This is a genomic window from Klebsiella sp. Shm-1 (assembly GCF_040804525.1).
Taxonomy (GTDB): domain Bacteria; phylum Pseudomonadota; class Gammaproteobacteria; order Enterobacterales; family Enterobacteriaceae; genus Klebsiella; species Klebsiella pneumoniae.
In genome coordinates this window covers 1710597-1940696 of record NZ_CP161823.1, presented here as the reverse complement: position 1 = coordinate 1940696, position 230100 = coordinate 1710597, and the positions used below count along the sequence as shown (strand labels likewise).

The 230100-nt window shown below is 57.2% G+C and carries 218 protein-coding genes, 8 tRNA genes, 13 pseudogenes and 1 other annotated feature (2 of these 240 running past the window's edge); of the genes and pseudogenes, 100 read left to right on the top strand and 139 right to left on the bottom strand.

All coding sequences use genetic code 11. From position 1 onward, the window contains the following. Positions 1-287, top strand: partial view of a LysR family transcriptional regulator gene (locus AB1E37_RS09410; protein WP_004152315.1) — the 3' end only. The gene continues 613 nt to the left of window position 1, outside the view; 287 of the gene's 900 nt are visible here — the last part of the coding sequence; its start codon lies off the left edge, out of view; it ends in the stop codon at positions 285-287. Here AB1E37_RS09410 and AB1E37_RS09405 read toward each other — a convergent pair. From AB1E37_RS09405 to AB1E37_RS09395, 3 genes are all read right to left on the bottom strand, one after another. Further along, entirely contained in the window at positions 262-1071 is an 810-nt protein-coding gene (locus AB1E37_RS09405) for a substrate-binding domain-containing protein (RefSeq protein WP_004899032.1), read from the bottom strand. The genes AB1E37_RS09410 and AB1E37_RS09405 overlap by 26 nt on opposite strands. Positions 1072-1082: 11 nt before the next feature. Next, on the bottom strand, positions 1083-2378 hold the full coding sequence (locus tag AB1E37_RS09400; RefSeq protein ID WP_004152313.1) for an MFS transporter: 1296 nt from the start codon (positions 2376-2378) through the stop codon (positions 1083-1085). 303 nt (positions 2379-2681) lie between these two features. Continuing rightward, on the bottom strand, positions 2682-3608 hold the full coding sequence (locus AB1E37_RS09395) for a LysR family transcriptional regulator (protein ID WP_032447675.1): 927 nt from the start codon (positions 3606-3608) through the stop codon (positions 2682-2684). Between the two features lie 98 nt (positions 3609-3706). On the opposite strand from AB1E37_RS09395, the gene AB1E37_RS09390 reads away from it, so the two are divergent. After that, positions 3707-4183, top strand: coding sequence for a GNAT family N-acetyltransferase (locus AB1E37_RS09390; protein ID WP_002910717.1), 477 nt, complete (start codon positions 3707-3709; stop codon positions 4181-4183). 49 nt (positions 4184-4232) lie between these two features. Here AB1E37_RS09390 and pckA read toward each other — a convergent pair whose 3' ends face one another. Then, positions 4233-5876, bottom strand: a complete 1644-nt coding sequence (gene pckA, locus AB1E37_RS09385) for a phosphoenolpyruvate carboxykinase (ATP) (protein WP_004148802.1) — start codon at positions 5874-5876, stop codon at positions 4233-4235. Between the two features lie 283 nt (positions 5877-6159). On the opposite strand from pckA, the pseudogene AB1E37_RS09380 reads away from it, so the two are divergent. Further along, positions 6160-6576: pseudogene (locus AB1E37_RS09380) on the top strand (LysR family transcriptional regulator); the annotation flags it as partial. On the opposite strand, the gene AB1E37_RS09375 reads toward AB1E37_RS09380, so the two are convergent. From AB1E37_RS09375 to AB1E37_RS09355, 5 genes and pseudogenes are all read right to left on the bottom strand, one after another. Then, positions 6481-7257, bottom strand: a complete 777-nt coding sequence (locus AB1E37_RS09375; protein WP_367777079.1) for an ABC transporter ATP-binding protein — start codon at positions 7255-7257, stop codon at positions 6481-6483. The pseudogene AB1E37_RS09380 and the gene AB1E37_RS09375 overlap by 96 nt on opposite strands. Beyond that, positions 7254-7502: pseudogene (locus tag AB1E37_RS09370) on the bottom strand (ABC transporter ATP-binding protein); the annotation flags it as partial. The gene AB1E37_RS09375 and the pseudogene AB1E37_RS09370, both read right to left, overlap by 4 nt. 1 nt (position 7503) lies before the next feature. Beyond that, a pseudogene (livM, locus tag AB1E37_RS09365) lies at positions 7504-8751 on the bottom strand (high-affinity branched-chain amino acid ABC transporter permease LivM); the annotation flags it as partial. Positions 8752-8760: 9 nt separating this feature from the next. Further along, entirely contained in the window at positions 8761-9675 is a 915-nt protein-coding gene (locus tag AB1E37_RS09360) for a branched-chain amino acid ABC transporter permease (protein ID WP_004175489.1), read from the bottom strand. Between the two features lie 109 nt (positions 9676-9784). Further along, positions 9785-10843, bottom strand: a complete 1059-nt coding sequence (locus tag AB1E37_RS09355; RefSeq protein WP_004189329.1) for a branched-chain amino acid ABC transporter substrate-binding protein — start codon at positions 10841-10843, stop codon at positions 9785-9787. A gap of 289 nt (positions 10844-11132) precedes the next feature. Here AB1E37_RS09355 and AB1E37_RS09350 point away from each other — a divergent pair, with 289 nt between their 5' ends. After that, positions 11133-11279, top strand: coding sequence for a hypothetical protein (locus AB1E37_RS09350; protein ID WP_004225356.1), 147 nt, complete (start codon positions 11133-11135; stop codon positions 11277-11279). A 51-nt stretch (positions 11280-11330) separates the two neighbouring features. On the opposite strand, the gene pflB is transcribed toward AB1E37_RS09350, so the two are convergent. The 5 genes from pflB to tdcA form a co-directional block, all read right to left on the bottom strand. Continuing rightward, positions 11331-13625 carry a formate C-acetyltransferase gene (gene pflB, locus AB1E37_RS09345; RefSeq protein WP_023287774.1) on the bottom strand — a complete coding sequence of 765 codons (2295 nt, stop codon included), beginning with the start codon at positions 13623-13625 and terminating at the stop codon, positions 11331-11333. A 28-nt stretch (positions 13626-13653) separates the two neighbouring features. Then, positions 13654-14862, bottom strand: coding sequence for a propionate kinase (gene tdcD / locus AB1E37_RS09340; RefSeq protein WP_004200321.1), 1209 nt, complete (start codon positions 14860-14862; stop codon positions 13654-13656). Between the two features lie 27 nt (positions 14863-14889). Next, positions 14890-16221, bottom strand: a complete 1332-nt coding sequence (gene tdcC / locus AB1E37_RS09335; RefSeq protein ID WP_004145486.1) for a threonine/serine transporter TdcC — start codon at positions 16219-16221, stop codon at positions 14890-14892. A 25-nt stretch (positions 16222-16246) separates the two neighbouring features. After that, complete coding sequence (gene tdcB, locus AB1E37_RS09330; protein ID WP_002910762.1) at positions 16247-17236, bottom strand: bifunctional threonine ammonia-lyase/L-serine ammonia-lyase TdcB; 990 nt, start codon at positions 17234-17236, stop codon at positions 16247-16249. Between the two features lie 93 nt (positions 17237-17329). Next, a complete protein-coding gene (tdcA, locus tag AB1E37_RS09325; RefSeq protein WP_002910764.1) occupies positions 17330-18271 on the bottom strand; it encodes a transcriptional regulator TdcA in 942 nt (313 codons plus the stop codon). Between the two features lie 176 nt (positions 18272-18447). Between tdcA and AB1E37_RS09320 the strand changes: the two genes are divergently transcribed. Both AB1E37_RS09320 and AB1E37_RS09315 read left to right on the top strand, forming a co-directional pair. After that, positions 18448-18591 carry a hypothetical protein gene (locus AB1E37_RS09320; protein ID WP_004219597.1) on the top strand — a complete coding sequence of 48 codons (144 nt, stop codon included), beginning with the start codon at positions 18448-18450 and terminating at the stop codon, positions 18589-18591. A gap of 297 nt (positions 18592-18888) precedes the next feature. Next, positions 18889-19011, top strand: a complete 123-nt coding sequence (locus tag AB1E37_RS09315) for a nitrilotriacetate monooxygenase (RefSeq protein WP_004145488.1) — start codon at positions 18889-18891, stop codon at positions 19009-19011. Between the two features lie 37 nt (positions 19012-19048). Here AB1E37_RS09315 and AB1E37_RS09310 read toward each other — a convergent pair whose 3' ends face one another. The 8 genes from AB1E37_RS09310 to AB1E37_RS09275 all read right to left on the bottom strand — a co-directional run bounded on the left by AB1E37_RS09310 (position 19049) and on the right by AB1E37_RS09275 (position 28341). After that, complete coding sequence (locus AB1E37_RS09310) at positions 19049-19849, bottom strand: phosphate/phosphite/phosphonate ABC transporter substrate-binding protein (RefSeq protein WP_032447677.1); 801 nt, start codon at positions 19847-19849, stop codon at positions 19049-19051. Beyond that, positions 19842-20828 carry a fatty acid desaturase gene (locus AB1E37_RS09305; RefSeq protein ID WP_014343225.1) on the bottom strand — a complete coding sequence of 329 codons (987 nt, stop codon included), beginning with the start codon at positions 20826-20828 and terminating at the stop codon, positions 19842-19844. The genes AB1E37_RS09310 and AB1E37_RS09305 overlap by 8 nt, the downstream gene beginning before the upstream one ends. Before the next feature lie 438 nt (positions 20829-21266). Further along, on the bottom strand, positions 21267-22013 hold the full coding sequence (locus AB1E37_RS09300) for a proteasome-type protease (RefSeq protein ID WP_002910830.1): 747 nt from the start codon (positions 22011-22013) through the stop codon (positions 21267-21269). A 16-nt stretch (positions 22014-22029) separates the two neighbouring features. Continuing rightward, on the bottom strand, positions 22030-22845 hold the full coding sequence (locus AB1E37_RS09295; protein WP_004145495.1) for a transglutaminase family protein: 816 nt from the start codon (positions 22843-22845) through the stop codon (positions 22030-22032). Continuing rightward, positions 22842-23771 (bottom strand): alpha-E domain-containing protein, encoded by a 930-nt coding sequence (locus AB1E37_RS09290; RefSeq protein WP_004184646.1) that lies wholly within the window; start codon positions 23769-23771, stop codon positions 22842-22844. Before AB1E37_RS09290 ends, AB1E37_RS09295 begins: the two co-directional genes overlap by 4 nt. After that, a complete protein-coding gene (locus AB1E37_RS09285; protein WP_004211064.1) occupies positions 23765-25204 on the bottom strand; it encodes a circularly permuted type 2 ATP-grasp protein in 1440 nt (479 codons plus the stop codon). Before AB1E37_RS09285 ends, AB1E37_RS09290 begins: the two co-directional genes overlap by 7 nt. A 286-nt stretch (positions 25205-25490) precedes the next feature. Beyond that, positions 25491-26882, bottom strand: a complete 1392-nt coding sequence (locus AB1E37_RS09280) for a carbohydrate porin (protein WP_032411414.1) — start codon at positions 26880-26882, stop codon at positions 25491-25493. A gap of 100 nt (positions 26883-26982) precedes the next feature. Then, positions 26983-28341, bottom strand: a complete 1359-nt coding sequence (locus tag AB1E37_RS09275) for a glycoside-pentoside-hexuronide (GPH):cation symporter (protein WP_016532291.1) — start codon at positions 28339-28341, stop codon at positions 26983-26985. A 512-nt stretch (positions 28342-28853) separates the two neighbouring features. On the opposite strand from AB1E37_RS09275, the gene AB1E37_RS09270 reads away from it, so the two are divergent. Both AB1E37_RS09270 and AB1E37_RS09265 read left to right on the top strand, forming a co-directional pair. Further along, positions 28854-30596 carry an alpha,alpha-trehalase gene (locus AB1E37_RS09270; protein WP_032447678.1) on the top strand — a complete coding sequence of 581 codons (1743 nt, stop codon included), beginning with the start codon at positions 28854-28856 and terminating at the stop codon, positions 30594-30596. Positions 30597-30848: 252 nt separating this feature from the next. Next, positions 30849-32969: a TonB-dependent siderophore receptor gene (locus AB1E37_RS09265; protein WP_032447679.1), complete on the top strand. Its 2121-nt coding sequence runs from the start codon at positions 30849-30851 to the stop codon at positions 32967-32969. Between the two features lie 41 nt (positions 32970-33010). Here the strand turns inward: AB1E37_RS09265 and emtA are convergent, their stop codons facing one another. Beyond that, entirely contained in the window at positions 33011-33622 is a 612-nt protein-coding gene (emtA, locus tag AB1E37_RS09260) for a membrane-bound lytic murein transglycosylase EmtA (RefSeq protein ID WP_002910846.1), read from the bottom strand. 175 nt (positions 33623-33797) lie between these two features. Between emtA and ldcA the strand changes: the two genes are divergently transcribed. Further along, complete coding sequence (ldcA, locus tag AB1E37_RS09255; protein ID WP_002910883.1) at positions 33798-34712, top strand: muramoyltetrapeptide carboxypeptidase; 915 nt, start codon at positions 33798-33800, stop codon at positions 34710-34712. Positions 34713-34804: 92 nt separating this feature from the next. Continuing rightward, on the top strand, positions 34805-36538 hold the full coding sequence (locus AB1E37_RS09250) for a potassium/proton antiporter (RefSeq protein WP_002910885.1): 1734 nt from the start codon (positions 34805-34807) through the stop codon (positions 36536-36538). Positions 36539-36554: 16 nt separating this feature from the next. Here AB1E37_RS09250 and dadX read toward each other — a convergent pair whose 3' ends face one another. The 3 genes from dadX to AB1E37_RS09235 all read right to left on the bottom strand — a co-directional run bounded on the left by dadX (position 36555) and on the right by AB1E37_RS09235 (position 39178). Beyond that, positions 36555-37625: a catabolic alanine racemase DadX gene (gene dadX, locus AB1E37_RS09245; protein ID WP_002910887.1), complete on the bottom strand. Its 1071-nt coding sequence runs from the start codon at positions 37623-37625 to the stop codon at positions 36555-36557. 9 nt (positions 37626-37634) lie between these two features. Next, a complete protein-coding gene (locus tag AB1E37_RS09240) occupies positions 37635-38933 on the bottom strand; it encodes a D-amino acid dehydrogenase (RefSeq protein ID WP_004175465.1) in 1299 nt (432 codons plus the stop codon). A 119-nt stretch (positions 38934-39052) separates the two neighbouring features. After that, positions 39053-39178, bottom strand: coding sequence for a hypothetical protein (locus AB1E37_RS09235; protein WP_032447980.1), 126 nt, complete (start codon positions 39176-39178; stop codon positions 39053-39055). 76 nt (positions 39179-39254) lie between these two features. Between AB1E37_RS09235 and AB1E37_RS09230 the strand changes: the two genes are divergently transcribed. After that, positions 39255-40787: a SpoVR family protein gene (locus AB1E37_RS09230; protein WP_002910889.1), complete on the top strand. Its 1533-nt coding sequence runs from the start codon at positions 39255-39257 to the stop codon at positions 40785-40787. A gap of 74 nt (positions 40788-40861) precedes the next feature. Here AB1E37_RS09230 and fadR read toward each other — a convergent pair whose 3' ends face one another. After that, positions 40862-41581 (bottom strand): fatty acid metabolism transcriptional regulator FadR, encoded by a 720-nt coding sequence (gene fadR, locus AB1E37_RS09225; protein ID WP_002910890.1) that lies wholly within the window; start codon positions 41579-41581, stop codon positions 40862-40864. Positions 41582-41661: 80 nt separating this feature from the next. Continuing rightward, positions 41662-41793: a hypothetical protein gene (locus AB1E37_RS09220; RefSeq protein ID WP_020480987.1), complete on the bottom strand. Its 132-nt coding sequence runs from the start codon at positions 41791-41793 to the stop codon at positions 41662-41664. Positions 41794-41829: 36 nt separating this feature from the next. Between AB1E37_RS09220 and nhaB the strand changes: the two genes are divergently transcribed. The 3 genes from nhaB to AB1E37_RS09205 all read left to right on the top strand — a co-directional run bounded on the left by nhaB (position 41830) and on the right by AB1E37_RS09205 (position 44535). Continuing rightward, positions 41830-43380: a sodium/proton antiporter NhaB gene (nhaB, locus tag AB1E37_RS09215; RefSeq protein WP_004184648.1), complete on the top strand. Its 1551-nt coding sequence runs from the start codon at positions 41830-41832 to the stop codon at positions 43378-43380. 128 nt (positions 43381-43508) lie between these two features. Then, positions 43509-44039 (top strand): disulfide bond formation protein DsbB, encoded by a 531-nt coding sequence (gene dsbB, locus AB1E37_RS09210; RefSeq protein ID WP_002910894.1) that lies wholly within the window; start codon positions 43509-43511, stop codon positions 44037-44039. Between the two features lie 151 nt (positions 44040-44190). Next, the gene (locus tag AB1E37_RS09205; protein ID WP_002910895.1) at positions 44191-44535 is read left to right on the top strand and encodes a DUF1971 domain-containing protein; all 345 of its coding nucleotides are present in this window, start codon (positions 44191-44193) and stop codon (positions 44533-44535) included. Between the two features lie 6 nt (positions 44536-44541). Here AB1E37_RS09205 and AB1E37_RS09200 read toward each other — a convergent pair whose 3' ends face one another. The 3 genes from AB1E37_RS09200 to AB1E37_RS09190 form a co-directional block, all read right to left on the bottom strand. Further along, the gene (locus tag AB1E37_RS09200; RefSeq protein ID WP_002910896.1) at positions 44542-44988 is read right to left on the bottom strand and encodes a YcgN family cysteine cluster protein; all 447 of its coding nucleotides are present in this window, start codon (positions 44986-44988) and stop codon (positions 44542-44544) included. A 94-nt stretch (positions 44989-45082) separates the two neighbouring features. Continuing rightward, positions 45083-45742 carry a fumarylacetoacetate hydrolase family protein gene (locus AB1E37_RS09195; protein ID WP_002910897.1) on the bottom strand — a complete coding sequence of 220 codons (660 nt, stop codon included), beginning with the start codon at positions 45740-45742 and terminating at the stop codon, positions 45083-45085. Positions 45743-45758: 16 nt separating this feature from the next. After that, entirely contained in the window at positions 45759-46040 is a 282-nt protein-coding gene (locus AB1E37_RS09190; RefSeq protein ID WP_002910898.1) for a YcgL domain-containing protein, read from the bottom strand. 126 nt (positions 46041-46166) lie between these two features. Here AB1E37_RS09190 and minC point away from each other — a divergent pair, with 126 nt between their 5' ends. The 3 genes from minC to minE are packed head-to-tail and all read left to right on the top strand — an operon-like array spanning position 46167 to position 47974. Then, positions 46167-46865 carry a septum site-determining protein MinC gene (gene minC, locus AB1E37_RS09185; protein WP_004180423.1) on the top strand — a complete coding sequence of 233 codons (699 nt, stop codon included), beginning with the start codon at positions 46167-46169 and terminating at the stop codon, positions 46863-46865. A 23-nt stretch (positions 46866-46888) separates the two neighbouring features. Beyond that, positions 46889-47701: a septum site-determining protein MinD gene (gene minD, locus AB1E37_RS09180; protein ID WP_002910900.1), complete on the top strand. Its 813-nt coding sequence runs from the start codon at positions 46889-46891 to the stop codon at positions 47699-47701. A 3-nt stretch (positions 47702-47704) separates the two neighbouring features. Continuing rightward, positions 47705-47974, top strand: a complete 270-nt coding sequence (gene minE, locus AB1E37_RS09175; RefSeq protein ID WP_002910902.1) for a cell division topological specificity factor MinE — start codon at positions 47705-47707, stop codon at positions 47972-47974. A gap of 77 nt (positions 47975-48051) precedes the next feature. Here minE and rnd read toward each other — a convergent pair whose 3' ends face one another. From rnd to AB1E37_RS09150, 5 genes are all read right to left on the bottom strand, one after another. Further along, on the bottom strand, positions 48052-49167 hold the full coding sequence (rnd, locus tag AB1E37_RS09170; protein ID WP_074192322.1) for a ribonuclease D: 1116 nt from the start codon (positions 49165-49167) through the stop codon (positions 48052-48054). Positions 49168-49248: 81 nt separating this feature from the next. Continuing rightward, positions 49249-50934 (bottom strand): long-chain-fatty-acid--CoA ligase FadD, encoded by a 1686-nt coding sequence (gene fadD, locus AB1E37_RS09165; protein WP_002910904.1) that lies wholly within the window; start codon positions 50932-50934, stop codon positions 49249-49251. A gap of 205 nt (positions 50935-51139) precedes the next feature. Then, entirely contained in the window at positions 51140-51721 is a 582-nt protein-coding gene (locus AB1E37_RS09160; protein WP_002910905.1) for a Slp family lipoprotein, read from the bottom strand. 38 nt (positions 51722-51759) lie between these two features. After that, positions 51760-52455 (bottom strand): tRNA (adenosine(37)-N6)-threonylcarbamoyltransferase complex dimerization subunit type 1 TsaB, encoded by a 696-nt coding sequence (tsaB, locus tag AB1E37_RS09155; RefSeq protein ID WP_004151443.1) that lies wholly within the window; start codon positions 52453-52455, stop codon positions 51760-51762. A gap of 145 nt (positions 52456-52600) precedes the next feature. Further along, positions 52601-54511: an ATP-dependent DNA helicase gene (locus tag AB1E37_RS09150; RefSeq protein WP_004175456.1), complete on the bottom strand. Its 1911-nt coding sequence runs from the start codon at positions 54509-54511 to the stop codon at positions 52601-52603. A gap of 131 nt (positions 54512-54642) precedes the next feature. Between AB1E37_RS09150 and AB1E37_RS09145 the strand changes: the two genes are divergently transcribed. Continuing rightward, the gene (locus AB1E37_RS09145) at positions 54643-54987 is read left to right on the top strand and encodes a RidA family protein (protein ID WP_002910910.1); all 345 of its coding nucleotides are present in this window, start codon (positions 54643-54645) and stop codon (positions 54985-54987) included. Here AB1E37_RS09145 and AB1E37_RS09140 read toward each other — a convergent pair whose 3' ends face one another. Further along, positions 54988-55173, bottom strand: a complete 186-nt coding sequence (locus AB1E37_RS09140) for a YoaH family protein (protein WP_004145519.1) — start codon at positions 55171-55173, stop codon at positions 54988-54990. It abuts the gene before it with no gap. Between the two features lie 88 nt (positions 55174-55261). On the opposite strand from AB1E37_RS09140, the gene pabB reads away from it, so the two are divergent. The 4 genes from pabB to AB1E37_RS09120 all read left to right on the top strand — a co-directional run bounded on the left by pabB (position 55262) and on the right by AB1E37_RS09120 (position 60486). Beyond that, positions 55262-56617: an aminodeoxychorismate synthase component 1 gene (pabB, locus tag AB1E37_RS09135; protein ID WP_004189289.1), complete on the top strand. Its 1356-nt coding sequence runs from the start codon at positions 55262-55264 to the stop codon at positions 56615-56617. A 3-nt stretch (positions 56618-56620) separates the two neighbouring features. Continuing rightward, positions 56621-57199, top strand: a complete 579-nt coding sequence (locus AB1E37_RS09130; RefSeq protein ID WP_004180429.1) for a CoA pyrophosphatase — start codon at positions 56621-56623, stop codon at positions 57197-57199. 162 nt (positions 57200-57361) lie between these two features. Next, positions 57362-58726: an L-serine ammonia-lyase gene (sdaA, locus tag AB1E37_RS09125; protein WP_004151445.1), complete on the top strand. Its 1365-nt coding sequence runs from the start codon at positions 57362-57364 to the stop codon at positions 58724-58726. A gap of 182 nt (positions 58727-58908) precedes the next feature. After that, positions 58909-60486 (top strand): EAL domain-containing protein, encoded by a 1578-nt coding sequence (locus tag AB1E37_RS09120; protein ID WP_032447681.1) that lies wholly within the window; start codon positions 58909-58911, stop codon positions 60484-60486. Between the two features lie 33 nt (positions 60487-60519). Here AB1E37_RS09120 and yoaE read toward each other — a convergent pair whose 3' ends face one another. Further along, entirely contained in the window at positions 60520-62079 is a 1560-nt protein-coding gene (gene yoaE / locus AB1E37_RS09115) for a CNNM family cation transport protein YoaE (RefSeq protein ID WP_004145524.1), read from the bottom strand. Positions 62080-62525: 446 nt separating this feature from the next. On the opposite strand from yoaE, the gene manX reads away from it, so the two are divergent. From manX to mntP, 5 genes are all read left to right on the top strand, one after another. Then, positions 62526-63497 carry a PTS mannose transporter subunit IIAB gene (gene manX, locus AB1E37_RS09110; protein WP_032447683.1) on the top strand — a complete coding sequence of 324 codons (972 nt, stop codon included), beginning with the start codon at positions 62526-62528 and terminating at the stop codon, positions 63495-63497. 56 nt (positions 63498-63553) lie between these two features. Then, on the top strand, positions 63554-64354 hold the full coding sequence (locus AB1E37_RS09105; RefSeq protein ID WP_002910918.1) for a PTS mannose/fructose/sorbose transporter subunit IIC: 801 nt from the start codon (positions 63554-63556) through the stop codon (positions 64352-64354). A gap of 12 nt (positions 64355-64366) precedes the next feature. Then, positions 64367-65218, top strand: coding sequence for a PTS mannose transporter subunit IID (locus AB1E37_RS09100; RefSeq protein WP_004145526.1), 852 nt, complete (start codon positions 64367-64369; stop codon positions 65216-65218). Positions 65219-65280: 62 nt separating this feature from the next. Next, entirely contained in the window at positions 65281-65739 is a 459-nt protein-coding gene (locus AB1E37_RS09095) for a DUF986 family protein (protein WP_004215046.1), read from the top strand. A 418-nt stretch (positions 65740-66157) separates the two neighbouring features. Beyond that, positions 66158-66724, top strand: coding sequence for a manganese efflux pump MntP (mntP, locus tag AB1E37_RS09090; RefSeq protein ID WP_002910921.1), 567 nt, complete (start codon positions 66158-66160; stop codon positions 66722-66724). Positions 66725-66727: 3 nt separating this feature from the next. Here mntP and rlmA read toward each other — a convergent pair whose 3' ends face one another. The 6 genes and pseudogenes from rlmA to mgrB form a co-directional block, all read right to left on the bottom strand. Continuing rightward, the gene (rlmA, locus tag AB1E37_RS09085) at positions 66728-67522 is read right to left on the bottom strand and encodes a 23S rRNA (guanine(745)-N(1))-methyltransferase (protein WP_004899116.1); all 795 of its coding nucleotides are present in this window, start codon (positions 67520-67522) and stop codon (positions 66728-66730) included. A gap of 61 nt (positions 67523-67583) precedes the next feature. Further along, entirely contained in the window at positions 67584-69332 is a 1749-nt protein-coding gene (ftsI, locus tag AB1E37_RS09080; protein WP_002910924.1) for a peptidoglycan glycosyltransferase FtsI, read from the bottom strand. Between the two features lie 187 nt (positions 69333-69519). Next, on the bottom strand, positions 69520-69729 hold the full coding sequence (gene cspE, locus AB1E37_RS09075; RefSeq protein ID WP_001062678.1) for a transcription antiterminator/RNA stability regulator CspE: 210 nt from the start codon (positions 69727-69729) through the stop codon (positions 69520-69522). A gap of 85 nt (positions 69730-69814) precedes the next feature. After that, positions 69815-69886 (bottom strand): annotated as a pseudogene (locus AB1E37_RS09070) (DUF2627 domain-containing protein); the annotation flags it as partial. 590 nt (positions 69887-70476) lie between these two features. Further along, the gene (locus AB1E37_RS09065; protein WP_002911374.1) at positions 70477-70767 is read right to left on the bottom strand and encodes a YebO family protein; all 291 of its coding nucleotides are present in this window, start codon (positions 70765-70767) and stop codon (positions 70477-70479) included. Between the two features lie 74 nt (positions 70768-70841). Next, positions 70842-70985 (bottom strand): PhoP/PhoQ regulator MgrB, encoded by a 144-nt coding sequence (gene mgrB / locus AB1E37_RS09060; RefSeq protein WP_002911375.1) that lies wholly within the window; start codon positions 70983-70985, stop codon positions 70842-70844. 159 nt (positions 70986-71144) lie between these two features. Here mgrB and AB1E37_RS09055 point away from each other — a divergent pair, with 159 nt between their 5' ends. Continuing rightward, on the top strand, positions 71145-71384 hold the full coding sequence (locus tag AB1E37_RS09055) for a YobH family protein (RefSeq protein WP_004145533.1): 240 nt from the start codon (positions 71145-71147) through the stop codon (positions 71382-71384). A 56-nt stretch (positions 71385-71440) separates the two neighbouring features. Here the strand turns inward: AB1E37_RS09055 and kdgR are convergent, their stop codons facing one another. Further along, complete coding sequence (gene kdgR / locus AB1E37_RS09050; protein ID WP_002911378.1) at positions 71441-72232, bottom strand: DNA-binding transcriptional regulator KdgR; 792 nt, start codon at positions 72230-72232, stop codon at positions 71441-71443. A gap of 177 nt (positions 72233-72409) precedes the next feature. On the opposite strand from kdgR, the gene AB1E37_RS09045 reads away from it, so the two are divergent. Continuing rightward, complete coding sequence (locus AB1E37_RS09045) at positions 72410-73780, top strand: MFS transporter (RefSeq protein WP_004184658.1); 1371 nt, start codon at positions 72410-72412, stop codon at positions 73778-73780. Positions 73781-73845: 65 nt separating this feature from the next. On the opposite strand, the gene htpX is transcribed toward AB1E37_RS09045, so the two are convergent. The 4 genes and pseudogenes from htpX to AB1E37_RS09025 form a co-directional block, all read right to left on the bottom strand. Further along, positions 73846-74730: a protease HtpX gene (gene htpX, locus AB1E37_RS09040; protein WP_002911381.1), complete on the bottom strand. Its 885-nt coding sequence runs from the start codon at positions 74728-74730 to the stop codon at positions 73846-73848. A 235-nt stretch (positions 74731-74965) separates the two neighbouring features. Continuing rightward, a complete protein-coding gene (gene prc, locus AB1E37_RS09035) occupies positions 74966-77014 on the bottom strand; it encodes a carboxy terminal-processing peptidase (protein ID WP_004145536.1) in 2049 nt (682 codons plus the stop codon). A 19-nt stretch (positions 77015-77033) separates the two neighbouring features. Further along, positions 77034-77711, bottom strand: coding sequence for an RNA chaperone ProQ (gene proQ, locus AB1E37_RS09030; RefSeq protein ID WP_002911385.1), 678 nt, complete (start codon positions 77709-77711; stop codon positions 77034-77036). 81 nt (positions 77712-77792) lie between these two features. Beyond that, positions 77793-78306 (bottom strand): annotated as a pseudogene (locus AB1E37_RS09025) (GAF domain-containing protein). 132 nt (positions 78307-78438) lie between these two features. On the opposite strand from AB1E37_RS09025, the gene yebS reads away from it, so the two are divergent. The 5 genes from yebS (at position 78439) to AB1E37_RS09000 (ending at position 84525) form a co-directional block, all read left to right on the top strand. After that, a complete protein-coding gene (gene yebS, locus AB1E37_RS09020) occupies positions 78439-79722 on the top strand; it encodes a membrane integrity lipid transport subunit YebS (protein ID WP_004215051.1) in 1284 nt (427 codons plus the stop codon). Then, positions 79691-82324 (top strand): PqiB family protein, encoded by a 2634-nt coding sequence (locus tag AB1E37_RS09015; protein WP_002911388.1) that lies wholly within the window; start codon positions 79691-79693, stop codon positions 82322-82324. The genes yebS and AB1E37_RS09015 overlap by 32 nt, the downstream gene beginning before the upstream one ends. 123 nt (positions 82325-82447) lie before the next feature. Beyond that, positions 82448-83881, top strand: a complete 1434-nt coding sequence (gene rsmF, locus AB1E37_RS09010) for a 16S rRNA (cytosine(1407)-C(5))-methyltransferase RsmF (RefSeq protein ID WP_032447684.1) — start codon at positions 82448-82450, stop codon at positions 83879-83881. A gap of 115 nt (positions 83882-83996) precedes the next feature. Beyond that, the gene (locus tag AB1E37_RS09005; RefSeq protein ID WP_002911393.1) at positions 83997-84236 is read left to right on the top strand and encodes a YebV family protein; all 240 of its coding nucleotides are present in this window, start codon (positions 83997-83999) and stop codon (positions 84234-84236) included. Between the two features lie 97 nt (positions 84237-84333). Beyond that, a complete protein-coding gene (locus AB1E37_RS09000; RefSeq protein WP_002911395.1) occupies positions 84334-84525 on the top strand; it encodes a YebW family protein in 192 nt (63 codons plus the stop codon). Here AB1E37_RS09000 and pphA read toward each other — a convergent pair. Continuing rightward, a complete protein-coding gene (pphA, locus tag AB1E37_RS08995; protein ID WP_032447686.1) occupies positions 84522-85175 on the bottom strand; it encodes a protein-serine/threonine phosphatase in 654 nt (217 codons plus the stop codon). The genes AB1E37_RS09000 and pphA overlap by 4 nt on opposite strands. 156 nt (positions 85176-85331) lie before the next feature. Between pphA and AB1E37_RS08990 the strand changes: the two genes are divergently transcribed. Together AB1E37_RS08990 and AB1E37_RS08985 are read left to right on the top strand one after the other, a co-directional pair. Further along, the gene (locus AB1E37_RS08990) at positions 85332-86300 is read left to right on the top strand and encodes a VirK/YbjX family protein (protein ID WP_367777076.1); all 969 of its coding nucleotides are present in this window, start codon (positions 85332-85334) and stop codon (positions 86298-86300) included. Positions 86301-86404: 104 nt separating this feature from the next. Continuing rightward, complete coding sequence (locus AB1E37_RS08985; protein WP_002911398.1) at positions 86405-86548, top strand: Ecr family regulatory small membrane protein; 144 nt, start codon at positions 86405-86407, stop codon at positions 86546-86548. Between the two features lie 636 nt (positions 86549-87184). Here the strand turns inward: AB1E37_RS08985 and AB1E37_RS08980 are convergent. The 3 genes from AB1E37_RS08980 to yobA are packed head-to-tail and all read right to left on the bottom strand — an operon-like array spanning position 87185 to position 88787. Continuing rightward, on the bottom strand, positions 87185-87523 hold the full coding sequence (locus tag AB1E37_RS08980; protein WP_016529031.1) for a YebY family protein: 339 nt from the start codon (positions 87521-87523) through the stop codon (positions 87185-87187). A 16-nt stretch (positions 87524-87539) separates the two neighbouring features. Then, positions 87540-88409, bottom strand: a complete 870-nt coding sequence (copD, locus tag AB1E37_RS08975) for a copper homeostasis membrane protein CopD (RefSeq protein WP_004189267.1) — start codon at positions 88407-88409, stop codon at positions 87540-87542. Positions 88410-88412: 3 nt separating this feature from the next. Then, on the bottom strand, positions 88413-88787 hold the full coding sequence (gene yobA, locus AB1E37_RS08970; protein WP_004151448.1) for a CopC domain-containing protein YobA: 375 nt from the start codon (positions 88785-88787) through the stop codon (positions 88413-88415). A gap of 112 nt (positions 88788-88899) precedes the next feature. Here yobA and AB1E37_RS08965 point away from each other — a divergent pair, with 112 nt between their 5' ends. Beyond that, complete coding sequence (locus tag AB1E37_RS08965; RefSeq protein WP_002911406.1) at positions 88900-89130, top strand: DNA polymerase III subunit theta; 231 nt, start codon at positions 88900-88902, stop codon at positions 89128-89130. Positions 89131-89208: 78 nt separating this feature from the next. Next, a complete protein-coding gene (gene exoX, locus AB1E37_RS08960) occupies positions 89209-89868 on the top strand; it encodes an exodeoxyribonuclease X (protein ID WP_002911407.1) in 660 nt (219 codons plus the stop codon). A gap of 3 nt (positions 89869-89871) precedes the next feature. On the opposite strand, the gene ptrB is transcribed toward exoX, so the two are convergent. From ptrB to AB1E37_RS08945, 3 genes are all read right to left on the bottom strand, one after another. Further along, a complete protein-coding gene (gene ptrB / locus AB1E37_RS08955) occupies positions 89872-91932 on the bottom strand; it encodes an oligopeptidase B (RefSeq protein WP_004151449.1) in 2061 nt (686 codons plus the stop codon). Positions 91933-92052: 120 nt separating this feature from the next. Beyond that, the gene (locus AB1E37_RS08950) at positions 92053-92712 is read right to left on the bottom strand and encodes a tellurite resistance TerB family protein (RefSeq protein ID WP_004145550.1); all 660 of its coding nucleotides are present in this window, start codon (positions 92710-92712) and stop codon (positions 92053-92055) included. 139 nt (positions 92713-92851) lie between these two features. Beyond that, on the bottom strand, positions 92852-93199 hold the full coding sequence (locus tag AB1E37_RS08945) for a YebG family protein (RefSeq protein ID WP_004184662.1): 348 nt from the start codon (positions 93197-93199) through the stop codon (positions 92852-92854). A 144-nt stretch (positions 93200-93343) separates the two neighbouring features. Here AB1E37_RS08945 and purT point away from each other — a divergent pair, with 144 nt between their 5' ends. After that, the gene (gene purT / locus AB1E37_RS08940; RefSeq protein ID WP_004151450.1) at positions 93344-94522 is read left to right on the top strand and encodes a formate-dependent phosphoribosylglycinamide formyltransferase; all 1179 of its coding nucleotides are present in this window, start codon (positions 93344-93346) and stop codon (positions 94520-94522) included. A gap of 56 nt (positions 94523-94578) precedes the next feature. On the opposite strand, the gene AB1E37_RS08935 is transcribed toward purT, so the two are convergent. From AB1E37_RS08935 to AB1E37_RS08920, 4 genes are all read right to left on the bottom strand, one after another. Next, positions 94579-95220: a bifunctional 4-hydroxy-2-oxoglutarate aldolase/2-dehydro-3-deoxy-phosphogluconate aldolase gene (locus tag AB1E37_RS08935; protein WP_002911423.1), complete on the bottom strand. Its 642-nt coding sequence runs from the start codon at positions 95218-95220 to the stop codon at positions 94579-94581. A gap of 38 nt (positions 95221-95258) precedes the next feature. Continuing rightward, positions 95259-97070: a phosphogluconate dehydratase gene (gene edd / locus AB1E37_RS08930; RefSeq protein ID WP_002911425.1), complete on the bottom strand. Its 1812-nt coding sequence runs from the start codon at positions 97068-97070 to the stop codon at positions 95259-95261. Between the two features lie 222 nt (positions 97071-97292). Next, positions 97293-98768: a glucose-6-phosphate dehydrogenase gene (zwf, locus tag AB1E37_RS08925; protein ID WP_004899141.1), complete on the bottom strand. Its 1476-nt coding sequence runs from the start codon at positions 98766-98768 to the stop codon at positions 97293-97295. Positions 98769-98778: 10 nt separating this feature from the next. Further along, complete coding sequence (locus AB1E37_RS08920; protein ID WP_004145554.1) at positions 98779-98928, bottom strand: hypothetical protein; 150 nt, start codon at positions 98926-98928, stop codon at positions 98779-98781. Between the two features lie 159 nt (positions 98929-99087). On the opposite strand from AB1E37_RS08920, the gene AB1E37_RS08915 reads away from it, so the two are divergent. Together AB1E37_RS08915 and pyk are read left to right on the top strand one after the other, a co-directional pair. Continuing rightward, positions 99088-99993, top strand: coding sequence for a MurR/RpiR family transcriptional regulator (locus tag AB1E37_RS08915; RefSeq protein ID WP_004145555.1), 906 nt, complete (start codon positions 99088-99090; stop codon positions 99991-99993). A gap of 125 nt (positions 99994-100118) precedes the next feature. Beyond that, complete coding sequence (gene pyk, locus AB1E37_RS08910; RefSeq protein ID WP_002911440.1) at positions 100119-101561, top strand: pyruvate kinase; 1443 nt, start codon at positions 100119-100121, stop codon at positions 101559-101561. Positions 101562-101601: 40 nt separating this feature from the next. On the opposite strand, the gene lpxM is transcribed toward pyk, so the two are convergent. The 3 genes from lpxM to znuA form a co-directional block, all read right to left on the bottom strand. After that, positions 101602-102576 carry a lauroyl-Kdo(2)-lipid IV(A) myristoyltransferase gene (lpxM, locus tag AB1E37_RS08905; protein ID WP_004899153.1) on the bottom strand — a complete coding sequence of 325 codons (975 nt, stop codon included), beginning with the start codon at positions 102574-102576 and terminating at the stop codon, positions 101602-101604. Positions 102577-102693: 117 nt separating this feature from the next. Beyond that, a complete protein-coding gene (gene mepM, locus AB1E37_RS08900) occupies positions 102694-104013 on the bottom strand; it encodes a murein DD-endopeptidase MepM (RefSeq protein WP_004899155.1) in 1320 nt (439 codons plus the stop codon). Positions 104014-104028: 15 nt separating this feature from the next. Continuing rightward, a complete protein-coding gene (znuA, locus tag AB1E37_RS08895) occupies positions 104029-104973 on the bottom strand; it encodes a zinc ABC transporter substrate-binding protein ZnuA (protein WP_004180437.1) in 945 nt (314 codons plus the stop codon). A 111-nt stretch (positions 104974-105084) separates the two neighbouring features. Here znuA and znuC point away from each other — a divergent pair, with 111 nt between their 5' ends. Both znuC and znuB read left to right on the top strand, forming a co-directional pair. Next, complete coding sequence (znuC, locus tag AB1E37_RS08890) at positions 105085-105804, top strand: zinc ABC transporter ATP-binding protein ZnuC (protein WP_004197828.1); 720 nt, start codon at positions 105085-105087, stop codon at positions 105802-105804. Next, a complete protein-coding gene (gene znuB / locus AB1E37_RS08885; protein WP_004899157.1) occupies positions 105804-106589 on the top strand; it encodes a zinc ABC transporter permease subunit ZnuB in 786 nt (261 codons plus the stop codon). The genes znuC and znuB overlap by 1 nt, the downstream gene beginning before the upstream one ends. A 63-nt stretch (positions 106590-106652) precedes the next feature. On the opposite strand, the gene ruvB is transcribed toward znuB, so the two are convergent. From ruvB to aspS, 6 genes are all read right to left on the bottom strand, one after another. Beyond that, positions 106653-107663 (bottom strand): Holliday junction branch migration DNA helicase RuvB, encoded by a 1011-nt coding sequence (gene ruvB, locus AB1E37_RS08880; RefSeq protein WP_004148860.1) that lies wholly within the window; start codon positions 107661-107663, stop codon positions 106653-106655. An 8-nt stretch (positions 107664-107671) separates the two neighbouring features. After that, complete coding sequence (gene ruvA / locus AB1E37_RS08875) at positions 107672-108283, bottom strand: Holliday junction branch migration protein RuvA (protein WP_002911454.1); 612 nt, start codon at positions 108281-108283, stop codon at positions 107672-107674. Positions 108284-108362: 79 nt separating this feature from the next. After that, positions 108363-108884, bottom strand: coding sequence for a crossover junction endodeoxyribonuclease RuvC (gene ruvC, locus AB1E37_RS08870; protein WP_002911456.1), 522 nt, complete (start codon positions 108882-108884; stop codon positions 108363-108365). Between the two features lie 34 nt (positions 108885-108918). Beyond that, on the bottom strand, positions 108919-109659 hold the full coding sequence (locus AB1E37_RS08865) for a YebC/PmpR family DNA-binding transcriptional regulator (RefSeq protein ID WP_002911459.1): 741 nt from the start codon (positions 109657-109659) through the stop codon (positions 108919-108921). Positions 109660-109686: 27 nt separating this feature from the next. After that, positions 109687-110130: a dihydroneopterin triphosphate diphosphatase gene (nudB, locus tag AB1E37_RS08860; RefSeq protein ID WP_002911477.1), complete on the bottom strand. Its 444-nt coding sequence runs from the start codon at positions 110128-110130 to the stop codon at positions 109687-109689. Position 110131: 1 nt separating this feature from the next. After that, entirely contained in the window at positions 110132-111919 is a 1788-nt protein-coding gene (gene aspS, locus AB1E37_RS08855) for an aspartate--tRNA ligase (protein WP_002911479.1), read from the bottom strand. A 267-nt stretch (positions 111920-112186) separates the two neighbouring features. On the opposite strand from aspS, the gene AB1E37_RS08850 reads away from it, so the two are divergent. Genes AB1E37_RS08850 through cmoB form a run of 5 tightly spaced genes read left to right on the top strand, consistent with a single transcriptional unit; the run spans position 112187 to position 115800 of the window. Beyond that, positions 112187-112753 (top strand): hydrolase, encoded by a 567-nt coding sequence (locus tag AB1E37_RS08850; protein ID WP_004145564.1) that lies wholly within the window; start codon positions 112187-112189, stop codon positions 112751-112753. After that, a complete protein-coding gene (locus AB1E37_RS08845) occupies positions 112750-113568 on the top strand; it encodes a DUF72 domain-containing protein (protein WP_004899166.1) in 819 nt (272 codons plus the stop codon). The genes AB1E37_RS08850 and AB1E37_RS08845 overlap by 4 nt, the downstream gene beginning before the upstream one ends. Before the next feature lie 52 nt (positions 113569-113620). After that, positions 113621-114016, top strand: a complete 396-nt coding sequence (locus AB1E37_RS08840; RefSeq protein WP_002911484.1) for an MAPEG family protein — start codon at positions 113621-113623, stop codon at positions 114014-114016. 39 nt (positions 114017-114055) lie between these two features. Continuing rightward, a complete protein-coding gene (gene cmoA, locus AB1E37_RS08835) occupies positions 114056-114799 on the top strand; it encodes a carboxy-S-adenosyl-L-methionine synthase CmoA (protein ID WP_004175417.1) in 744 nt (247 codons plus the stop codon). Further along, complete coding sequence (gene cmoB, locus AB1E37_RS08830) at positions 114796-115800, top strand: tRNA 5-methoxyuridine(34)/uridine 5-oxyacetic acid(34) synthase CmoB (protein ID WP_004899169.1); 1005 nt, start codon at positions 114796-114798, stop codon at positions 115798-115800. The genes cmoA and cmoB overlap by 4 nt, the downstream gene beginning before the upstream one ends. Positions 115801-115881: 81 nt before the next feature. On the opposite strand, the gene cutC is transcribed toward cmoB, so the two are convergent. Together cutC and AB1E37_RS08820 are read right to left on the bottom strand one after the other, a co-directional pair. Next, positions 115882-116625, bottom strand: coding sequence for a copper homeostasis protein CutC (cutC, locus tag AB1E37_RS08825; RefSeq protein ID WP_004145568.1), 744 nt, complete (start codon positions 116623-116625; stop codon positions 115882-115884). Positions 116626-116701: 76 nt separating this feature from the next. Beyond that, complete coding sequence (locus tag AB1E37_RS08820) at positions 116702-117271, bottom strand: VOC family protein (protein WP_002911491.1); 570 nt, start codon at positions 117269-117271, stop codon at positions 116702-116704. Between the two features lie 235 nt (positions 117272-117506). Between AB1E37_RS08820 and argS the strand changes: the two genes are divergently transcribed. Continuing rightward, on the top strand, positions 117507-119240 hold the full coding sequence (argS, locus tag AB1E37_RS08815; protein WP_004899171.1) for an arginine--tRNA ligase: 1734 nt from the start codon (positions 117507-117509) through the stop codon (positions 119238-119240). A 61-nt stretch (positions 119241-119301) separates the two neighbouring features. On the opposite strand, the gene AB1E37_RS08810 is transcribed toward argS, so the two are convergent. Beyond that, positions 119302-120441: a glycoside hydrolase family 105 protein gene (locus tag AB1E37_RS08810; RefSeq protein WP_004184668.1), complete on the bottom strand. Its 1140-nt coding sequence runs from the start codon at positions 120439-120441 to the stop codon at positions 119302-119304. A 4-nt stretch (positions 120442-120445) separates the two neighbouring features. After that, on the bottom strand, positions 120446-122029 hold the full coding sequence (locus AB1E37_RS08805; protein WP_002911499.1) for an MFS transporter: 1584 nt from the start codon (positions 122027-122029) through the stop codon (positions 120446-120448). A gap of 352 nt (positions 122030-122381) precedes the next feature. Here AB1E37_RS08805 and uspC point away from each other — a divergent pair, with 352 nt between their 5' ends. After that, a complete protein-coding gene (gene uspC, locus AB1E37_RS08800) occupies positions 122382-122810 on the top strand; it encodes a universal stress protein UspC (RefSeq protein ID WP_002911500.1) in 429 nt (142 codons plus the stop codon). A gap of 23 nt (positions 122811-122833) precedes the next feature. Here uspC and otsA read toward each other — a convergent pair whose 3' ends face one another. The 5 genes from otsA to AB1E37_RS08775 all read right to left on the bottom strand — a co-directional run bounded on the left by otsA (position 122834) and on the right by AB1E37_RS08775 (position 128735). Beyond that, on the bottom strand, positions 122834-124258 hold the full coding sequence (otsA, locus tag AB1E37_RS08795; RefSeq protein ID WP_004175414.1) for an alpha,alpha-trehalose-phosphate synthase: 1425 nt from the start codon (positions 124256-124258) through the stop codon (positions 122834-122836). Beyond that, a complete protein-coding gene (gene otsB, locus AB1E37_RS08790) occupies positions 124233-125021 on the bottom strand; it encodes a trehalose-phosphatase (RefSeq protein WP_002911505.1) in 789 nt (262 codons plus the stop codon). The genes otsA and otsB overlap by 26 nt, the downstream gene beginning before the upstream one ends. A 161-nt stretch (positions 125022-125182) precedes the next feature. Further along, positions 125183-126163, bottom strand: coding sequence for an L-arabinose ABC transporter permease AraH (gene araH / locus AB1E37_RS08785; RefSeq protein ID WP_002911507.1), 981 nt, complete (start codon positions 126161-126163; stop codon positions 125183-125185). Between the two features lie 14 nt (positions 126164-126177). After that, positions 126178-127692: an L-arabinose ABC transporter ATP-binding protein AraG gene (araG, locus tag AB1E37_RS08780; protein ID WP_002911516.1), complete on the bottom strand. Its 1515-nt coding sequence runs from the start codon at positions 127690-127692 to the stop codon at positions 126178-126180. A 62-nt stretch (positions 127693-127754) separates the two neighbouring features. After that, the gene (locus tag AB1E37_RS08775; RefSeq protein WP_002911518.1) at positions 127755-128735 is read right to left on the bottom strand and encodes an arabinose ABC transporter substrate-binding protein; all 981 of its coding nucleotides are present in this window, start codon (positions 128733-128735) and stop codon (positions 127755-127757) included. 361 nt (positions 128736-129096) lie between these two features. Here AB1E37_RS08775 and AB1E37_RS08770 point away from each other — a divergent pair. Then, a pseudogene (locus AB1E37_RS08770) lies at positions 129097-129192 on the top strand (hypothetical protein); the annotation flags it as partial. A 434-nt stretch (positions 129193-129626) separates the two neighbouring features. Then, the gene (locus tag AB1E37_RS08765) at positions 129627-130136 is read left to right on the top strand and encodes a non-heme ferritin-like protein (protein ID WP_004175413.1); all 510 of its coding nucleotides are present in this window, start codon (positions 129627-129629) and stop codon (positions 130134-130136) included. A 70-nt stretch (positions 130137-130206) separates the two neighbouring features. On the opposite strand, the gene AB1E37_RS08760 is transcribed toward AB1E37_RS08765, so the two are convergent. After that, the gene (locus AB1E37_RS08760; protein ID WP_004148869.1) at positions 130207-130365 is read right to left on the bottom strand and encodes a succinate dehydrogenase; all 159 of its coding nucleotides are present in this window, start codon (positions 130363-130365) and stop codon (positions 130207-130209) included. Positions 130366-130430: 65 nt separating this feature from the next. Here AB1E37_RS08760 and AB1E37_RS08755 point away from each other — a divergent pair, with 65 nt between their 5' ends. After that, positions 130431-131942, top strand: coding sequence for an MFS transporter (locus tag AB1E37_RS08755; RefSeq protein ID WP_004899177.1), 1512 nt, complete (start codon positions 130431-130433; stop codon positions 131940-131942). 37 nt (positions 131943-131979) lie between these two features. Here the strand turns inward: AB1E37_RS08755 and AB1E37_RS08750 are convergent, their stop codons facing one another. Continuing rightward, positions 131980-132231, bottom strand: coding sequence for a DUF2766 family protein (locus tag AB1E37_RS08750; RefSeq protein ID WP_002911524.1), 252 nt, complete (start codon positions 132229-132231; stop codon positions 131980-131982). Between the two features lie 150 nt (positions 132232-132381). Here AB1E37_RS08750 and AB1E37_RS08745 point away from each other — a divergent pair, with 150 nt between their 5' ends. Then, a complete protein-coding gene (locus AB1E37_RS08745; RefSeq protein ID WP_004899180.1) occupies positions 132382-133806 on the top strand; it encodes an MFS transporter in 1425 nt (474 codons plus the stop codon). A 34-nt stretch (positions 133807-133840) separates the two neighbouring features. Here AB1E37_RS08745 and AB1E37_RS08740 read toward each other — a convergent pair whose 3' ends face one another. After that, a complete protein-coding gene (locus AB1E37_RS08740) occupies positions 133841-134479 on the bottom strand; it encodes an RpiB/LacA/LacB family sugar-phosphate isomerase (RefSeq protein ID WP_004899182.1) in 639 nt (212 codons plus the stop codon). Between the two features lie 171 nt (positions 134480-134650). On the opposite strand from AB1E37_RS08740, the gene AB1E37_RS08735 reads away from it, so the two are divergent. Together AB1E37_RS08735 and ftnA are read left to right on the top strand one after the other, a co-directional pair. Further along, the gene (locus AB1E37_RS08735; RefSeq protein ID WP_020324969.1) at positions 134651-134830 is read left to right on the top strand and encodes a hypothetical protein; all 180 of its coding nucleotides are present in this window, start codon (positions 134651-134653) and stop codon (positions 134828-134830) included. A gap of 57 nt (positions 134831-134887) precedes the next feature. Next, a complete protein-coding gene (gene ftnA / locus AB1E37_RS08730) occupies positions 134888-135385 on the top strand; it encodes a non-heme ferritin (RefSeq protein ID WP_004141101.1) in 498 nt (165 codons plus the stop codon). A 35-nt stretch (positions 135386-135420) separates the two neighbouring features. On the opposite strand, the gene AB1E37_RS08725 is transcribed toward ftnA, so the two are convergent. Then, positions 135421-135660: a YecH family metal-binding protein gene (locus AB1E37_RS08725; protein ID WP_004175410.1), complete on the bottom strand. Its 240-nt coding sequence runs from the start codon at positions 135658-135660 to the stop codon at positions 135421-135423. Between the two features lie 191 nt (positions 135661-135851). Between AB1E37_RS08725 and tyrP the strand changes: the two genes are divergently transcribed. Next, positions 135852-137063, top strand: a complete 1212-nt coding sequence (gene tyrP / locus AB1E37_RS08720) for a tyrosine transporter TyrP (protein ID WP_004891013.1) — start codon at positions 135852-135854, stop codon at positions 137061-137063. A gap of 24 nt (positions 137064-137087) precedes the next feature. Here the strand turns inward: tyrP and AB1E37_RS08715 are convergent, their stop codons facing one another. From AB1E37_RS08715 to uvrY, 8 genes are all read right to left on the bottom strand, one after another. Then, a complete protein-coding gene (locus AB1E37_RS08715; RefSeq protein WP_004141106.1) occupies positions 137088-137756 on the bottom strand; it encodes a YecA family protein in 669 nt (222 codons plus the stop codon). A 98-nt stretch (positions 137757-137854) separates the two neighbouring features. Continuing rightward, positions 137855-138736 (bottom strand): dihydrodipicolinate synthase family protein, encoded by an 882-nt coding sequence (locus AB1E37_RS08710; RefSeq protein ID WP_023301076.1) that lies wholly within the window; start codon positions 138734-138736, stop codon positions 137855-137857. A 227-nt stretch (positions 138737-138963) separates the two neighbouring features. Then, a tRNA-Leu gene (locus AB1E37_RS08705) sits at positions 138964-139050 on the bottom strand. A gap of 13 nt (positions 139051-139063) precedes the next feature. Continuing rightward, positions 139064-139137, bottom strand: a tRNA-Cys gene (locus tag AB1E37_RS08700). A 40-nt stretch (positions 139138-139177) separates the two neighbouring features. After that, positions 139178-139253, bottom strand: a tRNA-Gly gene (locus tag AB1E37_RS08695). A gap of 150 nt (positions 139254-139403) precedes the next feature. Then, complete coding sequence (gene pgsA, locus AB1E37_RS08690; protein ID WP_004141115.1) at positions 139404-139952, bottom strand: CDP-diacylglycerol--glycerol-3-phosphate 3-phosphatidyltransferase; 549 nt, start codon at positions 139950-139952, stop codon at positions 139404-139406. Positions 139953-140009: 57 nt separating this feature from the next. Next, a complete protein-coding gene (gene uvrC / locus AB1E37_RS08685; protein WP_004214380.1) occupies positions 140010-141842 on the bottom strand; it encodes an excinuclease ABC subunit UvrC in 1833 nt (610 codons plus the stop codon). Then, the gene (gene uvrY / locus AB1E37_RS08680) at positions 141839-142495 is read right to left on the bottom strand and encodes a UvrY/SirA/GacA family response regulator transcription factor (RefSeq protein WP_002911539.1); all 657 of its coding nucleotides are present in this window, start codon (positions 142493-142495) and stop codon (positions 141839-141841) included. Before uvrY ends, uvrC begins: the two co-directional genes overlap by 4 nt. A gap of 461 nt (positions 142496-142956) precedes the next feature. Between uvrY and AB1E37_RS08675 the strand changes: the two genes are divergently transcribed. Next, positions 142957-143181 carry a DUF2594 family protein gene (locus AB1E37_RS08675; protein WP_002911541.1) on the top strand — a complete coding sequence of 75 codons (225 nt, stop codon included), beginning with the start codon at positions 142957-142959 and terminating at the stop codon, positions 143179-143181. Positions 143182-143248: 67 nt separating this feature from the next. Here the strand turns inward: AB1E37_RS08675 and sdiA are convergent, their stop codons facing one another. The 5 genes from sdiA to tcyJ all read right to left on the bottom strand — a co-directional run bounded on the left by sdiA (position 143249) and on the right by tcyJ (position 147604). Beyond that, the gene (sdiA, locus tag AB1E37_RS08670; protein WP_002911542.1) at positions 143249-143971 is read right to left on the bottom strand and encodes a transcriptional regulator SdiA; all 723 of its coding nucleotides are present in this window, start codon (positions 143969-143971) and stop codon (positions 143249-143251) included. Positions 143972-144288: 317 nt separating this feature from the next. Next, positions 144289-145041 carry an L-cystine ABC transporter ATP-binding protein TcyN gene (gene tcyN / locus AB1E37_RS08665; RefSeq protein WP_004151455.1) on the bottom strand — a complete coding sequence of 251 codons (753 nt, stop codon included), beginning with the start codon at positions 145039-145041 and terminating at the stop codon, positions 144289-144291. Then, positions 145038-145706, bottom strand: a complete 669-nt coding sequence (tcyL, locus tag AB1E37_RS08660) for a cystine ABC transporter permease (RefSeq protein WP_002911547.1) — start codon at positions 145704-145706, stop codon at positions 145038-145040. The genes tcyN and tcyL overlap by 4 nt, the downstream gene beginning before the upstream one ends. A gap of 15 nt (positions 145707-145721) precedes the next feature. Beyond that, entirely contained in the window at positions 145722-146708 is a 987-nt protein-coding gene (gene dcyD / locus AB1E37_RS08655; RefSeq protein ID WP_004141132.1) for a D-cysteine desulfhydrase, read from the bottom strand. A 95-nt stretch (positions 146709-146803) separates the two neighbouring features. Further along, the gene (gene tcyJ, locus AB1E37_RS08650; protein ID WP_032447690.1) at positions 146804-147604 is read right to left on the bottom strand and encodes a cystine ABC transporter substrate-binding protein; all 801 of its coding nucleotides are present in this window, start codon (positions 147602-147604) and stop codon (positions 146804-146806) included. 200 nt (positions 147605-147804) lie between these two features. On the opposite strand from tcyJ, the gene amyA reads away from it, so the two are divergent. After that, positions 147805-149295, top strand: a complete 1491-nt coding sequence (gene amyA / locus AB1E37_RS08645; protein WP_367777068.1) for an alpha-amylase — start codon at positions 147805-147807, stop codon at positions 149293-149295. 41 nt (positions 149296-149336) lie between these two features. Here the strand turns inward: amyA and yedD are convergent. After that, positions 149337-149773 (bottom strand): annotated as a pseudogene (gene yedD / locus AB1E37_RS08640) (lipoprotein YedD). Between the two features lie 372 nt (positions 149774-150145). Here yedD and rcsA point away from each other — a divergent pair. Further along, positions 150146-150769, top strand: a complete 624-nt coding sequence (rcsA, locus tag AB1E37_RS08635; protein WP_004180447.1) for a transcriptional regulator RcsA — start codon at positions 150146-150148, stop codon at positions 150767-150769. A 32-nt stretch (positions 150770-150801) separates the two neighbouring features. Here rcsA and dsrB read toward each other — a convergent pair whose 3' ends face one another. Beyond that, positions 150802-150993: a protein DsrB gene (gene dsrB, locus AB1E37_RS08630; protein WP_002911586.1), complete on the bottom strand. Its 192-nt coding sequence runs from the start codon at positions 150991-150993 to the stop codon at positions 150802-150804. Positions 150994-151126: 133 nt separating this feature from the next. Between dsrB and AB1E37_RS08625 the strand changes: the two genes are divergently transcribed. After that, entirely contained in the window at positions 151127-151348 is a 222-nt protein-coding gene (locus tag AB1E37_RS08625; RefSeq protein ID WP_004899210.1) for a YodD family protein, read from the top strand. Positions 151349-151647: 299 nt separating this feature from the next. Here the strand turns inward: AB1E37_RS08625 and dgcQ are convergent. Continuing rightward, positions 151648-153327, bottom strand: a pseudogene (dgcQ, locus tag AB1E37_RS08620) (cellulose biosynthesis regulator diguanylate cyclase DgcQ). A 115-nt stretch (positions 153328-153442) separates the two neighbouring features. Next, the gene (locus AB1E37_RS08615) at positions 153443-154360 is read right to left on the bottom strand and encodes a DUF808 domain-containing protein (protein WP_367777067.1); all 918 of its coding nucleotides are present in this window, start codon (positions 154358-154360) and stop codon (positions 153443-153445) included. 183 nt (positions 154361-154543) lie between these two features. On the opposite strand from AB1E37_RS08615, the gene yedA reads away from it, so the two are divergent. Then, positions 154544-155455, top strand: coding sequence for a drug/metabolite exporter YedA (gene yedA / locus AB1E37_RS08610; protein ID WP_004899215.1), 912 nt, complete (start codon positions 154544-154546; stop codon positions 155453-155455). On the opposite strand, the gene AB1E37_RS08605 is transcribed toward yedA, so the two are convergent. The 4 genes and pseudogenes from AB1E37_RS08605 to drpB form a co-directional block, all read right to left on the bottom strand. Then, complete coding sequence (locus AB1E37_RS08605; protein ID WP_004200342.1) at positions 155430-155924, bottom strand: very short patch repair endonuclease; 495 nt, start codon at positions 155922-155924, stop codon at positions 155430-155432. The genes yedA and AB1E37_RS08605 overlap by 26 nt on opposite strands. After that, entirely contained in the window at positions 155905-157308 is a 1404-nt protein-coding gene (locus AB1E37_RS08600; RefSeq protein ID WP_367777066.1) for a DNA cytosine methyltransferase, read from the bottom strand. The genes AB1E37_RS08605 and AB1E37_RS08600 overlap by 20 nt, the downstream gene beginning before the upstream one ends. A 76-nt stretch (positions 157309-157384) precedes the next feature. Then, positions 157385-158093: pseudogene (locus tag AB1E37_RS08595) on the bottom strand (phosphohydrolase). A 42-nt stretch (positions 158094-158135) separates the two neighbouring features. Continuing rightward, positions 158136-158417 (bottom strand): cell division protein DrpB, encoded by a 282-nt coding sequence (gene drpB / locus AB1E37_RS08590; RefSeq protein WP_004151461.1) that lies wholly within the window; start codon positions 158415-158417, stop codon positions 158136-158138. Positions 158418-158981: 564 nt separating this feature from the next. Here drpB and ompC point away from each other — a divergent pair. Then, on the top strand, positions 158982-160103 hold the full coding sequence (ompC, locus tag AB1E37_RS08585) for a porin OmpC (RefSeq protein ID WP_022537179.1): 1122 nt from the start codon (positions 158982-158984) through the stop codon (positions 160101-160103). Between the two features lie 272 nt (positions 160104-160375). Here the strand turns inward: ompC and AB1E37_RS08580 are convergent. Beyond that, positions 160376-160465: transfer RNA gene (locus AB1E37_RS08580), tRNA-Ser, on the bottom strand. A 93-nt stretch (positions 160466-160558) separates the two neighbouring features. On the opposite strand from AB1E37_RS08580, the gene mtfA reads away from it, so the two are divergent. The 4 genes and pseudogenes from mtfA to AB1E37_RS08560 all read left to right on the top strand — a co-directional run. Next, positions 160559-161359, top strand: a complete 801-nt coding sequence (mtfA, locus tag AB1E37_RS08575; protein WP_004227143.1) for a DgsA anti-repressor MtfA — start codon at positions 160559-160561, stop codon at positions 161357-161359. 100 nt (positions 161360-161459) lie between these two features. Next, positions 161460-161535, top strand: a tRNA-Asn gene (locus tag AB1E37_RS08570). A gap of 352 nt (positions 161536-161887) precedes the next feature. Further along, on the top strand, positions 161888-162640 hold the full coding sequence (locus tag AB1E37_RS08565) for a LysR substrate-binding domain-containing protein (RefSeq protein ID WP_014599202.1): 753 nt from the start codon (positions 161888-161890) through the stop codon (positions 162638-162640). Between the two features lie 30 nt (positions 162641-162670). Then, a pseudogene (locus AB1E37_RS08560) lies at positions 162671-162868 on the top strand (hypothetical protein); the annotation flags it as partial. A 149-nt stretch (positions 162869-163017) separates the two neighbouring features. On the opposite strand, the gene ldtA reads toward AB1E37_RS08560, so the two are convergent. From ldtA to nac, 3 genes are all read right to left on the bottom strand, one after another. After that, positions 163018-163959: a L,D-transpeptidase gene (gene ldtA, locus AB1E37_RS08555; protein WP_023287796.1), complete on the bottom strand. Its 942-nt coding sequence runs from the start codon at positions 163957-163959 to the stop codon at positions 163018-163020. 78 nt (positions 163960-164037) lie between these two features. After that, entirely contained in the window at positions 164038-164988 is a 951-nt protein-coding gene (gene cbl / locus AB1E37_RS08550) for an HTH-type transcriptional regulator Cbl (protein ID WP_004175385.1), read from the bottom strand. 106 nt (positions 164989-165094) lie between these two features. Then, positions 165095-166012 carry a nitrogen assimilation transcriptional regulator NAC gene (gene nac, locus AB1E37_RS08545; protein WP_002911729.1) on the bottom strand — a complete coding sequence of 306 codons (918 nt, stop codon included), beginning with the start codon at positions 166010-166012 and terminating at the stop codon, positions 165095-165097. A 330-nt stretch (positions 166013-166342) separates the two neighbouring features. On the opposite strand from nac, the gene AB1E37_RS08540 reads away from it, so the two are divergent. Beyond that, positions 166343-166418, top strand: a tRNA-Asn gene (locus AB1E37_RS08540). 93 nt (positions 166419-166511) lie between these two features. On the opposite strand, the gene AB1E37_RS08535 is transcribed toward AB1E37_RS08540, so the two are convergent. Continuing rightward, positions 166512-168146, bottom strand: coding sequence for a Na+/H+ antiporter (locus tag AB1E37_RS08535; RefSeq protein ID WP_004148971.1), 1635 nt, complete (start codon positions 168144-168146; stop codon positions 166512-166514). A gap of 590 nt (positions 168147-168736) precedes the next feature. Here AB1E37_RS08535 and AB1E37_RS08530 point away from each other — a divergent pair. The 3 genes and pseudogenes from AB1E37_RS08530 to AB1E37_RS08520 all read left to right on the top strand — a co-directional run bounded on the left by AB1E37_RS08530 (position 168737) and on the right by AB1E37_RS08520 (position 171467). Then, a pseudogene (locus tag AB1E37_RS08530) lies at positions 168737-169562 on the top strand (TetR/AcrR family transcriptional regulator). After that, the gene (locus tag AB1E37_RS08525) at positions 169453-170415 is read left to right on the top strand and encodes an MDR family oxidoreductase (RefSeq protein ID WP_223175337.1); all 963 of its coding nucleotides are present in this window, start codon (positions 169453-169455) and stop codon (positions 170413-170415) included. The pseudogene AB1E37_RS08530 and the gene AB1E37_RS08525 overlap by 110 nt, the downstream one beginning before the upstream one ends. Positions 170416-170534: 119 nt before the next feature. Continuing rightward, positions 170535-171467 carry a nucleoside recognition domain-containing protein gene (locus AB1E37_RS08520; RefSeq protein ID WP_002911739.1) on the top strand — a complete coding sequence of 311 codons (933 nt, stop codon included), beginning with the start codon at positions 170535-170537 and terminating at the stop codon, positions 171465-171467. On the opposite strand, the gene AB1E37_RS08515 is transcribed toward AB1E37_RS08520, so the two are convergent. Continuing rightward, a complete protein-coding gene (locus AB1E37_RS08515) occupies positions 171378-173000 on the bottom strand; it encodes a carboxylesterase (RefSeq protein ID WP_004899238.1) in 1623 nt (540 codons plus the stop codon). The genes AB1E37_RS08520 and AB1E37_RS08515 overlap by 90 nt on opposite strands. 272 nt (positions 173001-173272) lie before the next feature. Here AB1E37_RS08515 and pmrD point away from each other — a divergent pair, with 272 nt between their 5' ends. Both pmrD and AB1E37_RS08505 read left to right on the top strand, forming a co-directional pair. Next, positions 173273-173518, top strand: a complete 246-nt coding sequence (gene pmrD / locus AB1E37_RS08510; protein ID WP_004141189.1) for a signal transduction protein PmrD — start codon at positions 173273-173275, stop codon at positions 173516-173518. Between the two features lie 129 nt (positions 173519-173647). Next, positions 173648-175102: an AMP nucleosidase gene (locus AB1E37_RS08505; protein ID WP_004899241.1), complete on the top strand. Its 1455-nt coding sequence runs from the start codon at positions 173648-173650 to the stop codon at positions 175100-175102. 161 nt (positions 175103-175263) lie between these two features. Here the strand turns inward: AB1E37_RS08505 and AB1E37_RS08500 are convergent. From AB1E37_RS08500 to AB1E37_RS08490, 3 genes are all read right to left on the bottom strand, one after another. Beyond that, positions 175264-175339 (bottom strand) — tRNA-Asn (locus tag AB1E37_RS08500). Positions 175340-175467: 128 nt separating this feature from the next. Continuing rightward, a complete protein-coding gene (locus AB1E37_RS08495; protein WP_004151469.1) occupies positions 175468-176904 on the bottom strand; it encodes an EmmdR/YeeO family multidrug/toxin efflux MATE transporter in 1437 nt (478 codons plus the stop codon). A gap of 34 nt (positions 176905-176938) precedes the next feature. Next, positions 176939-177091, bottom strand: a complete 153-nt coding sequence (locus AB1E37_RS08490) for a DUF5951 family protein (protein WP_004225945.1) — start codon at positions 177089-177091, stop codon at positions 176939-176941. A gap of 5 nt (positions 177092-177096) precedes the next feature. Between AB1E37_RS08490 and AB1E37_RS08485 the strand changes: the two genes are divergently transcribed. Together AB1E37_RS08485 and AB1E37_RS08480 are read left to right on the top strand one after the other, a co-directional pair. After that, a tRNA-Asn gene (locus AB1E37_RS08485) sits at positions 177097-177172 on the top strand. Between the two features lie 161 nt (positions 177173-177333). Next, on the top strand, positions 177334-178602 hold the full coding sequence (locus tag AB1E37_RS08480) for an integrase arm-type DNA-binding domain-containing protein (protein WP_004899245.1): 1269 nt from the start codon (positions 177334-177336) through the stop codon (positions 178600-178602). Positions 178603-178751: 149 nt separating this feature from the next. Here AB1E37_RS08480 and AB1E37_RS08475 read toward each other — a convergent pair whose 3' ends face one another. Further along, positions 178752-179474, bottom strand: coding sequence for a sulfite exporter TauE/SafE family protein (locus AB1E37_RS08475; RefSeq protein WP_032105408.1), 723 nt, complete (start codon positions 179472-179474; stop codon positions 178752-178754). Positions 179475-179485: 11 nt separating this feature from the next. Further along, positions 179486-180382 carry an oxidoreductase gene (locus AB1E37_RS08470; protein ID WP_032447707.1) on the bottom strand — a complete coding sequence of 299 codons (897 nt, stop codon included), beginning with the start codon at positions 180380-180382 and terminating at the stop codon, positions 179486-179488. 76 nt (positions 180383-180458) lie between these two features. On the opposite strand from AB1E37_RS08470, the gene AB1E37_RS08465 reads away from it, so the two are divergent. From AB1E37_RS08465 to AB1E37_RS08455, 3 genes are all read left to right on the top strand, one after another. Further along, positions 180459-181343, top strand: a complete 885-nt coding sequence (locus tag AB1E37_RS08465) for a MurR/RpiR family transcriptional regulator (RefSeq protein ID WP_004899254.1) — start codon at positions 180459-180461, stop codon at positions 181341-181343. Next, on the top strand, positions 181343-182200 hold the full coding sequence (locus tag AB1E37_RS08460; protein WP_004899257.1) for a DMT family transporter: 858 nt from the start codon (positions 181343-181345) through the stop codon (positions 182198-182200). Before AB1E37_RS08465 ends, AB1E37_RS08460 begins: the two co-directional genes overlap by 1 nt. Before the next feature lie 235 nt (positions 182201-182435). Then, entirely contained in the window at positions 182436-185210 is a 2775-nt protein-coding gene (locus tag AB1E37_RS08455; RefSeq protein WP_004899261.1) for a winged helix-turn-helix domain-containing protein, read from the top strand. Here AB1E37_RS08455 and AB1E37_RS08450 read toward each other — a convergent pair. Continuing rightward, positions 185187-186374, bottom strand: coding sequence for an MFS transporter (locus AB1E37_RS08450; RefSeq protein WP_016530711.1), 1188 nt, complete (start codon positions 186372-186374; stop codon positions 185187-185189). The genes AB1E37_RS08455 and AB1E37_RS08450 overlap by 24 nt on opposite strands. Positions 186375-186546: 172 nt before the next feature. On the opposite strand from AB1E37_RS08450, the gene AB1E37_RS08445 reads away from it, so the two are divergent. The 3 genes and pseudogenes from AB1E37_RS08445 (at position 186547) to AB1E37_RS08435 (ending at position 190154) form a co-directional block, all read left to right on the top strand. After that, complete coding sequence (locus tag AB1E37_RS08445; protein ID WP_016530710.1) at positions 186547-187353, top strand: SDR family NAD(P)-dependent oxidoreductase; 807 nt, start codon at positions 186547-186549, stop codon at positions 187351-187353. Between the two features lie 463 nt (positions 187354-187816). Continuing rightward, positions 187817-188506, top strand: a complete 690-nt coding sequence (locus AB1E37_RS08440; RefSeq protein ID WP_285286909.1) for a hypothetical protein — start codon at positions 187817-187819, stop codon at positions 188504-188506. A gap of 419 nt (positions 188507-188925) precedes the next feature. Continuing rightward, positions 188926-190154, top strand: a pseudogene (locus tag AB1E37_RS08435) (IS3 family transposase). A gap of 217 nt (positions 190155-190371) precedes the next feature. Here the strand turns inward: AB1E37_RS08435 and AB1E37_RS08430 are convergent. The 4 genes from AB1E37_RS08430 to AB1E37_RS08415 all read right to left on the bottom strand — a co-directional run bounded on the left by AB1E37_RS08430 (position 190372) and on the right by AB1E37_RS08415 (position 193987). Further along, positions 190372-190770 carry a helix-turn-helix domain-containing protein gene (locus AB1E37_RS08430; protein ID WP_004899290.1) on the bottom strand — a complete coding sequence of 133 codons (399 nt, stop codon included), beginning with the start codon at positions 190768-190770 and terminating at the stop codon, positions 190372-190374. Positions 190771-190882: 112 nt separating this feature from the next. Further along, positions 190883-191746, bottom strand: coding sequence for an HlyD family secretion protein (locus AB1E37_RS08425; RefSeq protein ID WP_004899294.1), 864 nt, complete (start codon positions 191744-191746; stop codon positions 190883-190885). Beyond that, positions 191743-191958 (bottom strand): DUF1656 domain-containing protein, encoded by a 216-nt coding sequence (locus AB1E37_RS08420; RefSeq protein ID WP_004899298.1) that lies wholly within the window; start codon positions 191956-191958, stop codon positions 191743-191745. The genes AB1E37_RS08425 and AB1E37_RS08420 overlap by 4 nt, the downstream gene beginning before the upstream one ends. After that, a complete protein-coding gene (locus AB1E37_RS08415) occupies positions 191948-193987 on the bottom strand; it encodes an FUSC family protein (protein ID WP_004899304.1) in 2040 nt (679 codons plus the stop codon). Before AB1E37_RS08415 ends, AB1E37_RS08420 begins: the two co-directional genes overlap by 11 nt. Before the next feature lie 76 nt (positions 193988-194063). Here AB1E37_RS08415 and AB1E37_RS08410 point away from each other — a divergent pair, with 76 nt between their 5' ends. The 4 genes and pseudogenes from AB1E37_RS08410 (at position 194064) to AB1E37_RS08395 (ending at position 197885) form a co-directional block, all read left to right on the top strand. Next, positions 194064-194870, top strand: a complete 807-nt coding sequence (locus AB1E37_RS08410) for a helix-turn-helix domain-containing protein (RefSeq protein WP_004899307.1) — start codon at positions 194064-194066, stop codon at positions 194868-194870. Between the two features lie 339 nt (positions 194871-195209). After that, positions 195210-196316: pseudogene (locus AB1E37_RS08405) on the top strand (IS3 family transposase). A gap of 72 nt (positions 196317-196388) precedes the next feature. After that, on the top strand, positions 196389-196712 hold the full coding sequence (locus AB1E37_RS08400) for a hypothetical protein (RefSeq protein WP_169550263.1): 324 nt from the start codon (positions 196389-196391) through the stop codon (positions 196710-196712). Between the two features lie 69 nt (positions 196713-196781). Beyond that, entirely contained in the window at positions 196782-197885 is a 1104-nt protein-coding gene (locus AB1E37_RS08395; protein WP_029497607.1) for an AarF/UbiB family protein, read from the top strand. On the opposite strand, the gene AB1E37_RS08390 is transcribed toward AB1E37_RS08395, so the two are convergent. The 3 genes from AB1E37_RS08390 to AB1E37_RS08380 all read right to left on the bottom strand — a co-directional run bounded on the left by AB1E37_RS08390 (position 197882) and on the right by AB1E37_RS08380 (position 200664). Next, the gene (locus AB1E37_RS08390) at positions 197882-198853 is read right to left on the bottom strand and encodes a sensor domain-containing diguanylate cyclase (RefSeq protein WP_032447709.1); all 972 of its coding nucleotides are present in this window, start codon (positions 198851-198853) and stop codon (positions 197882-197884) included. The genes AB1E37_RS08395 and AB1E37_RS08390 overlap by 4 nt on opposite strands. A 206-nt stretch (positions 198854-199059) precedes the next feature. Further along, positions 199060-199896: an alpha/beta fold hydrolase gene (locus AB1E37_RS08385; protein ID WP_004180471.1), complete on the bottom strand. Its 837-nt coding sequence runs from the start codon at positions 199894-199896 to the stop codon at positions 199060-199062. A gap of 192 nt (positions 199897-200088) precedes the next feature. Continuing rightward, positions 200089-200664, bottom strand: coding sequence for a hypothetical protein (locus tag AB1E37_RS08380; protein ID WP_032447711.1), 576 nt, complete (start codon positions 200662-200664; stop codon positions 200089-200091). Between the two features lie 131 nt (positions 200665-200795). Between AB1E37_RS08380 and AB1E37_RS08375 the strand changes: the two genes are divergently transcribed. After that, entirely contained in the window at positions 200796-201710 is a 915-nt protein-coding gene (locus AB1E37_RS08375; RefSeq protein WP_032447713.1) for a LysR substrate-binding domain-containing protein, read from the top strand. 5 nt (positions 201711-201715) lie between these two features. Here AB1E37_RS08375 and AB1E37_RS08370 read toward each other — a convergent pair whose 3' ends face one another. Both AB1E37_RS08370 and AB1E37_RS08365 read right to left on the bottom strand, forming a co-directional pair. Continuing rightward, the gene (locus tag AB1E37_RS08370; RefSeq protein WP_002911862.1) at positions 201716-202051 is read right to left on the bottom strand and encodes a DUF1869 domain-containing protein; all 336 of its coding nucleotides are present in this window, start codon (positions 202049-202051) and stop codon (positions 201716-201718) included. Between the two features lie 6 nt (positions 202052-202057). Beyond that, positions 202058-202390: a DUF1971 domain-containing protein gene (locus tag AB1E37_RS08365; RefSeq protein ID WP_002911866.1), complete on the bottom strand. Its 333-nt coding sequence runs from the start codon at positions 202388-202390 to the stop codon at positions 202058-202060. A gap of 97 nt (positions 202391-202487) precedes the next feature. Here AB1E37_RS08365 and AB1E37_RS08360 point away from each other — a divergent pair, with 97 nt between their 5' ends. Next, positions 202488-202616, top strand: coding sequence for a hypothetical protein (locus AB1E37_RS08360; RefSeq protein WP_014343288.1), 129 nt, complete (start codon positions 202488-202490; stop codon positions 202614-202616). On the opposite strand, the gene AB1E37_RS08355 is transcribed toward AB1E37_RS08360, so the two are convergent. Together AB1E37_RS08355 and AB1E37_RS08350 are read right to left on the bottom strand one after the other, a co-directional pair. Continuing rightward, positions 202613-204523 carry a bifunctional diguanylate cyclase/phosphodiesterase gene (locus AB1E37_RS08355; protein WP_032447715.1) on the bottom strand — a complete coding sequence of 637 codons (1911 nt, stop codon included), beginning with the start codon at positions 204521-204523 and terminating at the stop codon, positions 202613-202615. The genes AB1E37_RS08360 and AB1E37_RS08355 overlap by 4 nt on opposite strands. 10 nt (positions 204524-204533) lie before the next feature. Continuing rightward, positions 204534-205031 (bottom strand): molybdopterin-dependent oxidoreductase, encoded by a 498-nt coding sequence (locus tag AB1E37_RS08350; protein WP_016831857.1) that lies wholly within the window; start codon positions 205029-205031, stop codon positions 204534-204536. A 307-nt stretch (positions 205032-205338) separates the two neighbouring features. Between AB1E37_RS08350 and shiA the strand changes: the two genes are divergently transcribed. Next, entirely contained in the window at positions 205339-206658 is a 1320-nt protein-coding gene (gene shiA / locus AB1E37_RS08345; RefSeq protein ID WP_004899343.1) for a shikimate transporter, read from the top strand. A gap of 46 nt (positions 206659-206704) precedes the next feature. Next, positions 206705-207445: a lipoate--protein ligase family protein gene (locus tag AB1E37_RS08340; protein ID WP_032447716.1), complete on the top strand. Its 741-nt coding sequence runs from the start codon at positions 206705-206707 to the stop codon at positions 207443-207445. Here AB1E37_RS08340 and AB1E37_RS08335 read toward each other — a convergent pair. Further along, positions 207405-208361: a LysR family transcriptional regulator gene (locus tag AB1E37_RS08335; RefSeq protein ID WP_032447717.1), complete on the bottom strand. Its 957-nt coding sequence runs from the start codon at positions 208359-208361 to the stop codon at positions 207405-207407. The two genes, AB1E37_RS08340 and AB1E37_RS08335, sit on opposite strands and share 41 nt — an antisense overlap. Positions 208362-208476: 115 nt before the next feature. On the opposite strand from AB1E37_RS08335, the gene AB1E37_RS08330 reads away from it, so the two are divergent. Beyond that, positions 208477-208866 carry a tautomerase family protein gene (locus AB1E37_RS08330; protein ID WP_004175282.1) on the top strand — a complete coding sequence of 130 codons (390 nt, stop codon included), beginning with the start codon at positions 208477-208479 and terminating at the stop codon, positions 208864-208866. A 21-nt stretch (positions 208867-208887) separates the two neighbouring features. On the opposite strand, the gene AB1E37_RS08325 is transcribed toward AB1E37_RS08330, so the two are convergent. Further along, positions 208888-209619 carry an HPP family protein gene (locus AB1E37_RS08325; RefSeq protein ID WP_002911879.1) on the bottom strand — a complete coding sequence of 244 codons (732 nt, stop codon included), beginning with the start codon at positions 209617-209619 and terminating at the stop codon, positions 208888-208890. Positions 209620-209817: 198 nt separating this feature from the next. On the opposite strand from AB1E37_RS08325, the gene AB1E37_RS08320 reads away from it, so the two are divergent. Beyond that, positions 209818-210927: an adenosylhomocysteinase gene (locus AB1E37_RS08320; protein WP_004200363.1), complete on the top strand. Its 1110-nt coding sequence runs from the start codon at positions 209818-209820 to the stop codon at positions 210925-210927. Positions 210928-210969: 42 nt separating this feature from the next. Here the strand turns inward: AB1E37_RS08320 and cobT are convergent, their stop codons facing one another. From cobT to dacD, 6 genes are all read right to left on the bottom strand, one after another. After that, positions 210970-212037, bottom strand: a complete 1068-nt coding sequence (cobT, locus tag AB1E37_RS08315; RefSeq protein ID WP_032447718.1) for a nicotinate-nucleotide--dimethylbenzimidazole phosphoribosyltransferase — start codon at positions 212035-212037, stop codon at positions 210970-210972. A 27-nt stretch (positions 212038-212064) separates the two neighbouring features. Next, the gene (gene cobS / locus AB1E37_RS08310; protein WP_032415205.1) at positions 212065-212805 is read right to left on the bottom strand and encodes an adenosylcobinamide-GDP ribazoletransferase; all 741 of its coding nucleotides are present in this window, start codon (positions 212803-212805) and stop codon (positions 212065-212067) included. A 314-nt stretch (positions 212806-213119) separates the two neighbouring features. After that, positions 213120-213443, bottom strand: coding sequence for a DUF496 family protein (locus AB1E37_RS08305; protein WP_002911883.1), 324 nt, complete (start codon positions 213441-213443; stop codon positions 213120-213122). Positions 213444-213610: 167 nt separating this feature from the next. After that, complete coding sequence (locus AB1E37_RS08300) at positions 213611-214669, bottom strand: FUSC family protein (RefSeq protein ID WP_002911885.1); 1059 nt, start codon at positions 214667-214669, stop codon at positions 213611-213613. Positions 214670-214767: 98 nt separating this feature from the next. Beyond that, a complete protein-coding gene (gene sbmC, locus AB1E37_RS08295; protein ID WP_002911889.1) occupies positions 214768-215241 on the bottom strand; it encodes a DNA gyrase inhibitor SbmC in 474 nt (157 codons plus the stop codon). Positions 215242-215417: 176 nt separating this feature from the next. Beyond that, positions 215418-216581, bottom strand: coding sequence for a serine-type D-Ala-D-Ala carboxypeptidase DacD (gene dacD / locus AB1E37_RS08290; protein WP_032447987.1), 1164 nt, complete (start codon positions 216579-216581; stop codon positions 215418-215420). Positions 216582-216761: 180 nt separating this feature from the next. Between dacD and sbcB the strand changes: the two genes are divergently transcribed. Next, a complete protein-coding gene (gene sbcB, locus AB1E37_RS08285; RefSeq protein ID WP_004189175.1) occupies positions 216762-218186 on the top strand; it encodes an exodeoxyribonuclease I in 1425 nt (474 codons plus the stop codon). Positions 218187-218409: 223 nt separating this feature from the next. On the opposite strand, the gene fusA is transcribed toward sbcB, so the two are convergent. After that, complete coding sequence (gene fusA, locus AB1E37_RS08280; RefSeq protein ID WP_004189173.1) at positions 218410-220512, bottom strand: elongation factor G; 2103 nt, start codon at positions 220510-220512, stop codon at positions 218410-218412. Between the two features lie 239 nt (positions 220513-220751). Between fusA and AB1E37_RS08275 the strand changes: the two genes are divergently transcribed. After that, the gene (locus AB1E37_RS08275) at positions 220752-221063 is read left to right on the top strand and encodes a helix-turn-helix transcriptional regulator (protein ID WP_002912109.1); all 312 of its coding nucleotides are present in this window, start codon (positions 220752-220754) and stop codon (positions 221061-221063) included. A gap of 182 nt (positions 221064-221245) precedes the next feature. Here AB1E37_RS08275 and plaP read toward each other — a convergent pair whose 3' ends face one another. From plaP to AB1E37_RS08255, 4 genes are all read right to left on the bottom strand, one after another. Next, positions 221246-222604, bottom strand: coding sequence for a putrescine/proton symporter PlaP (gene plaP, locus AB1E37_RS08270; RefSeq protein WP_004148994.1), 1359 nt, complete (start codon positions 222602-222604; stop codon positions 221246-221248). Beyond that, positions 222594-222656, bottom strand: coding sequence for a membrane protein YoeI (gene yoeI, locus AB1E37_RS08265; protein WP_096335043.1), 63 nt, complete (start codon positions 222654-222656; stop codon positions 222594-222596). Before yoeI ends, plaP begins: the two co-directional genes overlap by 11 nt. 237 nt (positions 222657-222893) lie before the next feature. Further along, entirely contained in the window at positions 222894-223784 is an 891-nt protein-coding gene (locus AB1E37_RS08260; RefSeq protein WP_032447719.1) for a LysR family transcriptional regulator, read from the bottom strand. Between the two features lie 38 nt (positions 223785-223822). Further along, entirely contained in the window at positions 223823-224647 is an 825-nt protein-coding gene (locus tag AB1E37_RS08255) for an SDR family oxidoreductase (RefSeq protein WP_004152513.1), read from the bottom strand. Positions 224648-224823: 176 nt separating this feature from the next. On the opposite strand from AB1E37_RS08255, the gene hisL reads away from it, so the two are divergent. The 7 genes from hisL to hisA all read left to right on the top strand — a co-directional run. Then, positions 224824-224874, top strand: a complete 51-nt coding sequence (hisL, locus tag AB1E37_RS08250; RefSeq protein WP_004899375.1) for a his operon leader peptide — start codon at positions 224824-224826, stop codon at positions 224872-224874. Next, positions 224850-224972 (top strand) — a sequence feature (His leader region). It overlaps the preceding gene by 25 nt. A gap of 47 nt (positions 224973-225019) precedes the next feature. Then, positions 225020-225919 (top strand): ATP phosphoribosyltransferase, encoded by a 900-nt coding sequence (hisG, locus tag AB1E37_RS08245; protein ID WP_002912152.1) that lies wholly within the window; start codon positions 225020-225022, stop codon positions 225917-225919. 39 nt (positions 225920-225958) lie between these two features. Further along, a complete protein-coding gene (gene hisD, locus AB1E37_RS08240; RefSeq protein WP_032447720.1) occupies positions 225959-227263 on the top strand; it encodes a histidinol dehydrogenase in 1305 nt (434 codons plus the stop codon). Continuing rightward, positions 227260-228321 (top strand): histidinol-phosphate transaminase, encoded by a 1062-nt coding sequence (hisC, locus tag AB1E37_RS08235; protein WP_048332723.1) that lies wholly within the window; start codon positions 227260-227262, stop codon positions 228319-228321. The genes hisD and hisC overlap by 4 nt, the downstream gene beginning before the upstream one ends. Beyond that, positions 228318-229385 carry a bifunctional histidinol-phosphatase/imidazoleglycerol-phosphate dehydratase HisB gene (gene hisB, locus AB1E37_RS08230; RefSeq protein ID WP_004184786.1) on the top strand — a complete coding sequence of 356 codons (1068 nt, stop codon included), beginning with the start codon at positions 228318-228320 and terminating at the stop codon, positions 229383-229385. The genes hisC and hisB overlap by 4 nt, the downstream gene beginning before the upstream one ends. Beyond that, a complete protein-coding gene (gene hisH, locus AB1E37_RS08225) occupies positions 229385-229975 on the top strand; it encodes an imidazole glycerol phosphate synthase subunit HisH (protein WP_002912227.1) in 591 nt (196 codons plus the stop codon). The genes hisB and hisH overlap by 1 nt, the downstream gene beginning before the upstream one ends. Next, on the top strand, positions 229975-230100 hold the 5' portion of the coding sequence (gene hisA, locus AB1E37_RS08220; protein WP_032425099.1) for a 1-(5-phosphoribosyl)-5-[(5-phosphoribosylamino)methylideneamino]imidazole-4-carboxamide isomerase. Its footprint extends 612 nt past the window's final position; 126 of the gene's 738 nt are visible here — the first part of the coding sequence; the start codon lies at positions 229975-229977; the stop codon falls past the right edge of the window. Before hisH ends, hisA begins: the two co-directional genes overlap by 1 nt.

Sequence of the window (230100 nt, the reverse complement as noted above, 5' to 3'; positions counted from 1 at the left end):
GGACGCTGCTTGACCGGGAGCTGGCGCATCTGACGCCGGCGCGGCCAAGTATCTGCGAAACCCGCCACGTCACCACGATGCTGGGGATGGTGGAAGCGGGCATCGGCATTGCCGCCGTGCCCGCGATGTCGATGCCCGCCGGGGAGCATTCCGTTCTCCGCGCTGTGCCGCTCACCGACCCGGTGGTCACGCGTACGGTAGGCCTGATCCGCCTCAGCGGCCGTATTCAGTCCTACGTGGCGGCAGAGCTGGAGAAGCTGATTATTGAACAGTATCCTTCTGGCTGACCGGCGCGGCGGCGGCTACGCTTCGCATACCGGTGGCGTGGATGGTCTCCTGCGCCGCCGGTGACGCCAGATACGTCAGCAGCGCCTTGCCTTCCTGCGGGTGGTCGGCGCTGATGGTCACCGCCCCGGCAAAGCGGGTGATGTACTGCAGGTTATCCGGCAGTTCGCCGACGAAGGTTACGCCGGGCACCGGCAGCAGTTCGCTCACCTGCTGAAAACCGATCGCATACCGTCCCTTGGCCACTTCCGAGGCCACCGGAATGCGCTCCACCATCTGCGCTTTACTCTGCATCGCGTCATCAATGCCTAGGGTGTGGAACAGCGTCGAGCTGACATAGCGTCCGCTGGCGCTGTCGGAGTACGCGACCGATGGCGCCGCCAGCAGCGTCGCACGCAGCTGGTCTGCGCTGTGGATAGCCGGCAGCGGCGCCCCCGCCTTCACCACCACGCCGATCGGCGAGTCGGCCAGCTCCCGGCGCGAATCCGGTTGCGTACGGCCCGCTTTCTCGAGGCTGGTCAGCGCGTCCCCGACCATGATCACCACGTCCGCGTGTTCGCCGCGCGCCAGACGGTTAGGGATCGCCTGCGGCGTTTTTCCCATCGACGGGCCAGGGATCACCACGAGGTGGTTGCCGGTTTGTTTTTCCCACGCCGGGGCCAGCTTTTCCAGCGCCGCTTTGAAGCCGCCGGAGATCATCACGGTGACCTCAGCGGACAACGCGCTGCCGCCGGTGGCGGCCAGCAGCAGCGTGGCTAGCAGGGTTCCTGTCGTTTTACGCATCATCTTCTCCCTGATTAACGTGCCGTCTGCAGCGCAACGGCGCTACGGCGATAGAGGTAGCAAGTGGCCAGCAGACCGCAGATGGCGGCAAAGCTCATCCAGTAGCCGGGAGACGCTTTATCACCGGTATACTCAATCAGCGCCGTGGAAATCACCGGCGTGAAGCCGCCAAACACCGCGGTCGCCAGGCTGTAGGCCAGCGAGAAACCTGCCACGCGCACTTCGGCGGGCATAATTTCGGTCAGCGCCGGGATCATCGCCCCGTTGTACATGCCGTAGATAAACGACAGCCACAGCAGCACGCTCAGCATCATCAAAAAGCTCGGGGCGTTCGCCAGCATGGTCAGCGCAGGCCAGGCGGTAGCCAGCGCCAGCAGGGTCATGGCGATCAGCACCGATCGGCGGCCAAAGCGGTCGGACAGCGCCCCGCCCACCGGCAGCCAGAAGAAGTTGGAAATCGCCACCAGCAGCGTGACCAGCAGGCTGTCAGAGGCGCTGAGCATCAGCACCTTTTTACCAAAGGTCGGGGCATAGACGGTGATCAGGTAGAACGCGGTGGTGGTCATCGCCACCATCATCATCCCGGCGATAACCACCTGCCAGTTCGCCAGCAGGGTGGCGAATACCTGGCGCATCGCCAGATGATGGCGGCGGGCAGTAAACTCCTGGGTCTCCTCCAGCTTACGGCGCAGGATAAAAATGAACGGAACAATCAGGCAGCCGAAAAGGAACGGAATACGCCAGCCCCAGTCGCTGATAGCGCTCGGCTCCAGTACCGCGTTGAGGGCAAAGCCCATCGCGGCTGCCACCATGATGGCAACCTGCTGACTGCCCGACTGCCAGCTGGTGTAAAAGCCTTTGCGGCCCGAGGTGGCGATCTCGGCCAGATAGACCGACACCCCGCCCAGCTCGGCGCCTGCGGAAAAGCCCTGCAGCAGACGGCCGATCAGCACCAGCAGCGGCGCCCACAGGCCAATGGTCTGATAAGAGGGGATCAGCACGATCAGGAAGGTGCCGGTGGCCATGATCGACAGGGTGACGATCAGCCCCTTGCGCCGCCCCACCTTGTCGATATAGGCGCCAAGTACGATAGCGCCGATGGGGCGCATCAAAAAGCCGGCGCCAAAGACTGCGAAGGTCATCATCAGCGAGGCGAATTCACTGCTCGCCGGAAAAAAGGTATGGGCGATGTAGGTGGCATAAAACCCGAACAGAAAAAAGTCGAACTGTTCGAGAAAGTTACCGGACGTGACGCGCAGAATGGCGCCGATCCGGTCACGGGTACTCATCTGTGAGGTTGTTGAATGCATGCAGGTCTCCAGTTTGTTATCCACGCGTTGTCGCGCGCCTGTCGCTGAAGACTGAAACAGAACCGGGAACGAAATAAGCGTAATAAACGCATCCACTAATGCATTTTACGCATGAATAACATTTAACTAATTAACATTACTTTTACATACAATCATTTAACACACACCATCCTAACCACGCCGCGGGTGACGGCGAAAAAGTCAGTTTTCCGTTTTGTGACCGGGGCCAGGATATGTCGCCGTGGGTTGAAGGCATAAAACCTGGCCTGGGGTAACGAAATACCCTGCCGGCTGGAAAGCGCGTCAGGAAGCGGTGGACTCCCCCACCAGCGTCTGCAACAGGGAGATAAGCCAGCGGGTAGCCTCGCGTTTCCCGCTGCGTTGGTGGGCGTAAATCTTGACGTCAAACGGCGGAACCGGAAACGGCAGCGGGAAAATGGTCAGCCGGGCGGCGCGGGCCATCGTCTCCGCCGCCCGCCGGGGCAGCGCCATCAACAGGTCGCTCTGCTCAATAATAAAGGGCGCGCTCAGCATCGAGGGGGTTTTCATCGCCACCTGCCGCGAATAGCCCTGTCGCTCCAGCTCACAGTCCAGCACCCCCTGCCGCTCATTCCACGGGGTCACCACCAGATGACGGGCCGCAAGGTAGGCGTCCAGGGTCAGCGCCGTCCGGTTGGCCTGGCTGATGACCACATATTCGTCCCGCAGCCAGTTAATCTCCTCAAGATCGGGATGGGCTGGCTCGTCAGGGGTATTGAACCCGAGGGCCAGGTCGACCTCGCCCGCCAGCAGCTCGGTCAGCGCCGGGCTGTGGGGCAGATAACGGAGCTCAAACCGCAGCCCGGGCGCCTCACGCTGCAGGTGATGCATCAGCCTCGGAAAGACGCAGAACGCGGTGAAATCGGTGATCGCAATCTGCATGCAGTCGGTGCTGGCGGCCGGCACAAACGCCGCCGGCGGCGTCAGCTCCTGGTTGAGAAACTTCAGCGCCGAAGCGATAGAGGGCGCAAGCTGGCTGGCATAGACGCTGGGGCACATCCGGTGGCCTTCGCGGTAGAACAGCGGATCGTTGAGGGCGCTGCGCAGCCGGGAAAGCGCATGGCTCAGCGCCGAGGTGCTCATCGCCAGCTCTTCCGCCGCCAGGCGTACCGAGCGGGAGCGATAGACCGCGTCAAAGACCGGCAACAGGTTGAGGTCAATCCGGCGCAGGACAGGATGCATAATATTCATCGTTTGCTGATTTCATTGCACTTAATTCTTTTCACAATACCGCTTATCCTCAGGGTCAGCAATTTTGCTCTCTTTTGACTATGGATACAGGACACCCCATGAGCATCACAATCCGCCAGGCCACCCCGGACGACGCCACCGCTATCTACGACATGATTTATGAACTCGCGGTCTACGAGAAAGCCCCCGAAGAGGTAGTGACGACGCCAGAGGAGATCAGAGAGACGCTGTTTGCCAGCGGCAGCAAAACCGAAGCGCTGATCTGCGAGGTGGCGGGCAAAGCGGTGGGCTACGCGGTGTTCTTCACCAGCTACTCCACCTGGCTTGGACGCAATGGTATCTATATGGAGGATCTGTACGTCACCCCCGACTATCGCGGGATCGGCGCCGGAAAAGCGCTGCTGAAAACCATCGCGCAATATGCTGTACAACGTCAGTGCGGGCGTCTGGAGTGGAGCGTGCTCGACTGGAACCAGCCGGCGATTGATTTCTATCTGAGCATTGGCGCGCAGCCGCAGGATGAGTGGGTGCGTTATCGCCTCACTGGCGATGCGCTGCGGGCCTTTGCGGAGTAAAGCGGCTCGCCAGCAGGTCGGCGCCAGGCGTCGACCTGCTGGCCGCGGATCAGGCTTCGACCGCGCTCTTCTGCAGCTGCGGACCGGCCAGCGCCAGACGCGCGCCCGCTTCGGTATCGCTGTACTGCTTGAAGTTATCCATAAACAGCTGAGCCAGGCTCTCGGCCTTCTCCTGCCATTTATCCGCTGAACTCCAGCCATTACGCGGATCCAGCACCGCGCTGTCTACCCCTGGAATGCTCTGCGGGATCGCAAGACCGAACACCGGGATGGTCTCCTCGCGCAGCGGGCCGGTAGTGCCGTTGAGGATCGCGCTAATGATGCTGCGGGTATCGCGCAGCGACAGGCGTTTGCCCTCGCCGTTCCAGCCGGTGTTGACCAGCCAGGCTTCGGCACCGGATTCCGCCATCTTCGCCGCCAGGACGCTGGCGTACTGGGTCGGGTGAAGCAGCAGGAACGCCGCGCCATAGCAGGCGGAGAAGGTCGGCGTCGGCTGGGTAATGCCGCGCTCGGTACCCGCCAGCTTCGAGGTGAAACCCGACAGGAAATGGTACTGCATCTGCTCGGTGGTCAGACGGGAGACCGGCGGCAGGACGCCAAACGCATCGGCGGCAAGGAAAATCACCTTCGACGGATGGCCCGCGCGGGACACCGGCTTGACGATATTGTCGATATGCGACAGCGGATAGGAGACGCGGGTGTTTTCGGTTTTGCTGCCGTCGGCATAATCCACGCTGCCGTCAGCGCGCACTACCACGTTTTCCAGCAGCGCATTGCGGCGGATGGCGCCATAAATCTCCGGCTCCGCCTGCGGATCGAGATTGATGGTCTTAGCGTAGCAGCCGCCTTCGAAGTTAAACACGCCGTCATCGTCCCAACCGTGCTCATCATCGCCAATCAGCTGACGATGCGGATCGGTCGACAGGGTGGTTTTCCCGGTCCCGGAGAGGCCGAAGAACAGCGCCACGTCCCCTGCTTCGCCACGGTTGGCCGAGCAGTGCATCGACGCGATGCCTTTCTGCGGCAGCAGGTAGTTCATGACCGAGAACAGCCCTTTCTTCATTTCGCCGCCGTACCAGGTACCGCCGATGAGCTGAATACGCTCGCTCAGATTAAAGGCGACAAAGTTCTCGGAGTTCATCCCCTGCGCCTGCCAGTTGGCATTGGTGCAGCCCGCGCCGTTGAGCACCACGAAGTCTGGCGTAAAGCTGGCCAGCTCGTCGGCGCTTGGCACGATGAACATGTTTTTGACAAAGTGGGCCTGCCACGCCACCTCGGTGACGAAGCGTACGCCAAGACGGGTGTCCGGGCTGGCGCCGCACCAGGCGTCGATGACGTACAGTTTTTTGCCGCTCAGCTGGCCCGCGACCAGGCTTTTCAGGCTACGCCACACGTCTGGCGATAACGGCTTATTGTCATTACGGCCGAGGCCGGAGTCTGCCCACCAGACGGTGTCGCGAGTCTGTTCGTCGCGGACGATGTATTTATCGCGCGGCGAACGGCCGGTGAAGATCCCGGTATCAACAGCCACAGCGCCAGAGTCGGTCATCACGCCGCGGGCCGCGCCGGTCAGCTCAGGAGAGGTTTCATGTGCAATAAGCAAATCGTAATCAGGGTTGTAAAAGAATTCGCCGCTTGCATTAATCCCCAGCTCCTGCAGAGCCATTTTTACTGATTCAATTTGTTGTGACATGGAACTCCTGACAAACTATTTAAGGTAAGAGGCCTGGGTTATTCATTGCTTTCGTCATCGTCGCCGGCTATTTAATAAGATAAGTCCTGGACAATGAAATAAAGCAATAAATAACCGTGAGTCGCGATTTCATATCGTGCTCATGTAGGGTCGCCGATATGCATTCATAAATCTCAACTTTCCAAAAAATGTTAACACCTGTCGATAATTATGTTAATTGCATAGTTTCTATGCGCTATGCTAAAATTGCATAGCCTTTATTGCGTTTTTGAGGACTGGATCGGTGTTGGCAAATCTGGAAGTAAAATGGCTGTATGATGTGATTGCCCTTGAGGAGTCGCGCAGCTTTACCCTGGCGGCCAAAGCCCGCAACATCTCTCAGTCCTCGTTCAGCCGACGCATCCAGTCGCTGGAGGCCTCCCTCGGATTCAGCATCTTCGATCGTAGCGCCAACCCCCTGCAGCTGACCAACCGCGGGAAAATTTTTGTCGGCTATGCGCGAAATATGCTCGATGACATGGATTTTCAGATCAGCCGTATTAAAGGCTTAAATAACACTACCCAGAAAATAAGAATCGACGCCGCCCCTTCGCTGTCGGTGTTATTACTGCCGGAGATCATCGCCGGTTACACCGACCGTAAAAATAAGACTTTTCATGTTGAATCGATTAACGTCAACGACGCCGTATTTCACCTCCGGGTCGTTGAGCAGCGTCTGGCCGCTACCACTCAGGCGGATCTGGCCGTTCACCATCACGTAGGCGCGGTCCGACAGGTTGAGGGCATGGCGGGCATTCTGCTCCACCAGAAACAGCGTCATCCCCTGGGCCGTCAGCTCGCGCAGGATCTGAAAAATCTGCTTCACCACCAGCGGCGCCAGCCCCAGGCTCGGCTCATCCAGCAGCAGCAGGCGCGGTCGGCTCATCAGCGCCCGGGCGATGGCCAGCATCTGCTGCTCGCCGCCGGAGAGGGTCATCGCCCGCTGTCCCCGCCGCTCTTCCAGCCGGGGGAACAGCTGGTACATTCGCGCCTTGTCCTCGGCCTGATAGCGGTTGCCAATGGCAATGGTCCCCATTAGCAGATTCTCCTCGACGGTCATATCGGGAAAGATGCGCCGCCCTTCCGGGGCCTGGGCGATGCCGTTGCTGGCGATAAAGTGGGTCGATTTCCGGCTGATCGCCTCCCCGCGATAGAAAATCTCCCCGCCGGCAATGCGCGGCTGGCCGAAGACCGACATCAGCAGCGTTGATTTACCGGCGCCGTTGGCGCCGATCAGCGCCACCGTCTCCCCCTCGTTGACGGTGAGGGAGACCTGCTTCAGGGCCTGGATCGGCCCGTAGAAGACATCCACCTCATTAAAGGCAAGCAAAGGCTGGCTCATCGGCGCGTCTCCTCTTCCTCAGCGCCTAGATAGGCGGCAATCACGCTGGCGTTGGCCTGGATCGCCTGCGGCGCGCCGCGGGCGATGACGTCCCCGTGATCGAGGACGATGATATGATCCGAAATCTCCATCACCATCCCCATATCATGCTCGATCAGTAGCACCGTGATGCCGTGCTGCTGGCGCAGAAAGCGAATAATCCGGCTCAGCGCCTGGGTTTCCACCGGGTTGAGGCCGGCGGCCGGGGCTGGTGCGCACCAGGCCGCGCGGCCGCCAGATCATCATCATCACCATCAGCACGCCGAACAGCAGCACCCGATATTCGTCAAAACCGCGCAGCAGTTCCGGGGTGACCGTCAGAACAAACGCCGCCAGTACCACTCCCAGGGTGGAGCCCATTCCCCCGAGCACCACAATCGCCAGGATCAGCGCCGACTCAAAAAAGGTGAACGACGTCGGGTTAACAAACCCCTGATAGCTGGCGAAGAACACCCCGGCGATCCCGGCCGTCGACGCGCCGAGCATAAACGCCGAGAGCTTCACCAGCACGTGATTGAGCCCCATCGCCCGACAGGCGATCTCATCCTCTCGCAGCGCCTCCCAGGCGCGGCCGATGGGCATCCGCGTCAGGCGATGCTTCACCAGCAGCACCAGCATCACCACCAGGCACAGCACGGCGTAGAGAAAGATGAATTTCAGGTTGGGGTTGTAGCTGACGTGGAAAAACTCATGGATGGGGATGCCGCCATCCTTGGCCCGGCGGGTAAACTCGAGGCCAAACAGCGTGGGGGATGGCACCGGTACGCCGTTAGGGCCGCCGGTGAAGCTCACCCAGTTGTTAAGCACCAGGCGGATAATTTCGCCAAAGCCGAGGGTGACGATGGCCAGATAGTCGCCATGCATACGCAGCACCGGAAAACCCAGCAACGCCCCGGCGAGGGCCGCCATCACCGCCCCCAGCGGCAGCATCGCCCAGAAGCCGAGGCCCAGGTACTGGTAGCCCAGCGCCAGGCCGTAGGCGCCGATGGCGTAAAACGCCACATAGCCCAGATCGAGCAGGCCCGCGAGGCCCACCACAATATTCAACCCCAGGCCAAGCAGAACGTAGATCAGCCCAAGAATGGCCACGGTCAGCAGATATTTTGTGGCGAGAAACGGAAAGACAATGGCCAGCCCCACCAGCAGCGGTATTATCCAGCGCAGCCGCGAACGGTAGCCCGGCGGCCGGACGTACACCCCGTCATCCGCCCCCTCAAAGCGGGCAATAAAGGCTTTTCCCCTGTGGCTCTGCAGCAGCAGACTGAGCGCCAGCCTGCCGGCCATCACCACCGCCACCAGAATCGCCACCCGCGCAGGCGCGAGGGTAAAACCATACCCTTTGAGCACCACGCCGACGATCGGGCCAAAGACAATTAACGCGCAAAGGCCGGCCAGTACGCTGTCGATCAGCGCGTTTTGGATAGCCCGCGCAGGCTGGCGCGTAATTTCACCCATAAAGCCTCCTTAGACCTTGGCCACCAGCGGACGTCCCAGCAGCCCCTGCGGGCGAAAAATCAGGATCGCCACCAGCAGCGCAAAGGAAAAGACATCTTTGTAATCCGAATTCACCAGCCCGGCGAACTGGGCTTCGGCCACCCCAAGCAGCAGACCACCCAGCATCGCGCCAGGCAGCGAGCCGATCCCGCCCAGCACCGCGGCGGTGAAGGCTTTGATGCCGATAATAAATCCGATATAGAAGTCGAAGGTGCCGTAGTTCATGGTCACCAGCACGCCGGCCAGACCGGCCATCGCCGCGCCGATGACAAACACCAGGGAGATCACCCGGTCGGTATTGATGCCAAGGATCGCCGCCATGCGCCGGTCCTGCTGGGTGGCGCGGCAGATGCGCCCCAGCCGGGTATACTGAATAATCCAGGTCAGGATAAGCATCCCCACCAGCGCCGCGACGAGAATAAACACCTTGGTCCAGGTGATCTGCACCACCCCATCGCCCACCGTCATGCGCAACGCGCCGCTAAGCAGCGTCGGGATCCCCTGCTGGTTCGGCCCCTGGCTCAGCTGGACATAGTTCTGCAGGATCAGCGACATCCCGATAGCCGAGATCAGCGGCGCCAGCCGCGTCGAGTTGCGCAGCGGCCGGTAGGCGATGCGCTCGATCGCCCAGCCGTATACGCCGGTGACCACGATGGTGAACACCAGAGTGGCGAAAATCAGCAGCGGAAAGGAGTGGATCCCGAAGAAAGAGAGCAGCGCCAGGCCGATGGCGCACAGGTAGGCGGAGACCATATACACCTCGCCGTGGGCGAAGTTGATCATGCCGATGATCCCATACACCATGGTGTAGCCGATGGCGATTAAGCCGTACACCGCGCCCAGCGTCAGCCCATTGATCAGTTGTTGCAGAAAAAACGCCGTCATAGCCCCTCCAGCCGCCAGGCAGACGGCCGCCGGGTTCCGTTCCCGGTCAACCGCCGTCATGTGACAATTCGCAAGTCAAAAGGACAGAGCGTCCTCAGGTCGTGGCCGATCAGAGCTGGTGATATTTGCCCTTGTCGTCCCACTGATAGACCACGTAGTCGGACACCTTGAGGTCGCCTTTGCCATCCCAGGCTTTCTTGCCCATCACCGTCTCGACGTCGTGGCTCTTCAGCCAGTCGCTGGCTTTGGCGTTATCGGTACCGACGGCGTTCCAGGCCGCGGCGATAGCCTGAATGGAGGCGTAGGCGTAGAGGGTATAACCTTCCGGCTCAAAGCCGCTGGCGCGGAACTTCTCGATCACCGCTTTGCCGTCGGGGAGGGTGCGCGGATCCTGACCAAAGGTCATCAGCACGCCGTTGGTGAACTGCGGCCCTCCGGCGGCCGTGACCAGCTCCTCGGTGACGATACAGTCGCCGGAGAAGAATTTGGCCTGCACCCCCTGCTCGCGCATCTGGCGCACCAGCGGGCCCGCTTCCGGATGGCAGCCGCCAAAGTAGACCACGTCCGGCTTGAGGGCGCCGATCTTGGTCACCAGGGCGTTAAAGTCTTTTTCACCGCGGGAAAGGCCTTCGTACAACACTTCTTTGGTACCCCGCTTCGCCAGCGCCGCGCGGGTGGCATCGGCCAGCCCCTGACCATAGGTGTCTTTATCGTGGATGACGGCGATTTTCTTCGCCTTCAGCACGTCCAGCATATAGTTGGCGGCGATCGCCCCCTGCTGATCGTCACGACCACACATGCGAAAGAGATCTTTCATGCCGCGCTCGGTGATCTGCGGGTTGGTCGAGCCGGGGGTAATGGTCAGGATCCCGGCTTCGTCATATACCTCGGAGGCCGGCATCGTTGAGGAAGAGCAAAAGTGCCCCACCACGGCGGAGACTTTCGCTTCATCCACCAGCCGGTTGGCCACCGCCACCGCCTGCTTCGGTTCGCACGCGTCATCCCCCTGCACCAGCACAATCTTTTCGCCTTTGATGCCGCCGGCGGCATTGATATCGGCCACCGCCTGCGAGGCCCCCTTCCAGTACTGGGCGCCGTAGGTGGCGTTGGGGCCGGTAAAGGGCCCGGCGACGCCGATCTTCACGTCTGCCTGGGCGTAAAAGGCCATGCTCATACAACCTGCTATCACAACATGAAGCGTCATTGTTTTCAGTTTCAAAGACATTCGGATATTCCTCAGCGATGTAAAGCCTGGCGTCATGGAATGACGCAGAAAATATCACTTACCGTGTGGTGCCGACGCTGGCGCAGCGCCAGGACGGCCAGGGTGGAAGAAGCAAAAATCCCGCCAGGAAGGAGTGGAACACCGGAGAACAGTCGCCCCGGTCGGTACGCACGCGACGGCAACCCGTGCCGCATCCGGCAAGGGCGCATTCCCTTTCAGGTCAGGAGATCGGTTGCCATCACGTGGCGAGCCGGACAACGCGGTATCCGTACCGGCCCGTGAGCTAAACATAGATGCAGTTAGCGGTCGCTGCGCGCCAGCGTGGTGCAAAAATGCGAATATGATCAACAGTGGTGATTATTTTGTTGCGGTAATGTGAAGATGATAACAGGAGAGCCCGTTAAAGGCTCTCCTGTGACCCGGTGGCCGCTCAGAGTTGACTGGTGAACGTTCGGGAGATCACATCCTGCTGCTGTTCGCGGGTCAGCGCGTTAAAGCGGACCGCATAGCCGGAGACGCGGATCGTCAGATTCGGATACTGCTCCGGGTGTTCTATCGCATCGAGCAGCTTTTCCCGGTTCAGCACATTGACGTTGAGATGCTGTCCCCCCTCCACCGTCTCCTCGTGGTGGAAGTAGCCGTCCAGCAGGCCCACCAGGTTGTTTTCCTGCGCTGACGGGGCTTTGCCGAGCGCCGCCGGCACGATGGAGAAGGTATACGAGATGCCATCTTTGGCGTAGGTAAACGGCAGTTTCGCCACCGAGGTCAGCGACGCCACCGCCCCTTTCCGGTCGCGGCCATGCATCGGATTGGCCCCCGGAGCGAACGGCGTCCCCGCCCGACGTCCGTCCGGGGTGTTGCCGGTTTTCTGGCCGTATACCACGTTGGAGGTGATGGTCAGGATCGACTGGGTCGGCACCGCCTGACGCCAGGTGGGGAGCGCCTGAATTTTGCGCATAAAGCGCTCCACCAGGTCGCAGGCGATGGCATCGACCCGATCGTCGTTGTTGCCGTACTGCGGATAGTCGCCTTCAATGACAAAGTCCACCGCCAGCCCGTGGTGATCGCGCACCGGCTTCACCCGGGCGTACTTTATCGCCGACAGCGAATCCGCCGCCACCGACAGGCCGGCGATGCCGCAGGCCATCGTGCGGTAGACGTCGCGGTCGTGCAGGGCCATCAGCGCCGCCTCGTAGCTGTACTTATCATGCATGCAATGGATGATGTTCAGCGCGCTGATGTACTGCACCGCCAGCCAGTCCATAAAGTGGTCGAGGCTGGCCATCACGGTGCCGTAGTCCAGCACCTCATCGCGCAACGGTGCGGTTTTCGGCCCCACCTGAATCTTCAGTTTCTCATCCACCCCGCCGTTAATCGCGTAGAGCAGCGTTTTGGCGAGATTGGCGCGGGCGCCGAAGAACTGCATCTGCTTGCCGATCACCATCGGGCTGACGCAGCAGGCGATGGCGTAGTCGTCGCTGTGAAAATCGCTGCGCATCAGATCGTCGTTCTCATACTGCAGCGACGAGGTGGCGATAGAGACCCGGGCGGCATATTTTTTAAACGCCGCCGGCAGCGCTTGCGACCAGAGCACGGTCAGGTTCGGCTCCGGCGCCGGGCCCATGGTGTGCAGAGTATGCAGATAGCGGAAGGTGGTTTTGCTGACCAGGGTGCGACCATCCAGCCCCATGCCGCCCAGCACCTCCGTCGCCCAGATGGGATCCCCGGAGAACAGCGAATCAAATTCCGGGGTGCGCAGGAAACGCACCATGCGGATCTTCATGATGAAGTGATCAATGAGCTCCTGGGCCTGCTCCTCATTCAATAAACCGGCGCGCAGATCGCGTTCGATATAGATGTCGAGGAAGGTAGCCGTGCGCCCCAGCGACATGGCGCCGCCGTTCTGCGACTTCACCGCCGCCAGGTAGGCGAAGTAGAGCCACTGCACGGCCTCCCGGGCAGTGCGCGCCGGGTGAGAGATATCGCAGCCGTAGCGGGCCGCCATCTCCTGCATCTGCAGCAGCGCGCGCCGCTGTTCGGCCAGCTCTTCGCGCAGGCGCAGGGTGGCCTCCAGCGCCTCGCCGCGCTCAAGGGCCGGCTGCAGGTCGGCAAACTGCAGCTCACGTTCGCGGACCAGGTAGCGAATGCCGTACAGCGCCACGCGGCGGTAATCGCCGATGATCCGTCCGCGGCCATAGCCGTCCGGTAGCCCGGTCAGCACCCCGGATTTGCGGCAGCGCAGCATATCCGGGGAATAGACGTCAAAAACGCCCTGATTGTGGGTCTTACGCAGCGCCGTAAACTGATACTCAAAGTCAGGATCCATTTCGCGACCATAGGCCTCGAAGGCGCTTTTGATCATCTTGATGCCGCCAAAAGGATGCAGGGCGCGCTTCAGCGGCTGGTCCGTTTGCAGGCCGACGATCTTTTCCAGCGGCTGGTTGATATAGCCCGCCGCGTGGGCGGTGATGGAGGTGGCGACATTGGTGTCGAAATCCACCGGCGCATGGGTGGCGTTCTCGACGCGGATCCCGGCCATCACCTGCTCCCAGAGGGCGGTGGTCGCTGGCGTCGCGTTAGCGAGGAAAGACTCATCGCCCTCGTAAGGGGTGTAGTTATGCTGAATAAAGTCGCGAACGTCGATCTGCGTTTGCCACGCCGTACCGCGAAAGCCCTGCCAGGCGTCGGCGTATCGTACATCCTGGGTATCGATATCTACTTTCATGAACATCGTCTCTCTACAGAATAAAAAGTCAGGCCAGCGCCGCCGCGGTGTGGATCCGGCCTAAGCGGATCGCATCGAGGGCAATCATGCGCTCTTCATTGGTAGGAATAACCGCGCAGCGCACCCGGCTGCCGTCGGCGGAGATCAGGCGCTCGCCGGCCGAATTGGGCTGCTGATTGCGGGCGGCGTCCATCGCAAGGCCAAAGACCGTCAGCCGTTCGCTCACCAGCCGACGGATCAGCACCGAGTTCTCGCCAATCCCGCCGGTGAAAATAATGCCGTCGAGACGCTGCAGCGCCGCGGCGTGGCCGGCAATATGGCGGGCGATACGATGGACAAAGGTTTTAATCGCCAGGCGGGCGCGGGCATGGCCCTCATGCCACGCCTGCTCCAGCACCCGCAGGTCGGAGGAAAGACCGGAGATCCCCAGCAGGCCGGAGGCGGTGTTGGCTACCCGCTCCAGGTCGCTGAGGGTCTGCCGGGTTTCCCCGGCAATCCACGCCATGGCGCCGAAGTCGACATCGCCGCTGCGGGTGCCCATCATCAGCCCCTCCAGCGGCGTCATCCCCATCGAGGTGTCCACGCTGCGGCCGTTACGCACCGCGCAGATCGAGGCGCCATTGCCCAGGTGGGCGATCACCAGGCCGCTCTCCTGCTCCGGCAACCCGAGCAGCGCCAGGGCGCGCTGGGACACATAGCGGTGCGAGGTGCCGTGGAAACCGTAGCGGCGTACCCCGAGATTCTGGTAATACTCCCACGGCAGACCATAGAGAAAAGCTTCCGGGGCCAGGGTCTGGTGAAAGCTGGTATCAAAGACCGCCACCTGCATCACCTCCGGGAACAGCCGCTGCGCCGAAGCAATGCCGCTGAGACTGGCGTAGTTATGCAGCGGGGCCAGGGACGATACCTGGCGAATGTTATTGATAACCTCCTCGCTAATAATGACCGACTCGGTGAACAGGTCGCCGCCGTGGGCGACGCGGTGGCCAATCAGGGCCACGCTGTCGATGAGGTCGCGTTGGGCTAATGCCCCGGCAATCGCCTGCAGGGCGCCTTCGTAGCCGCGCTGCGCCAGCGCCACCGGCTCGCCGCCGTTGAGCGAGAGAAACGCCCGTTCCGCGTTGATGCCCTCGGCCACGCCGTTGAGCAGGCAGTCGCAGCTGGCGGCGTCCAGGACGGAAAATTTGATTGACGACGAGCCGCAGTTAATCACCAGTACTACCGGAAATTCAGTCATGTTGTACTCCGCGTGGCCTGAGCCGGATTAGAACAGTTTGTAAGCAATGTTGAGGATGGTCAGCAGACCGATAGCGGTCACAAAGAGGTTGTCGAGACGGCCACGGTATTTGGCCAGCGAAGGCGCTTTACGAATGGCGTACATCGGCAGCAGGCACAGCAGCGAGGCGATAATCGGCGCGCCCATCGCCTCAATCAGGTCGAGGATATTGGGGTTGGCATACGCCACCACCCAGGTCGAGCCCATGATGAACACCATGCTCAGGGTATTGAGCTTGCCGCTGGAGACCCGGGTTTTATCCCCTTTATAGCCAAAGCGCAGGATCAGACCGTTCAGCCCTTCGAGCGTGCCGAGATAGTGGCCGAAAAACGATTTGAAGATGGCCACCAGGGCGATGATCGACGCGCCATACTCCAGCAGGGTGGCAAAGGTGGATTTGGTGCCCGACATCGAGGCAAAGTGGTTCGCCAGATAGGAGAGCACCGGGATATTCTGCGCCTTGGCGTCCGCCATGTTCTGCGGTGAGAGGGTAAACAGGCAGCTGAAGGCGAAGAACATCACCACCGCCACCATCAGCATGCTGGCCCGGGAGATGATCTGTGAGCATTTGCGTTCGGTATACTCGCGGCCAAACTGCGCTTCATACTCTTCGCGTTTGGAGACCACAAACGAGGAGACGATCGGCGAGAAGTTGAAGGAGAACACCATGATGGAGATGCCCAGCCATACCGTCACCAGAATGCCGTCGTGACCGGTTAAGGCGATATCGCTGAGGTTGACCTGGTCAATCACCGCGCTATTCCAGTAGGGGATCAGGGACAGGGAGATCACCACCAGGCTGGCGATAAACGGCCACACCAGATAGCTCATCACCTTGACCATCAGGTCTTTACCAAACCAGATGACAAACGCCATCAGCAGCAGCAGGAGCAGCGCCACCACCCCGCGGTTGAGAGCCGGCATCTGCAGCTGGTTCTCCCAGAAAGTCATAAAGGTATTGGTGATCGTGACGCCATAAATCCACAGCAGTGGGCAGATGGCGAAGAAGTACAGAAAGGTGATCACCACCCCGCCGGTTTTGCCAAAATGCTCTTCCACCGTTTCGGTGATATTGCCGGAGGGGTTAGCCCCCGACAGGCATAGCCGGGCCAGCGCCCGATGGCAATAAAAGGCGATGGGATAGGCCAGCACCAGCATCACCAGGATCGGGATCAGCCCGCCGAAGCCTGCGCGGATCGGGAAAAACAGCACCCCGGCGCCGATAGCGGTGCCAAACAGGCCCAGGGTCCAGGTGGTGTCAGATTTACGCCAGGACGAAAGGCTTGTCTGGCTGGATGCAATGCTCTCAGTCGTACTCATATCCTGTCCTCACTTATGTATTGAATTAAGCGTCAACAAAACCGGTAATTTGCGATACCCGGGAGAGATCGATATTGCCCCCGGAAATCAGGCTGACCGTTTTGCGGTTCTGGATATAGCTGTCGAGTTTGCCGCTTAATAACGCGGCGCAGGCTAACGCCCCGGCCCCTTCGGTGATCACTTTATTGCGCTGAATTAAGGCGACCATGCTCTGGCGAATGTCATCCTCACTCACCAGGACGATGTCATCCACCAGCTGGCGGGCGATTTCATAGGTCAGTTTCCCCGGGCGGGCGACGTCGCAACCATCGGCTAAGGTGCCGGCGTGGCGATGGCTGGTGATTTCCCCGGCATACCAGGAGGCGGCCATGCCGTGAACATTCTCCGACTGCACGCCGATAATGCGGATTGTCGGGTTAATGGATTTAATCGCAATCGCGATACCGGCAATTAAGCCGCCGCCGCCAATGGGCACGATGACATTATCCACGTCATACAGATCTTCTAATATTTCGAGTCCAATCGTCCCCTGCCCGGCGATAACCTGCGGGTCGTCATAGGGGGGAATAAAAATGCGGCCCTCAAGTTCAACAATATCGCTGGCTTTGGCGAGGGTATCGTTAAAATTATCGCCATGTAGCACCACTTCCGCCGAATAATCACAGGTGGCGGCAACTTTCGATTTCGGCGCCCCTTTCGGCATCACCACTTTCCCGTCAATGCCGAGCATGGCGCAGGAGAGCGAGACGCCCTGGGCGTGGTTGCCCGCTGAGCAGGCCACCACCCCTTTGCGTTTTTCCGCCGCGGTTAAACCGCACAGTTTATTAAAGGCGCCGCGAATTTTAAATGAACCCGTGCGCTGCATATTTTCGAATTTAAGAAATATTTCGCCCTGGCAGCGCTCGCTAAAATAATTCGAACGGGGCATACCTGTTTTATATATTTTTCCCGCGAGGCGTTGTTTCGCTTCGAGAATATCGTCAATAGATACCGGAAGATCGTAGGTAATATGCATTATGGCCTCTGTATCTTAATATAAAGTCAATGACCGGGCGTCATCCTGCTGATAACAGCGAGGACGTGTGTTGGATTATTTAACGACTTTCAGTTACGCAATAATTTGTAATGGCTGCCAGTGGCGGTTGCCCTGCCCCGAGGAATAGTGTTTCGCCATCTCCACCAGCGACGCCGCGGCGGTTTTTAACCGGTAATTTTTCGACCATACCGCCGCATAGCGCGCCACCGGCAAGGCCTCTTTAATGGGGATGGTGACAAACTGGCTCGAGCCAAACGGCGTGGTCATGTCGCAGGGGATCACCGTCAGAAAATCGGCATTGAGCACCAGGTTATAGATCGTCACCACCGAATCGGTATTAACGATATTTTCACGGCGGATACCGCTGCGCTGCAGGGTGGTCAGCAGTTCGCTGTAGTAGCCCATATTGGTCTCCGGCAGCACCCACTGCTCGTGCTGGAGCGAGGCCAGGCGGACGGTGCCGTTGCCGATCCGCGCCCGGTTCGCCACCAGCACAAACTCAGACTCAAACAGCGGCTCGACGTGCAGGTCCTGCAGTTTCATCTCATCGCTCAGCGTCCCGATGGCGAAGTCGAGGCGCCCGTCGCGGATTGCCGGCAAAAAGGCGGAGAGCTGCGCCTCATACATCGAGACCCGCGCCTTGGGGAAAGTCATTTTAAACTGATGCACCATCTCCGACATAAAGGTAAACCCGACCAGCGAAGGGAAACCAAAGGAGACATCCACCACCGCGCTGTTGGTCAGAGCATTCATTTCATTGACCATATTTTTCATTTCACGGGTGATCGCTTCTGACCAGTTGAGAAATACCTGCCCGGCCTCGGTGAGCGAGACGCCGGTATTTCGCCGGACGATTAATTCGCTGCCAAAATAACTCTCCATGTCGCCAATAATTTTACTGACCGCCGGCTGAGTGAGTCCTAACGCTTTTGCTCCGGCCCCGATTGACCCGCTGCGGATCACTTCCTGGAAAACTACCAGATGCTGTGTTTTAGGCAGAGAAAAAGTATTCATCACGTCTCACTTTCATTCCTTTGTTGACGGCGGAAAGTGTAACAAATCGCAATTGCCGGGTTATGTGAGAGCTCTCACAAAGGCTCCGCCGCGGCGGATAAGCAGGATCCACGAGCCAGAATAAGTAAAGTAAAATCAATATATTAAAAGCATCATGAACGCTATTTGCGCGCCTTTTGCCGTGGCCGAATGCGGGGATAAAAATAATTGATGGCGATAACATCGACGGCGAAATGGCGATAAAAAATACGCCTTTTGTACGTTATTCGACCCGCGCTATCAGGGTGAGAAGAAAGCCGAAAATTAAATTAATGCTGTAAAGAATAAAAAGCAGACGTAATAAACGCCATTATTTAATGACAAGCCGGTCGGGCATCACATTTTATCCCCGGCGGTTGGGGAAAATGCACGGTCATTATTTACACCAAAGAAACATTAAATTCACAATTTTTCTTTTGGGTCGCGATAGGCAGCGATCTTTTTTCCGCCATAGCGCAGTTGGTCATACTTTGATTAAAATCAACCCTGGTAATTTATCTTTTACGACGGCCATTGGAGAGTCATTTGTGTTGCCGATCACAAATCCATAAAACAACGACCCGGCCTATCGTGAAGAGATGATCCCGCGGCTGCGCCAGCAGCTTAACGAGCAGCTGATGAGCGACCAGCTGGCTGTCGACCTGCTCTCTTCCTATCTGCGAATGGATCTCAGCGCCCAGCCGTGGGACCAGCCGCTATAGCCCGCCCCGGCGCAGATCGCTGGCCCGGGCATTTCGCCTATAGCTGGCTGACCCCCAGCGCCGCGGCCTCATCCCGCCACGCCAGCAGCGGCGCATAGGCCTCCCGCGACATATCGCTATAGCCGCAGATCAGCAAGGCGTCGCACAGGGAACGATAGCGATCATCGCTTACCAGCTGCTGGAGCGCCTCGCGCAGGCTATTCAGCGTTGCCGCCGGGGTGGCGCCGGCGGTGATCAGCGGCAGCCCTGGCGCGGCCGGGCTCCAGCCGATCGCCACCAGGCCAGCCAGAGCCTGCGGCTGATGGCGCTGCAGCAGAGCGTAGGTCACGCAGTCGATGGCGGCGATATCGGCGTTTTCCTGCTGCAGTTCGCGCAGCGATTGCCGATGGCTGCCGCTGAACATCACCGCTGAAAAAAAACGCCCCTCCCGGGAGAGCGGCGCGACCATTTTACGCAGTACGTTGTAGCCGGACTGCGAGTGCTCGGCATTGCACACCGCCCGACGGCCAAAAAAGTCCCCCAGCATCCGGTGACTATCCGCTTCGCGGACCACCAGCAGGCTGCGATAGCGGCGCCCTTCGCAACCCGGCGCAGCGTAGTGGAAGCAGCCCAGCGTCTGCACCTCCGGCAATTGGGTCACCAGCGGGTAGCCACAGGTCTGGCTCAGCAACAGCGTCGGCTGGCGCCAGTGAGCCAGCAGATCCCCGGGGTCAGCCGCCGGAGGGTCCCCCGCCACCATCACGCCGCGTTCGTCCAGCAGCGACTGCACCGCCTGCCACAGGGCCTGGGTCTGTTGACGGTGGATGGCATACATCGGAAAAGTCATGCGTTCAGCCATATTCTCCTCCCGCCTGCGCCTGCTCGCCAAAGCCCGGATGGGCGTTCACCGCCACCGCCCGGCGGCTAAAATGGCGTCGCCACTCGCCGTACCCGCGCACCAGGAACCCCTGATTACGCTGCAGATACGCCGCCTGGCGATGCAGATACAGTTGACGTAAAGCGTACCAGGGGACCCCTGGCAGATCATGATGCACCGCATGGTAGTTGAGATTGAGGAACAGCGCCCGCCAGGGGAGCCCGGCCTCGTTGATCACCGAGCGGGCCAGCGGGTCATCCGCGGCGCGGTGTTCGAGAAAAGAGCGTACTTTGGTCAGGGCCAGCGCCGGGTAGCTCACCGCCAGCACAAACCACAGCGGAGAAAAACCCTGCGCCGCCATCCAGGTCAGCAGGCCCGTCAGCAGCAACAGATGCAGACTCCACATGGCGATAGCGCGGCGGTCGCCCTCGCGGAAAGCCCGCAGCGCGCTGTTCAGGGTGTGAATAATATCCATCATCGGCGCCAGCAGCAGACGCCCCCAGAAGGTGTTGCGCAGGTGGATAAGGCGGCGCTGCCAGGCTGAGAAGCGCTGCCAGCTTTCCGCCGTTACGTAGTACGATTCGGGGTCATCCTCAGGGTGCGTCAGCAGATGGTTGCGATGGTGCGCCAGGTGGCTGTCGCGGTAGACGCCATAGGGATACCAGACCGCCAGCGGCAGCGTCCCCAACAGCTGGTTAAACCATGCCAGCCGGGTGGGATGCCCATGGATCAGCTCATGCTGTAAGGACATATACCAGGCGGTAAACCAGATCAACAGCAGCGTGGCCGGAAACAGTCCCAGCGTCCGCCAGCCCGCCACGCAGGCAAACCAGCCGCCGTAAACCGTCACAATCAGCAGCCAGGTCGGCAGCTCGCTGCGCCACAGCCAGCTGCGCGCCAGCTGGCGGATCAGGATGCGCTGTTGGTCATCCACATAGACAGCCGTCTTCTTTTCCGTCACTTCCGATACCTTGCCGTGTTGCCTCATTCCCACCGAAGATGTGAGATAACACGTTAAATAACAAAGTATTTAATTGACTTAGCTTTGCCAAAAAGCGCGTTTGTGTTCAGCAGGACAAAGAGAATACCGTCCATGGCGCAACAGGTTGGCGGTGTTTAAACCGGTCCATCATCCGGCGGCGCTGCGCTTGCCGGGCCTATGGGATAACCCCTCCCCGGGCCATCCAGGCCGGTGCAGGCGCAGCGCCGCCGGACAAGGACAGCGGCGTCGCTTTTGTGCCGGGCGGCGGCTGCGCCTTGCCCGGCCTACAATCCGTGCGGCCTGTCGTTAATTTATTTACCGCTGTTGCTGAAATTTTACCGCCAGGTCGAGGATACTTAAGGACTCCAGCGCCTTACCCGCCTTCGCGCCGACGATACCGGCGGAGCGTCACAGCGACTACTCCTCTTCCCGCTCCGCTGGCGTCCAGGTCGGCAGAGTCTGGAAGGTGTGCAACAGCCCTTCGGACCACGCCTTGCGAATGCGGTTGAAGTAGGGATCGCTGTCGGTGATGCGATGCTGCCCGGCACTGCTGAAGCTGCCGCTGCGGTAGAGCAGCGTATCCAGCGGCAGGCCGACGGACAGATTACTGCGCAGCGTCGAGTCAATGGAGATCAACGCGCAGCACATCGCCTGCTCCAGCGGCGTGTCGATGGTCAGCACCCGATCGATGATCGGTTTGCCGTATTTGCTTTCGCCAATCTGGAAATAAGGCGTGTCGCGGGTGGCTTCAATAAAGTTGCCCTCCGGATAAATATGGAACAGACGATGGGTTTCGCCGGCGATCTGGCCGCCAAGCAGCAGGTTGCAGTTGAAGTTGGTGTTACTGCAGGTCTGCTGGTTGCTGCTGTCGCGCTGGATCACCTCCAGCAGCGTTTTACCGATCAGCATCGCGGCGTCGTAGAGGGAAGTGACCTGCATCAGATTCGGCTCCTGCTGGGTACGGATGCGCGCGCTGAGCAGGCTTATCACGCTCTGGGTGGTGGCCAGATTGCCGGCGGATTGCAGCACCAGCACCCGTTCCCCCTCCTGATGGAAAACGTGCAGCTTTTTAAAAGTGGCAATATGGTCGACGCCCGCATTGGTGCGGGAGTCGGAAGCAAACACCAGTCCATCCGCCAGGCACATGGCCACACAGTAGGTCATTGCGGTTATTCCCGTATTATTGCTGCTGCGCCTGCTGGCTGTGTTCGCGCACTTCAGCGTTAGTTAACATAATCTCCCCGCCGCCGCCCAGCCGGGTGCCCCGTACCGGGCAGGCGTCGAGATAATCCAGCCCGGTCGCCAGCCGTAAATGCTGATTCAGGCGACGGGTATTATTGGTGATATCAAACGACAGCCAGCGGCCGTCGAGCCAGACTTCCGCCCAGGCGTGCATCGCCACATGCTGGGCGTTATTGCTGTAGACATAGCCGCTGACGTAGCGCGCCGGGATCTCCAGCGCGCGGCAGCAGGCGAGAAAAACATGGGTATGATCCTGGCACACCCCCTTCGCGCGGGCGAAGGCGTCGGCGGCGGAGTCCTGCACCTGGGTCGCGCCGGGGGAGTATGGCATTCTTAACAGCAGATCCGCCATCAGTTGATTCAGACTCTCTTCCGCCGCATCGGGACGATAGAGGCGCTGGGCAAACTCACGGATCGCCGTATCGGCGCGGGTTAGCGGCGTACAGCGCAGAAAAACCAGCGGCGACAGCAGCTCGGCCTCTTCATCACGCGTCTCCTCCCCTTCGTCGGCGATATCGACAATCCCGCTGGCGCGGATGGTGATCTCCTTGTGCGGGTTATCCAGCGTCAGCACATGCAGCACATTGCCCCAGCCGTCGGTAGTGGTCACCGCCGCGCCGTCCGGCAGGGTCAGCGTCCAGGCGGTGATCGTCTGCCGGGCGGTACTGCGTGGCGTCAGGCGCAGATACTGGGTGGAAAACTTCACTTCTTCATCGTAGCCATAGCGGGTGAGATGATCGATGACCAGTTTCATAAGGCCTCCAGGTAGGTTTGTCTGATGCTGTCGGACAGCGCGTTAATTCTCGCCAGCAGCCCGTTAAGGGTGGTCTGCAGGTCCGCCTGCGCCAGGTCGTCACGGGTGCTGAAGCGCAGGTCAACGTTGAGCTGATGGGCGAGGCGCAGCGGTTGATAGGAGCGGTCGTTGGCGATCTTCTCCAGCTCGCCCACCAGGTCGGCAATGCTGGCGCGCAGCGAACGCGGAATATCGTTGCGCAGGATCAGCAGCTCCATCACCGTTTCGCGACTGACCGGCTGGCGGTAGAGGCTGTTGTAGGCTTCGCGGGCGCTGACCGCATTGAGCAGGGTATCCAGCCGGTAGTATTCCCGCACCGGATCCGGGTCGTTGGTCAGCTGTTGATCCTTAATCAGCAGCAGCTGGGTGGTGGCGAAGGCGCGCTCAATCAGGGTGCCGATACCGATAAAACTCAGGGCGTCGTTACGCAGCAGCGTGCCGATCACTGCCCCGCGAAACAGATGCACCCGCTCTTTCACCCACTCAAAAAAGCCGTCGCTCCCCAGCTCGCCCAGCCCCTGCTGGCGCAGGCTTCGCAGCTCAATGCGGGTGGCATTGATGCTCTCCCACACTTCGGCCGACAGACTGCCGCGCACGGCGTGCGCATTGTTCCACGCCATCTCCACGCAGCTGTAAATACTGCAGGGGTTGTTGCCATCAAGGGCAAAAAAGTTGAGCAGATTGCTCATGGTAAAGCGGGCATGGCGCGCCTGAAACAACTCGTGGGTCATCGACAAATTCAGCGGCAGCGCCAGATCCCGCGACTGCTGGCTGTGACGGGGGATCATCGATAATTTCCAGGTCACGTCCAGCACCCGGGCGTAGCTCTCCGCCCGCTCGAGATAGCGGGCCATCCAGAACAGTTCACTCGCCGTACGACTTAGCATGATGCGTCATCCTCCATCACCCAGGTATCCTTGGTTCCGCCGCCCTGCGACGAGTTGACCACCAGCGACCCTTCGGTGAGGGCCACGCGGGTCAGGCCGCCGGGCACCAGCCGCATCTCCTGCCCGGACAGCACGTAGGGCCGTAAATCGATATGTCGCGGCGACAGACCTTCCTCAACGAAGGTGGGGCAGGTCGACAGCGCAAGGGTGTCCTGGGCGATATAGTTGGCCGGATTGGCCAGCAGGCGCTGGCGGAAGGCCTCTCGCTCCTCTTTAGTCGAACGCGGGCCGACCAGCATGCCGTAGCCCCCGGCGCCATGGACCTCCTTGACCACCATCAGCTCGAGATTGCTCAGCACGTAGCGCAGGTCCTCCGCTTTCCGGCACTGCCAGGTGGGGATATTGCTGAGGATCGGCTGTTCGCCGAGGTAAAAGCGGATCATCTCCGGGACGTACGGATAGATCGATTTGTCGTCAGCCACTCCGGTGCCGATGGCGTTGGCCAGCACTACGCCGCCGGCGCGATAGACGGACAGCAGCCCCGGGACGCCGAGCATCGAATCGGCGCGGAAGGCCAGCGGGTCGAGCCAGGCGTCGTCGATGCGGCGATAAATCACATCCACCCGCCGCGGCCCCTCGGTGGTGCGCATATACACCGCGCCGTTTTTAATAAACAGATCGGCGCTCTCCACCAGCTCGACCCCCATCTGCTGCGCCAGGAAGCTGTGCTCGAAGTAGGCGCTGTTGAAGCGACCCGGGGTCATCACCACGACGCAGGGATCATCCACCAGCGAGCTTTCGCGCAGGGTCTGCAGGAGGTAGCTCGGGTAGCGCTCCACCGGCGCAATGTGATGCTGCTCGAACATCTCCGGATAGAGGCGCATCATCATCTTACGGTTTTCGAGCATGTAGGAGACGCCGGACGGCGTGCGCAGATTATCCTCCAGCACGTAGTACTGACCGTCGTTATTGCGCACCATATCGACGCCGGTGATATGGGCATAGGTGTTGTTTGGCAGGTTGATGCCCTGCATGCACGGCTGATACTGCTCGTTGGCCAGCACCTGCTCGGCCGGGATCAGCCCCGCGCGCAGGATATTCTGCTCATGATAGATGTCATAGAGGAAGGCGTTCAGCGCTTTCACCCGCTGGCGTATGCCGCGGTCAATGCGCTGCCACTCCCCGGCGGGTATGATCCGCGGCACGCTGTCAAACGGGATCAGCCGCTCGGTCCCCTCATCCTCGCCGTACACGTTAAAGGTGATGCCGATACGGTGAAAAAGCAGTTCCGCTTGCGCTTTTTTCTGCCGGATAGAGAATTGATCGGTGTTGCGAAACCATTGCCACCAGGCATTATAGTGCGGCCGCTGTTCACCCTGCGCGGTCAGCATCTCGTCATAATAATGCCCGTCAGGTAGCGTAATTTTAATCATGGCTATCCCCTCCGGTTGTACTCACTTTGTGGTAATCCCGCTAAGAGATAAGCATTAATTATGCCAGGTCACACAGCGCGTCGGCGCAGCGTTACGCTGTGAGGCCATGGCCCTGAACTGATTAAAAAACAACCAGACACTTTGCTTATTTGTGGGCGGTTTTTAGCGTTAAACGCACCAGTTTGGGGCAAGTGGATTCACGGGACGCTGAGGCTTCGCGAGCCACGCCGCGTAGCGACAGGCGGCTGAATAGCACAGAGCCTGCGCTGTGCAGGCTCTGTGTTGCTCAGAAGAAATACTTGAAGCGCAGCCGGCCGCCATAGCGGGAGTCTTCCTGGCCGTCGCCGTTGTTTGGGTTGGATTCAATCCATGATGCGTAGGCCCCAAGATAGATGTTGAAGTTCTTCATATTCATTACGTTCGGAAACAGGTACGACGCATGGATTGTGTGGATATCATAGTTGCCCGGATCGGCGATCCAGCAATTATCGTCGCAGTTAGCGATAAAATCAGCGGTGTTAAAGCTGTCGATTTTGTTATGCGCGTAAATGTAGCCCAGCTCAAAACCGTGCCACAGGGAGTTAACGCCCGCGGTAAAGTCAGTCTCATCTTCGGCATCCATATAAGCGACGTTAAGGTTGGTCACCACGCCGTCCTGCGGATCGGTTTTTTGCCCATTCCACGTCATCGTATAGCCATAGCCGGTACGGCTGGACTGGTCGACCCAGCGTCCTTTCGCATCGTGATAGCCATAGGCGTTATTTACCACGTTGCTCTCCATGGCGATGGCGGTGGAGAAGCGCCCGCTGTTCCACGCGATAACCGGGCGCAAATAGGCCACATTTTTCTCATTTTCCAGTGCGGTGCCATGATACTGCTGGTCCTGGAATAGCGTGCTGCCGTTCTCCAGCAGGGTATTCAGTTCGAAATACCAGTTATCAAGGGTTTTGCTCATCAGGAAGTTGCCGCCGCTGTTGCTCCGACCGCGCCCTTCCTTCATCATGTAAATATAGCCGTAGCCGTCGCTGTACAGATCGTTGGCGGTGTTCCCGGAGTATTCCACGAACGTATCCTGATTCAACGGGAACATATCGTAGGCTTCGAAACGACCAACCTTCACCTTCCAGTCGTTCTCCTGGCCAAAAAAGAATACCGCATCATCAAGATTCATTTTGCCGTTCAGGTCGGCCAGCGGCTGGACGGAAAAACCGGCAAAACGGCCATTATCCATTTTGCGCATGCCGTCAAAACCTAACAGCAGGCGGCCATTAATATCCCAGCGTTCATTATTGCCCGGCGCCCAGTCTTTATTTGCCGTGGTTTTTACCGAAGTCAGGCTCCCGCTGCTGCTGGCGCCATCCATGTTAAATTCGACATCACCATAAAATTTGATATCCCCATAGCCGGACAGCGTTAGTGTTGTCGGCTCCGCGCCCGGTGCGACGGGCTCGGCGGACTCCACTTTGACAGTTGGCGTGCTTTTCGCCACCACGTTCTGCTGTCGGGTTAAGGTCTGGATTTTCGCTTCCGCATCGGCCGCTCGTTGCTCAGCATTTATTACGCGCTGTTCCAGCTGCGCTAAACGTTTTTCAATATCCGTCGGGTGATTATTCGCCGCGGCCCAAAGGCCAGAGGAGAACAGACCACTCATAATCAGAGCCATATAGTTTACTTTCATTATTAACATCCCTAATTACATTGTTATATGTTTCATCCAGGGTATAGCCGGGCTATCCAGAGAATTACCTGCATAGCCCTCTTAATACAGCGTGGAATAATCAGGATTCGGCGAAAGTGCCGTGTTTTAAATCATCAACGATGCCGTTCATTCTGTTTTCCGTTAAGCTGTAGAATTTAATCGAGACGGCGGTAAGCACATAAAACACGGAAGGGACCAGAGTAAACAACAGCACCACGCCCTGCACCGCTGAAGCCGACTGCACCGTGGTGTTAGCGGCGTAATGGAAATAGGCCAATATCCAGCCGAGGATGGCCCCGCCGACGGCGACACCCAGCTTGATGACAAAGATATTTGCTGCGACATTCATACCGGTAATACGCCGCTGGGTTTTCCATTCGCCATAGTTATTCACGTCGGTAATCATCGACCACTGCAACGCGCCGTTGCCGCCCTGAATGATAGAAATCAGAATATGCACGCCGAGCACCGCAATCCAATATTGTACCGGGACGATAAAGCAGACCACGCCCAGCGCGGCGGTGAGAAGATTAATCCAGAAAGAGAATCGGACCTTACAAAAGCGCGTCCCGAAGGGCTTGGCCAGCACCGAACCCAGCATGGAGGCAAACATACCGCCGAGCATGAATATGGTAATCACGTCGGCGCCTTTATGCAGGACGCTGTTAACATAATAGACGACGGCGCCACCGCGAATTACCACGGCGACCAGCATCATAAAATTGTAAACGGAAAGAATACGCCACTGATCGTTACGAAATAGTATTTTCACGTCCCGCGCGATGTTCAGGTTCTGTTCTTTAATCGGCTGCACGCGTTCTTTAGTCGTGGCGAAACAGGTGATAAACATCAGGCAGCCGATAACGCCAAACAGGGCCATCGAGACCTGAATACCGGTCGCGCGATCGCCGGGATAGAGAAAATCAGCCAGCGGTAAAATAAACGCAGTACCGAGCGCGCCGCCGATTGGGGTGATAGCGAAACGCCAGGACTGCAGCGAGAGGCTTTCGCGCGGATCGGAGGTCAGCGCCGCGCCCAGCGAGCAGTACGGAATATTAATCGCCGTATACATCAGTGTCATAAATATATAAGCCGCCACGGCGTAGGCAATTTTTCCGGAGTCGGAAAAGGAGGGAATGGAATACACCAGCACGCAGCTCACCGCAAAGGGCACGCAGATCGCCAACAGCCAGGGGCGAAAGCGGCCCCAGCGGGTTGAGGTGGCGTCAGCAATCGCGCCCATAATCGGATCGGTAATCGCATCCAGCAGACGCACCAGCAAAAACATCGTCCCCATTACGGCGGGCGGCAGGCCATAAATATCGGTATAAAAATAAGCCAGAATAGCCACAGACGAGTCAAATACGATGTGACTGGCTGCGTCCCCCAGGCTATAACCTATTTTCTCTCTGACAGAAATTTTTTCGCCAGCAGACATACACCACTCCTTTATGCAAAATGAAACCGGTTTCTGTAGTGTCTGCATTTTTTACTTATCCGCTATGCGCGGCGCCATTATGTTTTTTTATTAATTATTTATGTTTTTTAATTTATGTGATCCTGCCAGCCTTCAGTCATATTAATCCCGGTATTTTTGCCTGACAGATCACAGCCTTCATCCGTTGCGCAATTTTTAAAATGCGATAAATACGAACCTTATTGTTACAGATAAACATCCGTTCTTTTTTCGGATGCCGCTATCGAATAGCGCTTATTATTTACCCAGAAACATTCACAACAAAAATAACACCAGCCAGCATTTATATAATTAAGATTATAATATTCGGCTGAGCAGAATTGTGCCGCCTGGATAGCGACCGGTGAGCGGTAAATTCTCTGTTTTAGCGCAAAATGTTAGCTTCGACACGCGCAGCGGCGGATATTCGTCTATGGTTTTCTGATGGCCAAATGCAGTGGCACATGAGTCTGCAATGATAAGGAGAACAATCCATGACGAGTCCCTTTTCCCGTCGCCCCGCTACCCTGCCTTATGCTCTTCGTCTGGCGCTAGGGGGTGCGTTTATCGCCCTGGCGACGCTGACCGCTGAGGCTGAAGAAACCCGTCCAATCCCGCAATCACCCGATATCCTGCTCGGTCCGCTGTTTAATGATGTGCAAAGCGCGAAACTGTTTTCTGATCAGAAAACGTTCGCTGACGCCATTCCGAACAGCGATCCGCTGATGATCCTTGCCGATTACCGGATGCAAAAAAACCAGGCCAGCTTCGACCTGCGCCACTTCGTCGAACTGAACTTCACGCTGCCGAAAGAGAACGACACCTATGTGCCGCCCAAAGGGCAAACTCTGCGTCAACATATCGATGGCCTGTGGCCGGTCCTGACCCGCAGCACCGTCGAGGTGGAAAAATGGGACTCGCTGCTGCCGCTGCCTAAGCCCTACGTGGTGCCCGGAGGACGTTTCCGCGAAGTCTATTACTGGGACAGCTATTTCACCATGCTGGGTCTTGCCGAAAGCGGTCACTGGGATAAAGTCGAGGATATGGTCGCCAACTTCGCCGCAGAAATTGACGCCTGGGGCCATATCCCCAACGGCAACCGCACCTATTATCTCAGCCGTTCGCAGCCCCCCTTCTTCTCCTTTATGGTGAGCCTGCTGGCGACGCACGATGGCGACCAGGTGCTGAAAACCTACCAGCCGCAGCTGGAGAAAGAGTATCGCTACTGGATGGCCGGAGCGGACGCGCTGGCTCCCGGCAGCGCCGACAAACGGGCGGTGCGGATGGCGGACGGCGCGCTGCTCAACCGCTACTGGGACGATAACGACACCCCGCGTCCCGAGTCCTGGCTTGACGACGTCAAAACCGCCAAAAGCAACCCGAATCGTCCGGCAACCGAGATCTATCGCGACCTGCGCTCCGCCGCCGCCTCCGGCTGGGATTTCAGCTCCCGCTGGATGGACAATCCGCAGCAGCTCGCCACCATTCGCACCACCTCGATTGTCCCGGTCGATCTCAATGCCCTGATGTTCCATCTGGAGAAAACCCTCGCCCGCGCCAGCAAGGCATCCGGGGACAGCGCTGGCGCTACGCAGTACGATGCGCTGGCTAACGCCCGCCAGCAGGCCATCGAGAAATACCTGTGGAATGATAAAGAGGGATGGTACGCCGACTACGATCTGAAAAGCCACAAGGTGCGCAATCAGTTGACCGCGGCGGCGCTGTTCCCGCTGTACGTCAATGCCGCGTCACGCGAGCGGGCGACGAAAGTGGCCGCCGCCGCCGAGTCGCGCCTGCTTAAACCCGGCGGGCTGACCACCACCACCGTCAACAGCGGCCAGCAGTGGGACGCTCCCAACGGCTGGGCGCCGCTGCAGTGGGTGGCGGTCGAGGGGCTGCAAAACTATGGTCAGCAGAAGATCGCCATGGAGGTCACCTGGCGCTTCCTGACCAACGTGCAGCATACCTATGACAGTAAGCAAAAGCTGGTGGAGAAGTATGACGTGAGCTCGACCGGCACCGGCGGCGGCGGCGGGGAATATCCGCTGCAGGACGGCTTTGGCTGGACCAACGGCGTCACCCTGAAGATGTTGGATCTGATCTGCCCGCAGGAGAAACCCTGCGATGCGCTGCCCGCTACCCGTCCGGCGACAACCCCTTCACCGCAGGACAAACCTGTTGCGGCGCCCGCGGCTAACGACCCCGCCCCTGCGGAACCGCAAAAGACCGGCTCCTGACGCTTCGCCGCCCCCTACCAAAATCGGTAGGGGGGAAGCGGTCTCCCTGGTCACTACCGTCCCGCGCAGACCCATTCTGCGGCTCGCGGGAAACACTTCCCCACCCCCTCGCGTTGAACAGGTCACCTTTTCGCTTGATCGCACAAATACAAACAATAATAATTCGCATTACTTTTTAACGAATAATGACAGATTCGTTTTTCACGCGGCGGCGTACAGGAGTACCAGACCGCGTTGGTTCAGGATGATCTTATGAACGTGGCTATTTCTCGAAAACGCCCGGGGCTGCTGTATGCCCTTGCGGTCACACTCCCCTTCACCGCGCAAGCCGAAGAGACGGTGGTGGTCACTGCCACCCCGCCGGCGTCCGCCAGCGCGCCGACGGAGGGCTACAGCGCCAGCACCTCGCTCGGGGCGACGAAAACCGACCAGCCGTTAATCACTACCGCCCAGTCGGTGTCGGTGGTCACCCGCCAGCAGATGGCGGATCAGGGGGCGAATACCATCAGCCAGGCGCTGGAATATACCCCGGGGGTCTACTCCAGCTTCGGCGGCGGCGCCACCCGGTTCGACGCCATCTCCCTGCGCGGCTACCACGGCGGCGACGTCGATAACCTGTTCCTCGACGGCATGCGCCTGATGAGCGACGGCGGCAGCCATAACGTACTGCAAATCGACCCGTGGTTTATCGAACGCGTGGATGTGATCCGCGGCCCCTCCTCTGCGCTCTACGGGCAGAGCGTGCCGGGCGGCGTGGTCAACCTGACTTCCAAACGTCCGCAGTTCAGCCAGCAGGGCCACTTCCGCCTGACCGGCGGCACGCAAAATACCAAAGGCGCGGCCTTCGATTACACCGACGCCATCAATGACCAGTGGGCATGGCGGCTGATCGGGATGACCCGCAGCAGCGATACGCAGTATGACCATACCCGCGAAGAGCGCTACGCGATTTCGCCTTCCCTGCTGTGGCAGCCGGACAGCGACACCTCGCTGCTGCTGCGCGCCTATCTGCAAAAAGATCCTTCCGGGGGCTACCACGGCTCTTTGCCGCTGGACGGCACCCGCTACGCGCACAATGGCCGTAAGCTCTCCCCCAGCACCAACGAAGGCGATCCGGGAGATGGCTATCAGCGCCGCCAGCAGATCTACAGCTATGAGTTTGACCACCAGTTCACCGACGTCTGGTCGGTCTATTCCGCCGGGAGCTACACCCATACCAACGTCTCCCTCGATCAGGTCTACCAGGTTGGCTGGATAGATGACAGCGACATGCTGGCCCGCGGCTACAGCGGTTCGCGCGGTTCGCTGGACGGCTGGTCAACCGATAACCGCCTGCGCGCCGATTTCAATACAGGCGACCTGGCGCACACCCTGATCCTCGGCGCCGAATATCATCGCTTCCGTAACGACCTGTGGACCGGCGCCGGCGGCGCGGCGCCCCTTAACCCGTTTAGCGGCTATACCGCGCAGACCGGACATACCGTTACCTACAGCGACGACAATAATCGCCGCTATTACCAGACCGGGCTGTATCTGCAGGATGAGATGGTCTGGAACCGCTGGCATGTGGATGTTTCCGCCCGCTACGACCGCATCGTTTCCCAGCAGGTCAGCGATACCCAGGGGACCTCAAACCGCCGTTCAGACGACCATATCAGCGGCCGCGCCTCGCTGTTGTACGCCCTGGACAACGGTCTGTCGCCCTACCTGAGCTACAGCCAGGCGATCACCCCGGCGATGCTGCCGGGCGCGGACGGCAAACCGTTGAAACCGACCACCGCCGAACAGGTTGAAGCCGGCCTGAAGTTCCAGCCGCCGGGCAGCAGCGATCTCTATAGCATCGCGGTTTACGACCTGACGCAAAAGGATGTCGCCACTCGCGACCCGAACATCGCCACCGCCACCTATATTCCGGCGGGTAAGGTCCATTCCCAGGGCGTTGAGCTGGAAGCGCACCACCAGATCACCCCGCAGCTGAGTACTATCGCCTCGTATACCTGGAATCGTCTGCGTTTCCAGGACACCAAAGACGGGACCGACAATAACACGCCGCAGCTGACCCCGGATCAGATGGCCTCCTTCTGGGCGCGCTATCAGTTCCCGGCGGGGATCTCCGTTGGCGCCGGCGTCCGCTACATCGGTAAACAGTGGGCGGATGATGCCAACACCGCGCGGCTGCCGTCGGTCACGCTGATGGACGCCATGATGCGGGCCGACCTCGGCGTCTGGTCGCCAACGCTGAAAGGCGCTTATGTGCAGGTTAACGCCAACAATATCGGCGACCGCGAGTATATTTCCGGCTGCTATGGCACCGGCAACTGTTACTGGGGAGCAGAGCGCAGCGTTATAGCCACCGTGGGCTACGATTTCTGAGGACGTGGCCTCCGGGAGACTACCGGAGGCCAAACGAGGGATTACATGGCGTCCAGCGCTTTCTGTAGTTTCCAGATATAGCGCGGCGCCTGCGGTGCCGGGTGTTTTTTCACCACATGTTCGAAGAACTCATCGGCGTCGAGATCGTTAATCTCCTCGATGGCGTCCTGGCGGTTCGAGGAGAAGGTACGCAGCAGCGCGCCAGCGCCGTTGGCATAGGAGACCACCACCGCATAGCGCATCACCTGCGGGTCTTTGATCCCCGCCAGCGGACCGTTCTCCAGAATGCTCAGATAGGCGGCCCCCATCGAGATATTACGTTCCGGGTTTTTCAGCTCACTGACCGACGGCTCGCCGCGCCACCCCATCCGCCGATAGACATCGCGTCCGGAGGTCGAGGGCTTGAGCTGCATCAGCCCGACGGCGCCGGATTTACTCACCACCGCAGGATTACCACCCGACTCGATGGCGATGATCGCCGTGATCAGCTGCGGATCCACGCCCCAGGCGGCGCCGGCTTTTTCACTGATCGGCATCCACTGCATCGCCCGCTTCACCGGGACCTCGGGGTTCCACGGCGGGTTAGTGTAATCATGTTTCGAACTACAACCGGCCAGAAAAACGACTAAAATAAGCAACCATCTCAATTTCACACATCTATCCTTATCTACCCAAACGCCATCATGCTACAGAACGACGGCCGCGGTACGTCTCCCGCCTGCCGACAACCTGAAGGATGACGGGTGCGGACTGAAGTTAGCCACCTGGAGATGACAATCGCCATTCCAGGCGGCATCATAACCCTTTCATTCATAGCAAGGAATTATCATGTCTCAGTTTTATCTGGTCGCGCCATCCGGGTATTGCATCAACCAGCAGGCGGCAGCCCGCGGCGTCGAGCGTCTGCAGCAGGCCGGACACGAGGTGGCCCACCAGCAGGTCATTCCCCGCCGGCAGCAGCGTTTCGCCGGGACTGAACATGAACGGCTGGCCGATATTAACCAGCTGGCCCAGTTGCCCGGCCGCAACCGGATCGTCCTCGCCGTGCGCGGCGGCTACGGCGCCAGTCGCCTGCTGCCGCATATCGACTGGCAGGGACTGGTTGCCCGCCAGCAGCGCGACCCGCTGCTGATTTGCGGCCACAGCGATTTCACCGCTATCCAGTCGGGCCTGCTGGCCATGGGCAACGTCATCACCTTCAGCGGGCCAATGCTCGCCGGCAACTTCGGCGCGGAGACACTCGACCCGTTTACCGAGCACCATTTCTGGCAGGCGCTACGCCAGCCGGAATTCACCCTCGAATGGCCGGGCGAAGGGCCGAACTGCCGGGTGGAAGGCACCCTGTGGGGGGGAAATCTGGCGATGCTGACCTCGCTTATCGGCACGCCGTGGCTGCCGGCGATCCGCGACGGCATCCTGGTGGTGGAGGATATCAATGAGCACCCGTTCCGCGTCGAGCGCATGCTGCTTCAGCTGTTGCACAGCGGCGTGCTGGCGGCGCAGAAAGCGGTGATCTTCGGCAGCTTCACCGGCAGCGCGCCGAACGACTATGACGCGGGATACGATTTGCCGCAGGTCTTTGATTATCTGCGCCAGCAGCTATCCCTGCCGCTGATTAGCGGACTGGAGTTTGGCCACGAGCAGCGCACGGTGACCCTGCCGCTGGGCGCCCGCGCGCGCCTGGTGAATCAGGCGGCGGCCACCACCCTGACGATCGGCGGCCATCCGGTGCTGACAGAATAAATTTCCCGAACGCATAGGCGGATCCCCTGCGAATTGTTAAAATAGTGTCACTTTTAGCCATTTTTTCACGCCAGTCAGGGAGTACGTGAACATTGGACGCCGCTGCGGTCATTAGTCTGTTTATTCTGGGTTCTGTTTTAGTAACCTGCAGTATCTTATTGAGCTCCTTTTCTTCGCGCCTTGGCATCCCGATTCTGGTCATCTTTCTGGCCATCGGGATGCTGGCAGGCATTGACGGCATCGGCGGCATCCCCTTCGACAATTACCCCTTCGCCTATATGGTGAGTAACCTGGCGCTGGCGGTGATCCTACTGGACGGCGGGATGCGCACCCAGGCCAGCTCCTTTCGCGTCGCGCTGTGGCCCGCGCTGTCGCTGGCGACGGTTGGGGTGCTGATCACCTCGGCGCTGACCGGGATGATGGCGGCCTGGTTGTTCAAGCTGGATCTGATCGAAGGCCTGCTGATCGGCGCCATTGTCGGCTCCACCGACGCCGCGGCGGTCTTCTCGCTGCTCGGCGGCAAGGGGCTCAACGAGCGCGTCGGCTCGACGCTGGAGATAGAGTCAGGCAGTAACGACCCGATGGCGGTCTTCCTGACCATCACCCTGATCGAAATGATCCAGCAGCACCAAACCGGCCTCAGCTGGATGTTCGCCGTGCATATCATTCAGCAGTTCGGCCTCGGGATCGCCATCGGCCTCGGCGGCGGCTACCTGCTGCTGCAGATGATTAACCGCATCGTGCTGCCTGCCGGCCTCTATCCGCTGCTGGCGCTGAGCGGCGGGATCATGATTTTTGCCGTCACCACCTCCCTCGACGGTAGCGGTATCCTCGCCGTCTATCTCTGCGGCTTTCTGCTGGGCAACCGGCCGATCCGCAACCGGCACGGCATCCTGCAGAACTTCGACGGCCTGGCGTGGCTGGCGCAGATCGCCATGTTCCTGGTGCTGGGCCTGCTGGTGACGCCCTCCGACCTGCTGCCGATCGCTATCCCGGCGCTGCTGCTGTCGATGTGGATGATATTCATTGCCCGGCCCCTGTCGGTGTTTGCCGGCCTGCTGCCGTTTCGCGGCTTTAACCTGCGCGAACGGGTGTTTATCAGCTGGGTTGGCCTGCGCGGCGCGGTGCCCATTATTCTCGCGGTGTTCCCGATGATGGCCGGCCTGGACAACGCCCGCCTGTTCTTCAATGTCGCCTTCTTTGTGGTGCTGGTATCGCTGCTGCTGCAGGGCACTTCGCTGTCGTGGGCGGCGAAAAAAGCCAAAGTGGTGGTGCCGCCCATCAGCTGGCCCATCTCCCGCGTCGGGCTGGATATTCACCCGGAAAACCCGTGGGAGCAGTTTGTCTACCAGCTGGGGGCCGATAAGTGGTGCATCGGCGCGGCGCTGCGCGACTTGCACATGCCACCGGAGACGCGGATTGCCGCGCTGTTTCGCAACAATGTCCTGCTGCACCCCACCGGCAGCACCCGCCTGCGGGAAGGCGATATCCTGTGCGTTATTGGTCGGGAGCACGACCTGCCGGCGCTCGGCAAAATGTTCAGCCAGTCGCCGCCGGTGGCGCTCGATCAGCGCTTTTTCGGCGACTTCATTCTTGATGCTGAGGCCCGCTTCGCCGATGTGGCGCAAATCTACGGTCTCGACGGCGGTGAGGAGTTCCGCGAGCATCAGCAGTCGCTCGGGGAAGTGGTGCAGCAGCTGCTGGGCGCCGCGCCGGTGGTGGGCGACCAGGTGGAGTTCGCCGGGATGGTGTGGACGGTAGCTGAAAAAGAGAACGATCACGTGCTGAAGGTTGGGGTGCGGGTCGCGGAAGACGAGGCGGAGTGATCCGCCCCGGAATAGGTTACAGGGTCACAACTGGCACCCGCGGCGCCAGGGCGCACATCAGCTCATAGCCGACGGTGCCGCTGCTGGCCGCCACGTCGTCGATTTTAATCTCTTTGCCCCACAGCTCGACCGGCGCGCCGATCCCGGCCTGCGGACAAGGCGTTAAATCGACCGCCAGCATATCCATCGATACGCGTCCCACGGTAGTGGTACGTACGCCATCCACCAGCACCGGCGTGCCGCTCGGCGCCACCCGCGGGTAGCCGTCGGCATAGCCGCAGGCGACGATGCCGATCCGCTGCTCCTGGGTGGTGCGGTACAGGCCGCCATAGCCAATCGCCTCGCCGGGACGCAGGTTCTGCACGCCGATGATCTCGCTGCGCAGCGTCATCACCGGCTTCAGCCCGGTGTTGGCGATGTCCTGCCACTGCCCGGAAGGCGACGCGCCATACAGCACGATGCCTGGACGAACCCAGTCAAAATGCGCTTCCGGATGCCAGAGGGTCGCCGCCGAGTTGGCCAGCGAGCGCGGGCAATCCAGCCCCTCCGCCGCCTGTTCGATACGGCGCATCGGCTCGACAATTCCCTGCGGGTTCTCCGCCTCCGCGAAGTGCGACATCAGCGTCATCTCGCCGACGTTGCTTATCGCCCGCAGCTGCTGCCAGACGGTGTGGACCCGCTCAGGCATAAAGCCCAGCCGGTTCATGCCGCTGTTCACCTTGAGATAGATATCCAGCGGCGCGCGCAGCTTCGCCTGTTGCAGGGCCTTAATCTGCCAGTTGCTGTGGACGCTGGTGGTTAAACGATATTGATCCAGCACCGCCAGCTCATCGGCATGGAAGAAGCCCTCCAGCAGCAGGATCGGGCCTTTCCAGCCCTGCTCCCGCAGCAGGATCGCCTCTTCCAGGTTGAGCAAGGCGAAACCATCCGCCGCGCTTAACGCACTCCATACGCGCGCCACGCCGTGGCCGTAGGCGTTGGCCTTGACCACCGCCCACAGGCGCGACCCGGGGGCCGCGCGACGCACTATCTGTAAATTCTGCCGCAAGGCCAGCAGGTCGATGCTGGCCACTACCGGACGGGTCATGCAAGCTCCTTAGTTGTGTGCGCCGTGCAGGTGCTGCGGGCGCGCCGGGGTAAAACCGGGGCTGTAGCGGGCAACCGCCAGATCGTCGTAAGGGATCGCCGGCGTGCGGCCGGAGATCAGATCGCTGATAAGCTGCCCGGAGCCGCAGGCCATGGTCCAGCCAAGCGTGCCGTGGCCGGTGTTGAGCCACAGATTTTTATACGCTGTGCGGCCGACCACCGGCGTGCCGTCCGGCGTCATCGGCCGCAGGCCCGTCCAGAACGTCGCCTGCTCCACGTGGCCGCCGCGCGGGAACAGATCGCGCACCACCATCTCCAGGGTTTCGCGACGCGGCTGCAGCAGCGCTTTGTTAAAACCGACGATCTCCGCCATGCCGCCGACCCGAATGCGCTGATCGAAGCGGGTGATGGCGATTTTGTAAGTCTCATCAAGGATAGTTGAAACCGGCGCGCCGTCCTCCTGAGCGATCGGAATAGTCAATGAGTAGCCTTTCAGCGGGTAGACCGGTATATCCACCAGCCCTTTAAGCATCGCCGTCGAGTAGGAGCCGAAGGCCATCACATAGGCGTCGCCCTTGATAATCTCATCGCCGCATTTCACCCCGGCAATGCGATCGCCCTCGTGCAGCAGCGCATCCACTGCGGTGTTGAAGCGGAAGGTCACGCCGGCCTGTTCCGCCATCGCCGCCAAACGGGTGGTAAACAGCTGGCAGTCGCCGGTTTCATCATTTGGCAGACGCAGGCCGCCGGTCAGTTTGTGGCTGACCTCCGCCAGCGCCGGCTCCACCTCCGCCAACCGCTTCGCTTCCAGCAGCTGATACGGCACGCCGGCGTCCTCCAGCACCGCGATGTCGCGGGTGGCATTTTCATACTGTTTGGCGGTACGGAACAGCTGCAGCGTCCCGCCCTGGCGCCCTTCATACTGAATGCCGGTGGTGTCGCGCAGCGCCTTCAGGCAGTCGCGGCTGTACTCCGCCAGGCGCACCATACGGCCTTTGTTCTCCATATAGTGGCGGGTGTCGCAGTTGCGCAGCATCTGCCACATCCACTTCAACTGGAACGAGGTGCCGTCAAGACCGATCGCCAGCGGCGCATGGCGCTGAAACATCCATTTGATCGCCTTCAGCGGCACCCCCGGCGCCGCCCAGGGCGCCGCATAGCCGGGAGAAATCTGCCCGGCGTTGGCCGCGCTGGTCTCCTCTGCCGGACCGGGCTGACGGTCGATGACCGTCACGTCATGACCCGCCTGACTCAAATACCACGCGCTGGCTACCCCAACCACCCCACTTCCCAGTATGACGACACGCATAGCGACTCCGTAACAGTTAAAGAACAATCATCTAATTACAAATTGATAACTCAGTTGAAAATATTATTCAACATACGCTTTATTTATGGTGACTTAACTCACAGCAAACCGCACCAGCCCTACGCTGTGAGATTTACGATCTCATGCTGCGCTTTATTTTTACCCAGCATTAAATTCTGCAAACAAGGCAAAAAAACGGCTTTGAGATGGGGAAATCGCGAAGAAAAGCGATTGGCGTACAGCACAGTTTGCTGCACCGTGTTCTATGCTTGTTTAGAGGTTTTCCGTTCAGAGAAAACCAACAACAACGAGGGCGCGCTAATGGCTACGATTGACTCCATGAACAGGGACACCACCCGTTTAAGCGATGGACCCGACTGGACGTTCGAGTTACTGGAAACCTACCTGGCCGAAGTGGACCGGGTCGCCAAGCTCTATCGTCTTGACACCTACCCGCACCAGATCGAAGTCATTACTTCCGAGCAGATGATGGACGCCTACTCCAGCGTCGGCATGCCCATCAACTATCCGCACTGGTCGTTTGGCAAAAAATTTATTGAGACCGAGCAGGCCTATAAGCACGGTCAGCAGGGTCTGGCGTATGAGATAGTCATCAACTCCAACCCCTGTATCGCCTACCTGATGGAGGAAAACACCATCACCATGCAGGCGCTGGTGATGGCCCATGCCTGCTACGGGCATAACTCGTTTTTTAAAAATAACTATCTGTTTCGCAGCTGGACCGACGCCAGCTCGATCATCGACTATCTGATCTTTGCCCGTAAGTACATCACCGAGTGCGAAGAGCGCTATGGCGTCGACGAAGTAGAGAAACTGCTCGACTCCTGCCACGCGCTGATGAACTACGGCGTCGACCGCTATAAACGTCCGCAAAAAATCTCTCTGCAGGAGGAGAAAGCGCGGCAGAAAAGCCGGGAAGAGTATCTGCAAAGCCAGGTGAATATGCTGTGGCGCACCCTGCCGAAGCGCGAAGAGGAAAAAGCGATTGAATCCGCTCGTCGCTACCCTTCCGAACCGCAGGAGAACCTGCTGTACTTTATGGAGAAGAACGCCCCGCTGCTCGAACCGTGGCAGCGCGAGATCCTGCGCATCGTGCGTAAAGTCAGCCAGTATTTCTACCCGCAGAAACAGACCCAGGTGATGAACGAGGGGTGGGCCACCTTCTGGCACTACACCATCCTCAACCATCTCTACGATGAAGGGAAAGTGACTGAGCGCTTTATGCTGGAGTTTCTCCACAGCCATACCAACGTGGTGTTCCAGCCGCCGTACAACAGTCCGTGGTACAGCGGGATTAACCCCTACGCGCTGGGCTTCGCCATGTTCCAGGACATCAAGCGCATCTGTCAGTCGCCCACGGAAGAGGATAAGTACTGGTTCCCCGATATCGCCGGTTCTGACTGGCTGGAAACGCTGCATTTCGCCATGCGCGACTTTAAGGATGAAAGCTTTATCAGTCAGTTCCTGTCGCCGAAGATCATGCGCGATTTCCGCTTCTTTACCGTGCTCGACGACGATCACAACAATTATCTGGAGATCTCGGCGATTCACAACGAAGAGGGTTATCGCGAGATCCGCAATAAGCTCTCCGCGCAGTATAACCTCAGCAATCTTGAGCCGAACATCCAGGTGTGGAACGTTGACCTGCGCGGCGACCGATCGCTGACCTTGCGCTATGTGCCGCACAACCGCGTCCCGCTGGACAAAGGCCGGCGCGAAGTGCTGAAGCATGTGCATCGTCTGTGGGGGTTCGATGTGCTGCTGGAGCAGCAGAACGCCGACGGCAGCATTGAGCTGTTGGACCGCTGCCCGGCGCGGCCGAACGCGCTATAGCATTGCGGGGCGAGTAAAATAACAAAGGGGGCCATTGGCCCCCTTGTTCTGTATATCGATCGCGAAAAGCCCGCTTAACGCATATTCATGGCTAAATCACCGGGCAGCGATTTCTGCATCCGGTGCCAGATCTCGCCGCTGTCATGGCCGTAGCGACGAACCAGCTCGTAAACCTGGTCATGCAGGCCAGCCTCACACACTTTCGCCAGCTGATGATAGAAACCGAGCGCCAGGCTGCGCGCTTCCGGGCTGGAGAAATAGTGGCGGCCGATGCGGGTATACAACCCCTTCATGCCGTTGAGGATCAGACCGTAGATCGGGTTGCCGGAGGCAAACGCCAGACCACGGAAAATATTATAATCAAGCTCGGCGAAGGCGTCGGCGTGATCCTCCACCTCCCGGGCGCTGTCCAGGACCGCCAGCGCTTTATCCGGATGCTGGCGAAACGCGGTGCGGATAAAAATCGTGGAAATGTTGGTGCGCACGGAGAGCAGATTATCAATCAACTGCGGTACGCTGTCGTGATCGAGGCGCGCCAGCGTTTCGAGGATATTCAGGCCTGAGGTTTCCCAAAAGTTATTCACTTTAGTGGGCTTACCATGCTGAATGGTCAGCCAGCCGTCACGGGCCAGACGCTGCAATACTTCGCGCAGGGTTGTGCGGGTGACACCGATCAGCTCAGAAAGCTCGCGTTCAGCGGGGAGAATCGATCCGGGAGGGAAGCGGTTATTCCAGATACTCTCAATGATGTACTCTTCCGCGAAACCCGCAGGGCTCTGCGCCTTAATGACCATAGTAAGATTTCCATTACACAGCGTTACAATTGCACTCATCATACCAGAGCCGCTATAGCGCAGATAGCATGGCAAGTGAATTAAAAAGGGATCGCCGTTTCATTTTCCGCTTTTACTTTGCGCTTTTCCTTATCTTCACAAACCGCCAGCACGGCGCGAAGAAAGTTGCTTCTCATTTTGCTCAACTGGTACTCTTGCCAATCGTTATGCACAAAACCATGCACTCATTGACGGGGAAGGATTCTGTCGTGGAAATTTCTTATGGCCGCGCGCTGTGGCGCAATTTTCTTGGCCAGTCGCCGGACTGGTACAAGCTGGCATTAATCATTTTCTTAATCGTAAATCCGCTGGTGTTCGCCGTGGCGCCGTTTGTCGCCGGCTGGCTGCTGGTGGTCGAGTTTATCTTTACCCTCGCCATGGCGCTGAAGTGCTATCCGCTGCTGCCGGGTGGTCTGCTGGCTATCGAGGCGCTGCTGATCGGCATGACCAGCCCGGCGCACGTCCGGGACGAGATCGCCGGCAATCTGGAGGTGCTGCTCCTGCTGATGTTCATGGTGGCGGGTATCTACTTTATGAAACAGCTTTTGCTGTTCGTGTTTACGCGCCTGCTGCTGGGGATCCGCAGCAAAATGCTGCTATCGCTGGCGTTCTGCCTGGCGGCCGCGTTCCTCTCGGCCTTTCTCGATGCGCTGACGGTGGTGGCGGTAGTGATCAGCGTCGCCGTCGGGTTCTACGGCATCTATCACCGCGTCGCCTCGGCGCGCCCGGACGATAGCGACCTGCTCGATGACAGCCATATCGAGCAGCACTACCGTGAGGTGCTGGAGCAGTTCCGCGGCTTTCTGCGCAGCCTGATGATGCACGCCGGCGTCGGGACCGCGCTCGGCGGCGTCATGACCATGGTCGGCGAGCCGCAAAACTTGATTATCGCCAAAGCCGCGGGCTGGCATTTTGGCGAGTTCTTTCTTCGCATGGCGCCCGTGACCCTGCCGGTGATGGTCTGCGGTCTGTTAACCTGTCTGCTGGTCGAAAAGTATCGCCTGTTTGGCTACGGCGAACCGCTACCGCCGACGGTGCGCAAGGTGCTGCAGGAGTTTGACGATCGCAGCCGCGCCCAGCGCAGCCGTCAGGAGCGACTGCGGCTGATTGCCCAGGCGCTCATTGGCGTTTGGCTGATCGTGGCCCTGGCTTTTCACCTGGCTGAGGTCGGCCTGATTGGCCTGTCGGTGATCATCCTCGCCACCACCTTTACCGGCGTTACCGATGAGCACGCCATTGGCAAGGCGTTCACCGAGGCGCTGCCCTTTACCGCGCTGCTGACGGTCTTCTTCTCCATCGTCGCGGTTATCATCGATCAGCAGCTGTTCACGCCGGTGATCGAGTTTGTCCTGCAGGCCTCGCCGCACGCGCAGCTGTCGCTGTTTTATCTGTTCAACGGCCTGCTGTCGTCCATTTCGGATAACGTGTTTGTCGGCACGGTCTACATCAACGAAGCGAAAGCGGCGCTCGAACATGGCGCCATCAGCCTGCCCCAGTTTGAGATGCTGGCGGTAGCGATCAACACCGGCACCAACCTGCCCTCGGTGGCCACCCCGAACGGCCAGGCGGCGTTTCTCTTCCTGCTGACTTCCGCCCTGGCGCCGCTTATTAGGCTCTCCTATGGCCGTATGGTGTGGATGGCGCTGCCCTACACCATCGTACTGACGCTGGTCGGCCTGTTATGCGTCGAGTTCACCCTGATGCCAGTCACCGACTGGCTGCTGGCGCACGGCTGGCTGGTGACGCCCAGCCTGCCCTGAGTCAGTTTTTGCCCGGGTTCGCCCGGGCGCATCAATAACCCGTTACGGAATATTTTCCGCCGCGCCTCTGGCGTCGGTTCGGTTTTCGTTTACACTGCCATGATTTAGCATCTTCCAGGGAAATGATTATGTTGCAATATTTAAACCAGTGCTCAAGAGGACGCGGTGCCTGGCTCCTGATGGCGTTGACCGCTTTTATTCTCGAACTTGTCGCGCTGTGGTTCCAGCACGTGATGCTGCTGCAGCCGTGTGTCATGTGTATTTACGAACGCTGCGCGCTGTTCGGCATCATGGGCGCGGGACTGGTGGGCGCTATCGCCCCCAAAACGCCGCTGCGCTATGTCGCCATGGCAATCTGGTTGTACAGCGCGATACGCGGACTACAGCTGGCGTGGGAGCATACGATGATCCAGCTGCACCCTTCACCGTTCCAGACCTGCGATTTCGCCGCCCGCTTCCCAACCTGGCTGCCGCTGGATAAATGGCTGCCGCAGGTTTTCGTTGCGTCCGGAGACTGTTCAGTACGTCAGTGGCAGTTCCTGTCGCTGGAGATGCCGCAATGGCTGGTGGGGATTTTCGCCGCCTATCTGCTGGTCGCTATTCTGGTGATCGTTGCTCAGCCTTTCAAAGCGAAAAAACGCGATCTGTTTGGTCGTTAAGCCGCGGCAAGTCCAGCCCACAATGAAACGCCCTGCGGGGCGTTTTTTTTATGCCTCCTGCGCATAGCTGAATCGTTTCATGTCTATGGTTGACCACAGCCACCAAAAGGCGCATATTAAATACATCTTTTAAAACCCCACAGGAGCTCACATGTCATCTTTACTGATCCCCGCAGACTGGAAAGTTAAACGCTCCACCCCATTCTTTACCAAAGAGAATGTCCCTGCCGCCCTGCTGAGCCACCACAACACCGCGGCTGGCGTCTTCGGTCAGCTGTGCGTCATGGAGGGCACGGTCACCTATTACGGTTTTGCCAATGAACAAGCGACGGAGCCGGAGAAAAAAGTCGTGATTCATGCCGGGCAGTTTGCTACCAGTCCGCCGCAGTACTGGCACCGCGTCGAACTCAGTGACGACGCCCGCTTCAATATTCACTTCTGGGTGGCGGAAGAAACCGACGGTGAAAACGGGCTGTTCCACGCGAAGAAAGCGTGACGGCGCTTAGCGCGCCCTGTCAGGCAGATTAAGGATATGGTCCTGCCAGTCGACCACCGTGGACTCAGGCACCGCAATATGGCGAACGGAGATGCGTTCGCCGTGCATCGCCGCTTTTGAGCCAGTCAGCAGCGGGTGCCAGGCCGGCAGAGGCTTGCCTTCCGCCAGCAGGCGATAGGCACAGGTCGGCGGCAGCCATTCGAAGGTCGGCAGATTTTCGCGGGTAAGCTTGATGCAGTCCGGCTCATACTCAAAGCGACGCGCGTAGTTACGACACTGGCAGGTTTTGATATTGAGCTGACGACAGGCGACGTTGGTGAAGTAGATCTCGTCAGTGTCTTCATCCATCAGCTTGTGCAGGCAGCACTGGCCGCAGCCGTCACACAGCGATTCCCACTCCGCGTCGCTCATGTCATCCAGTGTTTTTTGTTGCCAGAAAGGTTGTTCGCTCATCGGAGTGTCCGTCGTTGCCAGTTAAGGGTGCACCTTATAACCAGTCTGGCACGCCGATGCAAGTTTTGCCGCCCCAAAAGGCGGCAAATAGCGCTTACAGCACGCGGGTAGTGAGCGCCAGGCCGTTGAAGCCGACCTCCAGCTCGTCACCGCTGTGCAGCGGCCCCACGCCTTCCGGGGTGCCGGTGAGGATCACATCCCCGGCTTTGAGGGTAAAGAAGCGCGACATATAGGCGATCAGCGGCACAATCCTATGGATCATGTCGGCAGTGGTGCCCTGCTGGCGCACTTCGCCATTAATCTTCAGACTTAACGACGTATTCTGCGGGTCGCCGTGGAACTCAGCGGCCGGGATAAAGCCGGAGATCGGACAGGCGTTATCGAAGCCTTTGGCCTTCTCCCAGGGTTGTCCCGCTTTTTTCATTTTCGCCTGCAGGTCGCGCAGCGTGAGATCCAGCGCGACGCCATAGCCGGCAATCCCTTTCAGCACATGCTCTTCCGTCGCCTGACGCAGCGTGCTGCCGATAAGCACCGCCAGCTCGACTTCGTGATGCACCGAGCCCAGCCCCTCAGGAAGCACCAACGGCTGACGAAGATCGCACAGCGCAGTCTCAGGTTTAATAAACAGCACCGGCTCTTCCGGCGTCACACTGCCCATTTCCTTGATGTGTTTCGCATAATTACTGCCGACGCACACTACTTTGCTTACTGGATAATCCAGAAGCGCACCCTGCCAGTTATGATGTTGGTACATTATTTTCCCTCGTGGGTTAATCGGATTGTTTCCCCTGTTCCGCCAGGTGTTTCTTTAGTAGATTTTCAGACGGCGGAGGCAGTTGCAGGTAATAGCCCTGTTCGCTTAACGCCTGTTTCACTTTTTCCAGATCGGCGTTAACCAGTTTTTTGCGCCCATCCAGCGGCAGCAGCATCGCCATTTGCGGCGTGCCAAAGCTGCGCATTAGCTCGTCAGGAACGCGCGAGAAATCGTCCTTTTTTTCGACGTATAAATAGGTTTGTTCACGTTTAGTACTTCGATAGATCACACAAAACATAGTTTTACTCGGAATTAGACCCGTGGTCACTTGCCTCAATATATGAGTGACTATAACATGCCTTTTAGTCTTCGGAATATCACCGCACTTCGGCGGTTGATAAACAGCAAATTGAGTAAGGCCAGGATGTCAAATACGCCAATCGAACTTAAAGGCAGTAGCTTCACGTTATCTGTCGTTCATTTGCACGATGCAAATCCCGAGGTTATTCGTCAGGCGTTAGAAGACAAAATCGCCCAGGCTCCCGCTTTTTTACGTCATGCTCCGGTGGTGGTGAATATCGCCAGCATCGAGGAGGAGGTGGAATGGCGCGCCATCAACGAGGCTATCGCCGCGACCGGTTTACGTATTATGGGCGTTAGCGGATGCAAAATTCCGCGCCTGAAAACCGAAATCGACCGCGCCGGCATCCCGTTATTAACCGAAGGGAAAGAAAAAGCCTCTCGTCCGGCACCGTCCGACCCCACCCCGCCGCCGCCAGTTGCTAGTCAGATCACAAAAACGCGTTTGATTGATCAGCCGGTACGTTCCGGTCAGCGCATTTATGCGCCACACTGTGATCTTATTGTTACAAATCATGTGAGTGCCGGTGCGGAACTTATCGCTGACGGAAATATCCATGTATATGGCATGATGCGAGGACGCGCGCTGGCAGGCGCCGGTGGCGACAGAGACGCCCAGATATTTTGTACCCACCTTGCGGCGGAGCTGGTCTCCATCGCCGGGGAATATTGGCTGAGCGATAACATCCCGGCCGAATTTTATGGCAAAGCGGCGCGCCTGCGTTTAGGTGAAAGCGCTTTGGCAATTCAACCGTTAAATTAATCCCTTTTTAACAAGGAATTTCTATGGCACGCATTATTGTTGTGACTTCGGGTAAAGGGGGCGTTGGCAAGACCACCTCCAGCGCGGCCATCGCTACAGGTTTGGCCCAGAAGGGAAAGAAAACCGTCGTTATCGACTTCGACATCGGCCTGCGTAACCTCGACCTGATTATGGGCTGCGAACGTCGCGTCGTTTATGATTTCGTCAACGTCATTCAGGGCGATGCCACACTGAACCAGGCGCTGATTAAAGATAAGCGCACGGAAAATCTCTACATTCTCCCGGCTTCCCAGACCCGGGATAAAGACGCTCTGACTCGCGAAGGCGTCGACAAGGTTCTCGAAGAACTGAAGAAAATGGAATTCGATTTCATCGTCTGTGATTCCCCGGCAGGCATTGAAACCGGTGCGCTGATGGCGCTTTACTTTGCTGATGAAGCCATCATCACCACTAACCCGGAAGTCTCCTCCGTTCGCGACTCCGACCGTATCCTTGGCATTCTCGCCTCTAAATCCCGCCGCGCGGAAAATGGCGAAGAGCCAATCAAAGAGCATCTGCTGCTGACCCGCTACAATCCAGGCCGCGTTAATAAAGGCGATATGCTGAGCATGGAAGACGTGCTGGAAATTCTGCGCATCAACCTGGTAGGCGTGATCCCGGAAGACCAGTCAGTCCTGCGCGCATCCAACCAGGGTGAGCCGGTGATCCTCGATGCCGCCTCGGACGCAGGCAAAGCCTATGCCGATACCGTTGAACGTCTGCTCGGAGAAGAACGCCCTTTCCGCTTCATTGAAGAAGAGAAGAAAGGATTCCTCAAACGCCTGTTCGGAGGATAAATTATGGCTTTACTCGACTTTTTTCTCTCGCGAAAAAAGAACACGGCTAATATTGCGAAAGAACGCCTGCAAATCATCGTCGCCGAGCGCCGCCGCGGAGACGCGGAGCCGCATTACCTGCCGCAGTTACGCAAAGATATCCTGGAAGTGATCTGTAAATACGTACAGATCGACCCGGAGATGGTCAGCGTGCAGCTGGAGCAGCGGGACGGGGATATATCCATTCTTGAGCTGAACGTGACCCTACCCGAAACGGAAGAGTCGAAATCCTGACCTGTCGCGCTATCGCGAAAAAAAACCGGCTACGCCACGCGCCGCCGGTTTTTTAATGGTCTGAACCTGGCCGCGAACTAGCGCGGATAGTCGTTTAACAGCCTCTTCAGCCGCTCGGCCATCAGCTCCCCGCGCCAACCGGAAATCAGCTCAGGTTCACCGGCTTGCGTTTTCAGCTGCCAGTGCCAGTTCAGCAGCTGGTTGATCTGCCGACGCGACGCCAGCAGCTCCGCGCTTACGCCCATCTCCGTGCTCACTTCCTGCACCAGCGCTTTAATATCTTTAAAGACTTTGCGGTAGCCCGGCATGTCGATCAGGTTCTGCAGCGGCGCTGGCAGGGCCGACTCCGGCAGCGCCTGCGCTTTTTCGACCAGGCTAATCAGCGTTTTGCCGTGGAAGCGAATTTCGCTACCGGACAACCCGAGGCTGTCGAGCTCGCCCAGGCTGGTGGGCATATAGCGCGCCACGCTCCACAGATGCTCTTCCCGCACCACAAAGTTTACCGCCAGGTCGCGCTCGCGCGCTTTGCGCAGGCGCCACTCCGCCAACAGCTGCAGACAACCCAGCTGGCGGGTACGCAGCTGCCAGGCGTTGCCGATATCGCGCCAGGCCTCGGCCGGGTCGACCACCTCCTGACGACGCTGCTGCATCACGCGGCACTCGTCGAGCGCCGCCGGCAGCCAGCCAGCGCGATCGGTCTCCGCCATTAACTGGCTGGCGATCGGCAGCAGATACCAGACGTCGGCCGCGGCATATTCACACTGACGCTCAGTCAGCGGGCGCGCCAGCCAGTCGGTGCGGGATTCGCTTTTATCCAGCGCTACCCCGGAATACTCTTCCACCATCGAGGCGAAGCCCCAGGACATTGGGCGGCCGCAGAAGGCCGCCAGGATCTGGGTGTCAATCAGCGGCTGCGGCATCAGGTTAAATGCATTAAGGAAGACTTCTAAATCTTCGCTGCCGGCATGCAGGTATTTAGTCACATCCTGGTTGAGCAGCAGGTCGCGCATCGGCGCCCAGTCGTTAATCGTCAAGGGATCGATCAGAGAGACCTGCTGGCCGTCGAACAGCTGCAGCAGGCCCAGCTGCGGGTAATAGGTGCGGGTGCGGACAAATTCCGTATCCAGAGCGACGGCGGAGGCCGCGCTTGCCGCTTCGCAGACAGCGCGCAGGCCATCGTCGGTGGTGATCATCTGATAGTTCAAAGCATACTCTCTTAACTTGCGCCCATAAAAAACGCCGGCGTAGCCGGCGTCAGGCGACTCATTCGTTACTTAGCCTTTATTGTCCACTTTAGCGCGCGCTTCGTCACGCAGTTCTCGCCGCAAAATTTTCCCGACGTTGGATTTCGGCAGTTCGTCACGGAATTCCACCAGCTTCGGCACCTTGTATCCGGTCAAATGGCGACGGCAGAACGTAATCAGCGCCTCTTCGGTTAACGCAGCATCTTTCTTGACTACGAAAATCTTCACCGCTTCGCCGCTGCTGCCGGACGGCACGCCGATGGCCGCCACTTCCAGCACCCCGCTATGCTGCATGACCACATCTTCGATTTCGTTCGGATAGACGTTAAAACCCGACACCAGGATCATATCTTTTTTGCGATCGACGATGCGCAGGAACCCCTCTTCATCCATCACCGCGATATCCCCGGTGTGCAGCCAGCCGTCTTTGATAATCTCATCCGTCGCGTCAGGGCGCTGCCAGTAGCCCAGCATCACCTGCGGCCCTTTAATACAGAGCTCGCCCGGCTGACCCGGTGCCACTTCGTTATCATCATCATCCACCAGTTTGGCTTCGGTGGAGGGCACCGGCAGGCCAATGCTGCCGCTGTGGTAGTCAATATCGTGCGGGTTAACGCTGACCAGCGGGGAACACTCTGTCAGGCCGTAGCCCTCCAGCAGATATTGCCCGGTCAGTTTTACCCAGCGCTCGGCCACCGCCTGCTGCACCGGCATCCCACCGCCGGCGGACAAATGCAGCGAGGAGAAATCAAGCTGCTGGAACTCTTTGTTGTTCAGCAAGGCGTTGAACAGGGTATTGACCCCGGTCATGGCGGTAAAAGGATACTTCGCCAGCTCCTTCACCAGCCCGGGGATATCGCGTGGGTTGGTGATCAGCAAATTTTGCCCGCCCAGTTCGATAAACAGCAGGCAGTTCATGGTCAGGGCGAAAATGTGATACAGCGGCAGCGCGGTCACCACGAACTCTTTGCCGCGATGCAGCAGCGGGCCGTAGGTGGCATTGACCTGCTCGAGGTTAGCCAGCATATTGCGGTGGGTTAGCATCGCACCTTTGGCCACGCCGGTGGTGCCCCCGGTGTACTGCAGAAACGCCAGATCTTCCGCAACGATCTCCGGCTTGACGTACTGCATGCGATAGCCGTGCTGCAACGCGCTGCGAAACGAGATGGCGTCCGGCAGATGGTACTTCGGCACCAGGCGCTTAATGTACTTGACCACAAAGTTCACCAGCGTACCTTTGGCGGTGGAAAGCTGGTCGCCCATGCGCGTCAGGATCACATGCTGGACCTGAGTTTTCGCCACCACTTTTTCCAGGGTATGGGCAAAGTTGGAGACTATGACGATCGCCGCCGCGCCGCTGTCGTTGAGCTGATGCTCCAGTTCGCGCGGGGTATATAAGGGGTTGACGTTAACCACGATCATCCCGGCGCGCAGGATGCCAAACAGAGCCACCGGATACTGCAGCAGGTTAGGCATCATCAGGGCCACGCGATCGCCCTTCTGTAACCCCAACCCCTCCTGAAGATAAGCGGCGAAGGCGCGACTACGCTCCTCCAGCTTACGGTAGGTCATCACTTCACCCATATTGATAAACGCCGGTTGGTCGGCGTAACGGGTGGTGGCATGTTCAAACAGTTCAACCAGGGATTGATAGCGGTCAGGATTTATCTCCGCCGGAACATCTGCGGGATAACGGTTTAGCCAAACCTTTTTCACTGCATCACCTCTGAAATAGTTATTCGTCGTCATCACAGCCCCTGGATAATACATTTTGTTAACATTATATTAACTCAGCGTACCAGTTTATTAATTAGGCAATGAGCAGGTTGCGAAGCGCGTCACTATTTTTTTTCTTATTCGACTGAAAACAAAGAAACAGCGGACCGGCCGCTGTTTCTTTGAACTAACATAAACAACAAAATCATTCGGTTACAACGTTTCTCACCTCAGCAGGGCCGGGATTGTACCAGCCCCAGCCGCCATAGCCGTAGCCCCAGGGGCGCGGACCCAGCATCCACGGGTCGATAGGTTGCGGAGGCATCACCACCTGCTGCACTACGTTCCAGCGCTTGTAGCCGGTGGCGTTCATCAGCATAAATTTATACGGCGTGCTGCCCACCTTGCCGTCAACCACCCCGGCGATCGGTCCGACCACGGTCACTAGTTGACCGCGGAAATCCACCGGATCGAGGAAGCCATTGACGTCAGCAAAAATCCTTCCGCGGGACGGCTCGCCCAGCACTGGCCGCGCGCCGCTGTCCAGCGGTACGGTGGCGATTTCTAAGCGGGTTTTCCCCTGCTGGTTTTGCACATTGACCACCTTACCGCCAAAGCGCGCTTCCTGGCCAACGTACAGCTGCGGGGCGTTCATCACCCGCACCAAATCCTGCTGCGGCGTCGGGCTGGTGCCTTTGATGGCATCCGGCACCGATACGCAGCCGCTTAGCGCAACGGCAACCGCTGCGGCCAGCAGCCAGCGAACGCCCTGTTTTTGACCCGCCATGATGCGACTCCTTTTCTCAGTCTTCTTGTTACTGAGATTCACTCGCGGCCTGGAAGTTTCTTCCACGCCACCTCGTTTCGCAAATAAACCGGCTCCGCTTTCTCCACGGCCACGGTTTTCCCCGCCGCTAGCAGGTAACAGGCTAACGGCAGCATATCCTCCGCCGCCGGCAATTCAATTTCGCCGCTGCTTAAGGTCAGTCCGCTCGCTTTCGCCAGATCCGGCCACGCCTGCCATCCGGTGCCGACAGTGGCCCATTCGCCGGAAAGCTGTGCCAGTCGTTCGGCTACCGCGTCCGGTTTGAGCACCGCTTCCGTCTCTTCGCCATGCCAGACGCCCTGCTCGTCGCGCTGGTACTCGGCCCAGTAGACTTCGCCCATACGCGCATCAATGGCCGCCAGCACACGGGTGGCGCCGGTTTTGCGCCAGGCGCCCTGCGCCATGGTGGCCAGCGTGGAAACGCCAATCATTGGCAGTTCGGCGCCCAGCGCCAGCCCCTGGGCGATACCGATGCCGATGCGCACGCCGGTAAAGCTGCCCGGACCGCGACCAAAGGCCAGCGCGTCCAGCTCGCTCAGCGTGGTGCCGCTCTCGGTGAGGACCTCCTGCACCAGCGGCAGGATACGTTGGGTATGTTCGCGGGGACAAATTTCGAAATGAGCACTAAGGGTGCCATCATTCCACAGCGCTGCGGAGCAGGCCTCTGTGGCGGTATCGATAGCCAAAATTCGCATGGGTGGTCACGCTCTCGTTACATAGTTCAGGCCTTCAGGCAGCCTGATTTCCGGCAAACGGCCAACCCGCCGCCATGCCGCCCGAAGTCTATTGGGAACCGCTAATTAACAAAATGGCGCGCAGCTTAACACATTTTAGTGCGGATTACCTTGCCGGCGGTACGGCGAGAAAGCGCACCGCCCGACGGATATCGCGGGTTCGCGGCGCCGGCGGCAGACTGGCCAGGAACACCGCGCCGTAGGGGCGCATCACCAGCCGGTTGTCGCAGATCACCAGCACCCCGCGATCGTCGATATCGCGGATCAGGCGACCCACCCCCTGCTTGAGGGTGATCACCGCATCCGGGAGCTGCACTTCATCGAAGGGATCGCCGCCGCGCAGCCGGCAATCTTCCATCCGCGCTTTTAGCAGCGGATCGTCCGGCGAGGTGAACGGTAGCTTATCGATAATCACCAGCGACAGCGCGTCGCCGCGCACATCGACTCCCTCCCAGAAGCTGCTGGTAGCCACCAGCAGCGCGTTGCCGGCGCTGACGAACTGCTGCAGCAGTTGGCCTTTGCTGGTCTCGCCCTGCAGCAGCACCGGTAGCGTCATGGTGGCGCGGAACTGCTCCGCCAGATCGCGCATCATGGCGTGCGAGGTGCACAACATAAAGCAGCGACCATCGTTGGCCTCGATCAGCGGCTTGAGCATCGCCGCCAGGTGTCGCGCCGCGCCGGGCTGGTTCGGCAGGGGTAGGTTGCGCGGCACGCAGAGCAGCGCCTGGTGCTGATAGTCAAAGGGACTCGGCAGCAGCAGAGTCTGCGCCTCGTCGATCCCCAGCCGGGCGGTAAAGTGATGCAGATCGTCGTTCACCGACAGCGTCGCCGAGGTAAAGATCCAACTCCCCGACTTCTGCGCCATCACCTCTTTAAACTTCTCGGCCACGGTCAGCGGCGTCAGCGCGAGAGTAAAGTGGCGCGAGGTACACTCATACCAGTAGCTGTAGCCCGGCTGGTTGATCTCTTTCAACCGCTTCAGGCGCCCGCGATAGAGGGTGGCGCGCTCAAAAGCGGCGTCGAGCAGCGCCGAGCGACCCAGCGAAAGTTTGGCGACGTCATAGCATAGCTCGAGCGCGTCATCGAGCAGCAGCAGCGCTCGCTGAATGTGGCTGTCCGCCAGCAGCTCGCGCAGATTGCCGCGGTAGCCCGGGTCTCCCAGCTGCAGGCGGAAATCCTGCGCGCTTTGCGCCAGGCGGTCGGCGCATTTTTGCAGCTGCTGAGTGTCTTTCAGTTCGGTGCGGTAGGCAATGGTGATGTCTTTCGCCAGGTCCAGCAGCTGGCGGCTGGAGAGCGACTGGCCAAAGTACTGACTGGCGATATCCGGCAGCTGATGGGCTTCATCGAAGATCATCACTTCCGCCTCGGGGATCAGCTCGGCAAAGCCGCTCTCTTTGACCACCATATCGGCCAGAAACAGGTGATGGTTGACCACCACCACGTCGGCGTCCATCGCTTTTTTACGCGCCTTCACCACGAAGCAATCTTTATACAGTGGGCAGTCGCTACCGAGACAGTTATCGTTGGTGCTGGTGACCAGCGGCCAGGCCTGAGAGTCTTCCGCGACGCTGGCGCAGGTGCTGATATCGCCATCCTGGGTTTGATTCGACCAGGAGCGCAGGAGGATCACATCGCTGAGGGTTTGCACCGGCAGATCGCCGCCCGCCAGCGCCTGCTGCTCAAGACGTTCGAGACACAGGTAGTTGGAGCGCCCTTTGAGCAGCGCCAGTTTCCCGGTGAATTTGAGCGCTTTGGCGACGGTGGGCAGATCGCGGCTGTAAAGCTGATCCTGCAGCGCTTTCGAGCCGGTGGAGATAATCACCTTTTTTTTCGCCCGCAGCGCAGGCGCCAGGTAAGCGTAGGTTTTACCGGTTCCGGTCCCCGCTTCCACCACCAGCGGCCGGGAGGCCTCAATCGCTTCGCTGACCGCCACCGCCATCTGGCGCTGCGGCTCGCGCGGTTTAAATCCCGGTATGGCTTTGGCTAGCTGGCCGTCTGCTGCAAAATCGTCGATCACATTGCCCCCTGGTTATTTGGACAGTGATTATGTCAGGGAGGACGGCGTTTCGCCAGTCCGGGTAGTGACGCGAGCGGCACATTATGGCAGTCTTGCCGCAGCCGAATGGAATGCTTAAAGAGGAAAAAGCAATGACAATTACGCGTATTGATGCCGAAGCCCGTTGGTCAGACGTGGTGATCCACAACCAGACCCTGTACTACACCGGCGTGCCGGCAAATCTCGATGCCGACGCTTTCGAGCAGACCGCCAATACCCTGGCGCAGATTGACGCGGTGCTGGAAAAACAGGGCAGCGACAAGTCGCGTATTCTTGACGCCACCATCTTCCTCGCCGATAAAAGCGACTTTGCGGCGATGAATAAAGCCTGGGACGCGTGGGTGGTGGCTGGTCACGCCCCGGTGCGCTGCACGGTGGAGGCGACGCTGATGAACCCGCAGTATAAAGTTGAGATCAAAATTATCGCCGCGGTGTAATTACTCGTCCTCATCCTCATCTTCAAAGCGCGCGACGATCTGCTCGCCGGTATGCGTTGCGCGCAGCTCTTCCGCCACCAGGGCAATCGCCTGGCCGCTGCTTATCCCCTGAGCCATTAGCTCATGGATACGTTCGACCGCTTTTTGCTGTTGCTCGTGGCTCAGCGAAGGTAAACCTGCAAACATCTTTTACTCCTGCTACATTGTGGGGCGTAATTATTTCACGCCGTCCCCGACTACGCCAGAGGGGCGGCAACGTTCAGGATCGAGAAAGATGTTGTCCCCCGCGATTATTACCCTGCCCTGGCGCCCGGATGCGGCCGAACACTATTTTGCGCCGTTAAGCGCCCTGCCCTGGGCGATGCTGCTGCATTCCGGCTTTGCCGACCATCCGCATAACCGCTTTGATATTCTGGTGGCTGCCCCGCGCGCCACGCTACTGACGCGCGATGAACAGACGTGGGTCGACGACGGCGAAACCGTTGTTGTCTCAGCGGAAGATCCGCTGCAGCTCCTGCAGCAGCAGTTGGATCGTCAGCCGTTCACGCCGCAACCCCATGACGATCTGCCGTTTCTCGGCGGCGCGCTGGGATTATTCGGTTACGACCTGGGCCGTCGCTTTGAGCGTCTCCCTTCGCACGCGCAGGCCGATATCGCGCTGGCGGATATGGCGGTGGGGATCTATGACTGGGCGCTTATCGTCGACCACCAGCGCCAACAGATATCGCTGCTCAGCTATGACGACCCGCAGCAGCGTCTACAGTGGCTGGAGGCGCAAACGCCGACGCCGGGTGAAACCTTCGCCCTGACCTCTGCCTGGCAGTCAAATATGAGCCGCCAGCAGTACGGCGAAAAATTTCGCCAGGTACAGGCCTATCTGCACAGCGGCGACTGCTATCAGGTCAACCTCGCCCAGCGTTTTCAGGCCAGCTACGTCGGTGATGAATGGCAGGCCTTCCGCCAGCTGAACGCCGTCAACCGCGCCCCCTTTAGCGCCTTTATTCGCCTCGATGAAGGGGCGATTTTAAGCCTGTCGCCGGAGCGCTTTATCCAGCTGCGCCAGGGGGAGATCCAGACGCGGCCGATAAAAGGCACCCTGCCGCGGCTCGATTCGCCGCTGGCAGATGCGCAGCAGGCTGAGAAGCTGGCGAATTCGCCGAAAGATCGCGCCGAGAATTTAATGATTGTCGACCTGATGCGCAACGACATCGGCCGCGTCGCCGTCCCGGGCAGCGTGCGGGTCCCCGAGCTGTTCGTGGTGGAGCCGTTCCCGGCGGTCCATCATCTGGTCAGCACCATCACCGCCCGCCTGCCAATGACGCTGCACGCCAGCGACCTGCTGCGCGCCGCCTTTCCCGGCGGCTCGATCACCGGCGCGCCGAAAGTGCGGGCGATGGAGATTATCGATGAACTGGAGCCCCAGCGACGCAATGCCTGGTGTGGGAGCATTGGCTACCTGAGCTATTGCGGCAATATGGATACCAGCATCACCATTCGCACCCTGACGGCATGGCAGGGACAGCTGTACTGCTCCGCCGGCGGCGGAATTGTGGCGGATAGCGAGGAAGCGGCGGAATATCAGGAAACTTTTGATAAAGTTAATCGTATCCTGCAGCAACTGGAGAACTAGACCATGGCGGATCGCGCCCTTAATCTGGATGATTTTCTGTCCCGCTTTCAGCTTCTGCGCCCGCAGCCTTCGCGCCATGCGCTCAATCAGCGGCAGGCGGCGGTACTGGTGCCGATCGTGCGCCGGCCGCAGCCCGGCCTGCTGCTGACCCAGCGTTCGCCGCTGCTGCGCAAGCACGCCGGCCAGGTCGCCTTTCCCGGCGGCGCAGTAGATAATACCGACGCGACGCTTATCGCCGCCGCCCTGCGCGAAGCTCAGGAAGAGGTGGCGATCCCGCCGGAGGCGGTCGAGGTGATCGGCGTCCTGCCGCCGGTGGACAGCGTCACCGGCTTTCAGGTGACGCCGGTGGTGGGCATTATTCCCCCGGATCTGCACTACCACGCCAGCCAGGACGAAGTCTCCGCGGTATTTGAAATGCCGCTCGCCGAAGCCCTGCGCCTTGGGCGCTACCATCCACTCGATATCCACCGCCGGGGCAACGACCACCGCGTCTGGCTCTCCTGGTACCAGCATTATTTTGTCTGGGGAATGACCGCCGGGATCATTCGCGAGCTGGCGCTGCAAATTGGCGCACGTCCTTAGCTATACTGATAATGAGAGGGCGCTCTCATTATTAGTAAAATCGCGGTTAGCCATTAGTTTAATTCATGTGAATAGTTGAACTGACAGGGCGCTTCCCTCTTACACTATGCGCAGTTATTACATCGTTACCGCACCCGCGGTAACCCTGTCAGGAGTATTATCGTGATTAGTCTATTCGACATGTTCAAGGTGGGGATTGGTCCCTCATCTTCCCACACTGTTGGCCCGATGAAGGCCGGAAAACAGTTCGTCGATGACCTGGTCGAAAAAGGATTGCTTAATGCAGTGACTCGTGTGGCGGTTGACGTCTACGGTTCACTGTCATTAACCGGCAAAGGCCACCATACAGACATCGCCATTATCATGGGACTGGCGGGCAATCAGCCCGATACGGTCGATATTGACGCGATCCCGGCTTTTATCCGTGACGTCGAAGCGCGCGGTCGTCTGCTGCTGGCCAACGGCCAGCATGAGGTCGACTTCCCGGCGGATGACGGCATGCGTTTTCGCAGCGACAACCTGCCGCTGCACGAAAACGGCATGACCATTCACGCCTGGGCCGGCGAGAAAGAGATCTACTGCAAGACCTACTACTCGATCGGCGGCGGCTTTATTGTCGACGAAGAGCACTTCGGCAAGGAAAACGCCAACGAACTGCAGGTGCCCTACCCATTTAAATCGGCGCAGGAAATGCTGGCCTACTGCAAAGAGACTGGCCTGTCGCTCTCCGGGATGGTGATGCAGAACGAGTTGGCTCTGCACAGCAAAAAAGAGATCGAGGATTATTTCGCCAACGTCTGGCAGACCATGCGCGCCTGTATCGACCGCGGGATGAACACCGAGGGCGTGCTGCCTGGCCCGCTGCGCGTACCGCGTCGCGCCTCGGCGCTGCGTCGTCTGCTGGTGGCCAGCGATAAGCTCTCCAGCGATCCAATGAACGTTGTTGACTGGGTCAATATGTTCGCGCTGGCGGTCAATGAAGAGAACGCCGCCGGCGGTCGCGTGGTAACCGCGCCGACCAACGGCGCCTGCGGCATCGTTCCGGCGGTACTCGCCTATTACGATCACTTTATCGAGTCCGTCAGCCCGGAGATCTATATTCGCTACTTTATGGCCTGCGGGGCGATCGGCGCGCTGTATAAGATGAATGCGTCCATTTCCGGCGCGGAAGTCGGCTGTCAGGGCGAGGTGGGCGTCGCCTGCTCGATGGCGGCGGCGGGCCTGGCTGAACTGCTCGGCGCCAGCCCGGAACAGGTTTGCGTGGCAGCGGAGATCGGCATGGAACACAACCTCGGCCTGACCTGTGATCCGGTCGCCGGTCAGGTGCAGGTGCCATGCATTGAACGTAACGCCATCGCCTCCGTCAAGGCGATCAACGCCGCGCGAATGGCGATGCGCCGCACCAGCGAACCGCGCGTCTCGCTCGATAAGGTGATCGAGACCATGTATGAAACCGGTAAAGACATGAACGCCAAGTACCGCGAAACCTCGCGCGGCGGCCTGGCGATTAAAGTTCAGTGTGACTAAACTTTTCGTGCCCCTCTGCGCCTGCAAAGCGCGCAGGGGGTTAACCCTGGTGACTGAAATCTCCCTGATGCGCCTTCAACGGCGCATTTTCTTTTTTCTATACCTGGCGATATTCTGCCACTACACTTGCTCTATAAAATAAGCCACGCTTAACCACTCGTCCTGTCGACAGGGTGTCGCACATGCAGACTGCACAAAAAGTCATTACGGCCTATCGTCACAAACGCATTATTGTCTGCCTGCTGGTAGCCCTGGCGACCCTGGGCGCCACATTAGCCATCCGATTTATTTCGCAGCGCAGCGTAAATGAAGATTATATTCGCACGGCCGCCAGCCAACGGGTGGCGGCGCTCAATGACATCTTGCGCCCGCTAAGCGCGCAGCGAGCCACCCTGCTCCCTCTGGTGGGCAAACCCTGCCCTGATATCCATCTGACGCTGCGCAAAATGGCGGCCTCGTTGCAAACCATTCGTTCCGTCGCCCTCGTCACGTCAGGTATCGTTTACTGTTCCAGTATTTTTGGCCCGCGACAGGCAGACTTACATCGCCTGCAGCCCGCGCTTCCTGCGCCCCGCCCTCTGCTGCTCTTCTCGAACGACAGCTCCTTGCTCAAAGGCTCGCCGGTACTGATCCAATGGTATCCAGCCGCGGAGAGCGGCCTGGACGGCGTGATGCTGGTGGTGAATATTGAGCTGCTGGGAACCTTAATTCTTAATGAAAAATCGGCCCTGATCAGCGACGTCAGCCTGCAGGTTGGCGATCGTTATTTTAGCAGCCGCCATGGGCTTCTCGAAAAAGCGCATGTCCCGCAGGGCACGGTGATTTATCGCCAGCGCTCTACGGAGTTTCCGTTTACTGTCAATATTAACGGCCCTGGCGCCTCGGCGATTGCGCTTGAGGAGCTGCCCGGCGAGCTGCCGCTGGCGCTGATTTTTAGCCTGCTAATGACCGGCATCGCCTGGCTGGCCACCGCCGGCAGAATGAGTTTCTCGCGGGAAATAAGCCTTGGCATTTCGGCCCGGGAGTTTGCCCTCTGGTGCCAGCCGCTGCAGGATGCGCGCAGCGGCCGCTGCTGCGGGGTGGAGATCCTGCTGCGCTGGAATAATCCCCGCCGTGGGACGATTTCGCCGGAGGTATTTATCCCCATCGCCGAAGGCAATAATCTGATCATCCCTCTCACCCGCTATGTGATTGCCGAAACCGCTCGCCGCCTGGACGCTTTTCCTCGCGACCGCCATTTTCACATCGCGATCAATGTCGCCGCGCGCCATTTCGCTAACGGACTCCTGCTGCGCGACCTGCACAATTACTGGTTCAGCGTGGATCCGGTGCAGCAGCTGGTGGTCGAGCTAACCGAACGCGATGTCCTGCAGGATGGCGACCAGCATATGGCCGAACATCTGCACTTTAAGGGCGTACAGCTGGCGATCGATGATTTTGGTACCGGCAATACTTCGCTCTCATGGCTGGAAAAGCTGCGCCCGGATGTTTTGAAGATCGACCGCTCGTTCACCAGCTCGGTCGGCATAGATAGCGTGAACGCGACGGTGACAGATATTATTATCGCCCTCGCCAACCGCCTGCATATTGTTACCGTTGCCGAAGGGGTGGAGACGCTGGAGCAGGAAAGCTACCTGCGTAGCCACGGCGTCGATGTGCTGCAGGGGTTTTATTATGCGCGGCCGATGCCGGTGGAGGCGTTCCCGGCGTGGCTGGCCAGCAGGGAGGAGAGTGAAAATGAGAGCGAGACGACAGAATAACTCGCCGGCCGCAGCGGCCGGCGAGCCTGGCGATTACTCTTCTTCGTCGCTCGGCGGACGAGTGACCACCGCGCGCACCAGATCGACCCGGTAATCATTCGCTTCCACTACGGTAAAATGCAGCGGCGGAAGAGACACGACGTCGCCAATGCGCGGGATATGACCATTGGCGGAGATCACCAGCCCGGCAACGGTGGCAATATCCTCATCGTCATTGATCAGTGGATCCAGCCCCAGCGCCTGCTGCAGCGCATGCAGGTCGGTCGACCCCTTAATAAGCCAGCCATCGCCATCAATGACAATCTCTGGTGTCTCATCAGCGTCCGGGAATTCACCGGCGATGGCTTCAAGGACGTCCAGCGGCGTGACCAGCCCCTGCACCACGCCAAATTCATTAGTTACGATGACGAAGCTGCCGCGCGCCCGACGCAGGACCCCGAGCAGATTTATCGGGTCCAGCGTTTCCGGAACGACAATTGCCGGGGAGGCAGAAGCCAGCGCCGCGACGTTTTCCCCCGACTCCAGGGCCACCAGCATCTCTTTCGCCCGCACGATACCAATGATTTCATCCAGTTCTCCGCGGCAGACCGGGAAGAGGCTGTGCGGCGACGACAGCAGCTGACGACGAATTTCATCTTCACTCTGCTCAGCGTCGACCCAGCTGATTTCTCCGCGCGGGGTCATGATGCTGCGCAGGGAGCGCTGGGCCAGGGTCAGCACGCCGTTAATCATGTAGCGCTCTTCTTCCGCAAAGGCGCCCTCAGGAACGGGCACCGCGGCTGGACTGTCTGCGTCATGGCTGACGGAGGCCTGTTTGCGGCCGCCCATCAGGCGCAGGATGGCATCCGCGGTCCGAGCGCGCAGCGGCAGCGTCGACTGGTGGCGAACAAAGTTACGGCGCGCCACCTGGTTAAAGAACTCGATAATGATCGAGAAACCGATCGCCGCGTACAGATACCCTTTTGGAATATGGAAGCCAAACCCTTCCGCCACCAGGCTAAGGCCAATCATCAACAGGAAGCTCAGACAGAGCACGACCACCGTCGGGTGCTGGTTGACAAAGCGCGTCAACGGCTTGGAGGCCAGCAGCATCAAGATCATCGCGATCACCACCGCCGCCATCATCACCGGCAGATGGTTAACCATCCCGACCGCCGTGATCACGGCGTCCAGGGAGAAGACGGCATCCAGCACCACTATCTGCAATACTACTACCCAGAAACTGGCATAGCCTTTACCGTGACCGGCATCGTGCTGGCGGTTTTCCAGCCGTTCATGCAGCTCGGTTGTCGCCTTAAACAACAAGAAGATCCCGCCGAGCAGCATGATGAGATCGCGCCCGGAAAAGGAGAAATCGGCGATGGTAATCAGTGGTTTCGTCAGCGTCACCATCCAGGAGATGACCGACAGCAGCCCCAGGCGCATCACCAGCGCCAGTGACAGGCCGATCAGACGCGCTTTATCGCGCTGCTTCGGCGGCAGTTTGTCCGCCAGGATGGCAATAAACACCAGGTTGTCGATACCGAGCACAATTTCCAGAACGATAAGCGTCAACAGGCCGGCCCAGATTGAGGGATCCATTAACAATTCCATGTACGACTCCGGTTTGCGGCAAGGTCAGTCATCGCCATGCCATGCAGGGGCGCGACACCAGGTGCTGAAAGAAATGCGGGATACGTAGAGGTGGCAATCAGATGCCAGAAAGTGAAAAGACGTCGATGACGGTCCATACTGCGGGCTATGCCCTATACTCCTGAGTAATTAAACGGAAGTTAAACATAGCAAAATATAGATCGAAATTGGAAATAATTTACCTGAATTTGCAATAACTAAGGCTATTTTTTGCGCTGCAAAATTATTCGCAGACGATACGTGATTAACGGATCTTCATCACATTAATTATTTTTTCACTGTCTAAAATAATTCGCGGTAGTAACTATTCTCTATCTTACACCCTAACTGAATCGATTTTGTCCTCAAGAGTGATTCAGGATGTATCAAAGCAGATGATGCATTCACGATAATAAAGGAGGTAGCAAGTGACGATTGCTATTGTAATAGGCACACATGGTTGGGCTGCAGAACAGCTGCTGAAAACAGCAGAAATGCTGTTGGGCGAGCAGGAAAACGTTGGCTGGATCGATTTCGTTCCGGGTGAAAATGCCGAAACGTTGATCGAGAAATACAACGCCCAGTTGGCAAAACTGGATACCAGTAAAGGCGTGCTGTTTCTCGTCGATACATGGGGAGGCAGCCCTTTCAACGCTGCTAGCCGCATTGTCGTCGATAAAGAGCATTACGAAGTTATCGCCGGCGTCAATATCCCGATGCTGGTAGAAACCTTCATGGCCCGCGACGACGATCCTTCCTTTGATGAACTGGTCGCCTTAGCGGTTGAAACCGGCAGCGAAGGCGTGAAAGCGCTTAAAGCCAAACCGGTGGAAAAAGCGGCCCCTGCGCCCGCGCCTGCCGCAGCGCCAAAAGCCGCCGCACCGGCCAAACCCATGGGCCTGAACGACTACATGGTAATTGGCCTTGCGCGTATAGACGACCGTCTGATCCATGGTCAGGTCGCCACCCGCTGGACCAAAGAGACCAACGTTACCCGCATCATCGTTGTCAGTGATGAAGTGGCCGCGGATACCGTGCGTAAAACTCTGCTGACCCAGGTTGCGCCGCCGGGCGTCACCGCTCACGTGGTGGATGTGGCCAAAATGATCCGCGTCTACAACAACCCCAAGTATGCCGGACAGCGCGTTATGCTGCTGTTTACTAACCCGACCGACGTTGAACGTATCGTCGAGGGCGGCGTGAAAATCACCAGCGTCAACATCGGCGGTATGGCGTTCCGCCAGGGTAAAACCCAGGTTAACAACGCGATTTCAGTCGATGCCAAAGATATTGAGGCGTTTAAAAAGCTGAACGCCCGCGGTATCGAGCTGGAGGCACGTAAAGTGTCCACCGACCCGAAACTGAAAATGATGGATCTGATCGCTAAGGTTGATAAATAACCCGGCGGATCGCGCCCCAGTTTTCACTTTAAGACTTAATCAACAGGAGAAGTACAATGGAGATTACCCTTCTTCAGATTGTGCTGGTGTTCATCGTCGCGTGTATTGCGGGTATGGAGTCGGTACTTGATGAATTTCAGTTCCACCGTCCCCTGATCGCCTGTACGCTGATCGGCGCCGTTCTCGGCGATATGAAAACCGGTATTATCATCGGCGGTACGCTGGAGATGATAGCCCTGGGCTGGATGAACATCGGTGCGGCGGTAGCCCCTGATGCCGCGCTGGCGTCCATTATTTCCACCGTCCTGGTTATTGCCGGCCATCAGAGCATCGGCGCCGGTATCGCGCTGGCTATCCCGCTGGCGGCGGCAGGCCAGGTGCTGACCATCATCGTGCGCACCATCACCGTGGCCTTCCAGCACGCGGCGGATAAAGCGGCGGAGAATGGTAACCTGACCGCCCTGTCGTGGCTGCACGTCTCGTCCCTGTTCCTGCAGGCGATGCGTATCGCTATCCCGGCCGTTATCGTGGCGATTTCCGTCGGCACCAGCGAAGTTCAGGGCCTGCTGAATGCTATCCCGGAAGTGGTCACCAGCGGTCTGAACATCGCCGGCGGTATGATCGTGGTTGTCGGTTATGCAATGGTCATCAACATGATGCGCGCAGGCTATCTGATGCCGTTCTTCTACCTCGGCTTCGTCACCGCCGCCTTCACCAACTTCAACCTGGTGGCCCTGGGTGTGATTGGTGCGGTCATGGCAATCCTCTACATTCAGCTGAGCCCGAAATATAACCGCGTCGCCGGTGCGCCGGCTCAGGCGGCTGGTAACAACGATCTCGATAACGAACTGGACTAACAGGTGAGCGAAATGGTTGATATGACTAAAAATACCACCGAGAAAAAACTCACACAGAGTGATATTCGTGGCGTGTTCATTCGTTCTAACCTGTTCCAGGGTTCATGGAACTTCGAACGTATGCAGGCGCTGGGGTTCTGCTTCTCTATGGTTCCGGCGATTCGTCGTCTGTACCCGGAGAACAACGATGCGCGTAAGCAGGCGATTAAGCGTCACCTTGAGTTTTTCAACACCCACCCTTACGTTGCCGCTCCGGTACTGGGCGTAACGCTGGCGATGGAAGAGCAGCGCGCCAATGGCGCAGAGATTGACGATGGCGCTATCAACGGCATCAAAGTCGGTCTGATGGGACCGCTGGCCGGCGTTGGCGACCCGATCTTCTGGGGTACCGTGCGTCCGGTGTTTGCAGCCTTAGGCGCCGGGATCGCGATGAGCGGTAGCCTGCTCGGTCCTCTGCTGTTCTTTATCCTGTTCAACGCGGTGCGTCTGCTGACCCGTTACTACGGTGTCGCCTATGGTTATCGCAAAGGCGTGGATATCGTTAAAGATATGGGCGGCGGCTTCCTGCAGAAACTGACTGAGGGGGCGTCAATCCTCGGCCTGTTTGTCATGGGGGCGCTGGTTAACAAGTGGACGCATGTGAACATTCCGATGGTGGTGTCAAAAATCACCGGCTCTGACGGACAGGTTCACGTCACCACGGTGCAGACTATCCTTGATCAGCTGATGCCTGGTCTGGTGCCGCTGCTGTTGACCTTCGCCTGTATGTGGCTGCTGCGTAAGAAAGTTAACCCGCTGTGGATCATCGTTGGCTTCTTCGTCATCGGTATCGCCGGCTACGCGGTCGGCCTGCTGGGTCTGTAACTTCCAGGCTGTACGCCGGGGGCTTGCCCCCGGCTTTTTTTTATCAGGAGAAACGCAAAGCAATGACCTTCACGGACCTGGTGATCATCCTGTTTATCCTTGCGCTACTGGCCTACGCGATATATGACCAGTTTATTATGCCGAGGCGAAACGGCCCGGTACTGCTGGCCATCCCCCTGCTTCGCCGCAGTCGCGTTGACGGCATGATCTTTGTCGGCCTCACCGCCATTCTGATCTATAACAACATCACCCAGCACGGCACGGCGATCACCACCTGGCTATTATCTGTGCTGGCGCTGATGGGGCTCTATTTATTCTGGATCCGTACGCCGAAAATCATTTTTAAACCGCGCGGCTTTTTCTTCGCCAACGTGTGGATAGAATATCAGCGGATTAAAGAGATGAATTTATCCGAGGACGGTGTGCTGGTGATGCAATTAGAGCAACGGCGGCTGCTGATACGCGTACGAAATATCGACGATCTGGAGAAGATATACAAACTTCTCATTACAACTCAATGACTTAAAAATATAGCCAGCGCTATATTATTCCCGTTAGCAGCGGAGAAATATTATAGCCACGGCTATATTTCCCGCCTAACCTTATCTTTTTTATTAACTATTTTTTCACTTATAAATTTTAATGAAAATCGTTATCATTTGGTTATTAAAATAGCCCTCTTCTGTTATTGTTTTATATTCTAAAAATATGTTAAGGTTGCGCCCGTCGTTGGGGAGTAGCCGATTTCCTGCCCGCCAGGAAATGTACGTGTCAACATACTCGTTGCAAAACGTGGCACGTACGGGTTGAAGAGATTCAATCAGGCGAGACCATAGATACATCACTGCTGTACGTATTGCTCAGCCATTGAGCGGCTCCGCGTATGTTTACTGGGGGCAGCGATGTGTCATATGGATTATCCCCGGTCAGGACACGCACATGAATTTATCCGCTACCATTCTTCTCGCTTTCGGCATGTCCATGGACGCCTTCGCAGCCTCCATCGGCAAAGGCGCCACCCTGCATAAACCCAAATTTTCAGAGGCAGTACGCACCGGGCTGATTTTTGGCGCCATTGAAACCCTGACACCGCTGGTCGGCTGGGGGCTTGGCATGCTGGCCAGCCAGTTTATCCTCGAGTGGAATCACTGGATTGCCTTTATTTTACTGGTGTTTCTCGGCGGGCGAATGATCGTCGAAGGTTTTCGCGGCGACAGCGACGAGGCGTGCGAGGCGCCTCACCGACATGGTTTCTGGCTTCTGGTCACCACCGCCTTCGCCACCAGCCTTGACGCGATGGCCGTCGGCGTCGGTCTGGCCTTCCTGCAGGTCAGCATTGTGACCACCGCGCTGGCGATCGGCTGCGCCACCTTTATCATGTCGACGCTGGGGATGATGGTCGGTCGCTTTATCGGCCCGCTGCTTGGCAAACGAGCCGAAATTCTCGGCGGTATCGTGCTGATTGGCATCGGCAGCGAAATCCTCTGGAGCCATTTCGCCGGTTAAGCTTTACGCTTCGCGCTGCCAGCAGTGGATCATAAAATCGGTCTGGCAACCAAAGGTCGGCTGCTGACGCAGCGCGGCGTGCACTTCGGCTTTAGCCCGCCATGCGAACGGCGTCATCTGCAGCAGGGCCTGCGCTTCACTTCCCGTCAGGATCATCGGATAAGCCAGCTGCTGCTGAGCCTCCAGGCGGAACCCCGGCATCGCTTCCGTCTTCAGCTCATGCAGGCGAACTTCATCGTAAATCAGCCCTTTCAGCTCCAGTAGGTGACGGGGACCCGGCGTGGCGGTGATCACCCAACCACCGGGACGCACCACCCGCGCCAGCTCTTCGGCGTTGCAGGGCGCGTAAATGCGCACTACCGCGTCGAAGCTAGCGTCGGAAAATGGCAGGCGCTGGCTGGAGGCCACGCAAAAATTCACCTGCGGGTAGCGTTTTGCCGCCGCGCGGATCGCCGGCTTCGACACGTCCAGCCCCCAGCTGCGGCTGGCGATGACGGCAAACGCGTGGGTGTAATACCCCTCGCCACAGCCGATATCCAGTAAATCCGTAGGGGCGTAATGTCGCAGCCGCTCAGCGATAGCATCCCGTAGCGGCTGATAATGTCCGGCGTCGAGGAACGCCCGCCGGGCCTGCATCATTTCGGCGCTATCGCCGGGATCGCGCGACCGCTTGAACTGCACCGGTAGCAGATTGACGTACCCCTCTTTCGCCAGATCGAACTGGTGCCGCTGCGGGCAGGAATAGTGGTTGTCGCTACGGCTGAGCGGCGCGTGACAAAGGGGGCAACTGTATGACATGACGGCTCCGGTGTTGCTGAAAGGGCGAAAGTGTAGCGCTATTCGCCCCTGCAGACCACTGTTACAGCGCCGGCCCCTGTGGGTGGCTATCGTGCATTACGATCAGATTCTCCGCCCCTTGCGGCATGCCGTCCGGCATGACGTTCTCCAGCCGCAGGACATCGCCCATGATCTGGCTGAAGACCGGCGCGGACACAGCGCCGCCGTAATAGGAACCATTGCTCGGATCGTTCATCACCACCACCAGCGCGAACTGTGGTCGACTGGCGGGCGCCACGCCGGCGGTATAGGCCACATACTTATCGATATATTTGCCGTCCGGGCCGATTTTCTTCGCCGTGCCGGTTTTTACCGCCACCCGGTAGTCGCGTACCGCCGCTTTGGTACCGCCCCCGCCCGGGAGCGCCACGCTCTCCATCATATGTTCCACGCTATGCACAATACTCTCCGGCATCACCCGCGTGCCCATCACCGGCGGATCGATGCGGGTAATCGACAGTGGTCGCGCAATGCCGAAGCCGCCGATGGTGGCGTAGACGTGGGCGAGCTGGAGCGGGGTGACCATCAAACCATAGCCGAAGGCGAAGGTGGCGCGATCCAGTTGCCCCCAGTAGCGGCGATGCGGCATCAGCCCGGCGCTTTCGCCGGTCAACCCCAGCCCCGTCGGTTCGCCGAAGCCGAAAGCTTTATAGGTATCGATCAGATGCTGCACCGGCATGGCGAGCGAGAGGTGGGACACGCCGGTATCGCTGGATTTCTGCAGGATCCCGGTCAGGCTCAGCTCCGGATAATAGCCCACATCGCGAATACGATGGCCATCGAGGACGAACGGATGGGTATCCACCACGCTGTCTGGCTGGACAATCCCCTGCTGCAGCGCAGTCATGATCACCAGCGGTTTGACCGTCGACCCGGGCTCGAAGGTGTCGCTGATGGCCCGGTTGCGAAAATCATCCAGCGTCGCGCTATCGCGATTGTTCGGATTGAAGTCCGGATAGCTGGCCATCGCCAGGATCTCGCCGGTATCAATTTTGATCAATACCGCCGCCCCGGACTCTGCTTTGTTCCAGCGGACGGCGTTGTCGAGGGCGTCTTCCGTCACCGTCTGCAGGCGTTCATCAATACTCAGCTGCAGATTATGCGCCGGTACCGGCGGCACTTCGGTAATGTTCTCAATGACATTACCATGTTTATCTTTACGCACCAGACGTCGCCCGGGTTTACCGGTCAACTGGGCGTTAAAGCTTTTCTCCACCCCTTCGATGCCCTGATTATCAACATTGGTAAAGCCCAGCAGATTGGCAGCCACGTGGCCCGCCGGGTAGAACCGTCGCGATTCATCGCGCAGGTAGACGCCCGGCAGATGCAGTTTATCAATCCACTCTGCCTGCTCGGGATTGATCTGACGCGCCAGATAGAGAAAGCGAGCGTGGGGATGACTCTGTACCCGCTGGGCCAGCTCTCCGAGGTTGAGGTGCAGCGCTTCGGCCATCGCCTGCCAGCGGGGTCCATAGCCCACACCGCCCTTCTCCATAGTGGTCTGCGGGTCGATCCAGATAGCACTGACCGGAACGCTCACCGCCAGCGGCCGTCCTTCCCGGTCGCTGATCATCCCCCGCTCAACCGCTACGGGTTCTTCGCGCAGGGAGCGCATATCTTCTTGTTTTACCAGGTTATCGGGGGAGATAATTTGTAGCCAGCCCACGCGGACCAGCAGCAGCCCCAGACAACCGAGAATGGCCACACACAGTAACCCGAAGCGAATCGGGGTGAAACTGGCGGCGGACTTCGTTTTTTTCTTTAGCACCATAGCTCCGGCATTGTTTTGCAACCAACTGATTTAACAGAAAATTAGCAAAACAGACTGCTACACAATGCTAATAAAGATGAGTATTTGCAACAAGACGCGACGGGAGGGGGAAAAATGACATGCTTTGCAATAAAAATGCAAAAGCCCCGCGCAGGCGAGGCTTTTATACAAGAAGAGTGGTCTTGTATCAGATAGCAGTTACGTTAACTGCAGCCGGACCTTTCTGGCCGTCCTGAATTTCGAACTCAACGTTCTGGCCTTCAGCCAGAGTTTTGAAGCCGTTACCCTGGATAGCGGAGAAGTGTACGAACACGTCTTTGCTGCCATCAGCCGGAGTAATGAAACCAAAACCTTTAGACTCGTTGAACCACTTAACTTGACCTTTAATCTTTGCCATTTGCAAAATTCCTTAGACTGTTTTCTTCGCCTGCTGGCGTTTACCTAGATAAAACTGACACATAACTGCATGAGGCACTAATTTAAGGTTCGGCAGAGAAGCGGTATTCAACGACAACGTGTTTACTCAGGACTTCTTTACTGAAAATGCCACACATAAACAGAACTGTACCTCGTTTAACCCGAAACGTGTTATCACACACTACGTAAATAATGGCAAGCCATTTTTAAACGTGCCTCGATCGTTCGCACAAATTATAAGGTAATCATTTGATCGCCTGCACATTTATGCGTCTTTGCCGCCCCTGGCAAGGCGCTACAGCATCAGCCAATATCGCCCATTCGTTGCCTCATTACTGCAACTTTTTTACCATAGCTCAACAACTTCGCTTCGTCCAGGTATGTCCGTACACGAACTGCTGTAATGTAAGCGTCTGGTGGGCAACGGTGAATATTGATGCGCATAATTCGTTATAACTCCAGGCTAAAAATCGCTAAGCCGTGCCAGTGTAGTGATAATAAAACCTGTTAGTCGTCACGCTAAAAATAGTGCTAATTCTGCACCTTAATAATGAAAAAAAGATGACAGTGTCACGTTACCCAACAATAAACGCGGCGAGAATGACTTTATTTACAGCGTGTAATAAAGAGGATATTGCACTAAGAAAGGAATAATGGAATAAGAATAAGATATTACCGCCCGCTATCATGCAGGTGCGCATCTTATGATGCACACCTGTCGGGCGCCTTAACGTTCAGCTACCAGGCGGATAAACTCATCCTCCCCTTTCGCCTTGCCGGCGACGGTCGGCTCAGCCACATCCTCTTTCTCTGGCGCATTAGCTTCGCACAGGCGACGTAACAGCGCATTCTGCCGCTTTTGCTGATCCAGCAGCGCTTGCAGCAGCTCTATCTGCTCATTCGCCCGCGAACTGGCGCGGTTGACGAAGAACCATAACAACAGACCGACAAGCAGCAGCGCCACGGACACAGCCAGCGATGCCAGATTTAAAATCCCAGGATTTAGTAACTCACTCATTTCACCACCTCAAAGAGAAGGCGTTCATTCTACCACCCGCGGCGCAGAAGGAAATCAGTCGGCAGAAAAATGTCTTACCACGGAATAAATTTATTAATAGTGCAAATGCCGCTGAAAAACTGAACATCCTGGTCGCACATTACGTTAAGCATCTGAGTCCACAGCAACAGGCAGCCTGCTATGATGACTATCAGTAAAACCCACCGTAATTTTTTCACTCCACTCTCCGCATCAGTACGCAATGTCGCCAGGATAGCACGGCCTTCTTAAACCGCGGCTAACTGTATTACGAAAGGTAAGTTTAGGAATCATCGACTTGTTTCAAAACGTGTTCGTGTCAAAATCACGCCAGGGATCATACAAATAATGAGGCATCAATGCGATTAATCATTCGTACTATTATCTTGGTGGCTATCTTATGGATTGGCGTATTATTGAGCGGTTATGGGGTGTTATTCCACAGTGAGGAAAACGTCGGCGGTCTGGGTCTTAAGTGCCAATACCTCACCGCCCGCGGAGTCAGCACCGCACTTTATGTTCATTCCGACAGCGGAGTGATCGGCGTCAGCAGTTGCCCTCTGCTGCGTAAAAGCACAACCGTGGTTGATAACGGCTAACATCGAACCGGCGATCGCGACGTAGCGCCGCGGTCGCCAACCCGGTATCCGCCGCCTCAGAACGGATAGTCGTTGTATCCCATTTGTTCAGAAATCTTACGCGCCGCCTGGTGGAGCATCGCCACGTATTCATGCAAGCGTTCTTCAGAGAAACGTAGCGTTGGGAAAGAGATGCTCAGCCCGGCGATGACCACGCCGAAACGGTCAAACACCGGCACGCCAATGCAGCGCAGCCCCTCTTCCTGTTCCTCATTATCCTCGCCATAGCCCTGCTCGCGAACGCCATCCAGCACTTTTAGCAACTCCTCAGTGCTGGTAATGGTCCGCTCGGTGCTGCGCTTATACTCCACGCCGTCGAGGATCTGCTCCACTTCGCTGCGATCGCGCCATGCCAGCAGCACCTTGCCAATCGCGGTACTGTACAGCGGGTTGCGGCGGCCAATACGCGAGTACATCCGCAGGTTATACATCGAGTCAATTTTATGGATGTAGACGATACTGTCTTCATCCAGCGCCCCAAGATGGATGGTCTCTTTCGTCAGTCGCGAAAGTTCGCGCATCTGAATATCGGCGCTGCGCACCAGGTCGACGTTCTGCAGCGCGCGCGCGCCCAGTTCGAACAGCTTGAGGGTGAGAGAGTATTTCTCAGACTCTCCTTCCTGTGCCACATAGCCCAGTGATTTCATGGTCTGTAAAAAGCGATAAACGGTGCTTTTCGACATCATGACGCGCTGGGACAGTTCGGTAATGCCAATTTCACGCTCTTCACCCAGCGCCTGTAGGATGCCGAAAACCTTCAATACCGAAGAGACAGAATCTGGCTGTTTATCCAAATCTGCACCTGCCATTTATCACCTCGTCGTAACTGTTTTATAAAAATTAGAACCGGTTTTTATTATAAATTCGCCGCCTCTGAGCCGCAATCATTCTTCTGCCACTTCGTTACAAATCTGCGACATACTGCGAATTAATCAATGCTAAACTCATCATTCAAAAAACCGTTTCATTTAAGACTCATATTCACCATGGATAAAAATTCTTCTGATGGCGTGCCGTTGCCGCAACGCTATGGCGCCATTCTGACCATCGTGCTTGGGCTGACCATGGCCGTGCTCGACGGGGCTATCGCCAACGTCGCGCTGCCGACTATCGCCAGCGATCTCAACGCCTCACCGGCGGCTTCAATCTGGATCGTTAACGCCTACCAAATCGCCATTGTCATCGCCCTGCTGCCGCTCTCCTTCCTCGGCGACATGGTCGGCTATCGGCGTATCTATAAGATAGGCCTGGTGGTGTTTATCTTTACCTCGCTGGCCTGCGCGCTGTCGCGTAGCCTCGAAATGCTAACCTTCGCCCGCGTCGCGCAGGGATTGGGCGGCGCCGCGCTGATGAGCGTCAACACCGCGCTGATCCGTCTGATTTATCCGCAGCGCTTTCTTGGTCGCGGCATGGGCATTAACTCCTTTGTCGTTGCCGTCTCTTCGGCGGCAGGCCCGACTATCGCCGCAGCGATCCTCTCCCTCGCCTCATGGCAATGGCTGTTTTTAATTAACGTGCCTCTCGGCATCGTCGCCTTTGTTCTGGCCATGCGCTTTCTGCCGCCCAACAGCGCGCGCAGCAAAATCATCCGCTTCGATCTGCCGAGCGCCATTATGAACGCCCTTACCTTCGGGCTGCTAATCACCGCCCTGAGCGGTTTCGCCCAGGGGCAGTCCACTCAGCTGGTGCTGGCGGAGGTCGCCGCTATGCTGGTGGTGGGGTTCTTCTTCGTTCGCCGCCAGCTCACGATGCCCGTCCCCCTGCTGCCGGTCGACCTGCTGCGTATCCCACTCTTCTCTCTCTCTATCTGCACTTCCATCTGCTCCTTCTGCGCGCAGATGCTGGCGATGGTCTCCCTGCCCTTTTTTCTGCAGTCGATGATGGGGCGCAGCGAAGTGGAGACTGGTCTGCTGCTAACGCCGTGGCCGTTAGCGACCATGGTGATGGCGCCGCTGGCCGGCTATTTGATCGAGAAATGTCATGCCGGGCTGCTGGGGGCTGTCGGCCTGCTGATTATGGCCTGCGGCCTGTTCGGCCTGGCGCTGCTGCCCTCGTCGCCCTCCGATCTGGATATCATCTGGCGCATGGCGCTGTGCGGCGCCGGCTTCGGGCTGTTTCAGTCGCCGAACAACCATACCATCGTCGCCTCGGCTCCGAGCCATCGTAGCGGCGGCGCCAGCGGCATGCTGGGCACCGCTCGCCTGCTCGGACAGAGCACCGGCGCGGCGCTGGTGGCGCTGCTATTCAATTTGCTCGGTAACAATGGCACCCACACCGCCCTGCTGCTGGCCGGCACCCTGGCTATCGTCGCCGCGCTAATTAGCGGTCTGCGGGTCACTCAGCCGCGCGCAGCCTGACGGACGGTAAAAAAAATCCGCAGCTTGCGGGCTGCGGATTGTCGTTTTCAGCGTCAGAAGATGGATTATTTCAGATATTCACCGCTACGCAGGGCTTCAATACGCTTATCCAGCGGCGGGTGAGTCATAAACAGTTCGCTCATGGATTTCGCTTTACCGTTAATGCAGAACGCCATCATGCTGCTGGCTTCCTGCGGCTCATAGCTGGTTTTCAGACGCTGCAGGGCTGCAATCATCTTCTCGCGGCCTACCAGACGCGCCGAGCCGGCGTCAGCATGGAACTCACGGTAACGCGAGAACCACATGGTGATTATGCTGGCCAGAATACCGAACACCAGCTCAAGCACCGTAGCGACCGCGAAGTAGATCAGCGGGTTGCCATTGCTGCTCTCCCCTTCATCTTCCCGGTTGCCGCCGAGGAAACCGGCCGCAATCTGCGCGATAACGCGGGAGATAAAGATAACGAAGGTGTTCACCACCCCCTGGATCAGGGTCATGGTAACCATATCGCCATTGGCGATGTGGCTGATTTCATGGGCAATGACCGCTTCCGCTTCATCACGGCTCATGTTTTGCAACAGCCCGGTGCTGACGGCGACCAGCGAGGCGTCACGACGCGCGCCGGTGGCGAAGGCGTTAATGTCAGGCGCGTGATAGATAGCTACCTGCGGCATGGCAATACCTACCTGCTGCGCCTGCTGCGCAACGGTATTCATCAGCCAGCGTTCCGTTTCGTTGCGCGGCTGCTCGATCACTTCCCCACCCACTGACTTCAGCGCCATCCACTTCGACATCATCAGCGAAACGATAGAACCACCGAAGCCGAACAGCAGGGCCATAATCAGAAGACCGGTCATGCTGCTGGATTGGATCCCCGTGAGGCTTAACACCAGCCCGAACACGACCATCACTGCCAGGTTCGTCAGCAGGAAAAGCGCGATTCGCATCATAATTTTCTTTTTACCTCAATTTAACAAAACGCACTATGCGATTACCCACATCGTATGGGTCAGGCTGCAATTTTCAACCATCAGCCCCCGCTAAGTCACGATAAAAACACAACTTTACATTTTGTAGCATCTTGCTGACAGCGGCAGCGCAGGTTGACATTTTGTTAGATGAGCTGAATGGCGATGACAACGCGCACAAAAAAAACGGGCACCTCTCAGGGTGCCCGTTAGCAACTTATTTGCTGGCCGGCGGTTCCACCGCCGGGCGCGCTTTTTCCAGATGCGCCAGGTCTACCGCGATATGGACCGTTTCATCAAGATATGGATCCGGCTCCTGGTAATCCTTCGGCAGATCGTCCAGTTTTTTCAACGGCGGCTTGCCTTCGCGTTTCAGGCGATCGTTAATCCGCGCCAGACGAATCGCATCATCTTCTTCGTTCTCTTTCTCACGCTGGGCGTAGTTCAGAGAGACGATGTTACGTTTGTCCTTCATCGCGTTATAACGGGCAATATCCTTCATGATGTACTGGAATTCAGGATCCTGCGCAATACGCTCGTCGTGGCGCTTGAGCAGCTCCGGTCCAAACGGGGTCAGATCCCCGGACTTCACATAGGTGGCCGCGTTGATGCTATCCCACGGCAGCGCGTTGTCTTCATACTGCTCGCCGGTTTCGCGATCTTCATTGCCGGTTGGCATCATGATATCCGGCGTCACGCCTTTGCGCTGCGTACTGCCGCCGTTAATACGATAGAACTTCTGGATGGTGTACTGGACGGAACCCAACGCCGGCCACTCCGGACGCAGCATTTGATCGTAAATACGATTCAACGAGCGATACTGCTGTACCGTCCCTTTACCGAAGGTCGGTTCGCCAACGATCAGCGCGCGGCCATAGTCCTGCATCGCTGCGGCGAAGATCTCAGACGCCGAGGCGCTAAAGCGGTCAACCAGCACCACCAGCGGCCCTTTGTAGTAAACCACGCCATCGTTGTCGCTGTCTTCGCGCACTTTGCCATTATTATCCCGCACCTGCACCACCGGACCGGACGGAATAAACAGACCCGAGAGCGATACCGCCTCTGTCAGCGCTCCGCCGCCGTTGCTGCGCAGGTCAATGATGATGCTGCTGACGTTCTGTTTTTCCAGCTTCTGCAGCTGCACTTTCACGTCATCGGTCAGGCCAACGTAAAAGCCTGGGATATCCAGCACGCCGACTTTTTCTTTCCCGACGGTTTTCACCGACATCTTCACCGCACGGTCTTCCAGACGAATGCGCTCGCGGGTCAGCGTTACAATACGCGTCTTGGCTCCTTTACCGGCCGGCAGGATTTCAAGACGAACCTTGCTGCCCTTCGGCCCTTTAATCAGCGCCACGACGTCATCCAGACGCCAGCCGATGACATCAACCATCGACTTCCCGGTCTGGCCAACGCCAACGATGCGATCGCCGACGCTGATCGCTTTGCTTTTCGCGGCTGGACCGCCCGCCACCAGCGAATTAATGACGGTATAGTCATCATCCATCTGCAGCACGGCGCCGATCCCCTCGAGTGAGAGGCTCATTTCGGTGTTGAACTGCTCGGTATTACGCGGCGACAGATAATTTGTGTGCGGATCGATTTCGCGAGCGAAGGCGGTCATCGCCAGCGAGAAGACATCTTCGCTGTTGGTTTGCGCCAGGCGACGGATAGCAAACTTATAGCGACGGGTTAAGGTGTCGCGGATCTCTTTATCGTCTTTACCCGCCAGCTTCAGGCTTAACTGGTCAAACTTAACCTTAGCGTCCCACAGCTTGTTCAGCTCGGCCTCGTCTTTTGGCCACGGCGCTTTGGAGCGGTCAAGGTTGAAATTATCATTGCCGGTAAAGTCCATCGGACGTTCAAGCACCTTCAGCGCATACTGATAGCGCTCGAAGCGGCGCTGCTGCCCCAGGTTGTAGAGGTCGTAAAAGACGTCCAGTTTCCCGCTGCGCAGCTCATCGCCAATTTGGTCTTTTTTAGCCGCAAACTTCGCCACATCGCTGGCCAGCAGCACATTGTGGCTGTAGTCCAGCAGGTTCAGGTAACGGTCAAAAATCTTTGCCGAGAAGGCGTTGTCGAGATCAAACTGACGGTAATGAGAGCGGGTAAAGCGCGACGTCACGCGCTCGCTTACCGTCGCGTGCTGCGGCTCTTCTTTCAGCACGGGGATTTGATCTGCGCGGGTTATGTCATCAACAGCGAATGCATGGCCTGCTATTGCCAGCAGGCCCGCAAGCGCGGTGATTTTAAAAAATGTGTTCATGCCTGGCCCGGCCTCCGTTTCAGAACACCAGGTGTTCTGCGCGTACAATCATTGACATACCAGAAGTCAGCTGTACACGAACGCCATCTTTGGTGATTTCCAGAACGGTGGCGTCCATGGCGTTATTGCCTGCTTTTACCTTCAGCGCCTGGCCGACGGTCAGAACGGAAACATCCGATACCGGAGTAAGACGCTCTTCACGCGGGGCTTTGGCCGCAACAGGACGCGGTTTACGCTGTTCAGCGCCTTCTTTACGACGCGGCTGCTGAGGACGCGGTTTACGCTCGCGGCGAACGCCTTCATCCTGCTGGCCTGCGGCCGCAGCGGCTTCGCGTTTTTTCGCCTGCTGGGCTGCGCGCTGCGCCTGAACGCGAGCTTTCGCTTCTTCCAGCTGCTGACGCGCATGGGCAATGTGCTGCTCTTCCAGTTCGCCGCACGGATTGCCATCCAGGTCAACGCGAATAGCGCCGGCTTTTACGCCGTACAGATAACGCCAGCTGGACGTGTAGAGACGTAATGCAGCGCGAAGCTGGGTCTTGCTGAGATTCATCTCACCACCCACTCGCTCAACGAGATCCTGAAAAATTCCGATTTTCAGGGGGCGCGCTTCACCTTCAGCGCTAAAGCACTGCGGGAAACGTTCGGCCAGAAAGGCGATAACTTCTTTACTGCTATTCAACTTAGGTTGATTTTCCATGAAATTTCCTGATTACAACGGACGTAGCCAACAAGCCGCAGGCATGAACAGGCGACATTATAATGACGTCCTCGCTAAATGCTACGTTATCCGTTGATTATCCCACGACACGGGTAAAGATTTTTTGATAATCCGTGGCCGCAATGAGTTTTTCCAGATGCTCGACCAGCGTGCGCAACCCCTGCTCATCTTCAGCGGTGAAGCGCCCGTAAGCCGGACTATCGATATCCAGCACGCCGATAATCTGGCCATTCACGCGCAGAGGGAAGACAATTTCCGAATTACTGGCGGCATCGCAGGCAATGTGGCCGTCAAAGGCGTGGACGTCCTCGACGCGCTGGACCTGAGCCTGCGCCACCGCCGCGCCGCATACGCCTCGCCCGACCGGGATCCGCACGCAGGCCAGTTTGCCCTGGAACGGTCCCAACACCAGGGTATCGCCTTCCAGAAGGTAGAAACCGGCCCAGTTGACCTCGCTCAGCCGCTCGAACAGCAGCGCGCTGGTATTGGCGATCATCGCCAGAAAACTGGTTTCACCTGCCATTAATGCCTGGAAATCGCGGTTCAGATCCGCGTAAAATTCTGTTTTGCTCATTATATCTTCACTTTGTTGTCTTACTGCCTGATACGTACAGCCTACTAAAATAAGCATTAAATGCGCTTGGGCTCAAGATGAATTCATTCATAGGTTAAGATAGTGAGATACATTCATTCCTGTACGTAATAAATGCCGATAAAAACACCCACCTTCAAACCTGCGAAAAAGATGGTCGTGCATACCGTCAGCACGCCGCTTCCCTATGCGCATTATCAGCGCTGTACGCAGTGTGACATGCTCTTCCGCTTACCGGTGCTCAAACGCAACCAAAGCGCCTGGTGTCCGCGCTGTAACGCGAAGGTGCGCGATGGCCGCGACTGGTCGCTGACCCGCCTGGGCAGCATGGCCCTCGCGATGCTATTGCTCATGCCTTTCGCCTGGTCTGAGCCTTTGCTGCGCCTGCATCTGTTGGGCGTACGCATCGACGCCAACGTCCTGCAGGGGATCTGGCAGATGACCGCGCAGGGCGATCCGATTACCGCCGCCATGGTACTGTTTTGCGCGGTGGTCGCCCCGGTGCTGCTGGTGGTCTCCATCAGCTATCTCTGGCTGGGCAATGTGCTGGGGATGAACCTGCGGCCGGTACTGCTGATGCTCGGCAAGCTTAAAGAGTGGGTGATGCTGGATATCTATCTGGTGGGCATCGGCGTCGCCTCCATCAAGGTGCAGGATTACGCCTTCCTGCAGCCGGGCATCGGTCTGGTGGCGTTTATCTCCCTGACGTTGTTGAGCATCCTGACGCTTATTCATATGAACGTCGAAGAGCTATGGGAGCGTTTCTATCCCGAGCGTCCGGCGACCCGCGCCGATAATAATCTGCAGGTGTGCACCGGCTGCCATTACACCGGCTATCGCGACGCGCGCGGCCGCTGCCGACGCTGCCACACGCCGCTGCATCATCGCCGACCGCAGAGCCTGCAGCGCAGCTGGGCGGCGCTGATTGCCTCGCTGGTTTTCCTCTTTCCGGCCAACCTGTTGCCAATCTCCATCATCTACGTCAACGGCGCGCGCCAGGACGACACTATCCTCTCGGGGATCATCTCCCTGGCCAGCAGCAATATCGCCATTGCCGGGGTCGTGTTTATCGCCAGTATTTTGGTGCCATTCACCAAAGTTATAGTGTTATTTACCCTGCTGCTCAGCATACAATTCAAGTGCGAGCAGGGATTGCGCACCCGCATCCTGCTGCTGCGGCTAATCACCTGGATTGGCCGTTGGTCGATGCTGGATCTGTTTGTTATCTCACTCACCATGTCGCTAATAAATCGCGATCAGCTCCTCGCCTTCACCATGGGGCCGGCTGCGGTTTACTTTGGCGGCGCGGTAATTTTAACTATTCTTGCAGTTGAATGGCTGGACAGCCGCTTACTTTGGGACGCACATGAGTCAGGAAACGCCCGCTTCGCAGACTGAAGCCAGAATAAAAACCAAACGCCGTATTTCGCCATTCTGGCTGCTGCCGGTCATCGCGTTGCTGATTGCCGCCTGGCTAATCTGGACCAGCTTTGACGATCGCGGATCGACGATTACGATTGATTTCCAGTCCGCGAACGGCATCGTGCCGGGACGGACGCCGATCCGCTATCAGGGGGTTGAAGTCGGCACCGTCCAGGATATTAGCCTCAGTAAAGATCTGAGTAAGATTGAGGTTTCGGCCAGCATCAAACGCGATATGAAAGATGCGCTGCGCAAAGAGACCCAGTTCTGGCTGGTCACGCCGAAAGCCTCTCTGGCCGGCGTATCGGGCCTCGATGCGCTGGTGGGCGGGAACTACATCGGCATGATGCCGGGCAAGGGTGAACCCGAAGATCACTTTGTCGCCCTCGACACCCAACCTAAATACCGCATCAACAACGGCGAGCTAATGATCCACCTGCAGGCGCCGGATCTTGGCTCTCTGAACAGCGGCTCGCTGGTCTACTTCCGAAAAATCCCGGTCGGGCGGGTGTATGACTATTCCCTGAATGCCAATAATCAGGGGGTGACCATCGATGTGCTAATTGAGCGCCGGTTTACCAATCTGGTGAAAAAAGGCAGCCGCTTCTGGAACGTCTCAGGCGTCAAGGCCGACGTCGGCCTGAGCGGGGCCAAAGTGCAACTGGAGAACCTGTCCGCGCTGGTGAACGGCGCCATCGCCTTTGACTCCCCCGCCGATTCGCATGTCGCCTCGCAAAACGATGAATATCACCTGTATGAAGATCTGGCGCATAGCCAGCGCGGCGTGGTAGTGACCCTCGATCTGCCTGATGGCGATGGACTGAAAGCGGGCTCGACGCCGCTCATGTATCAGGGGCTGGAGGTGGGCCAGTTAAGCAAACTGAATCTAAACCCCGGCGGCAAAGTTACTGGCGAGATGACCGTCGACCCGAGCGTGGTGACGCTGCTGCGGGAGAAAACGCTGATTCAGATGAAGAAGCCGAAGCTCTCCCTCGATAACCCCAGCATTAGCACCCTGCTCACCGGCAATACCTTTGAGCTGGTGCCCGGCGAAGGCGAGCCACGCAATCACTTCTCGGTAATGCCGGCGGATAAAGCGCTGCTGGATGAGCCCAACGTCGCCACCGTTACTCTCTCGGCGCCGGAGAGCTACGGCATCGACGGCGGTCAGCCGCTGGTGCTGCACGGAGTAAAAGTCGGCCAGGTGCTGGAGCGTAAACTGACGGCCAAAGGGGTAACCTTTCAGGTTGCCATTGACCCTGAATACCGCGATCTAATTCACGGCGACAGCAAATTTGTGGTTAACAGTCGTCTGGACGTCAAAGTGGGGCTCGACGGCGTGCAGGTGCTGGGCGCCAGCGCCAGCGAATGGGTGAACGGCGGGATCAGGGTGATCCCCGGCGAAAAAGGCAAAATGCAAAGCAGCTATCCGCTGTACGCTAACCTTGAAAAGGCGCAGGAAAATAGCCTGAGCGAAGTGCCGACCACTACCCTGAGCCTGTCTGCTGAGACGCTGCCTGACGTTCAGGCCGGCTCGGTGGTGCTGTATCGTAAATTCGCCGTCGGCGAGATCATCGCCGTCAAACCGCGCAAGGATGCATTCGATATCGATCTGCATATCAAGCCGGAGTACCGCTACCTGCTGACCAACAACAGCGTCTTCTGGGCGGAAGGCGGTGCGAAGGTCAAGCTTGACGGTAACGGACTCACCGTGCAGGCCTCGCCGCTGGCGCGCGCGATCAAAGGGGCGATCAGTTTCGATAACCTCAATGGCAGCAGCGCCGGAGCACGGCTGAATAACAAACGTATCCTTTATGCATCTGAAACGGCGGCGCGCGCCGTGGGCGGCCAAATCACCCTGCACGCGTACGACGCCGGGAAGATGGCGGCCGGAATGCCGATTCGTTATCTCGGCATCGACATCGGTCAAATCCAGTCGCTGGAGCTAATCACCGCCAAAAACGAAGTGCAGGCGAAAGCGGTGCTCTATCCGGAATACGTCGGCACCTTCGCCCGCGCCGGGACCCGCTTCTCGGTGATCACTCCGCAAATCTCCGCCGCGGGCGTGGAACATCTCGACACCCTGTTCCAGGCCTACATCAACGTTGAGCCCGGCCGCGGCCCGGCACGACGCGATTTTGAGATCCAGGATACGACGATCAGCGATTCGCGTTATATCGACGGCCTTAACATCGTGGTGGAAGCGCCGGAGGCGGGGTCGCTTGGCATCGGTACGCCGGTCCTGTTCCGCGGACTGGAAGTCGGGACGGTTACCGGACTGTCGCTGGGGTCGATGTCTGACCGGGTGATGGTTAAGCTGCGCATCAGTAAGCGCTACCAGTACCTGGTACGTAATAACTCGGTGTTCTGGCTGGCCTCGGGTTACAGCCTCGACTTCGGCCTGATTGGCGGGGTGGTGAAAACCGGTACCTTCAATCAGTTTATCCGCGGCGGGATCGCCTTTGCCACGCCGCCGGGCACGCCGCTGGCGCCGAAGGCCCAGGATGGCAAGCACTTCCTGCTGCAGGAGAGCGAGCCGAAAGAGTGGCGGGAGTGGGGCACCGCTCTGCCGCAGTAATGCCCCCTTCTCCCGCCCCGGGCAACGCCGGGCGCGGGGAGAGGGTAAACCGCACGCCCCGGTGTCACGCGCCGGGGCGTTTGTGCTAAACTGCGCACCCTTTTTTTCTGTGGTGCGCTGCCCGTGGCTGAAAATACTGTCTATTTCCCTGAAGCGTTTCTCGCTCAAATGCGCGCGGCGATGCCAGCGCATCTCTCTTTCGACGACTTTATCGCCGCCTGTCAGCGCCCGCTACGCCGCAGTATTCGCGTCAATACGCTGAAGATTAGCGTCGATGATTTCCTCTCTCAGGTTGCCCCCTACGGCTGGCAGCTCGCGCCGGTGCCCTGGTGCGCAGAGGGATTCTGGATCGAGCGAGAGGATGACGACGCGCTGCCGCTGGGCAGTACCGCCGAACATCTCAGCGGGCTGTTCTATATTCAGGAAGCCAGTTCGATGCTGCCGGTCGCCGCCCTGTTCGCCGATAACCGGCAGCCCGAACGGGTGATGGACGTTGCCGCCGCCCCGGGATCGAAAACCACCCAAATTGCAGCCCGAATGGGCAACGCGGGCGGCATTCTCGCCAATGAATTCTCCGCCAGCCGGGTGAAGGTGCTGCATGCCAACATCAGCCGCTGCGGCATCAGCAACGTCGCTCTGACCCACTTCGACGGCCGGGTTTTTGGCGCGGCCTTGCCCGAAACCTTCGATGCCATCCTGCTTGACGCCCCCTGCTCCGGCGAAGGGGTTGTACGTAAAGACGCCGACGCGCTGAAAAACTGGTCGCCGGAGAGCAACCTCGACATCGCCGCCACTCAGCGCGAGCTTATCGACAGCGCCTTCCATGCTCTGCGCCCTGGCGGGACGCTGGTGTATTCCACCTGCACCCTGAATCGTGAAGAAAATCAATCGGTCATTGAGTGGCTGCTGTCCCGCTATCCGCAGGCGGTGGAGATCCTGCCGCTGGGAGAGTTGTTTCCCGGCGCAGCCGACGCCTTAACCGCGGAAGGTTTTCTGCACGTTTTTCCGCAAATTTACGATTGCGAAGGCTTCTTTGTCGCGAGGTTGCGCAAAACTGCGGCGATCGATCCGCTCCCGGCGCCAGGCTATAAGGTCGGTAAATTCCCGTTTACGCCGCTGAAGGACCGGGAGGCCGCCGCGGTAACTGCCGCCGCCAGGGCTGTTGGCCTGGAGTGGGACGCAGGCCATACGCTGTGGCAGCGGGATAAAGAGCTGTGGCTGTTTCCGCTGGCTTTGGAGCCCCTGTTCGGCAAGGTGCGCTTTTCTCGCATCGGCGTGCGCCTGGCGGAGCTGCACAATAAGGGGTACCGCTGGCAGCATGAGGCGGTTATCGCCTTTGCCGCGCCGCAGCGCGCCTTCGAGCTGTCGCAGGAGGAAGCGGAAGAATGGTATCGCGGGCGCGACGTCTATCCGCAAACCGCGCCTGGGCAGGATGAAACCATTGTGACCTTCCAGGGCGTCCCGCTGGGCCTGGCGAAGCGCGTCGGCTCCCGACTGAAGAACAGCTATCCGCGCGAACTGGTGCGCGATGGAAAACTTTTTGCCGGCAAGGTGTGAGGCCGCGCAAAAAATGCGCACTTTTTGACTGGCGCTTTTCGCCCCATTGACTACGCTGAAAAATAACGGCCATAACTGGTCGTACCACAACTCAGCTGAAAAATGGGGTGAAGCGATGAGTAAAACCAATGTCCGCATCGGCGCGTTCGAAATAGACGATGCCGAACTGCACGGTGAGCATCAGGGTGAGCGAACGTTAAGCATACCCTGCAAATCCGATCCAGACTTATGTATGCAGCTTGACGCCTGGGATGCCGACACCAGCGTGCCCGCGATTCTCAATGGCGAACATTCTGTTCTCTACCGTAAACATTACGACCGCCAGTCCGATGCCTGGGTCATGCGCCTTGCCTGACACCAATGAACCCGTCGCCTGAGACGGGTTATTTATTTCCCCGTCCCGCCGTCATCCCCTACACTAAATAGTATGTGAACCCGAGCATGAGGCCAGGATGTTTGCCTTAGTGTTGTTTATTTGCTATCTGGATGGCGGCTGCGAGGACATTGTGGTTGACGTCTACCGCGAGGAAACGCAGTGCTTAGTGGCGATGGAGGATCAGCGGATCCGCCACGGTGGCTGCTACCCGATAGAAGATTTTATTGATGGCTTCTGGCAACCCGCCAGCGAATACAGCGACTTTTAGCCTGCCGACTGCAGCGCCACCAGCGTCAGCGTCCCACCAAACACAGCGCCCGTATCAATATAGTGTTGATTATCGTGGTCATAACGCGCCTGAAGCGGCGTATGGCCAAACCAGAAATGGTCTGCGCCGGCAATAGCGCCATGGCGCCCCGCCAGGTGTTCACTCAGACGATGGCGGCTCCATAGTACCCGTTGGGGATCCACCGGCTGCTGCCAGCGATAGACCGGCGCCGGGTAATCGGCGTGGGCGATCACATGCCGCGCTTTCCCGCATTCCACTTCAATAATCAACGGTAGCCGCCGACAGTTCGCCAGCAGCCGATCGACGTCGGCCCGCTGCCGCGCATCGCCCTTGACGTACCAGTCGCCACCGTTCATCTGCCAGAGCCGCATATCTCCGCTCTCCAGCGCCTCCAGCGCCATCTGCTCATGATTCCCCCGAACGGTCCTGAACCAGCGACAGCGCAACAGGCCAAGACAATCGGCGCTCTGCGGCCCGCGATCGATCAGATCGCCCACCGAGATCAGCAGATCGGCCCAGGGATCAAAACGCAGCTGACGCAGGCGATTCATCAGCAGCGCAAAGCAGCCATGCAGATCGCCCATCAGCCAGATATTACGCCAGTCGCTGCCGTTAATACGTTGATACATATAATTACCTCTCAGCGGTAATTATAGGTAATTCCAGCAAAGGTCCACGGAATTTAATTTACACCTCAATCAATTTTAAACAGACGGCAAATATAGTCCGCCAGAGGATTAAGCTTGTCAGTGGCTCGCTTTAAAATAGGGGGAAATCACAACGAGGTGTTTATCGTGACAGACAATAGCCTGCATTCATCCGGCGTGCTAGCGCCGCGCTCGCATCTTATTGCCGATCTGGTGATGGGCAGATTGACACCTGCCCCCATCTGGCGGCAAAAAAATTACCGCTTTAAGTTTTTGCTGCGCACGGCCCTATTTTATAACGCCACCAGAGCGATGCTGGAAGCGCTCTGCGCTCGGGATGATTTTAATCAGCTGCTGGCCGCGCAGGCTACGCTGCCGGGCAAAGTACACCGTCAATATCTGACCCGCGATCTCAACGCCTGGCAGCGGGCGGTGGCGGTAATCAACCATTATCGCTATATCGACACCCTACGCGGATCGCGGCTGGCGCACGCTATGACCGCGCTGTCTGAGGTCCCGCTGCTGACGTTAAACGGAAAAGAGGACCGCCGGTTTACTCTTTATGCCTCCTCGGCAGGCAAAGCCGAACGTGAGGGTGAAACCACTCTGTGGCTGCGCGACAGCGACCACACCCTGCTGGCCAGCGCCACCTTCAGCGTAACCCGTGATCACGATGCCTGGCAGCTGGTTATCGGCGGTCTGCAGGGGCCGCGACGTCACGTTTCTCATGAGGTGATTAAGCAGGCGACTCGCGCCTGCTACGGCCTGTTTCCGAAGCGCCTGCTGCTGGAGTTTATCTGGCAGCTGGCCGCGCGCAGCCAAATCGCGGCTATTTACGGCGTCAGCGATAATGGTCACGTGTTCCGCGCCCTGCGCTATCGCCTGAGCAAAGGCCGCCATTTCCACGCCAGCTACGACGAGTTCTGGCAGTCTATCGACGGCCAGCCGGAAAGCCCCTGGCGCTGGCGGCTACCGCTATGTCTGGAAAGAAAATCGCTGGAGAGTATCGCCAGTAAAAAACGGGCTGAATATCGGCGGCGATTCCAGCTGCTGGATCAGCTGACGGAGCAGGTGGCAATATTGACGCAGCGGCATGCCGGTGACTAAATTGCGCTGTCGGTGAAGCCGAATTACAACATGGCGTTTGCTTATTATGTCAATATTTCGCTACTATCAGGGTCCCCGAAGGCCACCGGATAGTCGCTTGCATAATGAGTAAAACCGAAATTTTTCTGCTGATTATTCTGGCGGTCATTCTGCTCGGGAGCATATGGTTTATTTTTAGCGATGAAATTTGGCTATTGCTCTGCTATCTGGAAAGTCAGATATACCCTACATTCAGCGTTCCGCAATAATATTTTCCGCCCGCAAAAGTGCTCGTTCTTATTATTTATGCCACCTCGTCAGCCGGCGAGGTGTAATCGCATGAATTGCCAAATCGTTTAGATTTTGCTTATTTTATTTATCATACAAATATGTATACTAGCAGGCTTCCGATGTTGGCCCGCCAGTTAACCTGCACGCCGGGCCTGTTTAGGTGCAGGTTTTTTCTTTTCTCCGCCCTCGTTTACGGTTCCACCTTTGCCACCTCCCCCTTCCACAGGATGCGATTTATGTGTAAATGAATTGTGTATGCTAAAAACGGTGTGCTATAACGGGACATCCAGAGGCCAGCGGGTGTTTGACTGACAGGATGTCGCTGGCTATTGAGAAAGAAGACAGATAAAGATAAAAAGAGACCGAATACGATTCCTGTATTCGGTCCAGGGAAATGGCTCTTGGGAGAGAGCCGTGCGCTAAAAGTTGGCATTAATGCAGGCTAAGTCGCCTTGCACTATAAGAATAGTTTAACGCGTCAGCTTTTCCAGTCCGCGGCCAAAGTGGCTGCATAATTCCTGGAAAGGGGGCCTCTGCCAGCGAAAAAACCGCCACTGCCGTTGTCCGGCAAGGGCGGTTTTTTTAATGTTATTACAGCAGGATAGCGAGAAAGTTTAGCAGAGCTTCTTCGCTCGCTCGATAAAGGGCGCGAGGCTCATTTTTTGTCCCGGATGCTGCGGATCGTCGATCTGGATCACTGAGATCGGCTGCGCGGTGGTTTTGCCGGCTTTGACCTGCTGCTCAGCCACCTCATTGAGCGGATACTGAACCAGCGTGCTCGGGTTGATGGCGTAAAGCGCGTTACCCGGTCGACAGGTCAACATAACCTCTTCCCGGTTGAACGCCCAGCTCTCCTTCCCCACCTCAAAACGGCTCACGGTGATAATTTGTGGCGCTGCCAGAGCAGCCCCGGAGCTTGCCAGTAACAACATGGTCAGAACAATTTTTTTCATGATTTTGCCAGTTAATTCAATAAGGTTCCCAGGTGGCAAACAGACTGACGGCCAGCAGCGCCAGCGCGCCCAGCCCTATTTCAGCCTGCGTGGTTCGCAGGATCAGGCTTTCCGCCTGCGAACCGCTTGCCGACATGCGCGGTACCAGAACATACCTGTTCACTAACGCAATTACCACCATCCCGGCGACCAGCGCACATTTGATCAACAACATGCGTCCCCACGGCGATGCGCCAATCAATCCTCCCTGGATCAACAGCGCATTGAGCGCTCCGCTGGCAATCGTGCCGGCGACGGCCAGATGCCCGTAACGTGAAAAGCGCGCCATGGTATAGACCGCGGCCGGCCGCCAGCGCCCCTGCGCCAGGCGCAGGCAATAGATAAAGGGCAACAGACCGCCGAACCAGCTGGCGACGCAGAAGAGATGCACAGCGTGGTTTGTCCGCTGCAGCACGCCGGTGAGACCATCGTGCATAGCGGCGTGCCCTACCCCGGCGGAAAGCAGCAGCTGTGCCGCCAGCAGGGCCACCAGCTGGCGGGCGCCGTGACGGGGACGGATCCACACTACCGCGAGTGCGATCCACGCCAGTAGGATCTGCCAGATCCACACTCCACCAAAGCGGGTCCCGGCCACCGCCTGCCACACGGCGGGTCGCCAGACATCCGTCCAGCCCTCGCCCATCATTCCTCCCTGCAGGAGATACAGCGCCAGCGTAGAGATCGCGCCGATCAGCAGCAGCGGGCGCAGTAGTGGATAAAAGCGCAGCATCAGCACGCGTCTCAGCGGTACCGGCGCCCACCAGGCGCCATACAGCACGCAGCCAAAAGCCAGCATCAGGGAGATAAAGTGCCCAAAGCGCAGGGTAATATAGAGCCCGGTCAGCATCGCTTACTTCACGCTAAAGGTATATTGTCCTTTGGTTTTATGACCATCCACCGAGACCACATGCCATGCCACGGTGTACTCTCCCGGCGGCAAGGCTTCCGCCAAAGGTAACGTGACCTCGGCCGGATTATCGGCGCTGCGGGTCAGTTTTCCGGTAGCCACCGCATGCTGCTGCGGACCGGTGACGGTCACGCCGCTGAATGCGGGTTCAATACCTTCGGAAAAACTGAGCGTCAACGTCTGTGGGGAAGCTGAAAGCTGCGCCCCGGCGGTCGGGATCTGCTGCTGCAGGTGAGCGTGGGCGAAGGCGCCCGCCGCGGTTAACATCCCGGCAAGCGCAACGGAGAGGCGCAACGCGCGTCCAGCAAGAAGTCGCATATTCGTCATTCCCTTTTGTTATGTCTGTAGCACAGAGAATAACCCTGTATAATGCCAGAGTCGAGCCAGGCATCTGGCCCTGACCGGATTTATAAGCAGAGTGGAGTGGATGATGGAAAGAAATCTGGCCAAAATTTCGCAAGATGAGATGGATAAAGTCAATGTCGATCTCGCCGCCGCCGGCGTTGCTTTTAAGGAGCGGTACAATATGCCGGTGGTCGCTGATTTAGTCGAGCGTGAACAGCCTGCACATCTGCGCGACTGGTTCCGTGAACGACTGATCGCCCATCGGCTGGCCTCCGTCTCCCTTTCGCGACTACCGTGGGAGCCGAAACAGAAATAATGCGCGCTCGCCTCCTCCCCGTCGGTTGGCAAGCCCGGCCAATTCCATTACGCTTATTGTTTTGCTCTGGAGCGAGCCATGCTGCGCGTCATTGATACCGAAACCTGCGGCCTGCAGGGGGGCATCGTTGAAATCGCCTCGGTCGATATAGTCGACGGGCAAATTACCAATCCCATGAGCCATCTGGTGCGTCCCGATCGGCCCATCAGCCCGCAGGCAATGGCTATCCACCGGATCACGGAAGAGATGGTCGCCGATAAGCCGTGGATTGAGGAGATTATTCCGCACTATCATGGCAGCCCGTGGTACGTCGCGCATAACGCCAGCTTCGATCGCCGGGTGTTGCCGGAGATGCACGGCGAGTGGATCTGTACGATGAAGCTGGCCCGACGCCTGTGGCCGGGAATCAAATACAGCAATATGGGGTTATATAAGTCACGTAAGCTGAACGTGACTACGCCGCCGGGACTGCATCACCACCGGGCGCTGTATGACTGCTATATCACCGCCGCGCTGCTGCTGGATATCATCAATGTTTCCGGCTGGACCCCTGACGAAATGGCCGATATCACCGGTCGGCCGGCGCTGCTGACTACTTTTACCTTCGGCAAATACCGGGGTAAGGCCGTCGCCGAGATTGCTGAAAACGATCCAGGCTATCTGCGCTGGTTATTCAACAATCTCGACCGCATGAGCCCCGAACTGCGCCTGACGCTCAGGCATTACCTCGGGGAATAGCGCCTACACTGCCGCTTTTCCCGGCAGTGTCCCCTGCGCCAGGGCGATGAAAAAGGCGTACTCCAGCGCCACCCCTTCATAGCTTTTAAAGCGCCCGGATTTTCCGCCGTGTCCGGAATCCATATCGGTGCAGAGCAGCAGCAGGTTATCGTCGGTTTTCAGTTCCCGCAGTTTCGCCACCCATTTAGCCGGCTCCCAGTATTGCACCTGGGAATCATGCAGACCGGTAGTCACCAGCATGTGGGGATACGCCTGCGCCCTCACGCCGTCATAGGGACTGTAGCTTTTCATATAATGATAATAGGTTTCATCCTGCGGATTTCCCCACTCTTCAAATTCACCGGTGGTCAGCGGAATAGTTTCATCCAGCATGGTGGTCACCACATCGACGAACGGCACCTGGGCTATCACGCCATGGAACAGCTCTGGCCGTTCATTCACGGCCACGCCCATCAGCATTCCGCCGGCGCTGCCCCCCATGCCGTAGCAGAGCCGCGGATCGCCGTACCCCTGGGCAAGCAGCGCGTCACAGACGTCCAGATAGTCGTTGAAGGTATTTTTCTTACACAGGAATTTACCGTCTTCATACCATTGCTGACCCAGCTCGCCGCCGCCGCGGACGTGGGCGATGGCGTAGACAAAGCCGCGGTTGAGCAGGCTCAGCCGGCTGGCGCTGAAATCGGCATCGATACTCTCGCCATATGAGCCATAGCCATAGACCAGCAGCGGGTTGCTCCCTTTGCGAAAATGTTCGCGATGGTAGACCAGAGAGACCGGGACTTCGACGCCATCGCGGGCGGTCACCCACAGGTGTTCGCTCTGGTAGCAGCTCGTATCCAGCCCCTTTACCTCCTGCTGTTTGATCACTCTTCGTTCGCCGGTATCCATATCCAGTTCAAACAGCGTATCCGGCGTAGTCATGGAGGAATAGCCGTAGCGCAGTCGCGACGTTTCGGGCTCCGGATTATAGGCAAGCCAGGTGACATAGGCCGGATCGTCAAAAGCGATCCCCACCACCTCCCGGGTCTTGCGGTTAATTTGCCGCAGACTGGTCAGGCCACGCTGACGCTCTTCCACAACCAGCCAGTCGGTAAACAGGGTAAATCCTTCGAGCATCACGTCGTGACGCGGGGGGATCAGCGTGGTCCACTGTTCTTCATCACGCAGCACGGTACGGTAGAGGCCGAAATTCTTCCCCTCCCGGTTGGAACGAAGATAGAAAGCGTGCTGATAGTGATCAAGACTGTATTCATGATCTTTACGCCGTGGCAGAAAGCAGACCGGCTCGGCGTCTGGCAGTTCGGCGTTGAGCAGCAGCACTTCGCTGGTGGTGGCGCTGGAGAGATAAATTACCACGAACTGCTGGGAGGTGGTTTTATGCACGCTGACGTAGAAGGTCTCATCTTTTTCCTCGTAGACCAGCGCGTCGCTCTGCGCCGGTGTCCCGACGGTGTGGCGCCAGACCTGATAAGGGAGCAGCGTGGTGGGATGTTTACGCACATACCAAACAAAGCGTGAATCGTTGCTCCAGGCAAAGCCGGAGGTGACATTTTCGAGGATTTCCGGGTACCACTCGCCGTTGCTGAGGTCGCAAAAGCGCAGGCCGTACTGGCGGCGGGAAAGGTAATCTTCCGCCACCGCCATTAGCTGGTTGTTGGGCGCAATGCCCAGTCCGCCCAGGGTGTAGAACTCGCTCTTCGCCGCACGCTGGTTGGCATCGAGCAGGATCTCCCACTCATCCCACTCTTCTTTCAGCACCGACTGCCGCTGGTAGATAGCGTATTCGCAGCCCGGCTCATACACCTGACGGTAGCGAAAGCCGTTTTTACTGTAGGGGGCAGAGACTTCCCGCTGCGGAATGCGGTCGATAATCTCCTTCAGCAGACGCTCCTGCAGGCTGAGCTGCGAATCCATCACTTGCTTGCCGTAAGCGTTCTCCGCGTGCAGATACTCCAGCACGTCAGGTCGCGCGCGCTCATCGTCGCGCAGCCAGTAATAATTATCGATGCGTGTATCGCCATGCAAGGTCATGGCGTGAGGGATCCGTTTAGCTTTAGGTGGCATGTTATTCTTCTGCTGCTTTATCGTGACACAAGAGCATTCAGGCCGCAGGGTGGCGCCTGAATGATGACGTGTCTATAAGGGTGGCAAAAGACGCGAGCGATGCAAGCGAAACGTGATGATTTAGACGCTTAGCGCTTGTTTTTGTGACTGGATATCCTGTTCTATATCGGCCCGGACATCTTTCGGCAGCGCCAGGGCGTCTCCCAGCGCATTAAGGTAGCTACGCTCCATAAAATGGTCTATATCAATCACCGCGCAGCTGACGTAGTAGATCTCCAGCGCCTCCTGCGGGTCGATGATGCCCTCGGCGAGACGCTGCGGATCCAGCGGCTGGGCTAGCGCCTGGTCAATTAGCACCCGGGCCTGAACGTCAATATTGGCCGCCCGCAGCTGAGTTTCAATATTCGCCCGCTCGTGGTCATCAATATGACCGTCGCTTTTCGCGGCAAATACCAGGGCCGTGATCAGCCGCACGCTACGCGGATCGACATCCGTCGGCGCCGCTGCCGTCTCAGGCGCCTGGGCGGACGTATTCTGCGCGCGCATTTTCTGCTGATACTTGTTCCATAACACCGTGCCCGCCACCGCCCCGCCGCCTGCCAGCAGCGCGCTAGTGCCATATTTCGCCAATAATTTGCGTGACGATTTGCTGGCCACCAGCAATCCGGCCAGCCCACCGATGGCGCCGGGCAGCAGGCCGCTCCCTTTTGACGACTCGCCGGACGGTGACGCACCCTGCTGCCCGAGCAGCGACTGCAGTTGATGTAGCCAGTTAGCCATGGTTTTCCTCTCAGGTGACAAACACTGTTATCAGCCTAAACGACGCGATGTCAGGAAATGTTAGATATGGCTAAAGATGCGCAAAGGTACGTGCGACGGCAGCATCGGGGCCGACCGACCAGTGACTGACCGCCAGCGTTCAGGCTGCCTTGGCTTTGCGCGCTTTGGCCGCCGGCACGGCGTCATCACCCGCCGGAGAAGTCTCGGCGGTAGCCGACGGCGCGGAGGCGTCCTGTGCGGGCGTCTCTTGCTCTGGCAGTCGGCCAACTCGCAGGATATGCTGCAGCGCTTCTTTACGCTCAGCCAGCCACATCGCCATGGTATCGCGCTGGACGTCATCCATCTCCAGCGGCGATGTCACCAGCCAGTCATTCAGCACCTCTGCCAGATCGAGCATTTTGTCGTAAGCGTCGGCCTCTTTTTTGCTGGCAAAAGACATTTTTTCCTCACCTTCGCGGATCACCACATATTTAATTTCAACCGCCATACTGCAGCCTCTCTATACTGTATTTTTATACAGTATAGCAAATTTCCCTCCCGGACTCAACTCACGCGCGTTACGCGCGTAAAGACATACGCAAACGTTTTCGTTTATAATCGCTGCCATCTTTTTTTACTGCGGATGAGAGTTATGACTGTATTAGGCACCGCGCTGCGCCCGGCAGCCACCAAAGTTATGCTGTTAGGTTCCGGCGAGTTGGGTAAAGAAGTCGCTATTGAATGTCAGCGTCTGGGCATTGAAACCATCGCCGTAGACCGCTACCCCGATGCCCCGGCGATGCAGGTCGCCCACCGCGCCCATGTCATCAATATGCTGCACGGCGAGAGCCTGCGCGCCCTGATTGAACAGGAAAAACCTGATTATATCGTGCCGGAGATCGAAGCTATCGCTACCGACACCCTGGTCGAACTGGAACAGGCCGGGCAGAAAGTGGTCCCCACGGCGCGGGCGGCAAAGCTCACCATGAACCGCGAAGGCATTCGCCGCCTGGCGGCGGAAGAGCTGCAGCTTCCCACCTCCCGCTATCGTTTTGCCGACAGCGAAGAAGGCTTCCGCGCGGCGGTTACCGAGATCGGTTTGCCATGCATCGTTAAACCGGTGATGAGCTCCTCCGGCAAAGGCCAGAGCTTTATCCGCTCGGCTGACCAGCTCAGCGAAGCCTGGCGCTATGCGCAGCAGGGCGGCCGCGCTGGCGCCGGACGGGTGATCGTCGAGGGGGTGGTGAACTTCGATTTCGAAATCACCCTGCTCACCGTCAGCGCTGTCGATGGCGTGCATTTCTGCGCTCCGGTTGGTCATCGTCAGGAAGACGGCGATTACCGTGAGTCCTGGCAGCCGCAGCAGATGAGCGACCTGGCCCTCGAGCGTGCCCAGACCATCGCCCGCAAGGTGGTGCTGGCGCTGGGAGGTTATGGTCTGTTTGGCGTGGAGCTGTTCGTATGCGGCGACGAGGTGATCTTCAGCGAAGTCTCCCCGCGACCACACGACACCGGGATGGTGACGCTTATCTCCCAGGATCTCTCGGAATTCGCCCTGCACGTTCGCGCCTTCCTCGGGCTACCCGTCGGCGCTATCCGCCAGTATGGTCCGGCCGCCTCCGCGGTGATCCTTCCGCAGTTGTCCAGCCAGAACGTCAGCTTTGGCCAGCTGCAGTCGGCCGTCGGGGCTGGCCTGCAGCTGCGTCTGTTCGGCAAGCCGGAGATTGACGGTACCCGCCGCCTGGGGGTAACCCTCGCCGTCGCCGATTCGGTTGAGGAGGCCGTGGCGCGGGCTAAAGCCGCCGCCGCGGCGGTCATCGTCGAAGGGTAAAGACAAAAAACCCGGTCGCGTTGCTGCAGACCGGGTTGTTGACCTGGAGGCGTGGTTTATTTCGCGCCTTCCACCGCTTCTCGCGCGAGGGTGGTGATGCGATCGTAGTCGCCGGCTTCGAGGGCGTCGGCTGGCACCAGCCAGGAACCGCCGATGCACAGTACGCTGTTCAGCGCCAGGTAGTCACGGTAGTTGGCCGGAGAGATACCGCCGGTCGGGCAGAAACGAATGTGGCCGAACGGACCCGCAATCGCCTGCAAGGCTTTCACGCCGCCGTTGGCTTCCGCCGGGAAGAATTTAAACTCTTTCAGGCCATACTGCATACCCAGCATCAGCTCAGATACCGTGCTGATCCCCGGGATCAGCGGGATGGTGCCGTCTTCGGTCGCCGCTTTCAGCAGGGATTCGGTAAGACCCGGGCTGATAGCGAACTGCGCGCCGGCTTCCGTTACCGCTTTCAACTGCTCAACGTTGGTAACCGTGCCCGCGCCGACAATCGCGTCCGGAACTTCTTTGGCAATCGCGCGGATCGCCTCCAGGGCGCACTCGGTGCGCAGAGTCACTTCCAGCACGCGAACGCCGCCCGCCACCAGCGCTTTCGCCATCGGTACCGCGTGTTCCAGCTTTTTCACTACGATAACCGGGACAACCGGACCGGAGGTGAGGATTGCTTCTGCTGTTGTTTTCCAGTTTTTCATCAGGATTTTCTCTCGCCAGATCTAGAAATTAAATCGTCTTAAAAAGTGATGCAGGTTGCGCCCTGCTCCGCGCCAGAGAGCTTCTCACGCAGCGCCCCAAACATCTCCCGACCGGTTCCCACGCGCGACGCGCTGAGGTCAGGGATATGCGGCTGACGCGCCGCCAGTTCGGCCTCATCCACCAGCAGCGTCAGTTCCCCCGTCTGTCCGTTCACGCGAATAAGATCGCCATCGCGCACTTTCGCCAGCAAGCCGCCATCATACGCTTCAGGCGTGACGTGAATGGCTGACGGGACTTTACCGGAGGCGCCAGAGAGTCGGCCATCGGTCACCAGCGCTATTTTGAAACGGCGGTCCAATAATACACCAAGTGGCGGCATAAGTTTATGTAATTCTGGCATCCCATTCGCTTTTGGCCCCTGATGACGGACCACCACCACGCAGTCTTTGTCCAGCAGCCCCGCTTCAAAGGCCGGCAACACGTCGTGCTGGCTCTCGAATACCACCGCCGGCGCTTCAATCACCTGGTTCTCCACCGGGACCGCCGAAGTTTTCATCACCGCGCGTCCCAGGTTGCCGCTCAGCACCTTGGTGCCGCCGTGGCGGGAGAATGGTTTTTCAAAGGTCGCGATGACCTGGTCGTCCAATGGCGCTGTCGCCCCTTCGCGCCAGTCCAGCTCGCCGTTATTCAGCCATGGCTCCAGGGTGTAGCGCGACAGGCCAAAGCCGGCCACGGTGTGAACATCCTCATGCAGCAGGCCGCCTTTCAGCAGCTCGCGCACCAGTACCGGAACGCCGCCTGCCGCCTGGAAGTGGTTGATATCCGCCGGGCCGTTGGGATAGAGGCGCGCCAGCAGCGGCACCACGTCTGACAGGTCGGAGAAATCGTCCCAGTTAATGATAATTCCCGCCGCGCGGGCCATCGCCACCAGGTGCATAGTGTGGTTGGTGGAGCCACCGGTCGCCAGCAGCGCCACGATGCCGTTGACCACCACTTTTTCGTCAAACATTTTGCCCAGCGGCATCCACTCATTGCCGTTGCCGGTCATGCGGGTGACCTGGCGCGCGGCGGCGGCGGTCAGCGCTTCCCGCAGCGGAGCATCCGGATGGACAAAGGACGAGCCCGGCAGCTGCATGCCCATAAATTCGACCACCATCTGGTTGGTGTTCGCCGTTCCGTAGAAAGTACAGGTCCCCGGCGCGTGATAAGAGGCGGCTTCGGACTCCAGCAGCGCCATACGGTCAACTTTCCCTTCTGCATACAGCTGGCGAATGCGAACCTTCTCTTTATTCGGCAGGCCGCTGGCCATCGGACCGGAGGGAATAAAGACCGACGGCAGATGGCCAAATGAGAGCGCCGCCATGGTCAGACCGGGAACAATTTTATCGCAGACCCCGAGATACAGGGCCCCGTCGAACATGTTATGCGACAGGCCGATGGCGGCGGACATAGCGATCACCTCTCGGCTCAGGAGTGAAAGCTCCATCCCGTCCTGCCCCTGCGTTACGCCGTCGCACATCGCCGGCACGCCGCCGGCGACCTGGCCGACCGCATTGGCGCTGTGCAGCGCTTTGCGGATGATCTCCGGGTAGTGTTCATAGGGCTGGTGAGCGGACAACATGTCGTTGTAGGAGGTGATGATGGCAATGTTGTTGCGCAACATGCTCTTCAGGGAGGCTTTGTCGTCAGCCTGGCAGGCCGCGAATCCGTGAGCCAGATTGCCGCAGGCCAGTTGCGCACGATGCACGGTGTCGGTTTTGGCCTGGTTAATCCTTGCGAGGTAAGCCGCGCGGGTGTCACGCGACCGTTCGATAATGCGATTTGTTACCCGTAACATTGTCGAATTCATAAAGGCTCCTCAAATTTTTATCTGTCCGGCCGCTGCGTGATGACGTGTTGACGTGGTAAAGGCCACAAACACCAGCGCTCAGGGGCAAAATGTCTGCAGGCAGTGTAATAAAAAAAGCCCCGTGGGTGAATCCTCACGGGGCTTAAAAGATTAAAAAGCGTGCGACTTTCTGCGTCAGATCATGTTACCGGTAAAATAACCCTGACGGATTAGCCTCCAGCCTTACTCGAACTCGTTCCATGAACGACCGTCGCGAGTGATCATGGCCACCGACGCAACCGGTCCCCAGGTCCCGGCCTGATACGGTTTCGGCGCATCGCGGTCGGCTGCCCAGGCTTCGGTAATGGAGTCAACCCATTTCCACGCCTCTTCTACTTCGTCACGGCGAACGAACAGCGCCTGGATGCCACGCATGGTCTCCAGCAGCAGACGTTCATAGGCATCGGCCAGGTGCGTCTGGTTGAAGGTTTCGGAGTAGCTCAGATCCAGTTTAGTGATCTGCAGGTTATGTTTATGATCGAGGCCCGGCACTTTGTTCAGTACCTGGATATCTACCCCTTCGTCCGGCTGCAGGCGAATGGTCAGCTTGTTCTGCGGCAGCTCCTGCCAGGTCTCTTTAAACAGATTCAGTTCCGGGGTTTTGAAGTAAACCACTACCTCTGAGCATTTGGTCGGCAGACGTTTGCCGGTGCGCAGATAGAACGGTACGCCAGCCCAGCGCCAGTTATCGATATCGACGCGGATCGCCACGAAGGTTTCGGTGTTGCTGGTCTTGTTGGCCCCCTCCTCTTCGAGATAGCCAGGCACTTTTTTGCCCTGGGCAAAGCCGGCGGTATACTGGCCGCGAACGGTTTTCTCGCGCACGTTGGAGCGGTCAATACGGCGCAGGGATTTCAGCACCTTGACCTTTTCATCACGGATGCTGTCGGCGCTGAGATCGGACGGCGGTGACATGGCAATCATGCACAGGATCTGCAGCAGGTGGTTCTGGATCATGTCGCGCATCTGCCCGGCCTGGTCGAAGTAACCCCAGCGCCCTTCAATACCCACCTCTTCCGCGACGGTGATTTCGACGTGATCGATGGTGCGGCAGTCCCAGTTATTGACGAACAGGGAGTTGGCGAAGCGCAGCGCCAGCAGGTTGAGGACCGTCTCTTTACCGAGATAGTGGTCGATACGGTAGACCTGACACTCTTCAAAAAACTCGCCGACCTGGTCGTTGATTTCACGGGAGGTTTCCAGCGAGGTGCCGAGCGGTTTTTCCATGACCACGCGCGCAGGCTTGGCATTAAGCTTCGCTTCGCCCAGCCCTTTACAGATCGCGCCAAAGGTGCTCGGCGGCATGGCGAAATAGTTGATGGTGACACGGTTCTTTTGATCCAGCATCTCACCCAGGCGGGTGAAGCCGCTGGTGTCATTGACGTCAAGATTACAGAACTCCAGGCGTCCGCTCAGGGTATCCCACAAACCTTCATCAATTTTTTCCTTCATGAAGGTTTCCAGCGCTTCGCGCACGACTTTGGTATAAGCCGTTTTATCCCAGTCGGCACGGCCGACGCCAATGATTCTGGTGTCAGCGTGGATCTGGCCCGCCTTTTCAAGCTGATACAGGGAAGGCAACAATTTACGCCGCGCCAGGTCGCCCTTCGCGCCGAAAATGACCAGGTCGCATGCCTGGGCCGTTTGCGTTACCGCCATGTCATTCTCCTCAGTTGATAGTCTGGTGCTTTTGCCAGGCTATATTTGTAATTTTCTTACACTGCACTGTACTGTGTTTACGTATTTCCCGAAAGCCTTCCCCTTCGTTTGCGGCGGTAAAACCGCACAGGGTGAAAACATTCGGCGATGATTTGGGCATTCGGCCGTTATTGTTCGTTGTTTGTACCTGGTTCAGGTCAGTAAAATACGACCCTGATCATGTAATGAAAAAAAACAACATCATTTCACGTCATTCCTCACCGCTTGCGCTTGCGGAGGGGTATATTCTTGCTAAAACGCCCAATGATTTCACCCATTAATGAAATCGTTTCCATTGATGAGCGCCCTGTTACTAATGAACATGCTGGAAAAAATCCAGTCCCGACTGGAACACCTTAGCAAATCTGAACGCAAAGTGGCGGAAGTGATCCTCGCCACCCCCGAGCAGGCCATTCATTCGAGCATCGCCGCCCTCGCCCTTGAGGCCGGGGTTAGCGAACCGACCGTCAATCGCTTCTGCCGTAGTCTCGAAACCCGCGGATTCCCTGACTTCAAACTGCATCTGGCCCAGAGCCTTGCGCACGGCACGCTCTATGTTAACCGGAATGTCGATGAAGACGACAGCGTTGAGTCATACACGGGAAAAATATTCGAATCGGCCATGGCGAGTTTAGATCAGGTGCACCATTCTCTCGACATGTCGGCGGTAAATCGCGCGGTGGATCTGCTGACTCAGGCCAAAAAAATCGCCTTTTTCGGCCTCGGCTCCTCAGCGGCGGTCGCTCACGACGCGATGAACAAATTTTTCCGCTTTAACGTGCCGGTCATCTATTCCGACGACATTGTCCTGCAACGGATGAGCTGTATGAATTGCGATGACGATGATGTGGTGGTGATTATCTCGCATACCGGAAGAACCAAGAGCCTGGTGGAGCTGGCGCAGCTGGCTCGTGAAAACGATGCCATGGTGATCGCGCTCACCTCCGCCGGTACGCCGCTAGCCAGGGAAGCCACGCTCGCCATTACCCTTGATGTGCCGGAAGATACCGACATCTATATGCCGATGGTCTCCCGTTTGGCCCAGTTGACCGTCATTGACGTGTTGGCGACTGGCTTTACCTTGCGTCGGGGGGCAAAATTCAGAGATAACTTGAAGAGGGTCAAGGAAGCGCTGAAGGAATCGCGTTTTGATAAAGAACCATTCGTACCCAGTGATAATCAATAAAAGTTGATAACAAGCAGTACCCCATTACACCTTCGATAACGATCCGGCTGTGCGACGTTGCAGGCTGGCGCTACCGAATCCATGTTCACGCAACACCAAAGTTGTATCAGTCAACGGAGTATTACATGTCCAGAAGGCTTCGCAGAACCAAAATCGTTACTACCTTAGGCCCGGCAACTGACCGCGATAACAACCTGGAAAAGGTTATCGCCGCGGGCGCAAACGTAGTACGTATGAACTTCTCTCACGGCACCCCGGAAGATCATCAGCTCCGTGCCGACAAAGTGCGTGAGATTGCGGCAAAACTGGGCCGTCATGTGGCCATCCTCGGCGACCTCCAGGGACCAAAAATTCGCGTATCGACCTTCAAAGAAGGCAAAATTTTCCTCAACGTCGGCGATAAATTCCTGCTCGACGCAAACCTTGGCAAAGGCGAAGGCGACAAAGAGAAAGTCGGGATCGACTATAAAGGCCTGCCGGCGGACGTCGTGCCGGGCGATATCTTATTGCTCGACGATGGTCGCGTGCAGCTGAAAGTCCTCGAAGTTCAGGGGATGAAAGTGTTCACTGAAGTGACCGTCGGCGGCCCGTTGTCCAACAACAAAGGGATCAACAAGCTGGGCGGCGGCCTGTCTGCCGAAGCGCTGACCGACAAAGATAAAGCTGATATCGTCACCGCCGCTAAAATCGGCGTCGACTACCTGGCCGTCTCTTTCCCGCGCTGCGGCGAAGACCTGAACTACGCCCGTCGCCTGGCGCGCGATGCCGGCTGCGATGCGAAAATCGTCGCCAAAGTTGAGCGTGCCGAAGCGGTTTGCGATCAGGATGCGATGGACGACGTGATCCTCGCCTCCGATGTGGTAATGGTTGCCCGTGGCGACCTCGGCGTCGAGATCGGCGATCCTGAGCTGGTGGGCATCCAGAAAGCGCTGATCCGTCGTGCCCGTCAGCTGAACCGTTCCGTCATCACCGCCACCCAGATGATGGAGTCGATGATCACCAACCCGATGCCGACTCGCGCGGAAGTGATGGACGTGGCCAACGCCGTGCTGGATGGTACCGATGCGGTGATGCTCTCCGCGGAGACCGCTGCCGGTCAGTATCCTTCGGAAACCGTGGCCGCGATGGCGCGCGTGTGTCTGGGCGCGGAAAAAATCCCTAGCCTCAACGTCTCCAAACACCGTCTGGACGTCCAGTTCGACAACGTGGAAGAAGCGATTGCCATGTCGGCGATGTATGCCGCCAACCACCTGAAAGGCATTACCGCCATCATCACCATGACCGAATCGGGCCGTACCGCGCTGATGACTTCGCGCATTAGCTCCGGTCTGCCGATTTTCGCCCTCTCCCGCCACGAGCGCACCCTGAACCTGACCGCCCTCTACCGCGGGGTGACGCCGGTGTTCTTCGACAGCCAGAATGACGGGGTGGCCGCCGCGCACGACGCCGTCAATCTGCTGCGGGACAAAGGCTATCTGGTCTCCGGCGACCTCGTGGTCGTGACCCAGGGTGACGTGATGAGCACCATCGGCAGCACCAACACCACTCGTATCCTCACCGTCGAGTAAGCACGGTAGAGATAAAAAAGCCTCCTGACGGAGGCTTTTTTTATTTCTTTTTCGGGAACAGCTCTTTGCGTTTATAGGGCTCGATTTCACCCGGCTTGCGCGTTTTCAGCAGCTTCAGGATCCAGGTATACTGCTCGGTGTGCGGCTTAACAAACACTTCCACTTCTTCGTTCATCCGCCGGGCGATGGTCGTATCGTCAGCGTCCAGCAGATCGTCCATCGGCGGGCGCACCAGCACCGTCAGGCGGTGCGTCTTGCCATCGTAGACCGGGAACAGCGGTACGACGCGGGCGCGGCACACTTTCATTAAGCGGCCAATCGCCGGCAGCGTGGCCTTGTAGGTAGCAAAGAAATCCACAAACTCGCTGTGTTCGGCGCCGTGATCCTGATCGGGCAGATAGTAGCCCCAGTAGCCCTGGCGCACCGACTGAATAAACGGTTTGATCCCATCGTTGCGCGCGTGCATACGCCCGCCAAAACGACGACGCACGGTATTCCACACGTAATCGAACACCGGGTTACCCTGGTTATGGAACATCGCCGCCATCTTCTGCCCGCCGGAGGCCATCAGCATCGCCGGGATATCCACACCCCATGCATGCGGAACGAGAAAAATCACCTTCTCATTATTGCGCTGCATCTCGTCGATGATCGCTTTCCCCTGCCAGTCGACGCGGGAAAGGATTTTCTGCGGATCGCGCAGGCCCAGCTCGGCCATCATCACCATCGCCTGCGGCGCCGAGGCATACATGGCGTCGATAATCGCTTCCCGCTCGTACTCGCTTTTTTCCGGGAAGCAGTACAGCAAATTAATCTGCGCCCGGCGGCGCGAGCTTTTCGCCAGACGCCCTACCAGACGACCGAGTTTGCCGAGGAGCGGATCGCGAAAGGATGGCGGCGTCAGCGCAATACCGGCGAAGGCAAAGACCCCCAGCCAGGCGCCCCAGTAGCGCGGCAGTAAAAAGGATTTTTCAAACTTAGGGATAAACTCAATATTATTTTTTTTCGTTTCCATGCCCAATCCGCAGATCGACTGCTTAATCAAGATAATGGGATAGTGTAGCGAGACGTCGGGTATCCTACAAAAGAAAAAGCCGGCGCCCTGGGGCACCGGCTTTCCACTGACCGGTGGTTAGTCAAACCGCAGCTGCGTAACGACCTCTTTGACCTGCGCCAGATAGTCGGTCCGGTCGGAACCGCTCAGCCCTTCGGTACGCGGCAGCTTAGCCGTCAGCGGGTTGACCGCCTGCTGGTTGATCCACACTTCGTAGTGCAGGTGTGGCCCGGTAGAGCGTCCGGTATTCCCCGACAGCGCAATGCGATCCCCGCGCTTCACTTTCTGCCCCGGCTTCACTAACAGCTTACGCAGGTGCATGTAGCGAGTGGTATAGGTGCGACCGTGGCGGATCGCGACGTAATACCCGGCAGCGCCGCTGCGTTTGGCCACGACTACTTCACCATCGCCCACCGCCAGCACTGGCGTTCCCTGCGGCATCGCGAAATCGACGCCACGGTGCGGCGCGACGCGGCCGGTGACCGGGTTCAGACGACGCGGATTAAAGTTAGAGGAGACGCGGAACTGACGCGCCGTTGGGAAGCGCATAAAGCCCTTCGCCAGACCCGTCCCGTTGCGGTCGTAGAATTTGCCGTCTTCGGCGCGGATGGCATAGTAATCCTTACCGTCAGAGCGAAGACGCACGCCGAGTAACTGGCTTTGCTCACGTTTGCCGTCGAGCATTTCGCGCGACATCAATACCGAGAATTCGTCGCCTTTCTTCAGCTTACGGAAATCCATCTGCCACTGCATGGCCTTGATCACCGCGTTGATTTCCGTGCTGGTCAGCCCGGCATCACGCGCGCTGGAGACAAAGCTGGCGCCGACGGTGCCCTTCAGCACGCTGTTGACCCAATCGCCTTTCTGCAGCTCGCTGCTCATTTTAAAACCGTTATCCACACGGGTATAGGTGCGGGTCTCGCGGCGGGACATCTCCCAGGTCAGGCTCTGCAGATCGCCGTCGGCGGTCAGGGTCCAGGAGAGCTGCTGGCCAATCTTCAGGTTGCGCAGCTCTTTATCGGCGGAGGAAAGCTGGGCGATATCGCCCATATCGATACCGTACTGGTTCAGAATACTGCTGAGCGTATCGCCGGTCGACACCACATATTCGTGCCCGCCGGCATCGCTATCGGCTTTTTCGTCGAGCTCATCCTGAGGAATGGCTTCTTCTTCCTGCGGGGCCTGATCGATCGGCTCGGAGGCTTCCGGCAGCAGGGAGCGGATCTCGCTTTTTTCCAGTTCAATGGTTCTGACGATGGGGGCGGATTCCGGGTGGTAAATGTAGGGTCGCCAGACGGCGACCGCTAAGGTAAGAACGCTAAGCGACCCCAGCATAACGCGATGAGGTCGTGGCAGATTGTTGAATGCCTGAGTGACAGCGCGGGCTATCTGTTGCACGTATTCACTTCCTCGTTAATCTCCTTTCAGGCAGCTCGAATACTGATTCGCCAGTTGGGTGAGGAATTGCGGGTAACTCGTTTTACCCAGCGTAATTCCTGTCCCCAGTGGATCCAGGGTCCCCATGCGCACAGACGTGCCCCGGGCAACAGCTTCGATAACCGCTGGCCTGAACTGTGGCTCAGCAAAAACGCAAGTGGCTTTCTGCTCAACCAGTTGTGTTCTGATTTCGTGTAAACGCTGCGCACCGGGCTGTATTTCAGGGTTGACGGTAAAGTGCCCCAGCGAGGTCAAACCGTAGTGTTTTTCAAAGTAACCGTAGGCGTCATGAAAAACGAAATAGCCCTTCCCTTTCAGCGGTGCCAGCTCATTGCTCACCTGCTTGTCGGTCGCCGCCAGCGCGGTCTCGAACTGCTGCAGGTTGCTGTCGAGTTTGGCTCGACTCTGCGGCATAAGTTCCAATAATTTATCGTGGATTGCAACCGCCGAAAGCCGCGCTATCTCTGGGGATAACCACAGATGCATATTGTAAATACCGTGATGGTGATCGCCGTCACCTTTTTCTGCTGCGCCATGGTCATGACCATGGTGATCGTCATCGTCGTCCGCCCCGGTGATGAGCAGCGGTTTGACCCCATCCAGCTCGGCAATCGTCACCTTTTTATTCGCCGCAATGCTTTGCGTCGACTTATCCATAAAGGCTTCCATTTCCGGACCAATCCACACCACTAAGTCTGCGTTCTGTAAGCGTTTTACATCAGAAGGACGGAGGGAATAATCATGCTCGGAGGCGCCATCGGGCAGCAGCACCTGGGTCTCGGTCACCCCATCGGCGATGGCCGCCGCAATAAAGCCCAGCGGTTTCATAGAAGTCACCACGGCGGCGCTGGCCAGCGGTACCTGCGCGAACAAAAAAACAGCGCCAAGTCCAGCGCAAAGAAGCGTATTTTTATGTAACATAATGCGTCTAGTCATCGAAATAAGTGAGTGTGATGTGATATTATAACATTCACTAGCTTGTGCAACCCCTAAATTACTATGACAAACCTTGTAACGCTGGAAAATGTCTCGGTGGCCTTTGGCCAACGCCGCGTGTTGTCTGACATCTCGCTGGCTCTCACGCCAGGCAAAATCTTAACCCTGCTGGGCCCCAACGGCGCCGGCAAATCGACCCTTGTGCGGGTGGTTCTCGGGCTGGTAGCACCGACAGAGGGTGTTATCAAGCGTGACGCACGCCTGCGCATCGGCTATGTGCCGCAGAAACTGCATCTGGACGCCACGCTGCCGCTGACCGTTAGCCGCTTCCTGCGTTTGCGCCCGGGCACCCGTAAAGACGACATCCTGCCGGCGCTGAAGCGCGTGCAGGCGGGGCATCTGATCGATGCGCCGATGCAAAAGCTCTCCGGCGGCGAAACGCAGCGCGTACTGCTGGCCCGCGCCCTGCTCAACCGTCCGCAGCTGCTGGTGCTGGATGAACCGACCCAGGGTGTTGACGTCAACGGCCAGGTGGCGCTCTACGATCTTATCAACCAGCTGCGCCATGAACTGGACTGCGCGGTGCTAATGGTATCCCACGATCTGCATCTGGTGATGGCCAAAACCGACGAAGTTCTGTGCCTGAACCAGCATATCTGCTGCTCTGGCGCACCGGAGGTGGTCTCCATGCACCCGGAGTTTATCTCCATGTTCGGCCCGCGCGGCGCGGAACAGCTGGGGATATACCGCCACCACCATAATCACCGCCACGACCTTCAGGGGCGAATTGTACTGCGTCGGGGAAACAGCCGCTAATGATTGAACTTCTGTTACCTGGCTGGCTTGCCGGGATGATGCTGGCCTGCGCCGCTGGTCCGCTGGGCTCCTTTGTGGTCTGGCGCCGCATGTCTTATTTCGGCGACACGCTGGCGCATGCGTCTCTGCTCGGCGTCGCTTTCGGTTTATTGCTTAACGTCAATCCGTTCTATGCGGTGATCGTCGTGACCCTGCTGCTGGCCGGCGGGCTGGTGTGGCTGGAAAAACGACCGCATCTGGCGATCGATACCCTGCTGGGCATCATGGCGCACAGCGCGCTGTCCCTGGGGCTGGTGGTTGTCAGTCTGATGTCTAACGTCCGCGTCGATCTGATGGCGTACCTGTTCGGCGATCTGCTGGCGGTTACGCCGCAGGACCTGATCGCCATTGCCATTGGCGTGGTGATTGTGATTGGCATTCTGCTCTGGCAGTGGCGGAATCTGCTGGCGATGACCATCAGTCCGGACCTGGCGTTTGTCGACGGCGTGAAGCTGCAGCGGGTCAAGCTGCTGTTGATGCTGGTCACCGCCCTGACTATCGGCGTGGCGATGAAGTTCGTCGGGGCGCTGATCATCACTTCCCTGCTGATTATCCCGGCCGCCACCGCCCGCCGTTTTGCCCGTACGCCGGAGCAGATGGCCGCCGTGGCGGTGGGCGTGGGCATGCTGGCCGTTACCGGCGGGTTAACCTTCTCGGCTTTCTACGATACCCCGGCCGGGCCGTCGGTGGTGCTCTGCGCCGCGGTGCTGTTTATTCTCAGCATGACGAAAAAAGCCGCCAGCTGAAAATGAAAAAGCCCGGTCACGCTGCTGACCGGGCTTCACCATAAACTGCTCAACCGCAACGCGCTACGGCATTTCCGGCGGCGTAATCCCGAAATGATTCCAGGCGCGCACCGTCGCCATTCTTCCCCGCGGCGTACGCTGCAGAAAGCCCTGCTGAATTAAGTAGGGCTCCAGTACATCTTCAATGGTTTCCCGCTCTTCGCCAATCGCGGCGGCGAGGTTATCCAGCCCCACCGGGCCGCCAAAGAACTTATCTATCACCGCCAGCAGCAGCTTACGGTCCATATAGTCGAACCCTTCCGCATCGACGTTAAGCATATCCAGCGCCTGGGCGGCAATATCGGCGGAGATGGTGCCGTCGTGGCGCACTTCCGCGAAGTCACGCACCCGGCGCAGCAGACGGTTGGCAATACGCGGCGTGCCGCGTGAACGGCGGGCTACTTCCAGCGCGCCCTCGTCGCTCATCTCCAGCCCCATATGGCGGGCGCTGCGGCTGACAATATGCTGCAGATCGGGGATCTGATAGAACTCCAGACGCTGCACGATGCCAAAGCGGTCGCGCAGCGGCGAGGTCAACGAACCGGCGCGGGTGGTGGCGCCGATCAGGGTAAACGGCGGCAGATCGATCTTGATGGAACGCGCCGCCGGACCTTCGCCAATCATAATATCCAGCTGGTAGTCTTCCATTGCCGGATAGAGCACCTCTTCCACCACCGGCGAGAGGCGATGGATCTCATCGATAAACAGTACATCGTGCGGTTCGAGGTTGGTGAGCATCGCGGCGAGGTCGCCCGCCTTCTCCAGCACCGGGCCGGAGGTGGTACGCAGATTCACCCCCATTTCATTGGCGACAATATTGGCCAGGGTGGTTTTCCCCAACCCTGGCGGGCCAAAAATCAGCAGGTGATCGAGGGCGTCGCCGCGCAGCTTCGCCGCCTGGATAAAGATCTCCATCTGCGAACGCACCTGCGGCTGGCCGACATACTCTGCCAGCAATTTTGGGCGGATGGCGCGGTCAGCGGCCTCTTCAAAGCCGCTGCTGTCTGCCGATACCAGCCGGTCTGCTTCAATCATCCCTTACCTCACAACGCAGCGCGCAGCGCTTCGCGAATTAGCGTTTCACTGTTGGCGTCCGGACGCGCGATCTTGCTGACCATCCGGCTGGCCTCCTGCGGTTTATAGCCCAGCGCGACCAGCGCGGCAACCGCTTCCTGCTCGGCATCGTCCGCCGTTGGGCCTGCCGGCGAGGTCAGCACCAGATCGGCCGCCGGGGTGAACAGGTCGCCGTGCAGCCCTTTGAAGCGGTCTTTCATCTCAACGATCAGACGCTCAGCGGTTTTTTTGCCAATCCCCGGCAGCTTCACCAGCGAGGCGACCTCTTCCCGTTCAACGGCGTTGACGAACTGCTGCGCCGACATGCCGGAGAGGATCGCCAGCGCCAGCTTGGGCCCCACGCCGTTGGTTTTAATCAGCTCTTTAAACAGGGTACGTTCCTGTTTGTTGTTAAACCCATACAGCAGCTGGGCATCTTCACGCACCACAAAGTGGGTGAAGACGATCGCCTCCTGCCCGGCCTCCGGCAGCTCATAGAAGCAGGTCATTGGCATATGCACTTCATAGCCGACGCCCGCCGTTTCCAGCAACACCAGCGGGGGTTGTTTTTCGAGAATGATGCCTCTGAGTCTGCCTATCACGTGGGGCTCCTGCGTTATGGTCTAAGTATCTGGCGGTATCATAAAAAAAGGCTGGATAGATATCCAGCCTGATTTGCGATTATCGTAAGCGCCCCCGCGCCAGATTGAGCCGGGTCTCGCTGATCTGAGCGGCATTCTGGCTGACATGGCAATGGGTGATGGCGATCGCCAGCGCATCCGCCGCATCCGCCTGCGGATTGGCGGGCAGCTTGAGCAAGGTGCGCACCATATGCTGGACCTGGCTCTTTTCGGCGCTGCCAATCCCGACCACGGTCTGCTTGACCTGACGGGCGGCGTATTCAAACACCGGCAGCGCCTGATTGGTCGCTGCGACGATCGCCACCCCGCGCGCCTGCCCGAGCTTTAACGCCGAGTCGGCATTCTTGGCCATAAAGACCTGCTCAATGGCGAAATAGTCGGGCTGGAACTGGGTGATGATCTCCGTCACCCCGGCGTAGATCAGCTTCAGCCGCGACGGCAGATCGTCCACTTTGGTGCGGATGCATCCGCTGCCCAGGTAGCTCAGCTGCCGCCCAACCTGGCGGATCACGCCATAACCGGTAACGCGCGACCCCGGGTCAATGCCGAGAATAATAGCCATCACGCGCCTCCGGTTAACCGTGGATGCGGCTGCATCACAGGGTGGCTGCGACCTCGTCGGAGATCTCGCCGTTATGGTACACTTCCTGCACGTCGTCGCAGTCTTCGAGCATATCGATCAGACGCAGCAGCTTCGGCGCCGTCTCGGCATCCATATCCGCTTTGGTGGACGGAATCATTGAGACTTCGGCAGCGTCGGCTTTCAGGCCGGCGGCTTCCAGCGCGTCGCGCACAGCGCCCATCTCTTCCCAGGCGGTGTAGACGTCGATGGCGCCGTCGTCATAGGTCACCACGTCTTCTGCGCCTGCTTCCAGCGCCGCTTCCATGATAGTGTCTTCATCGCCTTTCTCGAAGGAGATAACGCCTTTCTTGCTGAACAGGTAGGAGACGGAACCATCGGTGCCGAGGTTACCCCCGGTTTTGGTGAAGGCGTGACGCACTTCCGCAACGGTACGGTTACGGTTGTCGGACAGACATTCCACCATCACCGCGGTGCCGCCAGGACCGTAGCCTTCATAAATGATGGTTTCCATGTTCGCGTCTTCATCGCCGCCGACGCCGCGCGCGATGGCGCGGTTCAGGGTGTCGCGAGTCATGTTGTTAGACAGCGCTTTATCAACGGCCGCACGCAGACGCGGGTTGGAAGCCGGATCGCCGCCGCCCAGACGCGCGGCGGTGACCAGCTCGCGAATGATTTTCGTAAAGATTTTACCGCGTTTGGCATCCTGTGCCGCTTTGCGGTGTTTGGTGTTGGCCCATTTACTATGACCTGCCATAAAAAACTCTCCAAAAAGCGCGCCCTTTCAGGCGGCGTTAATTACAAATTCTTCAATCGCCTGCCGGTTGCTCCACGACTTGGTCAGCGCAGCGGCTTCCGTCGCGCTGACCCAGCGATAGGCCAGATGTTCGGTGAAAGTAATCTCCCGCTCATGAGGCAGCGCAAGACAGAACCAGAATTCCGTATTGCGCTCTACACCCGGCGCATAGCGATGACGCAAATGAGAAAATATCTCGAACTCCACCGTGCGCTGACAGTCGATTAAGGTCAGTTGCTCGCAGGCAACGTCAATGGCGACCTCTTCCTTTACTTCACGCGCGGCGGCCTGCAGCGCGGTCTCTCCAGCTTCCAGGCTGCCGGTGACCGACTGCCAGAACGCGGGATCGTCGCGCCGCTGCAACATCAGCACCCGTTTCGTATCTTCGGCGTAAATCACCACCAGCACCGAAACGGGCAGCTTAAATGACATATTACTTGTTCTCCAGAGACGCTTTTGCCTCTTTCTCCACAACCTGAATACCCAGTTCACCGAGCGCCGCCGGATTGGCGAAGCTTGGCGCTTCGGTCATCAGGCAGGCGGCCGCGGTGGTTTTCGGGAAAGCGATAACGTCGCGGATGTTATCGGTACCGGTCAGCAGCATGGTCAGACGGTCAAGACCGAAGGCCAGACCCGCATGCGGCGGCGTACCGTACTTCAGTGCATCCAGCAGGAAGCCGAATTTCTCACGCTGTTCCTGTTCGTTAATGCCCAGAATACCAAATACGGTCTGCTGCATCTCGCCGCGGTGGATTCGCACCGAACCGCCGCCGACTTCATAACCGTTAATAACCATATCGTAGGCGTTGGCTACAGCCTCTTCCGGCGCGGCTTTCAGCTCATCCGCGGTCATATCTTTCGGCGAGGTGAACGGATGGTGCATCGCCGTCAGGCCGCCTTCGCCGTCGTCTTCGAACATCGGGAAGTCGATCACCCACAGCGGCGCCCATTTGCTCTCGTCAGTCAGACTCAGGTCTTTACCCAGCTTCAGACGCAGCGCGCCCAGCGCGTCGGCCACTACTTTCTTGTTGTCGGCGCCGAAGAAGATCATGTCTCCATCCTGCGCGCCGGTGCGGTCAAGGATCGCTTCCACGATTTCAGCGGTCAGGAATTTGGCCACCGGGCTGTTGATCCCGTCCATGCCTTTGGCACGCTCGGTCACTTTAATATAGGCCAGCCCTTTCGCGCCGTAGATCTTCACAAAGTTGCCGTATTCGTCAATCAGCTTGCGGGTCAGAGAGGCCCCGCCCGGGACGCGCAGGGCCGCCACGCGCCCTTTCGGATCGTTGGCCGGGCCGGCAAAGACCGCGAATTCCACAGACTTCAGCAGGTCGGCGACGTCCACCAGCTCCATCGGGTTACGCAGATCCGGTTTATCGGAGCCATAGCGACGTTCGGCTTCGGCGAAGGTCATGATCGGGAACTCGCCCAGGTCGACGCCTTTCACTTCCAGCCACAGCTGACGCACCATCGCCTCCATGATCTCACGCACCTGCGGCGCGGTCATAAAGGAGGTTTCCACGTCGATCTGGGTGAATTCAGGCTGACGGTCGGCACGCAGGTCTTCATCGCGGAAGCATTTGACGATCTGATAGTAGCGATCGAAGCCGGACATCATCAGCAGCTGTTTGAACAGCTGCGGCGACTGCGGCAGCGCGTAGAATTTGCCTTTGTGCACGCGGGAAGGCACGAGGTAATCGCGGGCGCCTTCCGGGGTGGCTTTAGTCAGCATCGGGGTTTCGATGTCGAGGAAGCCATGGTCGTCCATAAAGCGGCGCACAAAGCTGGTAATTTTCGCGCGGGTTTTCAGGCGCTGCGCCATCTCCGGACGACGCAGGTCGAGGTAGCGGTATTTCAGACGCGCTTCTTCGGTGTTGACGTGATTGGAGTCCAGCGGCAGCGATTCTGAGCGGTTAATGATCGTCAGATCGGAAGCCAGCACTTCGATAGCGCCGGTGGCCATGTCCGCGTTGATGTTTTTCTCTTCACGCGCGCGAACGGTGCCAGTGACCTGAATGCAGAACTCATTACGCAGTTCAGAGGCTAACTTCAACGCATCCGCACGATCCGGATCGAAAAACACCTGAACGATGCCTTCGCGGTCGCGCATATCGATAAAAATGAGGCTACCGAGATCGCGACGGCGGTTGACCCAACCACACAGAGTCACCTGCTGCCCAACGTGGGACTGTCGAAGCTGTCCGCAATATTCTGTACGCATGAGATATCCCTTAACTTAGCCGTCGGCGGATTGTCGTCTGCCCTGCAGGCGACGAGGTCGCAGCTTTAGCTGATGTCACAACTGAATGAAAAAAGGCGGCTATTATACTGGAAATTCTGTCGTTCGATAAGTCCGACGCACGATGTACGCTGCTTTGCTGCGCGCTTAACGTCCACACTCACATAAATTAACAAAATTTGTTACTCTTTTGCTGAAGCCGCAAAGGTATTGTAGCCGCCTGACAACAGATGAAGATACGGGGATACCATGTTAGAACTCAATGCAAAAAACACGGCGCTGGTGGTAATCGATCTGCAGGAAGGCATTCTGCCTTTCGCCGGCGGCCCGCATCGGGCTGACGAGGTGGTGGCGCGCGCCGCTCGCCTGGCAGACAAGTGCCGGCAACAGGGTTCGCCGGTCATCATGGTCCGCGTGGGCTGGTCGGCCGATTTCGCCGAAGCGCTGAAACAGCCTGTCGACGCTCAGGCCGGGGCGCATACGCTGCCCGAAAACTGGTGGACCTACCCGGCCACGCTGGGTAAGCAGGAGAGCGATATCGAAGTGACCAAACGCCAGTGGGGCGCGTTCTATGGCACCGACCTTGAGCTTCAGCTGCGCCGCCGCGGGATCGACACCATTATTCTCTGCGGTATCTCCACCAACATCGGCGTCGAATCCACCGCCCGCAACGCCTGGGAGCTGGGTTTTAACCTGGTCATCGCTGAAGATGCCTGCAGCGCCGCCTCCGCCGAGCAGCATCAGGGCAGTATGACGCATATTTTCCCGCGCATCGGCCGGGTGCGCAGTACCGAGGAGATCCTCACGGCGCTATGATTTATATTGGGCTTCCCCAGTGGTCGCACCCGAAATGGGTGCGCCTTGGCATCACCAGCCTTGAAGAGTACGCCCGCCACTTTAACTGCGTGGAGGGCAACACCACCCTGTATGCGCTACCAAAGCCGGAGATTGTCGCCCGCTGGTACGAACAGACTCACGATGACTTCCGCTTCTGCTTCAAATTTCCGGCCACCATCTCGCACCAGGCCGCCCTGCGCCATTGCGACGAGTTAAGCCGTGAATTTTTTGCCCGCCTGGCGCCGCTGGCCTCGCGCATCGGCCAGTACTGGCTGCAGCTGCCGGCGACGTTCGGTCCTCGCGATCTCCCCGCGCTATGGCATTTTCTCGACGGACTGCCGAAGGATTTCACCTACGGCGTCGAAGTTCGTCATCCCGAGTTTTTCGCCAAAGGGGAAGCGGAACAGCAGCTCAACCGCGGGCTGCACGAGCGTAACGTCAACCGCGTGATCCTCGACAGCCGCCCGGTCCATAGCGCTGCGGCCACTAGTCCGGCGATGATCGATGCCCAACAAAAGAAACCGAAGGTGCCGGTACATGCGGTGATGACCGCCCGAGAGCCAATGGTGCGGTTTATCGGCGGTGACGATATGGTCCATAACCGGGAACTGTTTCGCGTCTGGCTTCAGACCCTGGCGAAGTGGCATCAGTCGGGGACCCCGTGGTTGTTCCTGCATACCCCGGACATTGCTTTCGCCCCGGCGCTGGTGGATACCCTGTGGGGTGACCTGCGCGCTGCCCTGCCGGCGGCAGGAAATGCGCCGTCGATTCCGCAGCAATCTTCTCTTTTCTGATATCCTGCTATCATATCCGGAGCCATCTGCCAGAGTTAAAGGGAGTTTTCGTATGGTCAGCGCGCTGTATGCCGTTTTAGGTGCGTTATTGTTAGTGAAGTTCTCATTTGACGTGGTGCGTCTGCGCACCCAATACCATGTAGGCTACGGTGACGGCGGCTTTAGCGAGCTGCAGGTTGCCATCCGCGTTCACGGCAATGCCGTCGAATATGTGCCGATTGGCCTCATTTTGCTGTTATTTATGGAGATGAACGGCGCTCAGACCTGGATGGTGCACGTTTGCGGGATTTTATTGATTGTCGGGCGACTGATGCACTCCTGGGGTTTTCATCACCGCGTCTACTACTGGCGCCGCTCCGGCATGAGCGCCACCTGGTGCGCGTTGTTGCTAATGGTGCTGGCCAATCTTTGGTATATGCCCTGGGAGTTGGTTTTCTCCCTCCGTTAGCGCACAATACGCCGTTTTCGTTTTTTCGGGTTTAACGTTATGTCTCACCGCGATACGCTTTTTTCCGCGCCGATTGCCAGCCTCGGCGACTGGACCTTTGATGAACGGGTTGCTGAAGTCTTCCCCGATATGATCCAGCGTTCTGTGCCCGGCTACTCCAATATCATCTCGATGATCGGCATGCTGGCCGAGCGCTTCGTTCAGCCCAACACTCAGGTTTACGATCTTGGCTGTTCGCTGGGCGCCGCCACCCTCTCCGTGCGCCGCAATATTAGCCATCCGGACTGTCGCATTATCGCCATCGATAACTCGCCCGCGATGGTGGAGCGCTGCCGTCGCCATATTGACGCTTATAAAGCGCCGACGCCGGTCGAAGTGATTGAAGGGGATATCCGCGACGTGACCATTGAAAACGCCTCGCTGGTGATCCTGAACTTTACTATTCAGTTCCTTGAGCCGGGCGATCGCCAGGCGATCCTCAATAAAGTCTATCAGGGGCTGAATCCGGGCGGCGCGCTAGTGCTCTCGGAAAAATTCAGCTTCGAAGACGCCCACGTTGGCGAACTGTTGTTCAATATGCATCATGACTTTAAGCGCGCCAACGGCTACAGCGAACTGGAGATCAGCCAGAAACGCAGCATGCTGGAAAATGTGATGCTGACGGACTCCGTCGAAACCCATAAAGCCCGCCTGCGTCAGGCTGGGTTTGAACATGCCGAACTGTGGTTCCAGTGCTTTAACTTTGGCTCGCTGGTGGCCGTGAAAGCCGGGGAGCAGGCATGATCGACTTCAGTAACTTCTATCAGCTGATCGCCAAAAGCCCGCTGTCTCACTGGCTGGAGACGCTGCCTGCCCAGGTAGCCGCCTGGCAGCGCGATGCCCTGCACGGCAAGTTTCGTGAATGGGAGCGCGCCGTAGAATTTCTGCCGGAGCTAACGCCCTGGCGTCTGGATCTTCTGCACAGCGTCACCGCCGAGAGCGAAACGCCGCTCAGCGAAGGCCATCAGCGGCGGATCGAAAATCTGCTTAAAAACCTGATGCCGTGGCGCAAAGGCCCTTATTCGCTGTACGGCATCAATATCGATACCGAATGGCGATCCGACTGGAAATGGGAGCGCGTTCTGCCGCACCTGTCCGATCTCACTGGCCGGACTATCCTCGACGTGGGCTGCGGCAGCGGCTATCACATGTGGCGGATGCTCGGCGCCGGCGCACATCTGGCGGTCGGTATCGATCCCACCCAGCTGTTCCTGTGCCAGTTTGAAGCGGTGCGTAAGCTGCTCGGTAACGACCAGCGGGCGCATTTGCTGCCGCTGGGCATCGAGCAGCTGCCGGCGCTGGAGGCCTTCGACACCGTGTTCTCGATGGGCGTGCTCTACCACCGCCGCTCGCCGCTGGACCATCTGTGGCAGCTGAAAGATCAGCTGGCGCCAGGGGGCGAGCTGGTGCTGGAGACGCTGGTGGTTGAAGGAGATGAAAATACGGTGCTGGTACCGGGCGACCGCTATGCGCAAATGCGCAACGTCTATTTTATCCCCTCGGCGGCGGCCCTGAAATTGTGGCTGGAGAAGTGCGGGTTTATTGACGTGCGCATCGTCGACGCCTGCGTCACCTCGACAGAGGAGCAGCGACGCACCGAATGGATGACGACCGAATCGCTGGCCGATTTCCTCGACCCACAGGATCAGCGCAAAACGGTGGAAGGCTATCCGGCGCCATTACGAGCTGTGATCATTGCCACCAAACCGGAAACCCAGCAGTCGCTGGCGAAAAAAGCGAGATAAAAAAAGGCCCCTGTTTAATGGGCAGGGGCCTGGTACGGGCAATCATCATATTGGGCGACATGATGTGCAGCAAAAAACCGTTTAACTTCTCCAGGCGGAGATAATCCTTTTCATCTCCGCCACCGCTGCGCCATTCACGGCGTAGCGTCTGTATTCATCGGCATCGGGATCGGCTGACATCGAAACGCCCGGATGACGAAAGCGCATTTCCGACGGCAACCAGTGGCCAGCGGAGCTATGGACCTCTTTCACCCCCGCCTGCAGAAACAGCGGCAGGTTCGCGGCGCGGACTCCCGCACCGGCCATAATGATTGGAGTATCCCCTGCGGCAATAAGTTCCGTAATTAATGAAATACCTTTCTCCGCCGAGGATTGCTGACCGGAAGTCAGGATACGTTTGACCCCCAGCTCACCCAGCGTTTTCCAGGCCTGACGCGGGTCAGCGCACAGATCGAACGCGCGATGAAAGGTCACCGCCAGCGGCCCCGCCGCGGCCATTATTTTTTTCATCCGCGGGATATCGACCTGGCCATCAGCATCCAGCACGCCGGTCACCAGCCCGGGAAAGCCCAGATCCCGCACCATGCGAATATCGTTAAGCATCGCGGCGAACTCTTCCTCGGTGTAGCAGAAATCGCCGCCGCGCGGGCGAACGATCGGATGCACCGGGAGAGTAATCGCCTCGCGGGCCGAGACCAGCACCCCATAAGAGGGGGTTAATCCCCCTTCCTGCGGCGCGGCGCAGAGCTCAATACGATCGGCGCCGCAGCGCTCAGCCTCCCGGGCGCACGCCATGCTGTAGCAACACACTTCCAGTACCGCCATTCCTCTCTCCCTGATCCAGACAACCTTTGCAGCATGTCACAATTTCACGCGGCAGACGCCGCGCGGCTTCACACTGTTACGTATCGGCTTGCTCGCTGGCGACGATTTGTTCAATAGACCACGGATGAAATTTGACCGTCACGCTGCCGTCGGTCACCGCCAGGGTAGGATTCGGCAGGCGCTCATGCTCCCCTTTCGGCGAGCTGGTTTTGACCACGATCCCCGGCTGGCTGAGTCCGTCATCGGCCAGCAGCGCCAGAGCGCGGGCATTTAAGGTTGCCGGATCGCCGGGCAGGACGATTTCGATATGCTCCCAGCCTTCATGGGGATAACGCTTTTCACCCGGCCACGGCAGCTCAACGATATGGAAGCGCCAGTGCGCCACGCAGACCGGCTCCGCCAGTTTGAACAGGCAAATGGGCCGGCCGTTGATCATATTCTCCGACAGCAGGGTGCCGCACTGCTCCAGACCGCGGCGCCAGCGTTCCGCAGTGGTATTCTGATGACAGCGCAGGGAGATATGGTCGGCGTCGAGCCCGGCGATCTCCAGTCCCAGTCGCGCAGTGAAGCGCTGAAGCGCATCGGAAAATCGCGGGAGATCCGCCGTAATATCGGCCAGTTGTTCATTTTGCTGCCAGTTTGCCATGGGTTTGCTCGTCAATAATGCTCGTCAGTAATGAAAAGGTAATTTACCGTGTTTCGGCCTGCGGACCAACCGCCGCCCCGCTGATGGGCAACTGACCGGCGATGGATTGCGCACGCCGGCGCGCCGCGCGCAATGCTGACGGACGGGGACAAATGCAGTATACTCCCGCCCTAATTTGTCCACATTATGGCGCCGCCTCCCTCGGGGGCAGGCGCATTACACGTAAGGTATTCCGGTGAATATTCAGGCTCTTCTCTCAGAAAAAGTCAGCCAGGCCCTGATCGCGGCAGGCGCGCCTGCCGATTGCGAACCCCAGGTCCGCCAGTCAGCAAAAGTTCAGTTCGGCGACTATCAGGCCAACGGCGTGATGGCTGTCGCCAAAAAGCTGGGTATGGCGCCGCGACAACTTGCAGAGCAGGTACTGTCTCATCTTGACCTCAACGGCATTGCCAACAAGGTTGAAATCGCCGGGCCGGGCTTTATCAATATTTTCCTCGACCCCGCGTTTCTGGCGGACAACGTCAACCGCGCGCTGCAGTCTGAGCGCCTGGGCGTCACGAAACCGCAGGCGCAGACTATCGTCGTCGACTACTCGGCACCCAACGTAGCGAAAGAGATGCACGTCGGCCATCTGCGTTCGACCATCATTGGCGATGCTTCAGTCCGTACCCTGGAGTTCCTGGGTCATAAGGTGATCCGCGCCAACCACGTCGGCGACTGGGGCACCCAGTTCGGGATGCTGATCGCGTATCTGGAAAAACAGCAGCAGGAAAACGCCGGCGAAATGGCCCTGGCCGACCTCGAAGGTTTCTATCGCGAAGCGAAAAAGCACTATGACGAAGACGAAGCCTTCGCCGAGCGCGCGCGCAGCTACGTGGTTAAGCTGCAGGGCGGTGATGAGTACTTCCTGCAGATGTGGCGTAAGCTGGTCGACATCACCATGTCGCAGAACCAGATCACCTACGATCGCCTGAACGTCACCCTGACCCGCGATGACGTGATGGGTGAGAGCCTGTACAACCCGATGCTGCCGGGGATCGTCGCCGATCTGAAAGCCAAAGGGCTGGCGGTTGAGAGCGAAGGCGCTACCGTGGTCTTCCTTGATGAGTACAAAAACAAGGAAGGCGAACCGATGGGCGTCATCATCCAGAAAAAGGATGGCGGCTACCTCTATACCACCACCGATATCGCCTGTGCGAAGTATCGCTATGAAACGCTGCACGCCGACCGCGTGCTCTACTACATCGACTCTCGTCAGCACCAGCACCTGATGCAGGCGTGGACCATCGTGCGCAAGGCAGGCTACGTGCCGGACTCCGTGCCGCTGGAGCACCATATGTTCGGTATGATGCTGGGGAAAGACGGCAAGCCGTTTAAAACCCGCGCCGGCGGTACCGTGAAGCTGGCGGATCTGCTGGACGAAGCGCTGGAGCGCGCCCGTCGCCTGGTGGCCGAGAAGAACCCGGATATGTCGGCTGACGAGCTGGAAAATCTGGCGAAAGTGGTGGGTATCGGCGCGGTTAAATATGCCGACCTGTCGAAAAACCGCACCACCGACTACGTCTTCGACTGGGATAATATGCTGGCGTTCGAAGGCAACACCGCGCCGTATATGCAGTATGCCTATACCCGCGTGCTCTCCGTGTTCCGCAAAGCCGGCATCAACGAAAACGCGATGATCGACGCGCCGGTGGTCATCGCCGAAGATCGCGAAGCTCAGCTGGCCGCGCGCCTGCTGCAGTTTGAAGAGACCCTCTGCGTGGTCGCTCGCGAAGGGACGCCGCACGTGATGTGCGCCTACCTCTACGATCTGGCGGGCCTGTTCTCCGGCTTCTACGAGCACTGCCCGATCCTCAGCGCGGAAAGCGAAGAGACCCGCAACAGCCGTCTGAAGCTGGCGCTGCTCACGGCGAAAACCCTCAAGCTGGGTCTTGATACCCTCGGTATCGAAACCGTCGAGCGTATGTAACAAGCAACCCGGCGAAAGCCGGGTTAGTTTTATTCGGCGCCTCGCCAGCGGGGCGCCCTGCTCAGAAGTACTTGCGTAGATACTCCGTCAGACAAAGGATCGCCATCGCCTGACCGTAGGGCATCGAGGTAAGCGGGATCTGGCGATAAAAGTCGAGGTCTGACCCCATCCCGGTGCCAAATGAGGTCTGCAGCAGCTCCCCCTGCGGCGAAATATTCTGCACAATCCCGCGAATCGCTTTTTCAGCCACCCCGGCGTAGTGCTGCCCGACGTAACGCTTGCGCACCGCTTTGAGAATGCCGTAGGCAAAGCCGGCGGTCGCCGAGGCCTCAAGATAAGAGTGCGGGTCGTCCAGCAAGGTATGCCACAGGCCGCTGTCGTCCTGGCATTTTGCCAAGGCGGCAATCTGTGCGTCGAGGACTGTAATCAGATAGCGCCGTACCGCGTTCCCCTCGGGGAGATCCACCAGTTCCAGAAAATCCGGGATCACCATGGTGAGCCAGCTGTTGCCCCGCGCCCAACGCGCCCGGGCAAAGTTATGCCGCCCCTCATAGTTCCAGCCGTGAAACCACAGCCCGGTCTCCCGGTCCATCAGGTTCTGCACATGGAGCAGGAACTGGTAGGTTGCCTCCTCCACATACTGCGGGCGGTTAAGCAGCTTGCCAATTTTGGCTAACGGCAACACGGTCATCATCAGCGTGTCATCCCACATTTGCTGATGGTTCTCCTCCGCCAGAGTCATGTGCTGCATACCGCCCTGCTCGGTGCGCGGCATCTCGTGCATCGCCCACTCCGCCCAGCTCTCCAGCCACGGCAGATACGCCATACGGCCGGTCTCTTCAAAGCGGTAAGCCAGGGTCAGAAACGGGGCCATAGTATTGACGTTTTTGGTCGTTGCCCCCTCGGCGAAGCGGTCGGCAAACCAGCGATCGATGATATCACGCATCTCGATATCGCCGGTTTGCTGGTAATACTGATAGATGCCGTACAGCCCAACGCCGTGGGTCCACTCCCAGCCGGCCCAGCCTTTGGTATCGATCACGCGCCCGTCATCCAGGCGTAGTAAAAATTGCCCGCTCTCATCCTTAATATTCACCAGGTTTTGCGTCACGTTGCGGATCAGCGCCTGCAGTTCGCTGCGGGCGATAAAACGTTCAGGCTGACGCAGTAATGGGCTATGTTTGACCGGCCAAACTTTCATGTTGTTAACCTCGGGTATATGTCGAATTCAAAGCGCCGCCCTTAATGAGCGCCGGGGCAGCAGGTTTATGACGATTCAGATAGCCAATATTGTTATTGCCCCACAGACAGTCGTAAGGCATCCCCGCCAGCAGCTCGACCACCGCACGGTGTTCCGCACTGGTCTGTTCCGACTGAGCGTAGCCGAGCTCGCGCATTCTGAGGGTCTCGCTGCGCAGGACGCTGTGGGTGTGCAGGTTGAGTTTGAAGCGCAGCGAGACGAGGAAGCCGCAGGCTAACACCACCAGAGTGCCGACGCTGAGGATCAGCAGAATGGTATGGCTGACCCCTTCAGGCTGTATTTTTTGCCCGGAAACAAACCCCGACAACTGCATAATGATCCCCACCAGCATCACCGCCCCCGCCTGCGAGGCTTTGCGGGTCAGAGTCATGATGCCGGCAAAAATCCCCTCCCGGCGCTGGCCGGTGATCGCTTCGTCGACGTCGGCAATATAGGTGTAGGTATTCCACGGTACGTAATTTATCCCGCCGCGTCCCAGTCCGGCGACAGCAGAGATGAGCAGCAATAAGGAATAGACGTCGCTCAGTCCGGCGTAATAGAGCAGCGCGTAGGAGAGTGAGCTCAGGCCAAACAGGACCACCACCATGCGGTACGACGGCGCGGGGCCAAAACGAATGCACAGCGGGATCATGGCGATTACCGCAATAAACTGGAAGATGGCCATCGTCCCCAGCAGGTTCGAGGCGACGGCGGCTTCCTGCATCAGAACAAAGACCACGTAATAGGTAAACACGGCATTGAAGACGTCCTGGGCGATATAGCCCCCCAGATACATGCCGAGGTGCTGGCGGAAAATTTTTATCCGCAGCGTAGAACTCAGCTCAATCACCAGGCGATTGAGGCTCTGAGCAAGGGTTAAGTTTTGTTTTTCCGCTTCCGCCCGCAGGGCCGCTTCCGACCACGCCTCCCGCGGTCGTTCCCAGGTGAAACACCAGACCAGAGTCAGCATCACCGCGCACAGCACCGAGAACACCAGACTGGCATAGAAGAACGAGCTGGCATTATCTTTGCCGAGCCAGGAGAGAAGGATCCCCGGCAGGAAGGAGGCTAAAATCGCCGACATCTGCGCCATCGAAATGCGCGCGCCGGAGAATTTGGTTTTCTGTTTAAAGTCATCGGTCATCTCCGGCACCAGCGTCTCATAGGGCACCAGAATCATGGTATAGACCATATCAAACAGCAGATAGGTCGCCAGGTAGTACCAGAAGCCCATCTCGCCGACCCACATCGCTGAATAGCTGAATACGCAGGGGATGCCGAGCAGAATAAAGAATTTTCTGCGGCCGAAGCGCTTACCAAGCCAGGTGGTGCCAAAGTTATCGGTGAGAAAGCCCATCAGCGGGCTTACCACCGCGTCCAGCACGCGGGCGGCAGCAAAAATAAGCGTGGCCTCAATCGGGGTCAGTCCGCAAAAGGTCGTGTAAAAGTAGAGCAGCCATGCGGCGGTTAACGCCGTCGTGCCGGCGCCGAGAAAATCGCCCGCGCCGTAGGCCAGATAGTTAGCCAGTCCAATTTTTCGTGTTTTCATCGCCGTGATCCTGTGTCTTTTTTTAAAAGAACGCCGACAATCGTTCCGGATTTGCCACCGGAAGGGAGTGGGTACCTGGCTACACTAAAAGCTGTGAAAGGAGGTTACCTTTGTACTTTTGCCACGGAACAGTCGCCGGTGGCAAAATGACAAAGAGATGACGTCGCCACTTCACTCATTTATAAAACAGCATTTCTTTTTAATCAAAAGACAGGTTCATTGATGTGATCGGGCTGGAAGGTCGCCGACTAACGAACAGGCTCGCAAATCCCGGGATCGGCCCTTGCGCAGTCGGGGAAACAGGAGTAAAGAATGGAAGAAAGGGTTATTCCGCGTATCTCAAGGAGGCCAGATGCCTTATACCCATCTGCTGGTTGCCGTCGCGCCAACGCCGGAGAGTCAGGTATTAATTAAAAAAGCGGTGTCGATTGCCCGCCCCGTTAACGCGAAAGTGAGCTTAATCACTCTCGCTACGGATCCGGAGCTGTATAACCAGTTCGCCGCACCGATGATGGAAAATCTGCGCGAAGTGATGCAGGAAGAGACGCGGGAGTTTCTCAATGAGCTGGCTCGCCACGCGGACTACCCAATAGAAAGAATGACCATCGCCTGCGGCGAGCTAGGCCATCATATTAAGGACTTCTGCCGCTCGCACCGTGTTGATCTGGTGATCTGCGGCAATCACAACCATTCCCTCTTCTCACGCGCCACCTGCTCGGCGAAAAGTATCGTCGGCAGCTGCGGCGTTGATGTCCTGTTGGTTTCCCTTGAAAAGGGCTAACGCCGGTTAGCCCTTTTCCTGAACTAGGCCAGTTTAGGGAAGGTGGCTATCTTCCCCCGCAGACGGCTCTCCTCGCTGCGCGGTGAAATATGCTGCAGATCCTCGACAAAGCGCGCCTGCCAGTTATGAATATCATTTTCTCTGATCACGTCCAGCATCGCTGAATGACGGGCGATACGTTCCGCCAGCGGCATGCTGAGCGCGCGATCCAGCGCGGCGGCAACCTCGTCGCGATCGTAAGGATTGACGATCAGGGCGCTGGTCAGCTCCTGCGCCGCCCCGGCAAACTGCGACAGGACCAGTACGCCAGGGTTATCCGGATCCTGCGCCGCGACGTACTCCTTCGCCACGAGGTTCATACCATCGCGTAGCGGAGTCACCAGCCCGACGTCAGAGTAGCGGAAGACCTTCATCAGCAGCTTACGATCAAAATGCTGGTTCAGATAGTAGAGCGGTGTCCAGCCAAGCTGACCAAACTGTCCGTTGATGCGTCCGGCTGCGGTTTCCAGCTGGTGGCGGATATCCTGATAGGCCTGCACATCGCCGCGGGAGGTCGGCGCGATCTGGGTATAACGGATTTTGCCGTGGTGCTGAGGGTACTTCTCGAGCAGCGTCTCGTAGGCGAGGAATCGCTCCGGCAACCCTTTCGAATAGTCAAGACGCTCCACGGAGAAGATATTCTTCACATTTTTCAGCTCGTTCTTCAGCTGGGCCAGCTTCGGCGGCAGCGGACCTTTAGCGTTGCGCGTAATTTCGTCCGGATCGATCCCTATCGGATAAACCTCGGTACTGAACGCCTTACCCCATGCCTGATAGCGTTTATCGCCGAGGTCGGATAGGCGAGTCTGCATAGCAATGCTGTCGAGAAAAGCGGTTCTGTCGCTTTCGGTCTGGAAGCCCAGCAGATCGTAATCGCACAGTTGCTCCAGCAGCTCAGCGTGCGGCGGCAGAGCGTTAAAAATCTCCGGCGTCGGGAACGGAATATGTAAGAAAAACCCGATGCGATTGTTCACCCCGCGCTTACGCAGCTCGCTGGCGAAGGGCAGAAGATGGTAATCATGGATCCACAGCGTATCGTCTGGCTCAATCAGCGGCAGAAGCTTGTCCGCCAGCATGGCGTTAACCCGCAGATATCCCTCCCAGGCTTCGCGCTGAAAGCTGACCAGATCAAGACGATAGTGGAAAGCCGGCCACAGCACGGCGTTAGAGAACTGGTTGTAGTATTCATCATGGTCCCGTTCATTAAGGTTGAACGACGCCCATGAAATATTCCCGCGGGAGACCTGCTTGAGCGGCTGCTGGTCATCGCCAATCTCGCCGCTCCAGCCAAACCACAGACCCCCCGCCGCTCTCAGTGCCCCCAGGATGCCGACGGCCAGACCGCCAGCGCTCGATTTTTTATCGTCCGGTAAGGCGATACGGTTAGAGACTACGACTAAACGACTCATGGTCATCCCTCCTTTCGGTTTGCGCGTCATACGCCAGATGTTGCAACCACGTCCTTACAGCGGCGGCATCCGCCAACCGCCAATGCGCCTGAGTTTCCCCGGCGCCAACTTTTACCGACATTCCCTGCAGTTGATTAACGACGCTGAATCCCGCCTCGTCGGTCAAATCATCGCCGACAAAAACCGGTTCGCGGCCGGCGAATGGCGCCTCCTGCATGAACGCGGTAATCGCCTCCCCTTTGTTGACGCCGCGGGGTTTAATCTCCACCACGCACTTGCCAAGCTGTAACGCCAGCAGCGGATAGCGCTGAACAATCCGCTGCGCCAGCTCCAGCACGGCGCTCTGCTGCTGCGGGGCCTGGCGATAGTGGAGCGCGAAAGCCATCTCTTTACTCTCCAGCTCACATCCCGGGAGCGCTTCCAGCGCCGACGTCAGCTCAGCCGCGATCTCATCGCGCAGCGCTGTCGGCAGAGAGACGATGTAGGTTTTACCATTGATATCACGGCGCTCGGCCCCGTGAACGCCGGCCAGCGGTAGCCGCCAGGGATGGGTTAGCGCGTCAAGTTCAGCCATTGAGCGCCCTGAAATCAATGCCACCGCGCCCCCCTGCTGCTGGGCCAGCGCATTGAGCGCCTGCAGCGTGCTGTCGGGTATCACCACCTGATCGGGGTGCGGCTGGATATCGGCAAGAGTACCGTCGAGGTCAAAGAAAAAAGCGTAGTTTCCGGTTAGCGCAGGCGGTACAGATATCTGGTTATCCACCCTGTTTCCTCCTTATCATGGCCAGCCGAAGCTGGTTGTTAATTATATGTGAGCCATGTAAGTATAGACAGTGTGACCAACCTCGCCATTTTTGATAGTTACCGCCAGCGAAACGGGCGCTGGCGGCAATTACTCTGTAAACTAAAAAGTTGGGTTAAAATTCAGGCCGCACGTTTGGCTTTTTGTTTGTAGCGGTCGAAGATCACCGCCGCCAGCAGGATCACCCCGCGCACGACGTATTGTGAGAATGGCGAGATATTCAGCAGGTTCATCGCATTTTCCACGGTTCCGAGGATCAGGATCCCGGCCACCACGTAGGAGATCTTGCCGATCCCGCCCTTCAGCGACACCCCGCCCAGCACGCAGGCCGAAATAACAATCAGCTCATAGCCAATCGAGGTCATCGGCTGGCCGCTGGTCATGCGCGACGCCAGAATGATCCCCGCTGCGGCCGATACCAGACCGGAGAGCACAAAGATAATAATCTTGGTGCGCACCACCGGGACGCCGGCCAGGCGCGCCGCCTCTTCATTGCCGCCAATAGCCAGCGTATTACGGCCAAAGGTGGTTTTGTTTAGTAATAATCCGAAAACCACCAGGCAGGCGACGGTCAGCCAGATCGGCGCCGGCAAACCAAACCAGTTGGCGTAGCCGAGGGTGAAGAAACGTTCATCTTCGATCCCCACCGCTTTGCCGTCGGAGATAATATAGGCCAGGCCGCGGACAATCTGCATGGTGGCCAGCGTGGTGATCAGCGCGTTGATCTTAAGGCGCGCAATGACAAAGCCGTTAACCAGGCCACTAAGCGCCCCCAGCAACAGGCCTGCGGCGATCCCCAGCCACAGGCTTTCGCTGAGATTAATCACCACCGCGGTGGTGACCCCGGCGCAGGCGATAACCGACGCCACCGACAGGTCAAAATCGCCGGAGGCCAGGCAAAACAGCATGCCGCAGGCCACCATCCCGGACATCGAGATCGCCAGCCCCAGCCCTTTCATATTGACGAATGAAGCAAAGTTGGGCACAAAAATCACACAGCCGATAAACAGCACCGCAAACACCACCAGCATGCCAAACTGATCCCAGATGCGGGCAAAGCTAAAGGTTGAGCGGGTAGCCCCGGACGTAGTCACTGATGACATCATTTACTCCTTACTCAGGCGACAGCCTGGCTCACTGTTGGCATCGCAAGGCTTAACGCCTGCTGTTCATTGGCTTCTTCATGCAGCAGTTCGCCGGCGATTTGTCCTTCGCGCATCACCACGATGCGGTCAGCGACGCCCAGCACTTCCGGCAGGTCGCTGGAGGCAAACACCACGGCGACACCGGAGGCGGCGAGGCCATAGATCACATTGTAAATTTCATGTTTGGCGCCGACGTCGATGCCGCGGGTTGGCTCATCAAGCAGGATCACCTTCATCTCTTCCGACAGCCAGCGGCCAAGGATCGCTTTCTGCTGGTTGCCGCCCGACAGGTTCATAATCAGCTGTTCCGGGCCCGGCGTTTTAATATTCAGCGACTGGATATGTTGATCGGCGTTGTCCGCCTCCCAGGCGTTGTTGATCAGGCAGCCAGCGTGAATATGCTTGCGCCGGGCGCTGATATTGATGTTATCGCGCACGGAATGCACCGGAATAATCCCCTCCGCTTTACGATCCTCCGGACACAGCATCATCCCGGCCTGGATGGCCTGGGCCGGTTTGCGAATGGAGACGGGCTGGCCATCGATATACACCTGACCGCCGGTTATCTGCGTGCCGCCAAACAGGCCTTTCATTAGTTCGCTGCGCCCGGCACCCACCAGTCCGAACAAACCGACAATTTCACCGCTGCGCACCGAGAGACTAACCGGCGTGCGCACGCCAGGCGCTTTGACCTCCTCCAGGCGCAGCCGCTCCTCGCCATAGGGGCGAGGCTTCCAGCCATAAATATCGCCCAGATTGCGGCCTACCATTGCCTGGACCAGGGCGTCGTGGCTGACGCTCGGCATATCGTCAAAGGTGCAAACGTAGCGGCCATCTTTAAAGACGGTGATGGCATCGCTGAGGGCAAAAATCTCTTCCATCCGGTGTGAAACATAGATGATGACCCTTCCCTCCTCCCGCAACTCGCGGATGACGCGAAACAGGTTGTCGATCTCTCTGGCGGAGAGCGAGCTGGTCGGCTCATCGAACGCGATAATCTTGGCGTTACGCGCCAGCGCTTTGGCAATCTCCACCATCTGCCATTGACCAATGGAGAGATATTTCAGCGGCGTCTCCGGGTCGATATCCAGACCCAGATGCTCCAGCTGCAGGCGGGCCTCATAGTTGAGCAGCGAGCGATTGACGATGCCGCCTCTGTGCGGCAGCTGACCGAGATAGATATTTTCGGCGACGGTCATCTCCGGGATCAGATGCAGCTCCTGGTAGATAATTGCCACGCCGGCATTCAGCGCCTCCATGGTATTGGCGAATGCCATCTGCTGGCCGCCGATCTGCAGATGGCCCGCGGTCGGGATATAGTTGCCGCTGAGAATTTTCAACAGCGTCGATTTGCCTGCGCCATTTTCGCCCATCAGCGCGTGGATCTGTCCTGGGTAGCAGTCAAAACTGATATCGGACAAGGCCTTTACGCCAGGGAACGTCATGGTGATGCCGCGAAATGAGAGATAAGGGGTAGACTGTTGCATAACGACTCCGCTCTTCTGCACTCAGCCCCCGCGCCGTGGCGGGGGCCAGTTTAATCAGGCTGTTACAGCCCTTTTTTCGCCAGCTCTTCTTTGAAGTTATCGCGGGTAATCAGCACCACATCGGTCACCGCCGTGAACTTCGGCGGCTCGACGCCCTTGGTGACCCAGTTGTAGAGCATTTCGCTGGTTTTGTAGCCGTGGATATCCGGGCTTGGCAGCAGAGAGCCATAGAAGCCGGTCGGCTGCGCCTTCGACAGTTCGTTGACGGCATCCACGCCGTTGATGCCGATGCCAATCACATCGGGAGCTTTAAAGCCCTGACCTTCGGTCGCGCGCACGCCGCCGAGGACGGTGTTGTCGTTCATCCCGACGATCAGCCAGTGTTTAACCTGCGGATGCTGGACCAGCATCGAGTTACCGGCGTCGAACGCTCCCGGGATATCGTTGGATTTTGTCGGCACGCGGTAGATTTGCGCGTCCGGGAAACCGGCCGCCTTCAGGGCATCGATGGAGCCGGTGGTGCGACGGCGCGCGGTATCCAGCTCATCGGCGGTGATCGCCATTACGGCGGTGTCTTTGACATCCCAGCCGCGCTTTTGCATCTCTTTATAGAGTTCCTGCCCCTGACGGGCGCCAATTTCGCTCGCCGCCATCATCACCAGCGGTACGCTCTCCATCGGTTTGCCCTTCGCATTGACGAACTGGTCATCGACGGTAATCACCTTCATGTCATAGCCACGCGCTTTGGCGACAATCGCCGACCCGAGCTTGGGATCGGGGGTACAAATGACAAAGCCCTTCGCGCCGCTGGCCGCCAGGCTGTCAATGGCATTCAGGGTTTTCTCTCCATCCGGAACCGCAATTTTAATAACGTCAAAGCCTAAATCTTTTCCTGCTTTATCAGCAAATTTCCACTCAGTCTGAAACCATGGCTCTTCCGGCTGTTTCACCAGAAAACCCAGTTTAAGATTTTCCGCCATAGCTGATTGTGACATAACCGCAGCGAGACCAATGGCCGCCAGCGCTTTAGTAAATTTGTGCATGGTAAACTCCAGCTTTAATTCGCTTTCATGTAGGGAAAAATCGGAATTAACAATTTAATCGGCATCAAAACAAGGCATTAGAAAAATCGCATTCCCCACTGCCGTTGTTAGAGTAGTAATACCCGGAAATTATTTCTCCATACGAGAGCATTATCACATCGCGGAATTACAGTAATTGCGTACATACATTTAGCAAAAAATGACATAAAAAATGACACAATTGTCATACAATTTTACCGGGGCATAGCAGGATCATCTATACCATCAGCAGGCTTATCCTTGTGTTGTCAGAGGATGTTTAACGGTGGGTTACAGCACTGTTATCATCAGCGATTGACGGCGTTGCTGCGGGCGATCGCCTGTGCGCCACTCAAATGGCAATCCACCTCGCACCGCTGAGCCACATGGCCCGCTTAATATCGCGAAAAAACGGATCTTTGGCGTAATTTATTCCGAATAGAAAAAATATATTCCTCTTGATAAAAGCGCCTGCAACAAAAAATAAAAATAATGATCATCAACCTGAAACATTACTAATGAAATAACTTATTCCGTTCTCTTCTACGACGAATCTCGTAGTCAAATACTTATATCTTATAACCAATCTGAAACCAGCGAGCCCCTGCCAACGGCGCACAATCTCAGCCCTGGTAGTTTGCACAAATAATGGTGTAACAAAACGTAAATTACCGCGCTTGAGAGTTTTCTTAATTTCGTTGAGCGAGTATTCTTAAATCGTCGGCAAATGGAAAAAATACCCGACTCATACGGAATGTGTAGAGTTTTATTATTCTGCAACAGTGCCGCGTGTCACAATTTTATCTTGTAGTTATCCGCAGGATCCGCTGACGCGCACCAGTAACCCCTTCCCGGTTAATAAGGATATTTTTTATGGCAGTTCCAGGAATGGCACAAAAGCTAAACACCCAAATGAATCTTGAGTTTCACGCCTCTAACGTTTACCTGAACTTAAGTGAGTGGTGCGCCCGACATCGCTTCGACGGCGCCGCGACGTTTCTGCGCACCCGCGCGCAAAGCAGCATCACCCTCACTATGCGCGTATTTGACTACCTGAAAAAAGCCGGCAGCTGGCCGATCGTCAATCCCGACCACGCCTGTAACCCTGAGTGCACCTCGCTGGAAGATCTGTTTACCCAAACCCTGAGCGATTACCAACAGCGCAGTCGTCTGCTGAGCGGTCTCGCTCAGGAAGCCAAAGCGCAAAGCGATGACAGCACCTGGCGGTTTCTCACGCTGTTGGCGGAAGAGCAGCAGCAGGATGGCCTGCTATTGCAAAGCGTGCTTGAGGAAATTCGTAATGCCGATAAAGCCGGTCTCGGGATGGAGCAGACCGATCGGCGTCTGATGGCTATCGTTGGAGAAGCGCAGAAAGCGCATTAATCAAGCCTTTATCGCTCTGCCAGGGGGAGCGCGTCTGCGCTGCCCCGCCCGGTTTATTAATCCATTACGTCTATTTTTTCTCCCCTATTATTCCTTTTAAGAATAAAAAAGTTTTAACTCGATCCCATTCCCTCATCACCGTTACCCCATAAGGGGGATTAGTGAGCGCGGTCACTTTTTGACGAACCATAAAGAAATATAAAAACAGTGTTTCAAAAATATAAAACACGAGGTTTATTTTTTATGGCTAGATACACGGCTTCAGCCTCTGAAGGGCTGCAGGGAAGACCGATCTTGTTACGCCATCAGTTAGCCTACGGCGGCGGAAATCTGTTAGGGAGCGGCGCACTGGCGATAAGCGGCGCATGGCTACTCTATTTTTATACGACCTTTTGCGGCCTGACGCTGATCGAGGCCTCATTTATCTTCTCCGTCGCCAGCATCATTGACGCTATCAGCAACCCGCTGATGGGCTATCTGACGGATAATTTTGGCAAAACGCGCCTGGGCAAGCGCTTCGGCCGCCGGCGTTTCTTTCTGCTAATCGGTATTCCGCTGATGATGTTCTACCCGCTGCTGTGGGTGGAAGGCCTGAGTTTCTGGTACTACCTTAGCACCTATGTGGTGTTTGAGATCATTTACACCTCTATCATGGTGCCTTATGAAACGCTGGCGACAGAGATGACCGATGATTTCTCACTGCGTTCAAAACTGACCGGCTATAAAGCTATCTTTGGTAAGCTGGCCAACTTCCTCGCGGCGTTTATTCCCGGCCAGTTCATTCTGCTGTATGGCAAAGATTCTGCCACCCCTTTCTTCCTCACCGGTCTGACCTATGGCGCGATCCTGATCGTCGCTATTTCCTGCCTGTGGTTGTGCAGCTGGGAGCGTGAGCGCGGGGAAGAGGTGGAAACCAGCGCGAAAAAAGGACTGCTGAGCACCCTGCTGTCGCTGGCGAAAGATATGCGTTCGACTTTTTATCTACGCGTATTCCGCAAACATCTTGGTATGTACCTGTGCGGCTTTGGCGCGGAATGGCTGTTTGCCGCCATCTTCACCTATTTCGTGATCTTCGTTCTACAACACGATCCAGCGATGGTGGCCGGGCTGAACAGCCTGAACTCGATTCTGCAGCTGATCTCTACGGCGCTGTTTATCGGCCTGTGCGTGAAAAAGGGCTTCAGCAAACCCTATATCCTGGCGCTGGGGATCGTCATTTTCGCGGTTCTGCTGTATACCTCGCTGTGGTTTTTCCATCTACCGTCCGGCCTGGCGACAGTGCTGATGTTCGGCATTACCGTGCTGTTCGGCCTGGGTACCGGCGGGGTTTACTATATACCCTGGACCGTTTACACCTTCCTGGCCGATGTCGATGAGATCTACACCGGACGCCGGCGGGAAGGGATCTATGCCGGCGCCATGACCTTCTCAGGAAAAATTCTGCGCTCGATTGTGGTGTTCTCGATGGGGGCGATCCTGAGCTTCTACGGTTTCCAGTCAAAAGCGCACAGCCAACCGGAAAGCGCGGTGACCGCTATCGCAGTGGTATTCTGCGTCGGGGTGATCGCATTAGCCCTGGCCGCCATCGTCTTCAGCAAGCAGATGAAGCTGGACCGGAAGGCCCATCTGGTGGTGCTGCAGGAAGTCGCGCGGATAAAAGCGGGCGGCAAAATTAGCGATATTGCGCCGGACGTGCGGGTTATCGTGGAGGATCTGGTCGGCCATCGCTACGAAGAGTGCTGGGGCAACAGCAAATTGTTCAAAGATGCTGCCCCTGCGCCTGCGCAGACCGTCGTTTCCCATTAAAGAAGAAGGCCCCGCCGGTATCCGGCGAGGCCTGGTATTAATGCGTTTCTTCCTGTGGAGTAAACTTCAGCTCAATCAACGCGATCGCTTTTTGCACCGCGCGAAGGGTCACCGGATCGGCAGAGGCCGGATGGCTGGCGAAGTCGATAGCTTTCAGCTGAGTGGTCATTTTTTCACGCACTTCCACTGGCGCAATGACGTCAATGACATCGAGGATCTGTTTGATAACCAGCTGGCAGGCAACCACATCGGAAACCAGCTCGTCGTGTTCGGTAAGATGTTGAGACATTAATTACTCCTTTTTTCAGGAGCGTAATAGTACCCTAAATCGTTAACGATAATAAAACCTGCCGTCGCAGGTTTTTTTATCTACCCTACTGGCTGGCGGGTCGTCTCCTGCCGCTTTGCACAGGATCACACTCTTGATGGCAGTGACAACATGAATACCGCGATCTCTTCCCGCGATGAACGTGCTTTTTCAGCGCCGGCGCTGCTGGTGGCCGGTGCCTTTTTTATGGAGTTTCTCGACGGGACGGTGATCGCCACCGCCCTGCCCGATATGGCGAGGGATTTTGGCGTCACCGCGGTCGAACTGAATATCGGCATCAGCGCCTATCTGATTACCCTTGCGGTCCTGATCCCGGCCAGCGGCTGGATCGCCGATCGCTTCGGCGCCCGGGCTATTTTTACTCTCGCCCTGGCGATCTTTACCCTTGCCTCGGTCTTCTGCGGCCTCTCCACCGAGGTGCATATCTTTGTCGCCATGCGTATCCTTCAGGGAGTCGGCGGCGCGCTGATGGTCCCCGTTGGTCGCCTGGCGGTGCTACGCACCACGCCGAAACACCAGCTGATCAAGGCCATCGCCACCCTGACCTGGCCGGCGCTGGTGGCCCCCATTATCGGCCCGCCTTTGGGCGGCTTTATAACCCGCTACGCCAGCTGGCACTGGATCTTCTTTATCAATGTCCCGCTGGGCCTTGCCGCCATCATCCTTTCGCTGCGCATTATCCCTGATATTCGCGAAACGGAACGGCGCTCCTTCGATCTCAGCGGTTTTATCACTACCTCGGTCGCGATGGTCAGTCTGGTGACCGCGATGGAGCGGCTCGGCGATCGCCAGCCGCAGATCTGGCCGACGCTGGCTCTCGCCGCGCTTGGCTTCGGCTGTCTGTTATATTCCATTCGTCATTTCCGCCGGGCGGCGGCGCCTATGGTTCGTCTCGACGCCCTGCAGGTGCCGACGTTCCGGGTGACAATGTACGGCGGCTCGTTGTTCCGGGCCTCCATCAGCGCGGTGCCTTTTCTGCTCCCCCTGCTGTTCCAGGTGGGATTCGGTATGGATCCTTTTCATTCCGGCCTGCTGGTGCTGGCGGTGTTTGTCGGTAATTTAACCATTAAACCCGCCACCACACCGCTCATTCGCTGGCTGGGCTTTCGTCGGCTACTGCTGATCAACGGCGCGCTGAACGTCTGTTCGCTGCTGGCTTGCGCGCTGCTCACGCCGCAGACGCCGGTCTGGGCCATCATGCTGATCCTTTATCTCGGCGGGGTTTTTCGCTCTATCCAGTTTACGGGTGTGAGCACGCTGGCCTTTGCTGATGTCCCCGCCGCGCAGATGAGCGATGCCAATACCTTGTTCAGTACCGCGTCGCAGCTGGCGGTAGGGCTGGGGATCACGCTCGGCGCTATCGGCATCCGCCTGGGTGAGCAGGTTGGCGACTGGCTGCATCTTTCCACTGTGCCGGGAATTGCCTTTCGCCTGTCGTTTGTCTTTATCGCGTTGATCTGTCTGGTGGGGATGATCGACAGCCTACATCTGACCAAAACGGCAGGCAGCAGCGTATCGGAAAAGAAACACAAATGAACGGAAGGGCCAGCGACGCTGGCCCTGACAAGGATTAGCCAACAATCTGGCGAACGAAGGCCTCAATCGCTTTATCCTGGCAGTTTTCGAAGAAACACTGCTGGAAGCGTGGGCCGGATACCGCGGTTTTCACCAGCTCAGGATCGATGGCGCGCAGGGTGTCGAGATAGTTCTCTTTGACTACCGCTGCTTTGACCTGGTTGAGGATCCCGGCATTGCGCACCTGCGGTTCTTTACGCTCCGGCGGATAGCCTTCGCCATTGCGACCGGTAAACGCTTTTTCAAAGATAAACCGTACGTTCAGTTCAGCGCCCCAACCGAAACCTTTGGCAAACGGCAGCGACAGAGCGTTACCGTTGTTGATCTGGGCAAACAGGAACGCATCCGCCGGATCGATACAGTAGCCGCAGACCACGCCCGGATGGATGTTCAGCGACATCAGCGCCCCCTGCCCGGTACCGCAGCCGGTGACGACAAAGTCGACTGCTTTCGAATTCAGCAGGATGCTGGCCATGATCCCGAGGTGAATGTAGGTCAGGTGATGATCGTTCTCATCGCTCATGCCAACGTTATAGACCGGGAATCCTTTTTCATCGGCAACTGCGGTAAGCTCCTTGAGGATGATGGCGTTTTTGTTCGCCTGGCTGTTCTCCATCATCAGTGCAATCTTCATGGTTTACTCTCCTGAATGCTGTGCGGGCCTGCCCGCAGAATGTCATTGGCGTTGACTGCACTCTACTACCTTGAAAACCAACTTTCAAATTTTATGAAAAGTTGTTTTAAAATTTACGCAGTGCTTCACACTTTCGCAGGCTCCCCCTGTCTGTTGACCTCAGCCCTCTGCATGCTGGCGAATCCGCTTCGTCCTCCCTTACCACCCGCCGGCGACAAAGTCCTGACCGCCCAGGCAATAATGAATAATAAATTAAAAGCATTCTCATTTATTATTAAACTGCCAATGCGTGTTATTCCCATTAGCATTTTAAATAAAACATTTTTAAATTTACTTTTTGCAAATAATTAAATAACAAATTATAGTGGCAGCCAATAACATCTATTATTTAATTCCAGGAGTGCAACGATGCTGAAAACGGACATGATTGACAAACTGAATGAACAGATGAATCTTGAACTCTATTCTTCTCTTCTTTATCAGCAGATGAGCGCCTGGTGCAGTTACCACAGTTTTGAAGGCGCCGCGGCCTTCCTGCGTCGCCATGCTCAGGAAGAGATGACCCATATGCAGCGCCTGTTCGACTATCTAACCGACACCGGCAGCCTGCCGCGGATCAACGCTATCGCCTCCCCGTTTGCCGAATATGCCTCACTCGACGAGCTGTTCCGCCAGACCTACGAGCATGAGCAGCTGATCACGCAAAAAATAAATGAACTGGCGCACGCGGCCATGACCAGCCAGGATTACCCGACCTTTAATTTCCTGCAGTGGTATGTTGCTGAACAGCATGAAGAAGAGAAATTATTTAAATCGGTGATCGATAAACTGACCCTCGCTGGAAAAAGCGGCGAAGGTCTGTACTTTATCGATAAAGAGCTGGCTACCCTCGACGCGCAGAATTAATCCCCCGCGCCGCGACAGTCCGTGTCGCGGCCCTCTTAATGTCGGCAGATCTTATTTTCTGCGGTAGTAAAACCTTCCTCTCTGGCAATAAATTTGCCTTTTTTCTCTAAAAACGCCACCAACTGTGCGGCGCTTAGATTCTCTGCTGAACAGGTGTGAAACCGCGCCTCTTCGCCAAAGCGGCGGCGAATGGCGGCCTCCAGCGAGGCGACCGTCCAGGATTCACCCGAGGCGAGCATCATCTGTAAAACTTCATGACCATGAATAGAAGACATAACCCCTCCTGCAAAAACCGCCAGCTTAGGCCAGACCGTCAACCCGCGCCTTGCGCTAGCGCAGGCTTTCGCCCTCTTATTGTGTAAACATTTCATTACACAACTTGTAATCTCGATTTGACGAAAGCCGTAATATCCCCTACTCTGCGCGGCATAATTTATTGTTATTTGCTGTAGGGATAGCGAAAAGCGTGAAAAACCGCACTCTGGGCAGTATTTTAATCGTAGCTGGCACCACCATCGGTGCAGGAATGTTGGCAATGCCATTGGCCGCCGCAGGCGTCGGCTTTACCGTCACGTTGGGTTTACTTTTCACCTTGTGGGCATTGATGTGCTATACCGCCCTTTTGCTGCTGGAAGTCTACCAGCATGTCCCTGCCGATATGGGGCTCGGTTCTCTGGCGGCGCGCTATCTGGGCCGTTATGGGCAGTGGGTTACCGGATTCTGCATGCTGTTTCTGCTGTACGCCCTCACGGCAGCCTATATCAGTGGCGCCGGTGAATTACTCGCTTCCAGCCTCAACCAGTGGCTGGACTGGCAGCTACCACCGGCCGCAGGCGTACTGATCTTCACCCTCCTCGGCGGGGCGGTAGTGTGCATTGGCACTGCGCTGGTGGATCTGTTCAATCGCTTCCTGTTTAGCGCCAAAATCGTCTTCCTGGTGATTATGCTGGCCCTGCTGATGCCGCACATTCATCAGGTGAACCTTCTGACGCTGCCGGTTGAGCAAGGCCTGGCCCTGTCGGCCATTCCGGTGATTTTCACCTCCTTTGGTTTTCACGGCAGCGTCCCGAGCATCGTCAGCTATCTGGGGGGGGATATTCGCAAATTGCGCCGGGTATTTATCATCGGCAGCTTTATTCCTCTGGTGGCCTATATTTTCTGGCAGCTGGCGACGCTGGGCAGTATCGACGCCCCGGCCTTTACCGCCATGCTGGCAAATAACGCTGGTCTGAACGGCCTGCTGGAGGCGATCCGCGAAGTGGTGGCGTCACCGCATGTGGAGCTGGCCGTTCACCTGTTTGCCGACCTTGCGCTGGCGACGTCATTCCTCGGCGTCTCGCTCGGCCTGTTTGATTATCTGGCGGATATGTTTCAGCGTAAAAACAGCGTCGGCGGGCGTCTGCAGAGCGGGATAATCACCTTCCTGCCGCCGCTGGCGTTCGCCCTGTTCTATCCCCGCGGTTTCGTCATGGCCCTCGGCTACGCCGGGGTGGCATTAGCCGTGCTGGCGCTGATAATGCCGGCCCTGCTGGTCATGAAGAGTCGCCGAGAGCATCCGCAGGCTACCTGGCGGGTCGCCGGCGGCGCACCGACGCTATGGCTGGTTCTGCTGTGCGGGATCGGCATCGTGGCTATTCAGTTCAGCATCGCTGCCGGGTTGTTGCCCGCGGTGGGATAAAAAAGGGGCCTGCTGGCCCCTTGTTCATTTCGCTAAGCAACACTGCTTATACTTTTTACCGCTGCCGCATGGGCAGGGATCGTTGCGTCCGACTTTCGCTTCATTTCTTATTGGCTGCGGGGCCTCCACCGGCTGCGGATTCGCTATCCAGTACTGGTAAAGCGCCAGCGCCGCCGGCGTGATACGCTCGATGCTGGCGATAAATTCATCCGCCGTCAGATTATCCAGCGCGCTAAACTGTTCTTCGCTGCCGTGGAGCGCGATAGCGTCCAGCTCCGGCTGGAGTTCAGCGGGCAACGTCGACCAGTCGCTCAGCGCCACGCCGCGCAGATAGCCAAAGCACCACTCCTCAACTATGGTCAGCTCCTGACCTTCCGCTTCGCGGGTGCCGAACAGCGGTTCGAACTGATCGGGATAAGACTCCAGCCGTTCGGCGATATCGCTCATATGCTGCAGCGTCAGATTGACAAAGCGATCGCGCTCGCGATCGTTGGCCCAGCGCGGGACATTATCCGCCCCGCCCCAAATCGCCAGCAGCCACTGAGCGGGTTCGATGTCGGTCGGCGCAGAGAGGATCGCCGTCAGCAGGCCATCCAGTTCAGAGACATCCAGAATGGCGCCTTCGGCGGCGTATTTCGCCAGAGTGTCATCCAGCCATTCCAGTTCGTTTTCGTTCAAAGGTCCGGTATTCATTCACAGGCTCGCATGGTAAAAATCGGGCCTACAGTAGCCGAATTGCCGACAGAAAGCCACCCGGCGATACCTATTGCGCCGGTGTCAACGATACGCGATCAGGCCAGGCCGCGCAGCGCCGACGCCACCTCACGACAGGCCTCCTCCCCTAACGAAAGCAAAGGACGGGGAAGCGAGTCTGGATCGCAGAGTCCGAGCATCGCTGCGGCGCTGGCTATCACTCGCAGGCTACCACCATAGCGATCAAAGCATCGCCATAGGGGGGCCAGCTGCTCATTCAGTGCCGCAGTCTGCGCCACATCGCCGCTACGTATCGCTCTTACCAGCGCCAGTGAGCAGCGGGGAAAGAGTCCGCCGCAGACCGAATACCAGGCTTCGCAGCCGGCCTGCAACCCGGCAGTGGCCCACGCATCGCCGCTAACGCCAAGCGTAACGCGAGAGGGAAGATGCTGACGCAGGGCCGCTACACGTTCGCTCGCCTGTGGCGCGGGCAGGCCGGGAATTTTAATCGAGGCAATGGCCGGCAAGGCGGCGATGCGCCCCTGCAGCTCATCCGCCAGCATTACGTGGGTAGTGCGGGGATTGTCATACAGGCAAACCGGCACCGAGACATGCCGACAGACTTCTTCGTAAAAGGCAAAGATCTCCTCCGCGGAAAGCGGCTGATAGGACATCATCGGCAGTAATAACGCATCCGCCCCAGCCTCCTGAGCATCCTCCACCAGGCGTAGCACCTCGTTAGTCGCAATGGCGCCGACGCCGACCATCATCGGGATCGACCCCGCATGCGCCTTCGCCACCTGCACCACTCGTCTGCGCTGCTCACGGCTGAGATAAGCGTAGCTGCCGGTTGAACCTAAGATGCCCAGAGAGTCGACTCCGGCATCGGTAAGACGGGCGAGAATACGAATAAACGCTTTTTCATCAAAATCTTGCTGATGCAAAGGTGTCAAAGGAAATGCGCAAAGTCCAGTGAACATGATGCCTCCGGCAGGCTGGGCTGAGAGTCCGTTTGATAGTAGCAAGGCGCGATCGTTTTGTCCTGGGACAAATGAGAAATTGACTGTAAGGCTAGAGTTAACCGAAAAACGCCGTGGCGTCAGGCTGGCGGGAATGGTATCAGAAAGCGAAAGTACAGAAACAAAAAAACCACCCGTAGGTGGTTTCACGACACTGCTTATTGCTTTGATTATTCTGTATTTCCCAATGGTACCCGGAGCGGGACTTGAACCCGCACAGCGCGAACGCCGAGGGATTTTAAATCCCTTGTGTCTACCGATTCCACCATCCGGGCTCGGGATATAAAGTGGAGGCGCGTTCCGGAGTCGAACCGGACTAGACGGATTTGCAATCCGCTACATAACCGCTTTGCTAACGCGCCTTTAATACTGAAGCACCCGCAACTGCCGATGCTGTTAATCTGGAGCGGGAAACGAGACTCGAACTCGCGACCCCGACCTTGGCAAGGTCGTGCTCTACCAACTGAGCTATTCCCGCATCATCAAGTTATTTGCTAATCACTTGATTTTGTTATCGTCTGGAAGACTGTGCCGCCGTTCGATGCGTTGCATTCTACTTATCTCTCGCGGTGAGTCAACGGTATTTTTCGCAACTTTGTATCGTTTGCTGAAAATAACGGCGAAACGATCACTGATCAAGCAAATCGCCGCGCGCCGCGTTCAAATACTGCAGCATCGACCACAGCGTCAGCACCGCCGCCACGAGGAAAAGCGCGATCCCGGCCCACTCCACCCACGGATAAGGACGCCACAGCATCCATACCAGGGCGGTCATCTGGGCGGTCGTTTTCACTTTGCCAATCCACGAGACCGCCACGCTGCTGCGTTTCCCCAGCTCCGCCATCCACTCACGCAGCGCGGAGATAATGATCTCACGGGCAATCATGGTCGCCGCCGGTAGCGTGACCCACCAGGTGTGATAGTGTTCGGCAACCAGCACCATGGCGATAGCCACCATGACTTTATCGGCAACCGGGTCGAGGAAGGCGCCAAAACGGGTGCTCTGATTCCAGCGACGAGCGAGGAAACCATCAAACCAGTCGGTTACCGCGGCAACAAAGAAGATCAGCGCGCAGGCAAACGGCGCCCAGCTAAAGGGCAGATAAAACGCCAGCACAAAAAACGGGATCAGGATGACGCGAAACAGAGTAAGCAACGTAGGGATATTAAATTGCATAGTGACGGGTAACTATCTGTTGTAAGTAAAAATTAGCCCTATGTTGCTACAGAGCCCCTAATGTTTCAACGAGTAGAAGATCTTTTCTGCCAGAGCGTGAGAGATGCCCGGTACTTTAGCAATTTCTTCGACGCTGGCCTGCTGTAGCCCCTGCAGCCCACCCATATACTTCAGCAGCATCTGACGACGCTTCGGCCCCACCCCCTCGATAGTCTCAAGCGAGCTGGTGCTCTTCACTTTCGCCCGTTTTTTGCGATGCCCGGAGATCGCATGATCGTGCGATTCATCGCGAATATGCTGGATCACATGCAGGGCCGGCGAATCCGGCGGCAGGCTAAACCCTTCCCCTTCCGGCTCAAAGAATAACGTTTCCAGACCCGCTTTTCGATCGCTACCTTTCGCCACGCCCAGCAGCAGCGGATGATGTTTATCCCAGGGGACGTCCAGTTCAGCAAACACGGCTTTCGCCTGGGCCAGCTGTCCCTTGCCGCCGTCTATCAGGATCACATCCGGGATCTTGTTGTCATCAATCGCTTTACCATAGCGACGGCGCAGGACCTGATTCATCGCCGCATAGTCATCGCCAGGGGTAATGCCGGTGATGTTGTAGCGCCGATACTCCGCGCGCAGTGGGCCATTGCTGTCAAACACCACACAGGATGCTACGGTCTGTTCGCCCATGGTGTGGCTGATGTCAAAACACTCCATTCGCTTGACGGCCGGCAGCTCCAGTACGCCGGCCAGCGCCTGCAAACGCTGATGAATGGTCGATTGCTGAGACAATTTGGTCGTTAACGCTGTCGCGGCGTTGGTCCGCGCCAGCTTAAGATAACGCGCTCTGTCGCCGCGCGGCTTAGTCTGCACATTGATTCGACGACCCGCCAGCTCCGACAGCGAGTCGGCCAGCAGCGTCTTATCCCCAAGGTTAAAGTCGAGCAAAATCTCCCCCGGCAGCGTGCGCATTTGGCTGCCCTGCAGGTAGAACTGGCCGACAAAGGTCTCCACGACCTCTCCCAGCTCGGTGCCGCCCGGCACTTTCGGGAAGTAGCTTCGGCTGCCCAGCACTTTGCCCTGACGGATAAACAGCACATGCACGCAGGCCATGCCGGCATCGAAGGCGACGCCGATCACGTCGAGGTCGTCACCGGTGTTGGAGACAAACTGTTTCTCCGTCACGCGGCGGACGGCCTGAATCTGGTCGCGGATGCGCGCGGCCTCTTCGAACTCCAGGTTCTGGCTCGCCTTCTCCATCCGCGCGATGAGCTGGGTCAGCACCTGGTCATCCTTGCCGGCGAGAAACAGCCGCACATACTCTACCTGCTGAGCATACTCTTCTTCGCTGACCAGCCCGGCCACGCACGGCCCCAGGCAGCGACCAATCTGATACTGCAGACAGGGGCGGGAGCGATTGCGGTAGACGCTGTTTTCACACTGACGGATGGGAAAGATTTTCTGCAGCAGCGCCAGGGTCTCGCGCACGGCATAGCCGTTGGGAAAAGGACCAAAATATTCGCCCTTCGCATGTTTGGCGCCGCGATGCATCGCCAGACGCGGATGAGTATCGCCGCTGAGAAAAATAAAAGGATACGATTTATCGTCGCGTAACAGCACGTTGTAACGTGGCTGGTACAGCTTAATATAGTTGTGCTCAAGCAGCAGCGCTTCCGTCTCGGTGTGGGTGACGGTCACGTCGATTTGCGCGATCAGCGCTACCAGCGCTTCCGTTTTACGCGACGCAAGGTTGCTGCGGAAGTAGCTACTGAGCCGCTTTTTCAGATCTTTGGCTTTGCCAACATAGATGACGGTTCCGCCAGCATCATACATCCGATACACACCGGGCTGGCTGGTCACCGTTTTCAGGAAAGCTTTTGCGTCAAAAACATCACTCACTGGCTTGCTAACGACTCCGCATTACACAGGCCATGGCGAATTGCCAGGTGGGTCAGCTCGACATCGCCATGAATGTTTAATTTACTGAACATCCGATAGCGGTAGCTGTTAACCGTTTTAGGACTCAGATTTAGCTGCTCTGAGATCTCATTCACCTTCTGACCTTTGGTGATCATCAGCATAATCTGCAATTCGCGTTCAGACAAACTGGCAAACGGCGATTCTGTCTTTTCGGGTTCAATCTGACTTAACGCCATTTGCTGGGCAATATCGGAGGCAATATAGCGCTGCCCGGACGCGACGCAGCGGATGGCATTCACCACTTCCTGCGGCGCGGCGCCTTTACTGAGATAGCCTGCCGCGCCCGCCTGCATGACCTTGGCAGGTAAAGGATTCTCGGTATGCACGGTCAACATGATCACTTTGGTGCCCGCCACGGAGCGCGCGATTTTGCGCGTCGCTTCAAGACCACCGATCCCAGGCATGTTCATGTCCATCAGGACGACATCTGCGGAATTAGCCCGGCACCACTTGACGGCGTCCTCGCCGCAGCAGGCTTCGCCAGCGACTTTAATCCCTTTTATATCTTCCAGAATGCGTCGTATCCCTGCGCGCACCAGTTCGTGGTCATCAACAAGAAGAACGTTGATCAAAGGAATAATCTCCAGAATGAGGGATAACGCTACTGATACTTTATCTCCCACATATTACCGGGTTTTATTGCTATTTTAAAAGGCAAAAAAATGCCCTCGCCTCGATTTGGCTCTCATTTATGGCAATGTCTGTGCACACTAAGTGGAAAGTCATTGAGAACAGTCAGTTGCCCGGCTCTTATTTTTTAACAATACTCATACAGAAGGCACAAAAAATACAACAGATTACGTAGCGTATAAATACGAAGCAAAATATGTAACAATTATTAACGAGCTAAATAGATCGGGGAAATTATTGGCTTGCCGACGGCTATTACGTATTATCCGAAGCATAAAAACATTCACAGCTCAGATGAGAGAACAGAAATTAAGCACACCTTTTTTTTCTGTCGCTTGTGGTATACTGCGCGGCCTTCACATTGACTAGAGCGCAATAGCGCAGCGAGTAAACGAGGATATCGATGAGCACACCAGATTTTTCCACTGCAGAAAATAAGCAGGAACTGGCGCAGGAAGTCTCCTGCCTGAAAGCGATGATTACGCTGATGCTGCAGGCGATGGGCCAGGCGGATGCGGGGCGCGTGATTATTAAAATGGAAAAGCAGATTTCACAGATGGAAGATGAGGCTCAGGCCGCCGTATTCTCCAGCACCGTTAAGCAGATTAAACAAGCCTATCGGCAGTAATCCTGTGCCGGCTGAAAGTATCACTGACAGCCGGTATCACGTCTGACACGCAGAACGGCAGGCGCATTCAGATTAGCCCTGTCGCCACGGCGTAGCAGGCAATTTGCGTTTTATTCGGCGCATTAAATTTCCGCTGCATATTCTTCTGATGGAAATTCACCGTATTTTCCGAAATCGAGAGAATCATCGCCACCTCCGCCGAAGTCTTTCCTTCCGCCGTCCATTTGAGGATTTCCAGTTCGCGGCGGCTGAACTTCATCTCCGGCGGCATCACCATCTCATCTTCCAGACGCAGCAGCGTCAGCAAGCTTAGTTCAGTCAGCGTTCGCAGACGCAGCTCAAGCTCATCTTCAGGGTAACCGCCCGGCAGACGATTGTTCGCGGAGACAGAGAGAAATCCCTGAGCATGGTTTGGCAACGTCAGGCACTGCGTCACCCCCTTTTGCAGACCATGGTCACGCGCCCCGTCCCACAGTGCCGGCGCATCACGAAACAGGCTGTCGTTCCATGGCAGATGGCCACGCATAAAATTCTCCGGCCGTAACACAGGATCTATCGCGAAATAATTTTCTGCCTGATAGTGCGACATCCATGCGCGGGGGTAAGTCGACTGGAACGTAACGCGGGGGCGGGTGAAAGGCACCGGGTGGCGCACACAAAGCGTGTAGTAATCATATTCCAGCGCTTCGGTTTCACGTTGCAGGAGATTATAAACCTCCTCGCCGGTGGCCATGGACTGAAATTGGTGCAGCATATCCCGCCGCCAGCTGAAAAAATCATTGTCCCTCATAGCTGTGCAAATAACTCCTGATTGATAATCATTATTATAAATACAGAAAACTAACACATAAATCTTATTTATATGTATAAAATATCGTAGCTGTCGCATTTATTAGTCTGAAGGCTTGCCATTTTCCCGCTCGCCGCACAGAAACATAGCGTTTTTCTCCCATCATGTTCTACACCCTGCCAAGGGCGATGGGAAGCGGTGTATACGGCCGTGGGAGTCAATAGCGCAAAGACGTGTCGCGGGGGCGTTACCCCGCCGCGAGAGTGGGCTAAACGCGGCGGCTCCCGCGAAGCTGAGCCGCCGCGCCAGCCCATGCTTTACTGCATCAGGAATTTTTCAAGGAACTGACGGGTACGCGGCTGCTGGGGCGAAGCGAACAACGCTTTTGCCTCGCCTTGTTCGACAATGCGTCCCTGATCCATAAATATCGCCCGATCGGCTACGTCGCGGGCGAAACTCATTTCATGGGTCACGATCACCATGGTGCGTTTTTCCTGCGCCAGCTGACGGATGGTGTTGAGCACCTCCCCCACCAACTCAGGATCGAGAGCCGAGGTGGGTTCATCAAACAGGATCACGTCCGGACGCATAGCCAGCGCGCGGGCAATAGCCACTCGCTGCTGCTGCCCGCCGGAGAGACGGCGCGGATAGCTATTCTCTTTTCCGCTGAGCCCCACCTTCGCCAGCAGTTCGCGCGCCCGCGCCATGGACTCCTGCTTATCTTCACCTTTTACGATGACCGGCCCTTCAATAATGTTCTCCAGCACCGTACGGTGGGGAAACAGATTAAAGTTCTGGAAGACAAAGCCGACGTGCTGGCGCAGCTGGCGAATGAGCCCTTTCTGCGGCCCGAGGCTGCGACCGGCGTCGATCGTCACATCGCCGACGCGGATAGTGCCGCTCTCCGGTTGCTCCAGCAGGTTGATGCTACGCAGCAGGGTGGTTTTGCCCGAGCCGCTGGGGCCGATGATCGCCACCACTTCCCCTTTCTGTACCTCCAGGTCGATACCATGGAGCACCGTCTGGCCATGGAATTTTTTTACCAGGCTTTTCACTTCTATCGCACTCATTTCGGATCACGCTCCTGGCGGTTCAGCTGGTTTTCAAAATAATTCTGCAGCGAGGAGAGCACTGTCGCCATTACCCAGTAGATCAGGGAGGCCGCCAGATACATGGTGAAGACCTCCAGGGTTCGCGAGGTGATTAGCTGCGCCTGACGGAACAGCTCCGGCACCTGGATCGTTGCCGCCAGCGAGGTATCTTTTACCAGGCTGATAAAACTGTTCGACAGCGGCGGCAAAGCGACCCGCGCCGCCTGGGGTAAAATGGCCCGACGCATCGTCTGCCAGGGCGTCATACCGATACTGGCCGCCGCTTCCCATTGCCCTTTATCAATCGAGGCGATGGCCGCGCGCAGCGTTTCCGCCGCATAGGCCGCAGTATTCAACGACAGGCCGATCATCGCCGCCGGGATCGGGTCAAGCTCAATGCCGAACTGCGGCAAGCCGTAGTAGATCATAAACAGCTGGGCGATAAGCGGCGTGCCGCGGAAAATGGAGATATACATGCGCGCCAGCCATTTTACCGGCCAGACTGGCGACATGCGCATCAGCGCCAGGATAAAGCCCAGCACCAGGCCGAAAAACATCCCGCCAATGCTCAGCTGCAGCGTAAAGACGGCCCCTTTCAGCAGAAAAGGGGCGGAATCAATGACCAGTTGGATACTTTCTTGCATGCTGTCGTTTCTGTATTAGAGGTGAGGATGATAGGCAAACAGCGCCGGCGCTCCGCCGGTGTGGACGAACAGTATCGGCCCTTCATCCTTAAAGCGCTTCTGCGTGATGCCGTCGATAAGCCCAGCCATCGCTTTGCCGGTATAGACCGGGTCGAGCAAAATACCTTCCAGCTGCGCCAGCAGCTTCACGGCGGCCATCCCATCTTCGTTTGGCGTACCGTATCCTGGGGCAAAGTAGTCATCCCACAGTATAATTTCAGCCTTCGCCTGTAGCTCGAGACTGTTGGCCACGGCCTGCTGCAGCGCCTCCACTTTCGGCAACTGGTCAGCGACCGAGCGCGACACGGTCACCCCAATCAGTTCCGCCTGCGGCATCAGCTGTTCAAGGCCGACCGCCAATCCGGCATGGGTGCCGGCGCTGCCGGAGGCGACCACGACTGACGAGATCGCCACCGCGTCTTCGCACTGCTGGCTGATTTCCAGTGCGCTTTCCACATAGCCTAACGCGCCGAGGGCATTGGAGCCGCCGACCGGAATAACATACGGACGATACCCCTGCGCCTCAATGCGGGTCGCCAGCTCATCGAGCTGCGCGGCGGGATCGGTCAGGGCATCACACATCTCAACCTGGGTGTTAAAGAGATCCAGCAGCAGACGGTTGCCATTGCTCAGATAGTTCTCCGCCCGGGTGCCGATGGGATTTTCCAGTAGCGCCACGCAATGCAGTCCCAGTTTCGCAGCGACTGCCGCCGTCTGACGCACATGGTTAGACTGGATCGCGCCGGCGGTGATTAAGGTATCCGCGCCCTCGCGCAGCGCATCGGCGGCGAGAAACTCCAGCTTACGCAGTTTGTTGCCCCCCATCGCCAGCGGCGTCGTATCATCACGTTTAATAAAAATTTCGCGCCCAAGGTGATCGGACAGACGCGGGAGATACTCCAGCGGCGTCGGCGCGCCGATCAATTCCAGGCGCGGAAAGCGGGTTAAGTTTTGCAGTGACATGGCCCCTCCTGACTCAGTTATGCTTCATTATGCACACAGTTACGCGCTAAATAAAAAAAGGCGCTTCCAGGAGCGCCTTTTTTCACCGCTGTCCGTTATTTCGTCACGTCAACGCCAAACCATTTCTCGGACAGCGCCTTCAGGCTGCCATCTTTCTGCATGTCTGCAATCGCGCCATCTACCGCTTTCAGCAGGTCGTCGTTGCCTTTACGCAGCGCAACGCCAGCTTCCTGACGAGAGAAGGCTTCGCCGGTTACCGCCAGCGTATTGTTGGTTTTCTTCACCAGATCCAACGCCGCCAGACGGTCTACCAGAATGGCGTCAATACGGCCTACACGCAGATCCTGGTATTTGGTGGGATCGTCATCATAGGTACGGACATCCACGCCCTGGACATTCTGACGCAGCCACTCTTCATAGTTAGTGCCCAGTCCGACGCCCACTTTCTTGCCTTTCAGATCCGCCGCGGTTTTAATCGCGCCTTCGTTACCCTTCTTCACCAGCGCCTGCACGCCGGAGACGGTATATGGGGTGGAGAAATCGTATTTCTTCTTACGTTCGTCAGAGATAGTGACCTGGTTAATCACCACGTCGATACGCTTGGAGTCCAGCGAGGCCAGCATACCGTCCCACTTGGTCGGTTTGAGATCGGCCTTCACGCCAAGATGTTTCGCCAGTTCGTTAGCGAATTCCACTTCAAACCCGGTCAGCTTGCCGTCATCCCCCTGGAAACTAAAGGGAGGGTAGGTGCCTTCGAGGCCCACGCGTAGGGTGCCGCGCTCTTTAATCTGATTGAGCAGGTTTTCCGCCGCAAAAGTTTTCACGCTGACGCCAGCCATCAAAACAACGGCCATCGCGCCCATCATCGCCTGACGACCCAGAAGTGCTAATTTCATAGATACCCCGAAGGTTAGGATTTTCCTGTAGTGTAAGGCGCTTAACGCCCTGACACCAACATCGTTACGCTACATCTTATGCAAATTTATTATATATGATCCGCTTTAGGGTATAGCGAAAATCAGGGCTTTCCTCACCCTTTTTGCTGGATATCTCCCATACTGCAAAGGTCAGCCTGTTGACGTCTGGAGCATGGAAGATGAAAAACCCCACCTTATTGCAATGTTTTCACTGGTACTACCCCACCGGCGGCGAGCTGTGGCCTGAGGTCGAAGCGCTGGCGCCCAGCCTGAATGAAATCGGCATCAATATGGTCTGGTTGCCACCCGCCTACAAAGGCGCCTCGGGCGGTTACTCCGTCGGCTATGATACCTACGATCTCTTTGACCTCGGCGAGTTTGATCAAAAAGGGTCTGTCGCCACCAAATATGGCGACAAAGCGCAGTTGCTGGCGGCGATCAACGCCCTGAAGGAGCACAATATCGCCGTACTGCTGGATGTGGTGGTCAACCATAAAATGGGCGCTGATGAAAAAGAGGCTCTGCGCGTTCAGCGCGTCGATGAGCAGGATCGTACGCAAATTGACGAGGAGATCATTGAGTGCGAGGCATGGACGCGCTACACCTTCCCGGTGCGCGCCGGACAGTATTCGCAGTTTGTCTGGGACTACAAATGTTTTAGCGGCATTGACCACATCGAGAACCCGACGGAAGACGGTGTGTTTAAAATCGTCAACGATTACACCGGCGAAGGCTGGAATGAACAGGTCGATGATGAGCTCGGCAACTTTGACTATCTGATGGGCGCCAATATCGATTTCCGCAATCATGCAGTGACCGAGGAGATCAAATACTGGGGCGCGCGCTGGGTAATGGAGCAGACCGGCTGCGACGGTTTTCGTCTTGACGCGGTCAAGCATATCCCCGCCTGGTTTTATAAAGCGTGGATCGAGCATGTTCAGGAGGTGGCCCCGCAGCCGCTGTTTATTGTAGCGGAATACTGGTCCCATGAAGTGGAGAAGCTCCAGCAGTATATCGACCTGGTCGAGGGCAAAACGATGCTGTTTGATGCCCCACTGCAGATGAAATTTCATGAAGCGTCGCGCCAGGGCCGCGATTATGACATGAGCCAGATTTTCAGCGGGACGCTGGTCGAAGCCGACCCTTTCCATGCCGTCACTCTGGTCACCAATCATGATACGCAGCCGCTGCAGGCCCTCGAGGCGCCGGTTGAACCCTGGTTCAAGCCCCTCGCCTATGCGCTGATCCTGCTGCGGGAGAATGGCGTGCCCTCGGTCTTTTATGCCGATCTCTTCGGCGCTTCCTATGAGGATACCGGCGGCGACGGAGAGACATATGCCATTGAGATGCCCGTTATCGAACAACTCCACGAGCTGATCGACGCCCGTCAGCGTTTTGCCCATGGCGTGCAAACCCTTTGGTTCGATCATCCTAACTGCATCGCCTTTAGTCGTAGCGGTACTGACGACGATCCAGGCTGCGTGGTGATCATGTCCAATGGCGATGAGGGCGAAAAGACGCTGACGCTGGGCGAAAACTATGGCTACAAACGCTGGCGGGATTTTCTCGGTAACCGGGAAGAGATTGTCGAAACCGATGGCGAAGGCTGCGCGACCTTTACTTGTAACGGGGGGAGCGTGAGCGTGTGGGTATTAGAGGAGGTGCTGTAGTTCCCTGACGCCGGGCGGGCCAGCTATGGCCCGCCAAAATCTCAGCGCGTCGAGGCCGGCGCGCTGACGGGCCCCGTCGCTCGCGCTTTGACCCACGCCTTCTCGCACTCCGGAGTGAGACGTTCAACACGGGACAACGTCATCCGATCGTAGGAGATCGTGTTGCCCTCGCGCGCTCGACAGGATAGATGTCCAGGGAAGCGGTCACGTTGTAAATCTCACTGTCACGATTCATCAGTTTCCCCGGCTGCGCAATCACGCGCTGCCACTGGCGGCAGTCGAAGGTGTCCCCTTCTTTGGTGACAATCAGGCTGGCAATGGCGTCAGGACTCATCATCGCGCTCTGCGGCCCTTTCGTTTGCCAGAAACCTGCAAGGACAGCCGGCGCCGGCGCTTTAACCACGTCCTCATAACGATCAACCTGTACGCAACCGGCCAGCGCCACCACCATGCCAGCAAAAAATAACTTTTTCATCATTCATCCCACAAGCCGATAAAAAAGTATTGTGGCATTAAAGCGTTAAGCCTTCCACCCCCACCGCAAAGGGATAAGCGAGCAAGCCAGCAACCGCTAACGTGGGTTTCATTTGAAGTAAGGAAATTCTGAAAGTAAAATAATACTGGGCGCGTAACCATAGCATCTATGGGCACTTTTTGTTTTTAATTCGGTCACACTACCGGTTCTTGACTTTACTTTAAGAGTTTTCCTGGCAAATTATATGCATAGATGCGGAATAGTTTAATGGAGCTAATGGGTTCTTTCTAAACCTACTATTATTATCGCCCGCAAGGACTGCTTCGCACAGCCAGTGCGAAGTGTATATCGTTACGTGTTGATTGAGGATGGGTCATGTCAACGATGATTATGGATTTGTGCAGCTATACCCGGTTGGGATTGACGGGATATCTGACCAGTCGGGGAATTAAAAAACAGGAAATCGTTGAGGTCAACAATGCTGCGGATCTGCAGAAACACTGTACGTCGTGTTGCCCGGCGGTGGTGTTTCTGAATGAAGACTGTTTCGTGCATGATGATGAAAGTAATGGCATTATTCGCCAGATCATTACGCAAAACCCGGCGACGCTGTTTGTTATCTTTATGTCGCTGGCGAACATCCATTTTGACCGCTATTTGCGGGTACGGAAGAATCTGCTAATCAGTTCAAAATCGATAACCCCAAAAGACCTTGATGTTATTCTGGTTAATTATCTTAAATACAAAAACACCAGTGTAGGGCAGTTAACTTTACCGACATTGTCACTGAGTAAAACAGAATCAAATATGCTGCAAATGTGGATGGCCGGGCATGGTACTTCGCAAATCTCAACGCAAATGAACATCAAAGCGAAGACGGTATCGTCGCATAAAGGCAATATTAAAAAGAAAATACAAACGCATAATAAGCAGGTGATTTATCATATCGTTCGGCTGACCGAAAACATCACCTCCGGTATTCAGGTAAATATGCGCTGAAACAAACTGGCGGCGCTCCCGCCAGTTCAGTTTTACGAGACCTCTTTTTCCACGAAAATCCCATCCGGGTGGCCTATTTCATTAAAAAACCAGATCCCCAGAGGATAGTCTTCCAGTGAAACCAGATACATCGTTCCTTCACTAAACGACTCAATCGCCAGCACTACCCCCGATCGACGTGGGCCACCGTCGGTCTTCACCGTGACACGATCGTTCACCTGCATAATCATCTCCTCTATATTTTCAGCCAGTGTAGAACAAAACCACGCAACTCGCAGCGTCGCGGCACGTGACTGGCGCTTTTTTAGACCGACTATACTTAGAGAGGCTTGAGCGACGCTCAGCGAGGGGGTAATGATGAAGCACCAATTAACAGGCCAGAGCGGGGACGACCTTGACGTCAACGTAGATGCCCTGCTGGCGGCAATTAATGAGATCAGCGAAAGCGAAGTCCATCGCACGCTGGACGACCCGCAGCGCGCCAGCATTGATGGCCGCGGGTCACATACCTGGCGTGAGCTGGCGGAGGCATTCGAACTCGATATTCACGATTTCAGCGCCAGTGAAGCCAACCGTTAGCGGCAGGCGAAAAAAATCCCGACTCGCAGGAGTCGGGATCAAACTTGCTAATGCAAGAAGCACTTGAAAATTCGTTACACCGGGAAATCCGATGCGTTGAAACATTATCCTCAATTATTTTGCATGACAAGAGATATTCATGACGCAAAATATTGAGAATGTTGGCGCCTGGTGACTTATCGGGCTGCAAGGCTGATGTGAGAAGGCTTAGCTGCAAACCGGTTTCATTCGATAGCGCGAACGCCTGCGATCACTTTAAGATAATTCTCATTTTGCCAATCGGCATCGAAACGTTTTACTCACGCTGCGCTGCGAAAACAGACCTGGTTACGCCCATTTTGCTTGGCCAGATAGAGTCGCCCATCGGCCACCGACTGCAGCGCTTCAAACTGATACTCCCCCCGCTCTTCGCTGGCGCTCACCCCTAACGAGGCGCTAACCCGCAGCGTCACGTTGTTATGCAAAAAGACTTCCCGTCCCTGGATACGCTGGCGCAATCGCTCCGCCACCGCCGCCGCTTCCTGCAGGGTGGTATTCGGCATCACGATACAAAACTCTTCTCCGCCCACTCTGCCCAGCAGATCGCCCTGCCGAACCGCGCTGGACAGCGTACTGCCACCATCGACAGCACCCTGTCCCCCGCCTGATGACCATAGCGATCGTTGATGTGCTTAAAATGCTCCAGATCGAGTTGGATCACCGCCAGCGGCCGTCCGCTGCGCTGGCAGTCGCTGGCTACCGCCATCGCCTGTTCAAACAGCGCCCCGCGATTGAGCAGGCGGGTCAAGGCATCATGCCATGCCTGCCACTCCAGAGAGGTTTGCAGAACGCTCATGTTGCGGACCATGCTGCGGATCACCAGGAGAGCAACAGCATCAAGGTGAAGAGGACCCACATCAGGGTCAGGGCGATGGTGATGGTGCCAAAGTTCCCGCGGACGCCTTCCCGCAGAGTGTGGATCCGCAGCAGCACGCCGTCAAAATTGCGCAGTTTGGCCCAGCTGATATAGCGCGTCAGCAGACGCAGCCCTCCCTGGTTATCATGGACAAACGCGCGGCTCAGCAGCTCCTGCTCGCGCGGCGACAGCAGGGTCAGGACATTCCCCCCGGCGTGGAAGAAGCCAGCAGGTTCAAATGGCTATCATAAAGTTGGTACTCTCCCTCTTGTCCCCCCTGCATGGCGCTAACCAAAAACGCTTTGATTTCACTGACTGAGAAATCCATCGCCAGCACGCCGCGCCAGTAACCGGCAAAATCCAACGGTATCGAAGCGGTGACCACCTGCTCTTCCAGCTGCGGGTCATCGTCAGGAAAGGTTTGCCAGATAACGCCTCGCCCCGGATTATTTCGCTGGGTCTGGCGGGTAAACCACGGAGCGCCGAGGGCTTGGGAATAGTGCGTTATCACCTGCGACTCATCCCGCAGCGGCAGGGTCGAGGTAAAAAAAAAGCCGCTACGAGAGATATACTGCATCCGCTCGGCGAAATCGCGATCGTGCTGCGTCAGATTTAGCAGATAACCCAGCTCGAGCGTCGCCATTAGTTCATCAGCCGCCAGCGGATCGTCCACCAGCAGGATAGGGTTGTGACCAGCGACGCTGCCTGAGATGCCAAACACCGGCAGCGTACGCCGATTCGGTAGCGCCACCCGCCAGGCCTGCTGATGGCGCTGGCTCAGATAGCGTTGGCTGGCCTTACGCAATACATCGATATCAAGCGGCTGTTCGAGCGCCGCCTGCATCCCATGGCGAAAAAACATCATTCTGTCGATGTTGAACTGCAACAGCCCATCCATTTCATGAGCGACGTTAGCCAGATTGTTACGCTGGTTGGCCACGTAGGCCTCTTCCAGGACATTGATTTCACGCCAGATCAGCAGCGTGGAGAAAAACAGCACTGCGATAAAACAAGCGTTAACCACATGCGCCGGGCGAGCCAGGTGGTAGCACTTTTTTAACTTCAACCGCAGTGGCTTATCCATCTTTCTCTCGCAATACGTTGCGCAAACCTCGCGGCGTCAGCGCCCCGGTCTCTGTCGATACCCGGGGCGTTTTCAGGGTAGAACACGCGGCGCCGTTACGCTGCGTTTCGCCATGCTACTTTCCAGCGCCACGCAGGCTGCTGCTCACCGCCTTAACGCCCGCCAGCACCACCGCGCCGATGATAAAACCCAGCACCAGGTTGGCGACGACCGGCAGCGTGGAGGCCATCACCCCACCCAACCCCGCGCTCCAGTGCTCGATGGCATGATGCAGCGGCGCAATACCGTGAACGACTATCCCCCCGCCGACGAGGAACATGGCCAGCGTCCCGACGATGGACAACACCTTCATCAGGCGGGGAGCGACGGCCAGGAGCCCTTTACCCAGCCACTGCGCCAGCGCACTACGTTTTTCCGCCAGCCAGTAACCCATGTCGTCCAGCTTGACGATCACCCCCACCAGGCCATACACCCCGATAGTGACCAGAATCGCAATCCCCGAGAGAATAAGGATCTGGTTAAGCAGCGGAGCTTCCGCCACGATGCCGAGGGTAATGGCGACAATTTCCGCGGACAAAATAAAATCGGTGCGAATCGCGCCTTTTACTTTGTCACGCTCAAAGGCCAGCGGATCGCGCTCCGCCAGCGCGGCGAGACGCTGCTGCCGCCGTTCAGGATCCTCTTTGTGTTTCCGCGCTTCCAGACTGTGCAGTACCTTCTCCACCCCTTCGAAACAGAGAAACGCGCCGCCCAGCATCAACAATGGCGTAATCGCCCAGGGGATGAAGGCGCTGATCAACAAAGCCAGTGGCACGAGGATCACTTTGTTAACGAACGACCCTTTCGCCACTCCCCAGACCACGGGCAACTCGCGATTCGCCCGCACGCCGGTAACCTGTTGGGCATTGAGAGACAAATCGTCGCCCAGCACCCCCGCCGTTTTTTTTTTCGCCGCTACCTTGCCCATCACGGAAATATCGTCCAGCAGCGTGGCGATATCATCAAGTAATGTTAAAAGACTACTTCCTGCCAAAATGATTTTCCTTCTCTTTTCATCAATGTCTCCCTCGAGTATGCGTTAAAAAACGGCCGGTGCCCAAGGTACAATTAGTCAATATAAATTTAACAACCTGACGCAAATTAACCACTCGCCAGCACGATAGTTTTCACGTTTACTATATGTCCCCTTTCTATCTCTGCACCGTCGTGAGGAAGTATGTCTACCCGTCAGCTTTTACCGCTCATCGGGGCGCTGTTTGCGCTGTATATCATCTGGGGCTCTACCTATTTCGCTATCGCCGTCGGGGTCGCCAGCTGGCCGCCGCTAATGATGGCCGGCATTCGTTTTCTCGCTGCCGGCGTGCTGTTGCTGGGGTGGCTACTGGCCACCGGCCATAAGCTACCGGCGCGTCGTCCGCTGCTTAACGCTGCGCTGATCGGGGTCTTGCTGCTTGCGGTTGGCAACGGCTTCGTGACGCTGGCTGAACATCAGCACGTCCCCTCCGGCATCGCGGCGGTGATGGTCGCCACCGTACCGCTGTTCACCTTATGCTTCAGCCGCTTTTTCGGCATCGCCACCCGTAAACTGGAGTGGCTGGGCATTGCCATTGGCCTTGCGGGTATCGTGATGCTCAACAGCGGAGGCAACCTGAACGGCAACCCCTGGGGCGCACTGCTGATCCTGATTGGTTCCCTAAGCTGGGCCTTCGGCTCGGTTTACGGTTCGCGAATCGTACTGCCGACCGGCATGATGGCGGGGGCAATCGAGATGCTCGCCGCCGGGATCGTCCTGCTGGTGGCCTCATGGCTGAGCGGTGAAACCTTAACCCGCGTCCCTTCCTGGTCCGGGATGGCCGCCCTGGCCTATCTGGCCATCTTTGGCTCGCTGATTGCCATTAACGCCTACATGTTTTTAATCCGCAATGTCACCCCGGCGGTCGCCACCAGCTACGCCTATGTTAATCCGGTGGTCGCGGTGCTCCTCGGTACTGGGTTCGGCGGCGAGAGCCTGTCGCTCATTGAGTGGCTGGCGCTGGCGGTGATTATTTTCGCCGTAGTGCTGGTGACGCTGGGGAAATATCTCTTCCCAGTCCGCAGCGAGGCTACTCCTTGTAAGGCGTCGAAGTAGTCGTCAGTTCGCGGATCCCCTGCGTATCGATCTGCGCGTCGTGTCCGGCGCCGCAGATCCACTCTTCCAGACGCTCGGTGAGCGCCGCATCACTCAGCCTAAGGCGCCCGCGCAGGGCGCATTCCCAGATGATTAATACCCGCCAGCCCTCTTCGGCCAGCTTTTGCCGGTCGCGGGCGTCGCGCGCCACGTTACCGGCGATTTTGTCCAGCCAGAATGCCGTGCGGGTGGCCGGCACCTTAAACAGATAGCAGTCATGGTGATGCCAGAAACAGCCGTGAGTAAAGATAACGCAGCGGTAGTCGGGTAAAGTGAAATCGGGACGTCCCGGCAGCGCGCGATCCTGGGCGACAAAGGTGAATCCCGCCCCGGTCAGCAGCGCCGCTATCCGCTTTTCAATCGCCGTATCGCGCGTGGCGATCGCCCGCATATTTTTACTGCGCGTCGCTTTATCGTGAACATCCGCCATCATTATCATCCGCTTCGCGGCGCGCCACCGCCTGAGCGATGCGCGGCGCCAGGAGTTTCGCCACCGCGGCGAAGACCGGAACCACCACCGAGTTGCCAAACTGACGATAGGCCTGCGTATCCGATACCGGGATGCGAAAACGCGCCCCCTGCGGGGATTCAAAGCCCATCAGCCGGGCGCATTCGCGCGGCGTCAACCGGCGAGGCCGCCGCTGTTGATTCAGCGGATCGTCAAAATGCTTCTCACCGATCGGCCGGTCCCAGCCGCGATCGACGAGAATTTCGGCGGCACCATCTTTATAGTAGCGGGCAGAAAGCGTCCGGGCCACGCTGTGGGGATTGGCGGGGTCAACCAGGCCATAACCAAAGCCATTACCCCGCGCCTGATGCTTACGGGCATAACGATAAAGATATTTCCACAGCACCGGCGTAAGAATAAATTTCGCATCGACCGTCGGCTCCAGTAGCTCGCCAAATGTTGGCCGCACCGCCGGGTACTGCGCCGCGATGTCGCGCAGCGTAAATCCAGCATGCAGCTGCAGATCGCGACGGAAACCCACCAGCACGATGCGCTCCCGGTGCTGAGGCAAGAAATGGCGCCCGTCAATCACCTTCGGGTCATCCGGCCCGGTATGCCCCGCGTCAGCTACTTCATATCCCAGCTCATCCAGCGTCTGCATGATGATACGGAAGGTGCGCCCCTGATCGTGGCTTTTGAGGTTTTTGACATTCTCCAGCACAAAAATCGCTGGCTGACGAGCCGCGATAATTCTCACCACGTCAAAAAACAGCGTTCCCTGGGTTTCGCAGGCAAAGCCATGCGCACGGCCCATCGCATTTTTCTTAGAGACGCCGGCAAGCGAGAAAGGCTGGCAGGGGAAGCCAGCCAGCAGCACATCATGCTGAGGGATAGATTCGCGAATATGCCGCGCCGCCTCCTCGTCGCTAACGTCAGAGCGTTGGCTGAGGGTAATATCGCGGATATCTTCATTAAAACGGTGCTGCTGCGGATCACAGTACCAGTTGGCCTTATAGGTGCGTACCGCGTGCTTGTTCCACTCGCTGGTGAAAACGCACTGCCCGCCGATGGCTTCAAAACCACTGCGGATCCCACCAATACCGGCAAACAGATCGATAAAACGGAACCCATAGTGCGGATGATGGGCCGGCGGCGAAGGCAGGAGCGTCGCCAGATGAGCAACTTCCTGCGGGCGCAAACGCTCCGCCGCGCGGCCAAGCGCCGCCACGCGCTTGAGGATCGCCGCGCTCCAGTGCTGTTCGCCGACGCTCACCAGTTCGGCAACCAGCGTTTTTACATCGTAGATCGTCATCAGCTGACGCAGCAGCGCCTCAGCGTCTTCCCCGGCCTGTTCAGCCAACGACAACGACCTGTGTTCCTTGCTTAACTTTTGCGGCATATCCTCAACCAACGCGGACGATTTTGGCAGAGAGTACCATAAATCACCGGTCGGTTGACGCCTGCGGTGCAAAGCGGCGCAAAACCGCTTCATCCAGCGCCAGCGGCTCCCCCTGCAGCTCCGCGCTGAGCTTAGCCATAAATTCGACGAGAAAACGGGCATTATGCTGCGCCATCGCTTTCCCCTTATCAGTTTGCATGGTTTCCGGCAGGCGCAGAAGTTTGCACTGGAAATGGTCGAGGGCATATTTGCGGTCATCCAGCGCCCGCCGATCAGCAAAAGGATCTTCGGCATCAAACAAGATGGTATTCAGGGCGCCGGCGACAGCGAAGACCCTCGCCAGACCAATGGCTCCCAGCGACTCGAGTCGATCGGCATCCTGAACTATTTTCGCCTCCAGCGTGCGCGGTGGGATCGCCGCGCTGAAGCTGTGCGCCTCGATGGCATGGCTGACCGCCGGGTAACGATCCGCAGGAAAATCAGCAAAGGCCGACTGCAGAATGGCGAGGGTTTTCTCGGCGGCCATCATCGAGGATCGACTTCGCTCCGGATGATTTTTTGGCAAGCTGACGATGTCATGAAAATAGCAGGCCGTGAGGAGTACCAGCCGGTCGACTTTCCTCCCCCGCGGCCAGCTGAGTGGCGGTCGCCCAGACGCGACGAAAATGGGACAGATCGTGTGCGGCGTCATCCTGCGCATGGTGCGTCAGTATCCAGCGCTCAAATCGTTGCTGCCAGTCAACCAGGTCCATAGGCTTTCCTTTATCTGAGGGTCAGCCTCGAGCATAGCAATTTTAGCGCTGATGATCCTGCTCGCCGCGGGATGGACGCGTATACCAGACGACCGCGCCGAGAATAGAGCCAATGCCGCCGAGGACCAGCATGCCCAACAGGGCGCCAAGCCATTTCCCGGCCGTTGTTCCAAAATCACCCTCCACGCTGGCGCCGGGAACGCTGTGAATTTTTCCCACTACCCACCAGTAACGCACAATGACCCAGACACAATATCCGCAAAAAGCATACAACGCCCAGAGCGCAAGTTTCCCTCCCGGGCTGCGTTTTGCCTGCTCTTCCATCTCATTCCTCTCCGTGACACAACAGACTATTGTCACTCAAAACGTGACACGCATCACATTATACCGCTAACCTGCGTCACAGGCAGCAGTTTCATCTTCGTCTTCTGCGCCTTCTCGCGACTTATGCTGCCAATGCGCACAGGCTGAAGAGATGTCCTTATTATCTCCCGTACGCTTAAAGCTATTCATTCCTTAATTATCGCAAGCTGGGTTGATAATCCCCTGGATATTTACATTCACACAAAATAAATTCCCATAATGAATAATGTGCTTGATTATTATTTGTGCAATTTATTTCATAAAATTAACAACAACCTACCAAATACACAATAAAGCATTGCTATATAAGAAAATAATTAATTTTGCACAAACATCAAAATTTAATATAAAGAACCACTTAGAAATATTTTGAAATGTTTAACATTATTTATTTACATATTTTATTTTAAATAAAGATGAACTTAGTCGTTAGTATCGGATCGTCATTCCGGAGGGATTGTCATAATTCATAGAAATTATTATTAAAAGGGAATATATAATGAAAAGAAAAAAGTACTGGCACTCATGGTTCCGGCATTATTAATGGCTAGCGCCGCTAATGCCGCCGAAATCTATAACAAAAACGGTAATAAACTGGACCTCTACGGGAAAGTTGACGGCCTGCATTACTTCTCTGACGACGCTTCAGAGGACGGCGACCAGACCTATGTTCGCTTTGGTCTGAAAGGCGAAACGCAGATTACTTCCGAGTTAACCGGCTACGGTCAGTGGGAATACAACATTCAGGCGAACACCAGCGAAAAAGAAGGCGCGAACTCCTGGACCCGTCTCGGCTTTGCCGGCCTGAAGTTTGCCGACTGCGGGTCGCTGGACTATGGCCGGAACTACGGCGTGGTCTACGACATTGAATCCTGGACCGATATGCTGCCGGAATTCGGCGGCGATACCTACACCCAGACCGACGTTTACATGACCGGCCGTACTAACGGCGTGGCCACCTACCGTAACAGCGATTTCTTCGGCCTCGTCGACGGCCTGCATTTCGCCCTGCAGTATCAGGGTAATAATGAAAACGCCGGTTCTGGCGAAGGCACTAATAACGGTGGGAAACGTAAGCTGGCGCGGGAAAATGGCGACGGTTTTGGTATCTCCAGCTACTACGATCTCGATATGGGCATCAGCTTCGGGGCAGCGTATTCGTCTTCTGACCGTACCCATAACCAGCTGGCGGCCGCGCGTAGCAGCCAGCGTTATGCCAACGGCGATAAAGCCGATGCCTGGACCGTCGGCGCGAAATATGACGCCAATAACATCTATCTGGCCGCCATGTATGCTGAGACCCGCAACATGACCTTCTATGGCAACGATAGTTTTGGCGGAATTGCCAACAAAACGCAGAACTTCGAAGTGGTCGCGCAGTATCAGTTCGACGACTTTAATTTACCGCTGCGTCCGTCCGTGGCCTATCTGCAGTCGAAGGGTAAAGATCTCTACGCCTATTCTCGCTACGGCGACAAGGATCTGGTCAAGTATGTCGACGTGGGCATGACCTACTACTTCAACAAAAATATGTCCACCTATGTGGATTATAAAATTAACCTGCTGGATGAAGACGACCGCTTCTACAAAAACAGCGGTATCGCGACCGATGATATCGTCGCCCTCGGCCTGGTCTATCAGTTCTGATCCCCGTCAAAGCCCGCGTTCAGCGGGCTTTTTTATGTTCCCGCTCCGTTGAGATCACTCTTTTCGACATTGCCGCTTTCCAGGCGTACCTTCCCTCTTTATGATGCGTTTAAGCTCGTTCGGGCTAAAAGCGGCGATAAGGTGCCAAAAGGATAAAGCGCGCTACCGCGACTCTACGCTGAAACCAGGACGATGATGATGGTGATACCCCAGCGCAGGCGTTATACCTGAAGCTAACGGTGTTATTGAAGGGAAGGTTAGAGCAAGAAAAGTGGCGGAGAGAGGGGGATTTGAACCCCCGGTAGAGTTGCCCCTACTCCGGTTTTCGAGACCGGTCCGTTCAGCCGCTCCGGCATCTCTCCGCCGCTGTGATGGTTGCTATAATGCCAGGATCTTTGGCATTTTAATAGCTCCCGTTTCGGTAATTGTGTTCAAGTGACGACTTTGCGAGCAATATGATGTTTAAATGGCCCTGGAAAGCAGATGATGAGTCCGGCAACGCAGAGATGCCCTGGGAGCAAGCGCTTGCCATTCCGGTTTTAGCCCATCTTTCGTCCACTGAGCAGCACAAGCTCACGCAGATGGCTGCCCGTTTTTTACAGCAAAAGCGGCTGGTGGCATTGCAGGGGCTGGAGCTGACCCCGCTGCATCAGGCGCGCATTGCTATGCTCTTTTGTCTGCCGGTGCTTGAGCTGGGCATTGAGTGGCTGGATGGCTTCCATGAAGTGCTGATCTACCCTGCCCCTTTCATCGTCGATGATGAATGGGAGGATGATATTGGTCTGGTCCACAACCAGCGGGTGGTACAGTCGGGACAAAGCTGGCAACAGGGTCCTGTAGTGCTGAACTGGCTGGATATTCAAGACTCTTTTGATGCGTCAGGCTTTAACCTTGTGGTGCATGAAGTGGCGCATAAGCTTGATACGCGGAACGGCGACCGGGCCAGCGGCGTGCCGCTTATCCCGTTGCGTGAAGTTGCCGGCTGGGAGCACGATCTCCACGCCGCGATGAACAACATTCAGGATGAGATAGATCTGGTAGGCGAAAGCGCCGCCAGTATTGACGCCTATGCCGCCACCGATCCCGCAGAATGCTTTGCTGTCCTCTCGGAATATTTTTTCAGTGCGCCTGAACTGTTCGCGCCTCGCTTCCCGGCCCTGTGGCAGCGTTTTTGCCACTTTTACCGCCAGGATCCGCTGGCGCGTAGACGTGAGAATGGCCTGCAGGACGAAGGCGATCGGCGCATTGTTCACTAAAACAACGTGTTGAGCTAAATTTAGCCATTTGAATCAGCAGGTTAATTTTAGTGTTGACACAAAAATGCGAGGCCAGTAGTATGCGCCTCGCTCACACGATTCCTCTGTAGTTCAGTCGGTAGAACGGCGGACTGTTAATCCGTATGTCACTGGTTCGAGTCCAGTCAGAGGAGCCAAATTTAAAAATCCCGCTCAGGGAAACCTGAGCGGGATTTTTGCTTTTCGTGATCCTCTCCGCTCCCCAAACATGCAATCTTATCCTGGTGTAGGTGCTATTTTCTTGCTATGAGGCAAGCTGAACGGCCGTGAGCCCCACGCTCCCGCAAAGGCTTAAATAAAGGCGGTTTAACCGTGCCGGACCATACCTGGGTGTAAGGCAATAATGCGCGGTTCCAAAAAAGATCGGCAACACCGCCGCTTCTGACATCTCTCCGCCAGCGGGTATAAGCAGCATCGTACCGTAGGTACCGTCCAAGGTTCCGTATGTGATCCCCGCAGGTGAAAAGCAGCGATGCTGCTCCCAACCTTATGGCTACAGACTTTCGATCCGGCGGTAACCGCTGGGTCTGCCGCTGCGTAGCAGACATGGAGGATGCTGAAAACAGCCTGTCCAGTGCGGCGATGACGCCCAGGGGACGGCTACGGGTGGATGTACCGAGTCCGCTGGCCCGCCTTATTCTGGTGCCGGCGCTTCCGGCTTTCCACGCCCGCTACCCTGATATCCAGATCGACATGGGTGTGAGCGACCGGGTAGTGGATCTGATCGGCGACAACGTGGATTGCGTTCTGCGCGGAGGTCAAATCACCGACCAGTACCTAATCGCACGCCATGTCGGCGATTTGCAAATCGGCGTCTACGTCGCCCCCAGCTATGTGGAACGCCTTGGCGCTCCCGCACACCCGCGCGAGCTGCAAAATACTGACCATTGCATAGTGGGATTCTTGTCCTCACGCACCAGTAAGATTGATCCTTTGGTACTGTGCAGTGAGAATGAACGTATTGAAATCACGGGCAACTACGTACTTGCCGTGGATGATGGCAATGCTTACCTCGAAGCTGGGTTAGTTGGCTTAGGCGTGATTGCGCTGCCCAACTATATGGCGGCAGCGCATCAGGCCGTTAGCGCTTTGATTCCATTATTTACACAATGGCGGATTAGCCCAATGCCTCTGTACCTGGCGTTTCCACCGAACCGCCATGCCAACGCCAAGCTGCGCGTTTTTATTGACTGGATCGTTGAAGTGATGCTGCAGCATGTCCCCATTGCCAACAATCAGTGACGCCATCCCCTGATTCGCTTATCAGCGGCGATGGGGTTCAGCGGTAGTGACTGTGGTCAGGCGTGTTTTGACAATAGGGATTCAGCAGAACTCATCCGTCTTATATTCTGGATAATGGCTATCATAAAGGGGATCTTCGCTTTCATGGACAATGGCAGCCCAAAAAAAATCCTCAGTAACAAGATTAAGTCCATAGGCATATTTGCAGACTTTATCATCCCCTCCTGAGCATCTCCTGGCGCCCTCATTAAAACGCCATCACAGCCACTATTGATAAGTTAAGGATCGGTTTCCCGATCCTTATTCCCAACAACGTTGAATGCATCGTCAGCAAAAGAGCCTTCTTACAATAGCCGTTAATCAGACTAAACGACCCGCTACAAACTTCCCTGCGCCGCTGTGGCGCTGATATTCACCGGCATGCCGGAGCGGCGCTGCAGGGTCTGCTCGACCTGGGCAGGGCTCACTCCCGGCCCCTGGGTAAAGTCGCGCAGCGCCGAGGTCATCGGCAAGGGGACTTTTCTGTCGGATTCAAACTCCGCGCGGTTGCGCGACAGCGGCTCGTGCACCTCCAGCCAGTGACTGCCGTCCGGCTCCACGCTGTACTTCACCGGCTGATCGATCAGCTGAACCCGCGTCCCAACCGGCACGTTATCAAACAGGAATTTAATATCGTCATTGCGCAGGCGGATGCATCCCTGGCTGACGCGCAGCCCGATACCAAAGTTGGCATTGGTACCGTGGATGGCGTAGAGCCTGCCGATGTAGATCGCATACAGCCCCATCGGATTATCGGGCCCGGGGGGCACCATCGCCGGCAGCGTTTTGCCCTCTTTCGCATACTCGCGGCGGGTATTGGCGGTTGGCACCCAGGTGGGGCCTTCCTGCTTACGCTCTACTGCCGTCACCCAGTTACGCGGCGTTTCGCGTCCCGCCTGACCAATGCCGATTGGCAGGACTTCGACGCTATTGCCCAGCGGCGGGTAATAATAGAGACGCATTTCGGCAACGTTGATCACGATCCCTTCGCGCACGGTGTCGGGCAGGATCAGCTGTTGCGGAATAGTCAGCGTCGAACCGGAGCGTGGCAAATAGACATCGACCCCGGGGTTGGCTTCCAGCATATTGCTTAACCCCTGGCCGTACTGGGCGGCAAAACTTTCCAGCGGCTGGGTGTTATTGTCCGGAACGGCAATGGTAAATGCGCTGCCCACCAAACGGCTCCCCTCCGGCGGCAGCGGATAGCTGACGGCCAGCGCGCCGTGGCTGGCAAGCAGCATCAGCGCCGTATAGAGTAATTTCACACGCCGCATCGTCATTTTCCCTTCCTCAGTCGCGACTCTCGTGTGTGAATTATAGCGTTATTTCCTCGCCTCGATCCGCTGACCCACAATGACTTAAATCTGATAGTCGATTGCGACCTCTTCCGGCTCCATCGCCTGACGCTTAATCTCATCCAGCGACAGTCCGGCATTGCACAATTCGATAAAGCGCCAAACGTAATTCCGCTGCAGCTGGCCCCGCTTCAGTCCCAACCACACGGTATTGGCATCGAACAGATGGCGGGTATCAAGACGCGTAAAGGTGTCCGCTTCCCGGGCATCACCGGACTGCTCGGCGACCAGCCCGACGCCCAGCCCCAGCTCCACATAGGTCTTGATCACATCGGAATCCTGCGCGCTCAGCACGATATCCGGCATCAACCCCTTGCGGTTGAACGCCTCATCAATGCGCGAACGGCCAGTGATCCCCTGGCGGTAGGTGATTAACGGCCAGCGGGCGATCGCCTCCAGCGTCAGGGGAGAAACCTGCGTCAAAGGATGATCCTTCGGCACCAGCAGGCTGTGATGCCAGCGGAACCAGGGGAAAGCCGCCAGCGTCGGATCGTTGCTCAGGCGCTCGCTGGCGATGCCGATATCCGCTCCGCCGTTATGCAGCAGCGCTTCGATTTCCTGCGGGGTACCCTGCACCAGCTCGACGCGAACATCTGAGAACAGCTCGCGGAAAGCTTTAATGACCGGCGGCAGGCTGTAGCGCGCCTGAGTATGGGTGGTGGCGATAGTTAAGACGCCTGACGCATCGTTAGTGAAGAGATCCGCCAGCCGCCGAACGTTACTGGCTTCATTGAGGATCCGCTCGGCAATCGATAACAGCGCTTTACCCGGCTCGGTCATGCCTAACAGGCGTTTACCGCGGCGGATAAAGATCTCAATCCCCAGCTCCTCTTCCAGTTCCCGGATATGGCGACTGACGCCTGACTGCGAGGTATAGAGCATATTCGCGACTTCCGTCAGGTTGTAATCCTGACGGGCCGCCTCACGGATAATTTTCAGCTGCTGGAAGTTCACCCTTTCCTCCGGGCCAATGGACTTAACGTATCTGCTATTGTTAAAGTCTGTTGTCCCAGGTAACAAATAATAAAAACCAGCAACTTATTCCTTAAGAGAATATACCCTAACTGACCAGCTGCAGTTCACGGTTTTCCAGCGATGGGCGGCTCACCAGAGACAGCAGGATCTCTTTCACCGCCTGCGCCTGCGGCGACAGACTGCCGCGAGCCGACATGTTCAGCGACAGCGACAGGCTCATTGAAGGCGTGCTGATCCGCGCCATCCAGCCGTTCGCCGCCCCGCACAGGGAACGAGCAGCGGATTCCGGTAACACCGTCGCCCCCATGCCGCTGGCGATGGCCGCGGTCAGGGTGGTGATGGATTCGATCTCGCCGATAATTTTCGCCGACAGACGACGCAGGGTGAATGCCTCGGTGACCCGCGCCCGCACTGCGCTGTAATCGCGCGGCAGGAACAGGTTCATCTCCGCCACCGCCGTGAGATCCACGCTCTGCCCCGGGCAGTCGCGGGTGCCGACCAGGTAAAGGTCTTCTTTCAGCAGCGGCTGGCTGACGATGCCTGCCACCGGCGAACGCTCATAGAGCACCGCCATATCCAGCTGGCCCGCCAGCAGCTTGTCATTCAGCGCTGTGCCGCTGCTCTCCTGCAGATAGACCATCACCTCGGGCAACTCATTGCGCACCGTTTGCAGCAACGGCATGGTAATGGCGGAGGCCGCGGTGCCCGGCGCCAGGCCGATCGACACCTGACCACGCAGCGTCTGGCCGACGTTATTGACCGCCAGCTGCGCCTGCTCGCACTGGCGCAGGATAGTGCGCGCATGGGTGTAGAGAATTTTACCGGCTTCCGTTGGCGTGACCCCTCGCTTGGTGCGTATCAGCAACTGCTGGTCCATTTCACCTTCCAGGGTCGCGACCTGTTGGCTGAGGGCCGGTTGGGCGATATGCAAGACTTCAGCGGCCTGGGTCAGACTGCCGATATCGACGATTTTCACAAAATATTTCAGTCGTCTTAAGTTCATTTTGCCTCCTGTAAGGAACGCCAGCGTCAACGCTGGGAGTATGATGCACTGGCTTTTGCAATTTGCTTGCCAGCTTTGCATTTCCTCGGCTGTCGCCCGCCGCAGGCAGTGTTATAAGGGATAGTGATAGCAATTCGGTTTTTATTTGCCCGGTAAGCAGATTGTGGTATGCCCCATTAGGGGTACATTCGCACTACAACGGTGCAACATGGTGAAAAAAACAGCGCATGGGTGGCGATTGCTGAAATTGTCAGCAGTCGAACGCAATTCTTTGAATCAGGCTTTGACAAGGCCGGATGGCATCGTTAATATGCGCCCCGTTCACACGATTCCTCTGTAGTTCAGTCGGTAGAACGGCGGACTGTTAATCCGTATGTCACTGGTTCGAGTCCAGTCAGAGGAGCCAAATTTAAAAAGCCTGCTTTCGAGCAGGCTTTTTGCTTTTCAGCGCCGGTACTTCTGCCGGAAGGCGAATGGCCACCCTCCGGCGATTGCGGCTTTAGCGTAAACTCTCTTCCTTCAGATCTATCTCCCGCAGCACCTCATAAAAAGTGATATCGCTGATGTTATGGGCGCGGCGCAGCCGGAACAGCTCCTGACGCTGGGCGATAATGACCTCTCGTTGCATATATTTCTCCAGCCTGGCGCGCTTAGCCAGCTCCAGCCCGACATCCTGCCCCTCGTCATTGTCGTTATAGTGAAGCCGCCGCTGATAGGTTTCGAGCAGCATATTGCCGGCATCGGCCCGCAGGGCCTGCTCACTGGGATCCTCCACCGGCTCGTCCAGTAGCGCGTTAAGACGGTTAATGGCCACCTCGGTCATCACGGCGCCAATGTCGTCCTTACCGGTGTCATGCGGTAGATCATCGGCAAGATAACGAGTCATAAACGGCAAACCGATAGCCGCCACCACCAGCGACATCAGGATCACCGCCATCGAAAGAAAGATCAGTAGTTCACGGCCCGGGAACGGCGAACCATCTGCCAGCACCACCGGTAGCGTCAGAATACCGGCGAGGGTCACAGAGCCCTTCACTCCCGCCAGCGCCATGACGGCGAGGATACTGAAGCGTGGACGGACGGTGATGGCCTTGCCTCGACGTTTGCGGCGAAAAATTGTCAGCTTCATCGACAGCCATACCCAGGCGAAGCGCATCAGACCGAGCGCCAGGGTGATGGCCACGGCGTACAGCAGCAGATACCAGGGCGAAGAGACGCCGGCCTGGCTGGCTACCGCCGGCAGCGTCCTGAGCATGCGCGGCAGCTGCTCGCCCAGCATCAGAAAGATCATCCCGTTGAGGGTGGTCTGCAGCATGGACCATACCGCGCTGCTTTTCATGCGCGTCGCCGGAAGCCGGGGCCCCGACAGCTGCTCATAATGCATCGCAATGCCGGCGGCGACGGCGGCAAGAATGCCCGAGACATGGAACGCTTCGGCCAGCAGGTAGGCGGCGAAAGGGATAAGCAGGCTGATCAGGATCTGGATGGCTGGCTCCTCGCGGGTGCGCCGAACCAGAAAGTTATTACATTTGCCGGTGACCCACACCACCACGAGGCCACTGAGGATGCCCCCGAAGGCCATCAGGAAAAATTTCACCACCGCGTCTCCCGGGGAGAAGCTGCCGGTCAGCACCGCGGCGATGGCGAAATTAAAGGCGACGAGCCCTGATGCATCATTTAACAGCGACTCCCCTTCGAGAATATGCGCCATCCTTGAGGGAAGCGGCGAGCTGGCGGTCATTGCCGATACCGCCACCGGATCGGTAGGCGACAGAATAGCCGCGAGAGCGAACCCTGCCGCCACGGTGATAGCCGGGATCAGCCAGTGAATAAACAGGCCAATACCGAGAATAGTCACCATCACCAGGCCTATCGCCAGCGATAAAATCGGCTTCATATCGCGGAAAAAAGCGTCTTTGGGGATGCGCCAGCCATCGAGGAACAGCAGCGGCGGGATAAACAGCAGTAAAAAAATATGCGGGTCAAAATCGACCTGAAAGCCACTGGCGGCCAGCGCGGCGCCCGCGGCGATTTGGATCAGCGGTAGCGGCACTTTAACGGGCAGAAGATGGGACAGGAACACGGTCACCACGATGGCCATGATAAAGACCAGCACGATAGCAATTAGCGACATTCATCCCCTCCTCTGACGGCAATATTCATTCTGTACATCAGACTGTTAATCCTTTTTCGCAGGTGTTGTTTCGGTAACAGATTATTTACCCAGTCACCGATAATTAAAGACAGACGTCATTGTCTGCCGGCGATAATATTTAAACTGAGGTGGCAACCGGTGCCGGATCAGGGGTGACAATGTCTTTTATCAAGCCGCGTTTGTCAATCCGCTATCGTCTGCAAATCATCGCCGGCCGGCATTCCGGGGAGAAGTCCTCACGGGACTGTCGACCGGGTACTTCGCAAATTGGCCTCTTCACATGGACAAAACCACTCAACCGCTCCAGCCCCCCGCTGTTTATATATTCCCAATATTATTAATTCGTATTATGCATTGTGAATATGGATATTAATGACCAGTCTAATATACCCGGCAGAGTTATATTTCGTGCCCCCGCCGGCAGTGCGAACCACGTATTTGCGATAAATAATTCTTAACGCCCCCCAGTTCAGGATGATTGGTCAGCCAGCCTTACGCTACGCGCAATGCTTGCCCTACCCCTAAATTGGGCGTACCCTGACCAACAATTAAACCACACGGTCTAAATCATGAATCCCGATACCTCCGCCGTCCTGAAGCCCCGCCGCGGCCGTCCACCCAAGGTCGATCGCCAGTTTGACGATACGCGTCAGGCGCTGATTCGCTCAGGCCTTGAAGTGCTGACCGAAACGGGCTATCTCGCGGCGGGTATTGATGCGGTGATCAAGAATATCGCCGTGCCAAAGGGGTCGTTTTATCATTGCTTTAAAAGCAAAGAGGCTTTTGGCCTCGCCGTGCTTGCCGCCTATGGCGACTTCTTTGCGCATAAATTAGATAAATTCCTGCTGGACGACGCCGTGCCGCCGCTGGAACGAATGGCGGCCTTTGTGCGTCATGCCGGTCAGGGAATGGAGAAATTCCAGTTTCGCCGCGGCTGCCTGGTGGGCAACCTGCTGCAGGAAGCCCCGTTGTTACCCGAGACGTTTCCCCAACGGTTGATGGCTATCCTGGCGGCATGGGAGTCGCGCGTGGCGCGCTGCCTGCGCGAAGCGCAGGCAGCCGGGGCCATCGCCAGCGACGCCTCACCGCAGGCGCTGGCCCAGGTGTTCTGGATCGGCTGGGAAGGCGCGGTGATGCGCGCCAGGCTGGTCCAGTCTGCCGCACCGCTTAACCAGTACTGGGATTTTTTTGCGCACAGTATGACAACAAAAACACCTGCACAGGACGGCGCTAGCGCCGATAACCCCCTTCCGACGAGGAATACTCTGTCATGAAAGCATTAGTTCTGGACCAGATCGACAACCGCACCGTCGCCACCGTCAAAGATATCGACCTGCCCGCTCTTGCCGAAGGCGACGTCCGGGTCGCCATCGACTGGTCGAGTCTCAATTATAAAGACGCCCTGGCGATCACCGGCAAAGGCAAAATTATCCGTCAGTTTCCGATGGTGCCGGGCATTGATTTTGCCGGTCAGGTGAAAGAAAGCCGCGATCCGCGCTTTGTTCCCGGCCAGGCCGTGATCCTCACCGGCTGGGGCGTGGGCGAAAACCACTGGGGTGGCCTGGCCACCGAAGCCTGCGTTAAAGGCGACTGGCTGGTTGCTCTGCCGGAGACGCTCAGCGCGCGCCAGGCAATGATCATCGGCACCGCCGGCTTTACCGCGATGCTATGCGTTGATGCTCTCGTTAGTGCGGGTGTCACCCCTGATAGCGGGGATATCCTGGTCACCGGCGCCAGCGGCGGGGTCGGCAGCACCGCCGTGGTGTTGCTGAAAGCCCTTGGCTACCGGGTGACGGCCGTATCGGGCCGGGAATCGACACACGATTACCTTCGCCAGCTGGGCGCCGATACGATCCTGCCGCGCAGCGACTTCGCGGAGACCCGTCCGCTGGAGAAACAGCTGTGGGCGGGCGCGGTGGATACCGTTGGCGGCCCGGTGTTGGCCAAAGTGCTGGCGCAAACGCAATATCGCGGCTGCGTCGCCGCCTGCGGTCTGGCCGGGGGCTTCGATCTGCCGACCACCGTGATGCCGTTTATTCTGCGCAATGTGCGTCTGCAGGGGGTGGATTCGGTGATGGTGCCGACCGCTGAACGCGACGCCGTCTGGCTGCGTCTGGCCCAGCTTCTGCCGGAGAGCTACTACCAGCAGGCGGCCACTGAAATCACGCTGGAGCAGGCGCCAGCGTATGCCGCAGATTTCCTCAGCAATAATATTCATGGTCGGACGCTGGTCAATATCGGCCAGTAATCCTCTTCTCCCGGCGCCCGTGCGGCGCCGGATCCCGAGAGGGATCAAGGCATATCATTTCCTTCCCCACGGGATTATGATGACGCGAACCAATAGCTCTGCGAGTGGTAAAAAAGTAAATGGATGTCATAAGCATCATTATGGCGGCGGGCAAGTCGTCCGTTGACGTCGCGCTGTATACGCTGTTGCCGATCATGGTGATCATGCTGATCATCATGAAATACCTTGAGGTCCGCGGTATCCTCGATGTGATTGTTCGCTGGGTGGCCCCGCTGCTGAAGCCCTTCGGCTTAACCGGGATGAGCGCCTTCGCCCTGATCCAGATTAACTTTGTCAGCTTTGCCGCCCCGCTCGCCACGCTGTCGATTATGGATAAACGCGGCGTCTCGGACCGACAAATGGCCGCCACGCTGGCCATGGTGTTCGCCATGGGGCAAGGCAACGTCTTCTATCCTCTTACCCCTTTTGGTCTGCACTGGCTGGCCTCGATCGTTATCTCGGTGGTCGGCGGCCTGTGCGCGGCCGCCGTCGCCTGGCACGTCACCGGACGGCGCTTATCGGTCGCCGAGAACCCCCGCGCGGAAGCGCTGCCGAACGCCGAGCAGAACAGCCAGGGAATTCTGGCCGTGATTAACAGCGCCGGCTCCGACGCCATCCGCCTGGCGCTCGGCGCGGTGCCAATGCTGATCCTGTCGTTAACCATCGTCGGGCTGCTGCAGGGCGCCGGGGCTATCGACCTGCTGCAGCAGCTGCTGAAGCCGCTTCTCGGCTGGCTGCACATCCCCCAGAACTTTGTGCTACCGGCGCTGGTGAAGTGCGTTGCCGGGGGCACCGCCTACTTTGGCGTCATTTCCGAGCTGATCCAGCAGGGCAAAGTCACCGTGGACCAGGTCAACGCCTCGGCAGGTCTACTGATCCAGACCTTTGATCTTCCCGGTATCGGCATTTTTCTTGGCATCAGCTCACGGTTTGTCCGCCTGTTCCGCTTCGTGGCTCCCGCGGCGATCGTCGGTATCCTGCTGCGTACCGTTCTGCACCTGATCCTGTTTTAACGCCTCTGCTCTGGCCTGCGCTTTCAGGCAGGCCGCCACCGCCGCCTGTTCGCCGCAGGCGATGCGCTCATCGACGCGCGTCATCATCCATGGAAAGAATGGATTGGAGGTGACGCGCATTAACGTCTCCAGCCCCACGCTCAGCGTCCCGGTCTCTCCGCGCAGTGAAATGGTGCCCAGGCTAATGCCGTAGCGGTTCTTCTCTTCCGGCTCGCGACCATACAGCGAGTCGCTCAGGGGAAACGGCACCGCCACATGCGACAAAGAGTATATATCCGCCGGCCAGGCCAGGTGTAAAGGATAACGATGCTCTTCCCGTTCCTGGGCCAGCGTGGTCCGGGCGACGGTCTGCAGCGTGTGCGCCGTCGCGTTGGTCACCACCGTGGTGGTATAGGCCCGCGGCGCCGGGGGCAGCAGCGTATTCACCGCCGCATAGAGCGCAGGGCGAAACAGGACCCGGAGATCCGCCGCCTGGTTAATATCGAACACCACCAGCTCGCTGCCGTTATCCGGCAGATAGCGATACAGGGACTCCACCACCGCACGGGTGCTGACCGTGGAATCCATCACCGACTGAAAGGTGAGGATCGGCGGCAGCGCTTTCAGCTCGCCCTGCCGGGCCGCGCGGATAATCTGCTGCTGCAGCGCCTGGCTCAATAACCACGATTGTCTCGCCGCCTTGACCGGAAAGGAGTTGTACTTGAACGGATTAAACTCAGGCGCCACGTTCAGCCAGGCCGCGCGGGCGAACGCCGGGAAGACGGACGGTAGCCCGGCGAGGCCGGCGAAACGGGCAAACGCGGTCACGCCGATCATCGGCGACAGCAGAATAATCTGCTGCGGCTGACGCAGGTGGCTATCCTCCAGGCTATCGAGGGCATACTTGAGCGCCAGCGCGCCGCCGTTAGAGTAGCCGACCAGATGCAGCGGCACGTCCGCCCCGGCAAGGCGGGTCGCTTCGCGTACCGCCAGACGCGTCGCCGCCAGCCAGGTCTCCCAGTCAACCGCCGTTAACGCCCCCGGCGCGGTGCCGTGTCCCGGCAAACGCGGCACCACCGCCACATAACCCCGCTGCTGCCAGAGTTGCGCCAGATAGCGCACGCTGTAGGGCGAATCGGTCAGGCCATGGAGGAGCACCACGCTGCCGCGCGGCTTGCCCAGCGGCAGCAGCACAAAAGAACGGTTCCAGTCCTGCTTAAACTGCCCCGGCCAGACCCGGCTGTGACGATAAAAGCGGTTGACAGGGGTTTTATCTTCCTCCGGCAAAGCCTCTGTCACCTCACGCTGGAGATCGGCGAAAATCGTCTTCTCCCGCGCCAAATACTGGGCAAAGGTCGCCTGGTCGATCTCTTCGGCCGACATCTCGTTGCCACTCCAGGTATGCCAGCGATGCAGGGCCGGGCCGCGCTGGGACTCATAGATCCGCCCGGCGAGAAAGACCACCAGCAGCGCCAGTACCGCAATGCTCCCTTTTTTCAGCAGTGAGCCGATAACGGCGCCCGACGTTCGCCAGTGTCGAAATAGATGCTTCATGACGCTCTCTCTTATATTTATTGCGTAGCCGGACTTATCAGCCCTCTTCCTGACAGGCTATTCTCACGGTCTGCTTTTCAGCATAGTCATCGCTTCCTGCAAATTAAACCCGGCAGATCATTGCCCCCCGGCATAAAAAAACCTAGCGCACAGATCAACAATCGGTTGCGTATTTTTAAACACTGCATAAACCAAGGGGATAATCTTATTGTCAGATTTTTAAGAAACATGAATTATCGACGCACATGTCGCTATGAGAGGATAAAAAACAGATGGAGTGGTGGGTAAAAAAAGTACAGGACAACGCTTCGGCCAGCCTCTGCCGCGTCGTGCTTCAGAGCGGTGCGCTGGAGATGATCGCAGAGATTGAAGCCTGTCGCCTCCGCCTGCGGGAAGGGGATAAACTCACTCCGCTGGCCGATGCGCGCTATTGTCTGAATAATAATCCGACGCAAACTTTGAAGATTCGCAACGCCACTCATTATAGCAGCGAGCGTTGGACAAACGCCGGCAAATAACACGAGCCCGCTCCCTTTACTGGTTATGGTCTGAGTATCGTCGCATTTGACAGATAAATTCTCCTTCGCCCTTTTCCCGCTGTGACATACTATCGGGAATGTCAGCAGACCTGAAACAAGGAGCGAATCATGAATATCAAGGCCGCCAGTCTGACCCCGGAACAAGCGCTTGCCTTGCTGGAAGCACGCTATGAAGCCTCGGTCACGGCGTTACGCAAAGCCATCGGCGACTATATCGACCATAATACGCTCCCCGATACCGAAGCCCGCGCGGAAGGTCTTTTTGTCTATCCGCAGCTGTCGGTCTCCTGGGACGGCGCCGATCATAAAGCCCTCAAAACGCGCGCCTGGGGACGTTTCACCCATGCCGGTTGCTATACCACCACCATTACGAATCCGAAACTGTTCCGCAACTATTTGCTGGAACAGCTGACCCTGCTGTACCAGGACTATGGCGCGCATATCAGCGTCGAGCTGTCGCAGCATGAGATCCCCTATCCTTACGTGATAGATGGTTCCACCCTGACACTCGACCGCTCGATGAGCGCCGGTCTGACGCGCTATTTCCCTACCACCGAGCTGTCACAAATTGGCGATGAGACCGCGGATGGCCTGTTCCATCCCACCGAGTTCTATCCGCTGTCGCACTTTGACGCCCGCCGCGTCGATTTTTCGCTGGCGCGTCTGCGTCACTACACCGGCACGCCGGCGGAACACTTCCAGCCCTACGTGCTGTTCACCAACTATACCCGCTACGTGGATGAGTTCGTCAGCTGGGGCTGCAGCCAGATCCTCGATCCCGACAGCCCCTATATCGCTCTCTCCTGCGCCGGCGGGATCTGGATCACCGCCGAGACCGAAGCGCCGGAACAGGCCATTTCCGATCTGGCGTGGAAGAAGCACCAGATGCCGGCCTGGCATCTGATCACCCACGACGGCAAAGGGATCACCCTGATTAACATTGGCGTCGGCCCGGCCAACGCCAAAACCATCTGCGATCATCTCGCGGTACTGCGGCCGGACGTCTGGTTAATGATCGGCCACTGCGGCGGCCTGCGCGAAAGCCAGGCCATCGGCGACTATGTGCTGGCCCACGCCTATCTGCGTGACGATCATGTACTGGATGCGGTGCTGCCGCCAGATATTCCGATCCCCAGCATTGCCGAAGTGCAGCGCGCCCTCTACGACGCCACCAAGCAGGTGAGCGGGATGCCCGGCGAAGAGGTTAAGCAGCGGCTGCGTACCGGGACGGTGGTCACCACCGACGACCGTAACTGGGAGCTGCGCTATTCCGCTTCGGCGCTGCGCTTTAATCTCAGCCGGGCGGTAGCTATCGATATGGAGAGCGCGACCATCGCCGCCCAGGGCTATCGCTTCCGCGTCCCCTACGGCACGCTGCTCTGCGTCTCGGACAAACCGCTGCACGGTGAGATCAAGCTCCCCGGCCAGGCTAACCGCTTTTACGAGGGCGCTATCTCCGAGCATCTGCAGATAGGCATCCGGGCGATTGACCTGCTGCGCGCCGAGGGAGATCACATGCACTCGCGTAAGCTGCGCACCTTCAACGAGCCGCCGTTCCGTTAATCGTCGATGACGTGGGAATCGTGAGATAAACGCTGACGTTACCCGCCAGGGAGCGTCAGCGTCCGGATAAGCGAAACAAACGACCCGGCGGTGTTTGTCCACGGAAGAAAGGCGGTAAACAGAAAAGCAAAAAGCCTGCTCGAAAGCAGGCTTCTTAAATTTGGCTCCTCTGACTGGACTCGAACCAGTGACATACGGATTAACAGTCCGCCGTTCTACCGACTGAACTACAGAGGAATCGTGTGAACGGGGCGCATATTATCGATGACGCCCGGCGCTGTCAAAGCCTGTTTTCAATAAAATGAATCGTTTGCCGAATTATTCTTCACTTTGCGCAAAAAATGGCGTTTAGCCTCGCAAACGGCTCAGCTTTCCTCCGATGAAGCCTTCACGCGCGGATATTTCCACAGCCAGCGGCCGCTCACCATGCGGAAATAAAACAGCACGCCGCGCACCGCCCAGTCGAGCACCATCCCTAACCAGACGCCAATCACCCCCATCCCCAGCACGATGCCCAGGGTATAGCCCGCCACTACCCGGCAGCCCCACATGCCGAGCATCGACACCCACATGGTGTAGCGTACGTCACGGGCGCCTTTAAAAGCGCAGGGTAAAGTCCACGACAGCGACCAGATCGGCATAAACAGGGCGTTGAGCCACAGCAGCTGTTTAACCACTTCTTTTACATCTTCTTCATGGGTGTAGAACGAGGCGATAAAGCCGGCGAAGGGGGCGCTGCCCCAGGCGATCAGCGTCAGAATGATCGTCGACAGCCAAAATACGTGCCAGGCCTGGAATTCAGCCTGACCAATCTGCCCTTTTCCCAGCCGCTTGCCGGTAATGATCGTCGAGGCAGAGCCGAGGGCGTTGCCCGGCAGGTTAATTAGCGAGGCCACCGAAAAGGCGATAAAGTTGCCGGCGATAACGTTGGTGCCCATCCCGGCGACAAACATCTGGGTCAGCAGCTTGCCGCCATTGAAGAGGACAGATTCGATACTGGCCGGGATGCCGATCCCCATCACCTCCCAGATAATGGCGAAGTTAAAGGGTTTGAAGTAGCCCTTCAGCGACAGCCGCAGCGCCGGATTGAGGCCCACCATCAGCACCCAGATCGTGGCTATCGCGCCAATATAGCGGGCAATGGTCAGCCCAAGCCCGGCGCCGACAAACCCCAGCCCCGGCCAGGAGAAGATGCCGTAGATGAGCACGCTGCTGATTAAGATATTGAGGATATTCATCCCGCCGTTGATCAGCAGCGGGATTTTGGTGGTGCCGGCGCCGCGCAGCGCCCCGCTGCCGATCAGCGCAATCGCCGCCGCCGGGTAGCTCAGCGCCGTCAGTTCCAGATAGGTCAGCGCCAGGTCCTTGACCTGGGCGGTGGCATCGCCGGCGACAAAATCAATAATCTCCTGGCCAAAGGCATGGATCACCCCCGCCAGCAAAATGGAAAACAGCGTCATAATAGCCAGCGACTGGCGCGCGGCCGCCCTCGCCCGCCGCCGATCGCGCTTGCCGAGGCTAAAGGCCACCACCACCGTGGTGCCCAGATCGATGGCGGCAAAGAAGGACATGATGACCATGTTAAAGCTATCGGCCAGCCCCACCCCGGCCATGGCCTCTTTTCCCAGCCAGCTGACAAGGAAGGTGCTCAACACCCCCATCAGCAGCACACAGGCATTTTCCAGCAGAATGGGCACAGCGAGAGGGCTGATTTCGCGCCAGTACAGCACACGATAACGCTGACGTTTTTTAAACCAGGATGTCCGTTCGACAGCCTGGCGTACGGCGGAGGTGACGTTCAAGAGAGACCTTAGTGAGAGATGTTGAAACAACATTTCAAATGATGATTGAGAAATGGATATCCTGCAAAGTATTTTCCGTAATAATTGTCGGAAATGACAACAAATTGTCGATGGAAGCGGCAGTTGCACCTGAACAGGCGAATTGATGTTTGACAAAAGTTTTTTCGCCGCTAAGATACGACTCCACACGATTCCTCTGTAGTTCAGTCGGTAGAACGGCGGACTGTTAATCCGTATGTCACTGGTTCGAGTCCAGTCAGAGGAGCCAATTTCCTGTTTGCATGCATCTTTGCGAATCCTTATCTGATATTGATTCAAGAGGTTAGCGTGAAAACTCTTCCCGGTGCATTTTGATTTTACCCTCCGCATCGGGAAAAATTGGTGGTCAAATCTGGGGTCAGGTTAGTTCGATGACGGAGTGACCCCCAAATGTCCCTTAACGACTCAAAAATCCGCAACTTAAAACCATCCGCAAAACCCTTCAAAGTTTCTGATTCTAACGGTCTGTACCTTCTTATCAAACCAGGCGGCTCACGTCACTGGTATCTTAAATATCGTATAAACGGCAAAGAATCCCGCATTGCACTGGGTGCCTATCCTGCCGTCTCCCTGTCTGATGCCCGCCAGCAGCGCGAAGGTATCCGTAAGATGCTGGCGCTGAACATCAACCCGGCACAGCAGAGGGCTTCTGAACGCAGAGCCTGCACACCAGAGAAGGTGTTTAAAACAGTGGCGCTGGCATGGCATAAAAACAATAAAAAGTGGTCGCAGAACACCGCTGACCGTCTGCTTGCCAGCATGAACAACCATATCTTTCCTGTAATTGGTCATCTGTCCGTCACGGAGCTTAAACCCCATCATTTCATTGACCTGCTGAAAGGTATTGAGGAAAAGGGCCTGCTGGAAGTCGCGTCCCGCACGCGGCAGCACCTCAGTAACATCATGCGCCATGCGGTCCATCAGGGATTTATCGACACCAACCCGGCAGCAAATCTTGATGGCGTGACGGCTCCCCCCATGAGACACCACTATCCCGCCCTGCCGCTGGAGCGGCTGCCAGAATTGATTGAACACATTGAAGCATATCATCAGGGCCGTGAACTGACCCGGCTTGCTGTCCTGCTGACGCTGCATCTGTTCATTCGCTCCAGTGAGCTGCGCTTTGCACGCTGGTCAGAAATTGATTTCATAAACAGAATTTGGACGATACCCGCCACACGCGAAGCCATTGTGGGTGTGCGTTATTCAGGGCGCGGTGCAAAAATGCGCACTGCTCATATCGTGCCCCTCTCACAGCAGGCTATAGCTATTCTGAAACGGATTAAGGAAATATCCGGGGCTTACGAACTGGTCTTCCCCGGCGACCATAACCCGTACAGGCCGATGTGCGAAAACGCGGTTAATAAAGCACTGCGCCTTATGGGATTCGACACGAAACAGGACATCTGCGGACATGGCTTTCGGGCAATGGCATGCAGTGCCCTGATGGAGTCTGGCTTATGGTCGCAAGATGCAGTGGAACGCCAGATGAGTCACCAGGAGCGCAACACCGTGCGTCTGGCTTACATTCATAAGGCTGAGCATCTGGAAGCCCGCAAGGCGATGATGCAGTGGTGGTCAGATTATATCGATACATGCCGGGTCGCATACGTACCACCTTTTAACACAGGGCGGGATAAAAACAACGAAGCTGCATGACCAATAACAAAAAGCTGTATCAGCATACCCTGGTACGGCTTTATTCATTTCTGATGGCTTGCCAACCCCTCCACCCCGACCCGTCGCTGCCTGTAGAAAGCTGTTACACAGCAACAACACGCTTGCGCCGTCAGCCCTGGCGTGCCATTTCATTTGAGAGCAAGGATCATCCCTACTGCCCCAGCGACGAGAACGGCATCAATGAGAAGCTCGAACGTATGCGTCTGGAGTTTCTGGACGAGACGTTTCGCAATCATCGAACCGACGAACAATGCGATGCCGATGGCAAGTCCATGTGTGAGGACAGGCTGCGCGAGTGCGCCCGATATACCGAACGTAGCTAGCTTGCCAGCGTAGAGCAGGATTGCGCTTGCCGCCTCTGATCCCAAAAATACGCCTCCACTCATTCCGTACCCGGTAAATACCGGCACGCTGAGCGGCCCGGTGGACAGCACGAATCCGGTCATAAACCCGACAATCGCCCCGGCCAAACTCATGTGCCAGAGATTCAAGTGGAGGTTCGATCGTCTGATGAGACGGCGCAGCGGGATCATCGCAAGGAAGAAAGCTGCCAGGAATACCTCCACTGTGCCAGGAGAAATCGTAAGTAACGTGTGCGCCCCGAGAACAGCCGCAGGAACTCCCGCCAACGAATAGGCAAACACCGGTCGCCAACGAATCTCATGCCACCAGACAATCACCCGTCCGATGTTGCCGAAAAGGGAGGCGATCGCCATAACAGGCACAGCAATCCGTGGCCCGTACGTGGCTACGAGGACGGGCAGCATGATTAACGACGAGCCAGTGCCGACGACACCGCTGAGTACTCCGGCACCGAGAGCGACGAAGAAGAGAAGTAAGAGTGCAATCATCGGCTTTAAGATCAACCAGGGCCATCGCTCGCAGCCGCAAGAAGCGGTACCAGGATGTCGCTGATCGGCGTTGGAATGCTGTGAACCCGGCCGCGACGCGCAATGACGCCGTTGCGGATATCCCATTCAAGCGGTCGGCCAGCTTCTCGATCCGTGAGTATGGAGGTGCTCATGTCTGCAGGAGCCGCCCGGAACTTATCGAGGATCTCCTGCGGCACTTCGTCTCCGAGTTCAGCGCCCTCTGCACGTGCCACGGCCAGGCATTCCTGCAGATAAGCCAGCGTAAGCCTGGCGATATCAGCACGGCCAAACATGCCTGAGCGGCGGTGCGTGAGTGCCATGAGTCCAGCCACCGCATTCTGCATCAGCTTGCGCCAGGCCAGGGAGCTGAAATTCGCGGCCAGATCTACGGAGCACCACGTGCCTTGCAGCGCTGCGGCCACTACACGGGAAGCTGGCGCGTCTGGCACGCTGAGGCGCGCCTCACCACGCAAGCGTACCGAGCCATCGGACTGCGCTTGCGCAGGGAACCACACGACAGCGGGAACGATCTGTCCGGGCAGAGAGTACGTAGCGAGCCTGTCCAACTGTTCGACCCCATTCTGGAGCACGCATATAACCGTCTCCGGGCCAGTCAACGCCCTGAGCCATTCTGCTGCCGCGTCGATTTGTGTGGACTTGACTGCCAGAAAGATAAGATCAACCCTGCGAGTGATTTGTGCCGGATTCGTCTGTACCGGACCGGGTACGGTGATAAAGCGGTTGCCATCTTGCAAGGTCAGGCTATCGCGGGGAGTACGTCCACACAGCAATGGTGTGCGGCCGACTTCGTGTAACGCCGCCGCGACTGTTGTGCCGATGGCACCTGGACCTAAAACAGCAACAACTGTATTGATTTCAGTGTTCATGAATGCGGACTCCTTGCAACAGAATCTAATTACGTGGTGGTTGTGCCCTTCCCAAAGGACATGTAATATATTACATATGAATAAAGAAAATGGTAATAGAATTTCAGAGGGTGAGCAGCGGTTACAGCAATGGCTTGGCAGCATTCACGCCCGAAGCGGCGACCTCGCTGCAAGTGAGGCTAAAGTTGTCGATCTCCTGCTTGTCGATCCTTTATTTGTCGGTACAAGCACGGCAGCACAGGTTGCCACCCGTGCTGGTGTATCACCGCCGACAGTAATACGCGCTGCACGAGCGATCGGGTTCACCGGGTTCACTGAACTTAAGATAGAGATTGCCCGGGCTCGTGGCACTGCCCAATTCTTTGCCCCGCCTGAAGTTCTTACAGCGGATGCGACGCTGGCATCAGTGCTGGAAACATCAATTCGTGCTGGTGTAGACGCACTGACTGCGCTCAGCGGTGCTATCGAAATCTCCGCACTTGATGAGGCGGTCGATTTAATCCAGAGCGCACGCCAGGTATTTGCATTTGGTGCTGGTCCCTCTGCGACGGTTGCCGCTGATGCGGTCTTTCGTTTGCGGACGGCGGGTGTGATAACCGTCAGTATCCAGGATTATTTATCAGCGATGATTGCTGCTCGTCTACTCGGTCCAGGCGATGTCATCATCGTCGTCAGTTCAACAGGGCGCACATCATCCACACTCTCCATCGCTGATGCAGCATCCTCGGCAGGAGCATCGCTTATTGCAATAACTAACCAGTACGATACCCCACTGGCGACACTCGCCAACGTTTCGCTCGTTGTTGGCGGAATGCCACTCCCGGCACAGATGGCCGCTGCCGGGAGTCGACTGGCCCAGCTCGTCGTTATTGATACGCTGGTCGCTGCTCTCACTCTGCGGGATAAAGAACAAAGTCGCCGGGCTGAACGGGCGGGTATTGATTTGCCCGATATGTCCTGATGCAGTTCAGCACGGTAGCAATGATTCTTACTGCTGCGGTAGCTCATGCAGTATGGAATATAGCCTCAAAATACAAGAGGGAAGACACTCTTGTGTTCGTCTGGGCGTACAGCTGTGCCTCAGCATTGCTGTGGGTCCCGTTCAGCCTCATTCTGATAGTTGAGGGACAACAGGAACTCGACTGGAGACTCGCTGTCGGCGCAGTTATCTCGTCTGCACTTCATATCGCTTATTCTCTAATCTTGCAGGCTGGCTACGAGCGCGCCGAACTGGGTGTTGTTTATCCGATTGCCCGAGGAAGTGGACCAGTTCTGACGATACTGTTTGCAACCCTTCTCATGGGAGAACGGATTTCACCAGGCGCTTTACTCGGCGCTTTTATCGTTATCGCTGGTATTTTCGTTGTCACCGGCAATCCGTTCAGGAGCGGAAGCCGACCACTACAGGGAATGCTTTGGGGGGCAGCGACAGGCACCGCCATCGCTGGCTATACACTCTGGGACGGTTATTCGGTAATCTCTCTGCACCTGGATCCAGTGCGCTACTACGCCAGCACACTCCTGCTACAGAGTCTGATTCTTACCCCTGGTGCGATGCGGCGACGAAATCGCATTCCAACTGCTGTACGTGTGGATATCATCCCAATCCTTATCATTGCTGTATGCTCTCCCCTTGCCTACATCCTTGTACTGACAGCCATGCAGAGCATGCCACTGGCACTCGTCGCTCCTCTCAGGGAAACATCCATTATTGTCGGCTCCCTTCTTTCGTACTGGCTTTTTCGTGAAAATCATCTGGCACGCCGGATTGCCGGTGCAGTGGTGGTGCTGACCGGCATCGCAATAATTAGCCTTTGATCGCTTCGTTGGATGCCAATCGTCGTCTTATTGTCAGCGTGGATCGTTCGTCGAAGTTCAGTTTTCATCACCAGTTTGATCGCAAAGCTATGCCACATAGCACTATTGGCTTTATAATCATTAACGGTAAAAGTGGTATTGAATAGTGATACTCCGATGCAACACATTCAACATGTAGCCTGATTCTGATAACCGCTTTCGTTAGAAATGGCTTACTCCATAGCGAGAGTTCGTGATGCTCAAAACAGAAGATCTCAACACTATGATATCAATTGATGAGATTCACTTTGCTGACTGGCAAATCTGGCCACAGCTAAGGATTCTGTTACATCGGGGTAAGCCAGTAAGAATTTCTGCCAGAGCTTTTGATGTTCTGGTTGTTCTGGTGAGTGCCAGAGGTAAAGCCGTAAGTAAAGAATCTTTACTTACGCAAGTGTGGGGAAATGAAATCGTCGAAGAAAATAATCTTCAGGCACAAATTTCAGCTATACGCCGCATACTGGGACATGACCGCCATCTACTGGTTACTGAATTTGGTTGTGGTTATCGCTTTAATATCAACAAATCGCCAACTGAACCGCTCTCTAAATCAAAAATACCTGAGCCCGCTATTACCCCTTTTCTAGCGTCGATTCTGGGGCGTGATAAAGCTGTGCAGGAATTATGCGCCTTATTGGATCAATACCGTCTGGTGACGATTACAGGCTCAGGGGGCGTGGGTAAGACTCGTCTGGCATGGGAAGTCGTCAGTCTTACACACACGCATTTTCCTGATGGAATATGTGTGGCTGAACTGGCTCACATCACCGAAGCATCCAGCTTGCTATCCGTTATTTCACAAGCGCTCCATCTTCCATTAGCTGCCATTCATAATGATGCCGATTCACGGCAACAGCTTGCACGGCGTCGATGTTTACTGCTGATTGATAACTGTGAACATGTAATTAATGAACTTGAACCAGTGATTACGTTGCTCCTGCACCTGGCTCCCCATATCAAACTGTTGTTGACCAGCCAGGTAGCGTTGCAGGTTGCCGGCGAGCAACAATATCTACTACCACCATTACAAGTTCCTGAGAGCGAAGAGGCTGATACCCAAGAGTTACTGAATTTTTCCAGTGTCCGCCTCTTTATCGAACGCGGGCAGGCAAATCGACATGATTACCATCCATCAGCCAGCGAACTGTCTTTGATTGGCGAGTTATGCCGTCATCTTGACGGTTTGCCGTTGGCGATTGAACTTGCGGCCTCCCGTCTGCCAGTCATGAGTGTCAAAGAGATCTATAGCCGACTGGAAGACCGTTTCCAGCTATTGAGCAATACGCACAGATCTCTGGAGCCCAGACATCAGAAAATACTGACCGCGCTGGAGTGGACTTATCAGTTGCTCAACACACGTGAACAACGATTATTTTGCTCTCTGGGGATCTATACCGATATGTTCAGTGTGAAATCAGTAAGCGACCTTCTGCTGATTAAAGACAAGCATCGCTGGCAGGTTGTTGACGATCTGCAAAGATTACTGGCTTTATCCCTGATTCAGGTCAGTACTCAGGTACCAGAGACCCGTTTCCGCCTGCTGGAAACCATGCGCCAGTTCGCATGCGATAAACTCAGGCAACAGGGTGAATATACTGTTCTTGAGGCCCGTTTTGCCGGTTATTATAAAGTTCTGGTAGAAGAGGCCCAAGGTGATTGGTTTATGCTGCCAACGGGACAGTGGCGTGAACGTTATAGCCATATGCTTAATGATTTGCGGAGTGTATTACAGCAAACGTTGACTGAGGGGGCCGATCCTTCTAAGGGGCTTAAGATATTACAAGCGATGACCCCTTTTTGGATTGAATATTCACTATACGATGAATGTCAGCGCCATATTTATCCTCTGCTTTATGAAAATACTTCGCAGGTAGTATTAACGCTACGCCAGAGAATGAATCTCAGCGCTGTAGCAGGTAAGGCGTCAACCTGGGCAAAAGGCCCTACGCCTGAAACACATTCAGCCTGGAAAACCGCGCTGACAATTGCAGAAAAGCTCGACGACAAAGAAATACGTTTACAGGCACATTACGGATTATGGTTGTATTATCTGCGTACTGGCGAGTTGGATAAAGCGCTTGAGCATGCGCAATCTATGTGCGAGCTAGCACGGTCCATTACCGACGAGGAGGCGATGGCAACCGGGCTGCGTATTCTCGGTGTATCCCTGCATTTTTTGGGCCGTCATGATGTCGGGCGTGATTATCTCCAGCAATCTCTTGATTGGTATGAACATGGTGAATTAAGCCACTCTTTCCGTTTTGGTCTTGATCAAGAGAGCGCCGGTCAGGCCTTTCTGTCTCGTTTACTCTGGTTACAGGGTGAGTATAAGGCCGCGAAACAGATGGCATGGCGCGGTGTTAAAAAAGCCGCTCGTTTGCAGCATGTCTGTTCTCTTTGCTGTGCACTGGCTGAAGGCGCTTGTATGACAGCAGCACTGGATCGTAATCCGCGTTGGGTTATAAAGGCCGCAAACTGGCTTATTCATCTGGCAAAAAGGCATGATTTATATTTCTGGAAGACATACGGCGAGCTGTTTCTTGTTTGGGCCAAACAGTTCAGTCATACCGATGTTAGTCAAACCACACTGTTTAGCTCGTTGCGGGCGATGGGATTAGATTGGCAATATTCCCCCTTGTTGTCAGAAATTGATACCGGGTTATCGCTGAGAGCCACCCACCAGGATCATGAAAACTGGTGCACGCCTGAGCTGATGCGTCTTTCTGCCACTCAATTACCTCCTCAGAAGCAACGCCTGCTGTTGGAGAAGGCCCTGGACAAAGCGCGTCAGCAACAGGCTCATGGCTGGGCCCTCCGTATTGCTTATTCATTGGCGACATTGCAGGCTGAAGCCGGGGAAAAATGGGCTGCTAAACAATTGATACAGGACGCTTTACATGATGTTGATGACTCAGACAATGCGACGGATGTAAGAAGTGCTATTGCGCTATGTGCCCGAATAGGGGCCTGAATATTTACGTTTTACGGCTATCAACATCCCCATGATCACGAGTCCGCCCCCTGCTGAAGAAATCAGCGCCCAGCTATGAGTTGTCTCCCATAACCAGGTGGCAGTCAGTGAGCCACATGCTCCGCCAATAAACATAACGCACATAAATAATGTATTAAGACGGTTTCTGGCATCCGGACGCAAAGAATAAATCGTGTGCTGATTAGCTATCAGTACACATTGCTCACCCGCATCCAGTAGTAGAATGCCCACCACCATACCCACAATACTGTTCCATCTCCAAAAAACAGTCCAGGCTAGCAGCATGAGTATCACACCAAAAACAACCATTCGGAATGGTCCCTGACGATCGCTGAAACTTCCCGCCAGAGGCGCACACAGAATACCGATTAACCCCAAAGCAGCTAGGGCGCCGGTTATCCCTGCACCGTAATCGTAGCGATAAGCTAACCAGAAAGGGAGCACGGTCCACAGCACGCTGAAGGAGGCAAACAGCATTGCTTGTGTAAGAGTTGCACCACGCACCTGCGGCTCGTTTTTCCACAGCAGTCCTAATGAACGTAATACCGCCAGATAGTTAAACTTTGGCGTTGACAACGACTGAGTAGGCAAAATGCGTAAGATGAAAAATATAGCCAGCAATGTCATGATCGCGCCGGACAAAAAGACGCCACGCCAGCCGAAATACTGACCAATAAGGCCTCCGATAGCCCGGCCAGCAAGGATACCTGCCAGGACACCGCTCATCACCGTACCAACGGTTTTACCTCGTGCAGAAGTTCTTGAGAGCGAGGCGGCAAGCGGCACTATCTGTTGAGCTACTGTTGCAGCCATCCCGGTAAGGAAGGAGAAGAACACCAACACTGTCGCCGTTGGGGATAACATCATGCCGATCATTGCCAGGAAAAGCACCTGCGCTTGACGCAGGATAAGCCGCTGACGTTCAATATAATCGCCCAGGGGGATCAGAAAGAATAAGCCCACCGCATAGCCTACCTGGGTGACCATGGGGATCAAAGAAACAGCTCCCCATTCATTGGGAAATGATCCGGCAATTAAATTCAGGACAGATTGATTAAAATAAATATTAGCCACAACAATACAACAAATAATTCCCAGCATAAGAATCCTGGTAGAAGAAAGCTCGTGATTGTCCGAACGCATTGACCACTCCTGGCACTAAACTCAATATTGTCTGGAGTATAAGCAAAGGCGACACCCAACTCTTTGACCGCTTTTTTCAGACATCTGAATTCTGATGCACAAGCTCCTGAAAAAGAGATTTGTTACTAATACTGCTCATGTTATTGACTGTGCTTAACTTGAGGAGCAACAAATGGATTTAAAACTGACTGGAAAAGTGGCTCTGGTAACTGGAGCCCATACCGGAATTGGTTTCAGCATTTGTGAAGAATTGGCCGTGAATGGTGTGCATTTAGTCATGGTGGCCAGACGAGAACCTGAGCTGATTCTTGCTGCGAAAAAAATTTCAGAGAAATACGGTGTTTCGGTGCTGCCTATTGCCGGGGATGTGACTGATCCCAAACTACCTTCTTTAGTGGTTGAACAAGCGGAAAAAGTTTTTCAGCGTATTGATTTACTGGTGAACAATGCCGGAAGAGCCCATGCGGGCACGCTGTTAACCACTTCGGAAGAAGACTGGCAGATAATGACTGAGACCAAATTCTCCGCCATGCGACGTTTTTGTAAGGTAATCATCCCCGGGATGCAGAGACGAAACTGGGGGCGTATTGTCAATATCTCATCCATTGGCGGTATCTACCCTAATCCGCAACTTACCGTCTCACACGCACTGAGCGCCGCTATCAACAACCTGACCCGTAGTTTAGCACTTAGCGTGGCTCCGGATGGCATTCTGGTCAATGCGATCGGAGTGGGTGCTGTCGCGACGGATAACTGGGCGCAGAACATGCTACCGAATGTTCGCAATCGTCGTCCTGAACTGGCTGACAGAACAGACGAAGAGGTAATGGCATTACTGGGTAAAGAGAAAACGCCTGTGGGCCGCTTTGGACTTCCTGAAGATATTGCTGCAATTGCTACGTTCCTACTTTCTGGGAGGAATCAGTTTGTTACTGGACAGACAATTGAAGCATCAGGCGGAGCAGACAGATTTATGTAATGTCTTCCATTCAACTTAAATAATGTTTGAGAATTGAATTAGTTTAACCTGATATTTGTTCTTCTTTTCAATCACTGCGAAATATGAGGCCGGATATGGGGGACTGAAACGCTAAGAAGCCCCCGTATCAATATAATCCAAATATTATAACGTAATAGATCCCGCACCATGAAATTAATTTCACTGGAAAATTCATGGTATTTTTTTAAAAAATAGAAATAGAGGAAAACCACTATGTCAAAGAAACAAACACTATCAAATACAAACTATAGTTCGCCTGACTGGCTGACTATCCGTGAAGCAGTCGAAGTGATAAATAAAAAAGGACTGGAAATTAAAAAAAAGTGATATTTACAGGCATGCATTACATGGCAGCATTCATCTCTCTATTTACTTTCAGTCGCCAATTACATTACGAAAAATACAGAGATCGAGCTACAAAGTAAGGCTCAGACCATGTGATATGTCATCAATAAATCGTTTATGCCTTCTTGACAAAAAAGCGTTTATTGAAGGACATAATTTTATTGTTAGCACTACTGGCAAATATATCATTCCCACAGAGAGAGTGATTGACACTCTATTGATTGGATATGAATATGTTCTAGTACAAAAATTACTTTCCCAATCTCTTAAAATACCATTGCCTGTAACAGGAGCTATTGATTTTAATCATGGCATAACAGTTAGCTTACAAGGAGAACCATTTCAACTATTCGATAAAATGACATGGGAAGAAAGAATAACACAAAAAATTATGCAACTCCCTAAAAACATTTCACCATATGTACATAAAGAGATATTCTCAAAGAGGATAAATAATTACCTGGGGAAAGAGTATTTCCCGGCTCATATTTTACCTCGGGATGCCTGGTTTGTTATTCGACATGCTGAACTTGATAAAGTCATTGAAATCATAACCAATAGCAGAGTGCCCCCATTATCTGCAACGCGAATATCAACACCACTATCTCGTTTTTTCTGGCTGGCCTGTAAAAACAATGAAGTCATCCGTCCATTAATTAGTAAACCGTACAAACTACTATCTATTTTCGAACAATGGGCATCTGACGAAGGCATTACCGACAGGCTCAGTGGTGATACGTTAAAAACTGCACTCGTACGCGGTTCCCCCACATCAATGTCGGATTGACGCAAGTGAATTTTACCAAACCCAAATGTCCGTATTAAGGACTCTAAAATCAGTAATACGGACATAATTAGTTTTTTTGGCTCTTTTTTCCTTGTCACCTCAAGGGATATTATATTTCTGCATTACGGCTATAAATACATATCATCAATTAACAAGCATTAGAAATGTAAAAACAAAACAGTACTTAATTGCTCACAACCCCACACATACATAAAAGCCACTCCTTATTCAAGGAGGATTTAGCCGACCTGCATAGGTTCGATCGAATCCAAAACGTGCAAAATAGATTAACCTTAATTTATCCAACCATTAAATACACACATGAGTTCGTAGACTAGCCCCTTGAATATCCAGACACTTTGACTCGCTTAATAAGTGATAGTCTTAATGCTAGTTTTTGACTAGTCATAGAGTTGAGGATGATCGACGTTTTAGGCCCTGAGCGCCGCAGACGACGTACCCCGCAGGAAAAAATGGCTATCGTTCAGCAGAGCTTCGAGCCAGGTATGACTGTGTCGATGGTTGCCCGTCAACACGGTGTTGCTGCAAGTCAGTTGTTCCTCTGGCGTAAGCAATATCAGGACGGCAGTCTTACCGCTGTCACTTCCGGTGAACAGGTTGTTCCCGCGTCGGAACTGGCCGCAGCCATGAAGCAGATCAAAGAGCTTCAGCGTATGTTGGGTAAGAAAACGATGGAAGTTGAGTTACTGCGTGAAGCCGTAGATATTGGCCGGCAAAAAAAGTGGATAGCGCACGTACCCTTGTTACCTGAGGGTGGCGAATAAGCTTCGTCAGTCGCTGTTTGCGGGTCTCACGTGCGCAGCTTCATGCGATAACCCACCGCCCGGCTGACTGGCAGGATCGCCGACGCAAGCGTCAGCCCGACGATACGGAAGCACTGAACCGTATCCATGCTGTTATCGGTGAAGTTCCGACCTACGGCTACCGGCGGGTATGGGCGTTGTTGCGCAGACAGTCGGAAAATGAAGGCATCGCAGTTATTAACGCCAAACGAGTCTATCGGATCATGCGTCAGCATGCGTTATTACTTGAGCACAGGTCCGCACTGGCAGTATCAAACCGGGCGCACACGGGCAAGGTAGCGGTAAAAGAAAGTAATCGACGTTGGTGTTCCGACGGGTTCGAGTTCCGTTGCGACAATGGAGAGAAACTGCGGGTTACCTTTGCACTGGACTGCTGCGATCGTGAAGCGCTGCACTGGATGGCGAGTACCGGAGGGTACGACAGCGCGACGGTACAAGATGTGATGCTGGGTGCGGTGGAGCGTCGCTTCGGAAACCGGCTACCGCCGACCCCGGTTGAATGGCTGACAGATAATGGCTCGGCCTATCGGGCTCACGAAACACGCCGGTTCGCAAAGATGGTGGGTCTGGAGCCGAAAACAACAGCAGTGCGCAGCCCGGAAAGTAACGGTATGGCCGAGAGCTTCGTAAAAACGATGAAGCGGGACTACATCAGCATCATGCCAAAACCGGATGGGCTGACAGCAGCGAGGTACCTTGCGGTGGCGTTCGAACACTATAACGAATGGCATCCGCACAGTGCGCTGGGGTACCGTTCACCGCGTGAATATCTGCGGCGTCGGACCAGTAATGGGTTAAGTGATAAATGGTGTATGGAAATATAGGGGCCAATCCAGTTCGTAATTATATTCCAATTAATGAATCCAAAATTTACTCTCCAATACATTACACATGCAAAAACACGAAAACATACATTGCGCAGAAAGACTTAGATTCATTTACAATGAAATAAATGAGTGATTTCATTTCGTTCAACAAATCTATAACTGAGGTACTAAGGCCATGATTACTAGATGAACCCGTCCATAATTCAGATAGTTACTAAAGATTTAAAAAATCATCCTTATGATACGAGTAATTACCCTGCTCCCTAGAAGACTTGCTTTTAATATTTACGGCATTTTTTCTATACCGGTGCGGTGGGACATTATACCTTTTCCGAAATGCCCTGGTTAATGATTGCTGAGAGTCAAAGCCAAATCGCATCGCGATGTTTATCAAAGGTTCATTTGTTGTGATAACAGCCTCTAAAATAAGACATAATTTTTTCTCTCTGATAAAACCTCCCAGGCTCCGCCCTGTTTCAGAAAAAAACAGTCTCTGCAAATGCCATTTTGAATATCCGGACCTGATAGCCACATCATCAATTTTTAGTGGCATCTCTATATTTTTGTTTATCCAGATAATTAAGTCATTTACAAAATCTTTTCTGTTTTTCATAACCGAAACCTTAGAATTACTCTACTAGAAATACGTTTTCATCAGGCATATAGTTCAAGAGCTGACAATCCCTAAGTTCTGCATAAATCCTCAATAGAAACCATACTTTTTATTATGGTGTGATGGATATACTCGCAGACAGTCCAGCCACCAATTCAACTCCCTCCGGCAATCTGTCAATATGAATCCGAACCGGGATACGCTGCGCGAGCCGCACCCAGCTAAAGGTTGGCTCGACATTAGGCAGGCCAAGCCCCCCGGTCTCGTCATTGTTATCATCTATTCCGCGTCCGATACTCTCAACATGACCCGTGATCACCGGCTTAAATCCCATCAGCGTAATGTGTGCAGTATTTCCCGTGCGGATATGTTGCAACTTAGTCTCTTCAAAATAGCCAACCACCCAAAAACTATTGGCATCAATGATGGAAACTTTAGTTTCTCCAGCTGTGGCATAGTCACCAGGGCGAAGCCGCAAATGTGTGACATAGCCCGTAACCGGAGACCGAACAATAGCATGCGATAAGTTAAGCTCTGCAAGGTCCAGCGCAGCCAGTGCACCGTGGTAATTAGCCGCAGCGACGCTGGCTGCGCTGGCTGTTTGTTGTAAATCCTCGCTGGAAATCACCCCTTTAATCTGAGAGCGTCGCCTCGCCGCATCCTGGCGCATCAGCATTTCATGACGTTTCGCCTCAACATCAGCCTGGGCGCTGACCACTGCCAACCTCAACCAGTGCGGGTCAATGGAATAGAGAACATCGCCCCGATTAACCCACTGATTATCGCGGACGGCCACATTCAGAACCGGTCCAGAGACATCCGGCGCAATCTGGACCACATCCGCACGAACCCGACCATCGCGGGTCCAGGGGGTTTGCACATAATGTTTCCAGAGAATAAAAGCCAAAAGCGTAGCAACCGCCACAGCGCTGAGCGTCAGCAAATAGCGGCCCAGTAGAGAAAGTAACGATTTCATTTTAAAAACCCCAGTTCGGTCAGTCCCTGCAACAACAGGTAAAAAGTAATAATAAAGATGGAAAAATCGATCATCGGGCGAAACGGCAAGCGACGGTAACCCTTGCTTAGCGAGAAAAGCTGCACGAGTAATAGCGTACAGGTGAGCGCGACGAGGGAAATTAACAGTAGACCGGGTACAAAAACGCCCTCAATATTGAAATCATTGATCATCGGCAGGCTCCATTTCCTGAGTGCTTAATGCGCAGTACAGATCAACCAGTTGATTAACATGATGCCGCGATAGTTCATCTGCTACGGACAGGCTACGCTCAGTCAGGCTGACAATCCGTTCAAGTAAGGTGTTAATATCCGTCGGGTGTGTAAGACAAGTGAGAACCTCTTTTATTTCTTTGTCTGCATGCGCATCCCATCGGCGTAATCGCATTACACACAGGCCTATACGCAGGGTGTGCAAAAGATGATTCAATGCCTGTTCTGATGACTGTCCGCTGCGCGGCAAACGCGGCAGTACCAACGCAGCCCGATCGATCATCAGGTTGATCCAGAGAGTTTCATCAGTATTCAACACACCTTTCACGCTGCGGTTAATATCGCGCTGGCATAATTTAAGCAGGCGTTTTATTGCCGCATCTGCCTGCACAGTCTGCAGAAAGCCCATGCTGAATACCGCAAAGCCAGTTGCAGAAAATAATGCGATAGAGGTATTCACCGCCACGGCAAAATCCCCGCTGTAATGAGCACCCAGCTCGCACAAAATAGGCAGCGTCAGTGTGATCCCCATCGCCATAAACGTGGTGGGCGGCCTTGCCTGGAGCGATCCGGCAAGCAGATATACCGGAGCTAGAACCACTACCAGCACGATAAAATCACTGACTTGCGGTAGGAGAACGAAGCTGTAGATCAGGCTTATCACAACTCCCCAGAGGGAACCAATGATGTATTTCACAATATGCGGGGCAGGCGTATCGAAGCTGCCAAACAGTGTGCAACAAACGCCAAGGATAGATACTGCCGTACCGCCATCAGGCCATGCCGAGAAAATCCACACCATGCAGCCGCTCAAAATGATGGTGAAAGCGCCCAATGCGGTGCGGGCAGCACTAAGAGGATCGCGGTGGAATACATACCCTTTCACGGTATTCATTTCTGAGTGCGCAGGCATCTGATTCGCGTGATGAATGGCATCCGAAAGACGATAGCACTGCTGCACGAGGACAATGGCCTCTGTCAGGTAGCGCATAAAACTTACATGCAGTGCTTCTACAAACGTTAACTCATGTACGACATAGCGCTGCAGTAATTTTTCACTGCGTTTTTTGAGCGCTTCCCCCTCGCTTTTAAATTTTCCTTCATCTTTGCAGGCCAGCCAGACCTCAACATCATCCATTAAAATTTGCACATCGACAGGTATCTTCGCTATCAGCGCTAAACGGTCACGTAACTCACAGTTAACAATGACTAATCGCGCAAGCCTGTCATGAAGCCTTTTTCTCGCTTGCCGGACCGGTACAGAGAACGCAAAATCATAAGGGATATGATGGCTGATGCCCTGCAGGAACTGCAATGCCAGTGCCATATGCAGCGGCGAGGAAACAGGATCGGGTTTGCCTATTAAAGTCTCTGCGATACGCTGTCGCGCCGCGAGCAGCGTCTGCGATAATTTACTGTTGAACTGGCCTGAGATGCGCGCGGGCAATACATAGCGATGAATAAGTGTCGCGCAGAAGATACCGATCATGATTTCCTGTACACGAGTGATAGCGATGTTAAAAATCGCGCCAGGATCGGATACAGCAGGGAAGCCAATCAGACTCGCAGTGTAACCAGCAAGGACAAAACCATAGGCCCGGGGCGTACGTTCCAGCAAGGACAAATAGAGGCAGAATGTAATCCAGCCTGCCAGTATCACGCTGCAAAATACGGGGGAATTCACGAACGTGGGTACAATTAATACCGTCATGCCAGCGCCAATTACCGTTCCCACCAGACGATACAAACTTCTGCTTAGCGATGCTCCGACGGAGGTTTGGGAAACAATATATACGGTGATAATTGCCCAGGAAGGCCGCTCCAGGCCAATTGATAATGCAATATAGTATGCGAGCATCGCAGCGGTAAAACTCTTCGCCGAATAGAGCAGAGCGTTCGCATCATTCAGTAGTGAAGGAGAAGCCATACCGCGAAGACGATGGCATATCGTGTGTAAAAAATGAAAGTAACTCGCGTTAATTTTTTTCATGCCGGAAATTATTACCGGCTTGCATATCCACTTAAATACTCTATTCTGTCAAAAAATACCTAAATGTTGCCAATCTATGTTACCCCCACTCGCCAATACGCTGTTCGATCCGGATACCACCTCCTGCCCCGCAGTCGCGCGTCATTTGGATTTTGTCGATTACGCGGCCGAAGTGCCTGTGCATACGCACCGCAAAGGGCAATTGATTATTGCCCTCTATGGAGCGGTCATTTGTCGCGCCGAAAATGATATCTGGATCGTGCCGCCTGATTGTGCCGTCTGGATCCCCGGGGGAGTGCCGCACAGCGCAAAAGCTACCTGGAATGCGCATCTCAACTATCTTTTTATCGAGCCTGGAGCCGCCGCGCTGCCGGAGCGATGCTGCACTCTGGCCATTTCTGGTCTGATCAAAGAACTCATTGCCCGTTTAACCCACGAGGGCGTCGGATACCCACCAGAAAGCCATCTCGCCAGACTGACCAGAGTAACACTTGATGAATTAGCCACCATGCCTCAGCAGAAACTGAGCCTCCCTGTGTCGTCGCATCCTAAAATCCGCGCCATGGCCGATGCTCTGGTCAGTCAACCTGACGACCGAAGCACATTCAAAACATGGGCAAAAAGACTGGCGCTTAGCGAGCGTTCTCTCGCGCGTTTAATGCTGCGCGAAACCGGGTTGACGTTCGGACGCTGGCGTCAGCAACTGCAACTGATAATTGCTCTCCGGGAACTGGCTAGCGGCGTTTCGGTTCAGAATGTTGCAGCTAATCTGGGGTATGAATCGGTCAATGCGTTTATCACCATGTTCAAAAAAACCATGGGCAGTACACCCGCACACTATTTTGCCGAACGGAAAACAAGCGCACACTTAACCGATATATAGCGACATCAGGTTATCCAGGAAACCAGAGGTGCGTCATAGAGCCGTACGCAGCATCCCGACGTATCCGTCTCCCTGTGCGGGGTACCACACCACAGAATCTTTACCGCATGGAACCTCCAGCCAGGACTTTATTGCCTCAGCCTCCTTAACGATAACAAGAATCAAAGTACGGTATTATATCTGTTGGATCGGTCTATACATGATCGGGAAGCACAATCAATTCAGCATTGTGTTAAGGAAGTAGTTGAGCATATATGTTTCGACCACATGACCTGCTCCCCGTTGATTAGTACACCCCGATGTTAGTAATGTCTTCATAAGCCACATGAGGACATCCCCATGAAGAAGCGTTTTTCCGACGAACAGATCATCAGTATTCTCCGCGAAGCCGAAGCTGGGGTACCCGCCCGTGAACTCTGCCGCAAGCATGCCATTTCCGATGCCACGTTTTACACCTGGCGTAAGAAGTATGGCGGTATGGAGGTGCCTGAAGTCGCTTGAGGAAGAGAACGCCAGACTCAAGAAGCTGCTTGCCGAAGCCATGCTGGATAAAGAGGCGCTTCAGGTGGCTCTTGGGCGAAAGTACTGACGACAGACCAGAAGCGGGAAGCCGTGATGCTGATGTGTGATGCGACCGGTCTGTCGCAACGTCGTGCCTGCAGGCTTACAGGTTTATCCCTGTCGACCTGCCGCTATGAGGCTCACCGTCCGGCTGCTGATGCGCATTTATCAGGGCGCATCACTGAGCTGGTACTGGAGCGCAGGCGTTTTGGCTACCGTCGTATTTGGCAGTTGCTGCGCCGTGAAGGGCTTCATGTTAATCATAAGCGCGTGTACCGGCTTTATCACCTCAGTGGCCTGGGCGTAAAACGCAGAAGACGTCGTAAAGGCCTGGCAACAGAACGTCTGCCGCTGCTCCGTCCGGCGGCGCCCAATCTGACCTGGTCGATGGATTTCGTCATGGACGCACTTTCCACCGGTCGCAGGATCAAGTGTCTTACCTGCGTCGATGATTTCACAAAGGAATGCCTGACGGTCACTGTTGCCTTTGGGATTTCAGGCGTTCAGGTCTCGCGTATTCTGGACAGCATTGCACTGTTTCGAGGCTATCCGGCGACGATAAGAACTGACCAGGGGCCGGAGTTCACTTGCCGTGCACTGGATCAATGGGCCTTTGAGCATGGTGTTGAGTTGCGCTTAATCCAGCCGGGCAAGCCAACGCAGAACGGATTTATTGAGAGCTTTAACGGACGATTTCGCGATGAATGCCTGAATGAGCACTGGTTCAGCGATATCGTTCACGCAAGGAAAATCATTAATGACTGGCGGCAGGATTATAACGAGTGTCGTCCACATTCAGCACTGAATTATCAGACGCCATCAGAGTTTGCAGCACGGTGGCGAAATGGAAAATGTGAAGGTAAACAAACCGACCTTACTAACTGACGGTTGTATCTAACTCTGGGGGCAGGTCAAAGCGTATCAATCATGATGTCATACCAAGGCTCTTTGACCAGAATGACCCATGCACAAAAAGTTGGTCATTCTGGTGGTCTTGACAAGCCCAATTTTAGGTTTAGCTTACCAATCAGCCAGTTAATGGCTAAGGCGATCCCAGTCAGAGGCGCCAAATTTAAGAAGCCTGCTTTCGAGCAGGCTTTTTGCTTTTTTGCATCGCTGACGTTAACTCAGCATCGCATCCAGCCTGGCAAGCACCTCGTTGACAACGACGCCAGGTATGCGTTCCAGACGCTTGCCTTTCCCTACCGCCTTCCTACGCCCCGCGTGTCCTCCGTGAGCGCACCCCAGCTCAGCCTGAAAAAGCGCCTGCCAGTAGGATGAATTCACTATCATTTGCGGGTGAGATAGCGTGGATTATCCACTCTGTCTAACGTTATACCCGGAGGCACCATGAACCTCAGACAACAGCAACAGCAGGCGTTCGATCGCAGCGGAGAACCTCTTATCGTCGGCAACGTCAGCCACTGCCCGCTGCCGCCGGAGACCCTCGCCGCACTGGGCCCCGATTCCCCCTATGTGGTGCAGGTATACGGCTCAGGCCTGACCGGCGAGGTTTATCGTCTGCGCATCGCCGGCAAGGAGTACAATTTAAAGAAACGTCGCGCCGTCGCCGGCGTTGCCAACCTCAACGGCCAGCTGTCGTTTTTAAATGAGGTACAGCGTCGGCAGGCATTGCAACAGCTGAAGGATGACCCGGTCACCGCGCCGCGCTTCACCCACATCGTCCCAACGCTGTATGCCGATTATCGCCTCGGCATCCTGCTCTCCCCCTGGATCGATGGCGAGCCGATACACCAGTTGACCCCGCCGCTGATCGCCCAGCTATTTACTACTCTGGAAGCCTGCGAAGAACAGGGGCTGATGGAGTGGGATCTCTGTAGCGGGAATCTGCTGGTGGACCGGCAGGAGCAGTTATGGCTGTTCGATTTTGGCTATATGTATCCCTTCGACCCGCTGAGAGAATTCAACAGCAATGGTCTGGCCGACCCGCTGTTCCACTTTGTCGAACGTTTTGAGACTCGCTTCTTTTTTAGCTGGCTGATGACCCGGATCCCTGACGCCGAACAGCAGCTGGCGCAATATCGCGAGATGAAGCGGCTGGCGGTCGAAAGCTACCGCCGGAAGCTGGTCTGGCTTCGCGCCCGGCGCGCTGACCCGCTGGTGCTGGCTCACTTTCAGCAGTTGACGGCGCGCTGGGAGTCGGCGCTGGCGGACCCTGCCGCGCTGAGCCGGCTGTTTGCCGTAGAGGCCTTTCGCTCACATGTGCTGGATATTGAAGACGACCTGCATGGTCAGTCCTGTACCTTACTCACCCTGCAACGCATTGACTGGGTGATAAACCAGCTGGAACAGCATTATCGCTTTATCGCCGACGAAGGCGGCCTGTTTTACGATAACGAAGGGAAATCGCAGCAGGCGCTGCTCAGCAGCTATGCGCAGAAGCGGCAGCAGGCGCAGCAGTACCTGTTGAAGGCCACCGCCGCGAAGGATTAACGGCGCTCGCGTCCCTGCTTCTGCTTCGCCTGGTACATCAGGCGGTCAGCGGTGGCCACCAGCGCGTTGAGACTGGGATGGCTGGCGGGATCGTATTCGACGCAGCCCCAGGAGAACGCCAGCTGCCAGGGATTGGCCGCCTGCTGGTTGAAACGCGCCACGTTGTGGCTGAGCGTCTCCATCGCCGTCGCGGCATCGTGGCGGCTGGTATTGGCGAACAGAATGATAAATTCGTCCCCCCCCTGCCTCGCGAGGATATCGGACTCGCGGAAGGCCGCTTTCATCAAGTCGGCGATGGCGATCAGCGCGCGATCGCCCTCTTCATGCCCCCAGGTATCATTGATGTGCTTGAAGCGATCGAGGTCGACAAACGCCAGGCTCACCGGCTCATGGCGGCGCTGGGCCGTCAGCAGGGCATACTCTGCCAGGGTGAGGAATCCCCGGCGATTAAACAGTCCCGTCAGCTCATCCGAGGTTGCCGCATCCAGCACCTTGAACTCATCCTCCACGATCGCCGCCAGATCGCTTAAGATCTGCATTTCATGGGCGGAAAACGATCGCGGCTGGTGATCCATCAGGCAGAACGACCCGATGGTCGCGCCATCCGGCAGTTGCACCGGATACCCGGCGTAAAAGCGGATAAACGGCGCCTCAATGACCAGCGGGTTATCGTGAAAGCGCTCGTCCTGCTGCATGTCGTTGACGATAAGCGGGTCGGTTTGCAGAATGGTATGGGCGCAAAATGAAATATCTCTCGGCACCGTGTCCACATCGAGACCGGCACAGGACTTGATATGCAGGAGATCTTCCCCCACCAGACTGATGGACGCCACCGGCAGGTTATACAGCGAACGGGCAAGCCTGGTCAGGCGATCGAAGCGTTCTTCTTTTCCGCTATTCAACAGCCCGGAAGAGCGTAGCGATTGCAGGCGACGCTGCTCGTCGGGATGAAGTCCGGCTAATTTCATTGTCTCTCACTTGTCTCTTGCGCAGAATTCCGCCGGGTTTCCGCAGAGAAACCCGGCGTTTTATCCTGCGAGGGGAAAATAGTCGTCAGGTACCCCATGAGTTAAGCAGATTTCCTCTGCACGTCAACCGGCGCGCCCCAGGCGACTGGCGCCCAGGGCGCTGGCGGAATGCCATTAACGGCACTCTGCCCGGCAAAGAGGGCAGATCAGGCGCGGATAAACGCCAGCAGATCGGCGTTGATGGTATCGGCGTGGGAGGTGTGCATCCCGTGCGGGAAGCCAGGATAAATTTTCAGCTGGCTGTTCGGCAGCAGCTTGTCCTGCAGGATGGCCGCATTTTTATAGGGGACCACCTGGTCGTCATCTCCCTGCATCACCAGCACCGGCAAAGTGATCGACTTAAGGTCTTCCGTCTGGTCGGTCTCTGAAAACGCCTTAATGCCTTCATAATGGGCTTTAGCGCTGCCGATCATCCCCTGTCGCCACCAGTTCTGGATCGTCCCCTGGGATATCTCTGCTCCATCACGATTGAAGCCATAGAACGGGCCAGAGGCGACGTCGAGATAGAACTGGGCGCGGTTCGCCGCCAGCGCTTTGCGGAAACCGTCAAACACCTCGATCGGCGTCCCGCCCGGATTCTGCTCGGTTTTCACCATTAGCGGCGGGACGGCGCTAATTAACACCGCCTTCGCCACCCGCCCCTGCGGCTGGCCGTAGCGGGCGACGTAGCGGGCGACCTGGCCGCCGCCAGTGGAGTGCCCGACGTGGACCGCATTGTGCAGATCCAGATGTTCCACCACCGCCGAAACGTCCGCCGCGTAATGGTCCATATCGTGCCCCTCGCTAACCTGATCGGAGCGGCCATGACCCCGACGATCGATAGCGATGACCCGGAACCCTTCGGCAAGGAAAAATAACATCTGGTTATCCCAGTCGTCAGCGCTTAACGGCCAGCCGTGATGAAAGACAATCGGCTGAGCTTCCTTTGGTCCCCAGTCTTTAAAGTAAATGTTGACGCCGTCTTGGGTGGTGACAAATGCCATATTACAGACTCCTCTTTCAGGATAACCAGCCTGCAGGCCCGTGCCTGGGCTGAACGCCGACGGCGGCCGGCAGGAGTGCCGACCGCACAGGAATGTGATGCCTGTAACAGTGTAGAAGATATTTAACGCCGGGCGGGACAACTTACCCTGTCTCGCTTGATTCGCCGATCCTGGACCAGACCGCGTCTGGTATCAGGCCGCACTCTCCTGCTGGCGGATCCGCACCATCAGCGCGCCGAGCAGCGCCCAGTCAAGCAGCACGGCGAAGGCAAAGCAGACGCCATGGCGTCCTCCTCCCGCAGTATGCCAGGTCAGCAGCGTCGCCGCGATGGCGATAGCTACGCTCAGCACCGTGGCGCCGCTGACCCGCATCCCCGGCAGCGCCGTCCTACCCGCCGCAATGCGCCAGGCGACAGCCGCTCCCACCCCACCGCACGCCACGCCCGGCAGCAGTGCCGGCCAGTCCTGCCCGCCATACCAGGCCACCAGCGCCAGCAGCCAGCCGGCCGCTGACAGCAGAAAGGCCCAGCGCGTCGCCGCCAGGTGTGAGCGATAAAGCCAGGATTGTCCGCGTGTGAATCCCCACCCGACGCTAAAGGCCGCAATCAGCGCCGTCAGCAGACTCAGCGTGCCGGTCACCCCGATAACCGGGGGCATGATTAACAGCAAGGCCCCGGCGGCGATGACCACGCTAAGGGCGATAGCGCGGCCGCGGGGGTCGATCGTTGCCGCGGCTTCCGCGGCGGTGTAGCGGCTTACAACGTGCATAGTTGACTCCTGACAGGCGAAGCTGCATGAATTTAATTCATGTCATTGTCTTTACATGCCCGTAGCCTATCGCCACAATATCGCTTTACACAAACGCATAGTTTTCAGCCATAGATGAGAAAAACTCAGCCATGAGACCGCCCCGTCTGCCGCCGCTGGGGGCGCTACGCGCTTTTCATGCCGTCGCCCGCCACCGCAGTTTTAAACAGGCCGCCGAGGCGCTCGACGTCAGCGCGACGGCGGTCAGCCATCAGATTAAACTGCTGGAGTCGGTGCTGGAGTGCCGGGTCTGCGAACGCAGCGCGCAGGGCGTCAGTCTGACCGCTGATGGCGAGATCCTTTACGCCGCCACCCAACGCGCCTTTAGCGCCCTGGAACAGGCCGTCGTCCAGATCGCTCATGCCCGTCAGCCGCCATCCTTAACCGTCACCACCACCTCCAATTTTCTCACCCACTGGCTGGTGCCGCGGCTGGCGGATTTCACCGCCCGCTTTCCGGCTATCGACCTGCGGCTACACACCAGCGTCGAACGAGTGGATCTGCATCTGGGCACGGTAGACGCCGCGATTCGCTATCGTGAAACGCCGGAGCCGGACCTGTACTGCACGCTGCTGTATGAGGATCGCTTTATCGTGGTCGCCAGCCCGACTCTGGGCCTCAGCCGGCCTGAAGATCTGCAGCGGGTGACGCTGTTTCACGTTGCCAACCGGCGCGTGCCAGCTGATTCGCCTAGCTGGGAGAACTGGCGTCGGCGCTATGGACCGCCGACGCTGAATATTGATGCGGGGTTAACCTTTAGCGATGAGACCCATGCCCTGCAGGCGGCGGTGGCCGGTCAGGGAGTGGTGATCGCCAGCGAACTGCTGGCGCGGGATCTGCTGCAGCGCGGCGTATTGTCCGCGCCGTTCAGCAACGCATTGCCTGGCGCCCGCTACTACCTGGTCACTACCGAAGCGGTAGCGCAGCGGGCGGATATTATCGCTCTGCGGGAGTGGCTGCTCAGCCAGATGGCGTCGGGCGACGGCGGCCATCCGACTGGGGGATAGCGGGCTTACCAGCCGCAGACGTTGGTCTCTTCATCGGACTCGTAGCCGCGAACGATATTGATCAGATCCTTCACCGCATCAGCCGCGGTGAGTGGGTCGCGCAGCGCCGCCAGCGAGGAAAAGGTTTTATCAACCGAGACGCCGTTATTATTATTGGTGACCGTCAACAGAAACTCCCCCTCTTCCCTGTCGTCCGGCAACTTGCTCAGCAGGTCATTAACGGCCTCCACCGCCTGCTGTGGAATATACAACACCATTGGTTTAAGAAATATTTTTTCCTGCTTCTGGTGAAGTCGGCCATTCTCTAGCGCTAAGGTATAACCTTTATTTTCACTGGTCATCTCTTGTTATCCCTCGATGAGAATTTTTGGATCAACATAAAAGTCGACATTAAAAACCGTGTCCTCTGAGAGGGCCTCAATACAGTGCCACTTCTCCGGCGGAAAGACGCCAAACTGGCCGGCTTCAATAGTCAGGGTTTCAACGGGCTCGGGGCTGGTTTCATCGGCATAGCCGAGATAGCGGATCGCCCCCTGCATCACCGAGAGACGAGGGTAGACGCCCTGCCGGGTGCCGGCATCCAGATGGCGGCGCCAGATAGAGGCCGGGGCGGTCTCTTTGGTCCACAGCGGCGTGCTGCGGGTGTGAACGTAATGGGTGGGAATAATGATTCGCTGCATGATTGTGCCTCACTTTACCGTCTCAAACGCGACGTTCAGAAATAGCCTATATGATGCATATCATATACCCCTTTTAAACGTTAAGGATATTATTTTGTTGTGGAATTTTACGCCTACTCCTTTTTATACCTCGCAGGGATTAGCGCTAAGAGAAAATAAAAAAGGCGATTTCAGGATCCTGAAATCGCCCGGGAGAATAAAAGTAGACACGTTAAAAATTTGTTAGCGCAGCGGACTCGGTTTGCCGATTAAATATCCCTGAACCAGGTCACATCCCAGCGCCTGCAGCGAAGCCAACTGCTCTTCGGTCTCTACACCTTCCGCCACAATGCGCATATGCAGGCTCTTTCCCATGCTGATAATCAGGCGGACGATATCCAGATCGTCTTTTTGTTCCGGAATATTGATGACAAACGAGCGGTCGATTTTAATTTTATCGAACGGGAAGTAGCTTAAACGGGACAGGGAAGAATAGCCGGTACCAAAGTCATCGATGGAGATCTGAATGCCCAGCTCGCGCAGCTGGCTGAGAATTTCCAGCGAACGGGTGTTCTCATTGAATACGTCCGACTCGGTGATCTCCAGATCAAGACGTCGCGGATCGAGGCCGGTCTGATGCAGCACCTCGATAATGGTGTCGGTCAGCGATGTATTCATCAACTGAATTGGTGAAACGTTGACCGAGACCTTCAGCGGCGTCGCCCAGCTGGCCGCTTCGGCACAGGCGGTTTTCAGCACCCATTCGCCAAGGGCATTAATAAGACCGATTTTCTCTGCCACCGGAATAAACACCGTCGGCGGCACGGCGCCGCGCACCGGATGGAACCAGCGAACCAGCGCTTCATAGCCGTAGATTTCGCGCGTGACGGTATCGGCGATCGGCTGATAGTAGACTTTGAATTCGTCATGGGCCAGGGCCTGCAGCAGATCGTCTTCAAACGATTTGTTCTCCTGCAGGCGCTGCAGCATCCCCGGCCGGAAGATTTGCACATGGCCGCTACCCTCTTTTTTCGCCTCATACAGCGCGAGGTCGGCGCACTTGTACAGATAATCGGTACGGCTTTCACCGTCAGAGATCACGATCCCAATGCAGGCGTCGATATTAATCTGCGCATCGTAGATCTGATAGGGCTGGCTGATCTTCTCCCGGATAATATTGGCCCGCTCAAGGGCCATTTCTTCAGTGAGATCGTAGGAGAGCATCGCAAACTCATCACCGCCAAGGCGATACAGCGTCTCGGAGGTTTTGCGGAAAAAAGAGAGGCGACTGGCCAGATCCTGCAGCAGCTTATCGCCAGCATCATGGCCAAGGGTATCGTTCACATCCTTAAAGCTGTCGAGGTCGAAAAGCATCACCACGGCGCATCCCTTATACGGACGCACCTGGTTGACGATCTCCTGCAGCCGCTGCCAGAAAGAGAGACGGTTGGGCATACCGGTCAGCGAATCATGGTAGGCATCGTACTGCAGTCGGCGGTTCTGCACCTGCAGCTTCTCTTTCGAGGCCTGCAGATCGTTGGCCAGCGTTTTCATACGAACATGGGCGCGACGCAGATTATTATTCTGTCGGAGCATCAGCAGACCGAGAGTTATACACATGGCGATCAGCAGAATGGAGATCACCGAGTAGATATAATAGAGATGCTGGATTTTATCATGGGTGATATTAACGATATTGATATCTTGCGTCAGGGTGGCAGCGGCTATTGAGGTCAGCGGACCATCCAGCTCGCTTAACACCGGCAGGATCTGTCTGACCTGCTCCGGCGTCATGGTATCAACTTGTTTATCGAGCAGATGAAGATTACGAATCAGCGTCGCAACCACCGTCTTCCGCTGCTCGCTTTTATTGATGAATTTACCCAGATCGCCCTCCTGCAGAAGCTCGATCTGGCTCATCATGATCTCAAGACGCAGGCGCACCTCATCGTGGTCCGCCCCTTCGGCCCCAATCGCCATTCCCGCCAGACGAGACTCCAGCCGCATATATTCCGACACCATTTGCGACATTGACCACGAGTCCGTATAGCGGGTAAATTTTTGCAACTCACTTTGTCGCTCATGCACCAGATAAGTAATATATCCGGTGACAACAAATAACGACAAAATAATAGCCGTGAGTATTCGATTCAAGATCCAACCCTTATTCTATAATCATCTTTGAAACTTGCCAGGCCGATCGGGAATAATAGATCTGGTTCTGTAATTCAGCACTGCTGTCGTAAGGGTAGACAATAAATAACGGACCTTTATCACGAATGCGCATATATTGACCGTTCATTTTTAACGCCATAATGACCGGGAATTTATAAAAATCATCAATCGGGATAATGGTGGTGTAGTCGTTCAGCGCCAGCACGCGGGCTGATGTGCCTTTCGCGCCGACTAAATCCATGAGTTTATTAAGGGGAATGCCGTCAAAACGAACCTTGCCGGTGTACCAGGGGGTGGTGGTTTCTATCGTCTTCATCCCCAGTTTTTCCAGCATTGCGAGATCAAAAACGGCCTTGTCGCCGACATTCATATTTCCGATTTTTCCGGAAATGGTCAGTACAGGTTTTCCTGTCGGCGCAGGCAGTTTTTCAGCATAAGCAGAAGGCAACATGACAGAACAAAATAAAACTGCAAGAAGTAGACGCATTTTACTCACCATTCCAGAGAGGGAGACACGTTAAGTGTAAACCATTTACGTCGATTCTTAAAAGGTGTCCATCTTTGTTATCCGTTGATTTAATTAAAAGTATAAGCTGGATGGCAAATTGCCAGAATGTTAAGTCCAGGGTGTGATTTCGACCGTCTTTCCCATCGATTCTTTTTTGCGCCATCTCCCCCGCTTAGCAGGCAAACTACTTTCCTCCACGGCCGCTGCGCGGTAGTCTCAGAGCAGACGCAACGGTAAAAGCGTCTCATTCCAATAACAATGAAGTACGTGACTGACAGGACAGGGTATGGATTCAACAATAAGCGTGCAGCCCGGCGAGGCGCCAGATTCACTACATCGGGCCCGGCGGGCGGCCTGGGGTAGTTTTGCCGGCGCGGTGGTCGACTGGTACGATTTTCTTCTCTATGGCATTACCGCCGCGCTGGTGTTCAACCGCGAATTTTTCCCGCAAATCGGCCCGGCGATGGGAACGCTTGCCGCCTTTGCCACCTTCGGCGTTGGGTTTCTTTTTCGCCCGCTCGGCGGAATTATTTTTGGCCACTTCGGCGATCGCCTCGGGCGGAAACGGATGCTGATGATGACCGTCTGGATGATGGGTATCGCCACTGCCTGCATCGGCCTGCTCCCCTCGTTCAACCAGATCGGCTGGTGGGCGCCGGTGCTGCTGGTGTTCCTGCGAGCGGTTCAGGGATTCGCCGTCGGCGGCGAATGGGGCGGCGCGGCGCTGCTCTCGGTGGAGAATGCCCCACAGGGGAAAAAAGCCTTTTACAGCAGCGGGGTGCAGGTGGGCTACGGCGTCGGCCTCCTGCTCTCTACCGGGCTGGTATCGCTGATTAGCAGCCTGACCAGCGACCAGCAGTTCCTCAGCTGGGGCTGGCGCGTACCGTTCCTGTTCAGCGTGGTGCTGGTCCTTATTGCGCTGTGGATCCGTAACGGCATGGCGGAATCGCAGGAGTTTGAAGCGCAGCAGAGCCAGGACAACGCGCCGCAGATGAAAAAGCGGCTACCGGTAGTGGAAGCGCTGCTTCGCCATCCGGGAGCGTTTTTACTGATTATCGCCCTGCGGCTGTGTGAACTGCTGACGATGTATATCGTCACCGCCTTCGCCCTCAACTACTCCACGCAAAACCTCGGCCTGCCGCGCGAGCTGTTTCTCAACATTGGCCTGCTGGTGGGCGGTCTTAGCTGCCTGACTATCCCCTGCTTCGCCTGGCTGGCAGACCGCTTTGGCCGTCGGCGGATCTATATCACCGGGGCGCTGATCGGCACTTTGAGCGGTTTCCCGTTCTTTATGGCGCTGGAGAGTCAGTCCGTTTTCTGGATCCTGTTCTTCGCCCTGATGCTGGCCAATATCGCCCATGATATGGTGGTCTGCGTCCAGCAGCCGATGTTTACCGAGCTGTTCGGCGCCAGCTATCGCTATAGCGGCGCCGGCGTCGGCTACCAGGTGGCGAGCGTGGTCGGCGGCGGCTTTACCCCGTTTATTGCCGCGGCGCTGGTCACCTTCTCCGGCGGATCGTGGCACAGCGTGGCCCTCTATCTGACCGCAGGATGCCTGCTGTCAGCGCTCACCGCGCTGCTGATGAAAAAGCACCCCGTCGACTGACCCACCAGCGGAGGGCGTAACCCGCGCCCTCCGGTAAGGAGAATGCATGTCTCAGTTAACCCTGGCCGACTGCTGGCCTCGCCGTTTTTCCCCCTCCTCGCTGGCGCTGCAGTTTTGCGAGGATCCCACCCAGGCCGAACAGCCGCTGTTTGCCAAAGCCAGCGCCGGCGAGGCCGTCGCCCAGCTCTGGCAGGCGCCGCAGGGATTGGTGGTGCCGGGGAACTATCGTCAGTTTACGGATCTGCCGGCGGTCAGCGCGCATTTTGCCGCGCGCGGCTGGCCGGTATGGCTTCGCCGCTCCGGCGGCGGTCTGGTGCCCCAGGGGCCGGGCATTATCAACCTTAGCCTCGCCTGGCCGGTGCAGCAGCCGCTCGGCGAAGCCGCCGAACCGATCTATCATTCGCTGTGCGCGGTGCTGCAGCGTACCCTCGCGCGCTTCGGCGTTGCCAGCCACCCCCGGGCGGTGAGCGGTTCCTTTTGCGATGGCCGGTATAATCTTGCCTGCGGAGAAGGCGCGGAGACGCGCAAGATTGTCGGTACCGCCCAGTACTGGCGGCCGCTGGCGGCGGGCGGCGGCCACGTGGTGCTGGCCCATGCGGTGATCCTTATTGACGCCGATCTGAGCGCGGCGCATCAGGCGGCGAACGCCTTCGAAGCGCAGCTCGGCAGCGAGCGGGTCTATTGCGCTGACAAGACCGTTACTCTCGCGCAGCTGCTTCCCGGCGAGCGCCATCTGCTGCCCCGCTTTAGCGAGACGCTGGCGCAGGAGCTGGACGCGGCTCGCTGAAGGTCGCTTTCAGGTAGCGGCTGAAGGTTTCCACCGCGCGCGACACGCGCGGAGTATAGGGCCGAATGACGTATAGCCGGTCGGCAAACACCTCCACCGGCTGCCACGCCGGCAGCAGCTCCTGCACCAGCCCGCGGCCAATGGCCTCCCGGGCGCTGAAATCCGGCAACAGTGCCACCCCAAGCCCCGCCAGCACTGCATCACGTAGCGACTCGCTGTTATTGGTGGCGAATGGCCCCTGCACGTTGATGGTCACCCGAGCATCGGGCGACTGACGGGAGGCGAACGTCCACTGCGGGCGCTGTAGCCCACGGGGATAGGTCAGGCATTGGTGGTGGCGCAGATCTTCGGGGGTCTCCGGGCGGCCATGGCGGCGAATATAGTCGGCGGACGCGACGGTAAGCGTCGCGGTGTGACACAGCGGCCAGGCGACGTGGGTATCCGGGAGCGCCTCGCGTCGACAGTGGCGGATGGCGAGATCGAACCCTTCGCTGGCCAGAGAGACCAGCCGGTCGGTGACCTCAAGCTGCAGATGCAGCTGGGGATGCTGATGCAAAAAAGGCGCGATTGCCGGGACCAGCTGCTGGCGGGAAAAGGCCACCGGCGCGGTCAGGCGCAGCGTTCCCCGCAGCGGCCCGCCCTCATCGCAGGCGCCGGTGAAAATATCCCGCAGCTGACCAAACGGCTCGTTGAGCTCCGCCACCAGCCGCAGTCCGTCGTCGCTGAGGCTCACGCTGCGGGTGGTGCGATGGACGAGGGTTTTACCGGTCACCCGCTCCAGCTCGCTGATTTTCTGGCTGATAGCCGACTTGCTGATCCCCAGCTTTTCCGCGGCCCGGGTATAGCTTTTTTGTTCTTCCAGCACCGTCAGCCAGTACAGATGGGGCCAGTAACTCTCCGGACGACTCTCGCTCATGTGATTGTTCGCCAGTAAAAACAATGTATTCAACTATAGCGGTTTTTGCCGGCGGCGGCATCGGCTAGCATCTTGTTGAGCCCATCATTATTCCCTAACGATAAGGAGCACCTGCATGCCATTACTGACATTTGACCTGATTGAAGGCCGTACGGAACAGGAGGTCAAAACCCTGCTGGATGCCGCCCATCGCGCCGTGCTGCGCGCCTTCGAGGTACCAGAACGCGACCGTTACCAGATTGTTCATGAAAACAAAGCCCACCATATGGTGATTGAAGATACCGGTCTCGGACTGACCCGCACGCGGGATCTGGTGGTGGTGCGGGTCTATACCAGCCCGCGCAGCGAGGCGCAGAAGCAGCGCTTCTTCGCCATTTTGCAGGAGGAGCTGGCGGAACACTGCGGCCTGAGCGGCGATGACCTGATGGTGTCGATTATCAGTAACCAGAAAGGCGACTGGAGCTTTGGCCGCGGGGTCGCGCAGTATCTTACCGGCGATCTGTAACCCGCAGCCCGCAGTACGCCCTTAGCGGCGGGCTGCCGTCGCGATACGCTGCCGCGCCTGCTGCTCGATATTCTCCAGCAACTCCTGGACATCGTCTTCATCAATGTCGAGGAACTGGCCTTCCAGCAGCGCGGCGTGAATATCTTCCCGGGTGACCGAAATACCCAGCGGCACCGCCCTGGATTTGACCTCCTCCGCCGCCAGCGGATGCGGATAACGGCGGCCAACCAGGTTATTAAACACAATAGCCAGCAGCGCCAGCATCAGCGAGTTGAGGAGCACCGGGGTCAGCACAAAGTGATAGCCTTCGCTGTGCACCCCGGCGCCGCCGAGGATCGCCGTCAGGGCCACCGCGCCGCCGGGGGGATGCAGACAGCGCAGAAAATACATCCCGGCGATGGCCAGAGCCGCCGCCAGACCGCAGGCCAGCGCCGCATCGGGGACCAGCATACCCACCGTGACGCCGATCAGCGCCGACAGCACGTTGCCGCCGACAATCGACCACGGCTGCGCCAGCGGGCTGCTCGGTACGCCAAACAGGAGTACCGCCGAGGCCCCCATCGGGGCAATAAACCACAGATTGACTTCGCCGAGCAGCCAGTGGCTGAACATGCTGGTCACCGCCAGTCCGGTGCCGGCGCCAATGGATCCCAGCACGATATGCCGGCGGGCCACCGGCAGCGCGTGCGGCTTCAGGCGGCCAAGGAAAATCCGCAGCCGTGAAAATATCCCCGCAGGAATAACACTCAACATCGCTTCATCGCTCAAATCATAGGAATTACTTATATTTTATTTTCTTTTTTTAACCTTAAATTAACAACCCTGTCTTTCGCAGGGGATAGCGCGGGCGGCGATGTCCGACGGCATTGTGCTGTGAATTCTCGCGGGGGCTGATAGAATCCCTTTTCGGTCAGGGGGATACCCCTTTTGCGAATTGAAGGTCATAACCCAGTGAATAATAAAATCTCTTTAGCGAAAGAAGTGGCATGGGCCAGCCAGAATATGCCGCGTACCCTGCGTCAGGTCGCCGCGCTGCCCGACCTCAGCGGCGTGCGTCTGGCCTGCTGTATGCACCTCGACATGAAAATGATCCCGCTGGTGCAGGGGATCCTCGACAAGGGCGCTCAGGTCTTTTTAACCACCTGTAACCCCACCACCGTGCAGGACGACGTGGTGGCCTGGCTGGTGGAGCGCGGCGCCGAGGCCTGCGCGTGGCGCAATATGAGCGATGCCGACTGGCAACAGTCATGGGAAAAAGCGATTGCCTGGCAGCCCACTCACCTGTGCGAGATGGGCGCCGATATCACCACCCTGCTCCACCAGCGCGGCGAGTTTGGGAACATCGTGGCGGGTCTGGAAGCCACCGGCTCGGGCGTCAATCGGCTGGGGGATATTCAGCCAGGCTATCCGATCTTTAACTGGGACGATCTGCCGGTCAAAGAGGGGCTGCACAACCGCCATATGGTCGGTCTCACCGCCTGGCACACCTTCTTCCAGACCACTCACCTCACCCTGCATGAGAAAAAAGTGCTGGTGATCGGCTACGGCCTGGTCGGCCAGGGCGTCGCGGCGGCGGCAAAAGCTTTTGGCGGTCAGGTGATGGTGGCGGAGATCGATCCTGCCCGCCGTCTGCAGGCGGCCTACGACGGCTGGCACGTGGTGGACCTCCAGGAGGCTATCGCCTCGGCGGACGTGGTGGCCACGGCGACAGGCGGTAAAAACGTAGTTAATCGCCAGGCGCTGGACCGCGCGAAAGCGGGAGTATTTATCCTTAACGTCGGCCACGTGGCGGAAGAGATCGACGGCGATTACCTGCGCCAGTACCCCCAGGAAGAGGTGATGCCGTATATCAATGCCTACCGCATGGCCGACAAAACCGTCTATCTGCTGGCCAATGGTTCAATGCTCAATCTGACCGCTGGCTTCGGCGACAGCCTGAACGCCTTTGACGTCACCCTGGCGGTGATGGCCAGCGGCATCCGCCATATTGTCACCGACGGCATGCGCGCCCCGGCGAAGGTTTATCTCCTGCCCCAGGCGGTCTGGCAGCAGGCCCTGTAAACCCGGCGCATCGCCCCCATCGCGGGACGATGCGCTTTACCATCAGGATGACGGCGCGCTATCGGGCAACACAATATTGCTCTGCGCCAGCGTTCCCATCTGGTTGTACATCACGCTGGCGGCATCCAGCAGGTGCATCGCCAGCGCGGCGCCGCTGCCCTCTCCCAGGCGCATGTCCATATCGAGATACGGCCGCAGACCCAGCGCGTCGAGGGCGATCTGCGCCCCTTTCTCCGCCGACAGGTGTGAAGGAATAAGATAAGGGTGCGCCGACGGGGCCATGCGGCAGGCGGCCAGGGCAGAGGCATAGGAGAGGAAGCCATCCAGCACCACCGGCAGGCCACAGGAGGCCGCCCCGAGGATCACCCCGGTCATGCCCACCAGATCGTAACCCCCCACCTTCGCCAGGACATCCAGCCCGTCGGCCGGGTTCGGCTGATTATGGGCTATCGCCTGGCGCACCACCGCCACCTTATGGCCCCGCTGCGCCAGCGGCAGATTGGCCCCACAGCCCACCACCGCGTCAGGGTCGCTGCCCGTCAGGACACTGATTGTCGCTGCGGCCGGGGTGGTATTGGCCATTCCCAATTCGCCGACGCCGAAGGCTTTCACCCCGTCGGCAGCGAGCTGGCGGGTGAGATGCATGCTGGCCAGCAGCACCGTCTCCGCCTGCTGGCGGCTCATGGCCGCCGTCCGGGCGATATTCCCGCTACCGCGGGCCACCTTGAGGTTAATCAGGCCCGGCAGCGGGTCGGCATCGATGCCGACATCCACCACCTGCACCCTGGCCCCGGCCTGCGCCGCCAGCACGCAGACGCCGGTGTTGCCCCGCACCATATTGCCGGCATGAATGGCCGTCACCCCCTGCGGCGAAGGAGTCACGCCTTCATGCCAGACGCCATGGTCGGCGCACATAACCACAATCGCTTTCTCCGCCAGCGCCAGCTGCCCCTGCAAACCAGGCAGACCGGCCAGCTGTACCGCCAGCGTCTCCAGACGGCCAAGACTGCCGGGCGGCTTTAACAGGCCATCAATATGCTGCTGAGCGCGCGCCATGCCCGCCACATCGGGCTGCGGAATGGCAGCCAGTAACGCCGAAACTGTTTCCATTCTGTTCCTCACCGTTGGCGTCAGGCCTTACAGCAGCGCCAGTAAAAAGAGTAATTCGCCCAGCTCAATCGCCGCCCCGAGGGTATCTCCGGTCTGCCCGCCGAGGGTTCGCTTCAGCGCCCATCCCAGACCCCAGATCAGCACCAGGGTGATCAGCGCGGCGCGCAGCCCCTGCAGCCCCATCAGGGCGGTGGCCAGCGCGATCGCCATCGCCATCGTCACCAGCGTCTGCTGCAGGCTAATTTTGCCGATAAACAGATTGCCCAGCCCCTTTTCCCGCGCATAGCGATGACGATACATCAGCAGCACCGCCATCCCGCGACCGACGGCGCAGGCCGCCGCCAGGGCTGCGATGGGGTGGATATCACGCAGCAGCAGCTCGCCAATCACCAGCACTTTCGCCACCAGCACGAAGATCAGCGCCAGCCCGCCGTGGGTGCCCAGCCGGCTGTCGCGCATGATCTCCAGCATCCGATCGCGGGTGCGGGCGGAGAAAATGCCGTCGCAGGTATCAGCCAGCCCGTCAAGGTGGAATCCGCCGGTGAGCAGCGCCAGCGCCAGCACGCCGAACAGCGCCGCCAGCGGGACGCCGCACCACGGCTGCAGGAGGAGCGCCACCGCGCCGGCGATGGCGCCGAGCAGTAAACCGACCAGCGGAAAGGTGACGATACTGCGCTGGTACTGTTCGATCTCCAGGCCCTGAGATAACCGCGCCGGGACCGGCAGGCGGCTGATAAACGAGAGTGCAGCAAAGAATGACTTAATCACGTGAGGTTGACTCCTGTCGGCGAAAGCAGCGGAAGAGTTCTGTCGCGCCCGGTCAGCACCTGAATTTGTCTTCTGGCGAATCGATCGTCGGAGAGGTGAGAGGTGTTGAGATATCGCCCTGACGCCGCTGCGTCAGATGCCCGGCCAGGATGAGAGAAACCTTTCCGATATCAATACGTTTTTCGCGGGCCAGTATAGCAAAGTGTCGGTGAGGAGAGGCAGTTGCCGGAACAAAGTTTTCGCAGAAAAAAGCAGGGAAGAGAGGGAAACGCGGAACAGCCCGGCGACGCTGACCGCCGCCGGACCGGCAGGGTTTAGCCTTCGACTTTGGCTTCGCCCATCACTTTCAGTTTTTTCGAGATGTCGCGGCGCTCTTTGGACAGCTCGGCATTTTTGATGATGTAATCATCAACGCGATCTTCGTAATCGCTCTTCATGCTGGCGATGATGCCCTGGATGGCTTCCACGCTCATGCCCGGTTTGATGTAGTCGCTGAGGTTGTCCAGCAGCAGAACGCGCTTCTGGTTATCACGGATCTTTTTCTCAACGTCCTGAATTTCACGCTGCAGTTTGTTCTTACGACGGTACAGACGAACAAACTCCAGTACGTCCTGGAAAGAAGGCTTAGTTGTTTCCATTTTTACACCCCTAATAATTGAGATTCGGATTCGTAAAGCGACTGCGTTATAGGGCTAACATAACTGCTAGCAGCCGCTGATGACAATGTTTTTTCCTTTGCGTTTATCATAACCCTAAACGCTGCTGAATCGAAACAACCCATGTGGTTACCCGGTGCATCTGGTGTTTATTTGCGCAACGCGCGGCAGATCAGATGCGAGAGCAGCTCCAGCTGGCGCGCCAGTTCGATTGAGAGCCAAACATAGCCATGGACCGGGGTTTCCGCCAGGCCGTCATCACCCTGCTCTTTCAGCAGCTGGCGCAGTTCGAGGACGATCTCAGTCAGCTTTTCATTGTTGGCGCGCACAGGCTGAGGGTTCCCTTCGTACAGCGCGTGGGCGATGGACAACAGCGTCTGCTGGGTCATCTGCTGCGTCTCCCGCAGGGTGTGCGCATTGAGCATCACGAAGTGACCCGGACGCGTTGCCCACCAGGCGTTGATCTGCAGCTCCAGCATGCAGACGAGGTTGCGGCTGACGGTCTGGATAGCCTCGAAGATCGCCTTCTGGATGTGCGTCTCTTTGCTGGCGGGGGTGATCAGCCCGCGCATTTTAACCACGTCGTTCAGCGCCTGCTGGAGATGCTTTTCCAGCCGCGGTCGATCCACCAGATTTGGCGAGAAGCCGGCCTGGTAGAGGCGGTTAAAGTTGGTGACATAGCTGGCCATCTGGATGCGCCAGTGGATGAACGCCCGCTGCGGCCAGATGCCGGTAAACAGCATCGCCAGCAGCGAGCCGAAGATCACATCGCCGCTTCGCCACAGCGCGGTATGCATATCGCCGGGCGGCGCCCCGACCACCACCGACAGAGTAATGCCGATCAGCAGCGCCTGATAGGGTTTCTTGCCCAGCGCCAGCCAGCCGCAGAGGAACATCGCCGCCGCGCACCAGAGGACCATCAGCGGCAGGGAGATGAGCTCAAGCTTCAGCGCCACCAGCCCCAGCGCCGAACCGAGGATCGTGCCGCCGATACGCTGAAACGCCCGCGGCACGACGTTACCCCAGAAGGAGATCGGCCCCATCACCACCACCAGAGTGATGAGAGGCCAGGTTCCCTCAGGCACGTTCAGCAGCCGCACCAGCAAAAAAGTGAGCACAAAGGCCAGCGCAATCCGCACACCATGCACCACCCGATAATGGCGATACAAGCGGATCTCAAATGGCTTGAGTGATTTATCAGCGCGCACAACCCTCTCCGGCAAAACGAAAAGGCCAATTGTAACTGCTTTTTCGCCCGGAGCATGCCGGGAATGTAAAAAACCTTGTCCGGAACAGGGGTAAACCGCTACGACGCGACGCGCTCAACGGGAACATACATGTCGATATCCCAGTAGCCGTCGTGGTTGCCGTCGTTAAGATAGACCTCAAAGCAGGGCTGGGGGGCGATGCGATACGCCGTGCTCTGCTGCAGGCTGTCGAAAAACTGCATCCACGGGGTGGCGAAGTCGTAATCCACCACCCGCGCGCGGGCGCAGGCGTAATCCCCGCCGGCAATCGCCGCCAGGATCACCCCTTCGCTGTTGGCGGGAATGACATAATCCTCATCCACGGTGACCGCTGTCGCGCAGCGCAGTTTTTCCGCCGGCACTTCCTCCGGGTTATCGTAGTAGACGGCCACCCATTCGCGGGCGGGCACCTGGTGGTTCTCAACCCACATCATCAGTTGCTCAAACCCCTGCTTGACCGTGTGATCCCAGGGCCCGACCAGATGGAAACCGGCGATGGTTTTCTTGCCGAGGGTGGTGATGCTGTAGTTCATCTTGCCTCCTTTGGAGATAAATCACTGTATGAATATACAGTTAATTTAACAGGAGATCCCCCTTCAGTATGTGCGCGAATTCACAGAGTCGCCACCACACCGCTGTAAAAACAGGCGCCCCGCCAGCACGAGCGACAGGCGAAAAAAAACCGCCTGCAAAGAGGCGGTTGGCGTGGTTACAGCTCGTGATGCAGGTAATCGCTCATTCGCGAGAACACTCCGCCTTTATTGATGCTTTCGAGGGTGACCAGCGGATAGTGCCCCACCACCTTGTCGCCGTCATACAGTGAAATCTCGCCAACCCGCTGATTGGCGGCGATCGGCGCCTCAAGATCCTTCTTATCCAGCACATATTTCGCTTTAATGCGCGACACTTCCGCCTTCGGCAGGGCTAACCAGAAATCCTGATCGGTGCCGAGCTTAATCTGCTCTTTATCGCCGTACCAGATACGCTCGGTGCCGACCTTCTGCCCCTTCTGCAGCACCTGCACGGTATCAAAGTTCTGCTGCCCCCAGAGCAGCAGTTTAGCGGCCTGCTGCTCGCGGCCTTTCGGACTGTCCGCCCCCATCACCACGGCGATCAGCCGGCGCTGGCCATCCACCGCCGAGGCGATCAGGTTGAACCCGGCCCCCGAGGTGTGGCCGGTTTTCAGGCCATCGACGTTCATCGTTTTATCCCACAGCAGACCGTTACGGTTTTGCTGGGTGATCCCGTTCCACGTCAGGCTTTTCTGGCTGTACATGTGGTAGACGTCTGGTTCGCCATGAATAATCGCCCGCGACAGCACCGCGAGGTCATAGGCCGAACTGTGCTGGCCCGGAGCGTCGAGGCCGTGGACGGTTTCGAAATGGGTGTCCCGCAGGTGCAGTTTTTCGACATACTGATTCATCAGGGCGACAAACTGCGGCTGGCCGCCGGCGACATAGTCGGCCAGCGCGACGCAGGCGTCGTTACCGGAGTCGACAATCAGCCCGCGGCTGAGGTCGCGGACGCTGACGCGATCCCCTGGCTTTAAGAACATCAGCGATGACCCGTCGAACACCGGGTTGCCCTTCGCCCAGGCGTCTTTACCCACGGTGACGATATCGTCAAAGGTGATACGATGGCTGTCGATGGCGCGATCGACCACGTAGCCGGTCATCAGTTTGGTCAGACTGGCAGGATTACGCTGCTGATGTTCGTTACCCGCGGTCAGGACCTGACCGGTGGTGTAATCCATCAGCACCCAGGAGCCAGCCTGAATAGAAGGCGGCGCGACCGTAGCAGGTAAGTCGACGGCAAATGCGCAGGAAACGCTCGAAGCGAGCAAAGATACAGCAATAAACAAACGGCCTTTCAACGGCATATCCTCTAGATTTACAGATCCGCCGTCCTTTTTACGGAACTTCGCGTTTCATATCAGGGTTTAATTGCAAGAAAATATGACACAGCGGAGGAAGTTGCTTGCCGCGACCCTTCTGATGACCGGGCAAATCGTTTACCATACCGGTCGCACGCCACCACGGATAATGAACAGACTATGCAAGATAGCGTCAACCAGCCCGGATTTTTATTCCACGATTATGAAACCTTCGGCACCAGCCCTTCCCTCGACCGGCCGGCGCAGTTCGCCGCCATCCGCACCGACGCGGAGCTGAACGTGCTCGGCGAGCCCGAAGTGTTTTACTGCAAACCCGCTGACGATTACCTGCCGCAGCCGCAGGCGGTGATGATCACCGGGATCACGCCGCAGGAAGCGCTGGCCAAAGGGGATAATGAGGCCACATTTGCCCGCCGCATCCACGATCTGTTCACGGTGCCGCAAACCTGTATCGTCGGCTATAACAACGTGCGCTTTGATGACGAAGTGACGCGGAATATCTTCTATCGCAACTTCTATGACCCTTATGCCTGGAGCTGGCAGCACGATAACTCGCGCTGGGATCTGCTCGACGTGATGCGCGCCTGCTATGCCCTGCGCCCGGAAGGGATCGCCTGGCCAGAGAATGACGAAGGGTTGCCCAGCTTCCGGCTTGAACATCTGACCGTCGCCAACGGTATTGAACACCAGAACGCCCATGACGCGATGGCCGACGTATACGCCACCATCGCCATGGCGAAGCTGGTGAAAACCCGGCAGCCGCGGCTGTTTGATTATCTCTACAGCCACCGCAATAAGCGCAAGCTGGCGACGCTTATCGACGTGCCGCAGATGAAGCCCCTGGTGCATGTCTCCGGCATGTTTGGCGCCGCGCGCGGCAACACCAGCCTGGTGGCGCCCCTGGCCTGGCATCCGGAAAACCGCAATGCGGTGATTATGGTCGATCTGGCGGGCGATATGGCGCCGCTGCTGGAACTGGATGCCGATGCCCTGCGCGAGCGGCTTTACACCCCGCGCGCCGAGCTTGGCGATCTGCCGGCGGCGCCGATTAAGCTGGTGCATTTAAATAAATGTCCGGTACTGGCCCAGGCCAATACCCTGCGCCCGCAGGATGCCGACCGGCTGGGGATCTCCATTCAGCGCTGTCTGGAGAACGCCCAGCTGCTGCGGGCGAATCCGCAGGTGCGGGAGAAAGTGGTGGCGGTCTATGCCGAAGCCGAGCCGTTCGTGCCGTCCGAAAACGTCGACGCCCAGCTGTACAATGGGTTCTTTAGCGATGCCGACCGCGCGGCGATGAAAATCGTGCTGGAAACCGAACCGCGCAATCTGCCGGCGCTGGATATTACCTTCGCCGATAAGCGTATCGAACGCCTGCTGTTTAACTACCGGGCGCGCAACTTCCCCGGCACGCTCGATGAACATGAGCAGCAGCGCTGGTTAGAGCACCGTCGTCAGGTGTTTACGCCAGAGTTTTTGCAAGCCTATGCCGATGAGCTGCAGATGCTGTATCAACAGTATGCGGATGATAAAGAGAAGCTGGCGCAGCTGAAGGCGCTGTGGCAGTACGTGCAGGATATTGTCTGATTGGCTGAAATTCCCGGGTTGCGGCTAACGCCTTACCCGGGCTACAAACGATGACCGGGGAGGACGCCTGACCGTAGGCCCGCGCAAGTGCAGCGCCGCCGGGCATTGCGTCCCCAGTTCGTGCTTACCTTTTTGCCCGGTGGCGGCTTCGCCTTACCGGGCCTGGGCGCTGGTACCAGAGTAGCCCGGGTAAGACGCCTCGCGTCGCACCCGGGAACGTTGCTTAGCTTTTCGCGCGGCTGGCGATGATTTCATCCGCCACATTACGCGGCGCTTCCGCGTAATGGTGGAACTCCATGCTGTAGGTTGCCCGTCCCTGCGACATCGAGCGCAGCGTGGTGGAATAACCAAACATCTCCGCCAGCGGCACGTCGGCGCGGATGATCTGGCTGCCGAAGCGCTCTTCCATCCCCTGCACCATCCCGCGACGGGAAGAGAGATCGCCCATAATATTCCCGGCGTACTCTTCCGGCGTCTCCACCTCGACGTGCATCACCGGCTCAAGGATCACCGGGTCCGCTTTGCGCGCGCCCTCCCGGAAGCCGAAGATCGCCGCCATGCGGAACGCCATCTCCGAGGAGTCCACGTCGTGGTACGACCCGAAGGTCAGGGTCGCTTTCACGTCAACCACCGGATAACCCGCCAGCACGCCGGTGCCCATCGCTTCGCGCAGCCCTTTCTCCACGGAAGGGATGTACTCGCGCGGCACCACGCCGCCTTTGGTGGCGTCCTCGAAGACGAAACCGCTGCCCGGCTCCAGCGGCTCCAGGGTCAGCACGACGTGGCCATACTGCCCTTTGCCGCCGGACTGGCGCACAAATTTGCCTTCCACGTCCGTCACTTTCTTGCGCAGGGTTTCGCGGTAGGTGACCTGCGGACGGCCAATGTTGGCCTCGACGCCAAACTCGCGCTTCATCCGGTCGACAATGATCTCCAGATGCAGCTCACCCATGCCGGAGATAATCGTCTGGCCGGACTCTTCATCGGTATGCAGACGGAACGACGGATCTTCAGCCGCCAGCCGCTGCAGCGCGATGCCCATTTTCTCCTGGTCCGCTTTGGTCTTCGGCTCGATGGCCAGCGAAATCACCGGCTCCGGAAACTCCATCCGTTCGAGGGTAATGATCGCATCCGGGTCGCATAACGTATCGCCGGTGGTCACATCCTTCAGACCGACGCAGGCCGCGATATCCCCGGCGTGCAGTTCGTCAACTTCGTGACGGTCGTTGGCCTGCATCAGCACGATACGCCCGATGCGCTCTTTCTTACCCTTCACCGGGTTCCACACCGCATCGCCTTTCTTCAGCGTCCCGGAGTAGACGCGGATAAAGGTCAGCTGGCCGACGTAGGGGTCGGTCATCAGTTTGAACGCCAGCGCCGACAACGGCTCATCGTCGCTCGGATGGCGTTCCGCCGGCTGGCCTTGCTCATCGACGCCCTGTATCGCCGGAATATCCAGCGGCGATGGCATCAGCTCCACCACCGCATCGAGCATGCGCTGCACGCCTTTGTTTTTAAAGGCGCTCCCGCAGAGCACCGCCTGGATCTCCCCCTTCACCGTGCGCTGGCGCAGGCCGGCGACGATCTCCGCCTCGTCCAGCTCACCGGTTTCCAGGTATTTATCCATCAGCTCATCGCTGGCTTCCGCCGCCGCCGAGACCATTTTCTCCCGCCACTGCTGCGCCGTCGCCAACAGCTCGTCAGGGACTGGCCCATAGCTGAAGGTCATGCCCTGGGTGGCGTCATCCCACAGGATGGCGCGCATTTTCACCAGGTCGACGACGCCGGTGAAATGCTCTTCAGCGCCAATGGGGATCACAATCGGCACCGGGTTAGCCTTCAGGCGGTCGATCATCATCTGCACCACGCGGAAGAAGTCCGCCCCCGGGCGGTCCATCTTGTTGACGAAGGCCAGCCGCGGAACGTGGTATTTATTCGCCTGGCGCCAGACGGTCTCCGACTGGGGCTGCACCCCGCCGACGGAGTCGTACACCATCACCGCGCCGTCGAGCACGCGCATAGAACGTTCCACCTCAATGGTGAAATCCACGTGCCCCGGGGTGTCGATGATATTGATCCGGTGCGGCTCGAAGCTGCGGTCCATCCCCGGCCAGAAGCAGCTTACCGCCGCCGAGGTAATGGTGATCCCGCGCTCCTGCTCCTGGGCCATCCAGTCGGTGGTTGCCGCGCCATCGTGTACTTCACCCAGCTTATGGCTCATCCCGGTATAAAACAGGATGCGCTCGGTGGTGGTGGTTTTACCGGCATCGATATGCGCGGAGATACCGATGTTGCGATAACGTTCGAGAGGGATGGGTCGGGGCATGATGCGTCCTTAGTCGTTTTGACGGTCAGTCTGCGGTCGGAATGATCCGCAGTTCATTTAACTGCGTCTATCTTAGTACAACTGTACGAGTATATTCGAACTATTTTTGCTATCATTACGATTGGGCAGGTTGCGGCGGCGCGCGTGGTATCAGAACCGGAGTTTGGGTATAGTAGCCGCCAGCCGCCGATATGGGCTGCGGCTGCGATGCGCCGCGCCACCGCCGACACAGGATTATTATGATCGCCAATCACCCCGAACGAGAACAAATTCGCCTGGAAAATGTCCTTTCCGCGCTCGGAAACCCGCTGCGACTGGAGATCATTCGTACGCTGGCCGACGGCAGCGAGCTGAGCTGCAACGCCCTGCGCCAGGAGGAGGTGGCCAAGTCCACCATGACCCACCACTGGCGCGTCCTGCGCGACAGCGGTGTGATCTGGCAACGGCCTCAGGGACGGGAGAACATGATTTCGCTGCGCCGGGAAGATCTGGACGCCCGTTTTCCCGGCCTGCTGGATACGCTGCTGAAAGTTATGGTGCAGGCAGGATAAGCTCTTCTGCCGGGTGGCGGCTGCGCCTGACCCGGCCTACGGCGGCCTCCCGTCAGCTTATGTCCCCCAAGCCCGGCAAGCGCCGCCCTGCAAAAAAATCAGACCTCGATGTCGAACCGGCGCAGACGAAAAAAAAGCCGGAGGTTTCCCTCCGGCTTTTCTCAATCACATCACGCTACGCCTTACGCCACATCTTCGTACTGCGGCACCGGGTTGCGGAAGCTTTTGGTCACGCAGGCCAGGTAGACCAGACCGATACCGGCCCAGATCAGGCCCAGAATCATCGAGCTCTCTTCCAGGTTGACCCACAGCGCGCCAACGGTCAGGGCGCCGCACATCGGCAGGAACAGATACTGGAAGTGGTCTTTCAGCGTCTTGTTGCGTTTCTCACGGATCCAGAACTGGGAAATCACCGACAGGTTAACGAAGGTAAACGCCACCAGCGCACCAAAGTTAATCAGCGCCGTCGCCATCACCAGGTCGAAGTTAATCGCCAGCAGCGCAATCGCGCCGACCAGGATGATGTTCATCGCCGGAGTGCGCCAGGTCGGGTGCACGTAGCCGAAGAAGCTTTTCGGGAACACGCCGTCGCGGCCCATCACGTACATCAGACGCGCCACGCCAGCGTGCGCCGCCATACCGGACGCCAGTACGGTGATGGTGGAGAAGATCAGCGCGCCAACCTGGAAGGCTTTACCTGCCACGTAGAGCATAATTTCCGGCTGTGACGCATCCGGATCTTTAAAGCGCGAGATATCCGGGAAGTACAGCTGCAGGAAGTAGGTGGCAAAGATGAAGATCAGGCCGCCGATCAGCGCGGTCAGGAAGATCGCGCGCGGAATGACGCGCTCTGCATCTTTGGTCTCTTCAGACAGGTTGCTGATGCCGTCGAAACCGGTAAACGAGAAGCACAGGATCGTCGCCCCGGTAATCATCGGGATCACGTGCGCGTCACCGGACCAGAACGGACGGCTGCTGGCCAGCGTACCGGCGCCCTCGCCTTCAAACACGCCATAAATCACCATGCCGAGGATAACGGCAATCAGCACCACCTGCAGCACCACGATCACGGTGTTGAAGTTGGCCACGGATTTAATGCTGCGCAGGTTAAAGGCGGTCATAAAGGCGACCAGCGCGATAACAAACACCCACGACGGAATCGAAGGCACCAGCGCTTCAAAATAGATTTTCGCCAGCAGAATGTTGATCATCGGCGCGAACAGGTAGTCGAGCAGCGAGGACCAACCCACCATAAAGCCAACGGTCGGGCTGATGGATTTCTGCGCATAGGTATACGCCGAGCCGGCAGAAGGGTAACGACGTACCAGCTTGCCATAGCTCAGGGCAGTAAACAGGATAGCGATTAACGCAAAGGCGTAGGCCGTCGGCACGTGACCGTCGGTCATACCAGAGACGATACCAAACGTATCGAACAGCGTCATCGGCTGCATATAGGCCAGGCCCATCATTACAACCGGAACTAACGTAAGCGTTTTACGTAATTCCACGCGAGAGGTATTTGGAGTAGCGTTATGCGACATAGTTATCCCCTTTTACGGTGAACGCCAGCGCGTAAGCAAAAAATTGCCCCATTTCTTTCTATTCCTCAGCGACAACGACTGTCGGTTTTTAGTAAATATCTATCCGGTACGAAGCCCGGCCTCTTGGTATTGAATGATGTGTCTTTCGACCAAAAAAATAACCGACACTTTAAAAAAAAGCGTCGGCTAGTCTCTGGTTTTCAGGCCGCATATTTTGCAACAAATTCAACGGCGTTGACAAGATGTTATGAAGTTCATTGCGTAAGCATAATTTTTAACGTGCTAATATCTATACGGTTTCCGTATGATAAATTGTAAAAATAGCACTATTTGCTAATAGCGTTTCCCGCCACCATTTGCCAGCCAAACCGCAGGTGGCGTCATTCCAGGCGATCCACGCGCGTTGACGAGACGATAGCCCGCGCACGGTCATGCAGACCAGCTCGCCGCTGTCCAGTAGACCCTGCACCTGATAGCGCGGCAGGCACCCCCAGCCCAGCCCCAGGCGCAGCAGCGCCAGCTGCCCCGCGGCGTCACACACCGTCAGGGTCTCCTGATCGCTGAGTAGCGCCCCGCCCTCGCCGGTGGCCACCGCCCGGTAACGGCGCAGGGTTCGCCAGCTTAGCGGTGCGCGGTGTCGCGCCAGCGGATGCTGTGGGGCAACGACCAGCAGCAGCTCCAGCTCGCCGAGGGGGAGATAGTCATAACCGCTCAGCGGCGGCGGTTCGCCAAGCGCCCCCAGCAGCAGATCGGCCTGCCCGTCAGTCAGCGGCCGCCAGTCCAGCAGGGAGGGGTTCAGCGTAAAGTGCAGCCGGGTCAGCGGCTGTTGTTGATAAAATGCCGCGATTGGCGGCGAGAGCAGCGCCACGGGAAAGGTGCTGTCCACCGCCAGACGAAGGCTATTCTCCCACCCCTGCTGCAGCTTAACCGCCCGGTTCTCCAGTTCGCGGGCGATATGCAGCACCTCCCGCCCTTTCTCCAGCAGCATCTGTCCGCTGGGAGTAAAGCGCGCGCGATGGCCGCTGCGGTCGAGCAGCTGAATATTGAGATCGCTTTCCAGGCGGTGAATGGTGTAGCTCAGCGCCGAGGGCGTTTTAAAGAGCTTTGCCGACGCGGCGGCAAAGCTCCCCTCTTTTTCCAGGGCATCCAGGATCACGAGGACATCCAGCAGTGGTTTCATCGCTACCCCCTTACGGTATGCGAATCACCGCTGGCGGATCACTCCATCGGCATCACCAGCGGATCGGGGTACTGGTACTCAAACCCCAGCTCATTGCAGATACGATTGCCATCCACAATCTTGCCCTGGCCGCCGTCCGGGCTGTCGCTGAACACCGGCGGCGGCAGACCGAGCTCGCGGGCCATCTGCGGATAAAAGAGGCCGCGCGCCGGATGGCGGGGCGCACATAGATTATAGATGTGCCCGCCCTTCGGGGCCTGCAGCAGCAGTTCGATAGCGGCCACCACATCCTGCAAATGCACCAGATTGACCACGTGCTGGCCATCCGGCGCCGACTTGCCGGCGAAAAAACGTCCCGGATGGCGGGAAGGCCCCACCAGCCCGGCCAGGCGCAGAATATCTACCGACGTCCCCGGCAGGTTGTGCAGCCAGTCCTCCAGCTCCTTGAGCACCTGTCCGCTGGCGGTTTGCGGCAGACGCGGGGAATTCTCCTTCACCGTACCGTTGACGTTGCCATACACCGAGGTGGAGCTGGTGAAGACGATCCGCGGAATATGGTAAGCCAGCGCGGTATCGACGATCTCCTGCACCGCCTGTAGATAAAACCCTTCCCCTGCCCCGGTACGCCGGGCCGGCAGGGTGATCACCAGCGCATCGACGTTCATCAGCGCGTCGAGGTCCTCGGTATCACAGACCAGCTGCGGCTCCAGGCGCAGCGGATAGCTGTCGATCCCGCACATCCGCGCCGCCTCCACGCCATCCTGCGTAGTTTTACTGCCGGTAACCTGCCAGCCTCGCGCCGTCAACGACAGCGCCAGCGGCATCCCCAGCCATCCCAAACCGACTATCGCGACCTTTTTCATCCCAGGCTCCTGACTCTTTCGCTGTGCTGATTACAGGCTACGCCAGCCAGCGGCAACTGACAATTTCTTCGCTCAATATGAAATGAATTAATGATAGAAAAAAGCCCTTGCTTTCTGCGGCGGAAGTGGTTTAGGTTAAAGGACATCAAATGCATAGTCATTCACAGAGAATTTTTATGAACCGCGTTCAATTTAAACACCACCATCATCACCATCATCCTGACTAGTCTTTCAGGCGATGTGTGCTGGAAGACGTTTGGATCTTCCAGTGGTGCATGAACGCGCAGAGAGCCCCCGGAAGATTCACTTCCGGGGGCTTTTTTTTGGACCAAATTCGGACAGATTCAGACAGGTATTCAGAGGAAAAGAACAATGTTAGACAACACCCGTTTACGCATAGCTATTCAGAAATCAGGCCGTTTAAGCGAAGATTCACGCGAATTACTCAGCCGCTGCGGCATTAAAGTCAATTTGCACACCCAGCGTCTGATTGCGCTGGCGGAAAATATGCCAATCGATATTCTGCGCGTGCGTGATGACGATATCCCGGGCCTGGTGATGGACGGTGTTGTCGACCTCGGCATTATCGGCGAAAACGTGCTGGAAGAAGAGCTGCTCAGCCGCCGCGCCCAGGGCGAAGACCCGCGCTACTTCACCCTGCGCCGTCTCGACTTCGGCGGCTGCCGCCTGTCGCTGGCGACTCCGGTGGATGAAGCCTGGAACGGCCCGGCGGCGCTGGACGGCAAACGAATCGCCACCTCTTACCCGCACCTGCTGAAGCGCTACCTCGATCAAAAAGGTATCTCCTTTAAATCCTGTCTGCTGAACGGCTCCGTGGAAGTGGCGCCGCGCGCCGGCCTCGCCGACGCTATCTGCGACCTCGTCTCCACCGGCGCCACTCTGGAAGCCAACGGCCTGCGCGAAGTGGAAGTGATCTACCGCTCCAAAGCCTGTCTGATCCAGCGCGACGGCGAAATGGCCGACGCCAAACAGCAGCTGATTGACCGCCTGCTGACCCGTATTCAGGGCGTGATTCAGGCCCGCGAGTCGAAATACATCATGATGCACGCCCCGACCGAACGCCTGGAAGAAGTGGTTGCCCTGCTGCCGGGCGCCGAGCGGCCGACTATTCTGCCGCTGGCAGGCGACAAGCAGCGCGTGGCGATGCACATGGTCAGCAGCGAAACCCTGTTCTGGGAGACCATGGAAAAACTGAAGGCGCTGGGCGCCAGCTCCATTCTGGTGCTGCCGATTGAGAAAATGATGGAGTAATCGGCCAGCCGGTCACGGGACACACAGGGGAATACAATCATGAGCTTCAACACAATCATCGACTGGAACGGCTGTAGCGCAGACCAACAAAAGCAACTCTTAACGCGCCCGGCGATTTCCGCCTCCGACAGCATCAGTAAAACGGTGACGGAGATCCTGAATAACGTCAAAGCCAACGGCGACGCGGCGCTGCGCGAATACAGCGCGAAGTTTGATAAAACCACCGTCGCCGCGCTGCAGGTGAGCGAGGCGGAGATCGCCGCCGCCGGCGAGCGCCTCAGCGATGAGCTGAAGCAGGCGATGGCGGTGGCGGTGAATAACATTGAGACCTTCCACAACGCGCAACAGCTGCAGGCGGTGGATGTCGAAACGCTGCCGGGGGTGCGCTGCCAGCAGGTCACCCGCCCTATCGCCTCCGTCGGACTGTACATTCCCGGCGGCTCAGCGCCGCTGTTCTCCACGGTGCTGATGCTGGCGACGCCGGCGCGCATCGCCGGCTGTCAGCAGGTGGTGCTCTGCTCGCCGCCGCCGATTGCCGATGAGATCCTCTATGCCGCGCAGCTGTGCGGCGTAAAAACCATCTTTAACGTCGGCGGCGCCCAGGCCATCGCCGCCCTCGCCCTCGGTACCGAGTCGGTGCCGAAGGTAGATAAAATCTTTGGCCCGGGCAACGCTTACGTCACGGAAGCCAAACGCCAGGTCAGCCAGCGTCTGGACGGCGCAGCCATCGACATGCCGGCCGGCCCGTCGGAAGTGCTGGTGATCGCCGACAGCGGCGCCAACCCGGACTTTGTCGCGTCTGACCTGCTGTCGCAGGCCGAACACGGCCCGGACTCGCAGGTGATCCTCCTGACCCCGGACGCCGACATGGGCAGCCGCGTCGCCGAAGCCGTGGAGCGCCAGCTGGCCGCCCTTCCGCGCGCCGAAACTGCCCGCGTGGCGCTCTCCGCCAGCCGGATCATCGTGGCCCGCGATCTGGTGCAGTGCGTGGCTATCTCCAACCAGTACGGCCCGGAGCACCTGATCATTCAGACCCGTCAGGCCCGCGAGCTGGTGGATAGCATCACCAGCGCAGGTTCCGTTTTCCTTGGCGACTGGTCACCGGAATCCGCGGGCGACTACGCCTCGGGCACCAACCACGTCCTGCCGACCTATGGTTACACCGCCACCTGCTCAAGCCTCGGTCTGGCCGACTTCCAGAAGCGGATGACCGTGCAGGAGCTGTCGCGCGACGGCTTTGCCGCCCTCGCCTCAACGATTGAGATCCTGGCCGCCGCCGAGCGCCTTGACGCCCACAAAAACGCCGTAACGCTGCGCGTTGCCGCCCTGAAGGAGCAAGCATGAGCATTGAAGATTTAGCCCGCGCCAACGTCCGCGCGCTGACCCCGTATCAATCCGCTCGCCGGCTGGGCGGCAAAGGCGACGTCTGGCTCAACGCCAACGAATTCCCTACCGCCGTAGCCTTCCAGCTTACCGAACAGACGCTGAACCGCTATCCGGAGCCGCAGCCGAAGGCCGTGATTGAGAGCTACGCCCGCTACGCCGAGGTCAAACCGGAGCAGGTGCTGGTCAGCCGCGGCGCCGACGAAGGCATCGAGCTGCTGATCCGCGCCTTCTGTGAGCCCGGCGAAGACGCGGTGCTCTACTGCCCGCCGACCTACGGCATGTACAGCGTCAGCGCCGAAACCATCGGCGTCGAGTGCCGCACCGTGCCGACGCTAGCCGACTGGCAGCTCGACCTGCCGGGCATCGAGGCGCGGCTGGACGGCGTGAAGGTGGTCTTCGTCTGCAGCCCGAACAACCCGACCGGGCAGATTATCGACCCGCAGTCGATGCGCGACCTGCTGGAGATGACCCGCAACAAAGCCATCGTGGTGGCCGACGAAGCCTATATTGAATTCTGCCCGCAGGCGACGCTCGCCGGCTGGCTCAGCGACTATCCGCACCTGGTGGTGCTGCGCACGCTGTCCAAAGCCTTCGCCCTCGCCGGCCTGCGCTGCGGCTTCACCCTCGCCAACGCCGAGGTGATCAACGTGCTGCTGAAAGTGATCGCCCCGTACCCGCTCTCCACGCCGGTGGCCGATATCGCCGCCCAGGCCCTGAGCCCGGAGGGGATCGCCGCGATGCGCCAGCGCGTGACGCAGATCCTTGACGAGCGCCGCTACCTGGTGGAACAGCTGCGCGGCATCGCCTGCGTGGAGCAGGTCTTCGATTCCGAGACCAACTATGTGCTGGCGCGGATAACCGCCTCCAGCGCAGTGTTTAAATCTTTGTGGGATCAGGGCATTATCTTACGTGACCAGAATAAACAACCTTCATTAAGCGGCTGTTTGCGTATCACTATCGGTACCCGTGCCGAGAGCCAGCGCGTGATTGACGCCTTGACTGCGGAGAATGTATGACCCAGAAGTATCTCTTTATTGACCGTGACGGCACCCTGATTTCCGAACCGCCGGAGGATTTCCAGGTGGACCGGTTCGACAAGCTGGCGTTTGAGCCGCAGGTGATCCCGGCGTTGCTGAAGCTGCAGCAGGAAGGCTATAAGCTGGTGATGATCACCAATCAGGATGGCCTGGGAACCGACAGTCTGCCGCAGGAAGCGTTTGATGGCCCGCACAACCTGATGATGCAGATCTTCGCCTCGCAGGGCGTTAACTTTGAAGAGGTGCTGATTTGTCCGCACTTCCCGGGCGACAACTGCGCCTGCCGCAAGCCAAAAACGCAGCTGGTGCTGCCGTGGCTGGAAGAGGGCGTGCTGGATAAAGCCCACAGCTATGTGATTGGCGACCGGGCCACCGACCTCGAGCTGGCGGATAACATGGGGATTACCGGCCTGCGCTATGACCGTGAGACCCTAGACTGGCCGACCATCTGCGAGCAGCTGACCCGCCGCGACCGCTATGCCCACGTCGAGCGCGTCACCAAAGAGACCCAGGTGGATGTGAAAGTGTGGCTGGACCGCGAAGGCGGCAGCAAGATCCATACCGGCGTCGGCTTTTTTGACCATATGCTCGACCAAATCGCCACCCACGGCGGCTTCCGCATGGAGGTTAACGTCGGCGGCGATCTGTATATCGACGACCACCACACGGTGGAGGATACCGGCCTGGCCCTCGGCGAAGCCCTGAAGCTGGCCCTTGGCGACAAGCGCGGCATCAACCGCTTCGGCTTCGTGCTGCCGATGGACGAGTGTCTCGCCCGCTGCGCGCTGGATATCTCCGGCCGTCCGCACCTGGAGTATAAGGCGGACTTCACCTATCAGCGCGTCGGCGATCTGAGCACCGAGATGGTGGAACACTTCTTCCGCTCGCTCTCCTACACCATGGCGGTGACCCTGCACCTGAAAACCAAGGGCAAGAACGATCACCACCGCGTGGAGAGCCTGTTCAAAGCCTTTGGCCGTACGCTGCGCCAGGCGATCCGCGTCCAGGGCGATGCCCTGCCGTCTTCCAAAGGGGTGCTGTAATGAATGTGGTGATCCTTGATACCGGCTGCGCCAACCTCAATTCGGTGAAATCGGCGATTGGCCGCCACGGCTATGAGCCGGTGGTCAGCCGCGATCCGGAAGTGGTATTGCGTGCCGATAAACTGTTTCTTCCCGGCGTCGGCACCGCCCAGGCGGCGATGGATCAGCTGCGCGACCGGGAGCTGATCGACCTGATCAAAGCCTGTACCCAGCCGGTGCTGGGGATTTGCCTGGGCATGCAGCTGCTCGGCAAGCGCAGCGAGGAGAACAACGGCGTCGATCTGCTGGGCATTATCGAAGAAGAGGTGCCGAAGATGACCGACCACGGTCTGCCATTGCCGCACATGGGCTGGAACCGGGTGTATGCCAAAGCTGGCGATCGGCTGTTCCGCGGCATTGAAGAAGGCGCGTATTTCTACTTCGTGCACAGCTACGCCATGCCGGTCAACCCGTACACCATCGCCCAGTGCAATTACGGGGAGGCGTTCACCGCCGCGGTGCAGAAAGATAACTTCTTTGGCGTGCAGTTTCACCCGGAGCGCTCCGGGAGCGCCGGGGCGCAGCTGCTGAAAAACTTCCTGGAGATGTGATGATTATTCCTGCTTTAGATTTAATCGACGGCACCGTCGTTCGTCTCCATCAGGGCGATTACGGCCAGCAGCGCGACTATGGCAGCGATCCGCTGCCGCGCCTGCAGGCCTATGCCGCTCAGGGG

Bases quoted from the DNA above. Each gene is read 5' to 3' on its own strand.
- tcyJ (WP_032447690.1), bottom strand. From the start codon at position 147,604: ATGAAATTAGCACTTCTGGGTCGTCAGGCGATGATGGGCGCGATGGCC.
- htpX (WP_002911381.1), bottom strand. From the start codon at position 74,730: ATGATGCGAATCGCGCTTTTCCTGCTGACGAACCTGGCAGTGATGGTC.
- cmoA (WP_004175417.1), top strand. From the start codon at position 114,056: ATGTCTCACCGCGATACGCTTTTTTCCGCGCCGATTGCCAGCCTCGGC.
- AB1E37_RS09300 (WP_002910830.1), bottom strand. From the start codon at position 22,013: ATGACCTACTGTGTGGCCATGTGCCTGGCGGATGGACTGGTGTTTGCT.
- AB1E37_RS08350 (WP_016831857.1), bottom strand. From the start codon at position 205,031: ATGCGTCTACTTCTTGCAGTTTTATTTTGTTCTGTCATGTTGCCTTCT.
- AB1E37_RS08375 (WP_032447713.1), top strand. From the start codon at position 200,796: ATGAGACCGCCCCGTCTGCCGCCGCTGGGGGCGCTACGCGCTTTTCAT.
- tdcD (WP_004200321.1), bottom strand. From the start codon at position 14,862: ATGACTGAATTTCCGGTAGTACTGGTGATTAACTGCGGCTCGTCGTCA.
- AB1E37_RS09055 (WP_004145533.1), top strand. From the start codon at position 71,145: ATGCGATTAATCATTCGTACTATTATCTTGGTGGCTATCTTATGGATT.
- AB1E37_RS09240 (WP_004175465.1), bottom strand. From the start codon at position 38,933: ATGCGTGTCGTCATACTGGGAAGTGGGGTGGTTGGGGTAGCCAGCGCG.
- purT (WP_004151450.1), top strand. From the start codon at position 93,344: ATGACTGTATTAGGCACCGCGCTGCGCCCGGCAGCCACCAAAGTTATG.
- yedA (WP_004899215.1), top strand. From the start codon at position 154,544: ATGTCTACCCGTCAGCTTTTACCGCTCATCGGGGCGCTGTTTGCGCTG.
- AB1E37_RS09045 (WP_004184658.1), top strand. From the start codon at position 72,410: ATGGATAAAAATTCTTCTGATGGCGTGCCGTTGCCGCAACGCTATGGC.
- ldcA (WP_002910883.1), top strand. From the start codon at position 33,798: ATGTCTCAGTTTTATCTGGTCGCGCCATCCGGGTATTGCATCAACCAG.
- AB1E37_RS09195 (WP_002910897.1), bottom strand. From the start codon at position 45,742: ATGTACCAACATCATAACTGGCAGGGTGCGCTTCTGGATTATCCAGTA.
- AB1E37_RS09105 (WP_002910918.1), top strand. From the start codon at position 63,554: ATGGAGATTACCCTTCTTCAGATTGTGCTGGTGTTCATCGTCGCGTGT.
- hisD (WP_032447720.1), top strand. From the start codon at position 225,959: ATGAGCTTCAACACAATCATCGACTGGAACGGCTGTAGCGCAGACCAA.
- AB1E37_RS08255 (WP_004152513.1), bottom strand. From the start codon at position 224,647: ATGAAAAAGGTCGCGATAGTCGGTTTGGGATGGCTGGGGATGCCGCTG.
- tdcC (WP_004145486.1), bottom strand. From the start codon at position 16,221: ATGAGTACGACTGAGAGCATTGCATCCAGCCAGACAAGCCTTTCGTCC.
- fadR (WP_002910890.1), bottom strand. From the start codon at position 41,581: ATGGTCATTAAGGCGCAGAGCCCTGCGGGTTTCGCGGAAGAGTACATC.
- dadX (WP_002910887.1), bottom strand. From the start codon at position 37,625: ATGACCCGTCCGGTAGTGGCCAGCATCGACCTGCTGGCCTTGCGGCAG.
- pgsA (WP_004141115.1), bottom strand. From the start codon at position 139,952: ATGCAATTTAATATCCCTACGTTGCTTACTCTGTTTCGCGTCATCCTG.
- AB1E37_RS08980 (WP_016529031.1), bottom strand. From the start codon at position 87,523: ATGAAAAAAATTGTTCTGACCATGTTGTTACTGGCAAGCTCCGGGGCT.
- AB1E37_RS08390 (WP_032447709.1), bottom strand. From the start codon at position 198,853: ATGAAATTAGCCGGACTTCATCCCGACGAGCAGCGTCGCCTGCAATCG.
- AB1E37_RS09140 (WP_004145519.1), bottom strand. From the start codon at position 55,173: ATGTTTGCAGGTTTACCTTCGCTGAGCCACGAGCAACAGCAAAAAGCG.
- araG (WP_002911516.1), bottom strand. From the start codon at position 127,692: ATGCAACAGTCTACCCCTTATCTCTCATTTCGCGGCATCACCATGACG.
- AB1E37_RS09000 (WP_002911395.1), top strand. From the start codon at position 84,334: ATGTTTGCCTTAGTGTTGTTTATTTGCTATCTGGATGGCGGCTGCGAG.
- pmrD (WP_004141189.1), top strand. From the start codon at position 173,273: ATGGAGTGGTGGGTAAAAAAAGTACAGGACAACGCTTCGGCCAGCCTC.
- rlmA (WP_004899116.1), bottom strand. From the start codon at position 67,522: ATGTCATACAGTTGCCCCCTTTGTCACGCGCCGCTCAGCCGTAGCGAC.
- AB1E37_RS09290 (WP_004184646.1), bottom strand. From the start codon at position 23,771: ATGCTAAGTCGTACGGCGAGTGAACTGTTCTGGATGGCCCGCTATCTC.
- cutC (WP_004145568.1), bottom strand. From the start codon at position 116,625: ATGGCGGTACTGGAAGTGTGTTGCTACAGCATGGCGTGCGCCCGGGAG.
- AB1E37_RS08675 (WP_002911541.1), top strand. From the start codon at position 142,957: ATGAGCACACCAGATTTTTCCACTGCAGAAAATAAGCAGGAACTGGCG.
- AB1E37_RS08335 (WP_032447717.1), bottom strand. From the start codon at position 208,361: ATGAGCGAGAGTCGTCCGGAGAGTTACTGGCCCCATCTGTACTGGCTG.
- AB1E37_RS08305 (WP_002911883.1), bottom strand. From the start codon at position 213,443: ATGGAAACAACTAAGCCTTCTTTCCAGGACGTACTGGAGTTTGTTCGT.
- tcyL (WP_002911547.1), bottom strand. From the start codon at position 145,706: ATGCAAGAAAGTATCCAACTGGTCATTGATTCCGCCCCTTTTCTGCTG.
- AB1E37_RS08465 (WP_004899254.1), top strand. From the start codon at position 180,459: ATGAATAAAGAAAATGGTAATAGAATTTCAGAGGGTGAGCAGCGGTTA.
- dsrB (WP_002911586.1), bottom strand. From the start codon at position 150,993: ATGCAGGTGAACGATCGTGTCACGGTGAAGACCGACGGTGGCCCACGT.
- plaP (WP_004148994.1), bottom strand. From the start codon at position 222,604: ATGTCGCATAACGCTACTCCAAATACCTCTCGCGTGGAATTACGTAAA.
- hisG (WP_002912152.1), top strand. From the start codon at position 225,020: ATGTTAGACAACACCCGTTTACGCATAGCTATTCAGAAATCAGGCCGT.
- AB1E37_RS09095 (WP_004215046.1), top strand. From the start codon at position 65,281: ATGACCTTCACGGACCTGGTGATCATCCTGTTTATCCTTGCGCTACTG.
- ruvB (WP_004148860.1), bottom strand. From the start codon at position 107,663: ATGATTGAAGCAGACCGGCTGGTATCGGCAGACAGCAGCGGCTTTGAA.
- AB1E37_RS08420 (WP_004899298.1), bottom strand. From the start codon at position 191,958: ATGATCAATGATTTCAATATTGAGGGCGTTTTTGTACCCGGTCTACTG.
- ptrB (WP_004151449.1), bottom strand. From the start codon at position 91,932: ATGCCACCTAAAGCTAAACGGATCCCTCACGCCATGACCTTGCATGGC.
- AB1E37_RS08480 (WP_004899245.1), top strand. From the start codon at position 177,334: ATGTCCCTTAACGACTCAAAAATCCGCAACTTAAAACCATCCGCAAAA.
- prc (WP_004145536.1), bottom strand. From the start codon at position 77,014: ATGAACACATTTTTTAAAATCACCGCGCTTGCGGGCCTGCTGGCAATA.
- AB1E37_RS09205 (WP_002910895.1), top strand. From the start codon at position 44,191: ATGTCATCTTTACTGATCCCCGCAGACTGGAAAGTTAAACGCTCCACC.
- AB1E37_RS08805 (WP_002911499.1), bottom strand. From the start codon at position 122,029: ATGAAAACACGAAAAATTGGACTGGCTAACTATCTGGCCTACGGCGCG.
- AB1E37_RS08935 (WP_002911423.1), bottom strand. From the start codon at position 95,220: ATGAAAAACTGGAAAACAACAGCAGAAGCAATCCTCACCTCCGGTCCG.
- dsbB (WP_002910894.1), top strand. From the start codon at position 43,509: ATGTTGCAATATTTAAACCAGTGCTCAAGAGGACGCGGTGCCTGGCTC.
- AB1E37_RS08460 (WP_004899257.1), top strand. From the start codon at position 181,343: ATGCAGTTCAGCACGGTAGCAATGATTCTTACTGCTGCGGTAGCTCAT.
- AB1E37_RS08340 (WP_032447716.1), top strand. From the start codon at position 206,705: ATGTCTCAGTTAACCCTGGCCGACTGCTGGCCTCGCCGTTTTTCCCCC.
- AB1E37_RS08275 (WP_002912109.1), top strand. From the start codon at position 220,752: ATGATCGCCAATCACCCCGAACGAGAACAAATTCGCCTGGAAAATGTC.
- AB1E37_RS08775 (WP_002911518.1), bottom strand. From the start codon at position 128,735: ATGCACAAATTTACTAAAGCGCTGGCGGCCATTGGTCTCGCTGCGGTT.
- hisB (WP_004184786.1), top strand. From the start codon at position 228,318: ATGACCCAGAAGTATCTCTTTATTGACCGTGACGGCACCCTGATTTCC.
- rcsA (WP_004180447.1), top strand. From the start codon at position 150,146: ATGTCAACGATGATTATGGATTTGTGCAGCTATACCCGGTTGGGATTG.
- AB1E37_RS08750 (WP_002911524.1), bottom strand. From the start codon at position 132,231: ATGTCTCAACATCTTACCGAACACGACGAGCTGGTTTCCGATGTGGTT.
- AB1E37_RS08475 (WP_032105408.1), bottom strand. From the start codon at position 179,474: ATGATTGCACTCTTACTTCTCTTCTTCGTCGCTCTCGGTGCCGGAGTA.
- AB1E37_RS09275 (WP_016532291.1), bottom strand. From the start codon at position 28,341: ATGTCTGCTGGCGAAAAAATTTCTGTCAGAGAGAAAATAGGTTATAGC.
- sbmC (WP_002911889.1), bottom strand. From the start codon at position 215,241: ATGAACTACAGCATCACCACCCTCGGCAAGAAAACCATCGCCGGTTTC.
- rnd (WP_074192322.1), bottom strand. From the start codon at position 49,167: ATGATCACCACCGACGATGGCCTGCGCGCTGTCTGCGAAGCGGCAAGC.
- AB1E37_RS09295 (WP_004145495.1), bottom strand. From the start codon at position 22,845: ATGAAACTGGTCATCGATCATCTCACCCGCTATGGCTACGATGAAGAA.
- AB1E37_RS08260 (WP_032447719.1), bottom strand. From the start codon at position 223,784: ATGAAACCACTGCTGGATGTCCTCGTGATCCTGGATGCCCTGGAAAAA.
- AB1E37_RS08845 (WP_004899166.1), top strand. From the start codon at position 112,750: ATGATTTATATTGGGCTTCCCCAGTGGTCGCACCCGAAATGGGTGCGC.
- AB1E37_RS08565 (WP_014599202.1), top strand. From the start codon at position 161,888: ATGGCTACAGACTTTCGATCCGGCGGTAACCGCTGGGTCTGCCGCTGC.
- yobA (WP_004151448.1), bottom strand. From the start codon at position 88,787: ATGCGACTTCTTGCTGGACGCGCGTTGCGCCTCTCCGTTGCGCTTGCC.
- pabB (WP_004189289.1), top strand. From the start codon at position 55,262: ATGTTGTCCCCCGCGATTATTACCCTGCCCTGGCGCCCGGATGCGGCC.
- ruvC (WP_002911456.1), bottom strand. From the start codon at position 108,884: ATGGCTATTATTCTCGGCATTGACCCGGGGTCGCGCGTTACCGGTTAT.
- AB1E37_RS08325 (WP_002911879.1), bottom strand. From the start codon at position 209,619: ATGTTGAGTGTTATTCCTGCGGGGATATTTTCACGGCTGCGGATTTTC.
- AB1E37_RS09200 (WP_002910896.1), bottom strand. From the start codon at position 44,988: ATGAGCGAACAACCTTTCTGGCAACAAAAAACACTGGATGACATGAGC.
- AB1E37_RS09160 (WP_002910905.1), bottom strand. From the start codon at position 51,721: ATGGCGGGTCAAAAACAGGGCGTTCGCTGGCTGCTGGCCGCAGCGGTT.
- AB1E37_RS09360 (WP_004175489.1), bottom strand. From the start codon at position 9,675: ATGACGGCGTTTTTTCTGCAACAACTGATCAATGGGCTGACGCTGGGC.
- kdgR (WP_002911378.1), bottom strand. From the start codon at position 72,232: ATGGCAGGTGCAGATTTGGATAAACAGCCAGATTCTGTCTCTTCGGTA.
- AB1E37_RS09375 (WP_367777079.1), bottom strand. From the start codon at position 7,257: ATGAGCCAGCCTTTGCTTGCCTTTAATGAGGTGGATGTCTTCTACGGG.
- AB1E37_RS08445 (WP_016530710.1), top strand. From the start codon at position 186,547: ATGGATTTAAAACTGACTGGAAAAGTGGCTCTGGTAACTGGAGCCCAT.
- AB1E37_RS08430 (WP_004899290.1), bottom strand. From the start codon at position 190,770: ATGAAAAACAGAAAAGATTTTGTAAATGACTTAATTATCTGGATAAAC.
- ldtA (WP_023287796.1), bottom strand. From the start codon at position 163,959: ATGACGATGCGGCGTGTGAAATTACTCTATACGGCGCTGATGCTGCTT.
- copD (WP_004189267.1), bottom strand. From the start codon at position 88,409: ATGCTGACCGGGCTCTATATTACCCTGCGCTTTGGGCACTTTATCTCC.
- tcyN (WP_004151455.1), bottom strand. From the start codon at position 145,041: ATGAGTGCGATAGAAGTGAAAAGCCTGGTAAAAAAATTCCATGGCCAG.
- AB1E37_RS08515 (WP_004899238.1), bottom strand. From the start codon at position 173,000: ATGAAGCATCTATTTCGACACTGGCGAACGTCGGGCGCCGTTATCGGC.
- AB1E37_RS08945 (WP_004184662.1), bottom strand. From the start codon at position 93,199: ATGGCGGTTGAAATTAAATATGTGGTGATCCGCGAAGGTGAGGAAAAA.
- yebS (WP_004215051.1), top strand. From the start codon at position 78,439: ATGCCGATAAAAACACCCACCTTCAAACCTGCGAAAAAGATGGTCGTG.
- sdiA (WP_002911542.1), bottom strand. From the start codon at position 143,971: ATGAGGGACAATGATTTTTTCAGCTGGCGGCGGGATATGCTGCACCAA.
- pphA (WP_032447686.1), bottom strand. From the start codon at position 85,175: ATGTATCAACGTATTAACGGCAGCGACTGGCGTAATATCTGGCTGATG.
- pckA (WP_004148802.1), bottom strand. From the start codon at position 5,876: ATGTCACAACAAATTGAATCAGTAAAAATGGCTCTGCAGGAGCTGGGG.
- hisC (WP_048332723.1), top strand. From the start codon at position 227,260: ATGAGCATTGAAGATTTAGCCCGCGCCAACGTCCGCGCGCTGACCCCG.
- nudB (WP_002911477.1), bottom strand. From the start codon at position 110,130: ATGTCATTTAAGCTGCCCGTTTCGGTGCTGGTGGTGATTTACGCCGAA.
- minD (WP_002910900.1), top strand. From the start codon at position 46,889: ATGGCACGCATTATTGTTGTGACTTCGGGTAAAGGGGGCGTTGGCAAG.
- znuA (WP_004180437.1), bottom strand. From the start codon at position 104,973: ATGTTACATAAAAATACGCTTCTTTGCGCTGGACTTGGCGCTGTTTTT.
- AB1E37_RS08625 (WP_004899210.1), top strand. From the start codon at position 151,127: ATGAAGCACCAATTAACAGGCCAGAGCGGGGACGACCTTGACGTCAAC.
- AB1E37_RS08450 (WP_016530711.1), bottom strand. From the start codon at position 186,374: ATGCGTTCGGACAATCACGAGCTTTCTTCTACCAGGATTCTTATGCTG.
- drpB (WP_004151461.1), bottom strand. From the start codon at position 158,417: ATGGAAGAGCAGGCAAAACGCAGCCCGGGAGGGAAACTTGCGCTCTGG.
- AB1E37_RS08735 (WP_020324969.1), top strand. From the start codon at position 134,651: ATGCTGGCGAATCCGCTTCGTCCTCCCTTACCACCCGCCGGCGACAAA.
- AB1E37_RS09315 (WP_004145488.1), top strand. From the start codon at position 18,889: ATGATCCCGCGGCTGCGCCAGCAGCTTAACGAGCAGCTGATGAGCGAC.
- pyk (WP_002911440.1), top strand. From the start codon at position 100,119: ATGTCCAGAAGGCTTCGCAGAACCAAAATCGTTACTACCTTAGGCCCG.
- AB1E37_RS08710 (WP_023301076.1), bottom strand. From the start codon at position 138,736: ATGTTCACTGGACTTTGCGCATTTCCTTTGACACCTTTGCATCAGCAA.
- AB1E37_RS08385 (WP_004180471.1), bottom strand. From the start codon at position 199,896: ATGGCATTTGTCACCACCCAAGACGGCGTCAACATTTACTTTAAAGAC.
- AB1E37_RS08745 (WP_004899180.1), top strand. From the start codon at position 132,382: ATGAATACCGCGATCTCTTCCCGCGATGAACGTGCTTTTTCAGCGCCG.
- tsaB (WP_004151443.1), bottom strand. From the start codon at position 52,455: ATGCGAATTTTGGCTATCGATACCGCCACAGAGGCCTGCTCCGCAGCG.
- AB1E37_RS08765 (WP_004175413.1), top strand. From the start codon at position 129,627: ATGGCAGTTCCAGGAATGGCACAAAAGCTAAACACCCAAATGAATCTT.
- araH (WP_002911507.1), bottom strand. From the start codon at position 126,163: ATGTCATCAGTGACTACGTCCGGGGCTACCCGCTCAACCTTTAGCTTT.
- tdcB (WP_002910762.1), bottom strand. From the start codon at position 17,236: ATGCATATTACCTACGATCTTCCGGTATCTATTGACGATATTCTCGAA.
- AB1E37_RS09280 (WP_032411414.1), bottom strand. From the start codon at position 26,882: ATGAAAGTAAACTATATGGCTCTGATTATGAGTGGTCTGTTCTCCTCT.
- yoaE (WP_004145524.1), bottom strand. From the start codon at position 62,079: ATGGAATTGTTAATGGATCCCTCAATCTGGGCCGGCCTGTTGACGCTT.
- cobT (WP_032447718.1), bottom strand. From the start codon at position 212,037: ATGGAAACAGTTTCGGCGTTACTGGCTGCCATTCCGCAGCCCGATGTG.
- znuB (WP_004899157.1), top strand. From the start codon at position 105,804: ATGATTGAACTTCTGTTACCTGGCTGGCTTGCCGGGATGATGCTGGCC.
- AB1E37_RS08810 (WP_004184668.1), bottom strand. From the start codon at position 120,441: ATGAAAGTTTGGCCGGTCAAACATAGCCCATTACTGCGTCAGCCTGAA.
- AB1E37_RS09005 (WP_002911393.1), top strand. From the start codon at position 83,997: ATGAGTAAAACCAATGTCCGCATCGGCGCGTTCGAAATAGACGATGCC.
- AB1E37_RS09285 (WP_004211064.1), bottom strand. From the start codon at position 25,204: ATGATTAAAATTACGCTACCTGACGGGCATTATTATGACGAGATGCTG.
- minE (WP_002910902.1), top strand. From the start codon at position 47,705: ATGGCTTTACTCGACTTTTTTCTCTCGCGAAAAAAGAACACGGCTAAT.
- AB1E37_RS08505 (WP_004899241.1), top strand. From the start codon at position 173,648: ATGAATATCAAGGCCGCCAGTCTGACCCCGGAACAAGCGCTTGCCTTG.
- AB1E37_RS08520 (WP_002911739.1), top strand. From the start codon at position 170,535: ATGGATGTCATAAGCATCATTATGGCGGCGGGCAAGTCGTCCGTTGAC.
- amyA (WP_367777068.1), top strand. From the start codon at position 147,805: ATGAAAAACCCCACCTTATTGCAATGTTTTCACTGGTACTACCCCACC.
- dcyD (WP_004141132.1), bottom strand. From the start codon at position 146,708: ATGTCACTGCAAAACTTAACCCGCTTTCCGCGCCTGGAATTGATCGGC.
- hisH (WP_002912227.1), top strand. From the start codon at position 229,385: ATGAATGTGGTGATCCTTGATACCGGCTGCGCCAACCTCAATTCGGTG.
- AB1E37_RS08440 (WP_285286909.1), top strand. From the start codon at position 187,817: ATGTCATCAATAAATCGTTTATGCCTTCTTGACAAAAAAGCGTTTATT.
- AB1E37_RS09065 (WP_002911374.1), bottom strand. From the start codon at position 70,767: ATGAGTGAGTTACTAAATCCTGGGATTTTAAATCTGGCATCGCTGGCT.
- mntP (WP_002910921.1), top strand. From the start codon at position 66,158: ATGAATTTATCCGCTACCATTCTTCTCGCTTTCGGCATGTCCATGGAC.
- AB1E37_RS08330 (WP_004175282.1), top strand. From the start codon at position 208,477: ATGCCATTACTGACATTTGACCTGATTGAAGGCCGTACGGAACAGGAG.
- tdcA (WP_002910764.1), bottom strand. From the start codon at position 18,271: ATGAATACTTTTTCTCTGCCTAAAACACAGCATCTGGTAGTTTTCCAG.
- shiA (WP_004899343.1), top strand. From the start codon at position 205,339: ATGGATTCAACAATAAGCGTGCAGCCCGGCGAGGCGCCAGATTCACTA.
- AB1E37_RS08535 (WP_004148971.1), bottom strand. From the start codon at position 168,146: ATGTCGCTAATTGCTATCGTGCTGGTCTTTATCATGGCCATCGTGGTG.
- mtfA (WP_004227143.1), top strand. From the start codon at position 160,559: ATGATGTTTAAATGGCCCTGGAAAGCAGATGATGAGTCCGGCAACGCA.
- AB1E37_RS08715 (WP_004141106.1), bottom strand. From the start codon at position 137,756: ATGAATACCGGACCTTTGAACGAAAACGAACTGGAATGGCTGGATGAC.
- AB1E37_RS08850 (WP_004145564.1), top strand. From the start codon at position 112,187: ATGTTAGAACTCAATGCAAAAAACACGGCGCTGGTGGTAATCGATCTG.
- AB1E37_RS08370 (WP_002911862.1), bottom strand. From the start codon at position 202,051: ATGACCAGTGAAAATAAAGGTTATACCTTAGCGCTAGAGAATGGCCGA.
- AB1E37_RS09400 (WP_004152313.1), bottom strand. From the start codon at position 2,378: ATGCATTCAACAACCTCACAGATGAGTACCCGTGACCGGATCGGCGCC.
- nac (WP_002911729.1), bottom strand. From the start codon at position 166,012: ATGAACTTAAGACGACTGAAATATTTTGTGAAAATCGTCGATATCGGC.
- AB1E37_RS09270 (WP_032447678.1), top strand. From the start codon at position 28,854: ATGACGAGTCCCTTTTCCCGTCGCCCCGCTACCCTGCCTTATGCTCTT.
- AB1E37_RS09100 (WP_004145526.1), top strand. From the start codon at position 64,367: ATGGTTGATATGACTAAAAATACCACCGAGAAAAAACTCACACAGAGT.
- AB1E37_RS09390 (WP_002910717.1), top strand. From the start codon at position 3,707: ATGAGCATCACAATCCGCCAGGCCACCCCGGACGACGCCACCGCTATC.
- AB1E37_RS09130 (WP_004180429.1), top strand. From the start codon at position 56,621: ATGGCGGATCGCGCCCTTAATCTGGATGATTTTCTGTCCCGCTTTCAG.
- ftnA (WP_004141101.1), top strand. From the start codon at position 134,888: ATGCTGAAAACGGACATGATTGACAAACTGAATGAACAGATGAATCTT.
- AB1E37_RS09405 (WP_004899032.1), bottom strand. From the start codon at position 1,071: ATGATGCGTAAAACGACAGGAACCCTGCTAGCCACGCTGCTGCTGGCC.
- zwf (WP_004899141.1), bottom strand. From the start codon at position 98,768: ATGGCGGTAACGCAAACGGCCCAGGCATGCGACCTGGTCATTTTCGGC.
- AB1E37_RS08915 (WP_004145555.1), top strand. From the start codon at position 99,088: ATGAAATCGTTTCCATTGATGAGCGCCCTGTTACTAATGAACATGCTG.
- lpxM (WP_004899153.1), bottom strand. From the start codon at position 102,576: ATGGAAACGAAAAAAAATAATATTGAGTTTATCCCTAAGTTTGAAAAA.
- AB1E37_RS08605 (WP_004200342.1), bottom strand. From the start codon at position 155,924: ATGGCGGATGTTCACGATAAAGCGACGCGCAGTAAAAATATGCGGGCG.
- AB1E37_RS08415 (WP_004899304.1), bottom strand. From the start codon at position 193,987: ATGAAAAAAATTAACGCGAGTTACTTTCATTTTTTACACACGATATGC.
- sbcB (WP_004189175.1), top strand. From the start codon at position 216,762: ATGCAAGATAGCGTCAACCAGCCCGGATTTTTATTCCACGATTATGAA.
- pflB (WP_023287774.1), bottom strand. From the start codon at position 13,625: ATGAAAGTAGATATCGATACCCAGGATGTACGATACGCCGACGCCTGG.
- ompC (WP_022537179.1), top strand. From the start codon at position 158,982: ATGGTTCCGGCATTATTAATGGCTAGCGCCGCTAATGCCGCCGAAATC.
- exoX (WP_002911407.1), top strand. From the start codon at position 89,209: ATGCTGCGCGTCATTGATACCGAAACCTGCGGCCTGCAGGGGGGCATC.
- AB1E37_RS08740 (WP_004899182.1), bottom strand. From the start codon at position 134,479: ATGAAGATTGCACTGATGATGGAGAACAGCCAGGCGAACAAAAACGCC.
- AB1E37_RS08365 (WP_002911866.1), bottom strand. From the start codon at position 202,390: ATGCAGCGAATCATTATTCCCACCCATTACGTTCACACCCGCAGCACG.
- AB1E37_RS08950 (WP_004145550.1), bottom strand. From the start codon at position 92,712: ATGGCTAACTGGCTACATCAACTGCAGTCGCTGCTCGGGCAGCAGGGT.
- AB1E37_RS08455 (WP_004899261.1), top strand. From the start codon at position 182,436: ATGCTCAAAACAGAAGATCTCAACACTATGATATCAATTGATGAGATT.
- cmoB (WP_004899169.1), top strand. From the start codon at position 114,796: ATGATCGACTTCAGTAACTTCTATCAGCTGATCGCCAAAAGCCCGCTG.
- proQ (WP_002911385.1), bottom strand. From the start codon at position 77,711: ATGGAAAATCAACCTAAGTTGAATAGCAGTAAAGAAGTTATCGCCTTT.
- AB1E37_RS09120 (WP_032447681.1), top strand. From the start codon at position 58,909: ATGCAGACTGCACAAAAAGTCATTACGGCCTATCGTCACAAACGCATT.
- AB1E37_RS08395 (WP_029497607.1), top strand. From the start codon at position 196,782: ATGAACCTCAGACAACAGCAACAGCAGGCGTTCGATCGCAGCGGAGAA.
- edd (WP_002911425.1), bottom strand. From the start codon at position 97,070: ATGAATTCGACAATGTTACGGGTAACAAATCGCATTATCGAACGGTCG.
- AB1E37_RS09015 (WP_002911388.1), top strand. From the start codon at position 79,691: ATGAGTCAGGAAACGCCCGCTTCGCAGACTGAAGCCAGAATAAAAACC.
- cspE (WP_001062678.1), bottom strand. From the start codon at position 69,729: ATGGCAAAGATTAAAGGTCAAGTTAAGTGGTTCAACGAGTCTAAAGGT.
- AB1E37_RS08840 (WP_002911484.1), top strand. From the start codon at position 113,621: ATGGTCAGCGCGCTGTATGCCGTTTTAGGTGCGTTATTGTTAGTGAAG.
- AB1E37_RS08985 (WP_002911398.1), top strand. From the start codon at position 86,405: ATGAGTAAAACCGAAATTTTTCTGCTGATTATTCTGGCGGTCATTCTG.
- AB1E37_RS09355 (WP_004189329.1), bottom strand. From the start codon at position 10,843: ATGGCCTTTTACGCCCAGGCAGACGTGAAGATCGGCGTCGCCGGGCCC.
- ftsI (WP_002910924.1), bottom strand. From the start codon at position 69,332: ATGGTGCTAAAGAAAAAAACGAAGTCCGCCGCCAGTTTCACCCCGATT.
- uspC (WP_002911500.1), top strand. From the start codon at position 122,382: ATGCCTTATACCCATCTGCTGGTTGCCGTCGCGCCAACGCCGGAGAGT.
- AB1E37_RS09265 (WP_032447679.1), top strand. From the start codon at position 30,849: ATGAACGTGGCTATTTCTCGAAAACGCCCGGGGCTGCTGTATGCCCTT.
- AB1E37_RS09145 (WP_002910910.1), top strand. From the start codon at position 54,643: ATGACAATTACGCGTATTGATGCCGAAGCCCGTTGGTCAGACGTGGTG.
- AB1E37_RS09230 (WP_002910889.1), top strand. From the start codon at position 39,255: ATGGCTACGATTGACTCCATGAACAGGGACACCACCCGTTTAAGCGAT.
- AB1E37_RS08725 (WP_004175410.1), bottom strand. From the start codon at position 135,660: ATGTCTTCTATTCATGGTCATGAAGTTTTACAGATGATGCTCGCCTCG.
- AB1E37_RS08425 (WP_004899294.1), bottom strand. From the start codon at position 191,746: ATGAAATCGTTACTTTCTCTACTGGGCCGCTATTTGCTGACGCTCAGC.
- AB1E37_RS08410 (WP_004899307.1), top strand. From the start codon at position 194,064: ATGTTACCCCCACTCGCCAATACGCTGTTCGATCCGGATACCACCTCC.
- aspS (WP_002911479.1), bottom strand. From the start codon at position 111,919: ATGCGTACAGAATATTGCGGACAGCTTCGACAGTCCCACGTTGGGCAG.
- AB1E37_RS09310 (WP_032447677.1), bottom strand. From the start codon at position 19,849: ATGGCTGAACGCATGACTTTTCCGATGTATGCCATCCACCGTCAACAG.
- AB1E37_RS08470 (WP_032447707.1), bottom strand. From the start codon at position 180,382: ATGAACACTGAAATCAATACAGTTGTTGCTGTTTTAGGTCCAGGTGCC.
- otsA (WP_004175414.1), bottom strand. From the start codon at position 124,258: ATGAGTCGTTTAGTCGTAGTCTCTAACCGTATCGCCTTACCGGACGAT.
- AB1E37_RS09190 (WP_002910898.1), bottom strand. From the start codon at position 46,040: ATGTTTTGTGTGATCTATCGAAGTACTAAACGTGAACAAACCTATTTA.
- AB1E37_RS08820 (WP_002911491.1), bottom strand. From the start codon at position 117,271: ATGGCAAACTGGCAGCAAAATGAACAACTGGCCGATATTACGGCGGAT.
- AB1E37_RS08920 (WP_004145554.1), bottom strand. From the start codon at position 98,928: ATGCCCAAATCATCGCCGAATGTTTTCACCCTGTGCGGTTTTACCGCC.
- AB1E37_RS08400 (WP_169550263.1), top strand. From the start codon at position 196,389: ATGACCCATGCACAAAAAGTTGGTCATTCTGGTGGTCTTGACAAGCCC.
- fusA (WP_004189173.1), bottom strand. From the start codon at position 220,512: ATGCCCCGACCCATCCCTCTCGAACGTTATCGCAACATCGGTATCTCC.
- AB1E37_RS09395 (WP_032447675.1), bottom strand. From the start codon at position 3,608: ATGAATATTATGCATCCTGTCCTGCGCCGGATTGACCTCAACCTGTTG.
- AB1E37_RS08865 (WP_002911459.1), bottom strand. From the start codon at position 109,659: ATGGCAGGTCATAGTAAATGGGCCAACACCAAACACCGCAAAGCGGCA.
- AB1E37_RS08965 (WP_002911406.1), top strand. From the start codon at position 88,900: ATGGAAAGAAATCTGGCCAAAATTTCGCAAGATGAGATGGATAAAGTC.
- minC (WP_004180423.1), top strand. From the start codon at position 46,167: ATGTCAAATACGCCAATCGAACTTAAAGGCAGTAGCTTCACGTTATCT.
- AB1E37_RS08380 (WP_032447711.1), bottom strand. From the start codon at position 200,664: ATGCACGTTGTAAGCCGCTACACCGCCGCGGAAGCCGCGGCAACGATC.